The sequence below is a fragment of the Lacrimispora xylanolytica genome (assembly GCF_026723765.1).
GTDB classification, from domain to species: domain Bacteria; phylum Bacillota; class Clostridia; order Lachnospirales; family Lachnospiraceae; genus Lacrimispora; species Lacrimispora xylanolytica.
Map to the genome: position 1 here is coordinate 690,466 of NZ_CP113524.1, position 204,535 is coordinate 895,000.

The window sequence follows — 204,535 nt, forward strand, 5'->3', positions numbered from 1 at the left end:
ATAGAACGTAATTTAGAAGAACTTCATGAACTGAACCAGGCCATTGATGAAGAATGCCAGGCATTTTATCATTTTGGCTGGGATGGTTCAGGAAGTGAAAACAGGTTAAAGGGAGAGGTCCAGCAGAAGAATGTGGAAGACTCCCTGAAGGCTTTAGAAGGAGCCAGACGCTTAGGCTGCCGCCGATTTCTTTTCAGCGGCTCTCAGGCAGAGTATGGAATCCATCAGGATGCTATGACCGAAGAAACGGAGTGCAGACCAGTATCCGAGTACGGAAAGGCAAAGCTTCAGTTTTTAAATCGGGCAATGGAGCAGACGGAAGGCTGGAGGCAGCAGGGAATTGCTGGTATGGAATATATCCATGCCAGAATCTTCAGTGTTTACGGTCCAGGGGATCACCCCTGGTCTCTGGTGGAAAGCTGTATCCGGACATTTTCCCGGGGGGAATATATATCGCTGGGGGAATGCACCCAAATGTGGAATTTCTTATATCTGGACGATTGCATCCGGGCGCTGAAACTTTTAATGGAACAGGAAAAAGGATCGGTTTCCGGAATTTATAATGTGGCAGGACCAGAGGAAGAGAACAAGCAGCTAAGAGAGTATATCCGAACCATGTATGAGGTGTTGGGTTCTCACGGAAGCTACAGCTACGGAAGAAGAAAGCCCAATGCAGAAGGACCCGCAAATCTCATTCCCGATAGTAAGAAACTCATAGGGGCTACTGGTTTTAAGCCTTATGTCAACTTCCGGGAAGGGATTTTAAAGACCCATAAAGAGGAAAAATATTGACAGGAAGGGATTTTTATGGTATGAGAGATAAGATTTGTATTGTGTGCGGCAGCCCTTTGACAGAAGAGCCCCTGATGGTTCTGGAGGGAATGCCAGCTTCTGCTCAGGACATACCTTCAAAGGAAGAGCTTAAGGAGGAGAAGGGAATCTCTCTTAACCTTTGCCAGTGCAGCAGCTGTGGTCTGGTTCAGTTTGACTGCCAGCCTGTGGAATATTATAAGGACGTAATCCGGTCTGGCGGTTACAGCACCACTATGGTGAATTTAAGAACCCGTCAGTACCGTCATTTAATAGAAACCTATCATCTGGAAGGTAAGAAGCTGATTGAAGCAGGATGCGGACAGGGAGAATTTCTTTCTGTGCTGTCAAACTTCCCGGTTGAAGCTTATGGCATAGAAAACAGGGAATCTCTTGTTGCCATGGCAAAGGAAAAGGGCTTAAATGTCTGGAAGCAGTTTGCTAAAGAGGGAGAGATTCTGGCTCCTGGTGATGGAAGTGTAAACGGTCCCTATGATGGATTCCTCTCCTTTAATTTTTTAGAGCATCAGCCGAATCCGGTTTCCATGCTCCGCTGTCTGGCAGATAATTTACAGGATGAAGGCATTGGATTAATTACGGTGCCAAGCCTTGAGTATATTCTGGAGCATGACGGATATTATGAGCTGATCCGGGATCACCTGGCTTATTATACCTTTGATACCCTTCGCTATACCGCAGAGGAGGCAGGGTTTGAAGTTCTGGAAGAAGAGATGATCAACCGGGATACCCTTTCTGTCATTGTGAGAAAGAAAAAGCAGCCAGCGAAAAGAGAAGATGATAAGAAGGCTGTGAAGATAGACGTATCAGGGCTCATAAAAAGCCAGGATACCATCGGCAGTGAGATGGATCAGCTTATTAAGGAGCTGGAGGCAGGCGGAAAACGTCTTGCAGTCTGGGGGGCCAGCCATCAGGGTTTTACACTGGCTTCTACCACGAGAATCGGAGCATTTGCAGAGTATATGATTGACTCGGCTCCCTTTAAGCAGGGAAAATATGCACCAGCCTCTCATCTTCCCATTGTGCCGTCAGAGCATTTTATGACTGACCCTGTGGATGCCATATTGATTGTGGCACCTGGCTATACGGAGGAGATCGCAGGTATTATTAAGGAAAAATTTGGACGTGATGTGGAAATACTGGCATTGAAATCCAATCATCTGGAAAGGATATAAGTATAACCTATGAAAGCTTTTGTTTTAATCGAACCGGGAAAAGTAGGCTGGTACGATGCACCGGAACCAACCCTCACTCCTTATGGAGCCATTTTGCGCCCCATCGCAGTCACCCCATGCTCTTCGGATGTTCACACCGTATATGGGGGAGGCTCAAAAAAGGCGCCTAATTTAATTCTTGGTCATGAATGCGTTGCCGAGATTTTAGAGGTAGGAGAGCTGGTCATGGATTTTAAGCCAGGGGATGTGGTGGCGGTTCCAGCCATTACTCCGGACTGGCGGGCAGCTGGCATTCAGGAAGGGAATTACAGGCATGCTTCCGCGCCTTTCTCCGGTCATCAGCTGGGACGTTCTATGCCAGGAGTCTTCGCGGAAAAGTTCCTGATTCCAGATGCGGATACCACACTGGCTAAGATACCGGAAGGTGTTTCTATAGAGCAGGCTCTGATGTGTGTGGATGTAGTGACCACAGGCTTTACAGGGGCAGAATTTGCAGACATCAAGATCGGTGATACCGTAGTGGTCATGGGAATCGGGCCCATTGGTCTAATGGCAGTGGAAGGGGCCCGTCATTTAGGGGCAGCCAGAATACTTGCCGTTGGAAGCAGACCCGTATGCGTAGAGCTTGCAAAGGAATTCGGAGCCACAGAGGTGTTAAGCTACCGGGATGGAGATATTGTAAATCAGGTTATGGAGCGGACAAACGGTCTTGGCGCAGATGGTGTGATTCTCTGCGGAGGCGGGGATGAGGTCTTTACCCAGGCAGTTGATATGGCACGGTACGGCATCGGAACCATCTCCAATGTAAATTATTACGGCGGAACGGGAAGCCTTGCATTTCCTAAGTTTTCCGGCGGCCGCGGTATGGCAGGAAAAACCATTCATACCGAGCTTGCAAAGGGCGGAAGAAACCGGATTGAACGGCTTTTAAAGATGATTCAGTATGGAAGAATTAATCCGGAAAAGCTGGTAACTCACAAGCTTTATGGCCTTGGCGAGGTGGAAACAGCCCTTCAGATGATGAAGGATAAGCCCCGGGATTTAATAAAAGCAATGGTTCAGATAGATTGGAAGTGAACGTATGAAAACAATTAGCATCGTAGTTCCCTGCTACAATGAAGAAGAAAATGTAGAGGCCCTATATCAGGCAATCACCGGTACCTTCCATAAGGAACTGCCGGATTATTGCTATGAGATTATATTTATAGACAATGACTCCAAAGACAGAACAAGAGATATCGTACGTTCTCTCTGCAAAGCGGATCAGGGAGTAAAGGGCATTTTCAATGCCAAGAACTTTGGTCAGTTCAATTCCCCCTATTACGCCATGCTCCAATCCACTGGAGATGCCACCATCCTTATGGCGGCTGATTTCCAGGATCCCGTGGAGATGATTCCAAAGTACGTGTGGGAATGGGAGAACGGTTATAAAATTGTCATTGGAATCAAGAAATCCAGCAAAGAAAATAAGATCATGTACTGGCTTCGAAGCTGTTATTATAAATGCATCAAAAAGCTTTCCGATGTGGAGCAGATTGAGCATTTTACTGGCTTCGGCCTTTATGATGCCAAATTCATCAAAGTAATGCGGGAACTGGACGATCCCACCCCATTTCTTCGCGGAATCGTGGCAGAGCTTGGATTCCGGAGAAAAGAAGTTCCCTACGAGCAGCCAAAGAGACGGGCTGGAAAAACCAGCAATAACTTTTACCGCCTGTATGATGCAGCCATGTTAAGCATTACGTCCTACACAAAGGTGGGACTGCGGATCGCTACTATTTTCGGAAGTATCTGCTGTTTTGCAAGCATGCTGGTAGCTTTAATCTATCTGGTTTTAAAGCTGATTTATTGGGACCGTTTCCCTGCCGGCACGGCACCGCTTTTGATCGGCATGTTCTTTCTTGGGTCCGTACAGATATTTTTTATCGGTCTGGTGGGAGAATACATTCTCACTATGAACGCCCGTATCATGAAGCGCCCTCTTGTCATAGAAGAAGAGAGAATTAATTTTACATCCGGAAAAGAATTTGATCCGGAGGAGGATATGCTTTTGACAGCAGCCTCCATGGAGGATGGTAACAGAGATGAAATATAAGATAGACGTAGCAAGAATCCGTGAGAATTCCATTGTATTAAATGGTTGGGTAATCGGAAAAAATCCTGGTTCCAAGGTGGAAGTAAAGGTATTTGATGGTCAGGACCAGGAGCTGGAATTTAAGTATGTCCCGGTCCGCAGAGATGATGTAAGCCAGATTTATTTTAAGAACGTAGTTTCAGAGGATCTTGGTTTTGACATCCGCATTCCTTATGTGAGAGAAGACAATGAGGACCGGATTCTTCAGATTGCATGCGATGGAAAAATTGTCCGGGTAAAGCTTAATACCCAGATCATTGAAAAGCAGAACAGCTCTGCCCATAAAAAGACCATGAAGCTTAAAAGCATGATGAATGTCCAGACCTTCCAGTCTGCGGCTGATTTCTTAAAAGAAAATGGGTTAAAAGCATTCCTGATTAAATCAAGACACAAGCTTCAGGGCATTGACAGCGATTATGATTATCCGGAGTGGTACGAGCTGACAAAGCCAACGGAGGAAGAGCTGGATTCACAGAGAAAATTTATCTTTGATTATACACCAAAGATGTCTGTGGTCATACCTGCCTATAAGACACCAGAGCGCTTTTTAGCTGCCATGCTTGATTCCCTGTTAGCACAGACCTATGATAACTGGGAAGTTTGTGTCGCGGACGGAAGTCCCAGGGGAGAAAGTGCAGAGCGGGTCTTAAAACGCTACGCCATGAAAGATGAAAGAATCCGATATGTGATTATTGGAGAGAATAAAGGAATCTCAGGAAATACAAACGCAGCCATTGAGATGGCTACGGGAGATTTTATTGTACTAGCCGATCACGACGATACCATGGCTCCTGATGCCTTGTTTGAATGTGTAAAAGCGATCAATTCCGATCCTGAGATCGATGTGGTCTATACGGATGAAGACAAGCTGGATATTGATGGAGGAGAATTATTTGAGCCTCACTTCAAGCCTGACTTTAATCCAGACCTTTTGACCAGCGTCAATTATATCTGCCATTTATTCGTAGTAAACCATGAGCTTCTATTAGAAGTAGGTGGTTTCCGGGAAGAATACGATGGTGCCCAGGACTACGACTTTATCCTTCGCTGTACGGAAAAAGCAAGAAAAATCTATCACGTACCAAAGGCTCTTTATCACTGGCGATGTCATCAAAATTCCACCGCCAGCAACCCGGAGAGTAAGCTTTACGCCTTTGAAGCGGGAGCAAGAGCAGTGAAAGCTCATTATGACCGGATTGGTGTGAAGGCAGTTTCCGTAGAAAAAGGCATTGATTACGGTATTTATCATTCCACCTTTGAAATTACGGGAGACCCGCTTGTTTCTGTTATTATCCCCAACAAGGATCATTCTCAGGATCTGGATCTTTGCATGCGCTCTATTATTGAGAAATCAACGTATAAGAACCTTGAATTTATTGTAGTGGAGAATAACAGCACAGATTCTGCTACCTTCGATTACTATGAGAAGATCCAAAAAGAATTTGATTTTGTCCATGTGGTAAAATGGGAACGGGAGTTTAATTATTCTGCTATCAATAACTATGGTGTCACCTTTGCCAAAGGAGAATATCTTCTGTTTTTAAATAACGATACCGAGATCATTAATCCGGACAGCATTACAGAAATGCTTGGATTCTGTCAGAGAGATGATGTCGGAATCGTAGGAGTCAGACTCCTTTATTCCGATGATACCATTCAGCACGCTGGAGTTGTGGTTGGCTTTGGAGGAATTGCCGGTCATACCTTTATCGGTCTTCATAAGTCAGAAAGCAGTTATTTTAACCAGACCATGTGCGCCAGAAATTACAGTGCGGTAACAGCAGCCTGCATGATGAGCAAGCGGTCCCTGTTTGATCAGGCAGGAGGTTTTACAGAGGACCTGGCCGTTGCCTTTAATGATATTGATTACTGCATGAAGATCCGCGCCCTTAATAAACTGGTGGTTTATGCCCCATACGCCCTCTTTTACCATTACGAATCCAAATCCAGAGGACTTGAGGACACACCGGAAAAGGTAGCCCGTTTTAACCAGGAAATCAAGAAATTTTCTGATAAATGGCCGGATATTTTAAGAGACGGAGATCCTTACTACAATCCGAATCTGACCCTGCGCAAATCTAATTTTGCCCTTCGTGACCTACGGAAGGAAAAAATCGGAGAGCCCTATCAACTTGAGGTATGAGATGCTAAAAAAAGTAACCATCATTATTCCTAATTATAATGGTCTTAAATTCATGGAACCATGTATGAAAGCACTGGAAACTCAAAGTGATAAAAACTTTGAGCTTCTTGTGGTAGATAATGGTTCCACAGACGGCAGTGTGGAGTGGCTGAAGGAACATGGGATTCCATCTATATTCTTAGAGGAAAATACCGGGTTTTCCGGAGCTGTGAATGTAGGGATCCGTGAGGCAAAGACTCCGTACGTGATTCTTCTTAACAACGATACAGAGCCGGAACCGGATTATGTAAGGGAGCTGGTACGCACCATGGACAGCTCCAAAAAGATATTTTCCGCAAGCAGCAAGATGATCCAGCTTTATCATAAGGATCTGATGGATGACGCCGGAGACATGTACAGTGTCCTTGGCTGGGCTTATCAAAGAGGAGTGGGACAAAGCATTAAGGGATATAAAAAGCCCCGGAATGTATTTGCCGCCTGCGCCGGAGCTGCCATCTACCGAAGAGAGGTATTTGACGAAATCGGTGGTTTTGACGAAGCCCATTTTGCTTATCTGGAAGACATTGACGTGGGATACCGGGCGAAGATATACGGCTATGACAATGTTTACTGCCCCAGTGCAGTGGTCTATCACGTAGGCAGCGGCACCAGCGGTTCTAAGTATAATTCCTTTAAGGTCAAACTGGCTGCCAGAAATAATATTTATTTAAATTATAAGAACATGCCGTTTTTACAGCTTCTTATTAATCTCTTTCCTATTATGATAGGAATATGTGTGAAATACATGTTTTTCAAGAAAATTGGATTTGAATCCGACTATGTGGAAGGCTTAAAGGAAGGTCTTAAGACTGCCCGTACCACGAAAAAAGTAGGGTTTCAAATGTCCCGGCTTAAGAACTACGTGAAAATAGAAGGTGAGCTGATTTTTGGCACTTTCCTGTATGTTTGGGAATTTTTAAGAAGAAAACTAAAAATTGACAGGTCTTATTAAGAAATTTTTTATAGCACTATAAGAACATATCATGTATAATAAACGGGAAATTATCATGGAGAAGTATGGTGCAATGCACGATTGGAAGGTTTGCTGCTATGATAAAGGATAATCAGAAAAAATTTAATGGATTTCATGTAGTACTGGATGGGTTGGTCATCATCCTTTCCTATGTAATTGCCTGGCTCTTTCTTTTGCTCGGCAACCGGTTGTTCAGCCCGGATAAGCAGGTGTTGGCACCACAGTACTATTTTGCAGCAATTATAGTAATATTGCCCACCTATCTTTTGCTATACGGAGTCTTTCAGCTTTATGCTCCTAAAAGAGTACAGGAGAGCCGGTACGAATTTGCCAATATATTAAAGGCCAATGTACTGGGAGTGCTCATCTTTATATTAATCCTGTTTCTGATTAAGAAGAACCCATTTTTCCGTGAGTTTTCCACCAGGATGGTATTTTATTTCTTTGCCATCAACATTATACTGGAGACCATCGAGCGGAATTTGATTCGAAGCATACTGCGTTCCATGCGCTCCAAGGGCTATAACCAGAAACACATTCTTTTAATCGGCTACAGCCGGGCGGCAGAAGGCTTTATTGACCGGGTGCGTTTAAATCCGGAATGGGGATATCAGATCAAGGGTATTCTGGACAATAAAAAAGAATGGGGAACTGGATATAAAGGCATCAATGTGATAGGAAAGATTAAGGATTTAGATGAGATTCTGGCCTTAAACTCTCTTGATGAAATTGCCATTACTTTAAGCATCAGCGAATATGCCAACTTAGAAAAAATAGTGGCTTCCTGTGAAAAGTCAGGAGTCCATACAAAATTTATCCCCGATTATAACAACATGATCCCCACAAGACCTTTTATTGAGGACTTACAGGGACTTCCAGTGGTCAATATCCGAAGGGTTCCTCTTACGGATACGGTGAATGCACTGGCAAAACGAGCCGTGGATATTGTAGGTGCAGCGGTTGCACTGATCCTGTTTTCCCCTGTTATGCTTCTGACTGTGATTCTGATTAAGCTGACAGCTCCAGGTCCGCTCATTTATAAACAGGAGCGGGTGGGATTACACAACCGGCCATTTCATATGTATAAGTTCCGTTCTATGGTGGTCCAGGCCCCTTCTGAGGAAAAAGCCAAATGGACAACCCCTCATGATTCCAGGGTGACCCCTGTGGGCCGGTTCATAAGAAAGACAAGCATAGATGAGATGCCCCAGTTCATCAACGTTCTTCGGGGCGATATGAGTTTAGTCGGCCCAAGGCCGGAACGGCCTTTGTTTGTTGAAAAATTTAAAGAAGAGATTCCAAGATATATGATCAAGCATCAGGTACGCCCGGGAATTACCGGCTGGGCGCAGGTCAATGGATTAAGGGGAGATACTTCCATTACCAAGAGAATTGAGCATGATTTATACTATATCGAAAACTGGACCCTTGGATTTGATTTTAAAATCCTGTTTTTGACTATGTTCAAAGGGTTTATTAATAAAAATGCGTACTGATATAGGATACGACACGATTAGGATGAGGTTAATTAGATGAAAAATGAATTTGATGATGAGTTAAACCGTGAGAATAAGAAAAGGGCAAGACGCGGTTACGATTCAAAGCCAGATCCGTCCGATAGAGATTACTACCTGGATGACGATTACGAAGATTTTGAAGACCGCCAAAGCCGCGGTGCCTATCATACGAATAACAGGGAAAACGGAGGCAGCCAGCCAACTCGCCGGGCACGGTCATCATCAGAGACAGGTTCCACAGGCCAGAACCCATCCCGTCAGAGACAATCCACAGGAGGTACTCAGGGAACCAGCCAGTCACCGTCCCGTGGACAGATTGTCATCGGAGACGGCGGCACCAGACAGCAGTCCAGAGTGCCAAGACAGGAAAAACCGGCCGCTTCCAGCCGTGCAGCAGGAGCCATCGGGAAAAAACGAAAGATCAGACGATTCATCATCATGGCGATTGCAGAGATCTTTACTCTGGCCCTTATTTTTTCCTATGCTTACGTGGCAAGAATCATGGGTTCCATTCAGCGTCCTGATAACTTTGATAAGGACCAGGTCCGGAATGAAGAGATGTCCCAAGAGCAGAAAAAGCACATGACCGGGTACCGTACCATCGCGGTTTTCGGTGTGGACAGCCGTGATGGTAACGTTAATAAGGGAACCAATGCCGACGTTATTATGATATGCAACATTAACCGTGACACAGGAGAGATACGACTGGTTTCGGTATTTAGAGATACATATCTGAATATAAACGAAGGCAGTACCTATAATAAGATTAATGCCGCTTATGCCAACGGAGGCGCTTCCCAGGCTTTGGCAGCCTTAAATAAAAACCTGGATCTGGATATACAGGAGTATGTAACCTTTAACTGGAAATCAGTTGCCGACGGCATCAATATGCTGGGAGGCGTTGATATCGATATTACAAAGGCAGAATTCAAATATATCAACTCCTTTATTACAGAGACCGTTCAAAAAACGGGAATTCCTTCTGTTCATTTAAAATCAGCAGGTTTAAACCATTTAGATGGTGTTCAGGCCGTTGCTTATGCCAGACTTAGAAAGATGGATACAGATTTTGCCAGAACAGAACGCCAGCGTCTGGTCATTCAAAAATCATTTGAAAAAGCAAAAAAAGCAGATTTAGGCCTGTTGAACCGGATTCTTTTAATGGAAGTAGAGCAGGTAGGAACAAACTTAACCTTCAGTGATTTTACTGAGCTCTTATTAGACATTGGAAAATATCACATCGGTGAGACCGGCGGTTTCCCATTCAGCCGCGGCGATATGAAGATGGGCAAAAAAGGTGATTGCGTCATTCCACAGACCCTGGTTACCAATGTATCAGACCTTCATAAGTTTCTTTTTGAAAAGGAAAGCTATGAGCCGTCTGAGATGGTGAAGAAGATCAGTGCCAAGATTGCTGCCGATTCCGGTATGTATAAGGACGGTAAGTATAGCGATGATTCTACGAAGCCAACCAAAGATAAGCCGAAAAAAGAAGACAATGAAACAAAAGAGGTAAGAACAACGGAAGAGGTGGAAACCTCATTCCATGAAAGCTCTGCCTATGAAACAGATGCGAATGGTAAGCCGATCAAAGGCCCTGGAACAGGTACCAGCAGCGGAGAGACAAAAGAGACAAAGCCAGGAGAGACAAAGACTCAGGAATCCTCAAGCGGTTCTACCAGACCAGGGGAGACAAAACCAACCCAGTCAAGTGGAACCACAGAGACCACGACTGCCTCTCACGGACCTGGTGGAAAAGAGACAACTGCGGCTACCCAGCCAACGACTCCCGAAACGACCAAATCAAATACAACCGGTCCTTTAGATGGAAGCCAGACCCAGCCGGGTAATGTTATCCCAGGCGGAGCAAATACAGAAGCTCCGGTAGTACCAGCACCACCAGCTGCATAAAGAAACAGATAAATCTATCTCATTTCACATATTAACTATATTTTTATCACAAATTGGTCACAATTCATTGATAGACTGTGATTATGAAAGCGATAACAAGTATAGGTGAAAGGAGATAGATTTTATGTTTGATGAAAATAAAGACACAGGTAATTTAAATCCTGAAGAAAATAAAAATGTAGAACCAATGACAACGAACTTTATTATGAGGGACCCGGAACCAGAGGAACCAAAGACCAGCCAGAGTATCCCACACTACCAGGAATACCAGCCTCAGAGAATTGTGGATCAGATGTCGTTTGAAAAAGAGCCTAAGCCTCGTAAAAAACGTGGCGGGGTAAAAAAAGCAGCAGCTCTGGTGGGTAGCGCTCTCGTCTTTGGCGTCATTGCAGGAAGCACCATGGTAGGAATTAACTGGGCCGCCGGAGCTTATGGCAATAATAATTCTGTTGAGATCAACAAGGCTGAAACTGTTTCATCCTCAACGACTGTACCGGCTGCTAATGCTTCAAGTTTAACCGTTCCCAATGATGTATCGGGGATTGTAGATAAAGCAATGCCATCTGTGGTAGCCATAACCAGTAAAGTAGTCTATGAAAGCCAGACCTGGTTTGGACCCATGCAGAGAGAAGGCGAAGGAAGCGGCTCCGGTATTATTGTAGGAAAGAACAATGATGAACTGTTGATTGTGACCAACAACCATGTGGTACAGGGAGCGGAAGCTTTAAAGGTAAACTTCATTGACCAGCAGGCCGTGGATGCAGCCATCAAAGGCACCGATGCCGAATCAGACTTAGCAGTGATTGCAGTTCCGCTTAAGAATATTTCCTCAGAAACCTTATCAAAAATAGCCATTGCCTCTCTTGGTAACTCTGATACCTTAAAGGTAGGTCAGGGGGTAGTAGCCATCGGTAATGCACTTGGATATGGCCAGTCTGTTACCGTAGGTTATATCAGCGCACTTGACCGAGCCGTACAGACAGAAGACGGAACAAACCGGAATCTTCTTCAGACCGATGCAGCCATCAACCCAGGTAACAGCGGTGGTGCTCTTTTAAATATGCAGGGTGAGGTCATTGGAATTAACTCAGCAAAATATTCTTCTACCGAAGTAGAAGGAATGGGATATGCAATCCCGATTTCAAAGGCACAGGAGATTTTTGACAACCTGATGACAAAGACCACAAGAACTCAGGTCTCTGATGCAGAGCAGGGATATTTAGGAATCCAGTGCAAGAATATTGATGCAACGACCAGCCAGCAGCTTGGTATGCCTCAGGGCGTATTCATCTATAAGATTGTAGAAGGCGGCGCTGCCAGCAAGTCTGACTTAAAGGAAAAGGACATTATCACCAAGTTTGACGGACAGTCCATTAAAACCTACGATGACCTTACCAGTATGTTAAAATATTATAAGGGCGGAAGCACGATTTCAGTCACAGTCCAGTCCCTTGAAAATGGTAAGTACGTAGAACGCAATGTTGACATCACTCTTGGAAAGAGACCGGCAGAAACTCAGCCACAAAGCTAAAAGTTACAGAGGCTTAACCCGATATAAAACCAATAAGAAGATGCGTTTTGAATCAGCCCGCGGGCTGGGGCAAAGCGCATTTTCTCATTCATTAAAAAAATCTAAATTCCCCGTCCGCACTTGTAGGAGAGTTTTAAATGCATTATAATATCCCTGTGGGAAGTATATAATTACAGATAGAAGGAGAACATAGATTGAACGATAAAGAGATACTGGAGGAGAAGATGGAAGACAATAATGTCCATGGCTCTGATGGAGAAGATACAAAGAAGGAACAGGAAGAGTATGAAAAATTCTGTTACGTCTGCCGTAGATCGGAACAAGTAACAGGACCCATGATCTCCATGCCGGGTTCTATGAATTTATGCCATGATTGTATGCAAAAGGCATTTGATTCCGTGACCCAGGGCGGATTTGATCTAAGTAAGATTCCCAACATGCCATATATGAATCTGAATTTAAATGATCTTGGAAAGCTGAACAGCCAGGATTTTGATATACCTAAGAAACAAAAGATTAAAAAACGTTCCGATAAGGAGGCAAAGCCTGAAATCAGTCTAAAGGATATCCCGGCTCCCCATGTAATTCGTCAAAAGCTTGACGAATACGTCATTGGGCAGGAGCAGGCAAAGAAGGTTATTTCAGTGGCTGTATACAATCATTATAAAAGAGTTTACTTAACAGAAAAGGGATTGACAGATGAAGAAGGAAATGTTCAGATTGAAAAATCCAACATTTTAATGATCGGTCCTACCGGAAGCGGAAAGACCTATCTGGTGAAGACTCTTGCAAAGCTGTTAGACGTTCCTCTGGCCATAGCCGATGCCACCTCGTTAACAGAAGCCGGTTACATAGGCGATGATATAGAGAGTGTGGTATCAAAGCTTCTCTCTGCCGCAGGCAACGATGTGGACAAGGCTGAACGGGGAATCATATTCATTGATGAAATCGACAAGATCGCCAAGAAAAAAAGTACCAGCAGCCGTGATGTCAGCGGGGAATCCGTGCAGCAGGAGCTGTTAAAGCTTTTAGAAGGAAGCACCGTAGAGGTTCCGGTAGGCTCTAATCAAAAGAATGCTCTTACCCCCATGACCTCTGTCCGTACCGACAACATACTTTTTATCTGCGGAGGTGCCTTCCCGGACCTTGAGGATATCATTAAGGAACGGCTAAAAGAAAAATCCTCCATGGGATTTTCTGCAGAATTAAAGGACCGTTATGAAAAAGATTCCAATATACTTTTCCAGGTGACCAACGAAGATTTAAGAAAGTTCGGTATGATACCAGAGTTCTTAGGCCGTCTGCCTATATCCGTGACTCTGGAATCCTTAAATAAAGACCTTTTAATCCGCGTATTAAAAGAACCAAAGAATGCTATCTTAAAGCAATATAAAAAGCTTTTAGAGCTTGACGAGGTGCAGCTTGTTTTTGAGGAAGAGGCACTGGAGTGGATTGCAGAAGAGGCAATGAAGAAAAAGACCGGTGCAAGAGCCCTGCGCGCCATTATAGAAAACTTCATGCTGGATATCATGTATGAGATTCCAAAGGACCCAAGTATCGGTTCCGTTGTCATAACAAGAGCCTACCTGGATAAAAAGGGAGGACCGTTCATACAGATGAGAAGCTGACAAAACGGAAAGAACGAAATTCTTAGGATAAAATGTCCTGCAAGTTGGAGATAATAAAGGCGGAAGGAGTGTATGATATGATATTTGTTGGTCTTATCGCATTATTAGCAGCCGTGGACCTTTTTATAAAAAGTGCCATCGAAGAACAGGAGGAATCCCAGTTTCCCAAGGAATTAAAGGGAAGCAATGGAAAAGTCCTTCTATATAAGAATCACAATGCCGGATTTTCCTTCGGCTATTTAAAGAACCGCCCGGAGGTCGTTCAGATGATACCTCTGGCTGTGGCCTCTTTTGTGGGAGGAATGCTTGGCGGGCTTTTAAAAACAAGAGGAAAAATCGCAGATAAGCTTGCTCTTTCCCTCGTACTTGGAGGCGCGATCAGCAATTTATACGATAGATTGGTACGCCGTTACGTGGTTGATTATTTCAGCCTTCAGTTCGGAAAGCTGAAAAAGGTGGTTTTTAATCTTGGAGATATCTTTATTTTCCTGGGAGCAGCCATTTTCTTAATCGTGGAACTGATTCGTACCTTCCGAGATCGCTAAAAATAAAAAAATGCGTCCTGACCCTGCTTATATCATTGGTGACTCCACTGATGTGGTTCTCACCATTTGATATAAATAGGTTCAGGACGTATTTTTTAGCTTAACATCCCACCTGCTGTTCCGCTTGCAGCGCAGATGGCCATGGTAGTCAGAATCTGGTTCATGGAACCGTTAATTCCTTTGCTCATAAGAAATGAGACCGCAAGCAGGACCACAAAATAAAGCAGCCCCAGCAAAAGTCCCCAGAAGAACCTTCTCTGTCTTATGCTTTTCCCCATGAGAATTCCGCCAAAGAGACAGGTAATGATGTAGACCGCATTGACTCCCAGCCGTATCTGGCCTTCCTTTAATTGAAATTTATAAAGTGCCAAGGCCAGGACAACAAGCAGGATACCGGTCAGTATGTAGGAGATGAGCAGATTTCTAAGTGTGACCTGAAGCTTTGATTTTTCCATTTGATTACTCCTCACATCTTGTCTTATGGTTCAGTATATTCCCTCCCTGTAGAGGATATTCTAAGAGTTTGGCCTATTTCAGTCAATCTTCCCCTGTTTACCAGGGCCGATTCATCTTGCGCTGTCAAAAAACATGTGGTATAATCGCAAGGAATTATGTAAATACAGGAGGTGTAAGTTTATGAAGCACGTTAAAACATTAAGTTCCAGTACATTAAAAGAATCTATGAAAAAAGGCGGCTGCGGCGAGTGCCAGACTTCCTGTCAGTCTGCCTGCAAGACATCCTGTACAGTAGGAAATCAGAGCTGTGAGAACACCAACCGCTAATTAAAACTGTATAGAACAGCCATAAGGCAGAGAAGCAGATGCCCCTACGGTCTTAAGACAGTAGGGGTTCCTTCGCTTGTCTGCCTAACATCAATCAAAGGGTCAACCTTTTTCTAAAAGTTAGGAGAATACAAGTGATTCATCAATATATTAATAATGGCTTCCATATTATTTTGGATGTCAACAGCGGAGCAGTCCATTCCGTCGATGCGGTGATGTATGATGCAGTGGCCGCAGCAAAGGAACTGATTCCTGATATGGAAAAGCCGGAAAAGCTGTCCGGTCAGGTAACGGAGGCAGTCATAAGCCGTTTAAAGGATTCTTATCCCGAAGCCGAAATCGCAGAGGCATTGGAGGAAATCCAGTATCTCATCGATGCAGGGGAATTATTCTCAAAAGATGTTTACCATGATTACATAGTAGATTTTAAAAAGAGAAAGACAGTCGTAAAAGCGCTCTGTTTACATATTGCTCATGACTGCAATCTGGCTTGCCAATATTGCTTTGCAGAAGAAGGGGAATACCACGGCCGCCGCGCCCTCATGTCCTTTGAGGTAGGAAAAAAGGCGATTGATTTCCTTCTTCTAAATTCCGGCAACCGCAAAAACTTGGAAATAGACTTCTTTGGCGGCGAACCATTGATGAACTGGGAAGTTGTAAAGCAGATTGTTGAATACGGACGCTCAAAAGAGAAAGAATATAATAAGAACTTCCGTTTCACCATGACAACCAACGGCGTTCTTTTAAATGACGAAATCATGGAGTACTGTAATAAGGAAATGAGCAATGTGGTCTTAAGCCTCGACGGACGTAAGGAAGTCAACGACAAGATGCGTCCTTTCCGTAACGGAAAGGGAAGCTACGAATTAATCGTACCCAAATTCCAGAAATTTGCAAAGCTTCGTGAAAACAAGGATTATTATATCAGAGGAACCTTTACCAGAGAAAATATGGATTTTGCAAAAGACGTTCTGGAATTTGCAGATTTAGGCTTTAAGAGCATGTCCATCGAGCCGGTAGTGGCACAGGCAGAAGAGTATTATGCCATTCGGGAAGAGGACATTCCTCAGATTCTTGAAGAATACGACAACCTTGCAGTGGAATACATCAAACGTCATAAAGAAGGCAAAGGCTTTAATTTCTTCCATTTTAACATTGATTTACAGCAGGGACCATGTGTGGCAAAGCGACTTGCCGGCTGTGGTTCCGGTACAGAGTATTTGGCTGTAACTCCATGGGGCGATTTCTATCCCTGCCATCAGTTCGTAGGACAAGATGATTACCTTCTTGGAAATGTAGACGAAGGTCTGCTGAATACAAAAGTACGGGATGAATTTAAGCTTTGCAACGTATATGCAAAGGACAAATGCCAGGACTGCTTTGCAAGATTTTATTGCAGTGGCGGCTGTGCAGCCAATTCCTATAACTTCCATGGTAATATTACAGATGCATACGATATCGGATGCGAGATGGAAAAGAAGCGGGTGGAATGTTCCATTATGATCAAGGCTGCGCTGGCAGAAGAATAAGAATCAATTACCCGCTGTGTAACTGAAAACTCAGAAACAAAAGTAAGGGACTATCAATGAAGTATACTTTAATAAAAAAGGATGGCAGGGCCAAACGTGCAGAGGTCACCACAGTCCATGGCACCATTCAGACCCCTGTATTCATGAATGTAGGCACGGTTGCAGCCATTAAAGGCGCTGTATCCACCGATGATTTACGGGAGATTAAGACTCAGGTGCAGCTGTCAAACACCTACCACCTTCACGTACGTACCGGAGATAAGCTGATCAGGCAGTTTGGCGGCTTGCACCAGTTCATGAACTGGGATCGCCCCATCCTTACGGATTCCGGTGGATTCCAGGTATTCTCCTTAACCGGATTAAGAAAGATAAAAGAAGAAGGTGTTTATTTCCAGTCTCATATCGATGGACATAAGATCTTCATGGGACCAGAAGAGAGCATGCAGATTCAGTCAAACCTTGGCTCAACCATTGCCATGGCCTTTGATGAATGCCCGCCTCACCCTGCCACCAGGGAGTATATGCAAAACAGCGTAGACAGAACCACCAGATGGCTGGAGCGCTGCCGCACCGAGATGGCAAGGCTTAACTCCCTTCCGGAGACCATTAATAAAGAACAGCTTTTATTTGGGATTAACCAGGGAGGAACCTATGAGGATATTCGTATCGCTCATGCAAAAACCATTTCTGCCATGGATTTAGACGGCTATGCCCTTGGCGGACTTGCCGTTGGAGAAAGCCATTTTGAGATGTACCGAATATTAGACGAAACCGTTCCCTATCTTCCGGAAAATAAGCCAACTTATCTCATGGGCGTAGGAACTCCGGCAAACATCTTAGAAGCCGTAGATCGGGGCGTGGATTTCTTTGACTGTGTCTATCCTTCAAGGAACGGACGTCATGGACATGTCTACACCAACAAAGGAAAGCTGAATCTGTTTAACAGTAGGTTTGAGCTGGATGCCAAACCAATTGAAGAAGGCTGTCAGTGTCCTGCCTGTCGTTCCTATAGCAGAGCCTATATCAGACATCTTTTAAAGGCAAAAGAAATGCTCGGCATGAGATTATGTGTCTTGCATAATTTGTATTTTTATAATACAATGATGGAAGAGATTCGTGACGCGATTGACAATCAGTGTTATGGGGAATATAAGGAAAGAAAGCTTGCCGGAATGACGGAAGCTCAATCCTAAAAGCTGGACAAGATACCGCAGCATTTTAGCGGATCGTTATATAAGGAGGAAATGGTTATGTTATTAGCAACAGGCGGCAGCATGGGCATGGGATTCTGGATTCTTTACATCGCAGTAATCTTTGGCTTTATGTACTTTATCGCAATCAGACCACAGAAGAAAGAGAAGAAGAGACAGCAGGATATGCTTTCCAGTATTGCCGTAGGTGACAGCGTACTAACATCCAGCGGATTTTATGGTGTAATCATCGATATGACAGAAGATACTGTAATTGTTGAATTCGGAAACAATAAAAACTGCAGAATACCTATGCAGAAGTCAGCAGTCGTTGAGATTGAAAAGCCAGAAGCTTAAGAAAATCAGGGCGTTCGGAAGAAGAATATCTTTTTCCGGGCGTTTTTTATTAGAAGCAGATCGTATAAGCAGTTAGGAGAAGTAATGAGGGGAATTTATGAAAATTAGAGAATACCAGGAACGTGATATCTTAGAAATAATAAAACTCTTTTATGAAACCGTTCATACAATCAATGTAAAGGATTATACGATAGAGCAGGTAAATGCCTGGGCGTCGGGAAAAACGGATTCTAACAAATGGAATGGTTCTTTCTTAGAGAATTACACTCTGGTTGCTGAAGATGATGGAGTTATTGTTGGTTTTGCAGACATGGATAAAGATGGCTACCTAGACCGCCTTTTTGTTCATAAGGATCATCAGGGACAAGGGATAGCAACCGCCCTTTGTGATAGGCTGGAAGCACACAGAGCGGGCAGCCGTTTTACCACTCATGCCTCCATAACCGCAAAACCTTTTTTTGAATCACGTGGCTACCAGGTAATAAAGGAACAGATTATTCTGCGAAACGGTGTAACATTAAAAAATTACGTGATGGAAAAGCGCTCCCCAACATTTAAGGTATAGGATGTTGACATTTTCCCATAAGCACTATATAATAATTGTATAATGTTTAATTTTGTGCAATATAATTTTCGGTACCGGGTTTTGTGTACCAGCCGTTGGATTGCAACATATGATTTAATATGGGACGATTATGAGGGTCAAACCGGAATCTTTGTGGCAGAAGAAAATAATAGAAATAATCAAACTGATTTAACAGATACTTTAATAACTACATGATTTGATTGCTTCATGGTACGAAGGGAAGTTCTGCCGGTATACCATTGATTAAATATCATAAAGGCATACCGGCAAAAGAGCAGTATCTAGATCCACCCGCCATCAAGACCGATGATCTGACCGGTCAGGTAAGCATTTTTATAGCCAAGGTGATACACCAGATCAGCCACCTCTTCCGCTTTCCCAAGCCTACCGGTAGGAATCTCATCAATCAGGGCAATCAGTTCGTCTTCTTCCAGGAAACGATTCATTTCCGTATCAATGGCACCGCAGGCGATGGCATTGACCTGAATGTTACTGGGCGCAAGCTCCTTTGCAAGAGCTTTTGTAAAGGCATTGATTCCTCCCTTCGTGGCGGAATAAGCGACTTCGCAGGAAGCACCAGCCACGCCCCAGACGGAAGAGATATTAATGATCTTCCCGGATTTTTTTTCCACCATACCAGGGATGGCAAGCCGGCAGCAGTTGAAAACGGAAGTTAAATTGGTGCGAATGATCCGGTCCCAGGCTTCTGTGCTCATATCCTGGAGAAGACCAATGTAGGAAATCCCTGCATTGTTAACAAGAACATCGGGTGTGCCAAATTGTTTGCGGACCCGGTCAAAGAATTCCTTGCACTGGTTTGCATCTCCCATGTCACCCATGTAGGAAAGGCAGGAGATCTGATAGGATTCCAGTTCCTTTTTCGTTTGCAGAAGCTGATCCTCATTGTGCAGGCAGTTGATGGCTACGTTATAGCCCTTTTTTGCAAATTTAACGGCAATGGCTTTACCGATTCCTCGGGAAGCGCCGGTGATAAGTACAGTTTTCCTGGACATGAATATTCCCCTTTCTTTCATTATATAGGGATATTTTACCAAATGATAAGGAGCAATGCAAGAATCACAAAAAGGCTCCTACTAACTTACAGGTTTCTCTTATATCAGACATTGCATACTTCCAGGTTTGTAAGATATAATGAGAACAGAGAAAATTATATCAGATTGAAACAAGAAAGCAGGTAGATAAATATGAATGAAATCTATGACGTGGTAATTATCGGCTCAGGTCCGGCAGGTCTCACCGCCGCGGTTTATGGAAAAAGAGCAGAACTTAAAATGATAGTGATTGAAAAAGAGATGGCCAGTGGAGGCCAGATACTTAACACCTATGAAGTGGATAATTACCCTGGACTTCCAGGCATCAACGGATATGATCTGGGCATGAAGTTCCGGGAACATGCAGAAAAGCTGGGAGCAGAGTTCTCTAACGACGAGGTCCTTCGAATCGAAGCCGCTGAAGGTGAGTTCACCGTAGTGGGAGAAGAGAGAACCTATGTGACAAAATCCGTAATCATTGCAACCGGAGCTCAGCACCGGAAATTAAGTGTAATTGGAGAAGATGAACTTACCGGCATGGGCGTATCATATTGCGCAACCTGCGATGGCGCATTCTTCCGCAACAAAGTGGCTGCAGTCGTTGGCGGTGGAGATGTAGCCATAGAAGATGCTATCTTCTTAGCAAGAATGTGTAAAAAAGTATACTTAATTCATAGGAGAAACCAGTTAAGAGGAGCCAAAACACTTCAGACTCAGCTGTTTAACCAGGATAATGTAGAAATCATCTGGGATACCGTAGTCGATGAAATCGAAGGCGGAGATCAGGTGGAATCCCTGACAATCAGAAATGCCAATACAGACGAGACCAGAAAGCTGGCCGTGGACGGTGTATTTATTGCCGTGGGAATCAATCCTCAAAGCGAAGCGTTCAACAACCTGGTGGAGATGGATCATGGATACATCAAAGCAGGCGAAGACTGTGAGACCAATATACCTGGTATCTTTGCAGTCGGTGATGTACGCACCAAACAGCTAAGACAGATATCCACAGCGGTATCCGATGGTGCCAATGCCATCACCAGTGTGGAACGCTACTTAACAAGACTTCAGGTAAACTAAAAATCAGCCAGGCGCTTTGCCTGGCTGATATCTTTATGATTATAATTAAAATTCTGGTTCAATGAGTCCGTAAGAACCGCCTTTTCTTTTATATACGACATTCACTTCGTCTGTATCTGCATTTAAGAATACGTAAAAGCTATGTCCCAGAAGCTCCATCTGTACACAAGCTTCTTCGGAATCCATAGGCTTCACTGCAAACTTCTTTGATTTTACGATCTCGATATGATCTTCGTATGGATTCTCTTCTTCAATAAATGCTTCTGAGAAAGAAGGGACATTCTGTTTTTTGTCAATCAGCTTGTTTTTATATTTTTTCAGCTGACGTTCCAGGATCTCTTCCACAAGATCGATGGAGACGTACATGTCTGTACTGGATTCTTCCGCCCTGATTATATGTCCTTTCACTGGAATTGTTACTTCAATTTTCTGAATTTCTTTCTGAACGCTGAGCCTTACTGTGGCTTCTGTAGCAGGAGCAAAGAAACGATCCAACTTTCCAAGCTTGTCTTCAACCGCTTCCCGTAAACCTGATGTTACCTCAATATTTCTTCCTGTAATGATAAAACGCATAAGTCATCAGCTCCTTTTTCTTGAGATGGTTATAGTATAGCACATTTTTGAGAATAATTCAATATGAATGTAAAGTTTTTAGATAATTGATGTGAATTATTTGTGAAATGTCTCTACTTATATTTTATCAATTTATTGAAAAACTATAGATGGGCTTCAAAAAAAGTCAAGGGAAAAATGGAATTTTCCGTCGAAAAAGGAAATTTTATGACAAGTATACAAAAATCAGCCACTTCAAGACCTTTTCGGGAAAACTGGTAATCTGTGGAGAATAAATGTGGATAATGTGGATAAGTCGGTGTATAACTGTTTTTTTACGCTTTTATGGGAGGAAATGGTGGGGATAAAAATGGGGGAAACGCACATAAGCGGATGTGGATAATGTGGAAAATCAAAGAATCGAACATGTTTTTTGTGCAATGTGTCAGGTTAACCATAATTTTCACCGGTTTTGCTGCTGTTTGCCGTGGAATCATTGAAAAGAACTGGCAGAATGTGGTGGTATTATTACCAGAATGTTAATTTTTTATGAATTCGTTGAATTAAAGAGGAGTTAGTGCTACAATATACAAGATTGTACGGTGTATATAGTTAAGAAGAGTAGGAGAATGAAACATGAACCTCGTTCAGAAAATATTTGGAACTCATAGTGAAAGAGAATTAAAATTGATCCATCCCATTGTGGATAAAATAGAGGCACTCCGTCCGACTATGGTAGCCCTTACGGATGAAGAGCTTAAGAACAACACAAAGCTGTTTAAAGAGAGATTGGCAGCAGGCGAGACTCTTGACGATATATTACCTGAAGCATTTGCAACCGTAAGAGAGGCTGGACGCAGAGTCCTTAATATGGAACATTTCCGTGTTCAGTTAATCGGTGGTATCGTTCTTCATCAGGGTCGTATTGCGGAGATGAAGACCGGTGAAGGTAAAACACTGGTATCTACCTGTCCGGCATATTTAAACGCACTGGCAGGCAATGGTGTACAGATCGTAACGGTCAATGATTACCTGGCAAAGCGTGATGCGGAGTGGATGGGAAGAATTCATGAGTTTTTAGGTATGACTGTAGGCGTGGTATTAAACTCCATGAACTCCGATGAAAGACGTGATGCTTATAATTGTGATATCACATATGTAACCAATAATGAACTTGGTTTTGATTATTTAAGAGATAACATGGCCATCTATAAAGAACAGATGGTATTAAGAAATCTTGATTTCTGTATTATTGATGAGGTTGACTCTGTGCTGATCGATGAGGCCAGAACACCTCTTATTATTTCTGGTCAGAGCGGTAAGTCCACAAAGTTATATGAAGTGTGTGACATCCTTGCCCGCCAGTTAGAGCGCGGTGAGGCTTCTGCTGAATTTTCCAAGATGGCAGCCATCATGGGAGAGGAAATTACAGAAACCGGTGATTTCATAGTCGATGAAAAAGATAAAGTAGTAAACTTAACTGAGCAGGGTGTGGAAAAGGTAGAGCAGTTCTTTCATATTGAAAACCTTTCCGATCCACAGAACTTAGAGATCCAGCACAACATCATACTTGCGCTCCGTGCCAACAACTTAATGTTCCGTGATAAGGATTATGTAGTAAAAGACGATGAAGTACTGATCGTAGATGAATTTACCGGACGTATCATGCCGGGAAGACGTTATTCTGACGGTCTTCATCAGGCCATTGAAGCGAAGGAACATGTAAATGTGCGCAGAGAGAGTAAAACTCTTGCCACCATTACCTTCCAGAACTTCTTTAATAAGTATACGAAGAAATCAGGTATGACGGGTACAGCTCTTACAGAGGAGAAGGAATTCCGTAATACCTACGGCATGGACGCTATTTCCATTCCAACCAACCGTCCGATCGCTCGTTTAGACAGAGAAGATGCCGTTTATAAGACAAAGAAAGAAAAGTTTGAGGCAGTCTGCAGAGAGGTAGAAGAAGCTTATCAGAAGGGACAGCCCGTTCTGGTTGGTACCATTACCATCGAGACTTCCGAGATGCTCAGCGGTATGTTAAAGCGCCGTGGCATTGCTCATAAGGTATTGAATGCCAAATATCACGAGCTGGAGGCTGAGATCGTAGCCGATGCTGGTGTCCACAAAGCAGTTACCATTGCTACCAACATGGCAGGCCGTGGTACGGATATTAAGTTAGATGACGAGTCAAAAGCAGCGGGCGGTTTAAAGATCATCGGTACCGAGCGTCATGAATCACGCCGTATCGACAATCAGCTCCGTGGCCGTGCCGGACGTCAGGGTGACCCGGGTGAATCCAGATTCTATATCTCCCTGGAAGACGATTTAATGCGTCTCTTTGGTTCTGAGCGCCTTGTAACCATGTTCAATACCCTTGGTGTGCCCGAAGGCGAGGAAATCGAGCATAAGATGCTCTCCAATGCCATTGAAAAAGCGCAGATGAAGATAGAGACCAATAACTACGGAATTCGTGAAAACCTCTTAAAATACGACGAGGTTATGAACGACCAGCGTGAGGTCATCTATGCCGAGAGAAGAAAAGTATTAGACGGAGACAATATGCGTGACGTCATCTTAAAGATGGTGACAGATATTGTTGAAAATGCAGTTGACCTTTGTATTACAGAGGACCAGGCACCGGAAGATTGGGATTTAAACGAACTGAATACCTTACTTCTTTCCGTGATTCCGTTAAAGCCAATTACCATTCCAGAAGATAAGAAGATCCGTAAGAATGAATTAAAGCATATGCTGAAGGAAGAAGCCATTAAGCTTTATGAATCCAAAGAAGTGGAATTCCCGGAAGCAGAGCAGATTCGTGAAATCGAGCGAGTAATTCTCTTAAAAGTAATCGATAATAAATGGATGTCCCATATCGACGATATGGATCAGCTTCGTCAGAGCATCGGCCTTCAGGCGTATGGCCAGAGAGATCCTCTGGTAGAATATAAGATGAACGGCTACCAGATGTTTGATGAGATGATAGCAGCCATCCGCGAAGAGACCGTAAGAGTCCTCTTCCATATTCGGGTTGAGCAGAAAGTCGAAAGAGAGCCTGCTGCCAAAGTAACAGGAACCAACAAGGATGAAAGTGCGGCTAAAGCCCCTGTGAAAAAGGTAGAGGCAAAGGTTTATCCAAACGATCCATGTCCATGCGGTTCCGGTAAAAAGTACAAACAGTGCTGCGGACGTAAAATAGTATAGTATTTTATAGAATTGGAGTCCGCACCTGTTAAAGGGCGGGCCCCAATTTTATATTTATAAATATCAAAATCGAAAGTGGGTGACACAGTGGTAGAGTTAGATCAGTACAAATATGAATTATCAACGTTTCAAAAACCATTAGTGGAAGTGAGGGATTCACTTTGACTTAGATAATAAGTTAAAGAGAATCGATGAGCTGGACAAATCCATGGAGGAACCGGGCTTCTGGGAAGATCCGGAGAAATCCACAAAGGTGGTTCAGCTTGCCAAGAATTTAAAAGATACAGTAAACAGCTATAAAGAACTGGAACAACAGTACGAAGACATTGGCGTCATGATAGAAATGGGAAATGAAGAAAATGATCCTTCCTTAGTACCAGAGGTGGAAGAGATGCTTCGTGAGTTTAAGGAAAAGCTGGAGACCATGCGTATCAACACCCTGTTATCCGGGGAATACGACAATCATAATGCCATTCTTAAGTTAAACGCAGGGGCTGGCGGAACTGAATCCTGTGACTGGTGCAGCATGCTTTACCGTATGTTCTGCCGCTGGTCAGAGAAAAAAGGCTTTCAGATCGAAGTCCTTGACTATCTTGACGGAGATGAAGCAGGCATTAAGTCTGTTACCATCCAGGTCAACGGCATCAATGCTTACGGCTATTTAAAATCAGAAAAGGGAGTTCACCGTCTGGTTAGAATCTCACCCTTTAATGCAGCCGGCAAACGCCAGACCTCCTTTGTTTCCTGTGATGTCATGCCTGACATTGAAGAAGACCTTGATGTGGAGGTCAACGATGAGGATTTACGAATTGATACCTACCGTTCCAGCGGAGCTGGTGGACAGCATATCAATAAAACCTCTTCTGCCATCCGTATCACCCACATTCCGACAGGAATCGTGGTTCAGTGTCAGAATGAACGTTCCCAGTTCCAGAATAAAGACAAGGCCATGCAGATGTTAAAGGCCAAGCTTTATATGTTAAAGCAGCAGGAGAATGCAGAGAAGCTTTCCGGCATTCGAGGCGATGTGACAGAAATCGGCTGGGGAAATCAGATTCGTTCCTATGTTCTGCAGCCTTATACCATGGTCAAAGATCATAGAACCAATGCAGAAACCGGCAACGTAAACAGCGTGTTAGACGGTTCTTTAGACCAGTTCATGTACGCATACCTCCGCTGGCTGAGCACTGGTTCAAAGATAAGCGAGGACCAATCAGAATAGAATTTTCAACGTATTTTTACAAAAAACGAAGAAAATAAATAGAAAAAGAGTTGCATACCATTCACAAATATGATAATATCTTCCCTATGAGCACAGATGTTTTTCTGTTGCGGACACAGAAGGGAAGATATTTTTTTATGGAAGAAAAGAGTAAATATTTTGTGGTAAAGCAGAAAGCTGTACCTGAAGTATTGCTGAAAGTAGTAGAGGCAAAAAAACTGTTGGAATCGGAGCGTGTCATCACCGTTCAGGAGGCGACTGACCGGGTCGGAATCAGCCGCAGCTCTTTTTATAAGTATAAGGATGATATCTTTCCGTTTTACGATAATACAAAAGGGAAAACCATTACACTTGTAATGCAGATGGATGATGAACCAGGTTTGCTGTCGGATCTTCTCCACGTAGTAGCGGTATACCGTGCCAATATCCTGACCATTCACCAGAGTATCCCGGTCAATGGAGTCGCTACCTTGACTCTCAGCGTGGAAGTACTTGAAACCACTGGAAATGTATCAGGGATGGTAGAGGATATGGAAGTAAAGAATGGGGTTCATTACGTAAAAATATTAGCCAGGGAGTAGAATGATATGAAAAATGTTGCAGTTATGGGCTATGGTACCATCGGTTCTGGTGTTGTTGAGATTTTAGATAGAAATAAAGAGGTCATAGCCAAAAAGGTAGGCGAACCTGTTTCCGTTAAATACATTCTGGATTTAAGAGAATTTCCAGGTACGCCGGTGGAAGACAAAATTGTTCACGATTTTTCTGTTATAGTGGGTGACCCGGAAGTTTCCATGGTAATTGAAACAATGGGCGGCTTAAAGCCAGCTTATGCCTTTGTAAAGGCAAGCCTGGAAGCAGGAAAGCATGTAGCCACCTCCAATAAAGCGCTGGTAGCCGCATACGGAACAGAACTGATCCGCATCGCAAAAGAACATAAGGTGAACTTTCTCTTTGAAGCCAGCGTAGGCGGCGGTATTCCTGTCATTCGTCCTCTATACACCTCTCTTGCCGGAGAAGAGATCGAGGAAATCACCGGAATCTTAAACGGAACCACCAACTACATACTGACTAAGATGGACAAAAACGGAGACACCTTTGAGAATGCCTTAAGGGAAGCCCAGGATTTAGGCTATGCCGAGCGCAATCCCGAAGCAGATGTGGAAGGACATGATACCTGCAGAAAAATAGCCATTTTAACTGCCATGGCAGCGGGTCACGAAGTGAATTACGAGCATATTTATACAGAAGGGATAACAAATATCACAGATGTGGATTTTGCTTACGCAGAAAGCCTCAGGACCTCCATTAAGCTGTTAGGCTCCAGCCGTCTGGAACAAGGGGCTGCTCATGCATTTGTGGCACCGGTCATGATTGGAATGGACCACCCTCTGTATTCCGTCAGTGATGTTTATAACGGTATTTTAGTAAAAGGGAACATGCTTGGAACCTCCATGTTCTATGGCAGCGGAGCTGGAAAGCTTCCCACAGCCAGCGCAGTGATTGCAGACATTATAGAAGCTCTTAAAAATGAAGACCAGCATGTGGAACTTGGCTGGGATGAAGAAAGCCTTAAGATCTACCCCATGGAGACCATGTCTTTCCGCTACTTTGTAAGAATTAAGGGAATCGCGTCTAAGCGTTTAAAGGAAGTGGAAGAAGTATTTGGTACTGTGGAGGCCATAGAGCTTGACCACATGGATGAATTTGCTGTCGTAACAGAGTCCATGACAGAAAAAGAGTACGACAACAGAGCGAAAAAGCTGTCAGGAATCAGACAGCGCATCCGCGCAGAATTCTAATTTTCGCCAGGAGGCAACAATGTTAGTAGTCAAGAAGTTTGGCGGCAGCTCCGTCGCAGACAAGGAAAGAATTTTTAATGTAGCAAAGCGTTGTATTGAGGAGTATGAAAAAGGCAATCAGGTAGTGGTCGTATTATCTGCTATGGGTAAGACAACAGACGGACTCATTGCCAAGGCTCTTGAGATAAATCCAAATCCTCCAAAGAGAGAGCTGGATATGCTTCTAGCAACTGGAGAGCAGGTAAGCGTAGCCCTTATGTCCATGGCCTTTCATGAACTTGGCGTGCCTGCTGTTTCACTAAATGCAGCCCAGGTGGCCATGCATACCACCTCCGCTTATGGCACAGCCAAATTAAAGAAGATTGATACAGAAAGAATTTTCCATGAACTGGATTCCAGAAAGATCGTAGTCATCACCGGTTTTCAGGGTGTCAATAAATACGATGACTTAACAACCCTTGGCAGAGGCGGCTCCGATACGACAGCCGTTGCTTTGGCAGCAGCCCTTCATGCAGATGCCTGTGAAATATACACGGACGTGGATGGTGTATACACAGCAGACCCAAGAATCGTGGAAAACGCCAGAAAGCTTCCCGAAGTTTCCTATGACGAAATGCTGGAATTTGCCTCCCTGGGAGCAAAGGTTCTCCATAATCGTTCCGTGGAGATGGCAAAGAGGTATGGAGTACAGTTAGTTGTAAGATCAAGTCTCACAAGGGAAGAAGGTACGGTTGTCAAGGAGGAAGCAAAAATGGAAAGAATGCTGGTTAGCGGAGTTGCCGCAGATAAGAACGTTGCCCGTATATCGGTCATCGGAGTGAAAAATATGCCGGGAATTGCATTTCGGATTTTTAATCTCCTGGCAAAGCATAATATAAACGTTGACATAATCATTCAGTCCATCGGACGGGAAGAGAGAAAAGACATTTCCTTTACCGTAGCAAAGACAGACTTAAAAGAAACCATGGATCTCTTAAGAGAGAACATGACTACCATTACGGCTCAGGATGTGACCAGTGAGGAAGGCGTAGCGAAGATATCCATCATCGGTGCCGGAATGTCAAGCAATCCCGGAGTAGCAGCCAAGATGTTTGAAGCACTTTCGAGTGCCAATGTAAATATTAAGATGATTGCAACTTCTGAGATTCGGATAACCGTTCTGATTGATGAAGCAGACGTGGAGCGTTCCATGAGAACGGTTCATGATGCCTTTGATCTGGCAGATTAAACAGGTGATACAATGAATTGGTTGAAACAAATATTAAAATTTGGACCTCCCTGCCTGTTCCAATCCCTCACCGGACTTTACTGTCCGGGCTGCGGTGGAACAAGGGCGGTCCTGTCCTTATTAAGCGGGGACCTGCGGATGAGCTTTCAATATCACCCGCTGGTCCTTTATACCGTTTTTGTGATTCTTTTAGAGGTCATTCTTCGAAAAATCTCCCAAAAAAACAGCCGCCCCATGGATCATAAGAAACGAGTTCGATTCTTTATTCTCACAGGGGCCGCCATCGTGGTGGTAAACTGGATTTTTAAAAATTATATGCTGGTCTTTCAGGGCGTGGATTTACTTCCCATCTTTTAATAAGATCATTGCCCGGCACCACGACTTGGGATAAGCACCTGGGTAGTGGTTTCAATGGTTTCCCTGAAATAACGGCCAAGAGCCGTGTTGGTATCCATGGTATCGTAAACAAAGATAATGAATATAGACATCAGCAGACCGCAGACAAGAGAAATAACAGAAAGAATCAGACCAAGCTGAGCCTGTTGGGTAAATGGTTTTCCATGTCTGGAAAGTACTGCGCATGCGATACCGCCCAGCCCGAAAAACAGTCCGGCCGGAAGATTCCAGATGCTGAATAAAGGAAGGCAGCCGCTTACCAGTCCAAGACCTCCCAGGAACACAGACCAATAGCTCATAAAGGATCCGGAAGGAGGAAGCTGGGGCACTTTCCCGTAATTTTTGTTGTTATCATCCATTTGTGTTTGTACCTCATTTGCGTGTTTTCGTAAGCAAGGATTGCGTTCTCTCGCACTGTTTGATTGTATCACGAAACGGTTGGCATGTCCAGTCGGGTCTTGCAAACCAAAGTCTGATGAACTATAATAATAAAAATTGAAAGAACTATTTAAAACTAAGGGGAACAGCATGGATATAATCAAAGCGTTACATGAAGAACTGGCTATTTCCAGGAGTCAGGCAGAAGCAGCGGTAAAGCTCATCGATGAGGGAAATACCATACCCTTTATTGCCAGATACCGAAAAGAAGCAACCGGATCCTTAAACGATGAGGTGCTGAGAGATTTAGACGAACGCCTCCGTTATTTAAGAAACTTAGAAGAACGTAAGGAACAGGTCATCTCATCCATCCGGGATCAGGAAAAACTGACTAAAGAGCTGGAACAGAAGATTACAGAGGCAAAGACTCTGGTAGCTGTGGAAGATCTATACCGTCCATATAAACCAAAAAGAAGAACCAGGGCAACCATTGCTAAGGAAAAGGGCTTAGAGCCTCTGGCCGATATCCTCATGCTTCAGATGACAAAGACCCCTTTGGAACAAGAGGCACAAGCTTACATATCAGAGGAAAAGGGAGTGCTTTCCTGGGAAGAAGCCGTAAACGGAGCAAAAGACATTTTGGCGGAGCGGATTTCTGACAATGCAGAATACCGTACCTATATCAGAAATGCCACCTTAAGCCAGGGAAGCCTGCAGTCAGCCGCAAAAGATGAAGAGGCACCTTCTGTTTATGAGATGTATTATAACTATGAAGAGCCAATTAAAAAATCAGCCGGCCACAGAATCCTTGCCATTAACCGGGGAGAAAAAGAAAAGCTTCTTACTGTAAAAGCAGCCGCTCCAGTAGATCAGATTCTCAGATACTTAGAAAAACAGGTCATCATAAGGGACAACCCCTATACCACTCCTGTTCTTAAAGAAGTGGTGAGTGACAGCTACGACCGTCTCATAGCTCCTGCCATTGAGCGTGAGGTGAGAAGTGAACTGACGGAAAAAGCAGAAGATGGAGCCATCAAGGTATTCGGAAAAAATTTAGAACAGCTTCTCATGCAGCCTCCCATTGTAGGCCGGGTAGTCCTTGGCTGGGACCCTGCATTCCGGACTGGCTGCAAGCTTGCAGTGGTTGATGAGACCGGTAAAGTCTTAGATACCGTAGTCATCTATCCCACGGCTCCTCAGAATAAAGTAGAGGAAGCCAAAGCAGTCGTTAAAAAGCTGATCAAGAAATATAACATCTCCCTGATTTCCGTAGGCAATGGAACTGCTTCCCGGGAATCAGAAGCTATCATCGTAGAACTTTTAAAAGAGATACCGGAACAGGTCCAGTATATCATTGTGAATGAAGCAGGCGCTTCTGTGTATTCAGCCAGCAAGCTTGCCACAGAGGAATTTCCAAACTTTGATGTGGGACAAAGAAGTGCAGCTTCCATTGCCAGAAGACTACAGGACCCCCTTGCCGAGCTGGTAAAAATCGATCCAAAGTCCATTGGAGTAGGCCAGTACCAGCATGATATGAACCAGAAGAATTTAAGCGAAGCCCTTCAGGGCGTGGTGGAAGACTGTGTAAATAAGGTGGGCGTTGATTTAAATACCGCCTCAGCCTCTCTATTAGAATACATCTCAGGTATCTCAAAACCCATTGCAAAGAACATCGTGGCATACCGGGAGGAGAACGGAGCATTCTTAAGCAGAAGCCAGCTTCTTAAAGTGGCAAAGCTTGGACCTAAGGCTTACGAGCAGTGTGCAGGCTTTATGAGAATTCAGGGAGGCAAAAATCCTCTCGATGGAACCAGTGTCCATCCGGAATCCTATGAAGCAGCCAGGAAGCTCCTGTCAAAGCTTGGCTATGACCAAAAGCAGCTTACAAACGGCGGACTGAGTGGACTGAGCAAAAAGATACTGGATTATAAGGCCATGGCAGAGGAACTTCAGATTGGTGAAATTACCTTAAGAGATATTGTAAAGGAGCTGGAGAAACCGGCCAGGGATCCAAGAGATGAGATGCCAAAGCCCATTTTACGGACGGATGTCATGGAAATGAAGGATTTAAAGCCTGGAATGGTCTTAAAAGGAACTGTGAGAAATGTCATTGATTTCGGAGCATTTGTAGACATCGGAGTCCATCAGGACGGCCTTGTCCATATTTCCCAGATGTCTGACAAGTTCATTAAGCATCCCTTAGAGGCCGTCAGCGTAGGAGATATTGTTGAAGTTAAGGTAATCAGCGTGGAAACAGAGAAGAAGCGTATCGCTCTTACCATGAAATTATAAGAGAGAAACATGTGGGAATCACACGGGGAGGAGAAAGCCTTGGATCAGGATCATTCCATCAGGATCAACATTACAATGACCGTGAGGGAACTTTGGCAGTATTATATGCGGCTTATGTTTCGCGGAGTGTATAAGATTTATTATCCAATTACAATTTTTGCAGGTATTTATGTCATCGTAGATACCTGGAAGGAAATATCTCCTCTTTACCGGGGACTTATGATAGCAGGGTTTGTGGTTATCGTGTTATACAAGCCCCTTTATACTTACTGGAGAGCGTGCAGAGAGGTTCGGTGGTCAAACAACCAGGGTTCTCTGATGATATCCCTGGGAGAGGAAGGAATTGAGGCAGTCCACGGAGAGAATGTATCATTTGTTCCCTGGTCAAAAATTGAGGAGGCAGAGCAGGTCGGTACGATTCTGGTTCTGCAGACCATCGACGACTTTAACTTTCTGATCCCGGATTCCTCTGCCGGATTTCATAAACCGCGATTAGAAGCAATGTTAATTAATAAAATGCCTCAAAAGAGGCGAAAGAGGATATAGATTATGGTAATAGAAAGCTGGAAGCCGGAAGATACATTTTTACTTGGAAAGAAGCTTGGGGAGCAGGCAGCTGCCTCCTCCGTATACTGCTTAAATGGAGACCTTGGGGTGGGAAAGACTGTTTTTACTCAGGGCTTTGCCTCCGGTCTTGGAATCAAAGAAGCGGTAAACAGCCCCACCTTTACAATTGTTCAGCAATACGATGACGGACGCCTTCCATTTTATCACTTTGATGTGTACCGGATTGGAGACGTAAGTGAGATGGATGAGATCGGTTATGAAGACTGCTTTTACGGAGACGGCGTGAGCCTGATTGAATGGTCTGAGCTGATCGAGGAGATTCTCCCTGAAACAATCATATCCATTACCATAGAAAAGGATCTGGAAAAAGGATTTGATTATCGAAAAATAACCGTGGAGGGAATGTAAATGAACATACTTGGAATCGAAAGCTCGTCCCTGGTCGCTTCTGTGGCCATTGTAACCGACCAGGTGGTAACTGCGGAATATACTGTTAACTTTAAAAAGACCCATTCCCAGACCCTTCTGCCCATGCTCGATGAAGTGGTAAAGATGACAGGCTTTGATTTAGAAACCATTGATGCCATAGCTGTATCTGCAGGCCCTGGCTCCTTTACCGGACTCAGGATCGGCTCCGCAACGGGAAAAGGTTTAGGCCTTGCCCTTGATAAGCCAATGGTCTCAGTCCCGACTATAGATGCCATGGCCTACAATCTATACGGCTGTGCCTCCATCGTCTGTCCCATCATGGATGCCAGAAGAGACCAGGTGTATACCGGAATCTACGAGAACAAAAACGGATTTTCCATTCGAAAAGAATCCTGCGCCATGGATATCCGCGATCTGATCCAGGAACTAAATGAATTGGGAGAAGCCGTCATATTCCTGGGAGACGGAGTACCTGTATACAAAAAACAGATTGAAGAGGCCATGACAGTTCCATTCTCCTTTGCCCCAGCTCACGTAAGCAGACAGAGAGGCGCTTCCGTAGCTGCCCTTGGAAGCCTTTATTTCGAAGAAGGCAACATCGTTACTGCAGCGGAACATGCCCCTGATTATTTGAGAAAGCCTCAGGCAGAGCGGGAACGAGAGGAGCAGGAGGCAAAGGGAAATGTTCTTAATTCGTAAAATGACAGAGGAAGATGTCCAGTCTGTTTCTGAAATAGAAAGCGTCTGTTTTTCTGATCCATGGTCTTTCGATACCATAAAAGAAGGGCAGAAAAACCGGTTCGATACCTGGCTGGTTCTTTTAGAAGGAGATACGGTAATCGGATTTCTAATCCTCCGTATTATCGCCTTTGAAGGGGAGCTTCTTCGAATTGCCCTGCGCCCGGAATACAGGGGGAGGGGCCTTGCTAAGAAACTTATGGACCAGTTGGTGGAATATTCCATTCATAATTCCGTAAAGTCTTTGTTTCTGGAAGTAAGAAATAGCAACGAAACAGCAAGAAACCTATATAGTTCCTATGGTTTTATTGAGACCGGAATTCGTAAAAATTATTACAAGAATCCACAGGAAGATGCAGTGGTCATGTGCCGCGATTTGACATGAAACATTTACCACTAAAAATAAGGGAAAACACCGTTTATAATGTAGGGGTATCCAGTTAGGATGCCCTTTTTTCCACCTTCCGATTAAGCGGTGACAAATGAGGGCAGACATGGAAAGAGTGAAAAAGGAACGCCTTGCAGGCATACCATTATGCTCAAAAATGAAAAGCATTGGCGGTAAAAGGAAAGGTGAGAGTAAGATGAGAAAGTACAAAAACGGCGGTCAGCTTGAAACGGTTGTTTGCAACTGTTGTGGCAAAAAGATTATTGTGTCAGAAGGCGTTGCCAGAGAAGGAGTTATCAGCATCAATCATTCCTGGGACTTCTTTTCAGAGAAAGATGGGGAGATCCATCATTTTGATTTATGTGAAAATTGCTACGATGCGATTACCATGGAATTTAAAGTACCAGTAGAAATAGAAGATCAGCTGGAATATTTATAGTTGCTAATTGCCTTCGCTTTGTGATATGATTTTATGAGGCGGTTTTTTGACCGCCATTCATTGATAGAAGCAAAAGCGAGGAAATTTTATGTTGGATATATGTTTGCTGGGGACCGGAGGCATGATGCCTCTGCCATATCGTTGGCTGACAGCCATGATGGCAAGGTGTGATGGCAGCAATCTTTTGATTGACTGCGGAGAAGGAACCCAGATTGCACTGAAGGAAAAAGGCTGGAGCCCCAAGCCCATAGATATTATCTGCTTTACCCATTACCACGCCGATCATATCAGCGGACTTCCGGGACTTCTTTTAACCATGGGAAATGCCGAACGGACGGAACCCCTTACCCTCATTGGGCCAAAAGGCCTGGAGCGGGTCGTGGGAGCACTGCGCATCATAGCGCCGGAACTTCCGTTTGAACTGAAATTCATAGAACTGTCAGAAAACCGGGAGCAGATAACCATCGCTCCTTATGTAATAGATGCTTACCGGGTGAATCACAATGTGATTTGCTACGGATATTCTATTTCCATTCCCAGGACAGGCCGCTTTGATGTGGACCGTGCCAGGGAAGCCGAAATTCCTCAGAAATTCTGGAGCCGTCTTCAAAAGGGGGAAACAATTGATGACGGAGAGAGAGTTCTCACACCTGATATGGTTTTAGGACCGGACAGGCGTGGACTTAAAGTGACCTACTGTACGGATACAAGGCCGGTTCCTGTCATTGCGGAGTACGCAAAGGAGGCGGATCTTTTTATCTGCGAAGGCATGTACGGAGAGGATGGAAAAGAAACAAAGGCCAGAGAATATAAGCATATGACATTTTATGAAGCAGCGAAACTGGCAAAAGAAGCCCAGCCTAAAGAGATGTGGCTGACTCATTACAGTCCCTCCCTAACAAGACCAGAGGAATATATGGACAAAGTCCGGGAAATCTTTCCAAGAGCCAAAGCGGCAAAAGATGCCTGGACCGCAGAGCTGGAATTTGACGAGGAATGAGGGAATGGAAATGAAGAAAAATCATATAGAGGAAGATGTATATATACTGGCGATTGAAAGCTCCTGTGACGAGACGGCAGCAGCCGTAGTAAAGAATGGCAGAGAGGTTCTTTCCAATGTGATTTCCTCCCAGATCGCCCTGCATACATTATACGGCGGAGTCGTGCCGGAAATTGCCTCCAGAAAGCATATAGAAAAAATCAATCAGGTCATTGAAGCAGCCCTTTTTGAAGCAGGGAAATCTCTTAAGGATATGGATGCCATTGGGGTCACCTATGGTCCTGGTCTTGTTGGAGCCCTCTTAGTTGGAGTTGCCGAAGCAAAAGCCCTTGCCTACGGAGCGAAAAAGCCCCTGGTAGGGGTCCATCATATTGAAGGGCATATATCAGCCAATTTTATAGAACATCCCGATTTGGAACCTCCATTTCTCTGTCTCATTGTATCCGGAGGTCATACCCATCTTGTGATTGTAAAAGATTACGGTGAATTTGAGATTCTGGGACGTACCAGAGACGATGCGGCAGGTGAAGCCTTTGATAAGGTGGCAAGAGCCGTAGGACTTGGCTATCCCGGAGGTCCAAAGATTGACAAGGCCGCAAAGGAAGGAAATCCACATGCCATAAAATTCCCAAGAGCAAAGGTTGAGGGAAATATTTATGATTTCAGCTTCAGCGGATTAAAGTCAGCCGTATTAAACCATATCAACCATGCCAATATGATGGGAGAAACCATTCACGTTCCTGACCTGGCAGCTTCCTTTCAAAATGCCGTAGTCGATGTGCTGGTAAGCCATACCATGGAAGCAGCCAAAGAATACGGTTTCACTAAGATTGCCATAGCAGGTGGAGTAGCATCGAACACTGCACTGCGGGAAGGAATGAAAAAAGCCTGTGACAAAGCCGGCTATTCCTTTTATTATCCGTCCCCTGTCTACTGTACGGACAATGCAGCCATGATCGGTACCGCAGCCTACTATGAATACATCAATGGAGCAAGGGCCGGCTGGGATCTTAATGCAGTGCCCAATCTAAAGCTTGGTGAGAGGTAAAAACCCATGGGAAAAACAGCCGCTGTCATACTGGCAGCAGGAAAAGGGACTCGTATGGGCGGTCACGTTCATAAACAGTATTTAGAACTACAGGGAAAGCCCCTGCTTTACTATGCCATAAACGCCTTTGAGTCAAGTTCCATCGATGATATTATCCTGGTAACTGGTCCGGGCGAGACAGAATACTGTCAAAAGGAAATCGTAGAACGGTACGGCTTTACTAAAGTAAGAAGTATTACAGAAGGCGGAAAAGAGCGGTACCACTCCGTCTATGAAGGCCTAAAATCAGTACCTGACTGTGAATATGTTCTGGTCCATGACGGTGCAAGACCGTGTATCACTCTGGAAGTGATAGAGCGCGCGCTGGAAGGTGCCAGAGCTTACCACGCCTGCACCGTAGGAATGCCGGTAAAGGATACCATAAAGGTCGCTGACGACAATGGGTATGCGAAAAGAACGCCAGACCGAAGCAGCCTGTGGCTGATTCAGACTCCTCAGGCTTTTAAGTATGAGCTGGTATTAAAGGCATATGAAAAACTTCTTTCATCGGAATCTTATCAAACAGGAATTACAGATGATGCCATGGTTGTTGAGACCATGACCCGGGAAAAGGTGAAATTAATACGTGGCGATTACGCCAATATAAAGGTAACAACACCGGAGGACATGGAAGTAGCCGGAGTGCTGTTAAACAGAATCTATGGGAGAAAATAAAAGGAATGCTGTAGGTGCAGCGTCCTTTTATTTTTTTCCCCCTGATTTTAAAAGATCCTTCACGATCAGGTGAAGATGGTCAAGCTGCTCTCTGTTTAAATGCTGGGCATCGTCCATCAGTTCCTTTAATTTCAAGGGACTGGTGACATTTCGGGAAAAAAAATCGGCAGGTTCAATATCCAGATACTCGCAAATATAGAAAAAGCCCATCATGGATGGAAGAGCGATCCCGTTTTCTATTTTATGAATGTATGTGGGGTTTTGTCCCAGGGAAAGACTCATATCGCGTGCAGACACACCCTTTTGACCTCTCAGCTCTGAGAGGCGTTTGGAAAAATTGAAATCGATATACATGGGTAACTCCTCCTGTTTCCATAGTATTGCATTGAATGAAATATGTGTAGTAATTAATGCAATCCATCACTTGACATGTTGCATTCGTTACAATATTATTAGCTATATAAAGTATTTAATGTAAAACCGTGTAGAAATATGTCATATACGTATTATTATTTTCAGATTACATGGCTATACGATAGTATCATCTGATGCAGCAGATGAAAAGAAGGGGAGAAGGTACGGTAGATGAGGACTGGGAACAACAGGGAAAAGAACGACCGAGATGACAGAGCTGGGCTTTTAGAAAGGATTGCTGCAGAATCCGGCTGCATGTATTTATCGGACCTGCGTGGGTTTATCTATAGAGAACGCTTCCGCATAGCTGTGACCCAAATACCAGCTTCCGATTATCCAGTAGAGGAGTGGCAAGATGCAGCTTACTATATGGTAGGAAGTGAAGAAAGATTCAAGACAGCAGAGGAAGCAAAACAACGTATTTTGGGGAGTTTATAAGGGTTTTAAAATAATTTGAAAAATATGTAAAAAAATGTTGACAGAATACGGAAACAATGATAAACTATCCAAGTTGCTTCTGATGGAGACAACAAAACAGAAACAAAAGAGAAACATTGAGTCTCCAAGAGATTTGGAAAAAATAGAAAATAGTGCTTGACAAAAGTACAAACTTCTATTAAAATGTAAAAGCGCATTTGGAGAGGTATCGAAGTGGTCATAACGAGGCGGTCTTGAAAACCGTTTGTCCGCAAGGGCGCGTGGGTTCGAATCCCACCCTCTCCGTTGGCAGGTTTTAGCCGTTATAAGATATAAGAAATCAGCTAATTGCAGAAGTACCCAAGCGGCTGAAGGGGCTCCCCTGGAAAGGGAGTAGGCCGTTAGTAGCGGCGCGAGGGTTCAAATCCCTCCTTCTGCGTCAGCAACGGATCAGGACAAACCTCCTGAGAAGATGCGAAGCACTTTGAAAACAGAAGATTGAACAGTATGTAAAACCCTGAAAATTCTAATAATAAGCTGCGTTTGAGCAGCTTTGAATGAGAAATTCAGAACGAATACAAGAAATTGTATACGAACCAAACAACAAGTAAAACGGGAAATAAATTAGCTAGTAGTTGATTTTGACCGTGGATTGAACATTTAATTTGAGAGTTCGATCCTGGCTCAGGATGAACGCTGGCGGCGTGCTTAACACATGCAAGTCGAGCGAAGCGATTTTAAGGAAGTTTTCGGATGGAATTAAAATTGACTTAGCGGCGGACGGGTGAGTAACGCGTGGGTAACCTGCCTCATACAGGGGGATAACAGTTAGAAATGACTGCTAATACCGCATAAGCGCACAGTGCTGCATAGTACAGTGTGAAAAACTCCGGTGGTATGAGATGGACCCGCGTCTGATTAGGTAGTTGGTGAGGTAACGGCCCACCAAGCCGACGATCAGTAGCCGACCTGAGAGGGTGACCGGCCACATTGGGACTGAGACACGGCCCAAACTCCTACGGGAGGCAGCAGTGGGGAATATTGGACAATGGGGGAAACCCTGATCCAGCGACGCCGCGTGAGTGAAGAAGTATTTCGGTATGTAAAGCTCTATCAGCAGGGAAGAAAATGACGGTACCTGACTAAGAAGCCCCGGCTAACTACGTGCCAGCAGCCGCGGTAATACGTAGGGGGCAAGCGTTATCCGGATTTACTGGGTGTAAAGGGAGCGTAGACGGCTCTGCAAGTCTGGAGTGAAAGCCCGGGGCTCAACCCCGGGACTGCTTTGGAAACTGTGGAGCTAGAGTGCAGGAGAGGTAAGTGGAATTCCTAGTGTAGCGGTGAAATGCGTAGATATTAGGAGGAACACCAGTGGCGAAGGCGGCTTACTGGACTGTAACTGACGTTGAGGCTCGAAAGCGTGGGGAGCAAACAGGATTAGATACCCTGGTAGTCCACGCCGTAAACGATGAATACTAGGTGTTGGGGAGCAAAGCTCTTCGGTGCCGCCGCTAACGCAATAAGTATTCCACCTGGGGAGTACGTTCGCAAGAATGAAACTCAAAGGAATTGACGGGGACCCGCACAAGCGGTGGAGCATGTGGTTTAATTCGAAGCAACGCGAAGAACCTTACCAAGTCTTGACATCGGAATGACCGTCTCGTAACGGAGACCTCCCTTCGGGGCATTCCAGACAGGTGGTGCATGGTTGTCGTCAGCTCGTGTCGTGAGATGTTGGGTTAAGTCCCGCAACGAGCGCAACCCTTATCCTTAGTAGCCAGCAGTTCGGCTGGGCACTCTGGGGAGACTGCCAGGGATAACCTGGAGGAAGGTGGGGATGACGTCAAATCATCATGCCCCTTATGATTTGGGCTACACACGTGCTACAATGGCGTAAACAAAGGGAAGCAAAGGAGCGATCTGGAGCAAATCCCAAAAATAACGTCTCAGTTCGGATTGTAGTCTGCAACTCGACTACATGAAGCTGGAATCGCTAGTAATCGCAGATCAGAATGCTGCGGTGAATACGTTCCCGGGTCTTGTACACACCGCCCGTCACACCATGGGAGTTGGTAACGCCCGAAGTCAGTGACCCAACCGTAAGGAGGGAGCTGCCGAAGGCGGGACTGATAACTGGGGTGAAGTCGTAACAAGGTAGCCGTATCGGAAGGTGCGGCTGGATCACCTCCTTTCTAAGGAAGAAGAAGTAAGGGTTTTATATACTGTTGAGTCTTAAGTTTTCAAAGAATTAATTGAATAAGGAAACACCAAGAGACAAAATGTTTCTGGTGCCGATGCGCTTAGGGGAAACACCCGTTCCCATCTCGAACACGATGGTTAAGACTTAAGCGGCCGATGGTACTATGCTGGAAACGGCATGGGAGAGCAGGTGGGTGCCAGATTATTTATGGGGGTGTAGCTCAGTTGGGAGAGCACCTGCCTTGCAAGCAGGGGGTCAAGAGTTCGAATCTCTCCATCTCCATTCGGTGTTGTTACGAAGCAGGCACTTCGAAAAGCTAACGCTTTTCTCAGTCACGGCGTTCCACGCCTATACAATCACATACAAAACTCCTTAGGAAAGCAAGCTTTCCACACAGTTTTCCATATGATTGTGCACGCTTCTGATTGCATCGCGCATGTACCTTGAAAACCACATATTGAAATATATCTAGATAGAGTCTTCGAAAGAAGACGACATCAAGACATCCGAGGTGTTACATCGAAAGATGTAACCGAATAAAAACTCGTTCAAGTATCGTGACGTACGATATGAGAACAAACCTAAGACCAGAGATACAACGCTATGTATCTTAGATTAGTAGCCCGCACCCGCAGGTGAACATCGAATTGGTTAAGCTAATAAGAGCGCAGGGTGGATGCCTTGGCACTAAGAGCCGATGAAAGACGTGATAAGCTGCGAAAAGCTTCGGGGAGGAGCAAATATCCTTTGATCCGGAGATATCTGAATGGGGAAACCCAACTGAGCAAACCTCAGTTGTCGTATGGTGAATTCATAGCCATACGTCGGGAACCCGGGGAACTGAAACATCTAAGTACCCGGAGGAAAAGAAAGAAAACTCGATTTCCAAAGTAGCGGCGAGCGAAATGGAAGGAGCCTAAACCAGCGTGCGTGCATGCTGGGGTTACGGACTGCAATAAGTGAGACGATTTGTTACCAGAACGGTCCTGGAAAGACCGGCCATAGAAAGTGAAAGCCTTGTATGGGAAAACAATAGTCAGCGAGCAGGATCCAAAGTACCACGAGACACGAGAAACCTTGTGGGAATTCGGGGGGACCACCCCCCAAGGCTAAATACTACTTAGTGACCGATAGCGCATAGTACTGTGAAGGAAAGGTGAAAAGGACCCCGGGAGGGGAGTGAAAAAGAACCTGAAACCCTGTGTTTACAAGCTGTGGAACCACGTTTAAAGTGGAACCGCGTACTTTTTGTAGAACGGTCCGGCGAGTTACCGTTACTGGCAAGGTTAAGCACTTAAGGTGTGGAGCCGAAGGGAAACCAAGTCTTAATAGGGCGAATGAGTCAGTAAAGGTAGACCCGAAACCGGGTGATCTACCCATGTCCAGGTTGAAGCTGCCGTAAAAGGCGGTGGAGGACCGAACGCACATCCGTTGAAAAGGGTGGCGATGAGGTGTGGGTAGGGGAGAAATTCCAATCGAACCCGGAGATAGCTGGTTCTCCTCGAAATAGCTTTAGGGCTAGCCTCGTATTAGTCTGCCGGAGGTAGAGCACTGAATTTCCTAGGGGGCGTCAAAGCTTACCAAAGAATATCAAACTCCGAATGCCGGTCAGATGATGTACGGGAGTCAGACTGCACGAGATAAGTTGGGCAGTCAAAAGGGAAAGAGCCCAGACCACCAGCTAAGGTCCCAAAGTGCGTGTTAAGTGGAAAAGGATGTGAGATTTCAGAGACAACTAGGATGTTGGCTTAGAAGCAGCCACACATTCAAAGAGTGCGTAATAGCTCACTAGTCGAGAGGTCTTGCGCCGAAAATGTCCGGGGCTAAAACACGACACCGAAGCTGTGGAATGTATCGTATGATACATTGGTAGAGGAGCATTCTTACCGCGCTGAAGCATTACCGTAAGGAGATGTGGAGTGTTAAGAAGAGAGAATGCCGGAATGAGTAGCGAGATGGAAGTGAGAATCTTCCAGGCCGAATATCTAAGGTTTCCAGAGTAAAGCTGATCTGCTCTGGGTAAGTCGGGGCCTAAGGCGAGGTCGAAAGACGTAGTCGATGGACAACAGGTTGAAATTCCTGTACCGCATATTATCAGAACTGTGGGGACACAGAACCGAGAGAGAACCCGGGAATGAAAAGACCGGGGCAAGCATTGGACTGGTTAAGTTGGCAAATCCGCTTAGCAACAGGAAGGTGTGACGCGTACCGAACAAAAGTAGGGAAGTCTCTGTAGGGGCTGTCAAGAAAAGCCGCTATTGTGTAATATGTGCCCGTACCGTAAACCGACACAGGTGGATGAGGAGAGAATCCTAAGGCCGGCGGGAGAAGCATTGTTAAGGAACTCGGCAAAATGACCCCGTAACTTCGGGATAAGGGGTGCCTGAGAAATCAGGCCGCAGAGAATAGGCTCAAGCAACTGTTTAGCAAAAACACAGGTCTATGCAAAACCGAAAGGTGAGGTATATGGGCTGACGCCTGCCCGGTGCTGGAAGGTTACGAGGAGGGGTTAGCGGCAACGCGAAGCTCTGAATTTAAGCCCCAGTAAACGGCGGCCGTAACTATAACGGTCCTAAGGTAGCGAAATTCCTTGTCGGGTAAGTTCCGACCCGCACGAAAGGCGTAATGATTTGAGCGCTGTCTCAACAATGCACCCGGTGAAATTGAAATACCAGTGAAGATGCTGGTTACCTGCGCCAGGACGGAAAGACCCCATGGAGCTTTACTCTAGTTTGATACTGGGATTCGGTATTGCATGTACAGGATAGGTGGGAGGCAGTGAATCAAGGACGCCAGTCTTTGAGGAGCCGATGTTGGGATACCACCCTTGCGATATTGGGTTTCTAACCTGCAGCCATTACCTGGCTGGGGGACAATGTCAGGCGGGGAGTTTGACTGGGGCGGTCGCCTCCGAAAGTGTATCGGAGGCGCTCAAAGGTTCCCTCAGAATGGACGGAAACCATTCGAAGAGTGCAAAGGCATAAGGGAGCTTGACTGCGAGACCGACGGGTCGAGCAGGTAGGAAACTAGGACTTAGTGATCCGGTGGTATAAAGTGGGATTGCCATCGCTCAACGGATAAAAGCTACCCTGGGGATAACAGGCTTATCACTCCCAAGAGTTCACATCGACGGAGTGGTTTGGCACCTCGATGTCGGCTCATCGCATCCTGGGGCTGTAGTAGGTCCCAAGGGTTGGGCTGTTCGCCCATTAAAGCGGTACGCGAGCTGGGTTCAGAACGTCGTGAGACAGTTCGGTCCCTATCCGGCGTGGGCGTAGGATATTTGAGAGGAGCTGTCCTTAGTACGAGAGGACCGGGATGGACTGACCTCTGGTGTATCTGTTGGTGATCAACACCATGGCAGAGTAGCCAAGTCGGGAAGGGATAAACGCTGAAGGCATCTAAGCGTGAAGCCCCCCTCAAGATGAGATATCCCATCGCAAGAGTAAGACCCCTTGAAGACGACGAGGTAGATAGGGCAGAGGTGGAAGCATGGTAACATGTGTAGCTGACTGTCACTAATAGGTCGAGGGCTTAACCAGGTTGGTTTAGGTAAGAGGAAGAACGGATGAAAGATATATAACAATGTGTGGTTTTGAGGGTATATGCCTCAAGGATTGCTGAAAAGCAATATTCCTCGATAGCTCAGTCGGTAGAGCAAACGGCTGTTAACCGTTGGGTCGTAGGTTCAAGTCCTACTCGGGGAGCTTTGGCCCCATGGTCAAGCGGTTAAGACATCGCCCTTTCACGGCGGTAACACGAGTTCGAATCTCGTTGGGGTCATTGAATGCCGATGTGGCTCAATTGGCAGAGCAGCTGATTTGTAATCAGCAGGTTATCGGTTCGAGTCCGATCATCGGCTTCACAAAAAAACTAAATACATCTATCAGATTATTATGTTTAGGACCTTTAGCTCAGTTGGTTAGAGCAACCGGCTCATAACCGGTCGGTCCCGGGTTCGAGTCCCCGAAGGTCCACTAGCACTGAACTAAATTTTTGATAATCTGGCCCGGTGGCTCAGCTGGTTAGAGCGCCGCCCTGTCACGGCGGAGGTCGTGGGTTCGAATCCCATCCGGGTCGTTCTGTGCTAACAATGTACAGAGTTTTATTTAGCGGGTAAATAATTTATTTACCAAATTGCATATGGGATCTTAGCTCAGCTGGGAGAGCATCTGCCTTACAAGCAGAGGGTCATAGGTTCGAGCCCTATAGGTCCCATTTCCATGAGAAATCATGAGAATGCCGGCGTGGCGGAACTGGCAGACGCACAGGACTTAAAATCCTGCGGGACTTACCTCCCGTACCGGTTCGATTCCGGTCGCCGGCATTTGCCTGATAAGGCAATTAAGTGAATATGTGTGTGTAGCTCAGCTGGATAGAGCACTTGGCTACGGACCAAGGTGTCGGGAGTTCGAATCTTCTCACGCACGTACTGAAAGGCCCTTGTTTACAAGGGTTCGCATAAGGAAAGCATCCTGTACAGGGTGCTTTTTTTGTGCTATAAATGTATTAGATATGGTATGTGACCTTCTGTAGGGTAGAGTAAATAACTTAAGAAAAGAGGTAGAGGCTGTGATAAATGGCTGTGCAGAATTAATTGATAAAAGTTATTTGGAGAGAGCAGAGAGGCTTGGTGTTGCTCTTTTATGTGATGGTGTGAAGAAAAGCGGTTTGGAAATCTCCAACTGTGGATGTATGGATGCAGGGATCATGCCGGTAGACCGGGGAATGACTATGGTCGGTACTGCTTTGACTGTGGAGACGAGTGAAGGGGATAATTTTCCTATTCATCTGGCAAGCTACAGTACATCTTCGGAAGGATATGTTATGGTGATAGATGGGAAGGGCTATCTGGGTAAGGCATATTGTGGTGATCTCATTATGGCGGCATGCCAGGCGGTGGGATTTCAGGGAATGGTCGTTGATGGATATACGAGAGACAGAGATGGAAACATTGAACTGGGATTTCCCGTATATAGCAGAGGCTTTATGCCAAATGGACCGATAAAAAAGGAAGAAGGAAATGTTAATACAGAAATTATTTGTGGAGGAATCAAGGTTTGTCCTGGTGATCTGGTAGCAGGTGATTCTGATGGAGTGTGTGTGATTCCGAGAGAACACATTGAGTTGGTCTTAAGTATGGCAGAGGAAAAGCTGGCATATGAGTCGAAGAGAAGACGCACCATTGAAGCTTATGGGGAAGCCAAGAAAAATGGTACGGAATTGCCACAGCTGGCACCCCAATGGGTACTTGATATGATGAAGGATCGAATGGGATGATGGTTTTAAGAGAGTCAGGCAGTTTTGACGGGAATTCACTCCTTTACAAAGAAATAAAATGGGTGTATAGTAGCAGTTGTGAGTGGATGCGCTGGTAGCTCAGCTGGATAGAGCGTCTGGCTACGGACCAGAAGGCCGCGAGTTCGAATCTTGTCCAGCGCATGGAAAAGAACAGTTTGTAAGTTATATATAGACTGTTCTTTTTTTATGCCTATTTTTACTCATTGATTTAGAATATAAGGCGTAAAATTATATAAGAGCAGTATAATTTGAGTTTTTATTTCATTGATTATGTGAAAATAAAGAATTATAACTTGAAGAAGAACTTATGTAAAAAATAACTTGATTTTTTTGTTAATTTTATTATACTAAAATAAGAGTGATATATAAAATTCAGGTGCGACGAGGTAACTGCAGACAATGGGTCCAGTGCCTCTTTTTTTATATCAATGGTTAAATGAAACGGATGGGAGACGTTTATGTTAACTCAGGCAGAGATGGTAAAAAGATTGGAGCAGTTTCCAGGAAAAGTTAGCTTTTATTTTGAAAATCTGGTGACAGGAGAAACCATGAGGTATCACGAACAGGCACCGATGATGGCGGCCAGTGTCATTAAATTGTTTGTCATGGCTTCTGTGTTTGAAGGTTTGGAGAGAGAGCTGTTTCAGCCGGATCAGATGTTTGAAATCAAAAGAGCACATTGTGTGCCCTCCTGTGGTGCGCTGACTTATCTTCATGATGGAATTCAGGTGACACTTATGGATTTAGTGACACTGATGATTATTTTCAGTGATAATACGGCTACTAATGTTTTAGTTGATTTTATTGGGATGGAGTCTATTAATGGGACCATTTCCAGATTAGGATTTGAAAAGACGGTACTGCAGAGGAAGATGTTTGATCTGGAAAAATCAAGACAGGGGATTCAAAACTATATTACAGCGGGAGAGACAGGCCAGCTATTGAACATGATATATCATGGAAACCTGGTCAGCAGGTGTGCCAGTGAACGTATGGTGTCAATCATGAAGAATCAGCAGCTTTCTGGGAAAATACCATTTTATTTAAAAGCAATTCCTGACAGGCCGGAGATTGCCCACAAGACCGGAGAGGATACTGGCATCAGCCATGACGTGGGAATTATTTATGGGAAGGTTCCTTTTATTGTTTGCTATTGTGGGAATGAGACGGATACGCCTTGTTTCGAGAGATTTATGGCGGAAATTTCATTGGAGCTTTATCAGGAGCTTAACCTGTAAAAGAGTATACAAATAAAACGTAGAATGATGAGATCATGAAGTGATTGAAATACAGAAGATCACCTGAGAAATGAATCTGTTTCAGGGTGAATATATATTTAGATAACAAGGAGGAACATGAATGAGAAAAAGAAGGATATTAGCAGCTGCCTTAGGTGCAGTTCTTGGGGCTTCCATTGTTTTAAGCGGGTGCAGTTCCACGGCTACTGTGAAAAAGGGAGCAGGAGCCCAGGAAAACGGAGCAAAGGGGGGAGAAACCAAAGATGGCGCCGTGTATACAAAATTATATGGGGCCGAGGCATCAACTCTTAACTACCTGGTTTCATCTTCGGAAGCTGATTATAAAATTGGGGCAAACTGTATTGATACGTTGGTGGAGTATGACAGCAAGGGAAAGATTAAACCTGGGCTTGCGACGGATTGGAGTTATGACGATGCTTCTCTTACCTGGACCTTTAAGCTGAGGGAAGCCAAATGGGTGGATCATACGGGGGCTTCAGTCGGAGAGGTCACGGCTCAGGATTTTGTAGATGCTATGAAATATCAGCTTTCCCCGGAAAATGAAAGTGCCAATGTGCAGAATCTTTTTGGAATCATTGCCAATGCGGAGAATTATTACAATGGCCAGGTTTATAAAGGCGGGCCGGATAAGGATGGGAAGGTGTGGGAGACTGTGGACTTTTCTACGGTTGGTGTAAAGGCAGTGGATTCCCATACCCTCACTTATACTTTGGATAAGGAGGTTCCATATTTCCTTTCTTCTCTTGCCTATATTGTTTATATGCCGGCTTACGGACCTCAGCTGGAATCTTTGGGGAAGGAATTTGGTACTGGGGCGGATAAGATGTATTACAATGGTGCTTATTATTTGGAGGAGTATTCTCCTCAGGAGAAGCATGTATTGAAAAAGAATCCCTTAAATTATGATGCAGCTTCTGTTTACATAGATGAAATCCAGGAGATTTATAATGCAGAGTATAATACCATAGGGCCAGAGATGGTAAAGCGGGGAGAGGTGGATTATGCGGAAATCTCTGCGGATATCTTGGATGACTGGCTAAAGGGTGAGGATACGAAGAATCTGGTCAGCAGAGAAAGGCCAAAGACCAGCTACTCCTATTTCTACTCCTTTAATTTCAATCCTCAGTTTGATGCTCAGTATGAGCCGGAGAACTGGAGAAAGGCCGTGAATAATGAAAGCTTTCGAAAAGCATTATTTTACGGTTTGAATAAGACGAAGGAGGTGGCGGTCATAGAGCCTTCTGCTCCTGATGATTTTGTGCTTTCTTCGATTACTCCTAAGGATTTCACTTATAATGCAGATGGCGTGGATTATACTGAGGTTGGAGAAATGAAAAACCTGAGCCAGACATTTGATGAGGCAAAGGCAAGGGGATATAAGGATCAGGCAATGAAAGAGCTTTCCGCATTGGGTGTGACCTTTCCGGTTAAAGTATTAATGCCATATAATCCTTCGGAAATCAACTGGGATAAAGAGTGTCAGGTCGTGAAGCAGCAGATGGAGAGTCTGCTTGGGACGGACTTTATTGAAATTGTGGTTGAGGCAGGTCCTGCGGACGGATTCTTAACGGAGGTGCGCAGAGGCGGGAAGTTTGCTTTAATGAAATGTAACTGGGGCGCTGACTTTGCAGATCCGGAAACCTGGACGGATCCATTTTATCAGTCAAAAGGTGAGAGCGGATATGACCTGGGGTATAAATATGGAAATATAGCTAAAGCCATAGAAGAGGGGACACCGTCTGCAGAGGCGGCAAAGGAATACTTTGAGCTCGTGGATGCAGCAAAGGAGATTAAGGTGGATATTAACGCCAGGTATGAGGCGTTTGCAAAGGCGGAGGCCAGTTTGATCAATCATGCATTTGTCCTGCCCTATAGCATTTCGGTAAGCAAATATGTGGCAACAAAGCTAGATGTATTTGATGGGCAGTATGCACCTTTTGGGGTGTCTAATCTAAGGTATAAGGGCCAGCATCTGTTGGATCATTATGTTTCTATGGAGGAGTATAAGGCGAACAGGGCGGCAAATGAAAAGTAAGAATAAATTATGTTGATATGTTGACTAAGAAAAGGAAACAGAGAAGAGCATAGACAGAAGAAAATAGAGTGAAGAAAGAGAGATGCGTAGAAAGAGAAGTGGAGAAATATAAAAGCAGAGAAACAGAAAAGCAGAAAGGCAGTAAAACAGTGGAGCGAAAGACAAATTAGAGAAACTTAGAGTCATAGAATTAGTGAGAAACAGTTCATACGCCGGGCCGAAACGTGTTTTGGTCCGGCGGAAAAATACCGTCTGAAAGAGAGGTATGGTATGTTACGTCTTTTTCAGAGAGTATTTTTATTTTAAGGACAAAGGAGACTGGAAGCTGATGGTAAAATATTTAGCAAAGCGTATTGCTCGTTCCTTTCTAACCCTTGCGGTGATTTTAACGGTTGTGTTCTGCCTGCTTCGTTTTATGCCGATAGAGGGATATTTTCAGAACTTTGATAAGATGACGCCCCAGCAGATTCAGGTGGGGCTTAAGGAAATGGGGCTTTCTGATCCGCTTCCGGTGCAGATTGTCCGCTTCTTTGGGGATCTGCTTCATGGGGATCTTGGGGTATCTAGAATTTATCGGGCCAATGTTCCAGTTGCGGATGTGCTGGCGGATAAGGTGCCTGTCTCCATTAAGCTTGGTCTATGGTCTATGATCCTTTCTCTTGTCATAGGGCTTCCTTTGGGGGCGGTGATGGCAAGGTATCAGTATCGCTGGCCGGATCGTCTTGGCACGTTGTTTATTGTATGCATACAGGCAGTGCCGGCTGCGGTGTATTATCTGTATCTTCAGCTTTATGGAACCAATTTGTTACAGGTGGGACTGCTGTTTAAGATGGAGGAGCCAAAATACTGGATACTTCCTGTTTTTTCCATGTCTCTTGGAAATATTGCATTTTACGGCATGTGGCTGAGACGGTATATGGTGGATGAAAGCAACAGGGATTATGTAAAGCTTGCAAAGGCTAAGGGCTTATCAGAGGGGGAGATTATGTTTAAGCATATTTTCCGGAATGCTTTTGTTCCTTTGGTCCAGTACATACCTACGGCATTTTTAAATACGGTGATTGGCTCTATTTACATTGAGTCCTTATACAGCATTCCTGGAATGGGAGGGCTTTTGGTTCAGGTGATTAAAAAGCATGACAATAACATGGTTCAGGGAATTGTGCTTTTGTATGCCTGTGTTGGTGTATTAGGGCTTTTGTTAGGGGACGTTCTTATGGTCCTGCTGGATCCCAGGATCAGCCTTGGAAGGAAAGAAGGTGACAGATGATGAAGCAGTTTTCTTACCGCCATGCGAAGGAAAAGCAACTGATGAAGCACATGGAAGAATCGGATTTGTTCTCCTTTGCAGAGTTTCAGGAAGAAGAAGCGGAAAGAGGGGGATACAGCAATTATTCCTATTGGAACAGTACGATACTGGCATTTTTTAAGAATCGAGGGGCAGTGGTTCTTTTGCTGCTTTTGATTCTCCTTCTTTTATTTACCTTTGTTCAGCCTTATTTGCCGGGGCAGTATGATCCTAATAAAATATTAAATGATGCCAATGGGATGCAGTATCGGAATGTGCCTCCTGGCAAGATATTTATTCTTGGTACCAATTCCATTGGGCAGGATCTGTGGGCAAGAATCTGGGCAGGTACCAGGACCTCTCTTCTCATTGGAATTTTAGTGGCTCTTTCTGAAGCTGTGATCGGCATTTCCGTAGGGGTCGTCTGGGGGTATGTCAGGAAGGTGGATTTCATACTGACGGAAATTTATAATATCATTGATAATATTCCAAATACCATTATTCTTATATTGATTTCCTACATTTTAAAGCCAAGTGTAGAGACCCTTGTATTTGCCATGTGTCTGACCGGATGGATTCAGATGGCGAGGTTTATTCGAAATCAGATTCTCGTTATCCGGGATCGGGATTATAATGTGGCCAGCCGGTGTCTTGGGACTCCAACGGGTAGAATCATTGTAAGGAATCTGCTGCCTTATCTGGTATCAGTCATCATGCTGCGTATGGCTCTTACCATTCCTGCTGCCATTGGAAATGAGGTGTTTATCACCTATATTGGGCTGGGGCTTCCAGTGGATATTCCCAGCCTTGGAAATCTCATCAATGAGGGAAGAGTGCTGATCACCAGTGCGGCACTTCGGTATCAGCTGGTTTATCCTACCATTATCCTTTCTTTTGTTACCATTTCATTTTATATCATCGGCAATGCCTTTTCTGATGCGGCTGATCCGAAAAATCACGTATAGGGAGGTTTGGTATGGAACGTGAAATGATGTTAGAGGTCAGGGATTTAGATATTCGATTTGAGTTAAGGGGTAAGGTGCTTCATGCAGTCCGTGAGGTTTCTATGGAGCTTTATCGGGGAGAGGTTCTTGCTGTTGTGGGAGAATCGGGAAGCGGTAAATCGGTCTTTACCAAATCATTTATGGGGCTGTTAGATAAAAATGGATATGTGTCTGGAGGAAGTATTTGTTACTATGGCGGGGAAGAGGAAAGGATTATGGAACTGACTGCCATTCGTAAAGAAAAAGACTGGAGACGGATCAGAGGTCGTGAGATTGCCATGATCATGCAGGACCCTATGACCAGTTTAAACCCCTTAAAGACCATTGGAAGCCAGATTATGGAGGCAGTCCTGCTTCATCAGAATGTAGGGCGTATGGAGGCTATTAAAAGGACCATACAGTATTTAAAGGATGTGGGAATTCAGGAGCCGGAAAAAAGGTTTGAGCAGTATCCCCATGAATTTTCTGGTGGAATGAGACAAAGAGTGGTGATTGCCATCGCCATTGCCTGCAATCCGAAAATCCTGATCTGTGATGAGCCTACGACTGCACTTGATGTGACCATTCAGGCCCAGATTCTTAATCTGCTAAAGGAGCTGCGGCAGAAGTATCAGCTTTCTGTTATTCTTATTACGCATGATCTTGGGGTGGTTGCTAATATTGCTGACCGGGTGGCTGTCATGTATGCAGGGGATATTGTTGAGATTGGGACCAGTGAGGAGATATTTTATGATCCAAGGCATCCCTATACCTGGGCACTTTTGTCTTCCTTGCCTCAGGCGGGCCAGAAGGGGAGTGAGCTTTTTTCCATACCAGGTACACCGAAAAGCCTCTATGCAGAAATCGAGGGAGACGCATTTGCTCCCAGGAATCCCAGGGCTTTAAACATAGATTTTATAAGACGGCCTCCCTATTTTGATGTGTCACCTACCCATAAGGCGAAAACCTGGCTCTTGGATCCCAGAGCGCCGAAGGTATCCCTGCCGCCAATTGTTGAGAAAATCAGAAAGGGAGGTCTGTTCTGATGGAACGGGAAGTATTATTGGATGTAAAGAATTTAAATGTGACCTTTGGAGAGCACAGGAAAAAGTATGATGCGGTAAAAAATGTAAGCTTTAAAATATATAAGGGAGAGACCTTTGGGCTGGTAGGAGAATCGGGTTCTGGAAAAACTACCATTGGAAGGGCGATTATGCGCATCATAAAGACCTCAGGCGGAGACATTCTTTATAAAGGGGAAAAAATTAACGGCCTTATTCTGCCGGAACTGGACCAGAGAGTGATGAGGGAAATCCAGATGATATTTCAGGATCCTCTAGCCTCCTTAAATGAAAGGGCCAAGGTGGACTATATTGTCAGCGAGGGGCTATTAAACCTGGAAAAAGGTATGGATGAAATGGAACGGAAAAATAAGGTGCAGCAGGCTTTAAAGGATGTAGGTCTTCTGCCTGAATTTGCCTGCCGCTTTCCCCATGAATTTTCCGGGGGCCAGAGACAGCGTATTGGAATTGCCAGGGCTTTGATTATGAATCCGGAATTTATTGTGGCGGATGAACCTATCTCCGCACTGGATGTTTCTATCAGGGCACAGATTTTAAACTTGCTGGCAGATATGCAGAAGAAACGGCAGATTACCTATCTTTTTATAGCCCATGATTTATCTGTCATGCGGTTTATTACGGACCGGATCGCAGTGATCCGGAAAGGGGAAATTGTGGAGATGGCAGAGACTGAGGAGCTGGTCACTCATGCCATGCATCCATATACAAGAGCTCTTCTTTCGGCCATTCCTATGCCGGATCCTAAGAGGGAAAAGGAGAAAAAGCTTCTTATTTACGATCCGTCTGTGCATGAATACGGGGAGGATAAGCCATTTTGGCAGGAGATACGGCCTGGCCATTATGTTCTTGCAAATCGGAAGGAAGCAGGAGAATATAAGAGGATTTACGAAGGATAGAGAAAAGAAACTCTTAGGGAGGTTATTCATGAAGCAGTATGGAGTGGCTTTGTTGCCAGTGGTTACCTTATGGGATAAACCGGAGGAAACGAAGAAAAATAAGGCCAGAGAGACGGTCTCGGCCATTGGAGATGAGCTTCTTTACGGAATGGGGGTAAGGATTACAGGAGAGCCAATCAATGGGTTTTATCCGGTTGTCACCTTTTATGCATATCCCGGGTTTGTAAAACAGGATGAGTTGTACCTTCTTAGCCTGGAAGAGATGAAAGCCTATGAAGATGACAGGCTCTTGGTGGTGAACGGAAGGTATGTAGATGTTCTTTCTCTTCCCAGAGTCCAGGGGGTACGGCTTGCCAGCCTGCCAAAAGGAGCGCTCATAAAGGTACTGGGTCCTGATTCGGAAAAGAAAGGCTGGGTGAAGGTAGAGCTTTTATCCGGTGAGACTGGATACATAAGAGATCAGTATTTAAGGGAAAAGGAATTTTCCCAGTCCTATCTGTGGACGGAAATCCTTCCTCAAAGTGAAATTGTGGATGAGATGGATTTTCGAAGGTCAGTGACGGAAACTGCCATGGAATATATGGGGACCCAATATAGGTGGGGAGGAAGGTCTACCCTTGGGCTGGACTGCTCCGGTCTCACTTCGGAAAGCTATTTGTTAAATGGAATCCTGATTTACCGGGATGCCAGGATAGAAGAAGGGTTTCCGGTTCACGAAATACCAAAGAACGCTATGCTTCCTGGCGATCTTATGTATTTTCCCGGTCATATTGCCATGTATTTAGGAGATTGTGCTTATATCCACGCCACGGCTAAGGTAGGAAACAGTGGTGTTGTGATTAACAGCTTTGACCCGGCTTCCCCGTATTACCGGGCAGATTTGGAAGAAAGCTGGTATGCATCAGGAAGTATATTTTAGTATTTACTTTCAGGGATGAAAAGGGAGGGTACTATGGATGTAAGGCTTACCTTGGAGAAGAGGATTGAAGCAGAGATTAAAAGCTATGATGGAATCATGGGAATCTATCTTGATGATCTCCGTGGGACGGTGATCCAGATTAAGGCGGATGAGACCTTTGAGACAGCCAGTGCGATTAAAACATGGATACTGGCCTGTTTGTTTTGGGAAGCGGAGAATGGAAGGGCATGTCTGGAGGATCAGATTGAGTATAAGAAGGAGCACTGGGTGGACGGAAGCGGTGTGCTGGGGGCATTAGAGCCTGGTGCTCTCCTGCGGGTTAAGGATGCTGCCACCTTTATGATGATTGTCAGCGATAACATTGCCACCAATATGATGATCGACTACCTGGGATTAGATAGGATTAACCAATGCATCAGGAGACTTGGGTCTATGGATACGGTGCTACATAATCCTATTCATTTTGATCAGTATGAGAGACTTGGGACCAGCACCCCAAGGGATTATGCCAGTATCTTTGTTCGGTTGGTGAAAGGAGAGCTGATAAGTCCGGAAGCTGACAGGCAGATGGTTGAGATATTAAAGAAGCAGCAGTATCAATCCATGATTACAAAGGATTTTCCTCCGTATTTTATGGACAGCGATAATACAGACGATGTTATAATATCCGTTGCCTCCAAAAGCGGCAGCATGGATGCATGCAGAAATGATGGAGGCATCGTATTCACTCCTTATGGACACTACGTTATCGTCATGTTTCATAAAGAGTTTTCCGATGCCATGTATTATCCGGCTCATCCTGCTACCATGTTCGGTGCAAGGGTAAGCCGGTTGATATTAGATCAGTATCTGGCCCTGGAGGGGAGATTTTACCCTGCCCTAAAGGGATAAAAGTTCATTTAGGTCTGTAATGGTGTGGGTAGCTTTTTCCGTCTGGCTGCCTCCTTTTGGTGCGTACAGGCAGGAATCAATGCCGGAGTTTAAAGCGCCCTGAATGTCTGAGGTGAGACTGTCTCCCACCATAATGGTTTTAGAAGGATCAAAGTCCCTGATATGTTCAAAACAGTAATCAAAGAAATTTCTATCTGGCTTTTCAAACCCGATTTTTTCTGAAACGAACATGTCTTCAAAGAAATGGTATAGGCCTGAGGTCTGTAAACGCTTGACCTGGGTTTCGTATACTCCGTTTGAAGCGGAGTATATTTTTTTGCCGGATTCTTTTAAGCGGACAAGAGTCTCCTTGGCGTGGGGCATCATCTCTGCTCCGTCGCTTAAGTAGCTTTGAAATCTCATCTCCGCTTCTTCGGCATCAACGGACATTTGTATGGAACCGAAAAATTCCTTGAAGCGCCCGATGCGGAGCGTATCCTTGTCTACTTTTCCCTGCTCAAGGAGAGACCAGAAGTTTTTGTTGATTTTTTTATATTGAGTAAATAGCTCCTCCTCATAAGGGATCTCATAGGATCTTAAGAGAGTATGAAAGCTATTTATTTCAGCAGCATCAAAGTCTAGTAACGTGTTGTCTAAATCAAGTAAGTATATCTCATACATGGGGTCATTCCTCCAGGCTGAAAATTTTAGTATAGTAATTATAGCATATTCCTAGTAAAGGAGACAATAATAGAATGCTGATAAGGGTTCCTTCCCGGATTTCCATAGGAGACTTAGTGAGAAAGGTAATCAGCAGTGTGGCAGCTAAAAATATTACGTCAAAGCCCATGCGGATCTTGCTGAAGTTCCGATGGTATTTTTCGCTGATGGTAAGGCAGAGGCTTTCCAGTGGAAATTTAATAATTCCAATGGCAAGTACCCCTCCCAGGCTGATGGAAGCAAAAATCAGTCCTGTAAAATAGAGTATGATTCTTTGATAGTAATGGTTAGGGGTCCAGAAGGCCAAAACCTGATACAGGAAGAAATTGATGATGTATCCGTTTAGTATGGTGGCTACGATTTGAATAATATCGGACTTATTCAGCTTTGTACGCCTTAGGAGTAGGTAGGTTAAAAAGAACAGGGAGTTTATAACATTTAATATGGTGCCTACCTTTAAATCTACGCCGTAAGAAAGGGTTACTGCGAGAGCGTTTAGTACGCTTTGGCCGATGGAAGCTTTTAATTGAAGAGATACTCCAAAGCCGAAAAGGATAAAAAATAAAATGGATATGATTGCTCGTTTGCTGTTTGATTTGTACATTGTTTTCACCTCGGGATTATGATACCATAGGAGTGTAAGCTTGAATATGAGAAATATCACATTGGGGATAATTTATGTTTGGAGATAGTTTTTGCGATTTTCCGGAGCGTTTAAGGGCCTTGGGAGTGGAACGTCATTTTACCAAAGGGGACCATATTTTTACGGTTGGTGAAGCCATTGGGACATGCTATCTCATTCAAAAAGGTACCGTGAAGATTTACATTGATCATGAAAACGGAAGAAGGTCCATCCTTGATTTTGCCAGCGGTGGCAGCTGGCTGGGTGAACTGTCTCTGTTTTGCGAAGAGGATTATATTAAGGAAAATCAGGTGGTGGAGGAGACCATCTGCCTGGAGTTCCATTTGCGTGAAGTAAGAAGGTTATGTATGGAAGATGCCCTGATTTCCTTTTATTTTGCATCCTATATATCAAAAAAGCTGATGGCAAGAAGCGGCCGTATGAGTGAGTATTTAAATTATTCCATGGAAAAGAGACTGGCCTCTTTTATCCTGGAGCATCAGCAGGGAGGGAAATATAATCTGTCCCATACGGATGTATCGGAATATTTAAATGTCAGCTATCGCCATGTACTGTATGTTATGAAGAAATTTTGCAATGAAGGATTGATTGCGAAGGAGAAGGGGTATGTTATCCTCAATGAGAAGCGGTTAAAGGAGATTTCTGACAGCAGCATGTGAGATTGCTGTGTGAGAATTGTTTGATGGGGTGTCAGGCGGTGGGCGGATAGCTGACCGCTTTTTTTATGCAGCATGGGGATACCCGTGAGATTTGACCAGATTAAATATTATGGTATAATAAGGTGTTTAAAGAGTCTGGGTCCAGCGATAGAAGGAATCCAGGGAAAAGCTGATACTGAAAATGGGCGTCATTTTATATAGATAGAGGTCAAGGTGAAATTGAGGTTGTGATAAGAAATATGGAAACAGGAAGTATAACGTTTCAGGACGGAAGTATCTGCAATTATAAAATGATTGCTTCCAAACGGCGGACCATGGCGGTTTCAGTGACGAAAGAGGGAGAAGTGATAGTCCGGCTTCCTTTTCATGTTTCAGCGGCAGCAGGCCACCGTCTGGTTGTGGATAACAGGGACTGGATTTATAAGCAATTGTGGAAAATACATACAAAACTGGGAGAGAAGAAGGAATTTCACTTTGTTCACGGCGCATCTGTTCTGCTTTTTGGAACCAGTGTACTCCTTCTTGTATCTGAGGACCCGTTAAAAAAGAAGGATACTGTCCGGGAGACAAAAGAAGGGATTTTGGTCACTGTCACCTTGATAAGTGAGGGACCGGAATATGAAGAAAGAATCAGGGAAGCATTAAAGCTCTGGTATCGGAAACGGGCAAAAACATATTTGGAAGAAAAGACGGCATGGTGGGCTAATAAGATGAAGGTGGATTACGAAAGAATTGCCATTCGGGATCAGGCCACCCGTTGGGGAAGCTGCAGCGGAAAGGGAAATCTAAATTTTAACTGGCGGCTTGTCCTTCTTCCGGAGGAGCTTGCGGATTATGTGGTCGTCCATGAACTGGCTCACCGCTTCCATATGAACCATTCCAGGCAATTTTGGAGCGTGGTGGATCATGAACTGCCGGATTACATAGAGAGACGAAAGGCGTTAGCAAACTGGGGAGAGAAGCTTTTCGGGATTTACTAGGAATTACTTTAACGAATTTTGCTACAATCACAGAAAGAGAAAGAAATGCCGGAAATTTCCGGCTGACAGGGAGAATAAGAAACATGGCAGCAGAAAGATGGATGCTACAGACGAAACGGGCTGATTTTCAGGAGATGGCTAAGTGCCATGGCATATCTCCGGTTACGGCCAGAATCATACGAAACCGGGACGTGGTAGGAACGGAGTCCGTGGAGAAATATTTAAAAGGCGGATTAAAGGATTTATATAATCCTTATCTGTTAAAGGATATGGAATTGACCGTTTCAATTATCAGGGAAAAGGTCCGTGAGGAAAAAAGAATCCGAATTGTAGGGGATTATGACATTGACGGAGTCTGCTCTACCTATTTGTTATACCGTGCCCTAACAGAAATTGGGGCTTATGCCGACTACGAGATTCCAGACCGGATCCGGGATGGCTACGGCATCAACGAATCCATAATCCGTCAGGCAGCTGAGGATGGGATTGATACCATTTTGACCTGTGACAATGGAATCGCTGCAACTGCCCAGATCCGTCTTGCCAAGGAATTAGGACTTACGGTGCTGATTACGGATCATCATGATATTATGAAGGAGGAGGGAGTGGAAATTCTTCCTCCTGCAGATGCGATTATCAATCCAAAGCAAATGGCCTGTCATTACCCTTACCCGGAAATCTGCGGCGGGCTGGTGGCTTATAAGCTGGTGCAGGCTCTGTATGAGGCATATTCCATCTCACAGGAGAAATGGCTGGAAATGCTGGAGTTTGCAGCCATAGCCACGGTGGGAGATGTCATGAAGCTGCAGGATGAGAACCGGATTATCGTAAAGGAAGGCTTAAAGCGGATGGGGCAGACAAAAAGCCTTGGCCTTAGAAAGCTGATAGAAAAAAACAATCTGGATGAGGACAATATAACAGCCTATCAGATTGGCTTTGTTATCGGCCCATGTCTGAATGCAGGAGGACGCCTTCATACGGCAAAGCTTGCTCTGTCCCTTCTTTTAAGCGAGAGTGAAGAGGAAGCGGACCGCATGGCACTGGAATTAAAGGACTTAAATGACCAGAGAAAGACCATGACAAGGCAGGGGACAGAAGAGGCCGTAGAGCAGGTAGAAGCCTTATACAAGGACCATAAGGTGCTTGTGGTATATTTACCGTCCTGTCATGAGTCCCTGGCTGGAATCATAGCAGGGCGGTTGAGAGAGCAGTATCAGAAGCCGGCCTTTGTCCTGACAGACGGAGAGGAAGGGGTAAAGGGGTCCGGACGCTCCATTGAGACGTACCATATGTTTGACGCACTGGTAGAGGTAAAGGAGCTCTTGTCAAAGTTTGGAGGTCACCCGATGGCAGCAGGGCTGTCTCTTAAAAAAGAAAATGTGGATGAGTTCCGCCGCCGCTTAAATGAAAACGCGAAGCTGGGAGAAGAGGATTTTATTAAAAAGATCTGGATTGATGTTCCCATGCCGCTGGAATACATAAATGAGCCATTGATTGAAGAGCTGGATCTTTTGGAGCCATTTGGACAGGGAAATGAAAAGCCTCTGTTTGCACAGAAGGGATTGTCAATAAGAAGTGTAAGGGTGATGGGGAAAAATAGAAATGTGGTGAAATTCTCTCTTGCCTCTGAGAAAGGAATGCCAATGGATGGACTGCTTTTTGCAGACGGGGATTCCTTTCTTCATGAGTTGTCAGGCAGCCGTAAGATTGATGTGATTTACTATCCGGCAGTCAATGAGTATAATGGGAACAAATCCCTGCAGATCGTTATAAAAAATTATAAGATTGCCAAGGAATCATAGAAAGCCTTGACATAATTGGCAAGTAGCTATATAATCGACCAAAATACAAAAGTGGCAGTTTTAAAAGGAATGTGAGGGAATGGACATGGTAAATGAAGTAATGAAGTTTATTACCGGCTACGATAAGGAAGTCGGAGAAGCCATTGAAAAAGAGTGCGCGCGTCAGAGAAGAAATTTAGAACTGATCGCATCGGAAAATATTGTTTCAGAACCGGTCATGATGGCAATGGGCTCCGTACTTACGAATAAATATGCCGAAGGTTATCCTGGAAAACGTTATTACGGCGGCTGTGAGGAAGTGGATGTGGTTGAGACCATCGCCATAGAGCGTGCCAAAAAGCTGTTTGGATGCGACTATGCCAATGTTCAGCCTCACTCCGGCGCACAGGCCAATATGGCTGTCTTCCTTGCCATGCTTCAGGCAGGCGATACCGTTATGGGTATGAACTTAAACCACGGCGGTCATCTGACTCATGGAAGCCCTGTAAATTTCTCTGGTCTTTATTTCAATATTGTTCCTTATGGAGTCAATGATGATGGCTTTTTAGATTATGATGAGATGGAGCGGCTTGCCATGGAGCATAAGCCGAAATTAATCGTAGCTGGTGCCAGTGCTTACGGAAGAGTCATTGATTTTAAACGATTCCGTGAGGTTGCAGATAAGGTTGGCGCTTACTTGATGGTGGATATGGCTCATATTGCCGGACTTGTGGCGGCAGGACTTCATCCTAGCCCAATTCCATATGCAGATGTAGTGACTACCACAACGCATAAGACTCTTCGCGGACCGAGAGGCGGACTTATTCTTGCAAATCAGGAGGCTGCGGACAAGTTTAACTTTAACAAAGCTATTTTCCCAGGCATTCAGGGCGGACCGTTAGAGCACGTGATCGCTGGTAAGGCAGTTTGCTTTGGCGAGGCTTTAAAACCTGAATTTAAAACGTATCAGGAGCAGGTGGTTAAGAATGCTAAGGCTCTTGCAGCAGCTCTTATTAAACAGGGATTCCATATTCTTACAGAGGGAACGGACAATCATCTTATGCTTATCGACTTAAGAGGTATGGAAGTGACCGGTAAAGAGCTTCAGAACCGCTGTGACGAGGTCTATCTGACCTTAAATAAGAACTCTGTACCAAATGATCCAAGAAGCCCGTTTGTCACCTCCGGTGTGAGAATCGGAACCCCGGCTGTTACTTCCAGAGGCTTAAAGGAAGAGGACATGGAAAAGATTGCAGAATGCATCTGGCTGGTTGCTACAGATTTTGAAAATAAGGCTGATTATATCAGAAGCGAAGTAACAAAAATCTGTGATAGATATCCTCTTTACGAATCTTAATTATTAAAAAAGGAGTGTTGCAAAAGGACGTGAAATCTATATGATTTCATACCTGGAGCAATGCTCCTGTTCTTTTTTATCTAAAAAGTGATACAAATGTTACATAAAAACGTTCTGCTGGATGGAGGCTTGTAACATATGAAAATTGTTACATATGCAGTAGTGTGCAATTCTCTAACCTTAAAAGCAACAAAAAGAACGTGCTGCAAACCATGATAAAAATAGTTTTGCAACACGCTCTTAGGAGGAAATTAAATCTGGCTTTTATGCCTCGTTCTTAAATGATTCACAATCGGTGCATTCTTTTTTTGTAGGATTTTCTTCATGAGTACCTACTTTGATTTTTTCAAGGGTACAGTAATCCTCTCTTTTTGCGTGGTAAGCACAGTTGTCGATGGTACATGCGATACATTCATTCATTCCGTTTACTAACATAGATAAACCCTCCTTCATTGTTTGTTACGGTATTTAGTGTAAACCGAATAGAGGGTTTTATTATGCCAAATTTTTCTTTAAACAAAGGCATTTTTTAAGCGATTATATTCTTCCGGAGTGAGAGTCAGCACAGTACCGTGCTTAAAGCCGTAGGGAAAGAAAAAGGATTCATCGCTTCTGATAAAACGGCCGGTTTTGATGTCATCAGAAACAAATGGAACGTAGCCCTGTTTTTCCTTAATTGTTCCATAAAAATCCAAAAACAGGCACCAGCGGCCATCTTCCCTACGAAATGCGGTAGGGGCTTCGTACTGGCCCTGTTCCAGCTTTTTCATCTCTTCTAAAAATTCTTTCATAGGAGTGAAGGGACCGGTAATGGACTGGGAATTTAATAAAATCACGGATTCCGGGTCTGCCTCGCTTTTTACGAAAAGATAATAGCTGCCGTCTTCCTCATACATGGCGGAATCGATAATTCCGATTTCGTTCCTTTCATAAAGTACGAACGGAGGCGTGAAATGCTCAAAATCCCTGGTCCTTGTACCATATATTTTCTTAGGGCCATAATTGTTTGAGGCATGGGAAGAAGACCAGTGGATGATGTATTCCCCTGTTTTAACATCCCTTATAATATCAGGTGCCCATACGCAACCAAAGGGTTCATCCTGAAAGGAAATAAACCTTGGCTCTGACCAGCGAATCAAATCCGGAGACTGCCAGAGAATCAGCGATCTGCTTCCGTGTCTGCTGACTTCGTCCCAGCTTCCTTTATATTTTGTTTTGAAATTTATGGCTAGACTTAAATCAGTAGCCAGAATCAGGTATGTTCCGTCTTCCTTTCGTAAAATGGTAAAATCCCTGACGCCCTGTTCCCCAATGGTGCTGGTGAGAATAGGCTCGCCTTTGTTTAACTCTTCCCAGTGAAAGCCATCACGGCTTAATGTAAAGTATACCTGTTCTCCATCCGGGGTATCCTTTTCTTTAAAATGAACAAATAAATATGCCTGATTCATACATTTCCTCACTTTTATAGTTTCTTTTTATCATAACACTTGTGAGATGGCCAGGCAAGTTGTTGCAATAAAAAGCAGCAGCCCCGGAGAGTGCCGAGGGCTGCTGCTTTTTGGCTATTAGTTATTTAATTTTGTCGTAACTGGACTCTTTGATAGTTCCGTCACTGTTGGTCTTGTAGTACTTACCATCGCCATCCTGGATGTTAGTCTTGTTCTTTGCAAGCTTTCCGCTGGTATTTACTAAGTATTCTTTATCATTGAATTGGATGACTTTGTACTTATCATCCTTGTCAGCCTTTAAGAGACGACCCTGGATGTAGATGCTGTCATCGTTGATGCCGTTGTAGCCAGCACCCTTGTTGCTTCCGGATTTACGGAAGTTGTAGGTGTACTTCTCGCCATCAATATCAATTGTGGTCTTGCCGGTAGTCATAGCACCCTCTTTTGGAGAGTTTCCGAAGTAGTAAACTTCGCCTTCATCGCCAACTGCTGGGAAATCAGCCTCTGTTTCGATTTCATCGTAGGAAGTAATGTTTCTGCTGGAATCGAAGGACAGCTTGTAAAGGCCGTTTAACATTTCACCCTTTTCGTTGAATGCATATCTTAAACCGTTGATGGTCTTGATCTGGCTGGTTACTAAGTCTCCGTTGGAGTTAGCAAAGAACCAGTACTCATCGCCGTTCTCATGTGCTTCTGCATCGATGGTTTCGCTAGGAACTGTTTTGAACCAGCCCTTAGCAAGCCATGACTGCTCTGGAAGGTTGTAATACTGACTTCCGTTGCTTGCAGATGCAGGAGTTGCCTTCTCATACCACTCAGATTCAGCAGCACCGTACTCGTTGAAGCGGTACTTACGTCCGTTGATGGTCTTGGAAGTATCTTTCATCTTCTTGCCGTTGGAACCAAAGTAGAACCAGTATTTTCCGTCAAAGTTCTCTTTTGTGTTGTCATCATCGGTAACTTCGATGGACTTCCATGCGTTGGTTGTTTTTGCACCGTCGTTAGCTGCGCCTAAGAAATAGGTTGCTTCTTTCCATGCATCATCACCAGTCACACGAGTTGCATCTTCATTTACCCAGCCAAAGAGCATTCTGCCTTCGGAATCGAATGCATAGTCATGAACATCGCCATTAGCAACTTTAACTGACTTGAAGGTTGTCTTACCGGAAGTGGTTGTCTTGTAAGCTTTACCGTTGCTTCCGAAGTAATACCAATATGTGTCCTGAGCATCATCGCTGTCATCATCTTCAGTAGAAGCAAGCTCACGCCACTCGTTGGTTACCATTGCACCTACGGAGTTTACATAGTAGTAATTACCATCAGACTCGATGAGCTCGTTGGTCTTCATCTGACCATCCTCATCAAGGTAGAACCAGCTGTCTCCAGATTTCTTCCAGCTGTCAGTGGCAAGATCGCCATCATTGTTGTAATAAACCCAAGAATTGTTCTCCTCGGTCCAGCCCTGAGCGGCGAAAGATGTCATTGAGGCACCTATGGTAAAAAGCGCAGCCGCGCAAGGTACAATCCATTTCAGTTTCTGTTTTCTCATATTCAATCTCCTTTCATAACTCCTGTTGTTTTCCAGCGTCGTTCGCTGATGATGTGACTTTAAACCATGGAGTAGGTCCAAGGTCAAGCCAAGTAAAAAAGGCGTAAGAATGCGTAAGAAATGAGCAAATATTTAATAATTTTGTAACATTTCCGTTTATTGGTAATAGGGAGATTTTAAGAGTTATGAAGAAATGTCCATTTTACCGTAAAAACTCCTGGTATGGTCATTATTGGCTGAAAGAAAGATTGGAAAATTAAAGAAAAAAAGACAGGAAATCCTGCCTTTCATGTATATATAATACCATAAAAATGACTTTTTTTCAAGACTTGTAATTATACCGTAGTAAGAGTAAACTTGGGATTTATAAATGAGGAAGGAGATTTATTATGGGCGATGAACAATGGATTTTGGCAATGAACCATACACAGATAGCAGCTTTAAAGGCAACAAATGAGTATACGGCAAAATTTGGACTTGTGTTAAGCGACGAAGATACCGCACTTTTATTAAATGAACGAAGTGAGGTGCTTAAAAAAGAGCGACGGGTAGAATTTGGAGAAGGGATATTGCCGAAACTTGCATTTGCATTTTGTGATTCGCCCTATATCCAGCAAGACAACTACGTGGAAACTCTGGCAAGGCTTCAGGAGATCTTCTATTTCTATAAAAATGAATCCCTGGATGAATTTACGGACGATGAACTGGTGGAGGCAATGAAGGAGCTGTTTGACGGGTCATGTCAGGGATCCCTTGATTATATGGAGGATACAGGACTTCAAATTCTGGCGAAAAAAGCACGGTTTGGAACCTGTTTTGATGAGGCGGAGGAAGATGAATATTAATACGGAAGACATTTTGCCTCTCATGGGGGAGCTTGCAGCAAAATACACATCAAAGGAGAGCACCTCTATTACCTATGAAAAGGCCAGTCAGCTTATGGAAGCAATCTTATACTGCATTCGTGAATATGAGGATCATCAGCCGGAAGGAGAGGAGATATTAGCCGTTGATCATAATATGGACGTAAAAACGGCTTACCAGCTGGGATATGAGCGGGTTCTTAGAAAGGTAAAGGATACCCAAAAGCAATACAATGAGATGATAGAAAATTTTCGTTCCTATGGGAACCGTTGCTATTATGATACCTTTGTAAAAGGAATCCCAGGCTTCTTTCTCTATTATGATCCTCGTTTTCAGCCTCAGAATCATATTCTCACTCTGGATTATCCGGTGTTATCTTCTATAGAAGGTTTATGCGGGGCAGATGCAATGAAAGTTTATGTTAACTCCGGTTATTTGGAACAAATATTTCTTAAGTCTATTCCAGAGGAATACGTAAGACACGTATTAAAGGCATACTCCGGGGATTGCGATGACTTAATCATTAATTTGGCTGCAATTACTGAAAGAAATCTTTTGGGAGGGTGGATTGCTGGAAAACAAATAAATACCAGAGGATATACAGAAAAAGAACGGAAGCGGGTGTATGCATTTGTAAATCAAACTTCCAGAGAAACGATAGAGGCAGTATGTAAAGAAGGTATTCTAAAACTCATCCATTATTTATCTCCAGGGAATATGGAGCTTGTAAAATATCTGATGCTTGATATTCCTGATTTTAGCTTTGAACTGAAGAACGCGGCAGAGCATGGGCACCTTGAGTCTGTGCTGGCTGTTAAATAAAAGGCATTCCTCTTCCCAGGGAAAATTTGTTCTTATAAGTTGACTTATTTTTCTCTTTTTGCTATGCTAGGGTACAACGGAGGGTATGCGATGTGTACTGGATAAGTTACCAATTTTAAGGTTGGTGGCTTATCCTTTTTTTATTTTATAGGAAAGCATATACATACGCCCTCTTTAATCAATTAACAACAGGAGGATTTTATTTTGAAACAGGATGTAATACAATCGGGCAAAAAAGCAGTGCTATTGGTACCACAAAAATATCTTGGGCTCAAGGGGCTTATTTTCTTTATTACATTAATGGCAATGTTTATACCGCTGTCAATTGATCTGTATCTGCCGGCTATGCCTACCATGATGACTTATTTTAATACCACATCGGCTATGGTGAATTTAACGCTGGTCGCCTTTTATTTCTTCTTTGCAGCTGGAATTATTTTGTTTGGACCGTTAAGTGATAAGTACGGCAGAAAAATGATACTGATTACATCGTTAAGTCTGTATACAGCTGGCAGTGTGGCCTGTGCCTTATCACCCTCGATTGAGCAATTGATTTTATTTCGAGTATTTCAGTCCTTAGGTGCAGGTGGTGTCATGGCAATCTCAACAGCATTGGTCAAAGATTGTTTTTCGGGAAAGATTAAAAGCAAGGTACTTGCGGCTGTTCAGGCCATGGGAGTCCTTGCACCTATGATAGCTCCCATTGCAGGAGCCGCAATTTTGAGGGTTGCCGATTGGAGAGAAGCTTTTTGGATTTTGGCAATAATCGGTGCTTTAACGTTAAGTGTTACGCTTCTTTTCCAGGAGTCTTTACCAAAGTCAGAACGCTATAAGGGAAGTCTTGGGGGTTCTTTGGTACGCCTTTTCGTTGTAGGAAAGAATGTGGGATTCAGTACTTTTTTATTTGTAGCAGCAATGATGGCAGCTCCATATATGGCGTATGTGACTCTTTCGTCCTATATTTATCAGGAATTTTTTTCTTTGGATGCCCAGACATACAGCTTCTTTTTTGCAGTTAACTCCGGGTTGGCTGTTTTAGGTCCGGTTATTTATATTCGCACCATAGGAAAGATATCTCCAAGAAGGTTTACCTGGTGTTGTTTTTTAGTAGCATTGGCGAGCGGAATGGGGGTACTTTTTCTGGGAAGCCTTTCTCCGTTCCTGTTTCTTTTTACTTATCTGCCTTTTACTTTAGTGGAGGGAGCTATACGTCCCTTCAGCACCAATATTTTACTGGATCAGGTGAGTGAGGATGTTGGTTCTGCCTCTTCCTTGATCAATGCGGTTCACACAATCTTAGGCAGCGCAGGTATGGCTTTGGGTTCCTTAGCCTGGGGCAATATGATACATGGATTGGGATTGATTATGGTTGGAGCAACGTTAACTGTAATTGTTATTTGGGGAGTTTTCTTACAGAGTAAAATAACAATAAAAGGCTTAAAGGAATAAAAAATGAAAGCGGCAGGCAAAACACGAAACTCACCATGTTTTGCCTGCCGCTTACTTATGTCTAAATATGACCTATTGTTCTTTTATAAGATTTTTCTGAGCAGTAGAAAGCATCAGCTTAATACGGTTCAACTGGTTTACTTCACTTGCACCGGGGTCATAGTCAACGGCTATAATATTGGAATCCGGATACGTTTTCCGAAGTTCCTTGATTACACCTTTTCCTACAATGTGGTTCGGAAGACAACCGAATGGCTGAGTACATACGATGTTGTTGGTTCCAGTATGAATCAGCTCCAGCATCTCACCGGTTAAGAACCAGCCTTCTCCCGTCTGGTTGCCGATGGAAACAAAGTCCTTGGCCATATCTGCCAGATTGCCGATATGGGAAGGTGCCGTGAAATGACGGCTCTTTTCCAGTTCCTTCTTCGCAGTTCTGCGGAAGAATTCCAAGAGAGAGATTCCCATATTAGAGAGAGCAGCGGTAGATTTCTTTCCGCCCAGGTTCTCAGCTTTGAAGTTATTGTTATAGAAGCAGTATAAAAGGAAATCCATTAAATCAGGCATAACTGCCTCGGCACCCTCTGCCTCCAGAAGCTCTACGATGTTATTATTGGCAAGAGGAGAAAACTTAACAAGAATCTCTCCAACCACGCCTACCTTCGGTTTCTTTCCAGGGTTTCTCTCCAGCTTATCAAAGTCACGGATAATTCCCCTGATGTTACGGGAGAAGGTTATCATATCTGCGGACTTCTTTGATAAGGACTGGATACAGCGCTCTTTCCATCTTTCGTGCAGGGAATTGGCTGAGCCAGGAATCTTCTCATATGGTCTTGTGGCATAAACAACTCTCATGAATACGTCGCCGTACACCACAGCCTGCATGGCCTTGGTCAGCATAGGCAGTGAGATCTTAAAGCCTGGATTGGTCTCCATGTTGTTGGCGTTTACCGAAATAACAGGAATCTGTCCCATGCCGGAACGCTCCAAAGCTCTTCGTATAAATCCAATGTAGTTGGAAGCCCGGCATCCGCCGCCGGTCTGGCTCATGAAAATGGCGGTACGGTTTAAATCGTAATTACCGGATAATAACGCATCCATAATCTGTCCCACTACAATGAGAGAGGGGTAGCAGGCATCGTTATTCACGTATTTAAGCCCTGTATCAACCGCGGTACGGTTATGATTCTGAAGGACCTCAATCTTGTAGCCAAAGGCACGAATCGCTGGTTCAATTAAGTCAAAGTGAATGGGTGACATCTGAGGACAAAGTATGGTGTATTCCTCTTTCATTTCCTTGGTAAACATGACACGGTTATAGGAGCTTGATACCACATTCTGCTCATAATGCTCTTTATCACGTACTTTTAAGGCTGCAATCAGGGATCGGATTCGGATTCTTGCTGCACCTAAGTTGTTGACTTCATCGATCTTTAAAATGGTATAGATTTTACCGGACCCAGTAAGGATATCATTGACCTGGTCTGCGGTTACGGCATCTAAGCCGCAGCCAAAGGAGGTAAGCTGAATTAAATCCAGATTGCGCTCCCGTTTTACCAGGCTGGCTGCCTTATATAGTCTGGTGTGGTACATCCACTGGTCAGTAACCATCATAGGCCGTTCGATTTCAGCCAGATGGGAAATGGAATCCTCTGTAAGAACTGCAAAGCCAAAGGAGGTAATGAGTTCAGGAATTCCGTGATTGATCTCAGGATCCACGTGGTATGGGCGACCGGCCAGAACGATTCCGTGGCGGTCATTTTCCTTTAACCATAAAAGGGTCTCTTCTCCCATTCGCTCAAGGTCAGCCCGTGAAGCCATAAGCTCATCCCAGGCAGCGTGAGCGGCGTCCTTAATCTCTGACGCAGGGATCTGGAACTCTTTTTTAAATACTTCAACCAACCGGGAGGTTAAAATCTCTTCGTTGGTAAATGCCATAAATGGATTTAAGAACCGTATTCCTTCCGTCTGGATTCCCTCTACGTTATTTTTGATGTTCTCTGCATAGGAGGTGACGATCGGACAGTTAAAATGGTTTCCTGCATCAGGAGTCTCATTTCTCTCATAAGGGATGCAGGGGTAAAAAATGGTCTTAATTCCTTCCCGGATGAGCCATTCCACGTGACCGTGGGCCAGCTTTGCCGGATAACATTCCGATTCGCTTGGTATGGACTCAATACCCAGTTCATAGATATTTCTGGTGGACTGAGGGGAGACCACGGTGCGGAACTTAAGTTCCCGGAAGAAAATCGCCCAGAAGGGGTAATTCTCATACAGGTTAAGTACTCTTGGAATACCGATGGTGCCACGCTCTGCCTGCTCTTCCGTAAGAGGATCATAATCAAACATGCGCTGATTCTTGTATTCAAAGAGGTTTGGAACATCACCGGATGCTTTTTCTTTTCCAAGACCACGTTCACAGCGGTTACCGGAAATAAACTTACGTCCGCCGTCAAAACGGTTTACGGTGAGGACACAGTTGTTGGTACATTTTCTGCATCGTGCCATGGAGGTCTCGTAGTGAAGATTTAAAATCTCATCAAGACTAAGCATGGTTGTTTTCTGGGACTCTTCATAACGCTCTCTTGCAATCAGAGCCGCGCCAAAGGCACCCATGATTCCTGCAATGTCAGGACGAACTGCCTGGCAGCCGGAAATCTGTTCAAAGCTTCGTAAAACGGCATTGTTATAAAACGTACCGCCCTGAACCACCACGTGCTTTCCTAAATCGGAAGGAGAGGTGATTTTAATTACTTTAAATAAAGCATTCTTAATAACGGAATAGGCAAGGCCCGCAGAAATATCAGAAACCTCAGCCCCTTCTTTTTGGGCCTGCTTTACATTGGAATTCATAAATACGGTACATCTGGTTCCAAGATCCGTAGGATTTTCTGCAAAAAGTGCCTCTGTGGCAAAATCCTGGACCTTGTAATTTAGGGAGTTGGCAAAGGTCTCAATAAAGGAGCCGCATCCGGCGGAACATGCTTCGTTTAACTGAACGCTGTCCACAGTGCCGTTCTTAATGCGGATACACTTCATATCCTGGCCGCCAATATCTAAAATGCAGTCTACCTCAGGCTCGAAAAAGGCTGCCGCATAATAGTGGGAGATGGTCTCTACCTCGCCCTCGTCAAGTAGAAAGGCTGCTTTTATAAGAGCTTCTCCATATCCGGTGGAGCAGGACCATACGATCTCACTGTCGCTGGTAAGCTGTTCTTTTATTTCCTTTATAGCTTTTACTGCGGTTGCAAGAGGGCTTCCGTTGTTGCTGCTGTAGAAGCTGTATAACAGGGTTCCGTCTTCACCAACTACGGCTGCTTTGGTAGTAGTTGATCCTGCGTCAATGCCCAGGAAACATTTTCCATGATAGGAGGAAAGCTCTCCTTTCTTCACAGAATGACTGTCGTGACGGGCAATAAAGGAATCATATTCCTCTTTGCTGTTAAAGAGAGGTGACATTCTCTTTACTTCAAACTCCATGCGGATGCCTGTGGAGAGTCTGGATATCATCTCCTCTAAGGAAACCATGGAATCCTTGGTTTCGATTGCATTCATAGCCGCACCGATGGCTGCAAAAAGATGAGAATGATCCGGTGCGATGATTTCGTCGTCGGATAAATTCAAGGTGCGGATAAAGGCTTTCTTTAATTCCGGAAGGAAATGCAAAGGGCCTCCCAGGAATGCAACATGGCCTCTGATCGGCTTTCCGCAAGCCAGTCCGCTGATGGTCTGGTTTACCACTGCCTGGAAAATAGAAGCTGCTAAATCTTCCCTGGTAGCCCCTTCGTTGATGAGTGGCTGAATGTCCGTCTTGGCGAATACGCCGCAGCGGGCAGCAATTGGATAGATTGCTTTATAATTTGCTGCATATTCATTGAGTCCAGAAGCATCGGTCTGTAATAGAGCTGCCATCTGGTCAATGAACGAACCGGTACCGCCTGCGCAGATTCCGTTCATACGCTGGTCAATCCCACCGGAAAAATAGATAATTTTTGCATCTTCTCCCCCAAGTTCGATTGCCACGTCTGTATGTGGGGCATAATCCTTAAGAGAGGTAGCGACTGCTACGACCTCCTGAACAAAGGGGACCTTTAAATGCTTGGATAAAGTCAGACCGCCGGAGCCTGTAATTCCCGGTCGAAGATCCATGGGTCCAAGTTTATCATAGGCCTTCTTTAAGAGTCCGGCCAGTGTTTCCTGTATATTTGCAAAATGGCGTTCATAATCAGAGAATAAGATCTCATTTTTCTCGTTTAATATTGCGATTTTTACCGTAGTAGAACCGATATCGATTCCTAGAGTGTTGTATGTAATCATATGTGCGGGGTTAACCCCTGCCTCCTTTTGTGTAGAAGTAAGTTGCTGGCTCACCGAACATCAGTTTAACATAAAATAAGAAATAATACAATTGTCAGAACATGCTATTTTAATGTCAAAACTAGTAAAATTTGTTTAAGTTCACAAAATACGGTTTCATTTCGTTTGACAAATATCAATCGGGATTCTATAATGTATAAGTCAAAGTCCGCCATAGGATTCATATTAATTTTTTTAGTGGAAGGGGGAAACGCTATGATACAGATATATAAGACTGAGGATGGTCTGATTCAGCAGAAAGACGAGCTTTCTCCAGGTTCCTGGATAGCGCTTACAAACCCCACTGCTACCGAGATTCTGGAAATCGCCAATACGTATAAGATCGACCCGGATGATTTAAGAGCCCCTCTTGACGAGGAAGAGCGTTCCCGAATCCAGACAGAGGATCATTACACCTTGATTCTTGTGGACGTTCCTACTATTGAGGAACGAAACGACAAAGACTGGTATGTGACCATACCTATGGGTATTATTACGACGGATGATGCGATTATTACGGTGTGTCTGGAAGATACCACGGTATTAAATGCGTTTATGGATGGCCGGGTCAGGGATTTCCATACGTATATGAAAACTCGTTTTATTTTGCAGATTCTTTATAAGAACGCATCGCTTTACCTTCAGTATTTAAGGGTCATCGATAAAAAGAGCGGAGTGATTGAGGAAAAGCTTCACAAATCTACGAAGAACCGGGAGCTCATCGAGCTTTTGGAACTGGAAAAGAGTCTTGTGTACTTTACCACATCCTTACGTTCCAATGAGATGGTGCTTGAAAAACTCATGCGGAATGAAAAAATCAAAAAGTATCCGGAAGATACGGAGCTTTTGGAGGACGTCATTGTCGAGAACAAGCAGGCCATCGAGATGGCTAATATCTACAGTGGCATTTTAAGCGGAACCATGGATGCCTTTGCCTCTGTAATTTCCAATAACTTAAATATTGTAATGAAATTTTTGGCGACGATTACCATTGTCATGTCCATACCCACCATGGTGGCAAGCTTTTATGGCATGAATGTAAATTCCAGTGGAATGCCGTTTGCCAATCACCCCCACGGGTTTGAAATCGTATTAGGATTTACGCTGGTTCTGACTCTGATTGTAGCATGGATTTTTTCAAAAAAAGATCTCTTTTAGTTTAATCAAGTAAAGGAAGAAGGCATGAAATTTTTTTACAATTTGGAGCGCAAATTTAGAAAATATGCGATATCCAATCTTATGTACTATATTATTGGGATGTATGGTGTAGGGCTTTTAATGGAGCTTTTTGCACCTGGATTTTACGTCAATTATCTATCTCTCAATGCACCGAAGATTTTAAGCGGGCAGGTATGGAGAATTGTAACATTTTTGATTTACCCCCCTGGAGGCACTAATATTTTCTTTAATCTGATCAGCATGTATCTTTACTATATGCTTGGACAGAATTTAGAAAGGATCTGGGGCGCATTTCGTTTTAACGTTTATTTCTTTATGGGAGTCATCGGACATGTGGCAGCAGCCCTTGTTGTATATATTTTTATGGGGGATACCGTGTTTTTAACAACCGAGTATTTAAACTATTCCCTTTTCTTTGCTTTTGCTGCGACGTTTCCGGATCTGGAATTCCTTTTGTTTTTCGTGATTCCGATGAAAGCCAAATGGCTGGCAATTTTTAACGGGATATATTTCCTTTATGGGTTTATTACCGGCAATATGGCGACCAGAGTCACAATATTTATGTCTTTATTTAACTTTATCCTCTTTTTCGTATTGACACGTAATTTGAACCGGTTCAATCCGAAAGAGATCAAAAGAAAACATAATTTTCAGAAACAGATGAAAATTATGCCCCAGGGAGGGACACACCATAAGTGTGCCGTCTGCGGACGGACCGAAAAAGATTCCCCCAACCTGGAATTCCGTTATTGTTCAAAATGTGAGGGCAATTATGAATATTGTTCTGAGCATTTGTATACACACAAACACGTTGAACCGGACCACCCCACAACCGGCAATACGACCCACTAGTTACGGAGGATAATAATGAAGAAAACAAAGATTATTTGCACAATGGGACCTAATACAAATGACCGCGAATTGATGAAAGCACTGGCATTACATGGTATGGATATTGCCAGATTTAACTTTTCTCATGGTGACTATGAAGAGCAGAAGGCACGCCTTGATATGTTAAAGAGCGTTCGTGAAGAATTAGATCTGCCGATCGCAGCCCTTCTTGATACAAAAGGACCGGAGATCCGTACCGGCGTCCTGGTAGATGGCAAGAAGGTAACGTTAAAGGAAGGAGATACCTATACTTTAACAACGGAAGATATTGTCGGCGATGCTGCCAGAGGTCATATTACTTACGATGGACTCGCTAAGGACGTTACAAAAGGAAACCGCATTCTGATTGATGACGGCTTAATTGAGCTTGAAGTTCTGGAAGTAAAAGGCAAAGAAATCCATTGCACCATTGTGAATGGAGGAGAGCTGGGAGAGAGAAAGGGTGTTAACGTGCCTAACGTTAAGATCAAGCTTCCTGCACTGACAGAAAAAGATAAACAGGATATTCAGTTTGGTATTGAACAGGGATTTGACTTTATTGCAGCTTCCTTTGTACGTACCGCTGATGCCATCAGAGAAATCAAGGATATCCTTGCTTTAAACGGTTCCAACATGGCAGTTATTGCCAAGATTGAGAATGCAGAAGGAATTGAAAACCTGGATGATATCATTGAAGTAAGTGATGGAATCATGGTTGCCCGTGGAGATATGGGTGTTGAGATTCCTGCTCAGGAAGTACCATTTGTTCAGAAGAGCATCATTGACAAATGTAATGTTGCTTGTAAGCCGGTTATTACAGCCACTCAGATGCTGGATTCCATGATCCGTAACCCGCGTCCAACAAGAGCCGAGGTAACTGACGTTGCCAATGCGGTTTACGATGGTACCGATGCAGTTATGCTATCTGGTGAGACTGCTATGGGTAAATATCCGGTTGAAGCTCTTACTATGATGGCTTCCATCGTAGAAGAGTCAGAGAAGCATCTGGATTACAATGCATTCCGTCAGCGTAGAGTATCTGCTGCCAACGAGCATAACGTATCCAATGCGGTTTGCTATTCTTCTGTTGCTACTGCCCGCGACTTAGATGCAAAGGCGATCGTAGCACCAAGTATCAGCGGTTTTACCACAAGACTGTTATCCAAGTGGAGACCTGAAAGCCAGATCATCGGTTTATCTCCAAGTTCCTCAGCTCTTCGTCAGATGCAGCTTTACTGGGGTGTTAAGCCATTCCATGCAAAGCGTGCAGAATCTACTGACGTGCTGATCTACTCCTCCATGGAGCTTTTAAAGGAGAAGGGAATTGTAAAGGAGAATGACACTGTAGTCGTTACTGCAGGCGTTGTAAATCCGGTGAGAAAGCATGAAGCAGCAGCTCACACCAACATCATGCGTGTGGTAAATGTAAACTAATTGATTTATATTTTTGAATAAATATACAAAAAAAGTGTGGACAAAAGAGTCTATCCCCGGTACAATGTAGCTTACTAGCAGGAATGCCGGAGAAGGCTCTTTTTGCATAGTTTAACTTACGAGAGGAGAGGAAAGCTTTGGAAAAGACACCATTTGTTACCAAGGAAAAATTATTAGAAATTGTGAAAGAATATCCAACTCCCTTTCATATTTATGATGAAAAGGGAATCAGGGAGAATGCAGAAAAACTGAAACAGGCATTTTCCTGGAATAAAGGTTACCGGGAGTATTTTGCAGTCAAGGCTACTCCGAATCCGTTTATCCTTAACATCTTAAAGGATTATGGCTGCGGGGCTGACTGTTCATCCATGACAGAACTTATGATGTCTGATGCCATTGGCTTTTCCGGCTCTGATATCATGTTCTCCTCCAACGATACTCCCGCAGAGGAATTCCAGTATGCAGATAAGGTGGGCGGTATCATCAATCTTGACGATATTACCCACATTGATTTTCTGGAAAAAGCCATCGGCCATATTCCGGAGACTATAAGCTGCCGGTACAATCCAGGCGGAATCTTTAAAATCAGCAATGATATTATGGATAATCCTGGAGATTCCAAATATGGAATGACGACAGAGCAGATATTTGAGGCGTTTAAGATCTTAAAGAGCAAGGGAGCAAAAGAGTTTGGCATCCATGCATTTTTAGCCAGCAACACGGTGACCAATGAATATTATCCTCTGCTTGCAAAAGTAATGTTTGAACTTGCAGTGAAGCTGAAAGAGGAGACGGGTGCCCATATTACCTTTATTAATCTGTCAGGCGGAATCGGTATTCCATACCGTCCGGGACAGGAGCCTAATGATATTATAGCCATTGGGGAGGGGGTAAGAAAGGTTTACGAAGAAATTCTGGTACCGGAAGGCATGGGAGACGTAGCCATCTATACGGAGCTTGGACGTTTCATGCTGGGACCTTATGGCGGACTTGTGACCGAAGCCATTCATGAAAAGCATACCCACAAGGAATACATTGGAGTGGATGCCTGCGCAGTCAATCTTATGCGTCCGGCTATGTACGGGGCGTACCATCACATTACTGTTATGGGAAAAGAGAAGGAAGCATGCAGCCACAAGTACGATGTAGTTGGTTCCCTTTGTGAAAATAACGATAAATTTGCCATTGACCGGATGCTTCCGGAGATCTCTATGGGGGATCTGCTATTTATCCATGATACAGGAGCCCACGGTTATGCCATGGGTTATAATTACAATGGAAAGCTAAGGTCCGCAGAGCTGCTTTTAAAAGAAAATGGAGAGGTTGACTTGATCCGAAGAGCCGAAACTCCAAAGGATTACTTTGCCACATTTGATTTTTGTGATATTTTAAAGGACGTAAAGTACGATTTATAATAGAAATATAATAGAGGAAAGGGGTCCTGTGACATGTAGTTGTCAATGGGAGCCCCTTTTTTCTGATTTTAAACAGAAAAATCCCTGTGCCTTACGACACAGGGGAGATTTCTTAGGATTTTCGGATTTCAAAAAGGGTAAAAGGATAATTGCTATACATTGTGCATTTCTTATGTCATTAGTATAACACACCCCCTCGGTAAAAGTTTGTATATTGTTTGAATAGATTATGAAGATTTTCTTAATATCGTCTTATGTAAATTAGCGGGAACGCAAAAATTTACTCCTGAAATGAAACCATGGAAGTCACTGTGGAATATCCTAATAAAAAAGGAATCAGGTAGTGGACTGTGGATCATGTAAGAGATGCAATACATTGTGACATGGCTTACCGCATGGGTCTTACTGGGCGGGGCATAGGTGTTGCAGTGCTTGATACGGGAATTTATCTTCATGAGGACTTCGAACATAGAGTAGCAGCTTTCGTGGATATTGTTCACCGCAGGCGGGATGCTTATGACGATAATGGTCATGGTACCCATATTGCTGGAATTATTGGAGGAAGCGGAAGCGCTTCCGATGGAAAATATATGGGGATTGCACCAGAGTGTCACATCGTAATGCTTAAGGTTCTTGATAAAAAGGGGAATGGATATGCTTCAGATGTGCTGGCCGGTTTAAAATGGGTCCGCGATAACCGGGAACGGTATGGAATCCGTATTGTCAACATTTCCGTTGGTTCCTTTTCAAGAAAAGGTATGACGGAAAATTCAGTCCTGGTGCGGGGAGTCAATGCGGCCTGGGATGACGGCCTTGTGGTCTGTGTAGCAGCAGGCAACATGGGACCTGGCTCCAATACCATTACAACTCCTGGTATCAGCAGGAAGGTGATTACGGTAGGGTGTTCCGACGATTATAAGGAAGTTAATGTTATGGGGAACCGGATGATTGATTATTCCGGAAGGGGCCCCACCGGTGCCTGTATCTGCAAACCGGAAATAATTGCTCCGGGAGCAGGAATCATGAGCTGCTCCAATGAACCGGGAGAATATCAAAGTAAGAGCGGTACTTCTATGTCAACGCCTCTGGTTTCAGGGGCAATTGCGCTTTTGCTGCAGAAATATCCTTATATGAACAACAGAGATGTGAAGCTGATGCTTCGGGAGAGGGCCGTTGACTTAGGGCTTCCCATCAATCAGCAGGGATGGGGGCTTCTTGATGTGGAGAGGCTTTTGCTGTAAGGAATGGCATTCAAAATCCGGGTCTGTTAAGGATGACAGACCCGGATTATAAAAACCTTGCAGGAGGGACCAGCCTGTGATATAGTTAGCTTACATTCTAAAGGTATCATGCCTTTTTTAGTACTCATCCGGCAGCTCGCCGGGATTTTTTCACTGTATGAAATTTTAGGCCGGACAGGCAGGGAGTGTGATGCTGATTGGACTAATACATGAAATTACTAGTTGACATTTGCCGTAAAATATACTATTATTATGAGTAGAAGAAGAACATTTGTTCGTGTTGGAGGATAAGATGAATAAAGATGATAAGCTGAAAGCACTGGATGCCGCCCTTACACAGATAGAGAAAGCATATGGAAAAGGTTCTGTTATGAAGCTGGGTGACAGTGGAACCAATATGAATGTAGAAACCATTCCCACAGGAGCCCTGAGTCTTGATATCGCCTTAGGATTAGGCGGAATCCCAAAGGGAAGAGTCGTTGAGATCTACGGACCTGAATCAAGCGGTAAGACTACGGTGGCACTCCATGTTATTGCAGAAGTTCAAAAGCGTGGCGGAATCGCTGGTTTTATTGATGCGGAGCACGCCCTTGATCCTGTTTACGCTAAGAAAATCGGAGTTGATATTGATAACCTTTACATATCCCAGCCAGATAACGGTGAGCAGGCACTTGAGATTACTGAGACCATGGTACGCTCAGGAGCAGTGGATATCGTAATCGTTGACTCCGTTGCAGCTCTTGTTCCCAAGGCTGAGATCGAGGGAGACATGGGAGATTCCCACGTAGGACTTCAGGCAAGACTTATGTCCCAGGCCCTCAGAAAGCTGACAGCAGTCATCAGCAAATCCAATTGTATCGTACTTTTCATCAACCAGCTTCGTGAGAAGGTTGGTGTTATGTTCGGCAGCCCTGAGACCACCACAGGCGGACGTGCCCTTAAGTTCTATGCCTCTGTTCGTATGGATATCCGTAAGATTGAGACCTTAAAGCAGGGCGGCGATATGGTAGGTAACAGGGCGAGAATCAAGGTAGTTAAGAATAAGATTGCTCCTCCTTTTAAGGAAGCGGAATTTGATATCATGTTCGGCAAGGGGATTTCCAGAGAAGGCGATGTTTTAGATCTGGCGGTGAAGGAGAATATTGTGGAAAAGAGCGGAGCCTGGTTTGCATATAACAATGCAAAGATTGGTCAGGGCCGTGAAAACGCTAAGATCTACCTTCAGGATAATCCGGCAATCTGCTTAGAGATCGAGAATAAGGTCCGTATGAATTACGGCCTGCCAATCGAAGGCGGAGTGGATGCACCGGCAGCAGATGGTGCAGGTGCCAAGGAAAGCAAACGCATCAAGGCAGAGGAGAATAAGGAAGCTTCCTCAAAGGAATAAGCTTTTGCTCTAAATAAGCAGTTGTAATATAATAGAAAGAATAAGGGACACTCATGATAGTAATGGAGATTGTACCCGTCGATAAACGCAGGAGTAAAGTCTTTCTTGATGAAGACTTTGCTCTTGTTCTTTATAGAGGGGAAATAAATAGATTTGGGATTAAAGAAGGAGAAGAACTTTCCGAAGACACCTACCAGGAGATTCTTAAAGATGTTTTGTTTAAAAGAGCCAGAGAGCGGGTGCTTTATCTTTTAAAGGCTTCGGATAAGACAGAGCAGGAACTGGTAAGGAAGCTAAAGGATGGGGGTTACCCCAAAGAAGCCATTGAATATGCCGTTGGTTTTGTTAAGGAGCACCGGTTTATCAATGATGAGGATTATGGAAAACGGTACGTGGAATTTAATTCCAGGCGAAAGAGTGAGAAGCAGATTCAGTTCGAGCTTCAACGAAAAGGCCTGGACAAAGAGATGATCCGGGATATCTTAAAGGAACAGCCGGTGGATGAGGAAGCCCAGATTCAGGCCTATATCCGGAAAAAGCGGATAGATCCACAGGAGCTGGACCGAAAGGAACGTTCCAAAGTGATGGCCTCCCTGGGAAGAAAAGGTTTCTCTTACGAAGCGGTAAACCGTGTCTTAGGTGCGAATTTTGACGATATTTGACGAGAAGGAAATTGTGTATAAGTATACCGGAAACAAGGGTTAAATACTTGACATAATGTATAAAACAGTTTAAAATTGAAGTGTTGTATTGTTGTACAATGAAAATCTAATAAGGAGGTGCTCCTGTGTCAGTATTCACGACTGTATTGGTTGTAATTTTGGCATCATTAGTCGTCGCTTTTATTACCTGGTTTGCTGCGATTTCATATCGTAAGAATACCTATGAAAGTAAAATAGGTTCAGCAGAAGAAAAATCCCGGGAAATAATAGATGAAGCATTAAAGACCGCTGAGACAAAGAAGCGTGAAGCTCTCCTTGAGGCAAAAGAAGAGTCAATAAAGACTAAGAATGAACTGGAAAAAGAAACCAGGGAAAGAAGAGCTGAGCTTCAACGTTATGAAAGACGAGTACTAAGCAAGGAAGAAAACTTGGACAAGAAGTCTGAGGCTATGGAAAAACGAGAAGCAGGTCTTGCTGCTCGAGAGGACGCGCTGAATAAGAAAAATGCCGAAGTTGAATCATTATATGAAAAAGGCATTCAGGAACTGGAAAAAATTTCCGGACTTACCTCCGAACAGGCAAAAGAATATCTTTTAAAATCTGTTGAAGATGATGTAAAACATGACACTGCGAAATTAATTAAGGAACTTGACAACAAAGCTAAAGAAGAAGCCGATAAAAAGGCAAAGGAATACGTGGTCACAGCCATCCAAAGATGTGCTGCGGATCATGTGGCAGAAACTACAGTTTCTGTTGTACAGCTTCCTAACGATGAGATGAAAGGCAGGATCATCGGTAGAGAAGGCCGTAATATTCGTACGTTAGAGACCCTTACAGGTGTTGAACTCATTATTGATGATACCCCTGAGGCAGTTGTATTGTCCGGATTCGATCCGGTTCGTAGAGAAGTGGCCAGAATTGCATTGGAACGACTCATTGTGGATGGACGTATTCACCCAGCCAGAATTGAGGAAATGGTAGAGAAGGCACAGAAAGAAGTAGAAACCAATATGCGTGAGGAAGGAGAGGCCGCCGCTCTTGAAGTGGGGATTCATGGCCTTCATCCAGAACTCATCAGACTGCTTGGCAAGCTGAAATACAGGACAAGCTACGGACAGAATGCGTTAAAGCATTCCATGGAGGTTGCCCAGTTATCCGGTTTATTAGCCGGAGAAATCGGACTTGATATCCGTATGGCCAAGCGTGCCGGTTTATTACATGACATCGGTAAAGCCGTTGACCATGAGATGGAAGGATCCCATATTCAGCTTGGTGTAGAGCTCTGCAGAAAGTATAAGGAATCTGCAATCGTGCTGAACACGGTAGAATCTCACCATGGCGACGTTGAGCCACAGAGCCTTATTGCCTGTATTTGCCAGGCAGCGGATACAATTTCTGCGGCAAGACCTGGAGCCAGAAGAGAGACTCTGGAGACATATACAAACAGATTAAAACAGTTAGAAGATATTACCAACTCCTTTAAGGGAGTGGACAAGTCCTTCGCCATTCAGGCAGGACGTGAGGTTCGGATTATGGTAGTTCCCGATCAAATCAACGATGATGATATGGTACTTTTAGCTCGTGATATTTCTAAGAAGATTGAAGAAGCCTTAGAGTATCCGGGACAGATCAAAGTCAATGTGATCCGGGAGTCCAGAGTAACAGATTACGCAAAGTAAAAATAGTGCCCTAAAACCGTATAATTTTAGATGTGCGGTTTTAGGGCATGTTTCATGTCGGAGGACGAATACGTGAAACAAAGATTGAAAACATTGCTGTGCTGTCTATTGATCAGCCAGCTATTTCTTATAACGGTATACGCAAAGCCGGACTGGCCGTCAGACACTGACATCCAGGCAGAAGCCGGTATTGTGATCGATGCAGATTCGGGAGCAGTCATATTTGGAAAAAATATGCATGGACAATATCCCCCTGCCAGTATCACGAAAATTTTGACCGCGTTGGTGGTGCTTGAGCATGCCAAGCCCGATGACATGGTTACCTTTTCCAAGGATTCGGTATTTAATGTGGAAGCAGGGAGCGGTAACAAATTAAATGTAACAGACGGCGATAAGCTTTCTGTAGAAGATTGTCTTTATTCTCTCATCCTTCATTCCTGCAATCAGGCAGCCAATGCCCTTGCAGAGCACGTGGCAGGAAGCAGAGAAGATTTTGTGAAGATGATGAATGAGAAGCTGGAGGAGATTGGCTGCGTAGAAAGCCATTTTGACAATCCTTCCGGGCTTAACGGAGACACTCAGTATGTATCTGCTTACGATATGGCACTTATTGCAAAGGCAGCATACGGCAACAAAAAGCTGGTGGAGATCAGCTCTGCTTTAAGCCATAAGATTCCTCCTACCACCAACAATCCGGAGGGACTTACGATTTACAATGAGCACCGTCTGGTGAAAACAAAAGATACTGCCAGCGAGTTTTATTTCCCTTCTGCCGTAGCCGGAAAGACGGGGTATTTAATCAAAGCAGGCAATACGCTGGTGACATATGCGGAGCAGGATGGAAGAAGACTGATTTCCGTAGTGTTAAAGGGAAGTCCAAGACAGTATTTTATCGACGGTAAGAATCTATTGCAGTTTGGATACGATCGTTTTCAGAATTTTAAGATAGAAGAGAATGAAACTTCCTATACCAAGGGAGAGGAAGCGGTTAAAGTAGGGGATAAGAGCTTTCAGCCCTCTGACTTGGAGCTTCAGACAAATCAGTTTATTACTCTTCCAAAGGATGCCAAGTTTTCCGATGCAGATAAAGCACTGGTTACTGACCTTCCAAAGGATAGTCCAAAGGGAGCCGTTGCACTGATCCAATATACTTATAATGACAGAAAAGTAGGTCAGGCTTACTTAATATCTAAAACTGGTACCACAGACCCAAGTCAGCCAACGGATGAGGGAACCAAGGAGCCGGCTTCCACTGAAGGAAGCAAGGAGCTGCCAGCCTCTGGAGTCAAGATGTCAGGCGGAAAGGGCATAGGCCTTTTGGCTGCTGGCCTTTTAGGAATTCTGGCCGTTGTTGGAGCTGGAGCTGGATTCGTTATTTATAAAAGAAAAAAGGAATTCAGGGAAAGCGAGCTTCGGAGAGAAGAGCGGAGACGTCGCCTGAGAGCTGATGGTGATACAGAAGCTTTTGAACGCATGTTAAAAGAGCGCCGCAATACAAAAGGAAAAAAATAAACAATGAAAAAGACCAGCTGGGGTAGCTGGTCTTTTTTCGGAGAAGGTATTTCGTTTCTTATGGGGTGTAGCAAAAACTATATAATGTATTGGGGGGGTTACAAATATAATATAACCGAATTGAGAAAAAAAGTGTCAACAAAAATTCATAAATATAAAAAGCATAATTGTGTAGTTTGTCTAATGGTCTGTTAAATTGCATAATAATATATAATAAAAAAGGAAACATCACTAGTTTTTGTGATTATTTTGCATGATTCATGATAAACAATCTGGTATCTATCAAATTGATAAAAAATTAACCAACTATCTCTCTATTCTATCAGCAATCTGCTGTAAGCCACAAATTGATTCAATGGATTTTCCCATTTTAACAGCATGTCCTGCATGTCTTAAGTGTTCCCATAATATAGATGATAAAGGAAGTCTGAGCTTCTTGTAATAACTACCAAATGTGATAAAATAATGAAAAACAACTTGTGCAATGGTGCGTACAAGTTATACATTGATAGTAAGAGGATGTTTGATCCATCTTACGGAAAGAGCAGGAGGTAAAACTTATGAGATTTTTCGTAGACACAGCCAACATTGAGGAAATTAAAAAAGCCAATGATATGGGCATTATCTGCGGTGTTACCACCAATCCATCTTTGATTGCAAAAGAGGGAAGGGATTTTAATCAGGTGATCGAGGAGATTGCTTCTATAGTAGATGGTCCGGTGAGCGGTGAAGTAAAGGCCACCACTGTGGAGGCCAAAGCTATGATAGAGGAAGGACGTCAGATTGCCTCCATTCACCCAAACATGGTAGTGAAGATTCCTATGACGGCGGAAGGGTTAAAGGCAGTAAAGGTTCTTAATTCGGAAGGGATTAAGACTAACGTGACGCTGGTCTTTTCCGCAGCCCAGGCGCTTTTGGCTGCAAGAGCAGGAGCTTCCTATGTTTCCCCGTTTTTAGGAAGGCTTGATGATATTTCCATGCCGGGAATTGATCTTATTAAGGATATTATGGACATCTTTACGGTTCATGGGATTGAGACTGAGATAATCGCAGCCAGCATCCGTAATCCTGTCCATGTGATAGACTGTGCAAAGGCAGGTGCTGATATTGCAACCGTACCTTATCCGGTATTGGAGCAGATGACGCATCATCCTCTCACAGATCAGGGAATTGTTAAATTCCAGGATGATTACCGTAAGGCATTTGGCGAATCATAAATGGAAGCAAATAGAGAAAGGTTGGAAGAACAAAATGGCGTACAGCAAAGTTAAGATGGTAGTTGATAAGGAATTTCGCATTGCAGAAATAGATGAAAGGATTTACGGCTCATTTATTGAGCATCTTGGACGTGCCGTATATGACGGTATTTACTCCCCAGAGCATCCCACTGCCGATGAACACGGCTTTCGTGAAGATGTAAAGGATTTGATCCGGGAGCTTAATGTTCCGATTATCCGGTATCCAGGTGGTAATTTCGTATCCAGCTTCAATTGGGAAGACAGTGTGGGACCTTTAAATGAACGCCCCAGACGTCTGGAACTTGCTTGGAAAAGCATTGAAGAAAATAAAGTAGGCTTAAATGAGTTCACCAAATGGACCAGGAATGTAGGGTCTGATGTAATGATGGCAGTGAATTTAGGAACCAGAGGAATTGCAGATGCCTGCAATATTTTAGAGTACTGTAACCACCCAGGCAATACCAAATACAGTGATTTAAGAATCAGCCACGGCTATAAGGAGCCACATAACATTAAGACATGGTGTCTTGGCAATGAGATGGATGGACCATGGCAGCTGGGACATAAGACCATGGAAGAGTATGGCCGTCTTGCAGAAGAAACAGCCAGAGCCATGAAAATCATTGATCCTACCATTGAGCTGGTATCCTGCGGAAGCTCTTCGCTGACCATGCCCACCTTCCCTGACTGGGAGGCAGTAACACTTCAGCATACATACGACCACGTGGACTACGTTTCCATGCATCAGTACTATGGAAATCAGAAGGGAGATACCGAGGATTTCCTGGCTTGTTCCGATGATATGGACCAGTTTATTCGTACTGTAATCGCTACCTGCGATTATGTGAAGGCAAAAAAGAGAAGCAAAAAAGAGATTAAGATCAGCTTTGACGAATGGAATGTATGGTATCACTCCAACGCGGCTGACGATGACATTACAAAAAATCATCCATGGCAGATCGCACCTCCTATGCTAGAGGATATCTATACCTTTGAAGATGCCTTATTGGTAGGACTTATGCTGATCACTATGATCAAGCATGCAGACCGTGTGAAGATGGCGTGTCTGGCTCAGCTTGTCAATGTCATTGCACCGATTATGACTGAGGCTGGCGGCGGTGCTGCATGGAAGCAGACAATTTTCTATCCATTTATGCACGCATCCAAATACGGAAGAGGAACGGCTCTTCTTCCAGTTATCAGTACTCCTAAGTTTGATACAGCGACCCATGAGAATGTAACCGCTGTTGAGGCTGTTCCTGTTTACAATGAGGAAAAGGAAGAAGTTACTATTTTTGCAGTCAACAGAAGCATCAAGGAAGATGCCGAGATGACCATTGATGTCAGAAGCTTTTTAGGATACCGTGTTCTTGAGCATACAGTTTTGGAATGCGATGATCTTCAGGCTGCGAACGGACCATTTAATCAGAAGGTGGCTCCAAAAGAGACCAGTCAGTCTGTTCTTGATGGTGGAGTGGTTACAAGCAAACTGAATAAAGCTTCCTGGAATGTAATTCGTCTTGGAAAGTAAATAAAAGTAAGGGGGTAATCTTATGGTAAGTAAAGAATATAAATTCTGGTTTGCAACTGGTTCCCAGGATCTCTATGGGGAAGAGTGCCTGAGAAATGTGGCAGAGCATTCTGCTATTATTACAGAGCGTTTAAACGCCTGCGGTTTTCTGCCATTTCCGGTGGTATTAAAGCCCGTACTCATTGACAACACTTCCATCCGCACCCTGTTTCATCAGGCCAATGACGATGAGACTTGTGCCGGAGTTATTACCTGGATGCATACCTTTTCTCCAGCGAAATCATGGATCTTAGGACTTCAGGAATACAGAAAGCCGCTGCTTCATTTACATACCCAGTTCAACCAGGAGATTCCTTATGACTCCATTGACATGGATTTCATGAATGAGAACCAGTCTGCCCATGGAGACCGGGAATTCGGACATATGGTAACACGAATGGGAATGGCAAGAAAGGTGATTGCTGGCTTCTGGGATGAGGAAGGTGTCCAGAGACGAATCGGTGACTGGATGCGTACCGCAATCGGAGTGATGGAAAGCAGTCATGTCCGGGTGGTCCGGGTGGCAGATAACATGAGAAATGTTGCTGTTACCGAAGGAGATAAGGTAGAGGCACAGTTAAAGTTTGGCTGGGAGATTGATGCCTATCCGGTCAGTGAGATCACAGACTTTGTAAAGGATGTAAAAGAGGGCGAGGTATCTTCTCTGGTAGAAGAATATTACAGCCGTTATGAAATCCTGACTGAAGGAAGAAGCCCGGAGGAGTTTAAAGCTCATGTGGCAGCTCAGGCAAGGATTGAGCTGGGATTTGAACAGTTCCTGAGGGAAAAGAATTATCAGGCCATTGTCACCCATTTTGGGGATCTTGGAGCATTGCAGCAGCTTCCGGGCCTTGCCATCCAGCGTCTGATGGAAAAGGGCTATGGCTTTGGAGCGGAAGGTGACTGGAAGACTGCTGCCATGGTACGCTTAATGAAGCTTATGACCTCTGGAATAAAGGATGCCAAGGGTACCTCCTTTATGGAGGATTATACCTACAACTTAGTTCCTGGTAAGGAAGGAATTCTACAGGCCCATATGCTGGAGGTATGTCCAAGCATTGCAGACGGCAAGGTTGGAATTCGAGTAAATCCCCTTTCAATGGGCAATAAGGAAGATCCGGCGCGCCTTGTATTTACAGCAAAAGAGGGGAAAGGAATTGCTACCTCCCTCATTGATCTTGGAAACAGATTCCGTCTTATTATCAATACCGTAAACTGCAAAAAGACAGAAAAGCCGATGCCAAAGCTTCCAGTGGCAACTGCCTTCTGGACTCCGGAGCCAAATTTAATCACCGGAGCAGAGAGCTGGATTCTGGCTGGAGGTGCTCACCATACGGCATTTTCCTATGACCTGAAGCCAGAGCAGATGGGAGACTGGGCAGAAGCCATGGGAATTGAAGCTGTTTTCATTGATGAGAATACAACCATACGTGGTTTAAAGAACGAATTGAAATGGAATTCGGTAGTGTACCGCTAAGAACTTGATGGGGTCCGCCTCCTTAAGGGGGCGGGCCTATTTTAAAGGAGGGGTCCAAAATGAAAGGAAACGATATCCAAACAGCAATCAGGGAAGGCAAAACAGCACTTGGAATTGAGCTTGGTTCTACCAGAATCAAAGCAGTATTAGTGGATGAAGACCATAACCCCATTGCTTCTGGCAGTCATGATTGGGAAAATAAGTATGAAAATGGAGTATGGACGTATTCCATACCTGATATCTGGCGTGGAGTACAGGACAGCTACCAGAAGATGGCAAAGGAAGTAAAGGAAACCTACGGGGAAACCCTCACCACCATTGGCGCGATCTGTTTTTCTGCCATGATGCATGGATATATGGCTTTTGACAAGGAAGGGGAAATACTGGTTCCTTTCCGTACGTGGAGAAATACCATGACTGGAGAGGCCTCCCAAAAGCTGACTGATATTTTTTCCTATCATATTCCTCAAAGATGGAGCATTGCCCATCTCTATCAGGCGATTCTAAATAAGGAAGACCACGTTTCAGCCATAGATTATCTCATTACCCTGGAAGGCTACGTTCACTGGAAGCTTACAGGAAAGCGGGTGCTTGGTATCGGAGACTGTGCGGGTATGTTTCCTGTTGACAGCACCACAAAGGATTATTATGAGCGGATGGTGGAACAGTTTGATTCCCTCATTGAACCGGAAGGACTTCCCTGGAAGCTTAGAGATATTATGCCAAAGGTCTTAACCGCAGGGGAAGAAGCCGGTACATTGACCGAGGAGGGAGCTACCCTTCTTGATGTCAGCGGCAATCTGAAAGCAGGAATCCCTCTTTGTCCGCCGGAAGGAGATGCAGGAACCGGAATGACGGCTACCAACAGTGTCGCCAGAAGAACGGGAAATGTGTCCGCAGGAACCAGTGTATTTGCCATGGTCGTACTGGAAAAGGAGCTTTCCAAGGTTTATGAGGAAATAGACCTTGTTACTACACCGGCAGGAGATTCTGTGGCAATGGTACACTGCAATAACTGTACTTCAGATTTAAATGCCTGGGTTTCTCTGTTTGAGGAGTTTGCTGAGGCTATGGGAATGAAGACCGATAAGAATACTTTATTTTCCACTCTTTATCAAAAAGCTTTGGAGGGAGATAAGGATGGAGGCGGTCTCTTATCTTACGGCTATTTATCCGGGGAGCATATCACCCATTTTGAAGAGGGAAGGCCATTGTTTGTCCGTACACCTAACAGCCGTTTCAATCTGGCTAACTTTATGAGAGTACATCTTTATACTGCTCTTGGAGCATTAAAGGTAGGCATGGAAATTCTCTATGAGGAAGGTGTTAAGCTTGATGTGCTTCTGGGCCATGGAGGTTTATTTAAGACAAAAGGCGTAGGGCAGAGCATTATGGCAGCAGCCATGAACGTTCCGGTCTCGGTTATGGAAACAGCAGGAGAAGGCGGTGCCTGGGGAGCAGCTCTTTTGGCTTCCTACATGATCCGAAAGGATGAAGGAGAGACTTTAGATCATTACCTGGCCCAAAAGGTATTCCATGGGGAAACTGGTACGGTGATAAAGCCGGATGCACAGGACGAAGCCGGATTTAATGTATTCATGGAGAGGTATAAAGCCGGGCTTTCCATCGAGCGGGCAGCCCTGGATTATATGAAATAATACCACAGACAGAAAGGCGGAGAGAATATGCTGGAAGAATTAAAACGTGTTGTGTACGAAGCAAATATGGAGCTGCCACGAAAAGGGCTTATTACATATACCTGGGGAAATGTCAGCGGGATTGACCGGGGGAGGGGGCTTTTTGTAATCAAGCCCAGCGGAGTGGATTATGAAAAACTGAAACCGGAAGATATGGTAGTTATGGACCTGTTGGGAAATAAGGTGGAGGGAGATTTAAATCCCTCCTCTGATACCGCCACTCATTTGGAGCTTTATAAGGCTTTTGAGGCGGTAGGAGGGATTGTTCATACTCATTCTCCTATGGCAACCTCCTGGGCTCAGGCTGGCCGGGCTCTGCCCTGTTATGGAACTACTCATGCCGATTATTTCTACGGCGAGATTCCATGTGCCAGGAATCTGACCGAGGAAGAGATTGAAGAAGGGTATGAGAAAAACACGGGAATGGTAATCATTGAGACCTTCCAGGGGAAAAATCCCATGCACGTACCTGGGGTCCTCTGTAAAAATCATGGTCCATTTACCTGGGGAACGGATGCAGACAATGCGGTTCATAATGCAGTGGTCTTAGAAGAAATTGCAAAAATGAACCTGATGACAGAACTTTTAAATCCCAATATCATTCCTGCACCTCAGTGCATGCAGGATAAGCATTTCATGCGCAAACATGGCCCTAATGCCTATTACGGGCAGAAAAAATCGTAAGGAGCTTTCTATGGCAGAGGACAGTGGTAAGACAAAATACTATGTATTGATGGAAGAATTAAAGCAGGATATCATATCCGGGAAACGAAAGCCAGGAGATCGTCTGCCATCTGAAAATGAATTATCTGCCTCCTGTCACGTAAGCCGCCACACGGTGAGAAAAGCACTTTCCATTCTGGAGCAGGAAGGCTTTATTGAGGCGGAGCATGGCCGGGGCACCTTTGTCTCCAGAAAGGCAGGAGGAAAAAAGGGCTCCGGCAATGTAGCGGTCATTACCACCTATTTGTCGGACTATATATTTCCCAGGCTGATTCAGGGAATTGACAGCGTGCTTACGGCAGGGGGATACAGCATTATCCTTAAGAATACCGGAAACAGCAGGTTAAAAGAAAGCAAATGTCTGGAGGAAATACTGGAAAAGGATATTGACGGCCTAATCATTGAACCCAGCAAAAGTGAGATCATGTGCGGTCATAAGGGGCTTTACGACAAGCTGGATTTCTATCAGATTCCATACGTGTTCATTCAGGGGTATTACTCCCAGATGAAGCATAAGCCCCATATTCTTATGGACGACTGCATGGGGGGATATCTGGTGACGAAATACTTAAGAGATCTGGGGCATGAGCATATCCTGGGTATCTTTAAGGCAGATGATATTCAGGGCAGGGACAGGCATAAGGGATATGTAAAGGCCCTCCAGGAAACAGGGATCTTCTATGATCCTGATATGGTAATCTGGTTTCATACGGAAGACCGGACGGTGAAGCCTTCAGAGGTATTAAAATATTTGCTGGAAGAAGGAAGAGTGATAGACGGAATCGTCTGCTACAATGACCAGATCGCTCTGGAGATTATTAAGACACTTGAAAAATGCGGATTGTCTGTGCCAAAGGACATATCAGTAACTGGCTATGATAATTCCTTTATTGCAGAGAATGGAATGGTAAAGCTGACTACCATCGCCCACCCCCAGGAGCGGCTGGGGGCTATGGCAGCAGAACTTCTTTTGGAGAAGATTGACGGCATACCAGATGAGGAAAGCCGGGTAGAGAGGATATTAAAGCCGGACCTTGTGATCCGTGAATCCTGCAGGGAACGAAAGGGTTGACTCAATGCGTGCGAAGCTTTCCCATGTAAAGGACACATCCTATAATTAAAGTCCCGGATAATAGAAACAGCATCTGCATCCCTCCCATGGGAAAGCCAAGTATCTTCATGGAGGGAAGGACTTTTAGAAGAAATGCGCCAATCAGGGTTGCAAGGAATCCGCTGAGTCCGGCATAGGATGAATTGGCACTGACATAAGGAACCCTTTTCTCTGTGGGAGCATAGTGGTATTGCAGGTGGAACACGGAAATTGCAATTCCTCCCCAGGCGATGCCTGATAGTGCCTGCAGCGGGGGCTGGAGGACGTAACAGGTTTCCGGCGTCATAAACAGCCAGCTTGCGTGAATCAGTCCTAGAAGGCCCATAGAGGCTCTTGTAACAAATAACCAGGAGGTTTTATCCGCCAGCTTTCCCCAAAGGGAAGAGGCGATAATCCGAAGGGTAGAGGAAATCAGTCCCAGGAAGGTGATATAGGTATAATCAAGCTTTAGTCCTGTCACCATGTAAACGCTGAAAAAGGGGCCTGCTACCTGGAGAGCCACGTTCCAGAACATGTAGGAAAACATGACTTTTCTATATTCTTTATCTGCCAGGGGGGAAAGTATGGAATCCCTGAGCTTTTGGACGTGGGGCGTACTTTCTGGCTCCTTAATGGAGGAGAGGCACCAAAAGTCCAGGCATGCCAGGGTGAATACCACGAAGCCTACCACGTAAAATCCCTGCTGTTCCATATCCCCGCTCCGAAACCAGTCCATGACACGGCCCATGATCAGGCTGATGGCTGTGGACATACCAAAGGCAAAGGAGTCTTTCTTCCCAAGATATTTTCCCCGAATGGTGGAGGGGACCAGCTGGAGAATCCAGTTACCGATGCCGGTTCCGATAAATGCACCGAAAAAATGAGCTGTTCCATAAATTCCAACCAGCGCAAGCAGGCGGAGGCCCGGATTCTCGATAAATAACGGTACAAAGAATACGGAAGACAGCAATAACCGGTGAATCAGGGAAAAGGCTGTAAGAATGTTTTTTCTCCGGCTCATGCTTTCTAAGAGGACTGCGGAAAACATCTGAAGCAGACAAAGCAGCAAGGGCAGAGAACCGATGATTCCATTGATGGAGTCGGTGGCTCCCAGTGAGCTTGCATATCCGGACAGAAATGCGCCCGTAGTCAAGGTGACAATGCCGTTTGCGCAGCATCCTTCTGCAATAAAGTATCTTCTGCCACTTTTATAATCTAAATCCGTCATAAGCGCTCCCTGAGAGCGGTTAGGAAACATTTTTTCTTTTATCTGTAATACGATGTCCATCATGTTAAGTCGGCAAATCTGCCGCGATCCCCTTTTCATTTTGCTGATTTTCTGCTATGCTTTTATTACATGAAGCAGCGTAGATTAAGAATGCTGCTGCTTTTTACCTTTCTCTATATTGCCAGTAGAATGAAAAGGATACAAGAGGAAAAAGAAGCGAAAAACTGGAGAATTCCGACTCGGGGTGACAGGGGGATGTTATGGAACATTATTTACAGCTAAAAGCGGTACTTCCGGTAAAAGCGCTCAATGCAGGATACTTAGTAACAGGGGGAAATGGCCGTCATGCAGACCGGGTCATGGATTCTTTTGAAATTATCTATGTAAATTCGGGAGTTTTGGGGATTGCCGAAGAAGAAATATCTTACAATGTGGAAGAAGGGGAGGCACTGATCCTGTTTCCAGGCAGGCACCATTGGGGAACCAGGGAATTTGATGAGGACCTGACCTTTTACTGGCTTCATTTTCATCTGGAAGAGGAAGCGGTAAGGACAGGGCGGGATGTGATGTCCCTGCCTCAGCTGATACGGGTGAGAAAGCCGGAGCAGTTTGAGGATCTATTTCGCCGTTTTATCAAGCGGCAGAACGTTTGCAGAGATGATAGGACCATCTTAAATCTGGTGCTTTTGGAGCTTCTTTGTGAACTGAGTGATTCTCTTTCGCCTATGGAAGTCAATGGACAGAAGGTGCTCCTGGCCAACCAGGCAGCGCAGTATATCAGAAATCATCTAGAGGAGCCGTTATCTTCCTCTATCCTGGCAGAAAAGCTGGACTGCAGCGCGGATTATCTGGGCCGTGTTTATAACGCTGTGTATGGGAAGACCCTGACAGAGGGGATTCATGAGGTGAGGTTAAATAAGGCCTGCCGTATGCTGGTAGAGACAAGTCTGACCGGGAATGAGATTGCTTATCAGTGCGGTTATCAGGATGTGGACTATTTTCGCAGAATCTTTAAAAAGTATATGGGAATTACGCCAAAGGAATACCGCCAGACCTACAGCCTGGTAGGAAGAAAATAAAGGAAGCGGCAGGAGAGGAAACTCATCTTGCCGCTTTTCTGTATTCTGCCGGGGAAAGTCCGGTCTGTTTTTTAAAAATCCGGCTGAAATACAGGGGATTCTCGTATCCGATGATAGTGCCAATCTCACCCACGGTGTAATCCGTGCTTTCTAACAGCTCCTTTGCCTTGTTGACTCGTATGGAGGTAATATATTTTCCTGGCGGCATTCCAGCGTACTGTTTAAAGCTTCGGATAAACCAGCAGGTACTCATATGAAGTTTTTTTGCATATTGCTCAACTTGTATGTCTCTGGTAAAGTTTTCGTGGAAATAGTGGATGGCCTGTTCCATCTCTTCTTTGATCTCAGTTTTTTTATAGCCTCCTTCTTCTTTTAACCGTTTGAGGGTAAGGAAAAGTTGTCTTAAATAAAGAGAGGACAATTCTTCGGAGCAAGGCCGTGGAAGCTGGAGTTCTTTGATCATGGATAGAAAAAGGTCCTGATACTTTGCCGAGATTCCGGTATACAGGATATGATCTCCTGAAAATCCCGCTTCTTTTATGAGTGTTTGTGCATCTTCTCCTGTAAAATGAAGCCAGTATACTTCTGGTTTATCCTCCAGGTAATACGCGTACTGCTGAAGACTGCGGGGGTGATAGATGACCATGTGTCCGGCCGGAACCTCCCTGGGTTCTCCGTTTATGTAAAAGGTAGCTTTTCCGGATGAAATGTACAGGATCTGATAGTCCGGCCGGCCCAGAGGGCGTATGGTGGACATGACTGGGAGGGTAAGAAGGCGATATACTCCGCAGCAGTTGGTCCTTAATGGGATATTGTAATCTTCCAGTTCTTCATCGGTTAAATCCATATAGCCTGTATTTGCGTACATAGACATGGCTCCTTGGGGTATTATTTCTTTTTTTATTCATCAAAGAATGCATCGTCGAATTGTTTCATCTCATCCGTTACTTCTATATCGGTACGCTGGTGAGCGGCATTGACCTGTAAGTGGGCGCGGTCCCTTTGCGGGATTGGAGAAATCTTTGATTGTTCTTGTTCACAGCGGTTGTATTCCATTTGAAGGATAGTATCTACGGTATGTCTTCCTTTGTCATCGATGGAGCGGTATTTCAACAGATGTTCTTCTTCTGATTTTGTCATAAGAATTGGCTGATTCATATTGGTATCTTCACTCCAGCCCATGAGATATGCCGGGCTGCATTCTAGAATGCTTGCCATGTGAGCGATGACAGAGCGCTTAATGTTTTCCACCCGCCCGTTTTCGTATTTTGCAATAGCAGATTTTTGAAGTCCAAGTTTTTCGGCTAATTCTTCTTGAGTATATTTCATGATAAGTCTACGTTCTTTTATTCGTTCTGCCATTCCCATGACTTTTATACCTCTCTTTTCACTTGTTGTGTCTTAATTTTACTATATTATTAGAGGATATGCAAGGGATTATGATAAAAGTGTCTTAAAATTCATATTCGTGATTGACAGAGGAAGAGATACGTGATATATTTTAAGTGTCTTAAAAAGATACAATAGTTTTGGTTTAAATTATTATATTGTACGATGCGTGAGGAGGGTATATGGGGATATTGTATTGATAAGCTGATGGTGTGTTTATGGGGGAGGGTATTTTGTTAGATACCTGTTTACTTTGAAAAGTATTAGGATTTTAAAATCTAAGAATTGAATAATTAAAAATTTTAAGTATCAAATCGTTAGATGAACATATACAAAATCTGATTTTATTAGTGGTGAAATGATTGGCTTTAGAGTCGAGTGAAATAAGATATAGATTATAAGCAATTTTTTTTACAATAAATGTGTCTTAAAAAGACTCTAAAATAGCATGAGGTTTATATTCATAGATAGTAAGTATGAAATGCATTATTCATTTGACTGGGAAGGGTTTATATTTCCCGATAAAAGGGAGGAGCCGACAAGATTGGGGGATCCTGTCGGCTGAGTATGAAAAAAAGTTTATTTAAATGCTGTCTCTTTACATTTACTAATATACTGGGAAATTGTGACGGTATTTTGATGAAACTGTGAAGAGTCTGTGAAAGTATTAAGCAACGTTGAAAATTAAGTATTGGTACTTGGTATTTTATTGTCCAAAGCAGAGTGGCGATACAATTGTTGGTAAATAAATTGAGGTTAATAAGAGCTTTTGAAAGAGATGTCAGTTGTGGAGGGAAGGGATGGAAAAGGTTAACTTTTGTGATGTTAAAAAGAAATGCATGTATTGTGGGAAATCGTATCCTTCCAATTCACTTAAAAAGAATTGCTCGTGTAAGGATCATGGGAGATTATTTGCAGTAGGAAACTATTTTGAAAGAAAAGTAAAAGGAGGAATCAGCAATGAGTAAGGAAGTTAGAAAAATATATACCTTATATGACAATGGCTGCAAGATGGGGCAATACAGTGCATTAGAAGCATCAGCACTTTTAAAAATCCCCTGCGCGTCAATCTCATCTTATGCAAGCTCAGGGGCAAGGGCATTTGGCAGGTATACGTTTGAACCTATGGAATCTGTGGAGGTGCAGGACCCACTAGCAGTGGAATGGGATAAGGTTAGAAATGAAATTTTGGCAGCAGGGAGGTGTAAGCATGGATCAGGCAGTGGCAGAACAATTAGTAAAGTCAGCAGCACTGGAAGCGGTTCAGTTGTTTGAGAAGTCTCAGAAAAAATGCAGCAGGACAAAGGTTTTTCACAATGCCAAGAAACTGATGGAGAATTATAACCGGATACATCAGGGGATGATAGAGGGCATCTCTGAACTATCATATTTGGATGACCGCAGCAGTTCTCAGAAATCCTCAGAAGAGGACATTTATATTAACAGTATCCTGAAAAGTAAGCTCCGAAGCATCGTAATGATTGCACACCTGGATAAATGTATGAAGCTTTTAAAAGAAGAGCAGATAAGAAAAAATGCGCCGGAAAAGTTTGAGGCCTTTAAATTGTACTATCTGGACAATGTGACTCAGGAGGAAATTGCTGAAATTCTACATAGTACAGACAGAACCATACGAAGATGGGTATCCGAAGCAACAGAAATACTGAGCGTTTACTTATTCGGAGCGGATGCCATTGTTCTTGAGTAGGACATTTAATGCTTATCCAAATCGTGTCCTGTCTAAGACGATATAGCAGATTTATAATTGTATTATTCCAGAAAGAAGAATCTGGATAAGTTTACAGAGGAGGACGTGGTGTGTGGATAACAGATATTGTTTACAGAGAATAAGTGATGGTGATTGGAGCTCCATAGTAGGAAAGGAGGAGGTTAAATGACATTTACGCTTGATAAATTAATAGAATCCATAGCTGAGGTTTTGAAAGAACATTTTCCCAATACTCAGGTATCTGTTAATCAGGATCAACAGGAGTCAGAAGCTTCTGAATTCTGTATTTTTTATACAGATGTTGAAATAGAAAGCCGTATTGGTAGTCGTCTTATGAAAAAGATTGGCTTTGATGTGGTTTATAAGGCTGAAAAAAACAGTGGAGATACATTTGATCTGCGTCCGTCTGTTGCGGATAAGCTGGATTTCATACTTGAATTTATTCCTTATGAAGCTGCTAAATTACGAACCTACAACCGGAGCTTTAAGATTGTAAATGGAGAGCTGCACTATGAGTTTACTGTTAAAGTCACTATGTCTTATCAAAACGACACACCAATGATAGAATCCCTGGAATCTTATAGAGGAGGTGTAAATCAGAATGGCTTCAAATAAAAAAGGAACAGTAAAGTATAAAACAGAAGCTCTCATCAGCAGTAAGGAATTTGATTCATATCAACAGGATTTTGCCAGGGCATTACTGCCTGAAGAGGAGTATACCGTGGAAGAAGCAAAAGAAATTTTAAATAGATTTTTCAACGATAAGATGGAGGAAAAATAAATGGCCGGAGGAAATTGGAGCAGTCAGAATAAAAAACAGCCTGGTGTATACATAAATGTTAAATCAAATATGGAGCAGGCTGTCAGTGTGGGAAATAGAGGGATTGTAGCAATCTGTGAACCGTTGTCCTGGGGACCAGAGGGTGAGATTATGACCATTCATGCGGGGGATGATTTAACGCCGTATATTGGATACGATTCCATTCATAGCAAGGCTCTGTTTTTAAGAGAGATTTTTAAAGGATCAGATCATACCAAGGGACCAGTAAAAGTCTTACTTTATCGTCCCAATACGACCGGTGCCACAAAGGCATCTGCAGCTTTAGAGCCGCTTACAATTACAGCAAAATATAGCGGTATTAGAGGAAATGATATTTCTGTTTCTGTTATTGCTGATCCAGATGATGAAGGTAATTTTACCGTTCAGACGGTTGTTGATGGAATGGTGAAACATTCCCAGACAGGAAAGGTGGTTGCAGATTTAAAGGGAAATGACTGGGTTGTATTTGCCGGAACTGGTAAATTAGCAGCCAGTGCGGGGAAATATCTTGCAGGAGGTACCGATGGAACTGTGAGCAATGCTTCTCATTCTGCTTTTCTTACCGCTTTGGAACCACTTAGTTTTAACATTGTAATTTATGATGGCTCCGATAGCACGGTACAGGCCGCGTATGTAGCTTTCATAAAACGTATGAGAGACAATCTTGGTAAAAAATGTCAGGCTGTTATGGCAGGTGCAGAAAGCAATACAGATGCCGTTATTTCAGTAAAGAATGGCGTGATTTTGTCTGATGGAACTATTCTTTCTCCACAGCAGGTAACCTGGTGGGTTGGTGGATCCCAGGCTGGTGCGAATTATAGTGAATCCCTGGTATATGCACAGTATCCGGATGCAGTAAATGTTTCACCTCGCTTGAGTACACAAGAAATTGATGAAGCTCTTAACAAAGGGCAGATTGTATTTTTTGAAGAGTTTGGCAGTGTAAAGGTGATGTCAGACATAAATACTTTGACCACATTCACTTCAGACAAGGGAGAGGCATTTTGTCTGAATCAGGTTATCCGAACACTGGATACCGTATCAAACGATATTTACAAGAATTTCTCACAGAATTACATTGGTAAAATTCAGAATAATGCTTCAGGCAGAGACCTTCTTAAGGCATGGATCGTAGGATATTTAAATGAGATTCAGGCAAATGGAGGAATTCAGAACTTTGTTGCAGATGATGTGGTTGTAGGGGCAGGCGAGGCAATCAATGCCGTTGTAATTACACTTGCAATTCAACCGGTGGCAGCTGTTGAAAAAATTTATATCACAGCAACCCTTACAGATTAAAAGGAGGTAGAGTATGTCATTTTTATTAGAGCGTGATGCGTTAAACGGAAAGGCTGGTCGTGCTTTTGCCGTGATTGATGGCCGTAACGTAGAAATGTTTGGCTTAAAGAAATTCCAGGCGGATGCAGAATTTCAGGAATCAGATTTTAAGGTGGTAGGTACCAATCTTGTACAGAAAAAAACTTCTGGTGTGTCCCTTACCGGATCAGCAACTGTTTATTACGGAACACCGGAATTCTTAAATATGTTAAAGACTTATTTAAAGACAGGAAAGCTTCCGTACTTCACATTCCAGATCACAAATGAAGACGAAGGAAGCACCATTGGGTCTCAGACAGTAGCTTTATATAACGTGAAGCTGCAGAAGCTTCCAATTGCTATTCTGGACGCGGATACAGAATTTTTAACCATGGATATTACATTTAGTTTCACAAATGTTGAAATCCTTAACGCATTTACAGCCCCGACTCAGTTGGGAGAATAGGAGAGATTATGAGTGCATTAAAAGCATTTTTACAGCCAGTCATGGCAGGTGTAACCAAGGAAGTCGTTGTATCCAATCGTTTTAAAGATGAGGAAGGAAACGCAGTTCCATTTGTGATTAAAGCAATTACTCAGAAAGAAAATGAGAAACTGGCACGTATGAGCAGAAAAACAGTTAATGTCAATGGTTCACCTGTTGAGAAGCTGGATAACCTGCTGTATACAAAGAGACTCGTTCTTGCATGTGTTCAGGAACCAGATTTCAGCGCACAGGAAATGTGCAACTATTATGGAACAGAAGATCCTTTGGATGTGCCATCTCAGATGCTGAGTATCGGAGAGTATAATCGTCTGTCAGAAGCGATTCTGGAATTAAACGGAATGAAGGATGCGGAAGATAAGCTGGAAGAAGCAAAAAACTCTTAAACGGGGGAGACATGGACGTGCAGCTTGCTTACTATATGTTAGTTAACCACGGCCGCTTCCCCGGGGAGATTGCGGATCTTCCAGAAAAAGAAAAGATACTTATGTATCAGATGGCAGTCAAAGAAATTAAAAGTCGGCCCCAAAAGTAAGGAGGAACCATGGGAGAGATAAAAGAAAGCTTAGCAGTAAGTGATCAATTCAGCGAGTCTTTTTCCAAGTTCCTTGAGCTTGGGAATGCCGCTGTTAATCAGATGAAGCGTGTTGATCATGCAGTTGTGAAAACAGAGATGACCATGCGTCGGTCCATTGGAGGAGCGACTGGTGCTGTTATTGCAAATATAAGACAAATTGGAGAAACGTCCAACAAGTTCCTTGATCTTGGTAACTCTGCGGTAAAGCAGATGAAACGGATTGATCAAACCATGACCAAAACGGATATGACCATGCGCAAATCGATTGGAGGAGCGACTGGTGCAGTCATTGGAAATATGAGAGAAATTGGACAAGCCTCTAACAAAATCTCATCTTCTGGGTTTGATCGTATGGAAGCGCAGCTGATTAAAATTGCAGACAATACCTCAAAAGCAGCAACTGCCCAGGACAAACATAATAATAAGGTGAAAGAAACCAGTAAATCAGCAGTAGGCCTCTTTTCAACCTTGAAAAAAGTGGTGTCTGTAGCTTCTAACTTTAAGATGGGAAAAGAATTATTTAGCTTATCCGATCAAATGACACGTTCCACCGCCCGATTAAGTGTTATGAATCAAGGGTTTAATCCCCCCTCGATTGATGCAGGTGGTCAAGGAAATGATAATACAAATAGCAGTTTACAGGAAACAGAGCAGCTACAGGAAAAAATCTACCGGTCTGCACAAAGATCCAGAACCAGCTATCTTGATACGGCTGATGTTGTAGCCAAGCTGGGCCAAACTGCGGGAAACGCTTTTTCAGGAAGTGACGAGGTGGTTGCCGTTGCAGAAAACATAAGTAAACAGTTTAAGATGGCAGGAGCCAGTCAGGAGGAAATTGGTTCCGCTACCGAACAGCTTGGCCAGGCTATGGCAAAAGGCGTCATAAGTGGAGAAGAATTAAACACTGTTTTTAAAGGTGCTCCTAATGCGATACAGGCAATTGCAGATTATCTTGGTAAGCCGGTAGAAGAAATCAGTGGATTGGCGGATAAAGGTGTTATCACAGCTGACGTTGTAAAAAATGCCTTGTTAAGTGCTACGGATCAGATTAATGACCAGTTTAAAAACATGCCTATGACTTGGTCGGATTCCTGGAATCTGATTAAGAATGCTGGCATTCACTCTTTAGACGGTGTCCTGGATAAAATGAGTGAGTTCTTAAACAGTGATACCGGTAAGACGGTGATAGAGGGAATTATAGGTGCTGTTGAAATTCTTGGTGATGTTGCTTCCGGCGCTGTTGATGTATTGGTTGCTGGAGCCAATGCGATTGTTGAAAATTGGGACTATATATATCCGATCTTATTAGGGGTCGGCTTGGCTTTGGCTGCAGCAGGGACGATCGGATTAGTGTCTGGCTTATTAACTGCATCAGGTTGGCTTGCGGCAGCAATGCCATTTATCCTCGTAGGACTGCTGATAGGAGCAGCAATTATGGGAATATTGCAAGCTGGTGTCACATTTGAGCAGATAGGAGAAAAAATTGGCTATGTGTTCGGCTTCATCTATGCCGTTGGATATAACATGGTTGCAGACTTGTGGAATTTAATCGCAATCTTTGCAGAATTTTTTGCCAATGTAATGAATGATCCGGCTTCCGCCATTGCTCATCTTTTATTTGGATTATTTGATTCTATATTAAGTCAGATAGAAACCGTAGCAGATGCCATTGATGCTGTGTTTAAAACAAACATGGCTGATGGTGTAAAAGGCTTTAGGGAGAAGTTAAGTGAATGGGTCGATGACAAGTTTGGGGAACAAGCTATAACGATAGAACGCATGACTAAATTGGATACTGGGGATACCGCAGATGAATGGAGCAAATATGGTGCTTCTCTTGGAAACAAAATAGATAACACAAACTTTAGTCTTGATAGCCTAATGGATAAAATGCCTTCTGCTGGCGCTGGCGGTCTGCTTGGAGGAGCTGGTGCTATAACGGGTGATATTGGCAATGTTGGCAAAGTTGGTAAGGTAGATAAGATTGAGCAGGATGTCAATATTTCTGATGAAAATATTAAACTCCTTAGAGATTTATCAGAACGCCAATACGTGGCTTTGGTAAACCTGACGGTTCCACAGACCAATGCGACTGTAAATCAAAACAATTACGGTGGAGGCGGCTCTGATATTGATGCTATGGTTAATGTGTTAAATAATGTGTTGGGAGTCCAGCACGCATCAAGCAGTAATGTTGTTACAGGATAGGAGGTATCATGCGAAATAAGTATAAATTTTTTGCAGATATCGGTGGCGATACAATTGAATTTCCAGTTAACCCGAAAGAATATACAATTTCTTATCCAGCGGATCATAAGACGTACGATATTTTAGATATTGGGGAAATTGTTGTTCCCAGGCTGCCCTCCTTAATGGAGGTGTCCTGGGAATCCTATTTCCCTGGTGATAGCGATGATCCACTTATGTGCGGGCACGACTGGACCGAACCAGGTGATCTCGTGGAGGCAATACTGGATGCCCGGGATAACAAGGAAGTATGTGATATTGTAATCAGCCGGTACGATGCAAGGGGAAGCCGCATGTATGATACAAACATCAGTGCGGTAATTGACAGCTTTGAGACAACAGAAAAAGGTGGGGAAGCTGGAGATATCTATTATAAAATCAAGTTTAAAGAATATCGGAACTACGCGCCAATCAGGATAACACTTCCTCCGGCAGAACAACCGGCAAATGGTACTACTCAACCAGAAGATCAGGAACGTTCTACATCTGCTGTTCCAGAACTTAGAGTAGGTGCTTCCGTTATTGCAAATGGTACATATTTTAGCAGCAGTTATGGAGATAAACCAACTGGAACCGCCAACAATTTGGCGACTACCGTTTCGAGAATCGTTCCTGATGCTTCCAGGGCCTATCCCATATTAATAGGCGGCAGTCGTGGCTGGGTGAAAGCAGATCAATTGCAGGTGACAGGATGAGCTACAAACTTTTAATTTATAATGACGAGTCATATTCCTTGTACGATTATGCCCCCATTACACAGAAGGTAACTTATACCACAAACAGAGGTGGAAGTGCAGGCAAGCTTACATTTACGTTTCTTCAGGATAAGCCAATTAATCTGACAGAGGGTGCTAAAGTACTATTTTATGTTGATGGAAAAGAAATTTTTCTGGGATTCGTTTTTATTATAGAACAGAGTCGCTCTGGCGAGGTTTCAGTCACCGCCTATGACCAGCTCCGTTATTTAAAAGCGAAATCCAGTTATAGTTTCAACAATAAAAAGCTGGGAGAAATAATAAGTCAGATTGCAGGCGATATGCAGCTTCAAGTAGGAGAAATAGAAGATACCGGACAAGGGATCCCCTATCTGACAAAGGAAAATACAGAGTGCCTGGATATTATTGAATACGCTCTCATGGTAACTCAGAACAGTACTGGCAAAACATTTGTCTTTTATGATGATTTTGGTAAGCTGTCTCTAAAAGAGGCTAAGAATATGATGTCTGATGTATTAATTGGCAATGGCAGCATCATTACAGACTATTCTTATAAGTCTGATATAGATTCAGACACTTATAATCAGGTAAAGCTGGTCCGGTCCAATAAAGAGACGGGCCAGGGAGATACCTATATATTCAATGACCATTCAACAATTAAAAAATGGGGACTCCTGCAGAAGTATGACAAAGTAGATGATAATCTTAACGAAGCACAAATCAATGAGCAGGGAAATATGATGATGGCGTATTATGACCGAGTGCTAAAAACGTTATCCGTGAGTGGTTTAGGGGGAGTACCAGGGCTCAGAGCAGGAGCAATGGCAAAGTTTAAAATAAAGGAAATACCAGAACTCTCCAATGGATATTATTTGCTTCTGGATAAAGTGAATCATACTTTTTCAGACGGAGAGCATACCATGAGCGTCGATGCAAAAATCATCAATAAGGAGGGCCAATGGAACTCATAGAGCGACTTAAGTATATTATTAGTGATACTGTAAAAGCCATGGATCTTTTGGATACTGGTTACGCTACAGTCGTATCAGCAGCTCCATTAACATTAAAAATTCAGGCGACTCAATTGATAGTGACGGAGCCAGTGGCTGTTCTAACCGATAATTTAAAATACAGAGATATCAATATACAGGGAGAGAAGATTGTGTTAAACCCAGGCGTTAAACCAGGAGACAAGGTTCTGGTATTGAAAGCCAATGCCGGACAGAATTATATCGTAATGTCGAAAGTGTAGGTGATACGATGGCAACATTACCAAAATCAGCTAGTGCAGTTATTTATGAAAATGAGAACAGGGAGTACCCTACCGAAACTTATCTGGTGGATAAAAGTACCGGTACAATTAAAAAAGTAGGCGGTGGATTGGAAGCCATGAAACAGGCTATAGAAATCATTCTAGCTACGGAAAGATATCAAAACCAGATCTATACGTCGAATTTTGGCAGGGAATTAAAAAGGCTAATTGGTAAGCCCCCGGAATATGTAGCAAGTATGATAAAAAGACGTATTCAAGAGGCTTTTTCTTCTGATAAACGAATTCTTTCAGTGAACGATTTTTTATTTGATACCTCAGACCAAGGGACATTAAAATGCACATTTGAGGTTAAAACCGTATATGGAAATATCCCCGGGGAGGTGGAAATTTGATTGATTTTAGTAACAAAACATACGCGAATATATTGGCATCACAGTTAAAAAGGGTACCAGATACCATTGATAAAAGGGAAGGCTCCATGATCCAGACGGCGCTTGGACCGGAAAGCTGGCATCTGGAAGGGTTATATCTTGACTTGGATTCTGTGCAGAAAAATGCTTATGCGGAAACGGCTGGAGGCAATTGGCTTAATATGCTGGTAGCAGAGCGTGGAATAGAAAGAAAAGCAGCTACTAAGGCAGTTAAAAAAGGTTATTTTAATATAGATGTGCCAATTGGCTCCCGATTTTCAGCTCTTACAGGGAGTGGATATTTAACATATAAGGTGTCGGATTTTATTGACCATTCTGAGAATGGATATAGTTATCGAATGGAATGCGAATCTCCAGGTGAGATTGGTAATAATTATTCTGGTCAGTTGGTTGCCATTGATTATGTGACTGGTCTTACATCTGCACAGCTTACAGAGCTTCTTTCAGCCGGAACAGAGGAAGAAGGAGATTCTTCCCTGAGAGAGCGGTATTTAGCTACCTTTGACGTTGCCACGTTTGGAGGAAACATTGCTTCCTACCGAAATGCAATTCTTGCGATTGATGGAGTTGGAGCCGTTCAAATCTACCCGGCCTGGCAGGGAGGAGGAACTGTGTTGTGCAGTATTCTTGACGGAAATTATAAGCCGGCGGGGAATACTCTTATTACTAAGGTACAAAATGCGATTTGCCCTCTGGAAGGAGATGATTTAGAACCATCCCCCAATGGTTATGGAATGGCCCCTATTGGAGCAGCCGTTACCATTGGAACTGGTAAAGAACTGAAGCTTGATTTTTCTCTCACCGTTCAATTTTTATCCAGTATTCAAAACGGAGAGACAGCCTATAAAAACCAGATTATGGACAAGATAGAAGAATACTTAGAATCTGTTCGGCAATCCTGGGGTACCGTGCTGAAAAGTCAAAAGCTAGAGTATGCAGTGATAGTCTATGTGTCCAGGGTGATATACGCAATTCTAACTATTCCTGAAGTTGTCAATGTGACGGATGTAACTATTAATGGAATCGCATCTGATGTAGTGTGCGTAGAGACTTCTACTGAGCAGCAGGTGCCAGTTTTGGGGGCGGTGACAATCAATGGCGGTTGATCTAAAAATGCTGCTACCGGAGTGGTTTAAAAATATTCTGGAATTCAACCAGCTCTTGGATACAGAAGAGGTGGAGCTGGAAGCAGTGGAAGACAGTATTCGGTCTGTTCGAGATAATTGCTTTATACAGACGGCTGATGAGAATACGATTCTTCTTTACGAGAAGCGCTTTGGAATTTCTTATCAGGGAGAAACGTTAGAATACAGAAGAAGTAGAATCCTGCAAAGATATAATACGGTAGTTCCATTTACAATCGGATTTCTTAAAAATCGTTTGTCAGAACTTTTTGGAGCAGATGGGTATGTTTTGTCAGTGAATAGCAAAACTTATTTGCTGACAATTAAGGTTACATCTGATCGGTACGGTGCATTGAATCTCCTTTATGACCTGCTGTGGGATATAATTCCGGCCCATATTAAGATCCTGGCAAGCCAGGAAGTGAAAAAGGATATGAAAGGCGGTTATTACATAGGGACTACGGTGAGCAGCACGAAAATAACAACAATTTAAGGAGGTAAAATGGGACAGTATAACAAAGCGATTATAACGGCAGCAGGAGAAAATTTGATTGCCAGAGCGGTTGCAGGAGAACTGAAATTAAACATAACCAAAGCAAAAATTTCGAATCATAGGTATCCAGATGGGACTGACTATAAAGCGCTAACTGATATGGATGGGGTTAAGCAGATTTTAGAATATCCTGAAACGAAAGTATTAGATAATAATATGATTCAGACGAGAGTGCTTTTTAGCAATGAAGAAATTCAGGTTGCTTATTACATACAAAATATTGGTCTATATGCTAAAGATGGTGAAGAAGAGATTCTATTTTGTATTGTAACTGCAGTGATACCGGATGAAATGCCTAAGTATAATGGTGTGGCTTCTACTTCGTATATCTATAATATTCAGAATGTAGTACAGGATGCGGCTGAAATTAATATTGAAGTTGTCCCTTCTGGGACGGCTACGATTCAGGATGTGATGGAAAGGGTGGATGCCACGGGTGGAGATATTTCAGAGACTGTGATTGAAACACTGGAGATGATTGATGCAAAGTATCCGGTTCCGGAGGTTGGGGATTCAACAAAGGTTTTTATGGGGAAAGTTAAAAAGTATATTAAGGATACGAAGCCACTTAATAATGATATGTTTGTGTACGTAGATAATAATGGTTCTGATATCACTGGTGATGGTACAAGCTCTAATCCTTATAAGACGATAAAAAGCGCGTTAAATAATATTCCAAAGGATTTAGGCGGTCATAGTGCAACTGTCAGGATAGCCGATGGTACCTATAATGAGGCTGTTAATATATCTAATTTTCATAGTGGAATGCTTCATATTACACGCGCTAATAATTGGGAATCTTTAAATATCTCGTGTAATATAGATACTATTACCTGTATAAGTTCAACTGCTAGAATAATAATAGCAGGAATCAATTTTACACAAACAAGTAATCATTCTTTCATAGGAATTGATTGTTCCAATCTAGTATTATGGTATTGCCAAGCATTAGGTGACAGTCAGTATGCTGGCTTTCATTTTGAATCTTGTAATGCTAGAATAGATGCCTGCAGGGTAAATAATAAAAAGTGGGGTGTAATTGCAAGTTACTTTTGTAGAATACACTCTGCAAGTTGGTATATTGGGTCAGCTGCTACAGATAATGGAATTGCATCACTCAGTGGTTCTACTGTTACCCTAATGGGAAATCAGCCTACCGGGGCATGGCAATTTTATTCAGAATATGGTGGGGTGTTTTTACAGCAAAATGGCACTCAAATATCTAATCTAACTATTTCTGGTTTATATTGTCCATGGGGAAATATTAATAGTGGGTATTATAGAAATGGAAATATTAATGGACCCTCCCAAATTAATATTCAGACAAATATTACAACTACAGTAACTTTGAATGCAAATAAACCATATTTAATTGCCGGTTACCCACTGAGGCGAGATCAATTTGATACGGTAGTCCACACTGCCATACCGTCCAGAACACTTTTATGTTTTCTTAGAAATACTAGCACATATAGTGAGATTTACTTCACGTCGTTAGTTGATTTACCTGCAGGCTCAAATTTACTATTTAGTGGAACATACACAACAAATTCATGAGATAAATTTTAGTAAAATTAAAATATAATAAATAAAAGACCGACTATTGTCTGTTTCAAATAGTGGGTCTTTTAATATATTAATAGTTATTTTTCATAAATGGTATCAAACATTACTGTTTATCTTTCTTGACCGAATCAATCAAGTCATTCGCCTTCTCAGCAATACTTTCCTTAATATCTTCACCGATTCTGGCAGCTTTTTTCTTAGTTTCTTCCGCCTTCTCCCTGGCCTCGCCAGCAAGTTTCTGCAGTTTTCCATCCAATTCCAGCTGTTCAGATTCTATGGATTTACCGATATTTTCCTTCACGCTGCCCACTGCTTTATCTATTTTACCTTTTACTGAATTGTTCATAAATAACGCCTCCTTATTTATAAATTTATTCTCAAGTTTACAAACATATATTTTTAAACTTAGATGTCTTACCAATAAAGACACCCAGTCATTTTTCCTTTAAAGACTTTTACCAGCTATTGTTTTTATTTTCGGATTTTATTAACAATAAACAATAAAACACAAGAACCTATAAAGGCTACTAAAAGACTCCAAAGATTAAATCCGGTAACGCCAGCTCCTCCTAGCAGATTCATAATAAATCCACCCAGAAAGCCACCGATGATACCGACGCATATATTTGCGAATGCGCCCATCTTTTTATCATTTCCTGTCACCATGCTTGCAAGCCAGCCTGCTAAAGCACCTATAATAATCCAGCCGATAATTCCCATTGAATCACCTCGTTTCTTAATTGATTAATTAACTAATTTATAGCATGATTTGGTAAAAAGTGTCAATAAACTCAAAATAAAAATTTATAAATTCTGTGTTATGAGAAGCGAAACTTATTATAAATTGAAATCAGTTCGTTTGTATTATTCCCTTTGTCAATGAAATTGATTCTATGAATTACGATCAAAAAAAATATGAATAAGCCAGTTGACTCATTTTAAAACCAGCTTTTTTTAATTAAAATTCCAGGTGAAAAGCTACACGATAATGGGAATGATTAATAGTAACCGTATCATTTTGTGCATATATTGGCTAATCAATGATATGGATTTTAATCTGGTTCATTCTATAATAGTTTATATAGAAATATTAGGAGGTAGAAACCATGATCGTCCCCAAACACTATGAAAATCTGCATCTGCTCCATGAAAACACCATGCCAAACAGAGCTTACTATATCCCGGCTTCCATGGCACGCTTTGATCTAGTCGAGCAGAGAGAAAATTCCGACCGCTTCCAGCTTTTAAACGATACCTGGAAATTCAAATATTTTGATAGTATTTATGATGTAAAAGAAGAGTTTTTCCTTGAAGACTATAATACCGAAAGCTTTGGAGAAATCCCGGTTCCAGGCTGCTTTCAAAATTACGGCTATGATAAGCACCAGTATACCAACACCAGATACCCATTCCCCATGGACCCACCCTATGTACCGGCAGAAAATCCTTGCGGTGCTTACGTCCATCATTTTGTATATGAAAGAGATGCCAATGCTCCGAAAGCATTTTTAAATTTTGAAGGCGTGGATTCCTGCTTCTACGTCTGGTTAAATGGCAGCTATGTAGGATACAGCCAGGTTTCCCATGGAACCAGTGAATTTGATGTAACAGGACTGATCCGGGAGGGGGATAATACACTTTCCGTTCTTGTTTTAAAATGGTGTGATGGAAGCTATCTGGAAGATCAGGATAAATTCCGTATGACCGGAATTTTCCGTGATGTATATTTATTAAAGCGCCCAGAGGAAGGCATCTTTGATTACTTCTTAAAAACAGCCTGTAAAGATGGAAAGGCCCACATCACCGGAGAGGTGACCTTTACTGGAAATGAGGTTCCTGTAAAAATTACAGTACTTGATAAAAGCGGAAATGTAATATCTGGTATGGAAGGGTATTTAGATGGTGGAAAACTGGATCTTACCATAGAAGAACCAGTTCTTTGGAATGCGGAGAACCCTTATTTATATACCATTATTTTAGAGACCCAAAATGAGGTCATTGTAGACCGGTTGGGAATCAGAGAAATTTCTATCAAAAATGGAGTAATCTATTTTAATGGCCAGAATATTAAATTCCACGGGGTTAACCGCCACGACAGCGATCCGGTGACAGGCTTTGCCATCAGCCTTTCCCAGATGAAAAAAGATATGAAGGTAATGAAAGAGCATAATGTCAATGCCATCCGTACCAGCCATTATCCCAATGCCCCACAGTTTTATCAGCTTTGTGATGAATACGGCTTTTACGTCATTGATGAGGCGGATAATGAAAGCCATGGAACGGCCTATGTATACATGAAAAACCGCGCCACAGAAGTTTGGAGAGACCGCTGGAACCGGGCCATTTCTGATAATCCAGAGTTTACTAAAGCAACGGTAGACCGTGCCCAGCTTTTGGTAGAGCGGGATAAGAACCGTACTTCTGTTGTCATCTGGTCCATGGGAAATGAATGCGCTTATGGCTGCACCTTTGAGGCTGCTCTTAAATGGACGAAGGAATTTGACCCCACAAGACTGACCCACTATGAAGGCGCTCGTTACCGGGTTCTGAGTAAAGAATATGATTTCTCCAACCTTGATTTATACAGCCGTATGTATCCAAGCCTGGAGGAGATACATGAATTTGTAGAACGAAAATCTGGAAAGCCGTTTATTCTCTGTGAATACAGCCATGCCATGGGCAATGGACCTGGGGATCTGGAAGATTATTTTCAGGTATTTGAACAGCACGATGAGGTGTGTGGGGGATTTGTGTGGGAATGGTGTGACCATGCCATTTACCAGGGAAGAAATACCGATGGAAAGCCCATGTATCTCTATGGAGGTGATCATGGAGAATATCCTCATGACGGTAATTTCTGTATGGATGGACTGGTGTACCCAGACCGCAGGCCCCATACAGGACTTAAGGAATTTAAGAACGTGTACCGTCCATTAAGAATGGTATCTTTTGACCAGAAGACAAAGGAATTAGTGCTCCATAACTATATGGATTTCTTAAGTCTTAAGGATTATGTACGCCTTTCTTATGAGGTCACCTGTGATGGAATTGTCATTGATACAGGAGTACTTTCTGATGAAGCAGTGGAAGATATCCTTCCTCATGAAGAAGGTAAGCTAGTGATGCCTGTTGCTGTACCAGAAGCTGGCAAATGTTATTTAAAGATAAATTACCTGCTAAGAAATGAATCTGCATTCTTAAAATCAGGAAGTATGTTAGGCTTTGATGAAATTCTTCTGGAAAATAAAGATGGAAGAAATAGGACGGCAGCAGGACTCTTAGAAAATCCGTCAGAAACTGCAGATTTAAAAAATGATTTTAAATTAGAAGAAGATGACCGTTATCTGATGGTATCGGGTATGAATTTTTCCTATACCTATCATAAATTTACCGGTTGCTTTAAAGATATGTTTTTTGAAAATGGAAGTCTTTTAGACCGCCCCATGGAAATAAATATCTGGAGAGCACCGACGGATAATGACAGTGACATAAAAAAAGCCTGGATGGAAGCACATTATCATAAGGCCATATCAAGAGCTTATGAAACTGCTGTTGAGGTCAAGAATGACAGGGTGGAAATTAAAACCGTAATGTCAATCACTGCGGCACCAGTGCAGAGAATGATGAATATCAATGCTCTGTGGACGATCTGGCAAACAGGAGCCGTTGATGTGAAGCTGGACGTTAAAAAAGACGGGGAGTTCCCTGAGCTTCCAAGATTTGGCCTTCGCCTTTTCCTTCCAAAAGAAATGGATCAGGTAACCTATTACGGAATGGGTCCATTTGAAAATTATGCGGATAAAAAGAGAGCCAGCTATCACGGGCTGTTCCGTAATCATGTGACGGAAATGCATGAAGATTATCTGCGTCCACAGGAGAATGGAAGCAGAGGAGACTGTGATTATGTGACAGTATCAGGTGGCAGGAACCATTTGTCAGCTGTATCCTTACAGCCATTTTCTTTTAATACCTCCATCTATACTCAGGAGGAGCTGACGAATAAAGCTCATAACTTTGAGCTGGTTCCGTCAGGCAGTACAGTCCTTTGTCTGGATTATCGTCAAAACGGCATTGGCTCTGAAAGCTGTGGACCAGATTTAAGAAAAGAGTATATATTTGAAGAAGAAGAATTTACATTTGAAATAAGGCTGGTTCCAGAAAAGAATGAAACCATAAAATAAGTTGAAATATAAAATATAGCAATGAGTGCTGATAAGTCAGAACCATTGCTATATTTTTATATTTGAGTATGATAGGATGTTCGTAAACTTCTAAAGTCATGAAAAGGTGATGCGATGAAAATACGTAAGGAATATACATGTCCATTGGAATTGACCCATGATATTATAAGGGGAAAATGGAAGCCGATTATTTTATGGACGCTTGGGAAAGAGCCGTTATCCTTAGCCCGTCTTCAGCGAGAGATAAATGGAATTACTCAGAAAATGCTTTTAGAACAGATCAGTGAACTGCTTCCTTTTGGATTAATTACAAAAGAGACTTTTGAAGGTTATCCATTAAAAGTTCAGTATTCTCTCACCGACCGGGGAAGGAAGCTGCTTGAGGCGATTACAATTATGCAGGCAATTGGGTCCGATCTTTTAACGGAAGAAGACATGGGAAATATTCCATAGGAAGAGGTTTACAGAGCTTTCGATACCCACAAAAAAGTGGGTAATTTACAAATTTCTATTCCAGTTTTATCATTGATGATATAAGGAGGACAGGAATATGAGAGATGTTGAAAAAACCATTGGAAACTTCATTGAAAAGCGCAATGTTTCATTTATCAGTTCTATAGATGAACAAGGATTTCCTAACACAAAGGCAATGCTTCCACCCAGAAAGATGGAAGGAATCAAAACATTTTATTTTACTACCAATACCTCGTCTATGCGGGTATCCCAATACAGAGAATGTCCAAATGCCTGCATCTACTTCTGTGATACCAGATTTTACCGTGGAGTGATGTTAAGAGGTACTGTAGAGGTATTAGAGGATGAGGAAAGCAAGAAGATGATCTGGAAAGATGGGGATACCATGTATTATCCTCAGGGCGTGACAGACCCGGATTATTGTGTCCTTAAATTTACTGCAAAAGATGGCAGATATTATAGCAACTTTCATTCAGAGTCTTTTGAAGTGTAATGGCGGTAGATAAAAACAGCAAGGAATCTAAATAAACCAGATTTCTTGCTGTTTTTCATTTTGTTTCATGATGGTGTAAGGGATATCCGTTAAGGCTGCCTTAAGTATCCTTAAACCCATGCCAGATAGGGCCGTTGCCATTACCAAGCTCCAGCCCAGCCATTAAAGCCCCGGTTAAATATTCCTTGGCAAGTAATATACTTTCTTCCAGACCTTTTTTCATAGCAAGACCGCAGGCAATGGCAGAAGATAAGGTGCACCCGGTTCCATGGGTGTTTGAAGTCTCTATCCGTTTTCCATGAAACCAGGTAATGATTCCATTCTGGCACAGCACATCATTGGCCTCCATACTGCTGTGACCCCCTTTTAATAGAAAGGCAGTTTTGTATTTTTTACATAATTCCATTGCAGCCTCTTCCATGTCGTTTTTGGATAGGAGAGGCTTTTTTGTGGATAAGAGTACCTGCGCTTCCGGAATATTGGGGGTAACCAAAGCAGCAAGGGGAAAGAGTTTATCTGTTAAATCCTTAAGGCCATTCTGTTCAAACAAAGTTCCTCCGCTGGTCGATACCATAACTGGATCTAAGACAACAGGAATCATAGGAAACTTCGATAGCTTTTCCGTTATCACTTTAATAGAAGCAGAGGAGCCAGCCATACCGATTTTAATTGCCTGAGGAGTTATGTCAGACAGAACTGCTTCCAACTGATCGGTGAGCATGAGTATACTCACGTCTTCTACCTGATAGACTCTGGTTGTATTCTGTGCGGTCAGTGCAGTGATAACACTGGAGCCGTAAAGACCCAGGGCAGCAATGGTTTTTAAGTCAGCCTGGATTCCAGCGCCTCCGCTGGGATCAGAGCCGGCGATGGTTAAAACTGAGGGAAGGGTAAAACTCATAATGCCACCACCTTCCGGGCTTCTTCCTTTAAAGAACGGACTGTATCAGAAATATTTGCTTGCCCAAAGATGCCAGAGACCACAGAGATTCCGGCAATCCCAGTTCCCTGTAATTTGGTTACGTTTTTAAGGGTGATACCACCTATGGCAGTAACCGGAAGTGGGGTGGCGGAGCAGATGGCAGAAAGCTGTTCCCTAGTCATAGGAAGGGCATCTGCTTTTGTGGGACTTGGAAATACGGCCCCTGCCCCGATATAGTCCGCCCCGTCTTCATAGGCCTTTCTGGCCTGCTCTGGTGTTTTTGCAGTCACTCCCAGAATTTTATTGGGACCGATCCTTTTTCGGACTTCACTGGCAGACATATCGTCCTGCCCTACATGTACTCCGTCGGCTTCGCAAGCAAGAGCAATATCCATATCGTCGTTTATAAGTAAGGGAATGCCATAGTGACGGGTCAGGGCTCGAACTGCTTTTGCTTCCTTTAAAAACTCCTCTTTGTCCATATCCTTTTCCCGAAGCTGGAGCAGAGTGATACCAGAACTTAAAGCCTCCTCAACTTGCTCCAGTAAAGTTTTCTCCCCCCGATAGGCCTGATCGGTGACGGCATATAGAAGTAGCATATCTTTATGGAAGTTCAATTCTAAGTCCTCCTTTTTTTAGAGAATGGGAGGATAGATTGATTTCATCCATAAAATAACGGTGAAAGCTTCCGCTACCTCCTCCACACTCCTTTGTTTTTTTGTCAGCGTTTTCTCCGCATAAGCCGTAGATTGCTGTGGCGATAGTCATTGCCTCAAAAACTTTAGCGGAAGAAGCGGCATAAGCAGCAAGAAAACCATCCAGCATACAGCCACTCCCTGTGATTTGGGACATCTCCGGGCAGCCATTTTTCACCAGCCGGATCTGATCGTGATATGCGATAATATCCGTGGCTCCTGTCATGACGACTACAGCTGATGTAATATGGCTTAAGAGATTGGCTGCTTCTATAAAGGAAGATACATTATCTTCTGTGATCTGATCTTCCCCTGAGGCGTCCACCCCCCTGGGGAGGTGAGAAGTATTATTTGAAGATTCATTTATAAGCTGCCTTGTTACACTGGATAAAAGGGTCTTGATTTCAGAAGCATTCCCACGGACTACGGTTGGTACCACCTTCTTTACCAGCTCCTGAATCAGTTCTGTTCGAAAGGGAGTGCTTCCAATGCCAACCGGGTCAAGAATCACGGGAATACCCAAACGATTTGCTTCCATACCAGCCGCTATCATGACGTCCAGAGTAGATTCTCTAGGAGTTCCGATATTTAAAAGAAGGCAGTCAGAGAGCCTGGTCATTTCCTTAACCTCTGCCGGGTGATCTGCCATAATGGGAGAGCCGCCGCAGGCTAGAACAACATTGGCTACGTCCTTGGCTGTGACATAGTTTGTAATGCAATGGATCAAAGGGTGTTTTTCCCGTACTGTCTGAGGCAGAGCAGTATAGTCTTCCAGATTCATTTTCATTTTAATATCCTCTTCCTTTCTATTCCTTGATCAGCCGGTTAAGATGAGAAACCAGGCCAAGACGGCGGAAAATTTCGAATAAGGCAGCTGCCATCAGCGTCCCGCACACCGTGCTCAATAAAAATGGAACGACAAAAAAGAAGACAGCTATATCCTTACCCATAAAAAAGACAGCCAGGGGATAGGAAACCAGTGCGCCAATGATGCCCGTTCCTCCAATTTCGCCAAGACAGGAAAAGAGAAGCTTGCCTGTTTTTTGAAACAGGAGAGCGGAAAGAAAAGCACCTATCATACTGCCTGGGAATGCCAGCAGGCTTCCGGTACCAATTAAATTGCGAATCAGGGAAGTGCAAAACGCGGTCAAAACCCCATAAAATGGGCCAAGGAATATTCCGGCCATAACATTGACCAGATGTTGAATGGGAAAGCATCTGGAGGCACCGATGGGGATAGAAAAGCCGGAGAGCGCCACGGTAACAGCAGCCAGCATACCACTTAGTGCCAATTTTTTTATTCTGGACCTTTGGTTTATGTAAGAGCCTTTTCGTATCACTGCTTTTGTATTTTGATTCATGATAATTCCTCCATTTCCGATTGTTTAGAAAAAACCATCATTCATCAAAGATCGTAATTTTTTCCCCTTCCAGAATTCGGTTCATGTTTTTCATGGCGCAGAAATTTCCGCACATGGAGCAGGTATCCTCTTTTTCGGGTTTTGATGTTTCCCGGTAACGTCTTGCTTTTTCCGGATCAATGGCTAGCTTAAACATGGTTTCCCAGTCAAGACGCTTTCTGGCATCGCTCATCTGACGGTCCCATTCCTTTGCTCCCTTTATTCCCTTTGCAATATCAGCCGCATGGGCCGCGATCCTAGCAGAGATGATTCCTTCCTTCACATCATCCCCGTCAGGCAGCCTTAAATGCTCCGCTGGGGTGACATAGCATAAAAAGGCAGCTCCTGCGGCAGCGGCTATGGCTCCTCCGATGGCAGAAGTAATGTGGTCATATCCAGGGGCAATATCAGTGACCAGAGGACCAAGAACATAAAAAGGGGCTCCCTTGCAGATCGTCTCCTGAATCTTCATATTGGCAGCAATCTGATCCAGAGGCATATGTCCCGGCCCTTCAATGATAACCTGTACATCTTTCTCCCAGGCTCTCCGGGTCAGCTCTCCAAGTGTAACAAGCTCTTCAATCTGAGAAATATCAGACGCGTCTTCAATACAGCCCGGACGACAGGCATCTCCAAGGCTTAAGGTGACATCATGCTCCTGACAAATTTCTAAAATACGATCATAATGCTCGTAAAATGGATTTTCTTCCCCGGTCATTTCCATCCAGGCAAAGATTATGGAGCCGCCTCTGGATACGATGTTGGTCAGCCGCTGGGCATCCTTAAACCTGCGGGCGGTCTGCTTGTTGATGCCGACATGAATGGTCATAAAATCCACTCCGTCCTTTGCATGCATTTCTACAATATCAATCCACTCCTTGGCAGTAATCTCACCAAGGGCCTTGTGGTAATAAACAACCGCGTCGTAGATGGGAACGGTGCCAATGATGGCGGGACATTCCTCGGTCAGTTTTCTGCGGAATTTTCTGGTGTCCCCGAAAGAACTTAAATCCATAATGGATTCTGCTCCCATGGAAACGGCGTCCTGAACCTTTTTAAGCTCCAGGTTCAAATCATTTAAATCCCTGGAGGTGCCAAGGTTTACGTTGATCTTTGTCTTTAACATGGACCCGATTCCATTGGGGTTTAAGCAGGTGTGATGCTTATTAGCCGGTATGGCAACCTTGCCTTCTGCCACCAGGGGAAGAAGCTTTTCTGGCTCCCATTGCTCTTTTTCTGCGACCGCCATTAATTCCTTTGTCCGAATGCCTTTTCTGGCAGCATCCATCTGTGTGGTGTAATTCATTTGTGATCCTCCTTTTATTTTGCCGGAGGGACTGACGAGAACATGTGCAAATAAAAAGAGCCCATACCAACAGGCACAGGCTCAGAGAATAGATTCGTCTCGTATAAATCCCTACGTTGGCATTACCCAAATCAGGTTATAAAGGTCGAAGTTTGATTACTTCCTCTCAGCCCGCTTACGAGCTCCCTCTTGTGGCATTAGTGTAACACCGGGGCAAATCATTGTCAAGATGAAAAAGGGGATTATGATATGGCAGCTTTCATTTCTCTCACATAGGAGCAGATTGGCTCGATGCAGTCAGCACCGTATCTGGCAGCCAGTTTAACAATGGCACTGCCAACGATCACCCCATCTGCATACCGGCTCATTTCCGCTGCCTGCTCCGTGGTGGATATCCCAAATCCGATGGCGCAGGGAATGTTCTTAGTCTCCTTTACCAGAGAAATCATATCTCCAAGATTCGTGGTGATTTCTTTTCTTACTCCGGTAACGCCCATGGAGGAGACGCAGTAGACAAAGGCTTCTGCCTCAGCCGCGATGGTCTTTATTCTCTCCTTAGAGGTAGGTGCGATCAGGGAAATGAGATCGATGCCGTACTGATTGCAGTAGGGTTTTAATTCCTCTTTTTCCTCAAATGGCATATCAGGAACAATAAGGGCATCAATGCCGCATTCAGCCGCATTTTTTATGAACCGTTCACTGCCGTAAACGAAGATTGGGTTTAAGTAAGTCATGAAAGCCAGTGGAACGCTGGTCTTCATGCGGATTCTTTTTACGGACTCAAAAATCTTATCCGTTGTGGTGCCGGCCAAAAGAGCACGGGCATCCGCTTCCTGAATTACAATGCCTTCTGCCACCGGATCGGAAAATGGTATCCCGATTTCAATTAAGTCTGCTCCGGCCTTGGCCATGGCAGGGATCAGTTCTTCTGTGACAGAGAGATGGGGATCCCCTGCTGTGATAAATGGGATAAATGCTTTTCCTTTTGAAAATACGTCTGTAACTCTACTCATAAATTTGTACCCCCTTATAACGGGCTATGGCAGCGACATCCTTATCGCCACGCCCGGATAGATTAATGACAATGACTTCATCTTTTCCCATGGAAGGCGCAATTTTCCTGGCATGAGCAATGGCATGAGAGCTTTCGATGGCAGGGATAATTCCTTCCACCCGGGATAAATATTCAAATGCCTCTACCGCCTCATTGTCAGTAACTGGAACATATTGTGCACGTCCGGAATCATGGAGATTTGCGTGCTCCGGCCCGATACCAGGATAATCAAGACCTGCGGAAATGGAGTATACAGGAGCAATCTGTCCGTATTCATCCTGGCAGAAGTAGGATTTCATGCCATGAAAGATACCAAGAGTCCCTTTTGATATGGTAGCCGCATGTTGATCGGTATCAATGCCGTGTCCAGCCGCCTCACAGCCAATCATCTTTACAGAAGATTCTTTAAGGAATTCATAAAAAAGTCCCATGGCATTGCTGCCGCCGCCCACACAGGCGATTAAAAGATCAGGCAGCTTCCCCTCTGCTTTTAAGATCTGAGAGCGGACTTCCTTGCCAATGATGCTTTGAAAGTCCCTGACAATGGTAGGGAAAGGGTGAGGGCCCATAACAGAACCAAGGACATAGTGAGTATCCTCCACTCGGTTGGTCCATTCCCTCATAGTTTCATTGACGGCATCTTTTAAGGTCTTTGTTCCGCTGGTTACAGGGTGGACTTTGGCACCTAAAAGCTCCATGCGGAATACATTTAAGGCCTGGCGCTCTGTGTCCTCTTCTCCCATGTATATCTCACATTCCATTCCCATGAGAGCCGCAGCGGTAGCAGTCGCCACACCGTGCTGTCCGGCACCGGTTTCTGCAATGACTCGGGTCTTGCCCATTTTTTTAGCAAGAAGAACCTGCCCCAGGGCGTTATTGATCTTATGGGATCCGGTGTGGTTTAAATCCTCTCGTTTTAGATAGATTTTCGCTCCACCTAAGTCCTTTGTCATTTTTTCTGCGTAGTAAAGCAGGGAGGGACGTCCTGTGTAGGTCTCGTGAAGCGTTTGAAGCTCTGAAAGAAATGCTTCGTCATGACTATATTTTTCATAAGCTTCTAAAAGTTCTTCCACTGCGTTCATCAGCGTTTCCGGGACAAATTGTCCGCCGTGCTGTCCAAATCTTCCTTTTGACATTTTCATTCACTCCTTAATATTTGTATGATTTCTTTTATTTTCTCCGGGTCTTTTCTGCCCTCTGTCTCAAGACTGCTGCTTAAATCGAGACAAAAAGCATCCGTAGCTGCCGCTTTTAGAATGTTCTCTGCCCCAATTCCACCCGCCAGGAACCAGGGCTTTTTTATGACAGGAATGGAAGACCAGTCAAAGCTTTTTCCGCTTCCTCCGTATACCTCTTTTGAATAAGTATCAAAGAGCAGATAGTCCGAAGGAAAGCTTTCCGCTTTTGCCATATCGTCACCAGACCGGACTCTGATGGCTTTTATAATGGGCACCGGAATCTCCATTTGTTCTTTCAAAGTAGTGGTGTAGTCCGAATCCTCATCTCCATGAAGCTGCACCATTTTAATGGTCCCGTCCTTTATGAGAGCTAAGATATCCTCTGTGGGACTATTTACAAAAACACCGACTGACGGGATTTCCGGCAGCAGGGCTTCTCTTAGCTGCCTTGCTTGCCCTTTCGTGAGCTGTCTTTTTCCAGGGGCAAATACAAAGCCTGCATAATCTGGTTTCCAGAGATTAACAGCTTCTATATCCTCTGCCCTGGTGAGCCCGCATATTTTAATCCGCCTTTTCCTGTCATTCACCTGCAAGCCTCCTTAAAATGGTGGAGCAGGGCCTGCTTGTTGAACGCGCGCATCAGGCTTTCTCCTAAGAGGATTCCATGAACACCTGCCTCGGCCAGAGTCCGAATCTGCGCCTGGGTACTGATTCCGCTTTCCGCTACAAAAAGTACTTCCTCAGGCACCATGGCTCTCAGCCTTAAAGAGGTTTCAAAGTCCACCTGAAATGTCTTTAAATTCCGGTTGTTCACACCAATGATTCTTGCACCGGCTGATAATGCGGAATGAACCTCTTCTTCATTATGGGCCTCCACCAGTGAACTTAAGCCAAGGCTGTCACAGATTTTTATATAGTCCTTTAACTCATCCGTGGAGAGGAGAGCGCAGATGAGAAGAACGGCTGAGGCACCAATCACCTTTGCTTCATAAATTTGGTAAGGGTCAACGGTGAAATCTTTTCTTAAAAGGGGAAGAGATACGGTCTTTTGTATGTCGCTTAGGTACGCATTGCTCCCCATAAAATAATCCGGTTCCGTGAGAACTGAGATGGCATCAGCCCCTGCCATTTCATACTCCCTGGCAATCTCAAGGTAGGGGAAATTAGGTGCAATCAGACCCTTAGAGGGGGAAGCGCGTTTCACCTCGCAGATAAAGGAGATACCGGGAGCCTTCAGCTTTTTTTCCAGTGGGAAAATTTTGGTTTCTTCCTGAGAGGCCAGACACGCTGCCTCCGCCTGTCTTTTCATTTCCTCAAGGGAAATAATTTCTTTTGCTGCCTCTGCTCTTTTTTTAGAGGCAGCAGCCAATGTATCTAATATCATAACTCAACCTCCGTAGTGGCATTTACAAACTGATTTAGCTTCTCCAATGCCTTTCCAGAATCAATTAAGTCCTCCGCCTTTTTGATGCACTGGGAAATGGTACAGTCATCAATGCCAAGATACAGGCTTAAAGCTGAATTTAAGATGACGATATCACGCTTTGGACCTTTTATGGCTCCGCTTAATATATCTCTGGTGATCTGGGCATTTTCTATAGGGGTTCCTCCCAGAAGATCAGACAGTGAGGAACGGCTTAAGCCGAACTCCTCTGGAGTGATATCGTAAGGAATCAGTTCTCCAAACCGGATTTCACAGACATGGGTAATTCCCGTGACCGTGGCTTCATCAAGCCCATCATCGCCGCATACCACAAGTCCGCGCTTCACACCAAGGTTACTTAAGACCTGTGCCAGCGGCTCCACCAGCTTCCGGTCATAGACCCCTAACAGCTGCATGGTGGCTCCTGCTGGGTTGGAAAGAGGGCCGAGAATATTAAAAATGGTACGGACACCAAGCTCTTTTCTCACCGGGCCGGCGTATTTCATGGAAGAGTGATACGCCTGGGCAAACAGGAAACACATGCCGGTATTTTTAAGAATTTCTCCTGATTGTTCTGCCGATAAGTTTAAATTGACGCCCAGACATTCCAAAACATCTGCAGCACCGCTTTTACTGGATACACTGCGGTTTCCATGCTTTGCAACAGGAACGCCTCCAGCGGCTACTACAAAGGCACTGGTGGTGGAAATATTAAAGGTGCCCACTTCGTCGCCTCCTGTGCCTACAATATCAATCACTGGAAAATCAGGTTCCAGCCGCAGGGCTTTTTCCCTTATAACCGTGGCGCAGGCTGTGATCTCATCAATGGTTTCCCCTTTCATCCGGAGTCCTGTTAAAAATGCTGCCATTTGTGCCGGAGTGGTTTCCCCGCTCATAATTTCGTTCATGACTTCCCTTGCAGCTTCAAAGCTTAAGTTCTGTCCTTCAATTACTTCATGAATTGCTTGCTGGATCATTTTGATTACCTCCTTTTAGTGGCCAATGGATATGGATAAGAAATTTTTCAGTATGGTTTCTCCGTCGGGGGTAAGTATGGATTCCGGGTGAAACTGCAGTCCATAAACTGCACAATCCTTATGTTTCACTGCCATGATTTCTCCCATATCGTCGGTACCAATGGGAGTAAGACAGGCAGGAAGGGTTTCCTTTTTTGCAATGAGTGAGTGGTATCTGGCAGCAGGTATCTGCTTTTCTAAGCCCAGAAACAAGGGATCCGAGGCATCAATGGTGATGATGCTCTGCTTTCCATGCATCAGCTTTCTGGCATGGGTGATTTGTGCACCAAATACCTCACAGATTCCCTGATGACCGAGACATACTCCAAGAATAGGCACTTTTCCTTTTAAGGCACTGACCACGTCTTCACAAACACCGGCATCCTTTGGATAGCCAGGACCGGGAGAGAGAACGATGTGACTTGGAGATAATGCCTCAATTTCGGCTACGGTCAGTTCGTCGTTTCGAATTACCTTAATGTCTGGATTTAATCCCCCTATCATCTGAACCAGGTTGTAGGTAAAGCTGTCGTAATTATCAATAAAGAGAATCATAAGTCATTCACCTCCCCGGCTCTTAAAAGAGCAGTGATCACTGCCTTTGCCTTATTTTCCGATTCCTCGTATTCCCGTTCCGGTATGCTGTCGACAACAATACCGCCTCCTGCCTGGACGGAGACAATCCCGTTTTTTCTCACCGCCATTCGGATGGCAATGCAGGTATCCATATTTCCGGTAAAATCAACATATCCCAAGGCTCCGCCGTAAATGCCTCTTGGTTCCGCTTCCAGTTCGTCAATGATCTGGCAGGCCCGAATCTTCGGGGCACCGGAAAGGGTTCCGGCAGGGAGAACAGATTCGATGGCAGAAAAGGCGTCACAATCCTTACGGATATCCGATTCCACCTGGGAGCAGATGTGCATGATGCGGGAATAGCGGTGGATCATCTGATATCCGGTCACTTCTACGGAGGAAAATTCTGAGATTTTTCCAAGGTCATTTCTTCCTAGGTCCACCAGCATATTGTGCTCCGCCAGCTCTTTCTCATCGGCCAGAAGCTCCTTTTCCAGTCTGATATCCTCTGCCTCGTCTTTTCCTCTTGGCCTGGAGCCTGCCACCGGGAAGGTGGTAAGCCTGTGATTCTTTAACCGCACCAGGGTTTCCGGTGAGGTGCTCATGATTTCCATATCCCCGGTGCTTAGATATACCATGTAAGGAGATGGATTGGTGGTTCTTAAGATTCGGTAGGCATTTAAAAGACTGTCTGGATAAGGACTTTCAAACTTCCTCGATAGGACCGCCTGGAAGATATCACCGTTTACGATGTACTCCTTTGCTTTTTCTACCATCTGGCAGTAATCCTCTTTTGTCACATTGCAGTGAAAGGAGGGAGTATTTAAAACCGCAGATTTTTGAAGAGGAGCCATATCCCCGATCATTCGGGCGATGCTTTCCAGCTTTGTACAAGCCTTTCCGTAATTTTCCATGACCTGATCCGTTTTCATGTTGACAACAATGCTGATCTTCTGGGTCAAATGATCATAGGCAATGACCGTGTCAAACAGCATCAGGTCAAAATCATTGCAGTCGCCCTTTTGGATGGAAAGTACCGGCTCTGCGTATCCGATCATGCTGTAAGCAAAGTATCCTACAAATCCTCCGGTAAATGGTGGAAGGCCGGGAATCTTAGGAGAGCGGTAGTCTTTCAGGATATTCCTTAATACCTCATAAGGCTGGTCTGTTACTATGGTTTTGTCCTGGGGACCACCTTCTTCCAGTCTGTAAGGATGGATAGATACCTTCCCATCTTTACAGGAGACGCTCATGACCGGGTCATATCCCAGAAAGGAGTAGCGGCCCCAGGTCTCACCGCCCTCAATGCTTTCTAACAGATAGTATCGGCTGCTTAAGGCTGCGATTTTACGCAGCAGGGTAATGGGGGTAACAATGTCTGCAAATATTTCCCTGCAGACCGGGATTACGGGATAAGAGGCAGCCAGCGCCCCGATTTCCCGGCAGTCCGGTGTAAGATTCATGGTATAGACTCCTTTCTTCAAATAAACTGAAATAAAATAAAAAAAGCTCCCGTCCCTCCTTCCATACAAATATGGAAAAGAGGGACGGAAGCTATAATTACGGTTCCGTGGTACCACCCTGATTGGAAAAGTTAGACTTTTCCCACTTATAACACACTAACATGTGCCTCCCCTTGGTAACGGATAGGAACCCCGTCGTCATCTACTCCCAGAATCTGGTTTCAAGCCGCCCTCGCAGGTCCATTCAGATCAGACATCAACGCTTCCTCTCACCAACCGGAAGCTCTCTGTGCATGATATAGAGATCTTACTTACTCCTGCTCATCAGTTTATCACTTTGTTTTGCTACAGTATATGAGATAGAAAATGAAATGTCAATACATATTTTTAAAATTTCTCACAACATTGACATTTTAAAAAAGGATGGTTAGAATGGTCCTAATTGATTGCAGTATTTTAGTGAGAATGAGGAGGAATATTTTATGGCGAAAATAGGGATCATTGGAATTGGAAATATGGGCTATGCCATATTAAAAGGCTTACTGGGTGTATACGGTAAGGAAGATATTATATTTACAGATGTGAACCTTGATCGGTGCCAACAGATTACAAAGGAGCTGGGAGTGGCTCACACAGAAAGTAACGGTCAATTGGCAGGAGAGGCAAAATATATTGTCCTGGCTGTAAAGCCCCAGTATTTTAATCCGGTCCTTGCAGATATCCGTCACTGTGTTACAGAGAAAAATGTAATCATTTCCATTGCGCCGGGAATTACCACCACTCAGCTTAAGGAAAAACTGGGAGATGAAAAAAGAGTGGTCCGTGCCATGCCAAATACTCCGGCTCTCTTAGGAGAAGGAATGACAGGCGTCTGCTATGAGGAAAAGGCATTTACCCAGGAAGAGAAGGACTCTATCAAAGATATTTTCAGTTCTCTTGGCAGAATGAGGATTGTGGAAGAACGGCTTATGAATGCGGTGGTATGTGTCAGCGGCAGCTCACCGGCCTATGTATATATGTTTATTGAAGCCCTTGCAGACAGTGCGGTCAAATACGGACTGCCAAGAGATGCGGCCTATGAGATGGCTGCCCAGGCAGTGCTTGGAAGCGCGAAAATGGTTCTGGAAACAGGGGAGCATCCCGGAGCATTAAAGGATAAGGTCTGCTCGCCTGGAGGAACTACCATTGCAGCGGTATCCGCGCTGGAAGAGTCAGGCTTTCGCAGTGCAGTCATAAAAGCAGCCGATGCCTGCTACAAAAAATGCACGGAAATTTAAGCAGGAGCCGGAGGTACTACCATGAAACAACCACCAGTCGTTCGATTGGACAGAACATTCAAATACCAGGGGAGCATCTTAAAGTTTTATGAGGATACCATCCTTGCAAACGGTCATATCGCCCATTGGGATTTTATTCACCACATTGGTGCCGCAGCAGTGGTTCCTGTGACAAAGGAAGGCAAAATCTTAATGGTACGCCAATACCGAAACGCCCTGGACCGTTATACTCTGGAGGTCCCAGCCGGAGCACTGGACACAGCAGATGAGCCAAAGATTGACTGTGCCCACAGGGAACTGGAGGAGGAGACAGGATTTAAGACAGAGATAGAAAATCTTGAATTCCTGGTCAGAGTCAACACCACGGTGGCATTCTGTGATGAAGCCATAGATATCTTTGTGGCAAGAAATCTGGTGCCCTCAAAGCAGAATCTTGATGAAGAAGAATGCATCGAGGTGGAGGAGTGGACGGTAAAGGAATTAGAGGAGAAGATTTTTCAGGGTGAGATTACAGATGGAAAGACCATTGCCGCTATTTTAGCCTATGCCCGTAAATATGATGTGAAATAAGTATTGAATAAATATCCCCCGAAAGGCATAAATTGTGACAAGACCTGTAGGGGGATTTTTTTATGGCCAGTTTATTACATCAAATAAGATTTCGTTTTGGCAGAAGAACGGAGAACAATTATTGGAAGGTTTACCGGAGCACCAGGACTTGGGATATCTACCTGATCTGCTTTTTTATCGGTCTCACCACAGGAACGGTCATGGCAAATTTGTGGTATTCTTCCTTTGCAGATGAGGCAGGATATTATTTAGGGCTGCTTAACCGGAATGTGAACCTGGGAAAAGAAGAACGCATGCAGCTTTTTGGACAGGTCGTAAGCCAAAGAGTGATGGAGGTATGGATTATCTGGCTTATAGGCATGACAGCTTATGCACTTCCGTTATTTTGTACCTTCATGGGCCTGGCAGGGTTTTCCATGGGATTTGTCCTTTCTGTTATAACCGTTCAAAAAGGGCTTATGGGGCTTCCCATTTTCTTTATGACAATCATGCCACAAAGCCTGTGTTACCTTCCTGTTTTTGGGATTTTACTGTTTTGGGGAATCCAAAAGGAGAGGCGTTTTCGGATTCCGGCATTGATTCTGCTCCTGCTCCTGACAGCGGCCGGGAGCGCGTTTGAAGCATGGATTAACCCGTTTTTCTTAAAATTTGTCCTGTAGACTGGAAAAATTAATGGGAAAATAACATCAACAGAATTACCACATCTTGCGAATAGAACCATAAGGCGACCAATATCTTGTATGTATTATGTAAATTGAAGGAAGAACACTGGTAAAGTGGGAAAAATGTGTTTGATTTTATCGAAAATAGTCTATATAATGGTAGGAAGAAGCCTTATTTTAGGGCATTTTTTAAACCGAACGGTTAGGGAGTATAGAAATGGTAGTTGAGATCAATCACTTTATTATTTATTTAAGAGAGATAAAAAAAACTTCAAAGAACACTGAGGTTTCTTATCAGCGGGATTTGTTGCAGATGGCATCCTTTTTAGGACAGCAGGGAATTATGGAGGTTGGGAAGGTAACAAAGACCAGCTTAAACTCCTATATCCTATACCTGGAAAAAGAAGGAAGGGCGACTACTACCATTTCAAGAACACTGGCATCCATGAAGGCATTCTTTCATTATGAATGCGCGCAGGGCAACATCGGCAAGGATCCGGCAGAACTGATTAAGGCTCCCAAGGTGGAAAAGAAGGAACCTACCATATTGACGGTGGATGAGGTCAACTGTCTTTTAAGCCAGCCGGACGGGGAATCACCGAAAGAGCTTAGGGACAGGGCCATGCTGGAGCTTCTCTATGCCACAGGAATCCGGGTATCTGAACTCATTAATTTGAGAAAAGCCGATGTGAACCTTACGGTAGGCTATATCACCTGCCGGGACGAGCATAAGGAGCGCATGATTCCCTTTGGCAAGGTGGCTAAGCTGGCACTTTCTGCCTACATGGAACGAGGAAGAGAGTATCTTTTAAAAGAACAGGACTGCGAATGGCTGTTTACCAATTGTAACGGAAAGGCCATGAGCCGTCAGGGATTTTGGAAGATTGTCAAATTCTACGGAGATAAGGCTGGGATTAAGGCAGATATCACGCCTCACTCCTTACGACATTCCTTTGCTGCCCATCTTTTACGAAACGGAGCAGACATCCATGTGGTACAGGCCATGCTTGGACATTCGGATATGGCTACCACCCAGATGTATATGAATTACGCTCAAAAAGAAGCAGTTCGCCGGGCCTATACGGGAGTCCATCCCAGAGGCTAGGTTTTTTGGAACATTCCTATGCCTTCCGCCATATAATGCGGAAGGCATTCCTTTTGTAAAAATATGAAATTGGGAAAAAACAATATTTGCCTGGAAACAAGGTTTGCGCTATAATAGGTAAGGTTGTGCTTTAACACTGATGAAAACTATAAAACATGAGGTATAAGAAATGAAAAAATTAGAAGATTATGTCGCTAGTATTCCGGATTTTCCGGAAGAAGGAATCATATTCCGTGACGTGACTACCATACTGGAAGATCCCGACGGACTCTCCCTGGCAGTCGATGGTGTTCGCAAGATGCTTGAAGGAGTAGAGTATGATTCTGTCATTGGACCAGAATCCAGAGGCTTTATATTCGGCGTTCCAGTGGCATATGCAGAACATAAGGGCTTTATTCCCGTACGTAAAAAAGGAAAGCTTCCAAGAGAAGTGCTTTCCATGGATTATGCGCTGGAGTACGGCACTGCAACCATTGAGATCCACAAAGATTCCATTAAACCGGGCCAGAAGATCGTTATCATTGATGACCTGATTGCCACTGGCGGAACCATTGAAGCAATCATCAAGCTGGTGGAAGAGCTGGGCGGAGAGATTGTTAAAATCTGCTTTATCATGGAGCTTGCCGGATTAGAAGGAAGAGAAAAACTTAAGGACTATGATGTGGAATCACTGATTGTCTACGAAGGAAAGTAAATAGATAGAAGGTAAACAGGGAATGCGAAAGGCTGCGTGTATCATACACCTGCTTTTGGTATTCCCTGTTTATGAATAGAATGACAATTTTATCACACAATTCAGGGTTATATCGATATATTTTTATCAAAATTTATTTTTTTCGATACATTTTGTGTGGCTATTGATTTTATGATTTTTACTATGTTATAGTATGAATTAAAACACATGCTGACCATATTGCAGCAATTTCATAAACACAGTTAGAGAAAGGAAAACTCCAATGGCCGTACATGTAATTGATGAAGCAAATAGATGTTTAAATTGTAAGAAACCTTTGTGCCGTCAGGGCTGCCCCATTAATACTCCAATTCCTCAGATGATTCAGGCTTTTAAGAACGGAGATCTTAATGATGCAGGAGAGATGTTATTTAGCAACAATCCTCTGTCTCTCGTATGTTCTCTGGTGTGCAATCATGAAAAACAATGCGAGGGCCACTGCATTCTTGGAAAAAAAGGACAGTCGGTTCATATCAGCAGCATTGAAAATTATATATCGGATACTATTTTTGATAAAATCAAGATCGAATGCAAGCCAAAGAACGGGAAGAAAGTAGCAGTCATCGGTGCAGGTCCTGCAGGAATCACCATTGCCATTTACTTGACCAAGGAAGGCTACAGCGTAACCATATTTGATGCAAAGGATAAGGTTGGAGGCGTTCTCCAGTATGGAATCCCGGATTTCAGACTGCCAAAGACAATCCTGGAACGTTATAAAAAGAAACTGGTGGATATCGGAGTGAAGATTCGCCCCAACACAGCCATCGGAACCGCCTTGGAAATCAAAGACCTGGTTCGGGATGGTTACCAGAGTATTTTTATCGGAACCGGAGTATGGAGACCAAAGACCCTGGGTGTTAAGGGAGAATCCCTTGGTAATGTTCACTATGCCATTGATTATCTGGCAAATCCGGATGCTTATGATTTAGGAGACAGGGTGGCCATCATTGGAATGGGCAACTCTGCCATGGATGTGGCCAGAACCGTTATCCGTCATGGAGCAAGAAAGGTGACACTTTACGCCAGAGGTCTCCACAGCAATGCCAGCGAACATGAGACAGCCTATGCAAAGCTTGACGGAGCTAATTTTCAGTTTGGTAAGCAGATTGCTGAAATCACAGATGACGGTCCTGTATTTGAGACAATACTTTATGATGAAGAAGGAAAACAGATTGGAATGGAAGAGGAGCGGGATCAGGTTTATGCGGATTCCACCATCATCTCCATCAGCCAGGGGCCAAAGAGCAAGCTGGTGAGCACCACAGAGGGCTTAAAGGCCAGCCAGAACGGTCTACTTATGACCGACGAGGATGGACGTACTACAATACCAGGTGTTTTTGCTTCCGGTGATGTGGTTCTGGGAGCCAGAACGGTTGTTGAGGCAGTGGCTTATTCTAAGAGAGTCGCGCAGGCCATGGACGAATATATGAAATTTAAAGAAGAGTGACAGGAATGGATTACAGCAGTCTAATGAATCTCCAGGGAATGCTATTTCTGCTTGTGGCAGCAGGCATTATTCTTCGGAAACAAGGGATTCTTCATGAGGAAGCAAAGGCAGTGCTTACGGATCTGGTGATTTACCTTATCCTGCCCTGTAATATTATCAGCTCCTTTTTGATTGAATTCAATATAACGGTTTTAAAAAAGTTTGCTGTCATACTGGTGATTGCGACCTTGATTCAGGTGGTGTGCCTCTTCCTTGCGAATGTACTATATAACAAGGAGGAGGAGGGACGGAAAAAAGTACTCCAATACGGTACGGTCTGTTCCAATGCAGGATTTATGGGCAACCCCATTGCCGAAGGTGTTTACGGGGCACAGGGACTTATGTTTGCCTCTATATTCCTAATCCCCCAGAGAATAGTCATGTGGTCTGCCGGAGTATCCTATTTTACAGAGAGTCCGGATAGAAAGACCATAGTGAAAAAGGTTATGACCCACCCTTGTATCATAGCAGTCTATATCGGAATGTTCTTTTTAATCACCCAGATTCAGATGCCTCTGTTTCTGGAGCATACCATAAGAGGCGTGGGTGGCTGTACTACTACAGTTTCCATGGTATTAATTGGAACCATACTGGCAGAGGTGAAGCTTAAGAGTATCCTGGACTGGGGAATTGTTAAATATACGGTAATCCGTTTATTTTTCATTCCCCTCCTTGTGTTTCTTTCCTGCCGTCTCTTTTCCGTTGATCCAATGCTACTTGGAGTATCTGTATTGTTAGCTGGAATGCCTGCGGGAAGTACCACTGCTATATTGGCAGCAAAATACGGCGGTGATTATATTTTTGCTACAAAGTGTGTTGTCGTAACAACTCTTTTATCTTTAGTGACCATTCCTTTGTGGTGTATGTTTCTATAGCTGGCAGGCGGTTAAGACCGTCTGCCATTTTAAGTAATAAATAAAACTAATTGTTGCATGGACGGGAATATGATAAAATGTTTCCATTGAAGGAAGGAGGAATCGTTATGAAACGACTGGAAACTGATCTCCATCTGCATTTGGACGGCTCCTTATCAACAGATGTGGTGAGGCTGCTTGCAGCAGAAATCGGATATGATTTTGAAGGACGGAGTGTAAAGGAAAGTATTTCCGTAGGAGAGGATTGCAAAAGCCTGGTGGATTACTTAAAATGCTTTGATCTTCCAGCACAGCTTTTGCAGACAGAGGCTGCACTGGAGCTGGCATCAAAGGATCTGGTGGTACGTCTGGCGAAGCAAGGTCTTATTTACACTGAGATCCGGTTCGCGCCTCAGCTTCACATGAGAAAAGGGCTGACAAAAGAAAAGGTTGTGGAAGCCGTAATCCGTGGAGTGGATAAGGGCGTAAAGGAAGCGGGGTCTATAAAGGCAGGTATTTTACTTTGCTCTATGGTCAATGGCTCTGATAAAGAAAATGAAGAGACCTTTGATATTGCAGGTGGGTATTTAAACCGTGGAGTGGTTGGCGTAGATATTGCAGGACCTGAAGGTATGGTGCCCATGGCTCACTTTGAACCTCTCTTTAAAAAGGTTTATGAGAAGGACATTCCTTTTACCATCCATGCTGGAGAATGCGGGGATTGTGAAAATATAATCAAGGCAGTGAGTTACGGTGCCAAAAGAATCGGCCACGGCTGTGCGGCCATACAGTCGGATGCATGTATGGACCTATTAAAAAAGGAAAAGATTACATTAGAAATGTGTGTGATCAGCAACCTACAGACAAAGGCAGTGGCTTCCATTGAGGAGCACCCTTTAAAGGCATTTTATGACAGAGGGATTCGTGTGACTTATAACACCGATAACATAACGGTTTCCGACACAAGCCTTTTAAAGGAAGCAGAGCTTATGAAAAAGCACATGGGCTTTACAGAGGCAGATTTAAGGCAGATGAACCGGTATGCTTTGGAAGGTGCCTTTTTAAACCAGGAAGAGAAAGAAAAAATAATTGCATTTTTCGACAATAATAATTATAATGAATGATAACTACGTTTAAAAAACGATGAATACTGGGAATGCTAGAAAAAAGGTGATGGCATATGGCAGATTATCCAATGATGGAAAATAATAATAAGGCAGCTTTGGAGAGTGCAAAGCGGGAGAAGCGGGGACTTGATACTGAATTGGAGGCTCCTGCAGATTTTACGAGCCCTGAGGTGCTTTATGAAGAGTTGGTAAAAAGTATCAAACGATACCATCCTTCCGATGATCTAACCATGATCAAAAAGGCATATCAGATCGCTTACGATGCACATAAAGACCAGAAACGAAAATCGGGTGAACCTTACATCATTCACCCTCTTTGTGTTGCAATTATTTTAGCGGATCTTGAGATGGACAAAGAGACCATTGCCGCTGGGATTCTACATGATGTGGTAGAGGACACCGTAATGTCCTTAGATGAGCTGAAGGCAGAGTTTGGCGAAGAAGTGGCCCTTTTGGTGGATGGCGTTACAAAGCTGACCCAGATATCCTGGTCCATGGATAAGATGGAGCTTCAGGCAGAGAATTTAAGAAAGATGTTCCTTGCCATGGCAAAGGACATCCGTGTAATCATAATAAAGCTTTCTGACCGCCTCCATAACATGCGTACCCTTCAGTATATGAAGCCGGAAAAGCAAAAGGATAAGGCCAGGGAGACCATGGAAATCTATGCTCCCATTGCCCACCGTCTCGGTATTTCCAAGATAAAGATCGAGCTTGACGATCTGTCCTTAAAGTATCTTCACCCCGAAACTTACTATGAACTGGCAGAGAAAATATCACTAAAAAAGGATGCCAGGGAATACTTTGTAAAGAGCATTGTAGATGAGGTTTCGGAGCATCTTAGTGCTTCCGGGATTGAAGGCAAGGTGGACGGCCGCGTCAAGCATTTTTTCAGTATCTATAAAAAGATGGTAAACCAGAATAAAACCCTGGATCAGATCTATGACTTATTTGCTGTCAGGATTATAGTGGAAAGCGTAAAGGACTGCTATGCAGCCCTCGGTGTGATTCACGAGCTTTATAAACCCATTCCAGGCCGTTTTAAAGATTATATTGCCATGCCAAAGCCCAATATGTACCAATCATTACACACCACTCTGATTGGCAATAACGGTCAGCCGTTTGAAATTCAGATCCGTACGTATGAGATGCACCGCACTGCGGAATACGGTATTGCGGCCCACTGGAAGTATAAGGAGAGCGGAAGCGGTCAGGTGGCTGCGGCGAAAGAGGAAGAGAAGCTTAGCTGGCTGCGCCAGATTCTGGAATGGCAGAAGGACATGTCCGACAACATGGAGTTTTTAAACATGGTAAAGGGCGACTTAGACTTATTCTCTGACAGCGTTTACTGCTTTACCCCTTCCGGCGACGTAAAGAACTTACCAAGCGGTTCCACCCCCATTGACTTTGCATACTCCATCCACAGTGCGGTAGGCAATAAGATGGTAGGCGCACGAGTGAATGGGAAGCTGGTGAACATTGAGTATGTGATCCAGAACGGAGATCAGGTTGAGATCATTACTTCTCAAAACAGCAAGGGTCCCAGCAGGGACTGGCTGAATATGGTGAAAAGTACTCAGGCCAAGAATAAGATCAACCAGTGGTTCAAGACGGAGCTTAAGGAAGATAACATTCTCCGTGGCAAGGAAATGGTGGACCGTTACTGTAAGACAAAGGGAATTAATTATCCTGACATCAACAAGCCGGAATATCAGGAAAAAGTAATGAAGCGTTATGCCTTCCGTGACTGGGAATCTGTGCTTGCTTCCATTGGACACGGCGGCTTAAAAGAAGGCCAGGTCATCAATAAGATGATTGATGAACGGGATAAAAAGCTGAAAAAGGACGTAACGGATCATACCATTTTAAATGATATTGAGGACATGAGCAGTAAACTGCCCATTAAGAGACGTTCTGGCAGCGGAATTGTGGTAAAGGGCATTCATGACCTTGCGGTTCGTTTTTCCAAGTGCTGCAGTCCGGTACCTGGAGATGAGATCGTAGGCTTCGTAACCAGAGGAAGAGGAATTTCCATTCACAGAACTGACTGCGTGAACGTGTTCAATCTTCCGGAAGATGAAAGAAACCGTCTCATTGATGCAGAATGGCAGGAGCAGGAAGGCGAGGCAACGAAAGAGCGTTATTCCTCAGAAATCAAGATTTTTGCAAACAACCGTATCGGTATGTTCGTAGATATTTCAAAGGTATTTACGGAACGTCAGATTGATATCACCTCTATGAATTCCAGAACCAACAAGCAGGGCAAGGCTACGATTACCATGACCTTTGACATTCATGGAGTGGAGGAGCTTGGAAAACTGGTAGATAAACTGAGACAAATCGAAGGAGTTATAGACATTGAGAGGACTGCGGGATAGCGCAGTTTTCTCTATTTTGGCCGATGTTTCTTGATCGAAAGGAGAATCTTATGATTCAGGGTGTTTATTACAATCCATTTACGATCAGACAGGCGACGGTGTGTCCGCTGCCGGTACCAGGAACAGACAAAACGTTTCCCCTTTTGCAGCTGGATATTGACAGCTACATTGTAGGTGCTGAGATCCAGTCTGGAATTAATTTTAATTATGCAGAAGGTGTACATTGTATACAAATCGGTAAATACTGCGCTCTCGCAGAGAAAATCACATTCCTCGTCAATTTAAACCATGATTATAAATCCGTATTTCAGGGAAGCCCTTCTCTTCTTCAGGAGGCAAGACCCAGCAGGCTGAAACGAAAGGGCAGTGTGCTCATTCAAAATGACGTCTGGGTGGGGCATGGCGTTACCATTATAAGCGGCATCACCATTCATAACGGTGCCATCATAGGCGCGGAAAGCGTGGTGACAAAGGATGTCCCGGCTTACGCCATTGTGGCAGGGAATCCGGCAAAGATCATTGGATACCGGTTTCCCGAAGAACAGAGAGAAGCTTTTAGTGAGATCGGGTGGTGGAACTGGGATCAGGAAACCATTCAGTCCCGGAGAGAGGATTTCTTTCAGCCGGTGGAGACCTTTATCGGCAAATGGCATCAGAATGCCAGAGATTCCTGGAATCAGGTGATTCCTGTTTTTGAGAAAGAGGAAAGAAAGAACATACTTTTTATTATGGATCATAAGGAGCCCTTCTCTGTTTGGCAGAAGGTCTTAAAGGAATTTTATGCCTATCCAAAGACGCCTCACAGCTTAAGGCTGATTCTTTATCTTCCCACAGTGCCAGAGGGTGAGGGAGACAAAGCTGCACTCTTAGATGCGTTAAAGGATTATAATGGCTGGGAAGAGGATATCATGATAATAGACTCCGTACCCCAAGGCGATGTAAGAGGCCTGTTTACCAATGCAGATTATTTTATAACCACCAGACAGGAGAAGAACCTGCTATGGACGGAATATGCAGATCATTATGGGGTTAAGCTCTTATACGGCACAGACATTCCGGTATTATCCTTATAAATAGTTACATACAGACAATTTAAGTCAGGAGAGAGAACATGAGCGATTTCAGAATAAAAACCTATGCGGTGGGACAGATCGGCACCAACTGCTATATCCTGTTCCTTGAATCACGTAAAGAAGCAGTCTTAGTCGATCCTGGGGCACAGGGCGGTTATCTGGTTGAAACATGCAAAGAGCATGGAGTTACGCCAAAAGCGATATTCTTAACACACGGACATTTTGACCACATACTTGGAATAGATGAAGTAAAACGCTGGTATCCGGATATCAAAATCTACGCGGGAGAGCATGAAAAGAACACGCTCATGGACCCGTCTGTTAATTTATCCGGCGGATTTGGCGGCAGCGGGTATACCGTTCTGGCTGATGTTTGGTTAAAGGACGGAGAACAGGTAACGGTAGCTGGAATTGACTTTAAAGTCATTCACACACCCGGCCATACCACAGGCTCTGTCTGCTTCCTGATCCCAGAGGAAGAGGTGCTCATAAGCGGAGATACCTTATTCCAGGAATCGTTAGGAAGAACAGACTTTCCGATGGGAAATCAGTCCCAAATTATTCAATCCATCAGAGAAAAGCTATTTGTGCTGCCTCAGAACACCCTTGTCTATCCGGGACATGGAGATATGACAACCATTGGCCATGAATTAGTTTATAATCCGGTGGCATTATACAGAGGATAGGAAAACACATGATAGGATTATTTTTAGATGACCAGTCCTTTGAACAGGATATCAGAGAGTTATTAATGGCCTTTTATCCAGGGGAAAGCTTTGCCCATGAGGAAACAGAGGGAGAAGATTACCGTCTCAAGGTGCAAAGCCAGACCCGGGAGGACAGCTTTTTACTTAAAATCAGGGATATGGAAGGCGATGAGGAAATTGCGGATTTTGTAAACGTCCATTATCCCGACCGTTTCGAAACAAAGAACCGGATCAAGCGAATGCTTTATCAGATGGCAAGGAAACTGACGGGAATGGAGCTACCCTGGGGTACCCTGACCGGAATCCGGCCGACTAAGATTGCAATGACAAAGCTTTTGGAAGGACATTCCAAAGAGGAGGTTAAATCTCATATGAAAGAGACATACCTTGCAAGTGATGCCAAGACCGATTTAAGCATTGAAATCGCAAGCCGGGAAATCAGCCTTCTTTCGGAGATTGATTATGAAAATGGCTACAGTCTTTATGTAGGAATCCCATTTTGCCCCACTACCTGCCTCTACTGCTCCTTTACGTCCTTCCCCATCGGACAGTGGGAAAAACGTATGGAGCTATATCTGGAGGCATTGTTTCGTGAGATGGACTATACTGCCGAAAAGATGAAGGGCAGAGTCCTTGATACCGTTTATATCGGCGGCGGCACTCCTACGTCTCTTTCCGCCCAACACCTTAATGTACTGATTAAGAGGCTATATGATACCTTTGATTTTAGTACGGTCAAGGAATTTACAGTGGAAGCCGGAAGGCCGGACAGCATTACAGAGGACAAGCTGAGAGTATTAAAAGCTCATGGAGTGACCCGTATTTCTATCAATCCACAGACCATGAAGCAGGAGACCCTTTCCATCATCGGAAGAAGGCATACCGTTGATATGGTAAAGGAACAGTTCCATCTGGCAAGAAAGCTTGGATTTGATAATATAAACATGGATTTAATCATCGGTCTGCCGGAAGAAGATATGGAAGACGTGAGAAATACCATGGAAGAAATAAAGGCCTTATCCCCTGACAGCATCACCGTTCATTCCCTGGCAATCAAGCGTGCGGCACGCCTTAATATGTTTAAGGAAAAGTATGGCGATTATAAGATGGTGAACACCCAGGAGATGATCGACTTAACCGCAGAGTATGCCAGGAAGATGGGACAAGAGCCGTATTACTTATACCGGCAGAAAAACATGGCAGGAAATTTTGAAAATGTGGGCTATTCCCAGCCAGGCAAGGCATGTATCTACAACATTCTCATTATGGAAGAAAAGCAGACCATAATTGCCCTAGGCGCAGGAACCACCACAAAGGTGGTATTCCCCAGTGAGAATCGACTGGAACGTGTGGAAAATGTCAAAGATGTGGAGCAGTACATCACAAGAATTGACGAAATGCTGGAAAGAAAAGAAAAAATGCTTGCAAAATTAGAAATGTAATTTAAAATAGAGGCAGGATTCATCAATTAAATTTAGAAAAACGGAGTGAATGAGATGGCATTGAAAAAGAAACCGGTTACCGGAATGAAGGATATTCTGCCCGCGGAAATGCAGGTGCGTGAATACGTAATGAACCAGATACGTGAAACTTACGGTGGCTTTGGCTTTCATTCCATTGAAACTCCCTGCGTGGAACACATTGAAAATCTGTCCAGCAAACAGGGCGGAGACAATGAAAAGCTGATCTTTAAGATTATGAAGCGGGGAGAAAAGTTAAATGTGGAGGAAGCTAGGGAAGAAAATGATTTGACAGACAGCGGGCTCCGCTACGATTTAACTGTCCCCTTATCCAGATATTATTCCAACAATGCAGCTTCCCTTCCGGCTCCTTTTAAATCCCTTCAGATGGGAAGTGTCTGGAGAGCTGACCGCCCTCAAAAAGGACGTTTCAGACAGTTCGTTCAGTGCGATATCGACATCCTTGGAGATGCCAGCAGACTGGCGGAAATCGATCTGATTCTGGCTACCACAACCCTTCTTGGTAAGATTGGTTTTAAAGGATATACGGTAAGAATCAATGACCGTAACATCTTAAAGGGAATGGCAGCATTTTGTGGATTTCCGGAAGAGTCCTATGACCAGGTATTTATTATTCTGGATAAGATGGACAAGATCGGCATGGATGGCGTTGAAAGAGAGCTTAAGGAAGCTGGCTATGAAGAAGAAAAGGTCAAGAAATATTTATCCCTGTTTGAGTCTGTAACACGGGATGCATCTGGAGTCAGAAGCCTTGGGGAAACTTTAAAGGGCTCCATGGACCCAGAGCAGGCAGAAAATCTTGCGGCTATCATTGATAGTGTGACTGGAATTTCTACTTGCCAGTTCTCCATTCAGTTTGACCCTACCTTAGTACGAGGCATGTCCTACTATACCGGAACCATTTTTGAGATTCAGGTAGATGGATTCCCAGGCTCAGTAGGCGGCGGCGGACGCTATGATAAGATGATCGGTAAATTTACGGGAATGGATACTCCGGCATGCGGTTTTTCCATTGGCTTTGAGCGCATCATCACCATCTTAATGGATGAAGGCTTTACCGTACCCGGCAGTCAGGAAAAAATAGCATTTCTTCTTGAAAAAGGCGTAAGCGATGAGGTGACCAATCAGGCCATGAAGGAGGCCATGGAAGAGCGGGCTAAGGGAGTGACCGTACTGGTTTCCCAGATGAATAAAAATAAAAAATTCCAGAAGGATAGTCTTTTAAAAGAAGGCTATACCCAGTTTAAAGAATTTTATAAAGAAAGTTTGAAATAAGGATAAGCAGGAGGAAAATATGGCAGAGTCAATGCTGGGATTAAAAAGATCCCATAGGTGTACAGAGGTTACCACAGCTGATGCAGGCAAAGAAGTGACTGTTATGGGCTGGGTTCAGAAAAGCAGAAACAAAGGAGGAATTATCTTTGTTGATTTAAGAGATCGTTCCGGAATTCTGCAGATTATTTTTGAAGAAAGCGAATGCGGAGCGGAAAGCTTTGCAAAAGCAGAACGGTTAAGAAGCGAATTTGTAATTGCAGTTACCGGTGTTGTTGAGAGCCGGGCAGGTGGTGTCAATGAAAACCTGGCTACCGGTGCCATTGAAGTGCGCGCAAAGAGCTTAAGAATCCTCTCTGAATCCGAGACTCCGCCATTTCCGATTGAAGAGAATAGTAAGACTAAGGAAGAACTGAGATTAAAATATCGTTACCTGGATTTAAGAAGACCAGATCTTCAAAAGAATATTATGGTAAGAAGCCAGGTGGCTACTCTCGCAAGAGCATTTCTTGCAGAAGAGGGATTTTTAGAGATTGAAACACCTACCATGATTAAGAGTACACCAGAAGGCGCCAGAGATTATCTGGTACCTAGCCGTGTACATCCAGGTTCCTTTTATGCTCTTCCCCAGTCTCCACAGCTTTATAAACAGCTTTTGATGTGCTCTGGCTATGACCGTTACTTCCAGCTTGCCAGATGTTACAGGGATGAAGACTTAAGAGCCGACAGACAGCCGGAATTTACTCAGATCGATATGGAGCTTTCCTTTGTTGACGTTGACGATGTATTAAATGTCAATGAAAGACTGTTAAAGAAATTATTTAAAGAAATCTGCAACTATGACCTTTCCCTTCCAATCACAAGACTGACCTGGAGAGAGGCCATGGACCGCTTTGGTTCCGATAAGCCGGATATGCGATTTGGCATGGAGCTTACCAATGTTTCTGATGTGGTAAAGGATACAGAATTTGCTGTATTTAAGGGCGCTTTAGAACAGGGCGGCTCTGTTCGTGGAATCAATGCTGAAGGCCAGGGAGCTATGCCTCGTAAGAAGATTGATGCCCTGGTGGAATATGCCAAAGGCTTTGGAGCCAAGGGACTTGCTTACCTTGCTATTGGTGAAGACGGAACTTACAAATGTTCCTTTGCAAAGTTCATGACAGAGGAAGAGCTAAAAACTCTGGCAGCAGCCATGGGCGGAAAGCCAGGAGATTTACTCCTGTTCGCAGCAGACAGAGATAAAGTAGTATTTGATGTATTAGGAAATTTAAGACTTGAGCTTGCAAGACAGCTTGAGCTTTTGAAAAAAGATGATTTCAAGTTCTTATGGGTAACTGAATTCCCACTGTTAGAGTACTCTGAGGAGCAGGGCCGTTTTACCGCTATGCACCATCCATTTACCATGCCTATGGATGAGGACTGGGCTCTGATCGACAGCGATCCTGGCGCAGTGCGTGCCAAAGCATATGATATCGTTCTTAACGGAACGGAGCTTGGCGGTGGTTCTGTCCGTATCCATCAGGCAAACATTCAGTCCAAAATGCTTGAAGTTCTTGGCTTTACCAAAGAGCAGGCTCAGGAGCAGTTCGGATTCCTCCTTGATGCATTCAAATTCGGTGTCCCACCTCACGCAGGACTTGCCTATGGACTTGACCGTGTGGTCATGCTCATGGTAGGAGCGGACAGCATTCGTGATGTAATGGCATTCCCGAAAGTTAAGGATGCTTCCTGTCTCATGTCAGAAGCTCCGGCTCCGGTTGATCCAAAGCAGCTGGAAGAACTTCGAATTGGAATTAGTAAAGAAAATGAATAAGAAATAGAAGATAAGATGTTCTCTCCGTATGGAATAAATAAAGGGGGGAACATCTTTTTTTGTTGAAATGAATGGATTTAGATGGGTTATACAAGGGTATTCAGAATAAATTAAAGTTTTAATAAAATTATATAGTCTTTTTACATGAATCTGGTATAATAAGGTAAAAATAAGCATTTCCAAAGGAGGATTCAAGCAATGAAAGGAAGTATGAAAAGAAGGTTTCTGTCACTGTGGATAGCTCTTTTAATGGTACTCTCTCTTACTACGGGCATATCCATCCCTTCATTTGCCGCGGACAAGGATATTGTGGTTTTATACACCAACGATGTCCATTGCGGGGTGGATGACAACATTGGATATGCAGGACTTGCTCTCTATAAAAAAGAGATGCTGGCCCAGACTCCTTATGTTGCCCTGGTAGATGGTGGAGATGCCATACAGGGTGCCCCCATTGGAACACTTTCTGATGGTGGATATTTAATCGACATTATGAATAAAGTCGGTTATGATTTCGCGGTTCCAGGCAACCATGAATTTGATTATGGAATGCCCCGTTTTCTGGAGCTGGCAGAAAAGCTAAACTGCGGCTATTACTCCAGCAATTTTATGGATCTTCGGACAGGCTCTGCTGTATTTGCCCCTTATAAGATGTTTACCTATGGAAATACCAAGGTTGCATTTGTAGGAGCCACCACGCCAGAAAGCTTTACAAAGTCAACTCCAACCTATTTTCAGGATGGAAACGGAACCTACATCTATGGGTTCTGTGAAGATGAAAGCGGTAAAAAGCTCTATACCCAGATTCAGGCTTCTGTAGATCATGCAAAAGCAGAAGGTGCAGAAATCGTTGTTTTAGTCGGCCATCTTGGAGAGAACGGAACCACAGACCAGTGGACCTCTGACAACGTCATTAAAAATACGGCAGGAATTGATGCTGTCATCGACGGTCATTCTCATGAAGTCTACAATAAATACGTAAAGAACAAAGATGGTAAGGACGTGCTTCTTACCCAGACAGGAACAAAACTTAAGAATATCGGCAAGCTTACCATTAAAACAGATGGAACCATGACCAGTGAGATGGTCACCAAGGTACCAGAAGGAGTTGTTACAAGTACCTATACTGTGAAAAAGGGAGATTCCTTAAGCCGAATTGCGAAAAGAGAATTAGGCTCCTATGACCGTTACCGGGAAATATATAATTCCAACCGAGCCGTATTAAAGGACCCCAACGTGTTAACCGTCGGTTCTCAGCTTATAATTCCGGCAAAGAGTGCAGTAACAGCCGATGGAAAAGCCATTGATTACGATACAGACCGTTTCATAAAAGCAATCCAGTCCCAGTATAACGAAACCTTAAAAACAGTCATCGGGCGCACGGACACAGAACTTACCATTAATAATCCGGCTACGGGAAACCGGGCAGTCAGAAGCGGAGAAACAAATCTTGGAGATCTTTGCGCAGATGCCTACCGCGTGGTGCTTGGAGCTGATATCGGCCTTTCAAACGGTGGTGGAGTCAGAGCCAGCATAAAGCCGGGAAATATTACATATAACGATACCCTTACCGTATTCCCCTTTGGAAACATGGGCTGTGTAGCAGAAGTAAAGGGACAGCAGATAAAGGATGCACTTGAAATGGCTTCCAAGAATTATCCCAAGGAAAGCGGCGGCTTCCTTCAGGTATCCGGTCTTACCTATACCATCAATTCTCAGACTCCTTCCAGTGTCCAGGTAGATGAGAAAGGGAACTTCCTTAAGGTAAATGGAGCTTACCGGGTTTCTGATATTATGGTGGGGGGAACACCTCTTGACGTAAATAAGACCTACACCGTTGCTTCTCATAACTACATGCTGAAATCAGGCGGTGACGGAATGACCATGTTTAAAGGAAGCAAAATAATCCGTGATGAGGTCATCACTGATGTTGACCTTTTATCCTCCTATATCCGCAATCAGTTAGGCGGAAATGTAGGCAGCGATTATGCAAATCCAGCAGGCCAAGGCAGAATCACCACAAAGTAAATGTATATAGGCAGCCTGTTCCGGTTTGACCGGGACAGGCTTTTTGCTTGTTTCTTCCCTCCGGAAATGGTACACTAAAAGGAGAATTCATATATGATTAGGAGATAATTGTTATGCTGTTAAAACACCCGAAGTCCCGATTTGAGGAAATATACCAGGTTTATGAAGAAGCTTTTCCAGCTATTGAGCGGCGAACCAGAGAGGGACAGGAAAGAGTCTTTGATCATCCTCTTTACCGTATCCGCATCGTGGAAGAAGAGGGAAGGGTTTTTGCCTTCTTAGGATACTGGGAGCTTTCTGGCTGTATTTTCTTAGAGCATCTTGCCACCTTAAAGCAGTCCAGAGGCAAGGGATATGGAAAACGCCTTGTGGAGGAGGTTTTAAAAGAGACAGAAAAACCAGTATTTCTTGAGATAGAGCCTGTGACAGAAGCTGACCCAATGACTGGCCGCAGAGCTGGTTTCTATGAAAGACTAGGGTTTCACTTAAATCCATTTTTCTATGAGCAGATGCCTCTAAAGCCAGAAGACAATCCCCTCAGGCTCATGATCATGAGCTATGGGGGCCCCATGACGAAAGAGGAGTTTCTGCCCTATAAAAAGGAAATATATGAAATGGTCTACGGAGTAAAAGTAACGGATTAACCCTATCGTTTCACAGAACAAGTCCTATCTGCATATACTTAATTTAGCAAATAAAATGGGGGCAGGAATCCGGTTATCTGGAGGGAATAAGGTACGTATAATGAAATATAAGTATGGATCCCCAAAAGGAGTTGGTCAAAGTGAATCGATATAAGGTATGTGTATACGCAATCAGTAAGAATGAAGTAGAATTTGTGGACCGATGGATGGACGCGGTATCAGAAGCAGATGAAGTGATTGTAACTGATACCGGTTCCACAGATAAAACCGTGGAAAAGCTTCGGCAACGCGGAGCCATTGTTTATGAGGAAACCATTTCTCCCTGGCGCTTTGATACCGCCAGAAATGTGGCCATGAACCATATTCCAGAAGATGCAGATATCTGCGTTTCCAATGATCTTGATGAAGTATTTGAACCAGGGTGGAGACAGAAGCTGGAGGCTCAGTGGAAACCGGGACAGACAAGAGCACGCTATTTATTTTCCTTCAGCTGCAATCCTGACGGAAGTCCGAAGAAACAGTTTCCCATGGAAAAAATTCACGCAAGAAACCATTACAAATGGATTCATCCCGTACATGAAATTTTAGAATACAGCGGGGAAACACCGGAAATATCTGGCTGGATCAGTGGTATGGTGCTGAATCATTTTCCGGATGAATCGAAACCAAGAAGTCAGTATCTTCCCCTCCTGGAATTATCTGTGGAGGAAAATCCCTTAGATGACAGAGCCACGTTCTGGCTGGGCAGAGAGTATGTATTTCATGGTCAATATGAGAAAGCAATCAGTACTTTAAAACGTCACCTTTCCCTTCCAACTGCGAAATGGCTGGAGGAGAGAAGTGCTTCCATGCGTTTTATTGCTCACAGCTTTGAAGAGCTTGGCAATAAAAGAGAAGCAAGGTCCTGGCTTTTTAAAGCGCTTGCTGAGGACCCTGATGTAAGAGAACCTTATCTGGCCCTTGCAAAAGCCGGATACTTGGAAGGCGACTGGCCCCTTTGCTATGCGATGGCAGAAAAAGGTCTCACAATTACAGAGAGCACGGGAAGTTATCTGGTAGATCCAGTGAGCTGGGGCTATGCGTTTTATGATTATTGTGCCATCAGCGGATATCGGATGGGCATGTATGAAAAAGCAAGGGAACATGCAAAGAAAGCCCTTTCCATGGATCCTGACAATGCAAGGCTTAAGAGCAATCTTGCCTTAATCGAAGACCGGTGCAAGAAAGAAACCAGTGAGGAGGTATCCTCATGAGCGGATTAAAGATATGTGTCTATGCCATCTGTAAGAATGAAGTTGCCTTTGTGGATCAATGGATGGATTCCATGAACGAGGCTGACCTTATTGTTGTGACGGATACAGGTTCTGATGATGGCACCGTAGAGAAGCTTCGGGAAAGAGGCGCTGTGGTTTACGTGGATATCGTAAAGCCATGGAGATTTGATGTTGCCAGAAACATTTCTCTGGATCACGTTCCGGAAGATGTGGACGTTTGCGTCTGTACAGATTTAGATGAGCTTTTTGAACCCGGCTGGAGAAAAAAACTGGAGGAAGCATGGTTAAATCACAAGCCAGTGCACCAGGGAGATATTTCAAAGACCGGCCGTTATCTTTATAACTGGAGCCTTAAGGCAGACGGAACCCCGGATATTCAGTTCTACTACTTTAAGGTGCATGAGCGTAAGAACTTCCGCTGGAAATGTCCTATCCATGAATTCGTTCAGTATGTGGGAACTCAGCCTCTGGAAACCGTATATATCGAAGGTATGGTACTCAACCATCATCCCGATCCTACAAAATCCAGAGGGTCTTATCTGCCCCTTTTAGAGCTTGCTGTGGAGGAAACGCCTGAGGATGAGCGGATGCGGTATTATCTTGGCAGGGAATATATGTATAAAAGCCAGTGGCAGAAATGCATTGATACCTTAAATGAGTATCTGAATCTTCCGTCCGCTAACTGGCCGGATGAACGATGTGCAGCCATGCGCTGGATTGCAAGAGCCTATTACCGGCTTGGAAAGACGAAGGAAGCATACAGCTGGTATTACCGCGCCATAGCCGAGGTACCCACCATGAGGGATCCTTATGTGGAATTTGCAAGAATGTGCTACGAGCTGAAGGACTGGACCATGAGCTACTATATGGCAAAGGAAGCATTAAAAATAACAGAAAAATCCAGAACGTTTGTAAATATGGGCTATTCCTGGGATTATACCCCGGATGATCTTTGCTCCATAGCTGCATACCGTATGGGAATGCTTGATGAGTCCGAAGAGCATGCGAAAAGAGCATTAGAGCATGCCCCGGAGGATGCCCGATTAAAGAATAATCTGCAAATGGTAATTGCAACAAAGAAAGGTTAAATCTTTCTTAAAATGTGCCTTGAACCCAACAAGCCTTGGGTCAGGGCGCATTTTTTCTTTTGTGCTATTTGATTGTAAGAGCAGATAATGAATTCCTGCGCTTTCAACTGGTGTGGATTATTGATGGTTATAAAACAGAATAAACCTATATTTTTCGCAGTTTTTTAGTATCTGTTCTATATTTGTCTGAATTGTGTATTGTAAAGTCTTTTGTGTAAGAAAACAGCTTATATTGATGGTGAAGCTTAAATTATGATACAAGTATAGAATTATAATTTTTATAAAAAGATAAAATAAGACATAAAAGTAAAAAGTTATACATTATTACACCAAACTCGCGTTGCACTTGTCAGATATTGGATGTATCATAATGAATATTATTAAGTCTATGCAATCATGGAGGAATACATAATGGAGACGCAAAAGAAGAAACGATTGCAGGTCAGGGGAAAACTGATTTTATTTGTCAGTGCCATGTTGTTCACTACAATTTTTGTATTAACAGTAATTTCCTACATCAGCTTGGACCGTGCATATCAAAACTGGATTAAGTCCAGTTATGAAAGCTATGATCAGAATATTAAGACGGCAGTTGAAAATCTTGTCAGTGTATTGGATGACAACTATAAGCGCTATGAAAGCGGTGAGCTTACGGAGCAGCAGGCGAAAAAGAATGCAGAAAGCATAGTCCGTAATGCCAGATACGATGGAGGAAGCGGTTATTTCTGGGCAGATACGTCGAACGGTCTTTGCGCCGTGCACATGAATCCTGAATATGAAGGAAAAGAACGGTTCGATGAGACGGATAAAGCAGGCAATTATTATATCAGAAGCTTTATTGAGAATGGCGCAAAATCAGGAGGCGGATTTACTGATTTTTATTTCACGAAGCCTGGTCAGGATGGAGTGTACGCAAAGAGAGCCTACACACTCAGATTCGCGCCTTATGACTGGAATATCAGCACCGGAAATTACATTGACGATATCAATGACGCGGTGGCTGCTCACCAGAAGGAGAAGCTGATGGAAATGGCTTTCCTTCTTTTGGTTTCGCTTGGGATTTGCGCAGCAGGCCTTTTCATTCTTACTGGCCGTCTGAGTAAGATTACCGCACCCTTAACCCCTGTTGCTAAACGTCTTAAGCTATTGGCAGAGGGAGATGTTCATACACCCCCTGTGACCATCAGCGAGACAAAAGATGAGCTGGAAGTCCTCTCAAAGGCAACGGATGAGCTGATAGGACAAATGGCAGAGGTAGTTGCAGATATTACCAATCACATGGAGCATATGTCACGGGGAGATATGACCCTTCCTGTGGAAAAAAGATATGCAGGAGATTTTGCACCGATCCATAATTCTCTGACTCTTATTTACCAGCAGTTAAACCGGACGCTGAAAATCATACGTCAGTCAGCTGACCAGGTAAATGCAGGTTCTACCCAGGTGGCAGATGCCGCTCAGGCTCTGGCTGCCGGTGCCACAGAGCAGGCTGGAACCATAGAAGAGCTTTCTTCCTCCATAACAGTGGTTTCCTCTCAGGTAGAGCAGAATACCACTCATATAGAAGAAGCTGTTGACTATGTGGAGCAGACCGTATCTCGTGTGGAAGAGAGCAATGATAAGATGAAGCAGATGCTAAATGCCATGGATGAAATCAAGATTACCTCAGATGAAATAGGAAAGATCACGAAGGACATCGATGGAATTGCTTCCCAGACAAACCTCCTGGCTTTAAATGCTGCGGTGGAAGCTGCCCGGGCAGGCGAAGCCGGAAAGGGATTTGCTGTGGTAGCTGACGAGGTAAGAAGTCTTGCGGCAAAGGCAGCCGAGGCAGCAAAACGTACAGCACTTCTGGTTGAGAATGCGACCCGTGCCGTAGAAGACGGACTTACCACGGCAAAAGAAAATGCAGAGCTTCTCTCCGATGCGACCAATCAGGCCAAGCATGTCAAAGAGCTTATGGAGACGGTAGAGCAGGCTTCCAGGGAGCAGTCAGTGGCTATGGAGCAGGTTACCTCTTCAATTAATCAGATATCCGCTGTGGTGCAAAGCAATGCAGCTACGGCAGAGCAAAGCTCTGCTTCCAGTGAAGAGCTGTCGGCACAGGCAAATCTGCTGCGTGATGAAGTGGCTAAATTTCACATTCTTTAAATAAGTGAATGATTTTACTTCATGGAAAACAGGATTTGTTGTTGGTTTTTCACAATAAATCTAAGAACCGGTTGAATTAAAAACCTGCTTGTGATACCATGAGAGTGGTCAGTTATTTCTAAATACAACAAGGAGGGTTTTAATAAATGGATATCCGTTACTCAGCAAATCAAAGAGATTTCAAGCGCTACACAACAGAAGAAACAAGAAATGAATTTTTAATTGAAAATTTATACGTTGCCAATGAAGTGGTAGCTGTATATTCCCATGTAGATCGTATGGTTACATTAGGTTGTATGCCTACAACAGAATCTGTTTCTATTGACAAAGGTATTGATGTTTGGAAAAATTTTGGTACAAGCTATTTCCTTGAGAGACGTGAGATCGGTATTTTTAATATCGGTGGAGCAGGAACCATTGTTGCAGATGGGGAAGAGTTCAAGATGAATTACAAAGACTGCTTATACATCACAAAAGGAACAAAGGAAGTTACCTTCTCCAGTGCAGATGCAGCAAACCCTGCCAAGTTCTATATGGTAAGTGCACCAGCTCACAAGGCATGCAAAACAACCTTTATTCCTATTGAAAAGGCAGCGAAAAAGCCTCTTGGAGCAATGGAAACAGCAAACAAGCGTGTCATCAACCAGTTCATTCACCCAGACGTACTGGAAACCTGTCAGCTTTCCATGGGTATGACTGTTTTAGATGCAGGAAGCGTTTGGAACACCATGCCATCCCACACTCATGAGAGACGTATGGAAATCTATATGTACTTCGAGATTCCGGAGAACAATGTAGTATTCCACATGATGGGAGAAGGCAATGAAACAAGACATATCGTAATGCAGAATGAGCAGGCAGTGATCAGCCCATCCTGGAGCATCCATTCCGGAGCAGGTACCAGCAATTACACCTTCATCTGGGCAATGGGTGGAGAGAATCAGGCATTTGACGATATGGATACCATTCCAACTACTGAATTAAGATAATATTTATATATAGAAGCAGATGCACCTTTGGTGTATCTGCTTTTTTATGGAATATAACCCTGTAATTGGGGGAATTATTCCATGGACAGTCATTTCTCGCTTATTCGTGTGAAATCTCTGTGAAAATGTAGAAATTCCTCTTTTCATTTGTTACAATATGCTCAGAAATACATGAAAAGAAAAAGGATCTGATTTCAGGAGGTTGCGATGGAACAGCTAAAAATATTAGTGGTTGATGATGAATCCAGAATGAGAAAGCTGGTAAAGGATTTTTTGAGTGTGAAGGGATTTACCGTAGTAGAGGCTGCCAATGGAGAGGAGGCTGTGGACGTATTCTTTGAACAGAAAGATATCGTTCTGATTATCCTTGATGTTATGATGCCTAAGATGGACGGTTGGGAAACCCTTAAGACCATCCGCAAATATTCTCAGGTCCCGATTATCATGCTGACGGCAAGAGGAGAAGAAAGAGATGAGCTTCAGGGCTTTGACCTTGGTGTGGATGAATATATCTCAAAGCCTTTCAGCCCTAAGATTTTAGTTGCAAGAGTAGAGGCCATCTTAAGAAGAAGCAATGCAGTTCCAGCCGATGAGGTGGAGATCGGAGGAATCTGTATTGATAAGGCTGCCCATCAGGTAACCATTGACGGAACCTACATTGAACTAAGCTTTAAGGAATTTGAACTGTTAGCTTATTTCCTTGAAAATCAGGGAATCGCCCTGTCCAGGGAAAAGATTTTAAATAATGTATGGAATTACGATTATTTTGGAGATGCCAGAACCATAGATACCCATGTAAAGAAGCTTCGAAGCAAGATGGGGGAAAAGGGAGATTACATCAAAACCATATGGGGAATGGGATATAAATTTGAGGTGAGTCAATGAAACATTCCATAAAAGCACGATACGCCATTATTTTTGTAGGACTGATGGCGTTTGTGCTTATTTCTACCTGGTGCGTCAACAGCTGGTTTTTAGAAAGCTTCTACACCATAGATAAAGTGCACATTCTGGAACGCGCCTATAATGAGATTGACCAAGTGGTAGCAGAAGCCAATGAAAGCGGAAAAGGAATTATTGGGTATTATAAGGATACCTATGATAAGGACTTTAAAAATGAAGGTCCTGTCCAAAAGATGTTCCGCATCATGGGAGAGAAATATAACCTTGCCATGGTCTTAATCGACAGCTCCACAGATGAAGCTCTTATGTCAACCAGCGGAGACCGCCAGTTTTTAACCAATCGTGTGGAGGATTATATCTTTGGAAAAGATATGCCGCACACGAATATAATGAAGAAGTACGACAATTACGTAATTCAAAAGACCTATGATACAAGGTCGGATTCTTACTATCTGGAAAGCTGGGGATATTTCTCCGATAACAGGACTATTTTCCTCATATCCATACCCCTTGCCAGCATCCGGGAAAGTGTGTCCTTATCCAATCGGTTTCTTGCTTATGTGGGCGGCGTCGCACTTTTGGTCGGAAGCATTATTACCTATTTTACCACCAAAAGAGTCACTTCCCCCATACTTGCATTGTCTAACCTGTCGGAAAAGATGTCCGGCCTGGATTTTGATGCTAAGTATACGGGAAAAGAAGAAGATGAAATCGGCATTTTAGGAAACAGTATGAACAAGCTTTCTGACCGGTTAAAGGATACCATAGGAGAGCTGCGGGCTGCCAATGAGGAGCTTCAAAAGGATATTGAAGAGAAAGTCAAAATCGACGACATGCGTAAGGATTTTATTGCAAACGTATCTCATGAATTAAAAACGCCCATTGCCTTAATCCAGGGATATGCCGAGGGGCTCACCGAGGGAATGGCAGATGATCCTGAAAGCAGGGAATACTACTGTGAAGTAATTATAGATGAAGCCAATAAGATGAACAAGATGGTCCGTCAGCTATTAAATCTTACCGCCATCGAATTTGGAAACGACGCTCTCCAGCAGGAACGGTTTGATATAACGGAGCTCATTCGTGGAGTGATAAACTCAGCGGGAATCTTGATTCAGCATAACAATGCAACCGTAAAGCTTGAGGAGTGCGGACCCATTTACGTCTGTGCCGATGAATTTAAAATAGAAGAAGTCATTACCAATTATCTGAATAATGCCTTAAACCATCTGGGCGGAGATAGAACTATTATCATTACCGCAGAAGAAAAAGGAGCGGAAGCCCTTGTAACCGTGTTTAACACAGGTCAGAACATTCCGGAAGAAGACATACCTAAACTATGGACTAAATTCTTTAAGGTTGATAAGGCCCACACAAGGGAATATGGTGGCAGCGGCATCGGACTTTCTATCGTTAAGGCCATTATGGATTCCCATAAGAAATCCTGCGGGGTGCGCAATGTCTTAGGTGGTGTTGAATTCTGGTTTACCCTGGATCTTTATAAAGAATCGTAATTTCATATCAGCCTGTTATCAGAAGCTTTTTATATCCGATATATAATAAGAAGCAAAAGATAATGGGGATTGCAGTTACGACTGCATGAAAGGAGAACGAATATGGATGTTGCTGCATTTAGCATGGATATGAGCATGGCAAGGGTTCAGCAGGAGGCAGGTCTCTCTATTGCAAAAAAGGCCATGAATCAGCAAGAACAGCAGGCAGCCGGACTTCTCGATATGATAAGCCGTGCAGCTCCTGGTCAGATACCTCCTGGTGGTGTTGGACAGATCGTAGATACAAGAGCATAATGATAAGTCTCCCTGTTAAGGCAGAAGATATACTTTCTGCCCTGACAGGGAGTTTTGTTTATTTTGGCTTTGTTGCAAGGACCAGATACCGATTTAGGTGCTCTGACCTGTTTGGCATTAAAATAGACGGCAGATTTGCCTCAAAGATGCCACTCGCGTTGGGCTTCAATCCCTGTTCCATTAGGATTGATACCACTTCGTTTAAAGGAATGAGTGTCATGGAATGCTTTCCATTTAGAAGTCTCTCTTCCTCCAGCTCCCTTTTTAAGCCAAGAGAATAGGGGTTGGTTAAATAAAAGGATATCACCCCTCCAGGTTTCAAGCGAGAAGCACATGCCTTTAACAGTTCCGAATAATCCGGGTAAAGAGATATTTCCTTTCCAATGGAGATATACTGATAGCTTCCAGCCGGGAGCGCGCGGTGCATATCATACCTTGACTCTGCAATAGAGACAGTCCCCTTTAATGGCTTTAAGTCATCAGCCAGATTGGAATCACCAATGGCAAAGGAAAAGGTAACCTTTTTCCCCAACCGCCTTAATCCGGTCATAAGCTGTATCACATCAGCTCCAAAGCCGGGGTCAATGGAAAGAATCGGGGTGTCCTCAGGAAGATCAGGAAAGGTAGTCTCTAAATGAGTCAAAAGGTAAGGATCATAGCAGAAGTTATGCCCCCATGGGTCCACACCGTGTTTCTGAATAAACAGACTTCTTCCATTTTGCAGCGTCCGGTATTTTAACTGGTCTTCCTTTCCGGAAATACTGCCAAAGTGGTAACACCAGGTATCCTTGCACAGTATTTGCTTGTAACCAGCCCTCCGCGCCCGAAGGCTGAAATCATCATCCCAAAATTCCATGGTATAATAAAACCGGTCTGCAAACCCTATGGTATTTACCTTATCAATATCATAAAGGGCAATTACAGGCATAAGCCGGCATTTCTCTTCCCATAAGTAGGGACATTTGACGTTATGGGACTTTGCTTTTTCTTCCGCATTCTCCGGTGTAAATTCATCCGCCATGCCCTGGAGGTTGCTGGTATTTGGCGTACTGGGAGCCACGGAAATGATATCCGGATCGGATTGAATGCAGGTCAGCAGATTATCCAGCCAGTTGCTTGTTAATATGGTATCGTTATTAATAAAGGCAGCATATTTTCCTTCACATACCCGGTACATTAGGGAAAAAATCATGGCTTTTACATTTCGTTTTAAAGTCAGTACCTTACGAATGCCCAATTCCTTGAAATATTCTTCCGTTTCGTCCGTAGAGCCATCATTCAGCAGAATCAGCTCGCAGGAGTGTTTGGCGAAATCTGTATTTCGAAACAGGCTTTCCAGACATTTTTTTGTATACTCTACCTTATTATAAACAGGAATGAAAATAGAGACCAGGTAGTTCTTACCCCTGTCTTCATAGGTGTTCCGGTGATTTGGTATAAACTCATGTTCATAATAATGACTCATTTTTTCTTTATCAGGATAAATCAACAGCCAGAAATAGGTATCCTCCTTCCATTCTTTAAGAAATGGGATCAATTGAAATTCTGCCAGATCCTCCGCTTTCTTTAGCTGGTCTGTCTCTATAAATTCCGTTAATTTGTCAATGGTCCACTTGGAGTTTTCATACATGGCCAGGTAGGAGACTGGAATTTCCAGTATTTTCGGATCATGGCAGATGAATTCTAATCTGGAAAGTCCAATGGAGAGAATTCTTATATGACTTTTGCTATAAGTAAGCTCTTTATTACTTATAGCAGCTGGAAGCTGGCAGGCAATGGAAATAAGAAACTCCTGAAGTTTGACCGCTTCCTCATACTGCTTTTTGGAAGCGTCTTCCTGAGTGGCATCTGCAGTTGAATTTTCTATATTCATTATTACTTCCTCTTTCATTCTAAAATTTGATTTCAGATTTCATAATTTTGTTTATCGTTCTATTATATGAAGACAAATCTCATTTCTTGAATCCAGCTTTTCTCGAAAAAAATTATCTTTTGCTCTTTACTTTTTATGTTTTCACATGGCCTGACAGCTGCATTTTCAAGCGTTTATCCTCTATTCCTGGTTAATGAGTATTAAGATACTGATAAAATGACAAAAATCGACTAAAATCGCTTATTATTTTGACTTAGGTTTCGATATAAATATAGAAAAGTTAATAATTGATAGAAATATAACCAAAAAGTGAAACCAAAACTTATGAGAGGTATCAAAATATATGCCTTTGATACCATATACTTTCTTGGTAACAAAAAGTAAATGTTCCTATTAAAAGAATATATAAAAATTATTGTGGATTCTTCAGATTCTCTTTTTATTGATACAACCAGTATAGGATTGGAGGGTGAAGAATTTACTGAATTTCATAAAAGACACTATGTATCTTAGTCACAATGTGTGGGGTAAGGAAAGCGCAGCAAGAAGGGTTGTGCTGGAGGCGGCTTTTAAAGTAAGGGGGGAGAGGCTTGTACAGAATATTGGCAATTGATGACACTTCTTTTTTTCTTAGGGTATTAGAAGACATGCTCTCAGAATATTATGAGGTGTTTACTACTGTTTCCGGAGAAATTGCATTCCGGTACATGGAACAGATAAGACCGGACCTGATTCTTTTGGATCTGGCAATGCCTAAGATTGATGGCTGGCAGATTATGAAACAGCTAAAAACCAGACCGGACTGTTCTGACATACCAGTTATTTTCATAACATCACAAACGGATAAGGCCATTGAAGCGGAATGCTTAAAGATGGGAGCCTACGATTTCATCTCGAAACCAGTGGTAAAGGAAGTCCTTTTATGCAGAGTCAGGCGGGCTCTGGATACAAAAGATTCTAACAGACAGCTTAAGAGAAAGCTGGAGCAAAAGACAAAAGAGCTGGAGACCATTTCACTGGCTTCTGTCAATGCCATAGCGGCTTTAATAGACGCCAGAGATAACTACACAAAAGGACACTCAGAGCGAGTGGCCAGATATTCTGTCTTAATTGGGGAGAATATGAATTGGTGTAATGAGGAAATCAGGCGTTTATATGAGATTGCCCTACTTCATGATGTGGGAAAAGTAGGAGTGCCGGACGAGATACTTCTAAAAACCACGGAGCTTACAGCGGAAGAAAAGGAAATCATGAAAACCCATACGGTCATTGGGGGAGATATTTTAAAAGACATATCCACCGTCAGAGACTTAGAACTGGGAGCAAGGTATCATCACGAGCGGTTTGATGGGAAAGGATACCCGGAAGGACTGATGGGAGCTCAAATCCCTTTACTTGCAAGAATCATCTGCGTAGCAGATTCCTTTGATGCCATGAGCAGCAACCGGTGCTACCGACCAAAGCTTGACCCTGAGGTAATAAAAAAGGAGCTGCTTAGAGGAAGCGGAAAGCAGTTTGACCCGGAGGTAGTATGGGCATTTTTGAAAACCTGGGAAGACCTGCCTGTCATGGGAGAAAAAAAGCAACGGAGAGTCTAATGGCGATCTAGGTAAACTCATTATACAAAATGCCGGATAGTAAGCAAGATTATAACCAGTATTTGGATATTGGCTTACTAGAACTTTCTTGACAATATATGTAATAAAATGTAAAATAAAGTAAGTTTTGAATTACAAAAAAAATATAATTTTGGAAGAGCTTGTCGAAATTTTAACTACATTTAGAAGTTTACAGCCCTAAAATGTTTTAGGAGCATTTTCTGGAAGAAGTGAAAGTGAGGAACAATCCGATGAATTTAATATTTGGAAACAATATTTCCATGGCGGAGAAGACTCTGGATTATCTGTGGTCAAAGCAGAAGGTTACCCTTAACAACATAGCCAATGGAGATACTCCGGGATACAAAGCCCAGTATGTAACGTTTGAAGATGAATTCCGCAAACGTTTGATGACAGGAAGAGAGGGCACATCTCAGGACATAGGCAATATCATTGGAAGTTCCAGACATTTCATTAGAAATACGGATAATGAATCAGCAAGAATGGATGGAAATAATGTGAATATGGACGTGGAGAATGTGGAATTAGCAAGAACAACGTTGCAGTACCAATATGAACTTAATGCTTTAAACAGCGAGATAAGCAGACTACGTACGATAATTAAAGGTTAAAACAGGAGGTACATAATATGGAACAGATGTTCATAACACCCATCATTCCCTTGGATTCCATAGGAAATATTGGAAGTGACAAGAAGGTAACATCCGGAAATGCAGGAAGTACTGTATTTCAGGATGTTTTTAGAGAGGCCATTCAGAATGTAAAAGCGACGGATAAGGAATTGACCACCCAGGAATATTTACTGTCCACAGGTCAGATCGATGACGCTCATACCGTTCCGGCAGCAGCAGCAAAAGCCCAGTTATCAGTAGAACTTTTAACAGCACTTCGTAATAAGGCACTGGAATCTTATAACGAAATGATGAGAATTAGTATTTAAGATGGATAACGGGGCGGACAGAGGCGATGGAAAAAATTAAGGAATTTATAAACGGTCTTAGCAGTAAGACAAAGAAGATTGCAATAGCCTCAATCGTAGGCGTATTGGTTGTGGCCGGATCAGTGATCCTGGCATTGTCCATGAGAGCTAAGCCTTTTGAAGTAATGTTTACAGGCATTGGCAACGAGGAAGCCAAGCAGATTATAGGTAAACTGCAAGAGGATGGGGTTTCTTATCAATATGAAAACGGAGATATTCTGGTACCGGTAGAGCAGATGGACGTGACCAGAGCCAAGCTGGTTTCAGAAGGGTATCCCAAAAGTGGATTTACATACGATGTATTTAAAAATAATGTTAACTTAATGACTACAGATTCCGATCGTAAGACCTTTAAGCTTTACGATCTGGAGACCAGAATTGGTTCAACCATTCAGCTTTTTGATGGTGTAAAAGAAGCATATGTAACGATAGCCCTGGGAGAGACTTCCAAGTATGCGCTGTCTGAGGATAGTGCTAAGGAAGCGAGCGCCCAGGCTGTTGTTGTGATGAAAGACGGCGGATCACCTTCCGAGGAGCAGGCAAAATCCATTCAGCTTCTTATTTCCAGAAGTATCCCTGGAATGGTCATTGACAATGTTTCTGTCTTTGACGGGAACGGCAGAGAGATTACCGTAGATTCCGAAGAAGAGGATATTAATACAGGAAAAGCAAGCGAGGAAATTGCTAAAGTAATTGAAGACCAGATTTCAGCCAAGGTAATCAATGTGCTGGGACCGGTATACGGCAACGGAAACGTAAAGGTTTCCGCTAAATGTACGGTCAATATGGATAAATTAATCCGTGAGAGCATTGTATATAATACTCCGGATAAGATTGACGAGAAGGACAAAACAGGTATTATTTCAGAAGAGTCCATTAACAGAGAATTCTCCGGAGATAAGCAGACAGCATCTGGCGTTGCCGGATCAGAAGCAAATGCTGATATACCGGAATATAATGCAGCAGGAACAGGAACCGGCGGAGATGGTTCCTACGCTTCCAGTGGTCTAAACAGAAAGTACCTCATTAATCAGATTAAGGAGCAGGGACAGATAAATCCCGGAAGTCTTGAAAATCTTACAGTTTCCGTAGTTGTGAATGGGACTGATTTTGGTACGCTGACAGTGGATGATATCCGTAATCTGGCTGGTAATGCAGCAGGAATTGCCCAGGCGGACAGAGCGGAGAAAATCACTGCAGTCGCTGCACCGTTCTATACGGTTGATGTACCAAAACAGCCGGAAACATCAGAAGTAGCAGGGGCTAAGGGTATGATTGTGAATCAGTGGATACTGATTGCGGCTGCAGTCGGTGTGTTATTGCTTGTATTGATCGTCATATTGGCAATTAGAAGGGCAAACAAAAAGAAAGCCATGATTGTTGAAACAGAGGACAGTCAGGAGGATGTTCCAGTGATTCCCGACATACCAGAAGTGGAAGAAGAAACAGTGGAAGAAGAAGTGGAACCGGTTGAACCTGAGATTTTCGTTCCGGAAGTGGATCGGGGCGCAGAACTGCGTGAAAGCATCCGTGAGTTTGCAGACCAAAATCCTGAGATTTCGGCCCAGTTGCTGAAAGCATGGTTGAACGGAGGAGACAATAATGACAACTAGTCTGAGACCAGAACAAAAAGCGGCAACTGTTATTGTTTCGCTCGGAGTAGAGAAAGCGTCAAAAATATATAAATATCTTACGGAAGAGGAAATTGAAAAGCTTACAGTCGAAGTGGCAAAACTGGGACATGTAGAAGCTAAGGCCACAGAAGAAGTGCTGGATGATTTCTATAAGACCTGTCTGACTCAGAAGGTCGTGACCGATGGTGGTCTTGAATATGCCAGAACCGTATTAGAGAAAGCATTTGGTGAAAGCACAGCAAGCAACCTCCTCCAAAAGGTGACACAGTCACTGAAATCCAGATCCTTTGGATTTATCAGAAAAAGTGATTCTAAGAATCTGTTTTCTATCCTGCAGCATGAGAGACCTCAGACCATTGCTTTGGTGCTTTCCTATACCACAGAGGATATGACAGCAGAGCTTATTTCAGAGCTGCCTCCTGAGAAGAGATTTAAAGTAGTAGAGGCCATAGCCCGAATGGAGAGTGCTTCTCCCGATGGCATTAAGATTGTGGAAGATGAGATCAAAAGGAAGTTCTCCGGTATCATTACCACCGATTACACAACGGTGGGCGGTATCGATTACATTGCAAACGTAATGAACCGTATGGACCGTGGAAACGAAAAGCTTATCTTCGAAGAGCTGGGAAAAAAGGATTCCGATCTGGCAGATACCATCCGCAAGAAGATGTTCGTATTCGAGGATATCGTTACTATGGACAATCGTTCCATTCAGCGTTTCATTCGCGAGTGCGATATGAAGGATATGGTTTATGCTCTTAAAGGAACCAATGAGCAGATTTCTGAATCTATCTTTGCTAATATGTCCAGCCGTATGAGAGAAAGTATTATGTCTGATATGGAAGTTACCGTTAATGTTCGTGTGAAGGATGTACAGGAAGCTCAGCAGAGAATCGTTGCTACCATCAGACGTCTGGAAGAAGAAGGCGAGCTGATTATCAGCAAGGGTGGAAAGGATGATATCATTGCCTAATATTATTAAGGGGATAAAGACAGAAGAACGTGTTCTGGAATATGCATTTGAAAGAACATTTGATGATATCATTAAAGTTGCAAAAGAAGAAGAACATCTGGAAGAACTGGCAGTTGAAGAATTTGTTGATAACATTACAGATAAGCTGAAAGAAGAAGCAGAAATCATATACAAGCAGGCTTCTGATGCATATGAGGAAGCCACAAGGCGTTCGGAAGAGATACTTTTGCAGGCCAGAGAAGAAGCCGCGAGGCTTCTGGAGGAAGCCAGAGAGAATGGTTACCGGGAAGGATACGAAGCAGGTCTTCTTGACGGAACCAACAAAGCATATGAGGATCATAAGAGTGAACTGAATCTTCATATGGATGAGTTTAAGCTGGCTGTAAAGACTACCATTGAAAGCATTACAGTAGAAAAAGACAAGCTTCTTGATAAGTATATCGACGATTTAAAGAAAATCACCCTGACCATAGCAGAAAAGGTGATCCAGACAAGCTTAAAATCAAGCGGTGAAATCATAAAACGAATGATCGTTGGTGCTGCTGGAAAGCTTAAAAAAACCCAGTGGGTCAAGATCTATGTGTCGCAAAAGGATGCAGGAATGATGATACAGGGAGATGTGGGACTTCTCAATGAATTATCCCACATCTCCGGTAATATTAAAATAATTGCAATGGATCATGCTGAGGATGGCAGCTGTATTATTGAGCTTCCGGAAGAGATTATTGATGTCAGCGTCAATACCCAGATTGAGAATATCAAAGGAATACTCAATAATGCCAGACTGTAGCAGGAGGAACCCCCATGTTTAAGGAACTTTCTGATCTTATAATGAAGACAGAGACGATTGACCATATTGGTAAGATTGAAAATATTGTAGGAATGTCCATGGAAGCATCGGGCGGTAAAGCAAGTATCGGTGACATTGCTTATATCTATAACGAAGACAAGCAGGAACAGATACCGGTTGAGGTTGTGGGTTTTAAAGATGATAAGATTCAGCTGATGGCTTATGAAAATATGAATGGTATTGCAGCGGGCAGTTTTGTAAGAAATACGAAACGCCGTTTAAAAATACCGGTTGGTGAATTTCTAAGGGGACGTATCATTGATGCAAAAGGAGAGCCTATGGATGGAAAAGGTCCTTTTGAATCCCCTAAATTTTACTATGTGGAGAACCCATACATAAATCCAATGGAGCGTCCTCCTATTTCTGAAAAACTGGAATTCGGAGTCAAGGCAATTGATGGAATGAATACCATTGGAAAAGGACAGCGTATCGGAATCTTTGCAGGTAGTGGTGTTGGAAAGAGTACCCTGCTTGGAATGATTGCAAGAAATGTAAAAGCAGATATCAATGTAGTAGCTCTCGTTGGAGAGCGAGGCAGAGAGGTCCGGGAATTTATTGAAAAGGATCTCGGCCCAGAGGGAATGAAGCGTTCCGTTTTAGTCGTGGCTACCTCTGACCAGCCAGCCATGCTTCGTATGAAGTGTCCGCTGGTTGCAACCACCATTGCAGAGTATTTTAAAAATCAGGGCAAGGATGTTTTGCTCATGATGGATTCCCTCACCCGTTTTGCCATGGCACAGCGCGAAATTGGTCTGGCCATTGGAGAACCTCCGGTAGCACGTGGATATACTCCTTCCATTTATGCAGAGTTTCCCAAGCTTCTGGAACGAAGCGGTAATTTTAAAGAGGGTTCCATTACTGGAATCTATACGGTTCTGGTAGAAGGTGATGATACCAATGAGCCCATTGCAGATACGGTACGAGGAATTGTAGACGGACATATTGTACTGAGCCGAAAGCTGGCGAATGCAAACCATTTCCCGGCCATTGATGTAAGCGCCAGTATTTCACGATTGATGAACAATATCGTATCAGACGAGCATCGGGAGATGGCTTCCCGTGTCAGGGATATTTTGAGCATTTATGAGAAGAATGAAGATCTCATTTCCATCGGTGCTTATAAAAGTGGCACCAATCCAAAGCTCGATGTAGCAATCGCTAAAATAGATAAAATCAACGAATTCCTGTGTCAGGGAATACAGGAAAACAACAGCTACGAAGAAATCCTTGACAAGATGAAAGAAATTTTAAGGTAAGATTGAGAAAGCAGGCTGCAAATGAAAAAGTTTAATTTTCCTTTAGATACCGTTTTAAATTACAAAGATCAGACTCTGGATAATTTAAAAAGCGAACATGCCATCATCCTGGCTCAGGTCGTTCAACAGGAGCAGACCATTCATGCATTATCAGAACAGAGAATGGCCGCCTGTACCCGTTTCCGGGAGGAGACTCATTGCGGTATGACAGTAAGTGCCATGCGGGAATATGAATCATATATCACTTACATGCAGCAGCGGATTCTATATGAAGAAGTAACCTTAAAAAAGCTTAGGGTGAAAGAAGAGCAAAAGCGCAATGAGGTTGTTGAAGCCAGAAAAGAAAAGACTTCTATTGAAAAGCTAAAGGAAAAAAAGCTGGATCATTATAACAAAGAGGTGCTGCGCAGCGAGGAGCTGTTCATTGAGGAGTTCGTTTCCAATACCATGTCAGTTCGTAACAGCAGGTAATTCTGTCAGAGAAATCTCTGCCAGTTACCATATAAAATCAGCCTTATGGCAAAAAAAGAAAGGAGGCGAAGAGATGAATATCAATACGAGTTATGTGGATCTGATTGAGAAACCGAAACCGGAAGCTCAAAAGAAAGATGGGAAAACGGAAGATAGTATCTCAGGCTTTAAAAATCTGCTGAAAGATAAGACCCAGAAGAAGAGTGCAGGGCCTGAAAAATCCAAGCCGGAAGCAAAAGATAGCGGGGAAGAGGCGGCAATGCAGTACATTGGCAGCAATCCTACTAATAATAAGGTTGTTGATAATAATGCACCGATCCAGGAACAAAAACTGCCGGAAGAATATCTGCAGACCATGTTTTCAACTGGAATCTTTCAGGGGAACAAAAATTCTCTTGAACTGTCAGGAAAAGTTAACCCAGCTCAGCTTTTAAAATCACTGAATCCAAACAATGAGTCAGAAGAAACGGAAGGCCCAGGTGTGACGGCAAACGGATTTGAGAATCTGATTTCAGATGAGTCACAAAAGCAAACGGACGCTGTTTTACCAAAAGGTCCCGGATTACATCTGATGGGAAAGAAATCAGAACTAGATGAAGCCATTACTCCTGATAAGAACCAGGAAGTACTAAAAGGTCCTGGCGTTGTAAAAAAAGATACCTTAACCGGCCCTGGATTTGCTGAGGCTGTTAAGGAAAACGCTGGCCCGGCATTTGTGAAAAATGAAAAGGCAGAAGCAAATGAAGGGAAAGAAGTCAAAGAAGAAGACGGAATCACTTTAAAGGCTTTTGAAAATCTTCAAAGCAGAAATACGCAGCCAATACACGCCGTACAAAGACAAGAAGAAAAAGCTGTGACTATGCCTGTGAATGAAAACGATCCGGAAGAAATGGAAGCCAGATTGTCAAAGCAAATCCTTAGTCAGATTAAGACTGGCAAAGACAGCATGGAGCTTCAGCTGGAGCCTCACAATTTAGGAAAGATCCTTCTTAAGATTTCCAATGAGAACAATCAGGTACACGTATCTATTGTCTGCTCTGAAAGTAAGACGTTAAAGCTTATTTCTCAATCAGCAGCTGAAATTGGAAACATATTGGAATCCAATATGGAACGTCCATTCCAGGTGGTAGTAGATAAATCAGAAGCCGATTATCTCAATAACCGGAACCAGGACCAGCAAGGTGGCGGACAGGATCAACAGCACCAGCAGCAGAACCAGAAACAATCTGATGACGGTATCGATGATTTTGCTCAAAAGCTGAGACTGGGAATGTTTGGCTCCTACAGCGGAGAATTCAAAGAGGCAGAATAGGGATAAGGAGATAAAACAATGGCAGTGGATGGAATAAATTCAGCAGCTAAAACCAACCCGATGACTGGGGAAACGACAACCAAGAAAAACAGTGATCTAAGTACTGAAAGCTTTTTTAAGCTGTTAGCAGCTCAGCTTCAGAACCAGGATATGTCAAGCCCTATGGATAATTCGGAGATGATGACCCAGATGACTCAGATTGCCATGATGCAGGCGATGCAGAACTTCTCAACAGCGATGGATGATTCTGCGAAGGTCAACACCATTAATTATGGAACTTCCATGATTGGTAAGAAAGTGTCGATTTCGTATATGGATAAAGATGGAAGTCTGGTCAAAAAAGAAGGAAAAGTAGAGCGGGTAGATATTTATAACGGTTCTCCGAGACTGTTCCTGAGTGGCGATACGTCATCAGATGGCTATGCTGTCTCAAGTATCATGTCTGTTCATAACAATGAATCTACAGCAATGGATGATTTTTCAAAGATAAACACCATTAATTATGGAACATCTATGGTTGGTAAGAAAATAATGGTGACTGGTAAAGACAGTAATGGCAATACGGTAAATAAAGAGGGAATTGTAGCTAAAATAGAGATTCACGAAGGCGTTCCCAAACTTTACCTGGAGGGAGATACAACAAACAGTTATGCTGTTTCTGATATTGTCACTGTCTATGATATGGACACTGATAAAGGAACGGCTGATGATAACACCAAAAAATAGACAGGTGATGCTACATGATTGAAAAGATAAACCAATATGAAGACGTCAGGCAGCTGAAGCTGCGAAGCTCTGCGGCACTGTCAGAATGTGGCAGCAGCTTTAGTGATATGCTTCATGACCGTATTCAAAAAAGCGGGGAACTTCATTTTTCCCGACATGCGGCAGAACGGGTGAATGAAAGAGGGATTGAGATGTCTGATGCATTTTTAAATGACTTAAAATCCGCAGTTGACAAAGCCCGTGTAAAAGGTGCGAAGGATGTGGTAATCATAAGTGAACGGGGAGCTTTCATTGTGAATGTACCCAACAACACAGTTGTAACTACCATGTCTGGAAATGAAATGAAAGATAATATTTTTACTAAGATTGACAGTGCCGTTTTATTATAGCCGGACCGTTAAGGGGGCTTATCCTGTATGTCCGATTGACATAAGGAGAACGGCGAAGGGAAGAAAGGAAAAAGCATATGGTTAAATCAATGTTCGCTGGTGTGGCAGGACTTAGAGCACATCAGTCAAAGATGGACGTTATCGGTAATAATATTGCGAATGTAAATACATGGGGGTATAAATCAGCCAATATGTCCTTTAAGGATGCTATGTATCAGTCAACTTCTGCTGGATCAGCAGGTGATACAAAGAACGGAGGATACGGTGCGGTAAATGCAAACCAGATAGGTTATGGTGTTACAACTGGTTCTATTGCCTATGATTTTGGTACAGGTGGTATGTCTCCTTCCGCAAACGGACTGGACTGTATGATTGATGGAACGGGATTCTTCCTGGTAGGTCCGATGCTGAATGGTGGCAGCATTTCTCTTGATTCAGAAGATGCAGTAAAATCCAGTGGATTGTATTTATCCAGAGTTGGAAAATTTAAAGTAGATCCCAATGGTTACTTAGTTGATGATAGTGGTAATTATGTTTATGGCTTTCAGAATGGTAAGTATGATGGTGATGCAGAATTTGCAAAAGGTGCACTGTCACCACTAAAACTTCCTACCAATGCTGATATGGAAGCAGTTACAAAAGGTAATAGCAGCTCAGCACTCGCTAATGCAAAAACAGCACTGGATAAGGCCCAGGCAGCAGTAAATACTGCGATTATTGCAGCGGGTACTGCTAGACAGGAATATTTCGAAGCGAAAGCAGTTTATGATAATGCATATAAGAATAATAGCATTGGAAATATAGGAACTCTCATTGTGGAAGCTAATACTCTGAAAGACGCTATGGATAAGTTATATTCAGAGTATAAAAATGATACGACTGGAGATCCGGGCAGCACTAAATTGAAGGCTTATACTCAGGCTAAGCTGGAATATGATGAGAAGAATTTTGAATTGCTCAGGGCGAAATCTAAGGTAAATTTGAAAGACTCCCTTGGAAGTTATACTGAAGTAACATTAGGTGATGTTATTAAAAAATATGCCGAAGATTATACAGCTCTTCAAAACGGTGATCCAACTGATACAGCTGCTTATGCCATCTTAAAAACGAATTTAGCAAATTCAACTGTGGAACTGGAAAAAGCACAAACATTTCTTTCGAAATCAGACAGCGATTCTTTACAAGGAATCATGACATCAAAGGAATTGGATGTTGCTGATAAGGATGCAAAATTAAAAGCCGCTCAGGATGCTCTGAAATCAGCACAAAGTACATATGACACTGCATTGAAAGCAAATTCCAATTCCCAGGGGACTTCTTCCTCTAATCCAGACGGGGTAGCTGAATTTTCAAATTATAAAATTCAGGAAGATGGAACCATTGTCGGAACAACAAGTAGTAATGCACCTGTTGTTATCGGAAAGATTGCTTTAGGAAGCGTACCGAATACGGGCGGTCTTGAAAAAGACAGTGGATACTATTACACCATCGGAGCCAGTGCAGGTAATGTAAGTGTCAATGAAGCGGGTGGTTCTGAGGGAAGAATCCTTGGAAACTACTTAGAGATGGCAAAGGTAGACCTTGCAACTGAAATGACCGATATGATCACCACTCAGAGAGGTTTCCAGGCAAACTCAAAGATTATTACCGTAACAGACCAGATGCTGGAAGAATTAGTTAATCTGAAACGATAAAATTTCATAATGCGGAGAGGCAGGTAATGCCTCTCCTGACATAAGGGGAGGGGACCACGCTGTGATACGTTTGACTAGACTAAATGGGGAAGAGTTTGTGATTAACTGCGTGCAGATTGAGCGGATTGAATCCATACCGGAATCCAATGTCATATTGGTGAACGGAAAGCACTATGTTGTACAGGAGAGTGTGGAGGAAATTATTTCAAGAACAGTGGATTTCAATGCTAGAATCTTGGCCAGCGCACAGAGGCTGAAGGACTGATCCTGGATTAAATGAAAATGGGAGGTTATTCATGGATGTATCTTTGATAGTGGGGTGGATACTGGGAGCTGTCTTAATTGTCTTAGGAATAGGGACAGATAAAGTGGCAAATTTTATACATATCCCCAGTGTGATCATCGTTATCGGAGGAACAGCGGCAGCACTTATCGCCAGTTATCCATTTCGAATGCTTGCCCAGATTCCCAAACACATTGGAATCATGTTTGGAGCTCAGAAATACAATGCTGGCGAAGTTATTTACAAGTTTGCAGACATGGCACAGACTGCCAGAAAAAGAGGACTTCTTATTTTAGAAGAACAGGCAGGGTCTATACGTGATCCTTTTTTAAAGCAAAGTGTCATGCTCATTGTAGATGCAGTGGATGCGGAGCGAATCAGGGAAATCCTGGAAGGTGAAGTAAACGCATTGATTGACCGCCATGAACAGCAGATCAGTATCTTTGAGAGGTGTACCTCACTGGCACCGGCATTTGGTCTTGTAGGAACACTGGTAGGTCTCGTAAACATGCTGAAGGGACTTAATGTAGAGCAAGGTGCAGGAGGCATTGGGGCAGATATGTCCACAGCATTGCTGTCCACATTTTATGGTTGTATCCTGGCCCATATGCTTTTTGCACCAATGGCAAAAAAGCTTCGTATCCGCAATGAGGAAGAGGTTCTTTATAAGCAGATCATTATAGAAGGTGTTTTATCAATACAAGCCGGAGATAATCCCAAATTTTTGGTGGAGAAGCTTTTCTCTTATTTGTCCCAGGACCAGCAGAAAAAATATATGAAACATGGTAGTATCGGGACAGACGACACAGGTGCTGTTTCATAGACCGGTTCCAGCTACAAGATTAAAAAAACAGGTGGTTATATGATAAAGAAGGACAGGAAACAGGAAGAGCCTGGGGGATGGCTGGATACATATGGCGGTATTGTTACTCTGCTTTTATGTTTTTTTATCCTTTTATATTCTGTTTCTTACATTGACCAAAGTAAGTGGAAGATACTTGTGGGGAATGTAAACCCGGACGCAGCCGTAGGAGAGGGACAGGAAACTCCTTCGGCAGGAGCGCAGGGTGAGCCCGCTTCTGATACAGCTTCAGAGGCTGGTACAATCGCAGATTTTGACCAGCTTTCCATCGTGTTAAAGCAGGTGATTGAAGAACGGAATCTGCAGGATTCTATAGAGATTACCCCAGGAGATGACTTCACATTTATAGCATTTCGTGATAGAGTATTTTTTGATGGTGACGGCTCGGTTCTTCGCCAGGAGGGGAAAGAACTGCTTGATCAGTTTGCTGGAGTGCTATCAAGGGCAAACGGAACGATTAAAGAAGTTAAGGTGTTGGGACACACTTCTCAGTTCAATCCGGAGCGGCCTAACAATATCCGAAGTGACAGGATGCTTTCTGCCCAGCGTTCCGCAGAATTGGTCATTTATCTACAGAGCAGGAATGCTGTTTCTCCGGAAAAACTGGTGAGTATGAGTTTTGGTCAGTTTCGTCCTATCGCACCACTTGACACAGAAGATGGGGGAGAGAGAAACCGCCGTGTGGAGATCCTGATTACTCAAAGCAACAAAGTGGAGAGATCCCTGGAGGAATATTACCGCCAGGTATATCATCAGAATCAGCAAGAAACGGACAACAAATAAAAAGCGGGAGTGAAACAGATGGCTGAAGTATTATCCCAAAGTCAAATTGATGCACTGCTCAATTCCCTTCAGGGAGCAGATGAGCCGATCGATGAGATTGATAAAAAAGCAAATGATACAAAATACAGGAAGTATGACTTTTATAGTCCTAAAAAGTTTACCAAAGATAAACTGAAAATATTAAAGAGCATATTTGATAATTATTCCAGAATGGCTGGCTCTCAGATTAACGGTTTATTCCGCACATCAAGTGAATTGTCAGTCGTAACGGTTGAAGAGCAGCGGTATTATGAATTTGCCAATGCTCTCGGTGATAATGATGTACTTACCATCGTTAATGTAACGGTGCCAAATATTTCCCAGAGTCCGCCTCTTTTAATCAATGCCAGCATGAGCCTGATGTTAAGTCTTATTGACCGTATGCTTGGAGGTGTAGGGGAAGAAGCTGATATCGATGAATATTATACATATACAGAAATTGAGATGGCTCTTTACCGCAAGGTAATTCAATACTTAATTGGAGCACTGAAGGATTCATGGTCCAGTTATATCAACCTTAATTTCGTGATGGACAGACTAGAAGAAAATCCAGGCATGTTTCAGGAAATTGGCGTTGATGAAACCATTGTCATTGTGGTGATCGATGTGGAATTAAAAGAATGTACCGGCAGATTGAATGTCTGCATTCCAGGATCATTGCTTATGAACATATTCGAGATTATGGATAAGAAGAAACACAATGCACTGGGAGATGAGCTTAAGAGTCAGGATAACAGACAGGAAATCCTTAACAGCATTAAGAGTTCTGATCTTTTGGTTCAGGCAAAAGTGGGAGATGCTGTTATCACTCTTGATGATATTTATAATCTTCATGTGGGCGATGTCATCAATCTGAATACTCCAAAGGATTCGGATATTCAGCTTTATATAGAAAGCCAGCCGTGGTTTAAAGGCCAGTTGGGAGTTCATAAGCGGAATGTAGCTGTGCAGATTGATGATCTGATTGAAACGGGAAATTACCAGGCCAGTGAAAACTGAGTCAGGGATTATATAAAGTAACATAGGATAATAAAGGAGATGTTAAAAATGGCAAAAATATTATTAGTAGATGATGCAGCTTTTATGAGAATGATGATTAAGGACACGTTATCTAAGAACGGATATACGGATTTATATGAGGCTTCTGATGGAGTTCAGGCAGTACAGATGTTTTCAGAGATCAATCCAGATCTTGTTATCATGGATATTACCATGCCAAATATGGATGGACTTGAAGCGTTAAAGGCTATTAAGGCAAAATCACCAGATGCAGCTGTTGTTATGTGTTCTGCTATGGGACAGGAAAGTATGGTTATTGAAGCAATCAAATCCGGAGCAAAGGATTTCATTGTAAAGCCATTTAAGCCGGACCGTATTCTTAAGACAGTAACTGGCATTATCGGCTAAAGCTGATATTTGAGGAGGGTACATATGTCATTTTTGAGTTCTATGAACATAAGTGCGTCAGCAATGACTGCACAACGTCTTCGTTTGGATGTCGCATCTCAAAACATAGCTAATATTGATACGACCAGAACAGAAGCTGGGGGTCCTTATCGAAGAAAAATGGTAGTACTTGAAGCCAGAAACGAAAACAGTTTTAAGAAAGTACTTATGAATGCAGCAGGTAAAAGCTGGCAGCAGAGTACAGGGGGTGTCAGGGTCTCACAGCTTGTGGAAGACACTAGTCCTCTAAAGTCTGTTTATAACCCGGAGCATCCCGATGCGGATGAAAACGGCTACGTGCAGATGCCGAATGTGGATCTGATCAAGGAAACCGTGGACAGTATGTCTGCAACCAGGTCCTATGAAGCGAATATTACTGCATTTAATGCCATAAAGATGATGGCTTCTAAGGCGTTGGATATCGGGAAATAAGGCAAAATATGGCATAGAGGGCTAAATGAGTATAAAGGGAGAAAAGTTATATGGATTCGAAGAATTTTAGCGCATTTGAGATTGATGCCATAGGTGAAATACTAAATATAAGCCTGGGTGCCTCAGCCACTGCAGTATCTACCATGCTCAATGCCAGAGTTGACATAACTACACCAGTGGTCAGAGTATTAACAAGGGAAGAATTTGAAATATCAAATCTGGAGCCTGCAGTAGGCGTAGAAATTACATATACTGCTGGATTAAGCGGAAGCAATATTATGCTTTTAAAAAAGCATGATGTAAAGATTATCGTAGATATGATGATGGGAATGGAAACTCCGGAAGAAGAGTTTGAGTTAAATGAGCTGAACATCAGCGCCATCTGCGAAGTCATGAACCAGATGATGGGAGCATCAGCAACAGCACTCTCCGAGTTCTTATCAAAAGCAGTTAATATTTCCACGCCCAGTTCTTTTGAAATTGGGGACCTTGATGATTTTAAGGAAAAGTATTACGACAAAGATGAGGTCATGGTGGTCGTCGGCTTTACATTAAAGATAGCCGATCAGATGGAAAGTGAATTTATAAATGTTATGCCTCCAAGCCTGGCAAAGGAATTGGTAGGTGGATTTTTCACTGAGGACGATCAGGTATCAGAGCCTGAACCAGTGAGTAAGCCTGAACCAGTGCGTGAACCGGAAAAGCCGGCGGCAGGTTCGGGAGGGGGCATTCTTTCTCAGGAGGAGATTGAAAAGCTTTTATCAGGCGGTACAGCGAAGGAACCAGAAGTAGAGCCACAGCCCGTGGAAAAACCGCAGCCGGTTTCTGAATCGTCAGGCGGAGCGTTATCACAGGCTGAAATTGAAAAGCTTCTGGCTGGTAATCAGAATACTGAGCCTGCTAAAGTGGAACAGCCTTTAACAGCAGTACCTACAGCAGTACCTACAGCAGGAGGGCAGATGGCAGGAGCAGATCAAACAAACATGCAGAATCTGATGAATCAGTTACAGATGCAGCAGCAGATGATGAACCAAATGCAGCAAATGATTTCACAGCTTCAGGGTGGACAGCAGAATGCAGCGAAGGAAACGCATGATCCTAAAACAATCAATGTGAAACCAATTCCTCAGAAGAATTTAAATGATAGCGTTGGTAATTACGAAGAACAGGAAGAAAACAGAGAGTTAATTATGGGAGTGCCCCTGGAGGTTTCCGTAGAAATCGGAAGAACCAGAAAACTGGTAAAGGACATTCTTGAATTTACGAAAGGCTCCCTTGTGGTTCTTGATAAACTGGCTGGAGATCAGGTGGATTTATATGTAAACGGCCGCTGTATAGCAAAAGGCGATGTCGTAGTAGTAGATGATAATTTCGGTATTCGAATTACAGAAATTGTAAAAGGGAATATCCAGTAGAGAGGAAGTGGCAGTCGTTGAACAGTATAATTAGTCTGGCATCGGTATTAATTCTCACGATTTTAATTTTGTACTTAAGCTACATATTTACAAAGAGTCTTGGGAAGGGCATCGGGTTAAAGCGCGGGGGTACACATATGCAGATGCTGGACAGGCTTCCGCTGGGGCAGGATAAGGCGGTTGCTATTGTTCAACTTAGCAGTCATTACTATCTTATTGGTATTGCAGCTTCTCAGATTACACTTCTGGCTGAAATACCGGAAGAGGAAATAGATTTAGAAGGGTATGAATCCTCACCGCTTTCCGGCGCTGAGGGTTATCTCGATTTTAAAAAACTACTTAAGAAGTATTCAGACAGACACAAGAAAGATGAGTAAGGAGGAACAGAATGAATACAGATGCCTTGATTAATATCAATGGGGGCCGAATGCCAACGCTTGAGTTGTTTCTCATTCTGACCATCATTTCGTTGATGCCTTCTATCTTAGTGATGATGACATCCTTTACAAGGATAGTCATTATCTTGTCTTTTACAAGAAATGCTCTGGGAATCCAGCAAACGCCGCCAAATATGGTTTTGGTGGGAATTGCATTGTTTTTAACCCTGTTTATCATGGATCCGGTGATAAAGGATATCAACACAAATGCTTATCAGCCCTATCTGAAAGAAGAGATAAAACAGGAAGAAGCCATAAAACGAGCAGAGGTTCCCATGAAACGTTTTATGCTAAAGCAGACAGAGACCTCCACGTTAAATGTTTTTACTGATTTATCCAAAATAGAAAAGCCTGAAAACTTAGAAGACCTTCCAATGACCGTAGTCATTCCTTCCTTTATGACCTCTGAGCTAAAGAGAGCATTTACCGCAGGATTTATGATTTTCCTGCCATTTATGCTTGTGGATATCATTGTATCCAGTACGCTAATGTCCATGGGTATGGTAATGCTTCCGCCAGCAATGATCTCACTTCCTTTTAAGCTCCTTTTATTTGTGACGATCAATGGCTGGGAGCTATTGTTTACGAATCTGGTTAAAAGCTTTCATTACTGACGGGAGGAATTAAAATGACAGAAGTTGCACTTAGCAGTCTGATGTATGAAATGTTTGGGGCAGCGGTAAAGCTTGCAGGTCCCGTTTTAATTGTAAGTATGATCATTGGTATCGTAATATCCATTTTGCAGGCAGCAACCCAGATTCACGAACAGACCATCACATTTGTGCCAAAGCTGTTGGTAATTGGACTGATGCTGCTGATCATGGGAAGCAATATGATGGACATGCTTTGTGATTTTACAATACGTATTTTTAATACCATGCTGGGGTAGGGAAAAGCGACAGAAAGGAAGAATTCAATGCCGGAAATAGGACAGATTATGCTGTTTTCCCTGATTTTTATGAGAATGTCAGGATTCATTCTGCTGAACCCTATTCTGGGAAGAAAGAACATCCCGGTACAGGTAAAAGCCGGAATGGTCATGGTGTTCACGCTTCTTATTTACTCCTTTTCTTCCGCACAAGTACCGGAGCCAGTCAATTCCATTGAATATTCCGTGCTTCTCATGAAAGAGTTTGCTATGGGGTATGCGATCGGATTTGTAATTGATCTCTTTTTCTTAGTCATTACCTTTGCAGGCTCCGTAATTGATTACCAGATGGGACTTTCCATGGCTACGATCTTTGATCCGCAAAGCAATGCTCAGATCGCTTTAAGCGGCAGCCTTTACCATACGTATTTCATGCTGTTGTTTTTCGCAGTTGACGGTCACCTGGCACTTTTTAAGCTTTTGATCACATCGGCTGAATTTGTTCCTTATGGTCAGGTGGTTATAGGCCCTCAGGTAGCATGGGCAATGATTGAGGTGTTTATCCAATGCATGATCATGGCTGTTAAATTTTCATTTCCAATCGTGGCTATTGAGTTTCTGGTGGAAATTGCTGTTGGTATTCTGATGAAGATCATACCGCAGATCAACATATTTGTTGTTAATATACAGGCAAAGCTCATTGTTGGCTTATTAATGCTTATTTTCTTATTTTCACCCATGTCAGATTATTTGGGTGACATTATAAGCCAGATGCTTTTAACGGTGCAGCATATTATCAAGCTATTATAAGTGCAAAGGATGTGAGGAACGAAAATGGCAGATAGTTCAAAGACCGAGAAGGCCACGCCGAAAAAGCGGCGGGACGAACGAAAGAAAGGCCATGTTGCAGTCAGTAAAGATGTGGTAATGATATGTTCTCTTCTTGGAACATTTGTAATGTTAAAGATGCTGTTTCCTCTCATTTACCGAACCATGCGGGACTTTATGATAAAATATATCAGCCTGGCTCCAATGGCTGAAACACTTTCTGACCATACGAAGCGGGCATACTTAGACATGGCTACAGCAGTTTTAAAGGGGGCAGTCCCCATCGTGGTTGTTTCCATGGTGCTGGCAATCCTCGGAACAGCATTGCAGACTAAATTTATATTTACAAAGAAGAATATGGTACCTCAGTTTAGCAGGCTGAGCCCCTTAAAAGGGATAAAGAATATGTTCTCTTTGAAAAGCCTGGTGGAGCTAACAAAGAATTTAATAAAAATCACACTTTTGATTGTAATTTTATATCAGATCATTATGGGAGATTTAAGGGGCGTTGCCAGAACCATTGATATGGATATCCGGGATTCCGCAGTTTTTGTACTTGATTCTGTCATGAGTATGGTATATAAGGTCTGCATTGTATTTATAGCGGTAGCGGCCTTTGACTATTTTTATCAATGGTGGGATTATGAACGCCAGATTAAGATGTCAAAGCAGGATTTAAAAGAAGAATTTAAACAGACAGAGGGTAATCCCGAGATCAAGGGAAAGATCCGAAGCATTCAGAGAGAGCGGGCCAGATCCCGTATGATGCAGGCGGTACCCACTGCAGACGTTATTATCCGTAACCCCACCCACTACGCAGTGGCCCTGCGTTACGATCTGGAAAAGGACAATGCTCCAATGCTGGTTGCCAAAGGCCAGGATGAGCTGGCTCTCAGGATCGTGGCAGTTGGTGAGGAACATGGAGTATACGTACTGGAAAATAAACCTTTGGCCAGAGGTATTTTTGCCAGTACTCAGGTCGGGGCGGAGATTTCTCCGGAGTATTATGGTATGGTTGCAGAGATTCTGGTTTATGTATACCGTATGAATAACAAAATCATCGAATAGAAAAAAGCAGCAGAGATACTTGAAAGAAATGGTGTAAAAGAATGAAGAACTTACTGAAAAATTCCGTAGTAGTATTTGTCATTATGATTGTACTTCTGTTGATTATTCCATTGCCTCCGTTCTTTATGGATGTAATGATTATCATAAATATATCCCTGTCCATGATTATCTTGCTGATAAGCATGAACATTAGAGAGCCATTGGAATTTTCCATATTCCCTTCCCTGCTCTTGATTACTACCCTTTTGCGTCTGGGATTAAACGTGTCTTCCACCAGAAATATTTTGGCGAACCACGGGTCCTCAGGACAGGTAATCAAAGCATTTGGTGACTTCGTTTTACAGGGAAATATTGTTGTTGGTTTTATCATATTCATTATCATTGTTTTGATGAACTTTCTTGTTATTACCAAAGGTACGGAACGTGTATCAGAAGTAGCAGCCAGATTTACTCTGGATGCCATGCCTGGTAAACAGATGGCCATAGATGCAGATTTAAGTTCTGGTTTAATCGATGAGCAGGAGGCAAAGCTCAGACGATATAAAATCCAGAAGGAAGCCGATTTCTACGGAGCCATGGATGGTGCCACCAAGTTCGTAAAGGGAGACGCTATCATGTCTCTTATTATCGCAGCGGTAAACTTTATCGGTGGCGCGGTAATTGGTATGGTTCAGGCTACTATGCCATTTTCCGAGGTAATGACGGTATACAGCATTGCTACGGTAGGTGATGGCCTTGTCAGCCAGATTCCCTCCCTATTAATTGCAACAGCCACCGGTATGATTGTAACCAGAGCGGTATCCGAGGGCAGCTTAAATGAAGATGTATCCTCCCAGTTCACCGCACAGCCAAAAGCAATTATGCTTACCGGATTTGTTATGGTAATACTTATGCTCGTGCCTGGAATGCCTAAGGTACAGCTGGCTCTTATGGCAGTTATGCTTGTTGCTTCCGGTTTTCACCTTGAGAGGAAAGTAAAACAGTCAGCTGTCAGGGACCAGATGCTAGAAGCCACTCAGGCAGTCGAGGAAGCAGCTCAGCAGCCCTCTGATGAGGAATCCTATTACCGTGATGTCAATAATGTTTATTCTTTAATTAATGTTGAACCAATAGAGATGGAATTTGGTTACAGTTTAATCCCGCTGATTGATGAGAGCAGCGGCGGAAAGATGATTAACCGTATCGTTATATTCCGCAGACAGTACGCCCAGGATATGGGATTTGTAATACCATCTGTTAGATTGAGAGACAGTTCCAGCTTAAACACCAATCAGTATGTGATTAAGATCAGAGGAGAAGAAGTGTCTAAGGGCGAAATTCTGGTAGATTATTATCTGGCCCTGGAACCTCCAATGCTATCTGGAGAAGTAGATGGAATTGAAACCGTGGAACCTGCCTATGGAATTCCAAGTAAATGGATTCGCCCTGAGAATAAGGAGATGGCTGAGATTTACGGGTATACGGTTATTGATCCGCTGTCTGTTATGCTTACTCATCTTTCAGAGACCATCAAGCAGCATGCATATGAACTGCTTGGACGCCAGGAGGTCATGCAGCTGCTAGATAATGTGAAGAAGCATTCAGCAGAGCTGGTTGATGAACTGATCCCCAGCCAGTTTACATATGGAAATCTTCAAAAGATCCTTAATAACCTTTTAAAAGAGGGCGTGCCCATTAAGGATATGGAGACAATTCTTGCGACAATTGTAGATTCCATCCCTGTCACCAGGGATATCGATGTTATAACTGAAAATATTAGAATCGCCTTAAAGAGAACGATTACAAGAATGTTCTGTGACGGAGGGCAGATGAAGGTTCTAACCCTGGACGCGGATTTGGAGAAAAATATCATCAGCAGTATGGCAAAGGGCGAACAAGGAGTGTATCTTGCCCTCAGCCCTGATGTAATGCAGTCGGTAATCGGACAGATGGGTGAACACATCAAGAAATTCAGTGATTTAAATCAGAAGCCGGTCGTTTTAACAAGCCAGGTGGTCAGACTGTATTTTTATCGTTTGATTGAACAGTTCTATCCCAATGTATATGTCCTTTCGTTTAATGAGATTGCAAATAATATTCAGATTCAGGCAGTCGGAAATATTACCGTTTGACAGGATTTTATGTCAGAAAGGCAGTGTTAGTCGGAATGGAACAGGATTTTAGCCAAAGCACCAATGAAGAGTTACTAATTAAATATAAGCGGAGTAAGGATATTAAAATCAAGCATGAGCTGGTAATGCGTTATATGTATATGGTCAAGAGCATATCCATTCAAATGCGTGATGTATATTTAAGCTTTGCTCAGGTGGAAGACATTGTAAATGAAGGTGTGCTTACAATCATGAGCGGGATTGAGAAATTTGATCCTGAGATGAATGTAAAGTTTGAAACGTATATTTCCAAGCGGATACGCGGTATGATTATTGACATGGCAAGAAAACAGGACTGGATTCCAAGAAGTGTGAGGAAGAATGCCAAGGATCTTGATAATGCTGCCATGGAATTGTGCAACCGTCTTGGCCGTTTTCCAACACCCAAGGAAACCGCAGACCATATGAATATCAGTCTGGAAAAGTATCAGGAGGCCGTAGGCAAAACCAATATTTACAGCGTGCTCTCCTTAGATATGGTTTTAGAGGCCGGAAGTGAGAATAAAAAGGTGCTTCAGCTTCCCGCCATCAATGAAAATGACCAGCCGGAGGACCATTATCTCCAGGAAGAATTCAAGCAGGTTCTTGTTTCTGCCATAAATAATTTAAAAGAAAATGAACAAAAGGTTATTTCTTTGTATTATATGGACGAATTAAATATGAAGGAGATTGCTCAGGTTATGAGTGTCAGTGAGCCCAGAATCTCCCAGATTCATTCGAATGCCATACAAAAGCTAAGGCTTTATTTGACCAATTTTATAAATGGGAAATAAGGAAGGGGATAAAAATATGTTTCATGGGTTTTATAATCTGGCGTCTGGAATGCTATATCAGAACCGGAACTTGAATACAATCAGTAATAACATGGTAAACGTGAGCACCCCAGGATATAAGTCAGATCAGATGGTCAGTACCACATTTAAGGACGAATTGCTCTACCGCAATGGAAATCGTAACAAAAGCAATCCCACCCAGATTGGTTCTGTCTCCATGATACGTTCTGTAGGAGAAACCAAAACCAGCTATAATCAGGGCAATGTAGAAGAAACAGGCAATAACCTGGATTTTGCATTGACACAGCCTGGTTTCTTTGCCGTTCAGGATAAAGACGGTAACCGGCTCTATACGAGAAATGGTTCTTTTACCACAGACCAGGAAGGTTATTTAAGCTTACCCTCTATCGGAAGAGTACTTGGTGAAGATGGAAATCCCATTGAGATGACCTCAGACCGTATTTCCGTAGATCAATCAGGAAATATTTATGAGGTACCGGTAAAGGGGTTAGGCGGTGAGGAAGAAGGAACATCATCCGAAGAAACAGAGCCAGTACTTCTTGGAAAAATAGGCGTCTTTAACTTTAATGACTATACCCAGTTGGTAAAAGGAAACAATGGAACCTTTAAAGCAACAGAAGACGGTACAGCAGTGAATGGCGGAATTCAGTGGAAATCCCTGGAACGGTCTAACATTGATCCCATTGATCAGATGACAGCGATGATGACCAGTCAGAGGGCATCTCAAAGTGCAGCCCAGGTACTTAAAATGTATGACCAGCTTATGGGAAAAATCGTAAGTGATATAGGCAGAATCTAAGGGAGGAATATCCGATGAATCAATCTTTTTACATAGGAGCATTGGGGGCAATGAATCAGCAGACAAAACTGAATATTGTGTCCAATAATATTGCAAATGTCAACACCGTTGGTTTTAAACCTCAAAACGGTGTATTTTCTGATTTAGTATATGAAAAAGTGAGAAATGCCAAAGGTGAAAATGGTGCCATGTCAGGAAGCGGTACCAGAATAGAGACTGTAAAGTCAAATATGAGTACCATGCCATATACTGAAACAGGTCTTGATAACGATTATGCTATTCCAGGAGAAGGATTTTTCATGTTAAAGGATCCGGTGACCGGAGAAGTCACTTACTCAAGAGATGGCCGGTTTCAGCTTGCAAAGACAGAAGATAAGTTCTATCTTGTAAACACAGAAGGAAAGAGGGTCATGAACATGGATCAGGAAGAAGTATCCTACGATGTGAAACCAGCTTCCTATCCTGAAAACCAAGAAGACGCAGAGGATGAAGAGAAAGAAGAGCTAAACGAGGGAGAGCACGATCCCAAGGCAATTGGTGTCTATACATTTTCAAGAATGGACGGTCTTCAGGATGTAGGCGGAAATGCTTTTGTAGCTTCTGCTAAAAACGGTGATCCCATACTTCTTGAGAAAGCAAAAGTAGTAAAAGGGGCTCTGGAGAGTTCAGGCACGGATTTTGCCCTTGAAATGACAAGAATGATGGAGGCGCAAAGAGCCTATTCCTATGCACTAAAGATGGTACAGACTTCAGACGAAGTAGAAACCACAATCAATTCGCTGCGATAAATATCGTAAGCGTTAAGGAAAGAGGGCGATGAAATGAAAATTAGACGTTATGATGAAATGAATGGATTGGGCCTTGATTTGATTCGTGAAATAGGCAGCATTGGAACAGGAAACTCTGCAACAGCGTTATCATCCATGCTTGGAAAATCCGTGAGAATGACACTGCCGGATGTCCAGATCCTTGGTTATAACGAAGCCATTCAATTCCTTGGTGATCCGGAAGAAATTGTCGCGGCTATTCTTGTAAAGATGACAGGTGAAATCAACGGACTGATGCTGTTTATTCTGAAGCTTGATTTTATTAATGAAGTGCTTAGCAGCGTTCTGCAGAAGGAAATCGAGGATTACTACCAGCTGAATGTACTTGAAACCTCTGCTCTTGAAGAAATTGGAAATATCATAATTTCATCTTATGTTAGTGCCATGTCAACCTTAAGTGAGGTAACCATAAACTTATCCGTTCCTGACATAGCTGTTAACATGTTAGGTGGAATTTTAAGTGTACCGATGGTAGAATTCGGTTATCAGACAGATAAAATGATGATGATCAGCGGCCAGTTTGTGATTGGCGGAAAAGTACTTCACAGTGACCTCCTCATGATGCCGGATATTGAATCACTGAACTTTTTAATGGAGAAACTGGGGATTACGAATGGATAAGCAAATTACAGTAGGGATCGCAGATATGAAGTTTGCCAGACAGGAAGGGACTCTTATTACATATGCACTTGGTTCTTGTATCGGCATCAGCTTATATGATCCCATGATTAAGCTGGGAGCTCTCGTACATATTATGCTCCCGGAAGTGTACGGCACTGGTGATGGCAATATATTTAAATATGCAGATACCGGTCTTAATGAGACCTTTCGAAAGATAGAGGTTCTGGGGGCCAGAAAACCTCGTTTGGTAGCAAAGATAGCTGGCGGAGCCAAGATGTTCGAGCTGCAGGGAAACAGCACTCTTGGTAATATTGGTGCAAGAAATATAGTCAGTGTAAAACAGATATTAAAAAATGCTGGTGTCAGATTGGCTGCGGAGGATGTAGGCGAAAATTATGCCCGCACCATGTCAGTTGATATCAGCACCGGGGCGGTAAAGATTCGTACCTATGGGAGAGCGGAAATTGTTTTGTAAGCATTATGAACCAGCAGAAAAATGTCGATAAGTAGGTAAGCAGTTGTTTTTGCTGGATTATATTGGGATAAAGGAGAAAGAGTATGGCAGAAACAGAGATTTTGTTAGAATCAGGGACCAATGAAATTGAGATAATGGAATTTACCATATATGGTGAGTTGTATGGTATTAATGTTGCTAAAGTACGTGAAATTATGATGTCAGAGAAGGTAAAGCCTATTCCGCATTCCCATCCTTCCGTAGAAGGTATTTTTAAACCCAGGGATCTCTTACTTACAGTCATTGATCTTCCTCACTATCTGACAGGAAGTGTTTCTGAGAAGCAGCCCAAGGATTTATTTATAGTTACCAACTTCAATAAATTACATATTGCATTTCGTGTCCATAGTGTGGTTGGTATCAGCCGTATTTCCTGGGAGAGCATTCAGAAGCCTGACGACACCATCAGCCGCGGAGAAGAAGGCGTAGCCACTGGAATCGCTCAATGCGGAGATAATCTGGTTACCATACTGGACTTTGAAAAAATTGTTGCAGAGATTGCACCAGAAACAGGAATTCAGCTGGACGAGATTAATAAACTTGGAAAAAGAACAGAAGTGAATTATCCTATCTTAATTGCAGAGGATTCCATTCTTCTTACAAAAATGATTGAGACTGCTCTTAAGAAAGCCGGTTATGAAAACTTAATGTTCAAGAATAATGGACAGGAAGCATGGGATTATCTGGAGAAGATCAAGGATGATTCTGATTTAAAAGATAAGGTAAATCTAATTATTACTGATATCGAGATGCCTGTAATGGATGGACACCGTTTGACCAAGCTGGTTAAGTCCGATCCTAAGCTGAAAGAGATACCATTGGTTATTTTCTCCTCCATGATCAATCAGGAATTAATGATAAAAGGAAAACAATTAGGAGCAGATGAGCAGCTTAGTAAGCCTGAGATTGCACACTTGGTTGAGGTAATCGATCATCTGATTCAAAGGAGGGGATAAGATGGATAAATATGTCACTCGTCAGCCCATTAAGGCTTTGAAGGAGGACAGGATCGTCGGATATGAAGTGTTGTTTCAGAAGGACTATAATTCCATTTACAGCAGTTCCGACGTGGCGGTAGCGGATACCATTTCGGATTTCCTCATGCAGAACTCCGATAACTTTGCAGATGATAAGCTCACTTTTGTAACTTTTACTCCGGCTTTGCTGTTTCGTAATACGCCAAAGATTTTTGATAAAGAAAAGATGGTAATCCAGATTGAGGATCATGTGATGATACACCCTCTGGCTCCGACCATTATTCGAAAATATAGAGCAGAAGGTTATGAGTTCGCTATTAATGATTTTCAGTTTTCTCCAAGCTTCTTCTCTATGCTGGATTTTGCAACTTACATAAAAATAGATATCGGAAATAAATGTGACTCCAAAGAGAAAATCTCTCTTATTAATCTCGTTAATACCATGAGGGGACTGGACAAAAAATGTATAGCAACCGGCGTCAAGAATAAAGAGGATTATGATCTGGCTCTGGAGATTAATGCAGACTTTGTAGAAGGTAGCTACGTTGCCGAGGCCCTGGCCAAAAAGGTAAACCGCATGGAATTTCTTCAGGGGAACTTCTTTCAGCTGGTTGTAGAGGTATCAAAGGACGAGCCTGATATTGAACAGATTGAAGAGATTATCAGCCGTGACGCTGCCCTCAGCTATGCCCTGCTAAAAATTGTAAATTCCGCATACTTTGCTTTGCGCCGGAGAGTATCTTCCATTCGTCAGGCGCTGGTAACCATGGGAATCAGCCAGTTAAAACAGTGGGTATATCTTTTAAGCTTTAATAACGATTCTCATCATGATGAGGCTTTAGAAGCGGTCATGAAGCTTTCATTTTTAAGAGCCAATTTTGCAATGGCTCTCTCTGATCATGTGAAGGACTTTCCAATTATAAGGTCTGAAGCTTATATGATGGGTATGTTTTCGACCCTCCAGTATTTAATTAACGCACCTTTAGATGAGATTCTGGCTGAGATACCAGTTGCCGAGGAAATCAAAGCCGCATTAATTAATAAAGAAGGAATTTGTGGAACGCTCTATAAGCTCATACTCAGCTATGAAAATGCAGAGTGGAAGAATGTAAAAGCAATGTCTGATGAATTAGGGCTTCCTTCCGGATTTTTAGCCCAGACCTATATGGATTGTGTCGAAGCTGTAAACGGCATATGGAACAGTCTTACCATCAGTGCAGAACAGGAAGCAGACTTAACAGAAGAAAGAAAAACCCACGCCTAATGGTGTGGGTTTTGTTTTACCGTGAAGCAGGCTTTTGTTATTTCTACAATTACCTGTTGGGAATAACGATTCATGTAAAAATTCAAAAGAGGTGACGCAGTAGGTGGTTTCACCACAACATACTTTGGCGGAAGGTTGGTCAAAGTCAGTGCTGTTATATCTGCAATGCAATGTCCACAGCAACAGATACCAAACTTTGCTGCATATTCATGCACCTTACTTTGAACCACATGCTCCATAACATTCAAATATTTAAATGTTGGCATTTCAGGCTCAGAGGCTGATGCGCTTTCCTTGCTTTCCATAGCCTCAGTCTCTGGTGATGGATTCTTCTTTGGCTCTTCAAAGTCTGTTTCAATGATTTTTACTTCAGAAGCAGTAAGGATCATTGGAGCGTCCTCATTATCATCGCTTATATTTTGTTTTAAATCAGATCCGCTTTCAGAATTACCAAAGGTTTCCGTACCGCCAGTGGAGTTGGCATTGCTTGCATTATTATCATCAGCTACAGTATTTGTCTGGTCGTTCCTGGTTTCAGTCATGGGATTTTCTGATAACTCTTGTTCTGGAACTATTTTTTCAAGATTCTTACGATCGTCAATAGGGGCCTCAGTTTTTAGTTCTTCTGACCCAATTCCTGTAGATTCAATTCCGTCAGTTAATGCTTTCTCGTTAATTGTTTCCTCAGATCCAATTCCTTCAGCTATCGTTTTCTCAGCAGTTGTTTCTCTATCTCCAATTTCTTCAGTTACTACTTTTTCAGCAATTGTTTCTTCAGCGTCTATTTCTTCAATTTCAGCTTTTTCTACATCAGTTTTACCAGCTTCCGTTTTTTCGGATTCGGCTTTTTCGCCCACAGTTTTTTCTATTTGAGTATTTACTGCCTCAGTTACATTGTTTTCAATAGCCGTTTCTTGTGAAGAATCAGTGTTGATTCCTTCCTCTTCTTCTAACTGCTGTCTGATCATCTCAGAAACCGGATCAGGTGAGGAAGAAGACATATCTATGATTGATATAGGGGAGGGCGATAATGGTCCCTCCTGTGTTTGAATGGAAGCCTTGTGAGCCAATACTGTCAGCTCTTTTATCGTTTCAGAAGAATCTGTATTCAGACTGGCTGCCTGGTTTTCCTTTGCTGCTTCTGATTTGGAGGATTCAGGTTCATCACCCGCCAAAAGATTCATTACATGAGCTGTCTTGCTGCTTTTTCTGGCCATTGTCTCATACCCCTCTCATATATACTAATTTTTACGCAGCCTGATCCGTTCTAGAACTTCCTCGACCAAAGCTTTGTAATCCAAAGCTGGATTGGAACGGGGAGCATAGTCCAAAAGGCTTTCTCCCTGAGCAGGAGCTTCCGCTACGCTGACGCTGGAGCGGATATGAGTGTCAAACACAACGGTACCAATCTGGGCAGCGATATTCTCAGCCATTTCCTTAACTTCCCTGGAAAGGAGTGTTCTCGGGTTATATTTATTAAGAAGAATACCTAGAACATAAAGATCCGGATTCACAGAGGTACGGACTGTGTTAATGGTATCTTTTATCTGGGATACTCCAAGCAGGCTTAGGATTTCTGGCACCATAGGAATTACCAGATAATCAGCCGCAGCATATGCATTGACCGTAAGAATATTAAGAGCAGGAGGTGTATCAATAATAATATAATCATAGTAGCCTGCTACGGTAGAGAGAATATTTTTCAACATGCTTTCCCTCTGCTTCCCGGTAAATTCCAGCTCCGCCCCGCTAAGGAGTATGTTGGATGATATAACATCACAATACTTTGCTGGCCGAATGGCTTCCTGCAAAGTTGCAGTTCCTTTAAAAACTTCATATATGGTAGCGCAGGATTCGATCTCAAGTCCAAGGCTAAAGCCCAAGTTGCCCTGTGGATCTAAATCAACTGCCAAGACTCTTTTTTTCTTCATAGCCAAACCGCAGGCAAGAGAGCAGGAAGTGGTTGTTTTACCTACGCCGCCCTTTTGATTTGTAATGGTAATTACCGTTGACAAGTTCTATTCCTCCATTCGTAATTTGAGATAATACTATTATCTTTAGTATACAATATGTCGATAAATAAGTATAGCAAAAACAAGAAAAAAACCGATTTTTGACGAAAATCGGATGTGGATATAAGAAAGGAGTTTATGTATGGCATCAGTATCAACGACAAATAAAACCAGCGCAGCATCATCCATTCGTGGTTATGGCGGTCTTGCCAGCGGACTGGACAGAGATACTCTGATTGAAGGAATGACAGCGTCCACCAGAGCTAAGATAGCCAAACAAAATAAGAGCAGGCAGACGTTACTCTGGAAGCAGGAGGCATATCAGTCTGTGAGTTCCAAATTAGTGCAATTCGCCAAAAAGTATACTTCCTATACAAATTCTGCAACCAATCTATCCAGTGCAAGCTTTTGGTCAAAAAGCGATATTACTACAAGTGGTGCTAACAGTAAATACGTAAGCGTTACAGGAAGTTCTGCTATCTCAGATTCCTTATCCATTGTGGGAGTAAAGCGTATGGCACAGGATGCGTATAAGGTTTCCAAAGACTCTGTTAGCAACAATACTCTTAGTACTGGATCCATTGATTTTGGAACGGTAGATGTCAGCAATTTAGAAGGAGAATATCTGACCTTTGAGTATGGAAGTAAGACATATAGCGTAACACTACAGTCTGGAAAAGACAGTGACGGATATATATTTGATTACTCTGATACAGAAAAGGCAGTAGAGTCTATGAATCGCTCTCTAAAGAAGGTATCTATTGGTAATGGAAAAACTTTAGCTGATGTAATAGACGTATACTCTGACACTTCCTCAGGTACTGCAAGGGTAAATATGAAATCAAAAGATACTGCTGGTAATACTTTACAAATGGATTCAGGAAGTACTTTGGCACTAGATGCGCTTGGCTTTAAAGATTTTAAAGATATGCCCGTAACAGATCGAATAATAGGATCTGGTGGATTTTCAAATGCAGTTAAGGCTAATGGGCAAACTCTTACTACACCTAAAACTTTCATAGAGAGAACCGGAGACAAAAATATTAGTTTTACATACAATGGAGTTACAAAATCCATTAAAATGGGAAATAATTCAAATATTGATGAGTTAGCAGCTGATTTAAAGAATAAGTTGGCGCAGCAGTTTGGATCAGGTAGAATTGATGTAAAAGCAGATGGAGACAAATTAGTATTTAATACTTTAATTGCCGGAACTACAGATAAGGATGAAACTTCTGTGCTATCTATTGCATATGCAGATAAAGGGGTTTTGGGAATCCATGGTGCATTAGGTGATTCAGCAGATAAATCCAATCGATTGAATTTAAATTCTCCATTAAAAGAGTCGGGGCTATTGAGCATGTCAGGTGTTACAGGAGACGGCCCATTAAATTTAAAAATCAATAATGTATCAATAACAGGATTAACATACAATAGCTCCATGAACGAAATAATGCAAAAAATCAACTCTTCTAATGCAGGTGTAAAAGTTAGTTATTTATCAAGCTCAGATAAGTTTACATTCCAATCCACAGTAGAAGGAGCCTCAGGTAAAATCGAATTCAGCGATGATGCATTGACTCTTTTTGGTGATGATGCGGCGTTTAATTCAAAAGAAGGTATAGATGCGGTTATCGCAGTAAAGTATGGAAAAGGTGAAACGCAAGAATTGGTTCGTGGTAGTAATACCTTTAATTTGGAAGGACTTAATATTACCGTAAGCGGAACGTTTGGTTATAAGAGTGACGAAACTTTAGATACAAGCTCAGATCCAGTTACGTTAAGTGCTAAGGCAAACAGTGATCAGATTGTCTCAACAATTACTGATATGATAAAAGATTTTAATGAAATTGTTCAATTAGTTAATGATCAGGTAAGCACAAAACCTAATCGTGATTATTCCCCTTTGACTGATGAGCAAAAAGAGAGCATGTCAGAGGATCAGATTAAAAAATGGGAAGAGAAGGCAAAGGCGGGAATTCTTTTTAACGATTCAGATCTTAGATCCTTGTCTGATAGTCTCCGTTTCATTTTTGACGCGGGATCAGATGATAAGGCCTTGCTAAGCTCTTTTGGTATTAGTACAAGCGCCGATTATAGTGATAAAGGTAAACTGGTATTAGATGAAACCAAGTTCCGAGCCGCTCTTGAGAAAAACCCGGAAGATTTAAGAAAATTGTTTACTAAAAAAGCTGATACTTCCACAGGAGAAACTGATGGCTTCATGGCTAAGCTCACTAATGTAACCAATAAATATGCTTCTACTACAGGTGCTACCAAAGGTATATTAATTGAAAAAGCTGGTTCTACTTATGCACCAACAAGCGTTTTATCAAATTCTTTGCAGAAGTCTGTTGATAGCATTGATGCTTATATCAAAAATCTTCAAGCTCAGTTAAAAGCAGAGACAGACCGATATGTGAAGCAGTTCACAAACCTGGAAAATGTAGTATCTCAGATGAACTCCCAAAGCAGTTGGCTCAGTTCATTCGGTGGTTAGGAATGGCGGTGTAAATAATGAATATGAATGGATACCAGCAATATAAAGAGCAGTCAGTTAATACTATGACGCCGGGGGAGATGCTGAATCTTTTATTTGACGAATTGTTAAAGCGTTTGACAAGAGCGGATCTGGCTTTAGAGAAAAAGGACTATGAATCTTTTGAACAATCCATTCAGCGGTCAATTGATATTGTAATTTATCTAAAAAACACTTTAAATTTCAATTATGAGATTAGTGGAGAGTTAAAACGACATTACGATTTTTTCCTTTTTGAATTCAGTAGAATTAAAGCAGGAAGAAATCGACAGGTCATTGCAGAGGTACGTCCTTTGATTGTTGATTTACGGGATGCATTTAAAGAAGCTCAGCGACTAAGCAGTTAAATAAGGCTGGAGAGGTTATCCTCTCCAGCCATTTATAAATAAGACGAGTATTCAGGAGGCAGATATGGAAGATGGGATGCTGATGGAAATATTAAAAGAGATGCAAAAGAAATATCAATGTATTTCTGAAATAGAACGAATTACAAGGGATATTGGAGATGCATTGTCCAGAAACGACAGGACATCAGTTCAGATATTGCTTGGAATGCGTCAGGATGAGATGGATAAAGCTGATATCAATGAGAGAAATATAATACACCTGTTGTCTTATATGGCGCCTGGTGAAGCGGATCAGATTGCCAGATGGATGAATGGAGAGCAAGAGAATATACCTGATCATCCATTCATCAGGAAGCTGGCAGAAAAGGGCAGCAGTATACGAATGCTGCTTAAGCGGACCATAGAACTGGACCGCCATATCAGCATACGTCTGGCAGGAAAAGATTCCTACTATCAAACATTACCCTGAAACATCGGGAAGACCGATCGCCCATAGAGGGCCTCCATTAGAGGCACGATGGTTCAGCTCCTTTAAGATAATTCCGGGATCCCAGTCTATGGAAGTATTTCCATAGCTGTTTGGATCAGCAATTCTTACCTTTCCGTCCTCCGTCATGCGGGTTATAATTAGAAAATGCCCGCGTTGCGTAAAGTGCCCTCTACCAACTAATGCCACCACCAGATGGCCAGAATTAAGAGCCTCCTGAATGCCATTCACCGAATAATCCCTAATTGGGGCTGCTTCTATTCCAAATGCAGAAGAAGCGTGCGGTATCAAACAATGGTAGGAGCCATCTCCTGGGGCCCAGCACCTATTAGAGGCTGCCCAGTTTGCTGCATCTGCCGGAAGCACCTGATTTCCAGTCAGGCTGGTAATCAGCATTGCCATAATGGTAGGGCCGCAACCATAGATCGATAAGGAATCTTTTCCGCCCCAAAGATAATTTCCCCATCTGGAATCACCTTGATTATAGTACGTAAGAGGTCCGGCCACGCTATCAAGCATTACATCATATTTACCCTCTTGCGGAATCTCTGCTTCTTCAAAGCCATTACCTATCAATTCCTGAGTAATGCTAATTGGCTTTGGCAGTTCTGCACTTTGTGTATTAAGAGAAAATGATGTTGATAATGGTATGGTAGTTAAGAGAAGTGTTTTAAGCATGATATTATAAAATCCATTCACTGAATTCACCTTTTCTATCAGAAATTTATATCCAAGTATACAATATCTATCGTACATTTCCATACTAAAGTTAAGATATTTATATAAAAACCGATATATAAGTGTAAGATGTAACCTTCTGTGCGTAACAATAGATGTTTTTAGCTTGAATAAACAAAAGAGTGCAATCATCAAGATCTTGTGATCATGAATATAATATTGAGATAGATTGATACATGATTTGCTGATAAGGTTTGTACCTTCGCAATAAAGGATGGAAGTGTGTAATGAGAAAAGGATACGAGGAACGATACTTAATAACCATACTATCTTCTGTTATGAATCAAAAGACAACACCTGAGCCAATGCGCCAGCCGGACTGGGAAAAGATGTTTCGGCTTGCGGATTTTCACCACGTTGCTCATATTATTCATTACGGAATTTTGGGATTAGATGAGATAATCCCTCAATCTGTACGCAATCGTTTTTTTGAAAAATATTTAGAAGCAGTCCACCGCACAGATCGATTAAGAAAGGTGGAAAAGCAGCTTAGATCATTATTGGAGCGGGAGAAAGTTAACTGTTTTTTTATAGATTATTTGGAGAATGTTAAAAGCTATCCCATTGAAGAAATGTGCTGCCAGGAATATATTGAAATTGGTTCTGATAAAAAAGGTACAGAAATAATCGCAAATAAATTGCGAATCCGGGATTTTGTAGAAAGACCACAGGATGAAGATGGCTATCTCTATTACCGGATACCAGGTATCAAAGTGTTTTTCTATAATTATACTGTTTTTTTAAGCAGACCCATGCGAAAGTTCTATAAGATGATGTTACATGGGATACCCTGCAAAGAGGGATACAAGTATGTCAAAGAGATGAATCCTAATGACCAATATCTCTTTTATATGTGTAGATTGACAGATCACTATGCTAAAGGCGAAATCAGCATGAACCAGATTATAGATTTCTGGTTTTTTTATAAACGTTATGCGGAAGAGTTCTCCTGGAAATATATTTATGAACGGTTAAAAAAGTTAAAGATCGAAGTCTTTGCTGAAAAAATGGAGTATTTGGTACTTCGATGGTTTGGAGCTGGAGCCGGTGCAGACTTTACGGAAGTTTATGATGCCATGGAATCTTATATCTTATCAAAAGGAGAGGAAGGGAGAGAAATCAGCTCTCAATTTCTTCCGCTTATTAAAACAGTAGCAGACTGTTATGCTCGTAATCGAAGAGCTGAACAATTTCAAAAACTATTAGAATGGACATTTCCAGATAGAGAGTATATGGAGACTATTTATCCTGAATTAGAGAAAGCTGGAGCTTTACTGCCTTTATTTTGGATATTCAGGCTGGCCAGGTACGGGTCACGATTATTTTATCATAGATTTTTTGAAACGTATTTCTTGAAGCCTGTGAATAAACTTAAGGAGTTCATTCAAAATATATCAATTGTCAGGTTCGTATATAAAAAGCTTAGGGGATCTAAAGAGAAGAATAGTGATATAGAGACAACTGCTTCAGAAGAGATAACAGTTAAAAACAGTGATACAGAAGAAGATATTAAAGAAGAAGCGGAGGAACTGAAATAATTTCAGTTGTCTCCGCTGTCTTTTTTTATTTTTAATAATTCATTTATTTTAGATATTGATCCTGGGCTCAGAGAGACGGCTGCAGCTTCCTTATTTGCAGAAGCAGCTTCAATCAATTCTGAACGTAGTATAGACACATCTCTAGGGGCATCAATAGCAAGTTTTACCCAGTCATTCCCCATATCCAGAACAGTGATACAGATGTTATCGCCAATCTTAAGTTCCTGACCTTTTTTTCTTTGAAGGATAAGCATGTTAATTCTCCTTTTTTACGAAATCTTTCACTGGATGGCGAAATTTATAAAGTACGTTATCTAAAATAACCTGACGAGCTTCTCTGGTATCTGTATTTACTGCGATAGGACATTTTAAATTTACTGTACTATTTTCCATAGATTCATGTATGACACAGATAACATAGTATGAAATGTTGTCTTCATTATAAGAGACATCTAATAGCTTTTTATCCTCATCTGATAATACAGGCATATATTCTGCATAAAGCTGAAAGGGATTCATGAGTATAAAAGAGATGGAGGCATCTTCTACAGATTGAAGAGAGATAAGGGCATCACTGTTATCCTCAAAAGCTAAAGGTACGTAATATTTTAAATCAGCAAAGCCAAATAGTCCATCAGAAAAATGGATGAACTCTTTCTCTGAACAAGAAATGGTACCAAAATATTGTGTTTTGATTTCCATAGAAACCTCCGGGATTAAATTATGCTAGCACATCTACTGGAGAGTGATTAAAAAAATCTGCAGCACTGGGTGGAACATACATAGGTCCGCCAGTATATTCAATTTCTACATCTGGCATTTGGGTAATGGAGATAGAAACATCACCAGGGATAAACTCAAAGTCACCATTTGCGATTCTAAAGTCAAAATTAAGTCGATCCATCTGATACTGCATATTTAAATCAGGATTGGACCATTCTATTTCCGGACCTGTGGTAGGCAGGAAAGTTAAGCCAAAGTCTCCGGTTGGTACTTGAGCACGCTGCTGATTAATGATATCTAGAGCATTCGAAATATTTGGGTCTAACAACATTGCACTCTCCTCTGCATAGGCTGCGGTAGCTTCTTGAGCGGCCTGTCTGCCCTCCTGGGCGGATCGGCGAACGCTTTCCATTGTAGTAGGACAAACGGAATTTCGAGCATTGTAAGTATCTAATTTTACTTTAATGGGGCGGCTTTCCATCTCAAAGCCGCCTCTTTCTCTGGAAGCCACCATTTCAGCCTTTGAATTTGAATATTCTAACCGGGCTTTTGTAATCGTAAGTTCATACTTAATAGGTATGGTGGTTATTTTTAATAACGGTTCCATAGAATTACACCCCCAATCAAGACTATTTCATGAAATCAATAAACGATGGTGACAGGATAGAAGTACCTACTTTCAGCGCAGCATTGTATGCGTATTGATTCCACATATAATCCGTAATTGCTTTTGCCATATCTATTCCTTCTACATTCTCCATCTGTTCCTGTAGAGAAATATCTGTATTCTCCAGACGATCTTTTGTTGTAGTCAGGAACTCTGATTTAACGCCCAGTTCTGTAATTTGGTTTAAGATTCCGCTACTCACGTCCTCAAATTTGGCTGATAATTTTTGATAAGCCTGAGCGTCGAAGGTCTCTGCACTTAATAAATCAGCCATCTGTCCTGTTAATACAATTACATTATTGCTCATTCCTTCACTGTCTTTCCCATATCCAACGGCATTGATACCTGGCAGGGACATATTAAAGGCACTGGAGGGAACAACCTTGTTGTTTTCATCAAGAGATAGTCCCATACCCAAATCAACATAGAGTTTTTCTGTGGAAAGTGTGTCCAACGCACTTTTATCTGCGGTACCATCAGCCGCATTCACATTATAGCCGCGATAAGTCAGAGTACCGTCATCGGTCAAGGTAAAAGGTGGATTTTTTCCATCAGAGCCTGCAAATAAAAAGGTATCTTCATAGGAAGAGTTAAGACTTAGTACCATTGTTTTTTGAAATTCCCGTAAAGCTGAGGCATAACCCTCTCTGACTTCTTTGGTCTGATTGGTACCATTCATGGCCTGAATGCCGTAGTCTTTATTAATGGTCTTTAGCATATCATTGATCTGTCTCATGGCATCTTCCTGACCATCCTGTCTGGATTGAACGTCGCTTAGCATGCTTAAGTTATCCTGATTACTATAATATTTACGATGGAGCTGGGAAGCTCTTGCCGCAGCACCTGGATTTTCAGCCACAGAATTAAAGCTGCGCTGAGTCATTACCTTTGTTCTTGAGCTATTTAACGTATTTATTGTTGTAGAAAGATTATTTTTATAATTTCTTAAAATTGCGTTAGTAGTAATTCTCATTTCAGTTCCTCCTATCGGCCAACCATACCAGTGTTATTAATGAGTACATCCAGTGCCTGGTCAAGAGTAGTCATTAAACGAGCAGCAGCTGTATAAGACCTCTGAAACTGCATCAGGTTAATGCCTTCTTCATCGAGAGATACACCAGAAACAGCATCTTTGTTATTAGATGTCTCTGACAATACAGAAATATGATTATTCAGAATAGCGGTATTTGCTGAGCTATCGATACCCTGCATGTTCTCCATATTAGAATAGCACTGGGAGAAATTTCCATTATAGAAGGATATGGTACCAGTCTGGGGATTTCCAGCATTATCTGTATAAGAATAATCATATTTGAACTCACGGCTATCAGTAAGCGATTTAATCATAAGCGTAATGTTTTCGTTAGCAGTTGAACCTGCATTTGAATCGTGAGAGGAGATAATATGTATACTGCCATTCATCCAGTCATCTGATAATTTAATATTGCCCGCAGTAAAAATATTGCTGCCGTCAGATGTCTTAAATAAGTCAAAGTTCTTAATATTCACAGGATTGGCAGAATAAACCAAACTATCAATATCATTATCTGCTGTGGTTTTAATGCTATCTGAGGTTATAACTTCGTTTACTGCTAAAGCAGATGTACTTGACCATGTAAGTTTTTTGCTGGTTTCATTATAATTCCAGCTACCAGCAAGAGTATTACCATTCACATTAAAGCTTGTTGCAGGCAATGCTGCAGCCAGATTTTTAAGACTTTCCTCCATGGTACTTCCAAGGAGAATCGTACCGTTTGTTCCATCACCAAAGGTGTAGTTCTGGCCATTGACATTAATTATTTCGTGCTTTAAGAAGTTGCCTTTTGCATTGCTAAAATTATAAGCATATTCTGCCTTTTTCGTTCCATCACCGACCATCTGTTCTGCATAACCTTTGGAGGGAGCACTTGTAACTCCTGTATATGGAACTGTATTCTGATTCAATGCATTAAATGTTTTTGCAAAGGTCTGAACAAAAGCGTCAAAGGATTTCTCGTAGTATCCAATTCCTCTGTAATCACTTGCAGGATTATCCAGCTCTCCTGATTTGTTTAACATATCAACCGTACCTTTAAGCGTACCTTCTTTTAAAGCATCGGTAATGTTTGTTTTTAATGCTGAAACATCAGCATAAGATGGAAAATCAGATGCAGGTATCAGATTTATTGATACTGTTCCATCCTCGGCTCCTTGGGAATTTTTATTTCTTTCTACAGAAAGAGAAGCGAAGTTTTCTCCATGATAACCTGCGGTTAAATTATATGTAACTCCATTGGCGCCATTTAATTTAACTACAGGGTAATTATACTTGGCTCCGTCAGAAATCTGCACTTCTTTGTATGATACACTGATAGGAATATAGCCAGCAAGTTCATCAAGCTTATTATTTCTCTCATCCATCATCTCAAGAGCCGGATTTCCCAGCATCTGGCTTTTCCAGATTGCATCATTTAATTCACCAATGTCAGATAATAAGCTGTTTACAGTTGGTAAACTGGTTTTTTCGAGACTGCTTATGGTCTCTTCCCGGGTGCTCTTTAAATCTGCATTTTTTTGATGAATATAATTCATTAATACCTGGCAGCGGGAACGTACAATGCTATCAAACTCACTGCTGTTTGCATTGGCAGACAGCTTGTCCAAACTGCTGCTCAAATCACTAAGGGCTGTCTTTAAAGCATTTTTATCTGTCTCATCAAATATATCTCCAAGCTGATCTAAAACAGCCTGACGGGCATCTGCTGTTCCGACTTTTGCTATCTGGTTTCTATACTGTACATCCAGAAATGGATCACGGATCTGAGATACATTAGTGGTTTCTACACCATATCCAATCTTTGAACTTGGATTGCTGCTGTATAGATCCCCGCCTCTTAAATTCAGGCTGACTAAATCCACCTGCTGCTTGGTGTATCCTACCGTATTAATGTTAGCTATATTCTGTCCGGTTACGTCAAGTGATCTCTGGCTGGCAGCCATAGCCAAGCGGGCAGTGGTAAAACCGGCAAAGGTTGATCGTGTCATATTTGTCCCCCCCATAGTTTGTTATCTGGTGTCGTTCCATTTTGGGAATTGTTAATAGCTTTATTGATCATGTGAAGATTTACTTCAATCATGGTACGTGCACTGTCATTGATATCCTGGAAAAGACGGACATGGTCAGTAAGAGTATTGAACATACTTTTTAACATATCATGTTCACTTCCAGTCGTCTTAGAGAGAATCTCTTGGAAGGTGCAGCCTTCAAAGCCCATCTTTTCCTGGCAGAGCTCACGTTTCCGTTCAAGACCTCTCAGCTTTAAGATCGCTGCTTGTTCTTTGTTCATGCAGTCCTCTACATGAGTAATACGATTTTTTTTGGCTGCTTCCAGTTTTGTCTGTTCAATCTGTATCAGTTCCTGGAATAACTCAGTCAAACCCTCGATTACGGTAATAAATTCATTCATACTCATTAGGCTCCTTTATATAGAAGAATCTTCTCGGCCAACTTATTGGCATCTACCTGATAAGTTCCATTCTCAATTCTCTGCTTTAAAAGATCCAGTTTTTCCTCCGAAGCTGGCTGCTTTAACTCTTTTACCATAAGATTTTTCAGAGTAGAAGCAAACTTCGAGTCTATTTCTTCCGGTGATGCAGAACGGATTGTGATTTCATCATATTTGTTTTTTGAGGATTCCGAAGCGGTTACTGCGGAAGTATCCTGACTTTGTCGTATCATGGATGTATTATATAGCGTACTATAATAGTTCGGTGAAATACGCATTTAACGACTCCTTTCTAAGAGCTTATATACCAAAGGTTCTATTTATATTATCGTCATAAGTAAAAAAATATTAACTTTGGATTCAGTAATTTCTTATACTAAAGTGAATATAAATGTTTCAGCAATACATTGGAAATATTAGCACAGGAAGTCTGAGTGACCACAGCTCCAATATTATAGGCTACCATAGGCATTCCGTATACAACACAGCTTTCTGCATCCTGCCCAATAGTGAATGCCCCTTTTTTCTTCATACTGAGAAGACCATCAGCGCCATCGCGTCCCATTCCAGTCATAATGATACCAACAGAATTTGGTCCAGCCGTATCCGCTATAGACTGAAAGAGAACATCTACAGAAGGCCGGTGGCCGCTTACCTTTTCTCCAGAGTAGCAGCTTACGGAATATCTGCTTCCTACACGCACTACCTTCATTTGTAAATCACCAGGAGCAATAAGCACCTGTCCTCTTTCTATGATATCTCCGCTCTGAGCCTCTTTTACACTCATCTGACAAAGACGATTTAAGCGGTCAGCGTACATTTTAGTAAAGCCTTCGGGCATATGCTGAGTCACCACGATACCAGGAGTATCGGCGGGAAGGTTTTTTAATACCTGCAAGGTTGCCTCGGTTCCGCCAGTAGATGCCCCAATTCCTATAACCGTATTATAAGCATTCAATGAAAATGGCCTCCCACTGCTTAATGTATGTTTCGGAACCACAGGTGCTGTTTGGGGTACCTTAATCTTAGCCCGAGAGGCAATAAATATTTTACTCATTAATGTATTCAAAAAAGTACTGGAGGAATTTCCAGTGGTCATGTCCGGCTTCCGGACAAAATCCACAGCTCCTGCGGAGAGGGCTTCAAATACATTTAAGTTAAGAGAAGAAACTAAAATCACTGGTACGGCATAAATAGGCAACAGTTTTTTTACAAAATCAATGCCATTTAAGCGAGGCATCTCCACATCTACGGTAACCACGTCAGGTTTCAGAAGAGGAATCTTTTTTTCAGCATCAAAAGCGTCAATTGCATAGCCAATGACTTCAATATTCGGATTTTTGGAAAGATTATCAATCAACACCTTGCGAAAAAGCAAGGAGTCATCTACGATAAGAACACGGATTTTTTCGTTCATATTTTACTCCATTCTTGGCAGGTAATAGACACAGCCAGGCTGATGTAAGTTTTACATTTTCCTGATATTTAATTTTAAATCTGTGTAATATAAAATCCATTTACCGATACATCGCAGCAGTAAATAGATTTTATATTAAACAGATTATTCTTTTCGATAGGTTGCCGGCATTATATACTTGAACGGAGTCTTTTCTTTATTAATGGTCTCAGAATGACCAATGAGTAAATAGCCTCCCGGTGCGGCTGCATCATAAAAACGCTGAATCAGGCCATCTTTTGTATTCTGATCAAAATAGATCATGACATTTCTGCAAAAAATCACATCAAATTTCAAACGAAACCGAATGGGGTCCATTAAGTTAAAGGTCTGAAAAATAACATTGGATTTAATGGCAGGAGAAACGGAATAAATACCCGGCTCTGCAGTATTTACAAAGTACTTGGATTTCCAGGAAGGAGATAAGTTCTTTAAGGACTCTTCATCGTATACTGCCTGCTTTGCTGCGTTTAATGCATTCTGAGATATGTCAGTAGCAAGAACCCTGGTATCCCAGAGGGCGGCTTGCGCCCCCAGGGATTCTTTTAACAACATGGATATTGTATATGGCTCTTCTCCAGAAGAGCAGCCAGCACTCCATATGCTTAAAACTTTATTCTTTTTTGTACTCAAAAGATAAGGAAGAATCGTATCCCGGAAGAAATTAAAATGGGCTTCCTCCCTCATAAAATAAGTATAATTTGTTGTAAGCTTATTCAGCATCACTTCCAGATCAGTTGGATTCTTAGAAGAGGTTACGTGGTCTATGTATTCTGTAAAAGAAGAATAGCCCATAGTAATGATTGTATTTGATAGCCGTCCCATAATCAGCTGCATCTTTTTTGACAAGTCAATTCCATAGTTTTTTTTCACGAACTGAACCAGCCGTGTGAAGTCTTGCTGTGAAAGTGTTAACATTGAAAGGCCGTCCTTTATGAGTTATTAACTAAAGTTACACAATCCATAAGCAGAACAACATTGTTGTCTGGCATGGATATCATACCACTTACCAGTTCTTCCCGGTTGTTAGCAGGAACAGAAGAGATCTGAGAATAATCAATGTCCAGAACCTGCTCAACTGCATCAACAATGATTCCAATAAAGACAGAATCTACATTTAATACGATCACGCAGGTTGTGTTGGTATATTCAATCTCAGGTTTTCCAAGTCTTAAGCGGATATCAATAATAGGAACGATCTGTCCTCTTAAATTGATGATTCCCTTTACATAATTCGGCATCATCGGCATGGTAGTAATTGCATGGTTTGTGATGATCTCTATAATATAGTTTGTGCTTACTCCAAAAATCAGGTTATCTGTGCGGAACGTAAGGTACCGCTCCGTGGCCTCAGAGCCAGTCATAGTAGTTTGCGTATTCTCTGCTGACATTTGTATTCCTCCAATTCCAATTAGTATTGATTGTGTGCTGCAGCATACAGATTTAAAACGTCTAAAATGATGCTGATATTACCATCACCCAGGATAGTACAGCCGCAGATTCCTGAATTTTTAATGTTAAAGCTGTTTAAATAAACTGGAAGCGGTTTTACAACTACCTGCTGTTCCCCAAGCAGATCATCAACAAACAGGCAATAGGACTTGTCACCGGATTCTACCCAAACAAGGATTCCGTCTTCGATATTCGTGATTTCTGTATTAATATTATAGAGGGTATGTATACGAATAATTGGATAGAACTGATTCATACATTTGATGATCTCGTTCCCCTCAGTATCGTAAATAACGTCTTCGTTCTTAACTTTAAAGGACTGACGGATGTTAGCAATCGGAATGGTAAATACAGATTTGCCTACAGCAATTTCCATACCATCTACAATTGCCATGGTAAGAGGAATCTTTAAAGTTGTACACATTCCTTTTCCTAATTCACTTGTAACAGTAACAGTACCGCCTACTGCCTCTACATTCTTCTTAACGACGTCCATACCAACACCACGGCCGGAATATTCCGTTACCACTTCGTTGGTAGAGAAGCCAGGTGCGAGAAGAAGTGCAAGGATTTCCTTTTCGGTGTACTCATTTTCCGGCTTTGTAAGAATGCCGTTCTTTTTAGCCTTTGCAAGAACGCCGGCAGGGTCTACTCCGTGACCATCATCTTTAATAGAAATAATAACTTCATTGGTAGTATGGCTGGCGGAAAGAATAATCTCTCCCTGAGGATTCTTACCAGCTTTAATACGTTCCTCTGCGGTTTCTTCGATTCCATGATCCATGGAGTTACGAACGATATGCATAATAGGGTCGCCGATGCTGTCTACAATAGACTTATCAACTTCGGTATTCTCGCCAACGATAGTGAGGCGAACGTCCTTTTTCAGCTTTTGCTTCATATCTCTGACAATTCGGTTCATCTTCTGGAATACACCGGATACCGGCACCATGCGCAGAGACATAACAATATCCTGAAGATCATCTGTTAGCTTGCGAAGCTGTCTGGTTGCCTTTAAAAAGTTATCCATATTTTTTAAATTCTGGATGTCAGGAGAAGAGGTCACCATAGATTCTGTGATAACGATTTCACCAACAATTGCAACAAGATTGTCAAGCTTAGCCAGATTTACACTGATTAAATTCTGCTTATTTGGTGTCTGATGTCCGGAATTAGCAGCAGGAGCGCTTGCAGCAGCACTTTCTCGTACGGCAGGAGCAGCGGCAGCTGGTGCCTGAGCTTCATCAGCGGCGGCATTTTTAACACGAACATTTTCTATCAGTTCATAAGAGCGGATATTATTTAAATTACTTACCTGGGTAATCGCAGATTCTGCATCATTCTTAGATTCAAAGGTCAAAAAGAAACCTTTCTCAATGATGGTTGCGCAGGTCTGGCTGTTTGTTTCGATATCAGACGGATAATAGTTAAATTCTAATCCGGATTCTTTCAGTGCACTTATAAGCATAAATGCTCTTAGATTTTCCATTCCACAGCCTTCATCAAAAAAGAGGCGGAGGAAGAAGGCAGCATTGTCATCTGGGCATTCAGCCAGATCCATCCGGATTTCGTCTAGATTAGCGGCCTGGACGGCAGGGGCGGAGACCTTTTTGGGCTCTTCGGGCTTTTTTTGCTCAGGAGCCTTCTCGCTTTTGGCTTCGGCATCCTTTTGTGTGTTATCCTTACTGATTTTTTTCAGGAAGCTATTAATTTCCTGAGTTAGATTGTCGACATTATCACTAAGTGGTTCATTGTTTTCTACCTTTGAAACTTCTGCTCTAAGCATATCGGTAGAACGGAACATTAAATCAAAAAGGGTGCTCTTGTGGGAAATGTCAAGAGAATCCAAACCATTCTCACGAATAAAGAAGAATAAATCTTCAATGTGATGGGCAATCTGCATCAGGGAAGAAAACTCCATCATAGCAGAGGAACCCTTGACGGTGTGCATGATACGAAAGATTTCGTTTACATCGTCCACCGTAAAATCTCCTGCTTTTTCGGCTTCTATCAGGAGTTCATCCAATTGCTCCAGAAGGGAATTGGTTTCAAAGAGATACATATCAAGCATATTATCCATGCCGTTATCCATAATATTTACACCGCCTTGTCTAATTAGTATATATCTATTTATCGGTATGGTTGTTTAAAAAATAATAGCAAATAGAAGAACGTTTGGAAAAAAATGTATGATTTACCACATAGATGGAGGCATAATATGGCAGATGTTTTAAAAGTAACGACACCGCTATCTGGTTATGATAATTCAACCATTAAAAACAATCCCCAGGCAGGTCAGGGACCCCAGATACAGAATCCAGTAGATCCTACCAGAGTGACAAGGGGAGATAACCGGACCAATGCCGGAGGAAATGGAGAGCAGCAGCTTGCATTTCAATACAGATCGAATTTTGGCTCATTTCTCAACATGGTTCGAAATATTCCGGATCTTTCTAAGATTTTTACCGACATATTTTTCCAGGGAGAGGAGATGCTTACTGGGGGAGTGATGGGGCAGGAAGCTGCAGAGCGGATCGCTGCATTTTTTAAAGCTGCCCAGATGAACGAGGAAGACATACTGCCGTTCTTAAAAGAGCAGGCAGAATCCAATGTGAAATTCAGTGGTGGATTATTCGATCAGCTTAGAATGGTAATGGCTGATACGAATTCTGTGGATTTAAAATCAGACGTCCTAAATTTTATTCGGAAATTTAATGACATGTCATCTGGAAAGCATATTCTTGGTGACATTTTCCGTACATTAAGGGAGATGGAAAGCTATGTTTATAAGCAGACCAGAGAACAGATCCAGGAGATGTTAAAAGAGCTGGATATGTTGGCTCAGGAAGGAGATACCTCCAAAAACAGTACCCTGCTGAAAGACAAAATTATGCCGTTCCTAGGACGTTATATCTCAGCTAATCATGATATGGGGACAATAAGAGATAAGATATCCCTGCTGACCGTTCTGATTTCCAGATATGAAAATGGAAACAGGGAAGATGTTTTACAGGCATTTCAAAGACTGACCGGATATCAGGGCTTCCGCAAATATTTTGGTACCGTGACCATGGAACAGTTCAGCAGTCTTCTCGATCAGGTGGATATGGATCAGGCTGCGGGTAAAAATGAGTGGTCCGAAAAGTTTCTGGATTTTCTGCGCACAGGAGTAAGCGGAGGAACCGGACTTGAAAATAAACAGACCTTTTTAAATATGATGAATTCCATGATACTCAATGAAAGTGTATATATGCCTCTGCTGCATCTGGCATTTCCCTTTAACATCAATGGCAAGAAGCTATTCACAGAAATGTGGATTGATCCAGATGAACAAGGCAGCAGCACACAAGCAGGTATAAAACGAGTAGCCAGAATTTTCGTGAAATTTGATATTCGTGAGCTGGGCCAGTTTAAATTGCTGTTGGTCTATGGCGGAGACGCATCATCTCTCCAGCTGTATTATCCGGAACGGATGCAAAAGTCAGAGGGTGCAATTCAAAAAGGGATGAAAGCCATACTGGAGCAGCACCAACTACGGATTGATAACCTGTATCTTCAGGCAGGCGGAGGTCCAAATTCTCCTGTGGAGGTATTTCCTAAAATACAGGAAAGGAAGAATTCAGTCGATGTCAGAATTTAAAAACACATTAAACAAAAAAGCAGTTGCGATTAAATACGATGAGAATAAAAATGCTGCCCCTGTCATCGTTGCTTCCGGAATGGGTTATATGGCAGAACGAATCATCGAGACCGCCAATGAAAGCGGTGTCCCGGTGTATGAGGATAATTCTCTTGCGACGATACTGACTCAGCTAGAGCTGGGGGCCAAAGTTCCGGAAGAGCTATACCAGGCAATAGTAGATATTTATTTATATTTTTTAGACTATGTACCAGACATCAAGGAAAAATTGTTGACAGAAAACTCCGATGATTCAAACACAGAGGAAATTGAATCACCTGGAACGGAGGAATAAAATTATGTTTATGGAATGTAAAAAAGCCTGCATCTATTCATTTGCAGGCTCATTGCTTGCGGAAGTAGAAGTCATGAATGGTGACAAGGAGGTCATGGAGCTGGTCATAAATGAAACTGATATATGGAACATCAGTGGTGAGACCATGATCGAATTTTATGATGGCAAACAGGGCCTTGTGACCTGCAAATGCAGGATTTCCGGAATGACAAAGCTGCCGGATCAGTCTGCTTACCGTGCCACCTGTAAGGTAGTGAAAATGGTCAGCGAAAATGAAAGGCGACAGGCATTGAAAGTCAGAATAGAGCAGCCTGTAACCATAGAAACTTCAGGAGACAGCGGCACTCTTTTACATATCCAGGCAGAGATAAAAGATATCAGTGTTGGGGGCGTAGGTTTTGAGTCAAAAGAAAACCTTATGGAAAACCAGCCTTTTTCTTTCCTGATCAACACCAATTACGGCTGCGTCCGTCTAAAGGGCTGTGTTATCTGGAAGAAAGAAGTGTCAGAAATGGGCGAGAATATAGGCTATCGCTATGGTGCCCAATTCCTGGAAATGACTCCTCATCAGGAATCTATGATTAAAAAATTCACTCTCTCCGAGCGGCTGAAAAAACAGTAATATCCGTTGATGGCTTATGTTTCGTACTAAACATGACGATAGGAATTATATACTGTAATTTATTGAGTCAGCAAAGAAAAGGAGTGATTAGATGAAGAAGCGGACAATGGCCATGGTGATATTGACGGCCTTTTGTTTGTGCTTGATACCAGAAAAAGTAATGGCGACGGCTGCGATTAATTCAGTCAGCATTAAAGTAGGTCTTAATATTGAGGCAGGAGACCGCCTGCCGGATATACAGATTGATAAGACAAGTGCAGACTGCTATGTGACAGCTGGAAGCAAGGAGTATAAGGTGACAGAGGCAGCGTGGGTAACATCCACCTCAAAAGATATGACGATTGGGGAGGAACCCAAGATGAATGTTACTCTGACCCCATCCAATGAGTCTGATGCTTATTTTAAATCATCCTACGAAGCCACCAAAATTAAAGTAAATGGAGGTTCCTATGTCAGTGCAAAGCGCCAGGGAAGCGATTTAGTCGTTACACTGCGCGCCAAAGCAATCAAAGGACTTTATGCAGAACCTGAAGATGTAGGCTGGAAGGACACAAGACTTGGTTTGGCAGTCTGGTCCAAGGGAGATAATACCTCCGGTGCCTACGAAGTATGGCTCTATCAAGGAAAGAAAATTATCTTTAAAAAGGAGCAGGTAACTGCGACTGCCTATAATTTTTATCCTTACATGACAGAAGAAGGAACCTATTCTTATAAAATCCGCTCCATACCGTTTAAGCAGGAAGAATTAAAGAACGGCAAAAAAAGTAACTGGGTAGAATCCGATGAACTTGTCATCAGAGACCGGGACGTGTCTGATGGAACAGGCAAGGAAGCTGACCGTAAAGCAGACGGTACAGCAAACACTGAGCCAAAAAGTGGCTGGGAGCAACAGTCAGGCGCCTGGTCATACCGCCATAAAGACGGCACTCTTCAGGCCAATTCATGGATGGCACTTGATAATGTATGGTATCGTTTTGATCAGAATGGTAAGATGGTAACCGGCTGGTTCATCTTAGATTCTGATATTTATTATTTAGATGCCAATGGAGCCATGTTGACTGGCTGGCAGAAGATTAATAATGTCTGGTACTATTTCTATCCCGATAACGGCCATGAGGGACCTCAGGGAGCCGCTGCTGTTAATTGGCAGGTAATCGATGGCTATACCTATTTCTTTAGCAATCAGGGAGCGATGCAGAAAGGCTGGATTAATCAGGCCGGAAGATGGTATTACTTAAATACCATACCAGTAAATCTTGAAGGCGTTATGATGAAAGGTCTTTTTACACGGGATGAAAAGACATATTATACAGGTGAAGATGGAGTAATGGCTACTGGCTGGCATCAGGTGGATGGCTATTGGCGATATTTTCACCAGGATGGAAGCATGGCAGTGAAGACCACAGTGGACGGATATTCAATCAATGAGGAGGGGGTATGGGAACAATGATAAGAAAAGAAGGAATGAAACCGTATTTTATATTATTGTCCCTTCTGGCTTTTATGATGATCATTCTGCCTCCTCTAAAGGTTCAAGCGGCTGAATCCATTGTAATCCGCAGCTTAAATCTGACCTTTAAGAGCCAATTCGGTGATGAAGAAATTCTCATGCCTGAGATTACAACAACAACCTCAGGAGTTACCATTCAGGATACTCTTTGGAAGAGAGATATCAGTAAATGGAAAGCTGCTTCCAATGAGAGAGTCAGTGTAATTCTGACTTCAGATACTATGATTTTTGCAGAATCCTATAACCGCTCTGAGCTTAAAGTGACCGGAGCCAAATTTGTTTCAGCCAAAGCTTTGGATAATAATACTCTTGAAGTTAAAGTTGATTATGTACCAGTAGTGAAATTAGGAAAAACCGCAAAAGCTGGCTGGAGCGACAGCAAGAAGACGAAAGCTGTCTGGAAAAAGGTTGAATTCGCCACCGGTTATCAGGTAGCGCTTTATGCAGACGATAAGCTGAAAAAACGTATTTCCGTCCAGACAAACATAGCAGATCTATCTGAACTTATGGACAAGAATGCAGTTTATTACTATGAAGTTCGTGCAATCGGATTTACTGCCGATGACCGAAAGTATATGAAAGAAGGAGATTATGTAACTTCTGATGATACTATCATGGAGTACGAAGGAGATACTACAGGAGCTTGGAAGGGAAATACTTATAAGCAGGAAGACGGCGGTGTACCAAGAAACAGCTGGAAGCAGATTTTAAACGACTGGTATTATTTCGATGGAAATGGAACTCGTCAAACCGGCTGGTTAAAGTCAGGACAAAGGTGGTATTATTTAAACCCTGCTGATGGCAAGCTGATGACTGGCTGGCAGCAGATAGATGGTAAATGGTATTATCTAAACACCCAGGGTGGAGAGATGATGACAGGCTGGGTAGAAATTCAACCGAAAATCTGGTATTATTTTCATTTAGATGGAAGTATGGCATACCACACGAATATAGGACAATACTGGGTGGATGCTTCTGGAAAATGGATTTCATAATTGCCTTAAAAGGCGGGAGGAATATATTTTGGCAACAATCGACCAGCTAAAACTGTCTGCCCTTACAGGAGCAGGGATAGGACGTACAAACAATACAGCATCCAAATCCGGAAGTGAATTTAAAAACGTATTAAAATCAATTGTAAACGTCCCTCAGAATCTTGAGGAAATTTTTAAAGAAGCTGCAAACAAATATGGAGTGCCTGAAAAGCTTTTAAAGGCAGTTGCCAAGGTAGAATCTAATTTCAACCCATCCGCAACTTCAAAAAAGGGAGCAGCAGGTATCATGCAGTTGATGCCTGCAACAGCCAAATCCTTGGGAGTATCGAATCCTTATGATGCCAAAAGTAATATCATGGGAGGCGCCAAATATTTAAAAGAACATTTGGAGCGGTTCAACGGTAACGTAGAACTAACTTTGGCAGCTTACAATGCAGGTGGTAATAATGTAAAGAAATACGGAGGGATACCGCCTTTTAAAGAAACTCAGGAATATGTAAAAAAGGTAATAGGCTTTATGGGGAATGATGAATCCTTAAAGACCGGTTCCTTATATTTTTCCAGCAACTCAAAATCCTCAGATAATTATGTGAATCAAACAACTTCCAATTATAATTCCTATTCCCCTCAAGGAATGGCAGAAATCAATAAACTGTTCCAGACTTTGACGTCCCTCACCGGACAATCTTCTGAAGCAGATGGAAATTCACTACTGGCTAATAAAACAAACTACCTCTATCTAATAGAGTTGATGAAGATGCGCATGCAGATGTCATCTCACAGCT

General features: G+C 43.0%; 193 protein-coding genes, 12 tRNA genes, 3 rRNA genes, 1 riboswitch and 1 other annotated feature (2 of these 210 running past the window's edge). Of the genes, 165 read left to right on the forward strand and 43 right to left on the reverse strand.

The features are described from left to right. The 11 genes from OW255_RS03285 to OW255_RS03335 all read left to right on the forward strand — a co-directional run. On the forward strand, positions 1–792 hold the 3' portion of the coding sequence (locus OW255_RS03285; protein WP_268115630.1) for an NAD-dependent epimerase/dehydratase family protein. 150 nt of this gene lie to the left of the window's left edge; only the last 792 of its 942 coding nucleotides appear in the window; its start codon lies off the left edge, out of view; it ends in the stop codon at positions 790–792. A gap of 20 nt (positions 793–812) precedes the next feature. Next, positions 813–2,003 carry a class I SAM-dependent methyltransferase gene (locus tag OW255_RS03290; protein WP_268115631.1) on the forward strand — a complete coding sequence of 397 codons (1,191 nt, stop codon included), beginning with the start codon at positions 813–815 and terminating at the stop codon, positions 2,001–2,003. 9 nt (positions 2,004–2,012) lie between these two features. After that, complete coding sequence (locus OW255_RS03295; RefSeq protein WP_268115632.1) at positions 2,013–3,080, forward strand: zinc-binding dehydrogenase; 1,068 nt, start codon at positions 2,013–2,015, stop codon at positions 3,078–3,080. Positions 3,081–3,084: 4 nt separating this feature from the next. Next, complete coding sequence (locus tag OW255_RS03300) at positions 3,085–4,098, forward strand: glycosyltransferase family 2 protein (protein ID WP_268115633.1); 1,014 nt, start codon at positions 3,085–3,087, stop codon at positions 4,096–4,098. Further along, positions 4,088–6,280 carry a glycosyltransferase family 2 protein gene (locus OW255_RS03305; RefSeq protein WP_268115634.1) on the forward strand — a complete coding sequence of 731 codons (2,193 nt, stop codon included), beginning with the start codon at positions 4,088–4,090 and terminating at the stop codon, positions 6,278–6,280. The genes OW255_RS03300 and OW255_RS03305 overlap by 11 nt, the downstream gene beginning before the upstream one ends. A 1-nt stretch (position 6,281) precedes the next feature. Beyond that, positions 6,282–7,271 (forward strand): glycosyltransferase family 2 protein, encoded by a 990-nt coding sequence (locus OW255_RS03310; protein ID WP_268115635.1) that lies wholly within the window; start codon positions 6,282–6,284, stop codon positions 7,269–7,271. 98 nt (positions 7,272–7,369) lie between these two features. Then, complete coding sequence (locus OW255_RS03315; RefSeq protein WP_268115636.1) at positions 7,370–8,788, forward strand: undecaprenyl-phosphate glucose phosphotransferase; 1,419 nt, start codon at positions 7,370–7,372, stop codon at positions 8,786–8,788. A 36-nt stretch (positions 8,789–8,824) separates the two neighbouring features. Continuing rightward, complete coding sequence (locus OW255_RS03320; protein WP_268115637.1) at positions 8,825–10,720, forward strand: LCP family protein; 1,896 nt, start codon at positions 8,825–8,827, stop codon at positions 10,718–10,720. A gap of 124 nt (positions 10,721–10,844) precedes the next feature. Further along, positions 10,845–12,251, forward strand: a complete 1,407-nt coding sequence (locus OW255_RS03325) for a S1C family serine protease (protein WP_268115638.1) — start codon at positions 10,845–10,847, stop codon at positions 12,249–12,251. A 212-nt stretch (positions 12,252–12,463) separates the two neighbouring features. Then, on the forward strand, positions 12,464–13,879 hold the full coding sequence (gene clpX / locus OW255_RS03330) for an ATP-dependent Clp protease ATP-binding subunit ClpX (RefSeq protein WP_268116572.1): 1,416 nt from the start codon (positions 12,464–12,466) through the stop codon (positions 13,877–13,879). 77 nt (positions 13,880–13,956) lie between these two features. Then, a complete protein-coding gene (locus OW255_RS03335) occupies positions 13,957–14,424 on the forward strand; it encodes a signal peptidase II (RefSeq protein ID WP_024837299.1) in 468 nt (155 codons plus the stop codon). 95 nt (positions 14,425–14,519) lie between these two features. On the opposite strand, the gene OW255_RS03340 is transcribed toward OW255_RS03335, so the two are convergent. Beyond that, a complete protein-coding gene (locus OW255_RS03340) occupies positions 14,520–14,879 on the reverse strand; it encodes a TIGR04086 family membrane protein (RefSeq protein WP_024837298.1) in 360 nt (119 codons plus the stop codon). A gap of 181 nt (positions 14,880–15,060) precedes the next feature. On the opposite strand from OW255_RS03340, the gene scfA reads away from it, so the two are divergent. From scfA to OW255_RS03365, 5 genes are all read left to right on the forward strand, one after another. Next, a complete protein-coding gene (scfA, locus tag OW255_RS03345; RefSeq protein WP_034599788.1) occupies positions 15,061–15,207 on the forward strand; it encodes a six-cysteine ranthipeptide SCIFF in 147 nt (48 codons plus the stop codon). 134 nt (positions 15,208–15,341) lie between these two features. Beyond that, entirely contained in the window at positions 15,342–16,736 is a 1,395-nt protein-coding gene (gene scfB / locus OW255_RS03350) for a thioether cross-link-forming SCIFF peptide maturase (protein WP_024837297.1), read from the forward strand. Positions 16,737–16,792: 56 nt separating this feature from the next. Next, a complete protein-coding gene (gene tgt, locus OW255_RS03355; RefSeq protein WP_268115639.1) occupies positions 16,793–17,929 on the forward strand; it encodes a tRNA guanosine(34) transglycosylase Tgt in 1,137 nt (378 codons plus the stop codon). Positions 17,930–17,986: 57 nt separating this feature from the next. Continuing rightward, complete coding sequence (yajC, locus tag OW255_RS03360; RefSeq protein ID WP_081752347.1) at positions 17,987–18,283, forward strand: preprotein translocase subunit YajC; 297 nt, start codon at positions 17,987–17,989, stop codon at positions 18,281–18,283. A gap of 97 nt (positions 18,284–18,380) precedes the next feature. Next, positions 18,381–18,848 (forward strand): GNAT family N-acetyltransferase, encoded by a 468-nt coding sequence (locus OW255_RS03365; RefSeq protein ID WP_268115640.1) that lies wholly within the window; start codon positions 18,381–18,383, stop codon positions 18,846–18,848. A 302-nt stretch (positions 18,849–19,150) separates the two neighbouring features. Here the strand turns inward: OW255_RS03365 and ymfI are convergent, their stop codons facing one another. After that, positions 19,151–19,882: an elongation factor P 5-aminopentanone reductase gene (gene ymfI, locus OW255_RS03370; protein WP_268115641.1), complete on the reverse strand. Its 732-nt coding sequence runs from the start codon at positions 19,880–19,882 to the stop codon at positions 19,151–19,153. A gap of 192 nt (positions 19,883–20,074) precedes the next feature. Between ymfI and trxB the strand changes: the two genes are divergently transcribed. After that, on the forward strand, positions 20,075–21,001 hold the full coding sequence (gene trxB, locus OW255_RS03375) for a thioredoxin-disulfide reductase (protein WP_024837292.1): 927 nt from the start codon (positions 20,075–20,077) through the stop codon (positions 20,999–21,001). Positions 21,002–21,046: 45 nt separating this feature from the next. On the opposite strand, the gene hpf is transcribed toward trxB, so the two are convergent. Further along, entirely contained in the window at positions 21,047–21,574 is a 528-nt protein-coding gene (gene hpf, locus OW255_RS03380; protein WP_024837291.1) for a ribosome hibernation-promoting factor, HPF/YfiA family, read from the reverse strand. Positions 21,575–22,189: 615 nt separating this feature from the next. Here hpf and secA point away from each other — a divergent pair. From secA to OW255_RS03410, 6 genes are all read left to right on the forward strand, one after another. Next, complete coding sequence (gene secA, locus OW255_RS03385) at positions 22,190–24,760, forward strand: preprotein translocase subunit SecA (protein WP_024837289.1); 2,571 nt, start codon at positions 22,190–22,192, stop codon at positions 24,758–24,760. An 87-nt stretch (positions 24,761–24,847) separates the two neighbouring features. After that, a protein-coding gene (gene prfB / locus OW255_RS03390) for a peptide chain release factor 2 (protein WP_268115642.1) occupies positions 24,848–25,982 on the forward strand; the annotation gives its coding sequence in 2 pieces (ribosomal slippage) (positions 24,848–24,922 and positions 24,924–25,982; 1,134 coding nt in all). A gap of 137 nt (positions 25,983–26,119) precedes the next feature. Next, a complete protein-coding gene (locus OW255_RS03395; protein WP_024837287.1) occupies positions 26,120–26,563 on the forward strand; it encodes an ACT domain-containing protein in 444 nt (147 codons plus the stop codon). 6 nt (positions 26,564–26,569) lie between these two features. Next, a complete protein-coding gene (locus OW255_RS03400; RefSeq protein WP_024837286.1) occupies positions 26,570–27,784 on the forward strand; it encodes a homoserine dehydrogenase in 1,215 nt (404 codons plus the stop codon). A 19-nt stretch (positions 27,785–27,803) separates the two neighbouring features. Continuing rightward, entirely contained in the window at positions 27,804–29,012 is a 1,209-nt protein-coding gene (locus OW255_RS03405; RefSeq protein ID WP_024837285.1) for an aspartate kinase, read from the forward strand. Between the two features lie 12 nt (positions 29,013–29,024). Then, a complete protein-coding gene (locus OW255_RS03410; RefSeq protein ID WP_268115643.1) occupies positions 29,025–29,369 on the forward strand; it encodes a DUF2752 domain-containing protein in 345 nt (114 codons plus the stop codon). Positions 29,370–29,374: 5 nt separating this feature from the next. On the opposite strand, the gene OW255_RS03415 is transcribed toward OW255_RS03410, so the two are convergent. Then, positions 29,375–29,767, reverse strand: coding sequence for a sodium:solute symporter (locus OW255_RS03415; RefSeq protein WP_024837283.1), 393 nt, complete (start codon positions 29,765–29,767; stop codon positions 29,375–29,377). A gap of 169 nt (positions 29,768–29,936) precedes the next feature. Between OW255_RS03415 and OW255_RS03420 the strand changes: the two genes are divergently transcribed. The 9 genes from OW255_RS03420 (at position 29,937) to ispD (ending at position 37,401) form a co-directional block, all read left to right on the forward strand. Beyond that, a complete protein-coding gene (locus tag OW255_RS03420) occupies positions 29,937–32,078 on the forward strand; it encodes a Tex family protein (protein WP_268115644.1) in 2,142 nt (713 codons plus the stop codon). Positions 32,079–32,117: 39 nt separating this feature from the next. Further along, entirely contained in the window at positions 32,118–32,624 is a 507-nt protein-coding gene (locus tag OW255_RS03425; protein ID WP_268115645.1) for a hypothetical protein, read from the forward strand. A gap of 3 nt (positions 32,625–32,627) precedes the next feature. After that, positions 32,628–33,053 carry a tRNA (adenosine(37)-N6)-threonylcarbamoyltransferase complex ATPase subunit type 1 TsaE gene (tsaE, locus tag OW255_RS03430; RefSeq protein ID WP_024837280.1) on the forward strand — a complete coding sequence of 142 codons (426 nt, stop codon included), beginning with the start codon at positions 32,628–32,630 and terminating at the stop codon, positions 33,051–33,053. Beyond that, entirely contained in the window at positions 33,054–33,773 is a 720-nt protein-coding gene (gene tsaB / locus OW255_RS03435; protein WP_268115646.1) for a tRNA (adenosine(37)-N6)-threonylcarbamoyltransferase complex dimerization subunit type 1 TsaB, read from the forward strand. Next, complete coding sequence (gene rimI / locus OW255_RS03440; protein ID WP_024837278.1) at positions 33,757–34,197, forward strand: ribosomal protein S18-alanine N-acetyltransferase; 441 nt, start codon at positions 33,757–33,759, stop codon at positions 34,195–34,197. The genes tsaB and rimI overlap by 17 nt, the downstream gene beginning before the upstream one ends. Positions 34,198–34,396: 199 nt before the next feature. Further along, positions 34,397–34,639 (forward strand): hypothetical protein, encoded by a 243-nt coding sequence (locus OW255_RS03445; protein ID WP_024837277.1) that lies wholly within the window; start codon positions 34,397–34,399, stop codon positions 34,637–34,639. A gap of 88 nt (positions 34,640–34,727) precedes the next feature. Beyond that, entirely contained in the window at positions 34,728–35,639 is a 912-nt protein-coding gene (locus tag OW255_RS03450; protein ID WP_268115647.1) for a ribonuclease Z, read from the forward strand. Between the two features lie 10 nt (positions 35,640–35,649). Then, positions 35,650–36,687, forward strand: coding sequence for a tRNA (adenosine(37)-N6)-threonylcarbamoyltransferase complex transferase subunit TsaD (gene tsaD / locus OW255_RS03455; RefSeq protein ID WP_268115648.1), 1,038 nt, complete (start codon positions 35,650–35,652; stop codon positions 36,685–36,687). Positions 36,688–36,693: 6 nt separating this feature from the next. Further along, positions 36,694–37,401 carry a 2-C-methyl-D-erythritol 4-phosphate cytidylyltransferase gene (ispD, locus tag OW255_RS03460; RefSeq protein WP_268115649.1) on the forward strand — a complete coding sequence of 236 codons (708 nt, stop codon included), beginning with the start codon at positions 36,694–36,696 and terminating at the stop codon, positions 37,399–37,401. A 27-nt stretch (positions 37,402–37,428) separates the two neighbouring features. Here the strand turns inward: ispD and OW255_RS03465 are convergent, their stop codons facing one another. Beyond that, the gene (locus OW255_RS03465) at positions 37,429–37,755 is read right to left on the reverse strand and encodes a helix-turn-helix domain-containing protein (protein ID WP_268115650.1); all 327 of its coding nucleotides are present in this window, start codon (positions 37,753–37,755) and stop codon (positions 37,429–37,431) included. A 231-nt stretch (positions 37,756–37,986) separates the two neighbouring features. Between OW255_RS03465 and OW255_RS03470 the strand changes: the two genes are divergently transcribed. The 25 genes from OW255_RS03470 to OW255_RS03590 all read left to right on the forward strand — a co-directional run bounded on the left by OW255_RS03470 (position 37,987) and on the right by OW255_RS03590 (position 55,086). Next, positions 37,987–38,253: a hypothetical protein gene (locus tag OW255_RS03470; protein ID WP_268115651.1), complete on the forward strand. Its 267-nt coding sequence runs from the start codon at positions 37,987–37,989 to the stop codon at positions 38,251–38,253. A 199-nt stretch (positions 38,254–38,452) separates the two neighbouring features. Further along, positions 38,453–38,538 (forward strand) — tRNA-Ser (locus OW255_RS03475). A 44-nt stretch (positions 38,539–38,582) separates the two neighbouring features. Continuing rightward, a tRNA-Ser gene (locus tag OW255_RS03480) sits at positions 38,583–38,671 on the forward strand. Positions 38,672–38,893: 222 nt separating this feature from the next. Further along, positions 38,894–40,424 (forward strand): 16S ribosomal RNA (locus OW255_RS03485). Between the two features lie 92 nt (positions 40,425–40,516). After that, positions 40,517–40,634 (forward strand): 5S ribosomal RNA (gene rrf / locus OW255_RS03490). Positions 40,635–40,641: 7 nt separating this feature from the next. Then, positions 40,642–40,714, forward strand: a tRNA-Ala gene (locus tag OW255_RS03495). Positions 40,715–41,081: 367 nt separating this feature from the next. After that, positions 41,082–43,974: ribosomal RNA gene (locus OW255_RS03500) — 23S ribosomal RNA — on the forward strand. Together the 16S, 23S and 5S rRNA genes with 11 tRNA genes alongside form the textbook arrangement of a ribosomal RNA operon. A 92-nt stretch (positions 43,975–44,066) precedes the next feature. After that, positions 44,067–44,139 (forward strand) — tRNA-Asn (locus tag OW255_RS03505). 4 nt (positions 44,140–44,143) lie between these two features. Continuing rightward, positions 44,144–44,215, forward strand: a tRNA-Glu gene (locus OW255_RS03510). 6 nt (positions 44,216–44,221) lie between these two features. Next, positions 44,222–44,294: transfer RNA gene (locus OW255_RS03515), tRNA-Thr, on the forward strand. Positions 44,295–44,335: 41 nt separating this feature from the next. Then, a tRNA-Ile gene (locus OW255_RS03520) sits at positions 44,336–44,409 on the forward strand. 29 nt (positions 44,410–44,438) lie between these two features. Then, positions 44,439–44,512, forward strand: a tRNA-Asp gene (locus OW255_RS03525). A gap of 65 nt (positions 44,513–44,577) precedes the next feature. After that, positions 44,578–44,650: transfer RNA gene (locus OW255_RS03530), tRNA-Val, on the forward strand. Between the two features lie 23 nt (positions 44,651–44,673). After that, positions 44,674–44,759: transfer RNA gene (locus tag OW255_RS03535), tRNA-Leu, on the forward strand. Between the two features lie 29 nt (positions 44,760–44,788). Beyond that, a tRNA-Arg gene (locus OW255_RS03540) sits at positions 44,789–44,862 on the forward strand. Between the two features lie 142 nt (positions 44,863–45,004). Then, positions 45,005–45,712, forward strand: coding sequence for an RraA family protein (locus OW255_RS03545; RefSeq protein ID WP_268115652.1), 708 nt, complete (start codon positions 45,005–45,007; stop codon positions 45,710–45,712). Between the two features lie 88 nt (positions 45,713–45,800). Then, positions 45,801–45,874 (forward strand) — tRNA-Arg (locus tag OW255_RS03550). 317 nt (positions 45,875–46,191) lie between these two features. Then, positions 46,192–46,971 (forward strand): serine hydrolase, encoded by a 780-nt coding sequence (locus tag OW255_RS03555; RefSeq protein WP_024837270.1) that lies wholly within the window; start codon positions 46,192–46,194, stop codon positions 46,969–46,971. Positions 46,972–47,092: 121 nt separating this feature from the next. Then, complete coding sequence (locus tag OW255_RS03560; protein WP_268115653.1) at positions 47,093–49,027, forward strand: peptide ABC transporter substrate-binding protein; 1,935 nt, start codon at positions 47,093–47,095, stop codon at positions 49,025–49,027. A 328-nt stretch (positions 49,028–49,355) separates the two neighbouring features. Further along, positions 49,356–50,297 carry an ABC transporter permease gene (locus tag OW255_RS03565; RefSeq protein ID WP_268115654.1) on the forward strand — a complete coding sequence of 314 codons (942 nt, stop codon included), beginning with the start codon at positions 49,356–49,358 and terminating at the stop codon, positions 50,295–50,297. After that, complete coding sequence (locus tag OW255_RS03570; RefSeq protein WP_024837267.1) at positions 50,294–51,280, forward strand: ABC transporter permease; 987 nt, start codon at positions 50,294–50,296, stop codon at positions 51,278–51,280. The genes OW255_RS03565 and OW255_RS03570 overlap by 4 nt, the downstream gene beginning before the upstream one ends. 11 nt (positions 51,281–51,291) lie before the next feature. Next, positions 51,292–52,344, forward strand: coding sequence for an ABC transporter ATP-binding protein (locus OW255_RS03575; RefSeq protein WP_268115655.1), 1,053 nt, complete (start codon positions 51,292–51,294; stop codon positions 52,342–52,344). Further along, on the forward strand, positions 52,344–53,276 hold the full coding sequence (locus tag OW255_RS03580; RefSeq protein ID WP_268115656.1) for an ATP-binding cassette domain-containing protein: 933 nt from the start codon (positions 52,344–52,346) through the stop codon (positions 53,274–53,276). Before OW255_RS03575 ends, OW255_RS03580 begins: the two co-directional genes overlap by 1 nt. Before the next feature lie 28 nt (positions 53,277–53,304). Further along, positions 53,305–54,195: a C40 family peptidase gene (locus OW255_RS03585; RefSeq protein WP_268115657.1), complete on the forward strand. Its 891-nt coding sequence runs from the start codon at positions 53,305–53,307 to the stop codon at positions 54,193–54,195. 33 nt (positions 54,196–54,228) lie between these two features. After that, positions 54,229–55,086, forward strand: a complete 858-nt coding sequence (locus OW255_RS03590) for a serine hydrolase (protein WP_268115658.1) — start codon at positions 54,229–54,231, stop codon at positions 55,084–55,086. On the opposite strand, the gene OW255_RS03595 is transcribed toward OW255_RS03590, so the two are convergent. Together OW255_RS03595 and OW255_RS03600 are read right to left on the reverse strand one after the other, a co-directional pair. Further along, on the reverse strand, positions 55,075–55,746 hold the full coding sequence (locus OW255_RS03595) for a YjjG family noncanonical pyrimidine nucleotidase (protein ID WP_024837262.1): 672 nt from the start codon (positions 55,744–55,746) through the stop codon (positions 55,075–55,077). The genes OW255_RS03590 and OW255_RS03595 overlap by 12 nt on opposite strands. Before the next feature lie 4 nt (positions 55,747–55,750). Beyond that, on the reverse strand, positions 55,751–56,389 hold the full coding sequence (locus tag OW255_RS03600; protein ID WP_268115659.1) for a YczE/YyaS/YitT family protein: 639 nt from the start codon (positions 56,387–56,389) through the stop codon (positions 55,751–55,753). Between the two features lie 74 nt (positions 56,390–56,463). Between OW255_RS03600 and OW255_RS03605 the strand changes: the two genes are divergently transcribed. From OW255_RS03605 to glyA, 4 genes are all read left to right on the forward strand, one after another. Further along, entirely contained in the window at positions 56,464–57,087 is a 624-nt protein-coding gene (locus OW255_RS03605) for a cyclic nucleotide-binding domain-containing protein (protein ID WP_268115660.1), read from the forward strand. Positions 57,088–57,314: 227 nt separating this feature from the next. Beyond that, entirely contained in the window at positions 57,315–58,067 is a 753-nt protein-coding gene (locus tag OW255_RS03610) for a M48 family metallopeptidase (RefSeq protein WP_024837259.1), read from the forward strand. A gap of 83 nt (positions 58,068–58,150) precedes the next feature. After that, positions 58,151–59,869: a single-stranded-DNA-specific exonuclease RecJ gene (recJ, locus tag OW255_RS03615; RefSeq protein ID WP_268115661.1), complete on the forward strand. Its 1,719-nt coding sequence runs from the start codon at positions 58,151–58,153 to the stop codon at positions 59,867–59,869. A gap of 85 nt (positions 59,870–59,954) precedes the next feature. After that, a complete protein-coding gene (glyA, locus tag OW255_RS03620; RefSeq protein ID WP_024837257.1) occupies positions 59,955–61,205 on the forward strand; it encodes a serine hydroxymethyltransferase in 1,251 nt (416 codons plus the stop codon). A 264-nt stretch (positions 61,206–61,469) separates the two neighbouring features. Here the strand turns inward: glyA and OW255_RS03625 are convergent, their stop codons facing one another. The 3 genes from OW255_RS03625 to OW255_RS03635 all read right to left on the reverse strand — a co-directional run bounded on the left by OW255_RS03625 (position 61,470) and on the right by OW255_RS03635 (position 64,202). Next, complete coding sequence (locus OW255_RS03625; protein WP_081752345.1) at positions 61,470–61,640, reverse strand: DUF1540 domain-containing protein; 171 nt, start codon at positions 61,638–61,640, stop codon at positions 61,470–61,472. A gap of 77 nt (positions 61,641–61,717) precedes the next feature. Continuing rightward, positions 61,718–62,653 carry a glycoside hydrolase family 43 protein gene (locus OW255_RS03630; RefSeq protein WP_268115662.1) on the reverse strand — a complete coding sequence of 312 codons (936 nt, stop codon included), beginning with the start codon at positions 62,651–62,653 and terminating at the stop codon, positions 61,718–61,720. A 121-nt stretch (positions 62,654–62,774) separates the two neighbouring features. Further along, the gene (locus OW255_RS03635; protein ID WP_024837255.1) at positions 62,775–64,202 is read right to left on the reverse strand and encodes a PspC-like choline-binding domain-containing protein; all 1,428 of its coding nucleotides are present in this window, start codon (positions 64,200–64,202) and stop codon (positions 62,775–62,777) included. A 389-nt stretch (positions 64,203–64,591) separates the two neighbouring features. Between OW255_RS03635 and OW255_RS03640 the strand changes: the two genes are divergently transcribed. The 3 genes from OW255_RS03640 to OW255_RS03650 all read left to right on the forward strand — a co-directional run bounded on the left by OW255_RS03640 (position 64,592) and on the right by OW255_RS03650 (position 67,337). Next, a complete protein-coding gene (locus OW255_RS03640; protein WP_268115663.1) occupies positions 64,592–65,047 on the forward strand; it encodes a DUF6323 family protein in 456 nt (151 codons plus the stop codon). Further along, positions 65,037–65,888, forward strand: coding sequence for a DUF6179 domain-containing protein (locus OW255_RS03645; protein ID WP_268115664.1), 852 nt, complete (start codon positions 65,037–65,039; stop codon positions 65,886–65,888). The genes OW255_RS03640 and OW255_RS03645 overlap by 11 nt, the downstream gene beginning before the upstream one ends. A 204-nt stretch (positions 65,889–66,092) precedes the next feature. Then, a complete protein-coding gene (locus OW255_RS03650) occupies positions 66,093–67,337 on the forward strand; it encodes an MFS transporter (protein ID WP_268115665.1) in 1,245 nt (414 codons plus the stop codon). Positions 67,338–67,409: 72 nt separating this feature from the next. Here OW255_RS03650 and OW255_RS03655 read toward each other — a convergent pair whose 3' ends face one another. Then, the gene (locus OW255_RS03655) at positions 67,410–71,654 is read right to left on the reverse strand and encodes a 2-hydroxyacyl-CoA dehydratase (RefSeq protein ID WP_268115666.1); all 4,245 of its coding nucleotides are present in this window, start codon (positions 71,652–71,654) and stop codon (positions 67,410–67,412) included. Between the two features lie 255 nt (positions 71,655–71,909). Between OW255_RS03655 and OW255_RS03660 the strand changes: the two genes are divergently transcribed. From OW255_RS03660 to OW255_RS03730, 15 genes are all read left to right on the forward strand, one after another. Then, entirely contained in the window at positions 71,910–72,851 is a 942-nt protein-coding gene (locus tag OW255_RS03660; protein ID WP_024837251.1) for a magnesium transporter CorA family protein, read from the forward strand. 24 nt (positions 72,852–72,875) lie between these two features. Continuing rightward, positions 72,876–73,724, forward strand: coding sequence for a rhomboid family intramembrane serine protease (locus OW255_RS03665; RefSeq protein ID WP_024837250.1), 849 nt, complete (start codon positions 72,876–72,878; stop codon positions 73,722–73,724). Between the two features lie 15 nt (positions 73,725–73,739). Continuing rightward, positions 73,740–75,176: a pyruvate kinase gene (pyk, locus tag OW255_RS03670; RefSeq protein WP_024837249.1), complete on the forward strand. Its 1,437-nt coding sequence runs from the start codon at positions 73,740–73,742 to the stop codon at positions 75,174–75,176. 137 nt (positions 75,177–75,313) lie between these two features. Beyond that, entirely contained in the window at positions 75,314–76,591 is a 1,278-nt protein-coding gene (locus tag OW255_RS03675; RefSeq protein WP_268115667.1) for a diaminopimelate decarboxylase, read from the forward strand. Between the two features lie 395 nt (positions 76,592–76,986). Continuing rightward, positions 76,987–77,832 (forward strand): S8 family peptidase, encoded by an 846-nt coding sequence (locus OW255_RS03680; RefSeq protein WP_416861716.1) that lies wholly within the window; start codon positions 76,987–76,989, stop codon positions 77,830–77,832. Between the two features lie 292 nt (positions 77,833–78,124). Beyond that, the gene (gene recA, locus OW255_RS03685) at positions 78,125–79,219 is read left to right on the forward strand and encodes a recombinase RecA (protein WP_024837246.1); all 1,095 of its coding nucleotides are present in this window, start codon (positions 78,125–78,127) and stop codon (positions 79,217–79,219) included. A 53-nt stretch (positions 79,220–79,272) separates the two neighbouring features. Next, a complete protein-coding gene (locus tag OW255_RS03690; RefSeq protein ID WP_024837245.1) occupies positions 79,273–79,881 on the forward strand; it encodes a regulatory protein RecX in 609 nt (202 codons plus the stop codon). 125 nt (positions 79,882–80,006) lie between these two features. Beyond that, on the forward strand, positions 80,007–81,560 hold the full coding sequence (gene rny, locus OW255_RS03695; RefSeq protein ID WP_024837244.1) for a ribonuclease Y: 1,554 nt from the start codon (positions 80,007–80,009) through the stop codon (positions 81,558–81,560). Between the two features lie 72 nt (positions 81,561–81,632). After that, positions 81,633–83,072: a D-alanyl-D-alanine carboxypeptidase family protein gene (locus tag OW255_RS03700; RefSeq protein WP_268115668.1), complete on the forward strand. Its 1,440-nt coding sequence runs from the start codon at positions 81,633–81,635 to the stop codon at positions 83,070–83,072. Positions 83,073–83,632: 560 nt separating this feature from the next. Further along, positions 83,633–84,289, forward strand: coding sequence for a fructose-6-phosphate aldolase (fsa, locus tag OW255_RS03705; RefSeq protein WP_024837242.1), 657 nt, complete (start codon positions 83,633–83,635; stop codon positions 84,287–84,289). A 34-nt stretch (positions 84,290–84,323) separates the two neighbouring features. Next, positions 84,324–85,841, forward strand: coding sequence for an arabinosylfuranosidase ArfA (arfA, locus tag OW255_RS03710; protein ID WP_268115669.1), 1,518 nt, complete (start codon positions 84,324–84,326; stop codon positions 85,839–85,841). A gap of 22 nt (positions 85,842–85,863) precedes the next feature. Next, positions 85,864–87,357, forward strand: coding sequence for an L-arabinose isomerase (araA, locus tag OW255_RS03715; RefSeq protein WP_024837240.1), 1,494 nt, complete (start codon positions 85,864–85,866; stop codon positions 87,355–87,357). A gap of 59 nt (positions 87,358–87,416) precedes the next feature. After that, positions 87,417–89,015, forward strand: a complete 1,599-nt coding sequence (locus OW255_RS03720; protein ID WP_024837239.1) for a xylulokinase — start codon at positions 87,417–87,419, stop codon at positions 89,013–89,015. Positions 89,016–89,042: 27 nt separating this feature from the next. After that, entirely contained in the window at positions 89,043–89,738 is a 696-nt protein-coding gene (locus tag OW255_RS03725) for an L-ribulose-5-phosphate 4-epimerase (protein WP_024837238.1), read from the forward strand. 10 nt (positions 89,739–89,748) lie between these two features. Then, positions 89,749–90,849: a GntR family transcriptional regulator gene (locus tag OW255_RS03730; RefSeq protein ID WP_024837237.1), complete on the forward strand. Its 1,101-nt coding sequence runs from the start codon at positions 89,749–89,751 to the stop codon at positions 90,847–90,849. Position 90,850: 1 nt separating this feature from the next. On the opposite strand, the gene OW255_RS03735 is transcribed toward OW255_RS03730, so the two are convergent. Next, positions 90,851–92,095, reverse strand: coding sequence for an MFS transporter (locus OW255_RS03735; RefSeq protein WP_268115670.1), 1,245 nt, complete (start codon positions 92,093–92,095; stop codon positions 90,851–90,853). Positions 92,096–92,355: 260 nt separating this feature from the next. Between OW255_RS03735 and OW255_RS03740 the strand changes: the two genes are divergently transcribed. Beyond that, complete coding sequence (locus tag OW255_RS03740; protein WP_024837235.1) at positions 92,356–93,174, forward strand: helix-turn-helix domain-containing protein; 819 nt, start codon at positions 92,356–92,358, stop codon at positions 93,172–93,174. Between the two features lie 22 nt (positions 93,175–93,196). On the opposite strand, the gene OW255_RS03745 is transcribed toward OW255_RS03740, so the two are convergent. Beyond that, positions 93,197–94,042 carry an AraC family transcriptional regulator gene (locus OW255_RS03745; protein ID WP_024837234.1) on the reverse strand — a complete coding sequence of 282 codons (846 nt, stop codon included), beginning with the start codon at positions 94,040–94,042 and terminating at the stop codon, positions 93,197–93,199. Between the two features lie 32 nt (positions 94,043–94,074). Further along, positions 94,075–94,542, reverse strand: a complete 468-nt coding sequence (locus OW255_RS03750) for a helix-turn-helix domain-containing protein (protein ID WP_024837233.1) — start codon at positions 94,540–94,542, stop codon at positions 94,075–94,077. A gap of 821 nt (positions 94,543–95,363) precedes the next feature. Here OW255_RS03750 and OW255_RS03755 point away from each other — a divergent pair. From OW255_RS03755 to OW255_RS03835, 17 genes are all read left to right on the forward strand, one after another. Then, entirely contained in the window at positions 95,364–95,531 is a 168-nt protein-coding gene (locus OW255_RS03755; RefSeq protein ID WP_155857761.1) for a hypothetical protein, read from the forward strand. Then, the gene (locus OW255_RS03760) at positions 95,524–95,838 is read left to right on the forward strand and encodes a hypothetical protein (RefSeq protein WP_035317681.1); all 315 of its coding nucleotides are present in this window, start codon (positions 95,524–95,526) and stop codon (positions 95,836–95,838) included. The genes OW255_RS03755 and OW255_RS03760 overlap by 8 nt, the downstream gene beginning before the upstream one ends. Continuing rightward, positions 95,774–96,271 carry a sigma factor-like helix-turn-helix DNA-binding protein gene (locus OW255_RS03765; RefSeq protein ID WP_035317679.1) on the forward strand — a complete coding sequence of 166 codons (498 nt, stop codon included), beginning with the start codon at positions 95,774–95,776 and terminating at the stop codon, positions 96,269–96,271. Before OW255_RS03760 ends, OW255_RS03765 begins: the two co-directional genes overlap by 65 nt. Before the next feature lie 186 nt (positions 96,272–96,457). After that, on the forward strand, positions 96,458–96,907 hold the full coding sequence (locus OW255_RS03770; protein ID WP_024837232.1) for a phage tail terminator family protein: 450 nt from the start codon (positions 96,458–96,460) through the stop codon (positions 96,905–96,907). After that, the gene (locus OW255_RS03775; RefSeq protein WP_024837231.1) at positions 96,894–97,073 is read left to right on the forward strand and encodes a hypothetical protein; all 180 of its coding nucleotides are present in this window, start codon (positions 96,894–96,896) and stop codon (positions 97,071–97,073) included. Before OW255_RS03770 ends, OW255_RS03775 begins: the two co-directional genes overlap by 14 nt. Then, positions 97,074–98,411 carry a phage tail sheath family protein gene (locus tag OW255_RS03780; RefSeq protein ID WP_024837230.1) on the forward strand — a complete coding sequence of 446 codons (1,338 nt, stop codon included), beginning with the start codon at positions 97,074–97,076 and terminating at the stop codon, positions 98,409–98,411. 13 nt (positions 98,412–98,424) lie between these two features. Continuing rightward, positions 98,425–98,895 (forward strand): phage tail tube protein, encoded by a 471-nt coding sequence (locus OW255_RS03785; RefSeq protein WP_024837229.1) that lies wholly within the window; start codon positions 98,425–98,427, stop codon positions 98,893–98,895. An 8-nt stretch (positions 98,896–98,903) separates the two neighbouring features. Beyond that, positions 98,904–99,320: a phage tail assembly chaperone gene (locus OW255_RS03790; RefSeq protein ID WP_024837228.1), complete on the forward strand. Its 417-nt coding sequence runs from the start codon at positions 98,904–98,906 to the stop codon at positions 99,318–99,320. 11 nt (positions 99,321–99,331) lie between these two features. Further along, positions 99,332–99,469: a hypothetical protein gene (locus tag OW255_RS03795; RefSeq protein WP_155857760.1), complete on the forward strand. Its 138-nt coding sequence runs from the start codon at positions 99,332–99,334 to the stop codon at positions 99,467–99,469. A gap of 9 nt (positions 99,470–99,478) precedes the next feature. Further along, positions 99,479–101,719: a tape measure protein gene (locus OW255_RS03800; protein WP_268115671.1), complete on the forward strand. Its 2,241-nt coding sequence runs from the start codon at positions 99,479–99,481 to the stop codon at positions 101,717–101,719. An 8-nt stretch (positions 101,720–101,727) separates the two neighbouring features. After that, positions 101,728–102,453 carry a hypothetical protein gene (locus OW255_RS03805; RefSeq protein WP_268115672.1) on the forward strand — a complete coding sequence of 242 codons (726 nt, stop codon included), beginning with the start codon at positions 101,728–101,730 and terminating at the stop codon, positions 102,451–102,453. Next, complete coding sequence (locus tag OW255_RS03810) at positions 102,450–103,445, forward strand: XkdQ/YqbQ family protein (RefSeq protein WP_268115673.1); 996 nt, start codon at positions 102,450–102,452, stop codon at positions 103,443–103,445. The genes OW255_RS03805 and OW255_RS03810 overlap by 4 nt, the downstream gene beginning before the upstream one ends. Further along, the gene (locus OW255_RS03815) at positions 103,433–103,726 is read left to right on the forward strand and encodes a DUF2577 family protein (protein ID WP_268115674.1); all 294 of its coding nucleotides are present in this window, start codon (positions 103,433–103,435) and stop codon (positions 103,724–103,726) included. Before OW255_RS03810 ends, OW255_RS03815 begins: the two co-directional genes overlap by 13 nt. A gap of 8 nt (positions 103,727–103,734) precedes the next feature. After that, positions 103,735–104,139 carry a DUF2634 domain-containing protein gene (locus tag OW255_RS03820; protein ID WP_268115675.1) on the forward strand — a complete coding sequence of 135 codons (405 nt, stop codon included), beginning with the start codon at positions 103,735–103,737 and terminating at the stop codon, positions 104,137–104,139. Beyond that, on the forward strand, positions 104,136–105,284 hold the full coding sequence (locus tag OW255_RS03825) for a baseplate J/gp47 family protein (RefSeq protein WP_268115676.1): 1,149 nt from the start codon (positions 104,136–104,138) through the stop codon (positions 105,282–105,284). The genes OW255_RS03820 and OW255_RS03825 overlap by 4 nt, the downstream gene beginning before the upstream one ends. Continuing rightward, positions 105,274–105,795 carry a putative phage tail protein gene (locus tag OW255_RS03830; RefSeq protein ID WP_268115677.1) on the forward strand — a complete coding sequence of 174 codons (522 nt, stop codon included), beginning with the start codon at positions 105,274–105,276 and terminating at the stop codon, positions 105,793–105,795. The genes OW255_RS03825 and OW255_RS03830 overlap by 11 nt, the downstream gene beginning before the upstream one ends. A gap of 9 nt (positions 105,796–105,804) precedes the next feature. After that, a complete protein-coding gene (locus tag OW255_RS03835; protein WP_268115678.1) occupies positions 105,805–107,412 on the forward strand; it encodes a hypothetical protein in 1,608 nt (535 codons plus the stop codon). A gap of 112 nt (positions 107,413–107,524) precedes the next feature. On the opposite strand, the gene OW255_RS03840 is transcribed toward OW255_RS03835, so the two are convergent. Both OW255_RS03840 and OW255_RS03845 read right to left on the reverse strand, forming a co-directional pair. Further along, the gene (locus OW255_RS03840; RefSeq protein WP_024837219.1) at positions 107,525–107,767 is read right to left on the reverse strand and encodes a CsbD family protein; all 243 of its coding nucleotides are present in this window, start codon (positions 107,765–107,767) and stop codon (positions 107,525–107,527) included. 125 nt (positions 107,768–107,892) lie between these two features. Further along, positions 107,893–108,141: a GlsB/YeaQ/YmgE family stress response membrane protein gene (locus tag OW255_RS03845; protein WP_024837218.1), complete on the reverse strand. Its 249-nt coding sequence runs from the start codon at positions 108,139–108,141 to the stop codon at positions 107,893–107,895. A gap of 386 nt (positions 108,142–108,527) precedes the next feature. Here OW255_RS03845 and OW255_RS03850 point away from each other — a divergent pair, with 386 nt between their 5' ends. The 3 genes from OW255_RS03850 (at position 108,528) to OW255_RS03860 (ending at position 112,569) form a co-directional block, all read left to right on the forward strand. Continuing rightward, entirely contained in the window at positions 108,528–111,602 is a 3,075-nt protein-coding gene (locus OW255_RS03850) for a glycoside hydrolase family 2 TIM barrel-domain containing protein (protein WP_268115679.1), read from the forward strand. A gap of 114 nt (positions 111,603–111,716) precedes the next feature. Then, on the forward strand, positions 111,717–112,055 hold the full coding sequence (locus tag OW255_RS03855; protein ID WP_035317678.1) for a winged helix-turn-helix transcriptional regulator: 339 nt from the start codon (positions 111,717–111,719) through the stop codon (positions 112,053–112,055). 97 nt (positions 112,056–112,152) lie between these two features. After that, positions 112,153–112,569, forward strand: a complete 417-nt coding sequence (locus OW255_RS03860) for a pyridoxamine 5'-phosphate oxidase family protein (protein ID WP_268115680.1) — start codon at positions 112,153–112,155, stop codon at positions 112,567–112,569. Positions 112,570–112,669: 100 nt separating this feature from the next. Here the strand turns inward: OW255_RS03860 and thiD are convergent, their stop codons facing one another. The 12 genes from thiD to OW255_RS03920 all read right to left on the reverse strand — a co-directional run bounded on the left by thiD (position 112,670) and on the right by OW255_RS03920 (position 123,599). After that, a complete protein-coding gene (gene thiD / locus OW255_RS03865; RefSeq protein ID WP_268115681.1) occupies positions 112,670–113,470 on the reverse strand; it encodes a bifunctional hydroxymethylpyrimidine kinase/phosphomethylpyrimidine kinase in 801 nt (266 codons plus the stop codon). Then, positions 113,467–114,108 carry a thiamine phosphate synthase gene (thiE, locus tag OW255_RS03870; RefSeq protein WP_268115682.1) on the reverse strand — a complete coding sequence of 214 codons (642 nt, stop codon included), beginning with the start codon at positions 114,106–114,108 and terminating at the stop codon, positions 113,467–113,469. The genes thiD and thiE overlap by 4 nt, the downstream gene beginning before the upstream one ends. Next, positions 114,095–114,973: a hydroxyethylthiazole kinase gene (gene thiM, locus OW255_RS03875; protein ID WP_268115683.1), complete on the reverse strand. Its 879-nt coding sequence runs from the start codon at positions 114,971–114,973 to the stop codon at positions 114,095–114,097. Before thiM ends, thiE begins: the two co-directional genes overlap by 14 nt. 19 nt (positions 114,974–114,992) lie before the next feature. Continuing rightward, positions 114,993–115,547 (reverse strand): energy coupling factor transporter S component ThiW, encoded by a 555-nt coding sequence (thiW, locus tag OW255_RS03880; RefSeq protein ID WP_268115684.1) that lies wholly within the window; start codon positions 115,545–115,547, stop codon positions 114,993–114,995. 37 nt (positions 115,548–115,584) lie between these two features. Beyond that, positions 115,585–116,892, reverse strand: a complete 1,308-nt coding sequence (thiC, locus tag OW255_RS03885) for a phosphomethylpyrimidine synthase ThiC (protein ID WP_268115686.1) — start codon at positions 116,890–116,892, stop codon at positions 115,585–115,587. 90 nt (positions 116,893–116,982) lie between these two features. After that, a riboswitch (TPP riboswitch) is annotated at positions 116,983–117,091 on the reverse strand. A gap of 43 nt (positions 117,092–117,134) precedes the next feature. Beyond that, complete coding sequence (gene trpA / locus OW255_RS03890) at positions 117,135–117,905, reverse strand: tryptophan synthase subunit alpha (protein ID WP_268115688.1); 771 nt, start codon at positions 117,903–117,905, stop codon at positions 117,135–117,137. Then, on the reverse strand, positions 117,898–119,082 hold the full coding sequence (gene trpB / locus OW255_RS03895; protein WP_268115690.1) for a tryptophan synthase subunit beta: 1,185 nt from the start codon (positions 119,080–119,082) through the stop codon (positions 117,898–117,900). Before trpB ends, trpA begins: the two co-directional genes overlap by 8 nt. 2 nt (positions 119,083–119,084) lie before the next feature. After that, positions 119,085–119,711, reverse strand: a complete 627-nt coding sequence (locus tag OW255_RS03900; RefSeq protein WP_024837208.1) for a phosphoribosylanthranilate isomerase — start codon at positions 119,709–119,711, stop codon at positions 119,085–119,087. Beyond that, on the reverse strand, positions 119,708–120,508 hold the full coding sequence (gene trpC, locus OW255_RS03905) for an indole-3-glycerol phosphate synthase TrpC (RefSeq protein WP_268115691.1): 801 nt from the start codon (positions 120,506–120,508) through the stop codon (positions 119,708–119,710). The genes OW255_RS03900 and trpC overlap by 4 nt, the downstream gene beginning before the upstream one ends. Then, positions 120,505–121,524: an anthranilate phosphoribosyltransferase gene (gene trpD, locus OW255_RS03910; RefSeq protein ID WP_268115692.1), complete on the reverse strand. Its 1,020-nt coding sequence runs from the start codon at positions 121,522–121,524 to the stop codon at positions 120,505–120,507. Before trpD ends, trpC begins: the two co-directional genes overlap by 4 nt. 15 nt (positions 121,525–121,539) lie before the next feature. Further along, positions 121,540–122,118 carry an anthranilate synthase component II gene (locus OW255_RS03915; protein ID WP_268115694.1) on the reverse strand — a complete coding sequence of 193 codons (579 nt, stop codon included), beginning with the start codon at positions 122,116–122,118 and terminating at the stop codon, positions 121,540–121,542. Further along, entirely contained in the window at positions 122,115–123,599 is a 1,485-nt protein-coding gene (locus tag OW255_RS03920) for an anthranilate synthase component I family protein (RefSeq protein WP_268115696.1), read from the reverse strand. The genes OW255_RS03915 and OW255_RS03920 overlap by 4 nt, the downstream gene beginning before the upstream one ends. A 77-nt stretch (positions 123,600–123,676) precedes the next feature. After that, positions 123,677–123,933, reverse strand: a binding site (T-box leader). 148 nt (positions 123,934–124,081) lie between these two features. On the opposite strand from OW255_RS03920, the gene proC reads away from it, so the two are divergent. The 23 genes from proC (at position 124,082) to OW255_RS04035 (ending at position 151,022) form a co-directional block, all read left to right on the forward strand. Then, entirely contained in the window at positions 124,082–124,876 is a 795-nt protein-coding gene (gene proC, locus OW255_RS03925) for a pyrroline-5-carboxylate reductase (RefSeq protein ID WP_024837203.1), read from the forward strand. Positions 124,877–124,897: 21 nt separating this feature from the next. Next, positions 124,898–125,446, forward strand: a complete 549-nt coding sequence (locus tag OW255_RS03930) for an NUDIX hydrolase (RefSeq protein ID WP_024837202.1) — start codon at positions 124,898–124,900, stop codon at positions 125,444–125,446. 62 nt (positions 125,447–125,508) lie between these two features. Then, positions 125,509–126,105, forward strand: a complete 597-nt coding sequence (locus tag OW255_RS03935) for a stage II sporulation protein M (RefSeq protein WP_024837201.1) — start codon at positions 125,509–125,511, stop codon at positions 126,103–126,105. Positions 126,106–126,325: 220 nt separating this feature from the next. Next, positions 126,326–127,213, forward strand: coding sequence for a site-specific tyrosine recombinase (locus OW255_RS03940; protein WP_024837200.1), 888 nt, complete (start codon positions 126,326–126,328; stop codon positions 127,211–127,213). Positions 127,214–127,382: 169 nt separating this feature from the next. Further along, complete coding sequence (locus OW255_RS03945) at positions 127,383–127,907, forward strand: adenine phosphoribosyltransferase (protein WP_024837199.1); 525 nt, start codon at positions 127,383–127,385, stop codon at positions 127,905–127,907. 262 nt (positions 127,908–128,169) lie between these two features. Beyond that, entirely contained in the window at positions 128,170–129,393 is a 1,224-nt protein-coding gene (locus OW255_RS03950) for an NAD(P)-dependent oxidoreductase (protein WP_268115698.1), read from the forward strand. Between the two features lie 5 nt (positions 129,394–129,398). Continuing rightward, a complete protein-coding gene (locus OW255_RS03955; RefSeq protein WP_024837197.1) occupies positions 129,399–130,307 on the forward strand; it encodes an AEC family transporter in 909 nt (302 codons plus the stop codon). Between the two features lie 107 nt (positions 130,308–130,414). Further along, complete coding sequence (add, locus tag OW255_RS03960; protein WP_024837196.1) at positions 130,415–131,410, forward strand: adenosine deaminase; 996 nt, start codon at positions 130,415–130,417, stop codon at positions 131,408–131,410. 74 nt (positions 131,411–131,484) lie between these two features. Continuing rightward, positions 131,485–133,791, forward strand: coding sequence for a RelA/SpoT family protein (locus OW255_RS03965; RefSeq protein ID WP_051464690.1), 2,307 nt, complete (start codon positions 131,485–131,487; stop codon positions 133,789–133,791). A 50-nt stretch (positions 133,792–133,841) separates the two neighbouring features. Beyond that, complete coding sequence (locus OW255_RS03970; protein WP_024837194.1) at positions 133,842–134,864, forward strand: CatB-related O-acetyltransferase; 1,023 nt, start codon at positions 133,842–133,844, stop codon at positions 134,862–134,864. Between the two features lie 38 nt (positions 134,865–134,902). Then, positions 134,903–135,550 (forward strand): MBL fold metallo-hydrolase, encoded by a 648-nt coding sequence (locus tag OW255_RS03975; protein WP_024837193.1) that lies wholly within the window; start codon positions 134,903–134,905, stop codon positions 135,548–135,550. An 8-nt stretch (positions 135,551–135,558) separates the two neighbouring features. Further along, on the forward strand, positions 135,559–137,013 hold the full coding sequence (gene hemZ / locus OW255_RS03980) for a coproporphyrinogen dehydrogenase HemZ (RefSeq protein ID WP_268115700.1): 1,455 nt from the start codon (positions 135,559–135,561) through the stop codon (positions 137,011–137,013). 54 nt (positions 137,014–137,067) lie between these two features. After that, complete coding sequence (gene hisS / locus OW255_RS03985; RefSeq protein WP_268115701.1) at positions 137,068–138,327, forward strand: histidine--tRNA ligase; 1,260 nt, start codon at positions 137,068–137,070, stop codon at positions 138,325–138,327. A 19-nt stretch (positions 138,328–138,346) separates the two neighbouring features. After that, entirely contained in the window at positions 138,347–140,137 is a 1,791-nt protein-coding gene (gene aspS, locus OW255_RS03990; protein ID WP_268115703.1) for an aspartate--tRNA ligase, read from the forward strand. A 198-nt stretch (positions 140,138–140,335) separates the two neighbouring features. Next, positions 140,336–142,165 carry a 5'-nucleotidase C-terminal domain-containing protein gene (locus tag OW255_RS03995; RefSeq protein ID WP_268115704.1) on the forward strand — a complete coding sequence of 610 codons (1,830 nt, stop codon included), beginning with the start codon at positions 140,336–140,338 and terminating at the stop codon, positions 142,163–142,165. A gap of 113 nt (positions 142,166–142,278) precedes the next feature. Next, positions 142,279–142,809 (forward strand): GNAT family N-acetyltransferase, encoded by a 531-nt coding sequence (locus tag OW255_RS04000; protein WP_024837188.1) that lies wholly within the window; start codon positions 142,279–142,281, stop codon positions 142,807–142,809. A 140-nt stretch (positions 142,810–142,949) separates the two neighbouring features. Beyond that, a complete protein-coding gene (locus tag OW255_RS04005) occupies positions 142,950–144,062 on the forward strand; it encodes a tetratricopeptide repeat-containing glycosyltransferase (protein WP_268115706.1) in 1,113 nt (370 codons plus the stop codon). Next, positions 144,059–145,171 (forward strand): tetratricopeptide repeat-containing glycosyltransferase, encoded by a 1,113-nt coding sequence (locus OW255_RS04010; protein WP_268115707.1) that lies wholly within the window; start codon positions 144,059–144,061, stop codon positions 145,169–145,171. Before OW255_RS04005 ends, OW255_RS04010 begins: the two co-directional genes overlap by 4 nt. Before the next feature lie 411 nt (positions 145,172–145,582). Then, positions 145,583–147,322 (forward strand): methyl-accepting chemotaxis protein, encoded by a 1,740-nt coding sequence (locus OW255_RS04015; RefSeq protein WP_268115708.1) that lies wholly within the window; start codon positions 145,583–145,585, stop codon positions 147,320–147,322. Positions 147,323–147,468: 146 nt separating this feature from the next. Beyond that, on the forward strand, positions 147,469–148,311 hold the full coding sequence (kduI, locus tag OW255_RS04020; RefSeq protein WP_024837184.1) for a 5-dehydro-4-deoxy-D-glucuronate isomerase: 843 nt from the start codon (positions 147,469–147,471) through the stop codon (positions 148,309–148,311). 207 nt (positions 148,312–148,518) lie between these two features. Then, positions 148,519–149,196, forward strand: coding sequence for a response regulator transcription factor (locus OW255_RS04025; protein ID WP_024837183.1), 678 nt, complete (start codon positions 148,519–148,521; stop codon positions 149,194–149,196). Further along, on the forward strand, positions 149,193–150,728 hold the full coding sequence (locus OW255_RS04030; protein WP_268115709.1) for a sensor histidine kinase: 1,536 nt from the start codon (positions 149,193–149,195) through the stop codon (positions 150,726–150,728). The genes OW255_RS04025 and OW255_RS04030 overlap by 4 nt, the downstream gene beginning before the upstream one ends. 102 nt (positions 150,729–150,830) lie before the next feature. Continuing rightward, complete coding sequence (locus OW255_RS04035; protein WP_268115710.1) at positions 150,831–151,022, forward strand: YjfB family protein; 192 nt, start codon at positions 150,831–150,833, stop codon at positions 151,020–151,022. Positions 151,023–151,080: 58 nt separating this feature from the next. On the opposite strand, the gene OW255_RS04040 is transcribed toward OW255_RS04035, so the two are convergent. After that, positions 151,081–152,895 carry a glycosyltransferase family 2 protein gene (locus OW255_RS04040; RefSeq protein WP_268115711.1) on the reverse strand — a complete coding sequence of 605 codons (1,815 nt, stop codon included), beginning with the start codon at positions 152,893–152,895 and terminating at the stop codon, positions 151,081–151,083. Positions 152,896–153,485: 590 nt separating this feature from the next. On the opposite strand from OW255_RS04040, the gene OW255_RS04045 reads away from it, so the two are divergent. The 32 genes from OW255_RS04045 (at position 153,486) to OW255_RS04200 (ending at position 181,205) form a co-directional block, all read left to right on the forward strand. Beyond that, positions 153,486–154,493 carry an HD-GYP domain-containing protein gene (locus tag OW255_RS04045; RefSeq protein WP_024837179.1) on the forward strand — a complete coding sequence of 336 codons (1,008 nt, stop codon included), beginning with the start codon at positions 153,486–153,488 and terminating at the stop codon, positions 154,491–154,493. A 251-nt stretch (positions 154,494–154,744) separates the two neighbouring features. Continuing rightward, positions 154,745–155,125 carry a flagellar basal body rod protein FlgB gene (gene flgB / locus OW255_RS04050; protein WP_024837178.1) on the forward strand — a complete coding sequence of 127 codons (381 nt, stop codon included), beginning with the start codon at positions 154,745–154,747 and terminating at the stop codon, positions 155,123–155,125. 17 nt (positions 155,126–155,142) lie between these two features. Beyond that, entirely contained in the window at positions 155,143–155,454 is a 312-nt protein-coding gene (locus tag OW255_RS04055) for a flagellar hook-basal body complex protein FliE (protein ID WP_024837177.1), read from the forward strand. A 26-nt stretch (positions 155,455–155,480) separates the two neighbouring features. Beyond that, entirely contained in the window at positions 155,481–157,106 is a 1,626-nt protein-coding gene (gene fliF / locus OW255_RS04060; protein ID WP_024837176.1) for a flagellar basal-body MS-ring/collar protein FliF, read from the forward strand. Then, complete coding sequence (gene fliG / locus OW255_RS04065) at positions 157,096–158,100, forward strand: flagellar motor switch protein FliG (RefSeq protein ID WP_024837175.1); 1,005 nt, start codon at positions 157,096–157,098, stop codon at positions 158,098–158,100. The genes fliF and fliG overlap by 11 nt, the downstream gene beginning before the upstream one ends. Continuing rightward, complete coding sequence (locus tag OW255_RS04070; protein WP_268115712.1) at positions 158,093–158,890, forward strand: FliH/SctL family protein; 798 nt, start codon at positions 158,093–158,095, stop codon at positions 158,888–158,890. The genes fliG and OW255_RS04070 overlap by 8 nt, the downstream gene beginning before the upstream one ends. A 14-nt stretch (positions 158,891–158,904) precedes the next feature. Beyond that, complete coding sequence (fliI, locus tag OW255_RS04075) at positions 158,905–160,206, forward strand: flagellar protein export ATPase FliI (protein ID WP_024837173.1); 1,302 nt, start codon at positions 158,905–158,907, stop codon at positions 160,204–160,206. Positions 160,207–160,227: 21 nt separating this feature from the next. Further along, entirely contained in the window at positions 160,228–160,677 is a 450-nt protein-coding gene (gene fliJ / locus OW255_RS04080; protein WP_024837172.1) for a flagellar export protein FliJ, read from the forward strand. A 73-nt stretch (positions 160,678–160,750) separates the two neighbouring features. Then, positions 160,751–161,989: a flagellar hook-length control protein FliK gene (locus OW255_RS04085; RefSeq protein ID WP_268115713.1), complete on the forward strand. Its 1,239-nt coding sequence runs from the start codon at positions 160,751–160,753 to the stop codon at positions 161,987–161,989. An 18-nt stretch (positions 161,990–162,007) separates the two neighbouring features. Beyond that, positions 162,008–162,715 (forward strand): flagellar hook assembly protein FlgD, encoded by a 708-nt coding sequence (locus OW255_RS04090; RefSeq protein ID WP_268115714.1) that lies wholly within the window; start codon positions 162,008–162,010, stop codon positions 162,713–162,715. Between the two features lie 14 nt (positions 162,716–162,729). After that, entirely contained in the window at positions 162,730–163,104 is a 375-nt protein-coding gene (locus OW255_RS04095; protein ID WP_024837169.1) for a TIGR02530 family flagellar biosynthesis protein, read from the forward strand. A gap of 77 nt (positions 163,105–163,181) precedes the next feature. Next, positions 163,182–164,798 (forward strand): flagellar hook-basal body complex protein, encoded by a 1,617-nt coding sequence (locus OW255_RS04100; RefSeq protein WP_268115715.1) that lies wholly within the window; start codon positions 163,182–163,184, stop codon positions 164,796–164,798. Between the two features lie 61 nt (positions 164,799–164,859). Continuing rightward, positions 164,860–165,063, forward strand: a complete 204-nt coding sequence (locus tag OW255_RS04105; RefSeq protein ID WP_024837167.1) for a flagellar FlbD family protein — start codon at positions 164,860–164,862, stop codon at positions 165,061–165,063. Positions 165,064–165,094: 31 nt separating this feature from the next. Beyond that, a complete protein-coding gene (locus OW255_RS04110; RefSeq protein WP_268115717.1) occupies positions 165,095–165,904 on the forward strand; it encodes a motility protein A in 810 nt (269 codons plus the stop codon). A gap of 39 nt (positions 165,905–165,943) precedes the next feature. Continuing rightward, positions 165,944–166,726 carry an OmpA/MotB family protein gene (locus OW255_RS04115; RefSeq protein WP_024837165.1) on the forward strand — a complete coding sequence of 261 codons (783 nt, stop codon included), beginning with the start codon at positions 165,944–165,946 and terminating at the stop codon, positions 166,724–166,726. An 18-nt stretch (positions 166,727–166,744) separates the two neighbouring features. Continuing rightward, positions 166,745–167,764, forward strand: a complete 1,020-nt coding sequence (locus OW255_RS04120) for a flagellar motor switch protein FliM (protein ID WP_024837164.1) — start codon at positions 166,745–166,747, stop codon at positions 167,762–167,764. A gap of 48 nt (positions 167,765–167,812) precedes the next feature. After that, positions 167,813–168,172, forward strand: coding sequence for a response regulator (locus tag OW255_RS04125; protein ID WP_024837163.1), 360 nt, complete (start codon positions 167,813–167,815; stop codon positions 168,170–168,172). A 24-nt stretch (positions 168,173–168,196) separates the two neighbouring features. After that, positions 168,197–168,643 carry a flagellar basal body rod protein FlgC gene (flgC, locus tag OW255_RS04130; protein ID WP_024837162.1) on the forward strand — a complete coding sequence of 149 codons (447 nt, stop codon included), beginning with the start codon at positions 168,197–168,199 and terminating at the stop codon, positions 168,641–168,643. Between the two features lie 50 nt (positions 168,644–168,693). Next, positions 168,694–170,058 carry a flagellar motor switch protein FliN gene (fliN, locus tag OW255_RS04135; RefSeq protein WP_268115719.1) on the forward strand — a complete coding sequence of 455 codons (1,365 nt, stop codon included), beginning with the start codon at positions 168,694–168,696 and terminating at the stop codon, positions 170,056–170,058. A 17-nt stretch (positions 170,059–170,075) separates the two neighbouring features. Further along, positions 170,076–170,435 (forward strand): flagellar biosynthetic protein FliO, encoded by a 360-nt coding sequence (locus OW255_RS04140; protein ID WP_268115721.1) that lies wholly within the window; start codon positions 170,076–170,078, stop codon positions 170,433–170,435. An 11-nt stretch (positions 170,436–170,446) separates the two neighbouring features. Next, positions 170,447–171,109 carry a flagellar type III secretion system pore protein FliP gene (gene fliP, locus OW255_RS04145; protein ID WP_024837159.1) on the forward strand — a complete coding sequence of 221 codons (663 nt, stop codon included), beginning with the start codon at positions 170,447–170,449 and terminating at the stop codon, positions 171,107–171,109. Positions 171,110–171,123: 14 nt separating this feature from the next. Beyond that, the gene (locus OW255_RS04150) at positions 171,124–171,384 is read left to right on the forward strand and encodes a flagellar biosynthetic protein FliQ (RefSeq protein WP_024837158.1); all 261 of its coding nucleotides are present in this window, start codon (positions 171,124–171,126) and stop codon (positions 171,382–171,384) included. Positions 171,385–171,411: 27 nt separating this feature from the next. After that, entirely contained in the window at positions 171,412–172,173 is a 762-nt protein-coding gene (gene fliR / locus OW255_RS04155) for a flagellar biosynthetic protein FliR (protein ID WP_024837157.1), read from the forward strand. A 24-nt stretch (positions 172,174–172,197) separates the two neighbouring features. After that, complete coding sequence (gene flhB / locus OW255_RS04160; RefSeq protein WP_024837156.1) at positions 172,198–173,259, forward strand: flagellar biosynthesis protein FlhB; 1,062 nt, start codon at positions 172,198–172,200, stop codon at positions 173,257–173,259. A gap of 41 nt (positions 173,260–173,300) precedes the next feature. Continuing rightward, positions 173,301–175,370, forward strand: coding sequence for a flagellar biosynthesis protein FlhA (flhA, locus tag OW255_RS04165; RefSeq protein WP_024837155.1), 2,070 nt, complete (start codon positions 173,301–173,303; stop codon positions 175,368–175,370). Beyond that, positions 175,367–176,182: a sigma-70 family RNA polymerase sigma factor gene (locus tag OW255_RS04170; protein ID WP_331485777.1), complete on the forward strand. Its 816-nt coding sequence runs from the start codon at positions 175,367–175,369 to the stop codon at positions 176,180–176,182. Before flhA ends, OW255_RS04170 begins: the two co-directional genes overlap by 4 nt. Positions 176,183–176,198: 16 nt before the next feature. Further along, positions 176,199–177,002, forward strand: coding sequence for a flagellar hook-basal body protein (locus tag OW255_RS04175; protein ID WP_024837153.1), 804 nt, complete (start codon positions 176,199–176,201; stop codon positions 177,000–177,002). 14 nt (positions 177,003–177,016) lie between these two features. Continuing rightward, positions 177,017–177,790, forward strand: a complete 774-nt coding sequence (locus OW255_RS04180) for a flagellar hook-basal body protein (RefSeq protein WP_024837152.1) — start codon at positions 177,017–177,019, stop codon at positions 177,788–177,790. A gap of 33 nt (positions 177,791–177,823) precedes the next feature. Then, a complete protein-coding gene (locus OW255_RS04185; protein WP_024837151.1) occupies positions 177,824–178,450 on the forward strand; it encodes a chemotaxis protein CheC in 627 nt (208 codons plus the stop codon). Then, positions 178,443–178,925, forward strand: coding sequence for a chemotaxis protein CheD (locus OW255_RS04190; protein WP_024837150.1), 483 nt, complete (start codon positions 178,443–178,445; stop codon positions 178,923–178,925). The genes OW255_RS04185 and OW255_RS04190 overlap by 8 nt, the downstream gene beginning before the upstream one ends. Positions 178,926–179,008: 83 nt before the next feature. Continuing rightward, on the forward strand, positions 179,009–179,920 hold the full coding sequence (locus OW255_RS04195) for a chemotaxis protein (RefSeq protein ID WP_024837149.1): 912 nt from the start codon (positions 179,009–179,011) through the stop codon (positions 179,918–179,920). A 1-nt stretch (position 179,921) separates the two neighbouring features. Further along, positions 179,922–181,205: an EAL and HDOD domain-containing protein gene (locus OW255_RS04200; protein WP_268115723.1), complete on the forward strand. Its 1,284-nt coding sequence runs from the start codon at positions 179,922–179,924 to the stop codon at positions 181,203–181,205. On the opposite strand, the gene OW255_RS04205 is transcribed toward OW255_RS04200, so the two are convergent. Beyond that, complete coding sequence (locus OW255_RS04205) at positions 181,202–182,422, reverse strand: late competence development ComFB family protein (protein WP_268115724.1); 1,221 nt, start codon at positions 182,420–182,422, stop codon at positions 181,202–181,204. The two genes, OW255_RS04200 and OW255_RS04205, sit on opposite strands and share 4 nt — an antisense overlap. Positions 182,423–182,446: 24 nt before the next feature. After that, complete coding sequence (locus OW255_RS04210) at positions 182,447–183,220, reverse strand: ParA family protein (RefSeq protein ID WP_268115725.1); 774 nt, start codon at positions 183,218–183,220, stop codon at positions 182,447–182,449. Between the two features lie 139 nt (positions 183,221–183,359). Here OW255_RS04210 and fliD point away from each other — a divergent pair, with 139 nt between their 5' ends. The 3 genes from fliD (at position 183,360) to OW255_RS04225 (ending at position 186,572) form a co-directional block, all read left to right on the forward strand. Then, positions 183,360–185,717, forward strand: a complete 2,358-nt coding sequence (fliD, locus tag OW255_RS04215; RefSeq protein WP_268115726.1) for a flagellar filament capping protein FliD — start codon at positions 183,360–183,362, stop codon at positions 185,715–185,717. A gap of 17 nt (positions 185,718–185,734) precedes the next feature. Continuing rightward, entirely contained in the window at positions 185,735–186,103 is a 369-nt protein-coding gene (gene fliS, locus OW255_RS04220; RefSeq protein ID WP_268115727.1) for a flagellar export chaperone FliS, read from the forward strand. Positions 186,104–186,167: 64 nt separating this feature from the next. Further along, a complete protein-coding gene (locus tag OW255_RS04225) occupies positions 186,168–186,572 on the forward strand; it encodes a hypothetical protein (protein WP_268115728.1) in 405 nt (134 codons plus the stop codon). Here the strand turns inward: OW255_RS04225 and OW255_RS04230 are convergent. Beyond that, a complete protein-coding gene (locus OW255_RS04230; RefSeq protein WP_268115729.1) occupies positions 186,564–187,289 on the reverse strand; it encodes a C39 family peptidase in 726 nt (241 codons plus the stop codon). The two genes, OW255_RS04225 and OW255_RS04230, sit on opposite strands and share 9 nt — an antisense overlap. Before the next feature lie 266 nt (positions 187,290–187,555). On the opposite strand from OW255_RS04230, the gene OW255_RS04235 reads away from it, so the two are divergent. Further along, on the forward strand, positions 187,556–188,866 hold the full coding sequence (locus OW255_RS04235) for a nucleotidyltransferase family protein (protein ID WP_268115730.1): 1,311 nt from the start codon (positions 187,556–187,558) through the stop codon (positions 188,864–188,866). Positions 188,867–188,868: 2 nt separating this feature from the next. On the opposite strand, the gene OW255_RS04240 is transcribed toward OW255_RS04235, so the two are convergent. From OW255_RS04240 to OW255_RS04290, 11 genes are all read right to left on the reverse strand, one after another. Continuing rightward, a complete protein-coding gene (locus tag OW255_RS04240; RefSeq protein WP_024837140.1) occupies positions 188,869–189,120 on the reverse strand; it encodes a carbon storage regulator in 252 nt (83 codons plus the stop codon). A gap of 1 nt (position 189,121) precedes the next feature. Continuing rightward, a complete protein-coding gene (gene fliW / locus OW255_RS04245) occupies positions 189,122–189,568 on the reverse strand; it encodes a flagellar assembly protein FliW (RefSeq protein WP_024837139.1) in 447 nt (148 codons plus the stop codon). Between the two features lie 19 nt (positions 189,569–189,587). Further along, complete coding sequence (locus tag OW255_RS04250; protein WP_024837138.1) at positions 189,588–190,196, reverse strand: DUF6470 family protein; 609 nt, start codon at positions 190,194–190,196, stop codon at positions 189,588–189,590. Between the two features lie 22 nt (positions 190,197–190,218). Next, positions 190,219–191,229 (reverse strand): flagellin N-terminal helical domain-containing protein, encoded by a 1,011-nt coding sequence (locus OW255_RS04255; protein ID WP_268115732.1) that lies wholly within the window; start codon positions 191,227–191,229, stop codon positions 190,219–190,221. Positions 191,230–191,240: 11 nt separating this feature from the next. Then, the gene (locus tag OW255_RS04260; RefSeq protein ID WP_268115733.1) at positions 191,241–193,280 is read right to left on the reverse strand and encodes a flagellar hook-associated protein FlgK; all 2,040 of its coding nucleotides are present in this window, start codon (positions 193,278–193,280) and stop codon (positions 191,241–191,243) included. Next, positions 193,277–193,702 carry a flagellar protein FlgN gene (locus OW255_RS04265; RefSeq protein ID WP_024837135.1) on the reverse strand — a complete coding sequence of 142 codons (426 nt, stop codon included), beginning with the start codon at positions 193,700–193,702 and terminating at the stop codon, positions 193,277–193,279. Before OW255_RS04265 ends, OW255_RS04260 begins: the two co-directional genes overlap by 4 nt. Positions 193,703–193,707: 5 nt before the next feature. Then, on the reverse strand, positions 193,708–194,019 hold the full coding sequence (locus OW255_RS04270) for a flagellar biosynthesis anti-sigma factor FlgM (RefSeq protein WP_024837134.1): 312 nt from the start codon (positions 194,017–194,019) through the stop codon (positions 193,708–193,710). A gap of 98 nt (positions 194,020–194,117) precedes the next feature. Further along, positions 194,118–195,158, reverse strand: a complete 1,041-nt coding sequence (locus OW255_RS04275; RefSeq protein WP_024837133.1) for a protein-glutamate methylesterase/protein-glutamine glutaminase — start codon at positions 195,156–195,158, stop codon at positions 194,118–194,120. Between the two features lie 144 nt (positions 195,159–195,302). Beyond that, positions 195,303–196,115, reverse strand: coding sequence for a CheR family methyltransferase (locus OW255_RS04280; protein ID WP_268115734.1), 813 nt, complete (start codon positions 196,113–196,115; stop codon positions 195,303–195,305). A gap of 14 nt (positions 196,116–196,129) precedes the next feature. Beyond that, entirely contained in the window at positions 196,130–196,588 is a 459-nt protein-coding gene (locus OW255_RS04285) for a chemotaxis protein CheW (protein ID WP_024837131.1), read from the reverse strand. A 20-nt stretch (positions 196,589–196,608) separates the two neighbouring features. After that, positions 196,609–198,741: a chemotaxis protein CheA gene (locus OW255_RS04290; protein WP_024837130.1), complete on the reverse strand. Its 2,133-nt coding sequence runs from the start codon at positions 198,739–198,741 to the stop codon at positions 196,609–196,611. A gap of 126 nt (positions 198,742–198,867) precedes the next feature. On the opposite strand from OW255_RS04290, the gene OW255_RS04295 reads away from it, so the two are divergent. From OW255_RS04295 to OW255_RS20835, 6 genes are all read left to right on the forward strand, one after another. Continuing rightward, on the forward strand, positions 198,868–200,289 hold the full coding sequence (locus tag OW255_RS04295) for a hypothetical protein (RefSeq protein WP_268115736.1): 1,422 nt from the start codon (positions 198,868–198,870) through the stop codon (positions 200,287–200,289). Further along, positions 200,276–200,623, forward strand: coding sequence for an EscU/YscU/HrcU family type III secretion system export apparatus switch protein (locus tag OW255_RS04300; protein WP_024837128.1), 348 nt, complete (start codon positions 200,276–200,278; stop codon positions 200,621–200,623). The genes OW255_RS04295 and OW255_RS04300 overlap by 14 nt, the downstream gene beginning before the upstream one ends. 4 nt (positions 200,624–200,627) lie before the next feature. Then, entirely contained in the window at positions 200,628–201,245 is a 618-nt protein-coding gene (locus OW255_RS04305) for a PilZ domain-containing protein (RefSeq protein ID WP_268115737.1), read from the forward strand. Positions 201,246–201,336: 91 nt separating this feature from the next. Continuing rightward, complete coding sequence (locus OW255_RS04310) at positions 201,337–202,695, forward strand: N-acetylmuramoyl-L-alanine amidase family protein (RefSeq protein WP_268115738.1); 1,359 nt, start codon at positions 201,337–201,339, stop codon at positions 202,693–202,695. Then, positions 202,683–203,750, forward strand: coding sequence for an N-acetylmuramoyl-L-alanine amidase family protein (locus OW255_RS04315; protein WP_268115739.1), 1,068 nt, complete (start codon positions 202,683–202,685; stop codon positions 203,748–203,750). The genes OW255_RS04310 and OW255_RS04315 overlap by 13 nt, the downstream gene beginning before the upstream one ends. A 28-nt stretch (positions 203,751–203,778) precedes the next feature. Next, positions 203,779–204,535, forward strand: the 5' portion of a protein-coding gene (locus tag OW255_RS20835; RefSeq protein WP_326498144.1) for a lytic transglycosylase domain-containing protein. 47 nt of this gene lie beyond the right edge of the window; 757 of the gene's 804 nt are visible here — the first part of the coding sequence; its start codon is at positions 203,779–203,781; the stop codon falls past the right edge of the window.

Coding starts and splice junctions, on each gene's coding strand:
- OW255_RS03820 (WP_268115675.1), top strand. CDS start 103,735: ATGGCAACATTACCAAAATCAGCTAGTGCAGTTATTTATGAAAATGAG.
- fliP (WP_024837159.1), top strand. CDS start 170,447: ATGAATACAGATGCCTTGATTAATATCAATGGGGGCCGAATGCCAACG.
- OW255_RS04090 (WP_268115714.1), top strand. CDS start 162,008: ATGGCAGTGGATGGAATAAATTCAGCAGCTAAAACCAACCCGATGACT.
- OW255_RS03750 (WP_024837233.1), bottom strand. CDS start 94,542: ATGGGAATGGCAGAACGAATAAAAGAACGTAGACTTATCATGAAATAT.
- OW255_RS03735 (WP_268115670.1), bottom strand. CDS start 92,095: ATGACGGATTTAGATTATAAAAGTGGCAGAAGATACTTTATTGCAGAA.
- OW255_RS03575 (WP_268115655.1), top strand. CDS start 51,292: ATGGAACGTGAAATGATGTTAGAGGTCAGGGATTTAGATATTCGATTT.
- OW255_RS03950 (WP_268115698.1), top strand. CDS start 128,170: ATGGCCGTACATGTAATTGATGAAGCAAATAGATGTTTAAATTGTAAG.
- OW255_RS03405 (WP_024837285.1), top strand. CDS start 27,804: ATGTTAGTAGTCAAGAAGTTTGGCGGCAGCTCCGTCGCAGACAAGGAA.
- OW255_RS03445 (WP_024837277.1), top strand. CDS start 34,397: ATGAGAAAGTACAAAAACGGCGGTCAGCTTGAAACGGTTGTTTGCAAC.
- secA (WP_024837289.1), top strand. CDS start 22,190: ATGAACCTCGTTCAGAAAATATTTGGAACTCATAGTGAAAGAGAATTA.
- OW255_RS04205 (WP_268115724.1), bottom strand. CDS start 182,422: ATGGCCAGAAAAAGCAGCAAGACAGCTCATGTAATGAATCTTTTGGCG.
- OW255_RS03365 (WP_268115640.1), top strand. CDS start 18,381: ATGAAAATTAGAGAATACCAGGAACGTGATATCTTAGAAATAATAAAA.
- OW255_RS03785 (WP_024837229.1), top strand. CDS start 98,425: ATGTCATTTTTATTAGAGCGTGATGCGTTAAACGGAAAGGCTGGTCGT.
- OW255_RS03725 (WP_024837238.1), top strand. CDS start 89,043: ATGCTGGAAGAATTAAAACGTGTTGTGTACGAAGCAAATATGGAGCTG.
- OW255_RS04275 (WP_024837133.1), bottom strand. CDS start 195,158: ATGAACGAAAAAATCCGTGTTCTTATCGTAGATGACTCCTTGCTTTTT.
- OW255_RS04285 (WP_024837131.1), bottom strand. CDS start 196,588: ATGTCAGCAGAGAATACGCAAACTACTATGACTGGCTCTGAGGCCACG.
- OW255_RS03595 (WP_024837262.1), bottom strand. CDS start 55,746: ATGTATGAGATATACTTACTTGATTTAGACAACACGTTACTAGACTTT.
- OW255_RS03920 (WP_268115696.1), bottom strand. CDS start 123,599: ATGAATCTTACACCGGACTGCCGGGAAATCGGGGCGCTGGCTGCCTCT.
- OW255_RS03690 (WP_024837245.1), top strand. CDS start 79,273: ATGATAGTAATGGAGATTGTACCCGTCGATAAACGCAGGAGTAAAGTC.
- OW255_RS03400 (WP_024837286.1), top strand. CDS start 26,570: ATGAAAAATGTTGCAGTTATGGGCTATGGTACCATCGGTTCTGGTGTT.
- OW255_RS04110 (WP_268115717.1), top strand. CDS start 165,095: ATGGATGTATCTTTGATAGTGGGGTGGATACTGGGAGCTGTCTTAATT.
- OW255_RS04115 (WP_024837165.1), top strand. CDS start 165,944: ATGATAAAGAAGGACAGGAAACAGGAAGAGCCTGGGGGATGGCTGGAT.
- aspS (WP_268115703.1), top strand. CDS start 138,347: ATGGCAGAGTCAATGCTGGGATTAAAAAGATCCCATAGGTGTACAGAG.
- OW255_RS04055 (WP_024837177.1), top strand. CDS start 155,143: ATGGAACAGATGTTCATAACACCCATCATTCCCTTGGATTCCATAGGA.
- OW255_RS03955 (WP_024837197.1), top strand. CDS start 129,399: ATGGATTACAGCAGTCTAATGAATCTCCAGGGAATGCTATTTCTGCTT.
- OW255_RS04030 (WP_268115709.1), top strand. CDS start 149,193: ATGAAACATTCCATAAAAGCACGATACGCCATTATTTTTGTAGGACTG.
- ispD (WP_268115649.1), top strand. CDS start 36,694: ATGGGAAAAACAGCCGCTGTCATACTGGCAGCAGGAAAAGGGACTCGT.
- OW255_RS03790 (WP_024837228.1), top strand. CDS start 98,904: ATGAGTGCATTAAAAGCATTTTTACAGCCAGTCATGGCAGGTGTAACC.
- OW255_RS03970 (WP_024837194.1), top strand. CDS start 133,842: ATGATTCAGGGTGTTTATTACAATCCATTTACGATCAGACAGGCGACG.
- OW255_RS04015 (WP_268115708.1), top strand. CDS start 145,583: ATGGAGACGCAAAAGAAGAAACGATTGCAGGTCAGGGGAAAACTGATT.
- OW255_RS03755 (WP_155857761.1), top strand. CDS start 95,364: ATGGAAAAGGTTAACTTTTGTGATGTTAAAAAGAAATGCATGTATTGT.
- OW255_RS03795 (WP_155857760.1), top strand. CDS start 99,332: ATGGACGTGCAGCTTGCTTACTATATGTTAGTTAACCACGGCCGCTTC.
- OW255_RS03840 (WP_024837219.1), bottom strand. CDS start 107,767: ATGAACAATTCAGTAAAAGGTAAAATAGATAAAGCAGTGGGCAGCGTG.
- OW255_RS03810 (WP_268115673.1), top strand. CDS start 102,450: ATGAGCTACAAACTTTTAATTTATAATGACGAGTCATATTCCTTGTAC.
- glyA (WP_024837257.1), top strand. CDS start 59,955: ATGGTAAATGAAGTAATGAAGTTTATTACCGGCTACGATAAGGAAGTC.
- OW255_RS04315 (WP_268115739.1), top strand. CDS start 202,683: ATGGGAACAATGATAAGAAAAGAAGGAATGAAACCGTATTTTATATTA.
- OW255_RS03850 (WP_268115679.1), top strand. CDS start 108,528: ATGATCGTCCCCAAACACTATGAAAATCTGCATCTGCTCCATGAAAAC.
- OW255_RS04305 (WP_268115737.1), top strand. CDS start 200,628: ATGTTTATGGAATGTAAAAAAGCCTGCATCTATTCATTTGCAGGCTCA.
- recA (WP_024837246.1), top strand. CDS start 78,125: ATGAATAAAGATGATAAGCTGAAAGCACTGGATGCCGCCCTTACACAG.
- OW255_RS03325 (WP_268115638.1), top strand. CDS start 10,845: ATGTTTGATGAAAATAAAGACACAGGTAATTTAAATCCTGAAGAAAAT.
- fliF (WP_024837176.1), top strand. CDS start 155,481: ATGGAAAAAATTAAGGAATTTATAAACGGTCTTAGCAGTAAGACAAAG.
- OW255_RS03745 (WP_024837234.1), bottom strand. CDS start 94,042: ATGTACGCAAATACAGGCTATATGGATTTAACCGATGAAGAACTGGAA.
- OW255_RS04235 (WP_268115730.1), top strand. CDS start 187,556: ATGAGAAAAGGATACGAGGAACGATACTTAATAACCATACTATCTTCT.
- OW255_RS03335 (WP_024837299.1), top strand. CDS start 13,957: ATGATATTTGTTGGTCTTATCGCATTATTAGCAGCCGTGGACCTTTTT.
- OW255_RS03730 (WP_024837237.1), top strand. CDS start 89,749: ATGGCAGAGGACAGTGGTAAGACAAAATACTATGTATTGATGGAAGAA.
- OW255_RS03835 (WP_268115678.1), top strand. CDS start 105,805: ATGGGACAGTATAACAAAGCGATTATAACGGCAGCAGGAGAAAATTTG.
- OW255_RS03600 (WP_268115659.1), bottom strand. CDS start 56,389: ATGTACAAATCAAACAGCAAACGAGCAATCATATCCATTTTATTTTTT.
- OW255_RS03300 (WP_268115633.1), top strand. CDS start 3,085: ATGAAAACAATTAGCATCGTAGTTCCCTGCTACAATGAAGAAGAAAAT.
- OW255_RS03310 (WP_268115635.1), top strand. CDS start 6,282: ATGCTAAAAAAAGTAACCATCATTATTCCTAATTATAATGGTCTTAAA.
- OW255_RS04250 (WP_024837138.1), bottom strand. CDS start 190,196: ATGGAACCGTTATTAAAAATAACCACCATACCTATTAAGTATGAACTT.
- OW255_RS03585 (WP_268115657.1), top strand. CDS start 53,305: ATGAAGCAGTATGGAGTGGCTTTGTTGCCAGTGGTTACCTTATGGGAT.
- flgB (WP_024837178.1), top strand. CDS start 154,745: ATGAATTTAATATTTGGAAACAATATTTCCATGGCGGAGAAGACTCTG.
- arfA (WP_268115669.1), top strand. CDS start 84,324: ATGGCGTACAGCAAAGTTAAGATGGTAGTTGATAAGGAATTTCGCATT.
- OW255_RS03680 (WP_416861716.1), top strand. CDS start 76,987: ATGGGTCTTACTGGGCGGGGCATAGGTGTTGCAGTGCTTGATACGGGA.
- OW255_RS04040 (WP_268115711.1), bottom strand. CDS start 152,895: ATGAATATAGAAAATTCAACTGCAGATGCCACTCAGGAAGACGCTTCC.
- OW255_RS03635 (WP_024837255.1), bottom strand. CDS start 64,202: ATGAGAAAACAGAAACTGAAATGGATTGTACCTTGCGCGGCTGCGCTT.
- OW255_RS03720 (WP_024837239.1), top strand. CDS start 87,417: ATGAAAGGAAACGATATCCAAACAGCAATCAGGGAAGGCAAAACAGCA.
- OW255_RS03470 (WP_268115651.1), top strand. CDS start 37,987: ATGAGGACTGGGAACAACAGGGAAAAGAACGACCGAGATGACAGAGCT.
- OW255_RS03780 (WP_024837230.1), top strand. CDS start 97,074: ATGGCCGGAGGAAATTGGAGCAGTCAGAATAAAAAACAGCCTGGTGTA.
- fliW (WP_024837139.1), bottom strand. CDS start 189,568: ATGGAAATCAAAACACAATATTTTGGTACCATTTCTTGTTCAGAGAAA.
- OW255_RS03740 (WP_024837235.1), top strand. CDS start 92,356: ATGGAACATTATTTACAGCTAAAAGCGGTACTTCCGGTAAAAGCGCTC.
- OW255_RS03800 (WP_268115671.1), top strand. CDS start 99,479: ATGGGAGAGATAAAAGAAAGCTTAGCAGTAAGTGATCAATTCAGCGAG.
- OW255_RS03590 (WP_268115658.1), top strand. CDS start 54,229: ATGGATGTAAGGCTTACCTTGGAGAAGAGGATTGAAGCAGAGATTAAA.
- hisS (WP_268115701.1), top strand. CDS start 137,068: ATGGCATTGAAAAAGAAACCGGTTACCGGAATGAAGGATATTCTGCCC.
- OW255_RS04185 (WP_024837151.1), top strand. CDS start 177,824: ATGAAAATTAGACGTTATGATGAAATGAATGGATTGGGCCTTGATTTG.
- OW255_RS03830 (WP_268115677.1), top strand. CDS start 105,274: ATGGCGGTTGATCTAAAAATGCTGCTACCGGAGTGGTTTAAAAATATT.
- trpD (WP_268115692.1), bottom strand. CDS start 121,524: ATGATCCAGCAAGCAATTCATGAAGTAATTGAAGGACAGAACTTAAGC.
- thiM (WP_268115683.1), bottom strand. CDS start 114,973: ATGAAAATGAATCTGGAAGACTATACTGCTCTGCCTCAGACAGTACGG.
- OW255_RS03315 (WP_268115636.1), top strand. CDS start 7,370: ATGATAAAGGATAATCAGAAAAAATTTAATGGATTTCATGTAGTACTG.
- OW255_RS04125 (WP_024837163.1), top strand. CDS start 167,813: ATGGCAAAAATATTATTAGTAGATGATGCAGCTTTTATGAGAATGATG.
- pyk (WP_024837249.1), top strand. CDS start 73,740: ATGAAGAAAACAAAGATTATTTGCACAATGGGACCTAATACAAATGAC.
- OW255_RS03940 (WP_024837200.1), top strand. CDS start 126,326: ATGGTAGTTGAGATCAATCACTTTATTATTTATTTAAGAGAGATAAAA.
- scfA (WP_034599788.1), top strand. CDS start 15,061: ATGAAGCACGTTAAAACATTAAGTTCCAGTACATTAAAAGAATCTATG.
- fliS (WP_268115727.1), top strand. CDS start 185,735: ATGAATATGAATGGATACCAGCAATATAAAGAGCAGTCAGTTAATACT.
- OW255_RS04175 (WP_024837153.1), top strand. CDS start 176,199: ATGTTTCATGGGTTTTATAATCTGGCGTCTGGAATGCTATATCAGAAC.
- OW255_RS03290 (WP_268115631.1), top strand. CDS start 813: ATGAGAGATAAGATTTGTATTGTGTGCGGCAGCCCTTTGACAGAAGAG.
- OW255_RS04120 (WP_024837164.1), top strand. CDS start 166,745: ATGGCTGAAGTATTATCCCAAAGTCAAATTGATGCACTGCTCAATTCC.
- OW255_RS03855 (WP_035317678.1), top strand. CDS start 111,717: ATGAAAATACGTAAGGAATATACATGTCCATTGGAATTGACCCATGAT.
- trpC (WP_268115691.1), bottom strand. CDS start 120,508: ATGATATTAGATACATTGGCTGCTGCCTCTAAAAAAAGAGCAGAGGCA.
- OW255_RS04180 (WP_024837152.1), top strand. CDS start 177,017: ATGAATCAATCTTTTTACATAGGAGCATTGGGGGCAATGAATCAGCAG.
- thiC (WP_268115686.1), bottom strand. CDS start 116,892: ATGAATTACACCACACAGATGGATGCTGCCAGAAAAGGCATTCGGACA.
- OW255_RS03915 (WP_268115694.1), bottom strand. CDS start 122,118: ATGATTCTCTTTATTGATAATTACGACAGCTTTACCTACAACCTGGTT.
- tsaE (WP_024837280.1), top strand. CDS start 32,628: ATGGTAATAGAAAGCTGGAAGCCGGAAGATACATTTTTACTTGGAAAG.
- OW255_RS03450 (WP_268115647.1), top strand. CDS start 34,728: ATGTTGGATATATGTTTGCTGGGGACCGGAGGCATGATGCCTCTGCCA.
- OW255_RS03560 (WP_268115653.1), top strand. CDS start 47,093: ATGAGAAAAAGAAGGATATTAGCAGCTGCCTTAGGTGCAGTTCTTGGG.
- fliI (WP_024837173.1), top strand. CDS start 158,905: ATGTTTAAGGAACTTTCTGATCTTATAATGAAGACAGAGACGATTGAC.
- fliJ (WP_024837172.1), top strand. CDS start 160,228: ATGAAAAAGTTTAATTTTCCTTTAGATACCGTTTTAAATTACAAAGAT.
- OW255_RS03640 (WP_268115663.1), top strand. CDS start 64,592: ATGGGCGATGAACAATGGATTTTGGCAATGAACCATACACAGATAGCA.
- flhA (WP_024837155.1), top strand. CDS start 173,301: ATGAAGAACTTACTGAAAAATTCCGTAGTAGTATTTGTCATTATGATT.
- flgC (WP_024837162.1), top strand. CDS start 168,197: ATGTCATTTTTGAGTTCTATGAACATAAGTGCGTCAGCAATGACTGCA.
- OW255_RS03555 (WP_024837270.1), top strand. CDS start 46,192: ATGTTAACTCAGGCAGAGATGGTAAAAAGATTGGAGCAGTTTCCAGGA.
- OW255_RS03775 (WP_024837231.1), top strand. CDS start 96,894: ATGGCTTCAAATAAAAAAGGAACAGTAAAGTATAAAACAGAAGCTCTC.
- OW255_RS04190 (WP_024837150.1), top strand. CDS start 178,443: ATGGATAAGCAAATTACAGTAGGGATCGCAGATATGAAGTTTGCCAGA.
- OW255_RS03760 (WP_035317681.1), top strand. CDS start 95,524: ATGAGTAAGGAAGTTAGAAAAATATATACCTTATATGACAATGGCTGC.
- fliN (WP_268115719.1), top strand. CDS start 168,694: ATGGATTCGAAGAATTTTAGCGCATTTGAGATTGATGCCATAGGTGAA.
- OW255_RS03625 (WP_081752345.1), bottom strand. CDS start 61,640: ATGTTAGTAAACGGAATGAATGAATGTATCGCATGTACCATCGACAAC.
- OW255_RS03305 (WP_268115634.1), top strand. CDS start 4,088: ATGAAATATAAGATAGACGTAGCAAGAATCCGTGAGAATTCCATTGTA.
- OW255_RS03645 (WP_268115664.1), top strand. CDS start 65,037: ATGAATATTAATACGGAAGACATTTTGCCTCTCATGGGGGAGCTTGCA.
- OW255_RS04010 (WP_268115707.1), top strand. CDS start 144,059: ATGAGCGGATTAAAGATATGTGTCTATGCCATCTGTAAGAATGAAGTT.
- tgt (WP_268115639.1), top strand. CDS start 16,793: ATGAAGTATACTTTAATAAAAAAGGATGGCAGGGCCAAACGTGCAGAG.
- OW255_RS04310 (WP_268115738.1), top strand. CDS start 201,337: ATGAAGAAGCGGACAATGGCCATGGTGATATTGACGGCCTTTTGTTTG.
- OW255_RS03945 (WP_024837199.1), top strand. CDS start 127,383: ATGAAAAAATTAGAAGATTATGTCGCTAGTATTCCGGATTTTCCGGAA.
- OW255_RS03410 (WP_268115643.1), top strand. CDS start 29,025: ATGAATTGGTTGAAACAAATATTAAAATTTGGACCTCCCTGCCTGTTC.
- fliD (WP_268115726.1), top strand. CDS start 183,360: ATGGCATCAGTATCAACGACAAATAAAACCAGCGCAGCATCATCCATT.
- OW255_RS04295 (WP_268115736.1), top strand. CDS start 198,868: ATGGCAGATGTTTTAAAAGTAACGACACCGCTATCTGGTTATGATAAT.
- yajC (WP_081752347.1), top strand. CDS start 17,987: ATGTTATTAGCAACAGGCGGCAGCATGGGCATGGGATTCTGGATTCTT.
- hpf (WP_024837291.1), bottom strand. CDS start 21,574: ATGCGTTTTATCATTACAGGAAGAAATATTGAGGTAACATCAGGTTTA.
- OW255_RS03815 (WP_268115674.1), top strand. CDS start 103,433: ATGGAACTCATAGAGCGACTTAAGTATATTATTAGTGATACTGTAAAA.
- OW255_RS03630 (WP_268115662.1), bottom strand. CDS start 62,653: ATGAATCAGGCATATTTATTTGTTCATTTTAAAGAAAAGGATACCCCG.
- OW255_RS03665 (WP_024837250.1), top strand. CDS start 72,876: ATGAAATTTTTTTACAATTTGGAGCGCAAATTTAGAAAATATGCGATA.
- araA (WP_024837240.1), top strand. CDS start 85,864: ATGGTAAGTAAAGAATATAAATTCTGGTTTGCAACTGGTTCCCAGGAT.
- OW255_RS04290 (WP_024837130.1), bottom strand. CDS start 198,741: ATGGATAACGGCATGGATAATATGCTTGATATGTATCTCTTTGAAACC.
- OW255_RS03935 (WP_024837201.1), top strand. CDS start 125,509: ATGGCCAGTTTATTACATCAAATAAGATTTCGTTTTGGCAGAAGAACG.
- OW255_RS03565 (WP_268115654.1), top strand. CDS start 49,356: ATGGTAAAATATTTAGCAAAGCGTATTGCTCGTTCCTTTCTAACCCTT.
- flhB (WP_024837156.1), top strand. CDS start 172,198: ATGGCAGATAGTTCAAAGACCGAGAAGGCCACGCCGAAAAAGCGGCGG.
- OW255_RS03995 (WP_268115704.1), top strand. CDS start 140,336: ATGAAAGGAAGTATGAAAAGAAGGTTTCTGTCACTGTGGATAGCTCTT.
- OW255_RS04085 (WP_268115713.1), top strand. CDS start 160,751: ATGAATATCAATACGAGTTATGTGGATCTGATTGAGAAACCGAAACCG.
- tsaD (WP_268115648.1), top strand. CDS start 35,650: ATGAAGAAAAATCATATAGAGGAAGATGTATATATACTGGCGATTGAA.
- OW255_RS03930 (WP_024837202.1), top strand. CDS start 124,898: ATGAAACAACCACCAGTCGTTCGATTGGACAGAACATTCAAATACCAG.
- OW255_RS03570 (WP_024837267.1), top strand. CDS start 50,294: ATGATGAAGCAGTTTTCTTACCGCCATGCGAAGGAAAAGCAACTGATG.
- OW255_RS03395 (WP_024837287.1), top strand. CDS start 26,120: ATGGAAGAAAAGAGTAAATATTTTGTGGTAAAGCAGAAAGCTGTACCT.
- rimI (WP_024837278.1), top strand. CDS start 33,757: ATGTTCTTAATTCGTAAAATGACAGAGGAAGATGTCCAGTCTGTTTCT.
- OW255_RS03860 (WP_268115680.1), top strand. CDS start 112,153: ATGAGAGATGTTGAAAAAACCATTGGAAACTTCATTGAAAAGCGCAAT.
- trpB (WP_268115690.1), bottom strand. CDS start 119,082: ATGTCAAAAGGAAGATTTGGACAGCACGGCGGACAATTTGTCCCGGAA.
- OW255_RS04035 (WP_268115710.1), top strand. CDS start 150,831: ATGGATGTTGCTGCATTTAGCATGGATATGAGCATGGCAAGGGTTCAG.
- OW255_RS03465 (WP_268115650.1), bottom strand. CDS start 37,755: ATGTATATCGATTTCAATTTTTCCAAACGCCTCTCAGAGCTGAGAGGT.
- OW255_RS03580 (WP_268115656.1), top strand. CDS start 52,344: ATGGAACGGGAAGTATTATTGGATGTAAAGAATTTAAATGTGACCTTT.
- add (WP_024837196.1), top strand. CDS start 130,415: ATGAAACGACTGGAAACTGATCTCCATCTGCATTTGGACGGCTCCTTA.
- OW255_RS04100 (WP_268115715.1), top strand. CDS start 163,182: ATGGTTAAATCAATGTTCGCTGGTGTGGCAGGACTTAGAGCACATCAG.
- OW255_RS04150 (WP_024837158.1), top strand. CDS start 171,124: ATGACAGAAGTTGCACTTAGCAGTCTGATGTATGAAATGTTTGGGGCA.
- thiW (WP_268115684.1), bottom strand. CDS start 115,547: ATGAATCAAAATACAAAAGCAGTGATACGAAAAGGCTCTTACATAAAC.
- kduI (WP_024837184.1), top strand. CDS start 147,469: ATGGATATCCGTTACTCAGCAAATCAAAGAGATTTCAAGCGCTACACA.
- fliR (WP_024837157.1), top strand. CDS start 171,412: ATGCCGGAAATAGGACAGATTATGCTGTTTTCCCTGATTTTTATGAGA.
- OW255_RS04200 (WP_268115723.1), top strand. CDS start 179,922: ATGGATAAATATGTCACTCGTCAGCCCATTAAGGCTTTGAAGGAGGAC.
- OW255_RS04095 (WP_024837169.1), top strand. CDS start 162,730: ATGATTGAAAAGATAAACCAATATGAAGACGTCAGGCAGCTGAAGCTG.
- OW255_RS03420 (WP_268115644.1), top strand. CDS start 29,937: ATGGATATAATCAAAGCGTTACATGAAGAACTGGCTATTTCCAGGAGT.
- OW255_RS03805 (WP_268115672.1), top strand. CDS start 101,728: ATGCGAAATAAGTATAAATTTTTTGCAGATATCGGTGGCGATACAATT.
- OW255_RS04265 (WP_024837135.1), bottom strand. CDS start 193,702: ATGAATGAATTTATTACCGTAATCGAGGGTTTGACTGAGTTATTCCAG.
- OW255_RS03415 (WP_024837283.1), bottom strand. CDS start 29,767: ATGGATGATAACAACAAAAATTACGGGAAAGTGCCCCAGCTTCCTCCT.
- OW255_RS04225 (WP_268115728.1), top strand. CDS start 186,168: ATGGAAGATGGGATGCTGATGGAAATATTAAAAGAGATGCAAAAGAAA.
- trxB (WP_024837292.1), top strand. CDS start 20,075: ATGAATGAAATCTATGACGTGGTAATTATCGGCTCAGGTCCGGCAGGT.
- OW255_RS04260 (WP_268115733.1), bottom strand. CDS start 193,280: ATGACACGATCAACCTTTGCCGGTTTTACCACTGCCCGCTTGGCTATG.
- fsa (WP_024837242.1), top strand. CDS start 83,633: ATGAGATTTTTCGTAGACACAGCCAACATTGAGGAAATTAAAAAAGCC.
- tsaB (WP_268115646.1), top strand. CDS start 33,054: ATGAACATACTTGGAATCGAAAGCTCGTCCCTGGTCGCTTCTGTGGCC.
- OW255_RS04240 (WP_024837140.1), bottom strand. CDS start 189,120: ATGCTTATCCTTCAAAGAAAAAAAGGTCAGGAACTTAAGATTGGCGAT.
- OW255_RS03965 (WP_051464690.1), top strand. CDS start 131,485: ATGGAAAATAATAATAAGGCAGCTTTGGAGAGTGCAAAGCGGGAGAAG.
- recJ (WP_268115661.1), top strand. CDS start 58,151: ATGGCAGCAGAAAGATGGATGCTACAGACGAAACGGGCTGATTTTCAG.
- OW255_RS03320 (WP_268115637.1), top strand. CDS start 8,825: ATGAAAAATGAATTTGATGATGAGTTAAACCGTGAGAATAAGAAAAGG.
- thiD (WP_268115681.1), bottom strand. CDS start 113,470: ATGAGTTTTACCCTTCCCTCAGTTTTAACCATCGCCGGCTCTGATCCC.
- OW255_RS03605 (WP_268115660.1), top strand. CDS start 56,464: ATGTTTGGAGATAGTTTTTGCGATTTTCCGGAGCGTTTAAGGGCCTTG.
- OW255_RS04300 (WP_024837128.1), top strand. CDS start 200,276: ATGTCAGAATTTAAAAACACATTAAACAAAAAAGCAGTTGCGATTAAA.
- OW255_RS04000 (WP_024837188.1), top strand. CDS start 142,279: ATGCTGTTAAAACACCCGAAGTCCCGATTTGAGGAAATATACCAGGTT.
- fliG (WP_024837175.1), top strand. CDS start 157,096: ATGACAACTAGTCTGAGACCAGAACAAAAAGCGGCAACTGTTATTGTT.
- OW255_RS03845 (WP_024837218.1), bottom strand. CDS start 108,141: ATGGGAATTATCGGCTGGATTATTATAGGTGCTTTAGCAGGCTGGCTT.
- OW255_RS03770 (WP_024837232.1), top strand. CDS start 96,458: ATGACATTTACGCTTGATAAATTAATAGAATCCATAGCTGAGGTTTTG.
- OW255_RS03660 (WP_024837251.1), top strand. CDS start 71,910: ATGATACAGATATATAAGACTGAGGATGGTCTGATTCAGCAGAAAGAC.
- OW255_RS04195 (WP_024837149.1), top strand. CDS start 179,009: ATGGCAGAAACAGAGATTTTGTTAGAATCAGGGACCAATGAAATTGAG.
- OW255_RS04025 (WP_024837183.1), top strand. CDS start 148,519: ATGGAACAGCTAAAAATATTAGTGGTTGATGATGAATCCAGAATGAGA.
- hemZ (WP_268115700.1), top strand. CDS start 135,559: ATGATAGGATTATTTTTAGATGACCAGTCCTTTGAACAGGATATCAGA.
- proC (WP_024837203.1), top strand. CDS start 124,082: ATGGCGAAAATAGGGATCATTGGAATTGGAAATATGGGCTATGCCATA.
- OW255_RS04255 (WP_268115732.1), bottom strand. CDS start 191,229: ATGAGAATTACTACTAACGCAATTTTAAGAAATTATAAAAATAATCTT.
- trpA (WP_268115688.1), bottom strand. CDS start 117,905: ATGAGTAGAGTTACAGACGTATTTTCAAAAGGAAAAGCATTTATCCCA.
- ymfI (WP_268115641.1), bottom strand. CDS start 19,882: ATGTCCAGGAAAACTGTACTTATCACCGGCGCTTCCCGAGGAATCGGT.
- OW255_RS03340 (WP_024837298.1), bottom strand. CDS start 14,879: ATGGAAAAATCAAAGCTTCAGGTCACACTTAGAAATCTGCTCATCTCC.
- OW255_RS04270 (WP_024837134.1), bottom strand. CDS start 194,019: ATGCGTATTTCACCGAACTATTATAGTACGCTATATAATACATCCATG.
- OW255_RS04280 (WP_268115734.1), bottom strand. CDS start 196,115: ATGTTAACACTTTCACAGCAAGACTTCACACGGCTGGTTCAGTTCGTG.
- OW255_RS03765 (WP_035317679.1), top strand. CDS start 95,774: ATGGATCAGGCAGTGGCAGAACAATTAGTAAAGTCAGCAGCACTGGAA.
- OW255_RS03295 (WP_268115632.1), top strand. CDS start 2,013: ATGAAAGCTTTTGTTTTAATCGAACCGGGAAAAGTAGGCTGGTACGAT.
- OW255_RS03975 (WP_024837193.1), top strand. CDS start 134,903: ATGAGCGATTTCAGAATAAAAACCTATGCGGTGGGACAGATCGGCACC.
- OW255_RS03655 (WP_268115666.1), bottom strand. CDS start 71,654: ATGATTACATACAACACTCTAGGAATCGATATCGGTTCTACTACGGTA.